Consider the following 230208-nt stretch of genomic DNA (forward strand, 5'->3'; position numbering starts at 1 on the left):
CATCCCGAACAGGACCGTGAAACGATTACGCGCCAATGATAGTGCTGCAACCAGTGTGAAAGTAGGTTATCGTCAGGCTTTTATTCCGCATCCCCCCGCTTATTCAGTTAAGCGGGGGTTTTGCTTTTGCGCAAACGGAAAAAACATGAAACCTCTTCGCCTCTCACCGCAGTAGGGCGCGCCGTGCGCACCGCCGTTTCATCGGCCAATCGTGATTTACTTGCCGTACGGCGCATCAGCCAACGACACTGGGCACAGCCTGCGCTGGAGCGACGGATTCGAGGGCAACTCTCGTGTCATCTGAACGACTTGCTGCCCGCATCGTCCGTACTGCTGGCGGAATTGTCGTGCAGTCTTTGCATCCGGATGCACCTGTTTTAAAGTGGAAACTTAAAATCGTCGCTCATGCGTAGCAGGAGGCTACCAGGCTGGCGCTTCAGCACGTTCGTGGATTAACGAAGATGTCCGTATGTATGAATAAGGAGCAGAGTTGATTGGCGAAGGGCCGTATGCGTATGTTGCGCTCAGCCTGAGACGCGACTATTAGCAGTTGCTTTAACGTACACATATGTTGCAATACTGCGCAAGCCAAAATGACATAAAAACGGATCCGCGCCCTCAAAAAAGTCCGCCAAACCTTTCCTGCAAACTCAAACCACTGTCTTGTCGATGTTCAGGATCCAGGGCCTGGCTTAACAAATTTTCTGCTGGCCGAAAACAAGCCCGGTACAGATCGCGGCAGAGTCGGTAAGCCTCATCACCCAGCCAACCCTCAGGCCGGAGAGTGCTTGGCAAATTGGGATCGTGCAATTGAGTGCGGCGAAAACTGTGTATCAGCAGGCTGCGGATGACAAATGCCGCATGCTCATGAAGATACTGTCCTTGCACCAGTTTTTTCAGTGGTGAAAATGCTTCAATAAAATTCTTGTAGGCGATATTTACTTCATCGAGTTGCCAGTGGCTGGCGATCAGTGATGGTAGCGGGCGGGCATTGGGCAAGTTCAGATCACTGGTGCGGCATACTGTACATAATCCAGCGAAGCCGTTACGTCCCAGCACATTTTGCAAGGCTGCAGTATCTGCCTGGGGATGGGCAAATACGCCGGCATTGATCATGCGAAACCCCTCCCACAGCAATTCCTTTTTAAGGCTTGCTTTATTGCCGGTGGATGTGTCGTCACCACTCATGATGACCAACGTCCAGTAGTGATCCCATTTGCCATTTTGTGGCACATATACACGCTTATAGGCATGCTGGAACCTCGCATAGCTTGCTGTCGCTAGTTGATAAGTGCTGCGTCGGCCATCCCGTTTGGCTTCCAACCAGCCTTCTTCGGCCAGTCTGAAGACGCTGGTACGTACTAATCTGTCATTAATCCCAAAATGACTCATTAATGAGATTAAACTACCTAGCCATATCGTACCGCCATGCGGGGCAATGGCATCGCCAAATACAGTCATCACCAGAGATTTTGCCCTGGGTGGATTATTGCTGAGTTGCTGGTCTATCCAGGTTTGGATGGCAGTGCTGGTCTGCATGCGGCTGTGTAAGTGGTTGTATGTGTTATTGGTTGTTGTCCAGATTTTACCTATGGTGTAGCTAATGAGGGGCAAATACCTCAAAAAATTAAAATGATACAAAAAAAATTCAACATCAATAAAAACTGTATCATATAATTGTTTAACACAGATCAATCTTCCATGTTCGCGTCCCCAGGATGCCAAGGAGTGTTTCATGTATGCACAATTAGTCGAGACTGGCTTGAGCAAGCTCAAAACTGCAGAAGAGTTGACTGACGCCGAGCGTGCTTTTCAGGAGCGCATCGATGCCGGTATCCGTATTGAAGCCAAAGACTGGATGCCAGATGCCTACAGAAAAACCTTGGTACGGCAAATCTCTCAACATGCGCATTCCGAAATCGTTGGTCAACTGCCCGAAGGTAACTGGGTGACCCGCGCGCCCAGCTTAAAACGCAAAGCCATCTTGCTGGCAAAAATCCAGGATGAAGCAGGTCATGGTCTGTATCTTTACAGTGCTGCCGAAACCCTGGGTGTATCACGCGACGAGTTGCTGGCCGATCTGCATTCCGGTAAAGCCAAGTATTCTAGCATCTTCAATTATCCGACCCTGAGTTGGGCTGATATGGGGGCCATAGGCTGGCTGGTCGATGGTTCAGCCATCATTAACCAGATACCTTTGTGTCGCTGCTCTTACGGTCCTTATTCACGCGCCATGATACGCGTTTGCAAGGAAGAATCCTTTCATGCTCGCCAGGGTTACGACATTATGATGACCTTGTGCCGTGGCACAGCAGAACAAAAAGCCATGGCGCAAGATGCACTGAATCGTTACTGGTGGCCTGCGCTAATGATGTTTGGCCCGTCTGATGCAGCATCAGTGAATAGTGCGCAATCAGCGCAATGGCGTATCAAGCTTTTTTCCAATGATGAGCTGCGTCAGCGTATGGTGGACCAGACCGTACCGCAGATAGAATACCTGGGCCTGCAATTACCTGATCCCGCCATTAAATGGAATGAAGAACGCGGCCATTATGATTTTGGTGAAATCAACTGGGATGAGTTTTACCAGGTCTTGAAAGGCAACGGCCCCTGTAACCGCGAACGCTTGCGTACCCGTGTCAAGGCATATGACGATGGTGCTTGGTTCCGTGATGCCTTGCAGGCATATGCAGACAAGCAGCAACTGAATAAAAAAAGTGCATAAAAAAAGTACCTAGGAAAACTGGAGACAGATCATGAGCAAAGAATGGCCCTTGTGGGAAGTATTTATCCGCAGCCAGCACGGCCTGGCGCACAAGCATGTAGGCAGCCTGCATGCACCCGATGCAGAAATGGCGATCAACCATGCGCGTGATGTCTACACGCGCCGCAATGAAGGCGTCAGCATATGGGTAGCACGCGCCAGCGATATTTTTGCCAGCAGCCCTGGTGACAAGGAAGCTCTGTTTGAACCATCGAACAGCAAAGTTTACCGTCACCCGACCTTCTTCCCCATGCCGGATGAAGTCAAGAATCTGTAATTGAACTCTGCCTATACATCATTTTAAATAATTCTGGAGATTTGAGATGTCAGAGAATGAGTTGAATCACAAATTCAATTACAAGTTCAATCATGTTTTGCGTCTGGCAGACCATGCCATGATACTCAGCCAACGCCTGTCGCAATGGTGCGGCAAAGGGCCAGCGCTGGAAGAAGACATGGCATTGACCAATGTTGCCCTTGACCTGATTGGCCAGGCGAGGCTCTGGTATGCCTATGCCGCAGAACTGGAAGGCAAGGGCCGTACAGAAGATGATCTGGCGTTTTTGCGTGATGCCCACGACTTCCATAATTTTTTATTGCTCGAACAGCCGAATGGCAGTTATGCCGATACCCTGATGCGGCAATTCCTGTTTGATACCTGGCATTACCACTATCTGCAAGCGCTGAAGCAATCCACCGATCAGCAGATAGCTGCTATCGCAGAAAAATCCTTGAAAGAAGTCACCTATCATTTGCGTCGCAGCAGTGACCTGGTGGTACGTCTTGGTGATGGCACGGAGTTGAGCCAGCAAATGATGCAGACCGCGCTTGATGAATTGTGGCGATTCACTGGTGAAATGTTCATGGATGACGAGATTGATGTCGCCATGCACGCGTCAGGCATTGCCTCTTTGCCTTCAGATTTGAAAGCTGCCTGGGATACTCATCTGGCCGATGTCATACATGCCGCCACCTTGCGCTTGCCAGATGCCAATAGCTGGATGCAAAAGGGTGGCAAGCAAGGCGTACACACTGAGCACATGGGTTTTTTGCTGGCAGAAATGCAGTTCCTGCAGCGTGCCTATCCGGGGGCGCAATGGTAGCTTCTGCCATGGACTATGTACTAAATCCACCTGCCAGCACAGGGCAGATATGGCAATGGCTGGGAGAGGTCAGTGATCCTGAAATTCCTGTCATTTCAGTGACAGACTTGGGTATTATCCGCACAGTGGAATGGCAGGAGGGGGAGTGCGTTATCACAATTACCCCCACTTACTCCGGTTGCCCGGCCATGGACGTGATTGCCGAAGAAATTGGAAAGACACTACAGGCGCATGGCATCAATACACCCAGCATTGTTTATCAATTGTCACCCGCCTGGAGTACAGACTGGATGACTGAAGTAGGCAAACAAAAGCTGAGCGGCTATGGCATCGCACCACCACAGCAACAGGTGGTGGATATCTCCTCCATCCAGCGTTATCGCGAAATACAGCCAGCCATCGCTTGCCCGCAATGCGGTTCTGTTGATACTCAACTTGTCAGCCAGTTTGGATCAACTGCATGTAAGGCTTTGTACAAATGCCGGGCTTGCCTGGAACCTTTTGATTACTTTAAGCCGCACTAAGCGAATAATAAGAATAAAAGGAGACCACTCTACATGAGTAAATTTTACCCGCTGACAGTCAGTCAGATACGTCTGGAAACCCGTGATGCCGTGGTGTTGAGCTTTGCCGTACCAGCCGATTTGCAGGCGCAGTTTGCCTATCGTGAAGGGCAACATCTGACCTTGCGTACAAAGATAGCAGGGGAAGATATACGGCGCTCGTACTCAATTTGTTCTGCCGTGCAGGATGGACAATTACGTGTAGCCATCAAGCGCGTGCAGGGTGGCGTATTTTCCAACTGGGTGCATGACAGCTTGCGTCCAGGCATGGCTATTGAAGTCATGCCTGCCATGGGCCATTTCAATTTGCCGCTGGCGGCTGAACATGAAAAGCACTATCTGGCATTTGCCGCGGGCAGTGGCATCACGCCTTTGCTATCCATCATCAAGACTACGCTGCAGACAGAACCGCATAGTAAATTCACGCTGGTGTATGGTAACCGGGCATCATCGACTGTCATGTTCAAGGAGGAACTGGCAGCATTGAAAGACAGTTATCTGCAGCGCCTGAACCTGATCTACATCATGAGCCGCGAGCAGCAGGATATAGACTTGTTCAATGGCCGTATCACCGCTGAAAAATGTCTGAACCTGTTCGATCGGTGGATACGCGTAGACGACATGGATGCCGCCTTCATCTGCGGGCCGGAAGAAATGATGCACGCAGTCAGCGCAGCCTTGCAACAGCGTGGCATGTCCAAAGAGCAGATCAAGGTCGAGTTGTTTGCCGCCAGCATACCTGCGCACCGACATGTCGCCAGCACCAAGCCTTTGCCTGGTAAATCATCTTGCGCTGTGATGATTATCATGGATGGTCATCACACTCATTTTGACATGGAGAAAGACAAAGAATCCGTACTGGATGCCGCCCTGAAGCTGGGGCATGATATGCGTTATTCCTGCAAGGGTGGCGTCTGTTCTACCTGCCGCGCCAAAGTGCTGGAAGGCAAGGTCGATATGGACAGGAATTATGCCCTTGAAGATTATGAAGTGGCGCGCGGGTTCGTGTTGATCTGCCAGAGTTTCCCGGTCAGCGATACCCTGACTTTGGATTTTGATAGCGAGAATTGAATGGACTATTCCCACATCCTGTTTCATATCAGCGACGGCATTGCGCACCTGACCCTGAACCGACCTGAAAAACTCAATAGCTTCAACGTTGCCATGCATTTGGAAATACAGGATGCACTGGCTACATTGCGGGCTGATGCCTCGGTACGTGTCATGGTATTGACCGGTGCCGGGCGCGGCTTTTGTGCAGGCCAGGATTTATCTGACAGAGCCGTGAAAGCAGACAATGCGGCCGACGCTGCGCCTCCTGACTTGGGTGCATCCGTAGAAAAATACTATGCACCGCTGGTGCTGGCCTTACGTGCTTTGCCCATCCCGGTTATTTGCGCCGTGAATGGTGTGGCAGCCGGTGCTGGTGCCAACCTGCCACTGGCCTGCGACATCGTATTGGCTGCACGTTCTGCCAGTTTTGTTGAAGTGTTTTGTCGGCTGGGTCTGATACCTGATACCGGCGGCACTTACTTCCTGCCACGCGCACTTGGTACCGCCAGAGCCATGGGTGCAGCCATGTTGGGTGGAAAAATTAGTGCTGAGCAGGCAGAGCAATGGGGCCTGATCTGGAAATGTGTGGATGATGATCAGTTGCAGGCAGAAGCCATGGCCTTGGCCACGCATTTTGCATCTGCCCCCACCAAGGGACTGGCCTTCACCAAGCAGGCAATCTACGCTAGCCCGCAGCACACCCTGGAACAGCAACTGATATTGGAAACTAATATGATGCGTGAACTGGGGCAAAGCGAAGATTATCGCGAAGGTGTGGCGGCTTTCGTCGAGAAGCGTGCGCCCAAGTTTGTTGGCAAGTAATTTTGATTGGCCTGAGGAAAAGCATAGATGAGCACAGAGACCACGCAATTTGCCAAAGACAGTCAGCACATGGCAGAACTCACTGCCGCCGCCATGTTCGCCAGCGATGCCGCAACACGCGGGCTGAATATACAGATAGCTCATGTGGCCGAAGGTACGGCGACACTCAGCATGTTGATCAGACCTGACATGCTGAACGGGCATAAAACCTGCCACGGCGGTTATTTGTTTACCCTGGCTGACAGCGCTTTTGCCTTTGCCTGCAATAGCCGCAATCATGTCACTGTCGCTGCCGGATGCAGCATAGAATTTCTGTCACCAGGGCGCGAAGGTGATGTCATCACCGCGACTGCGACAGAGCAATCACTGACTGGCCGCACCGGTATCTACGATGCGCGTCTGACTAATCAACATGGCCAATTGATCGCGCTGTTCCGTGGCAAATCACATAAGCTGAACGCGGAAGTTGTACCGGGTCTGGTATTGCAAGAAAACGCAATTCCAAATTGAGCTTGTGTTTGGCCATCAATCATAGAAACGAAATCAGGATAAGTGAGCGGGAGACAAAACATGGCAGACAACACAGACAGAAAAAAAGCTATAGGCCTGGACGCAATAGAAACCGCCAGCAAGGATGAACTCCAGGCCCTGCAATTGCAGCGACTAAAATGGACCTTGCAGCATGTGTACAACAATGTTCCACATTACCGCGCCAGTTTTGATGCAGCGGGCGTGCATCCCGATGATTTGAAAACCCTGGCCGACCTGGCGAAATTTCCATTCACCGGCAAGAAGGATTTGCGCGACAACTATCCCTTCGGCATGTTTGCCGTACCGCGTGAAAAAGTAGTGCGGGTGCATGCTTCCAGCGGCACCACGGGTAAACCGACCGTGGTCGGTTACACGCAAAAAGATATTGATACCTGGGCAAGCCTGGTAGCACGTTCGATACGCGCTGCTGGTGGCCGTGCAGGCGATATCGTGCAGATTTCATATGGCTATGGCCTGTTCACCGGTGGTCTGGGGGCGCATTATGGGGCAGAGCGACTGGGGTGCACTGTCATCCCCATGTCTGGCGGGCAGACAGAAAAACAGGTGCAACTGATACAGGATTTTCAGCCATCCATCATCATGGTCACGCCTTCTTATATGCTCAACATCATTGAAGAAATGACGCGTCAGGGCATAGATGCCGCCAATACCTCTTTGCGTATAGGTATCTTCGGTGCCGAGCCGTGGACCGATGCCATGCGCAGTGAAATCGAAACGCGTGCCGGTATTGATGCCGTTGATATCTATGGCTTGTCAGAAGTCATGGGACCGGGTGTTGCCAGTGAATGCATAGAAAGCAAAGATGGCCCGGTGATCTGGGAAGACCATTTTTATCCTGAGATCATCAATCCTGAAACTGGGGAAGTCTTGCCTGATGGCGAAGAAGGCGAGCTGGTTTTCACATCTCTGAGCAAGGAAGCTTTCCCCGTCATACGCTACCGTACCCGCGACCTGACGCGCTTACTGCCGCCGACTTCACGCTCCATGCGCCGCATGGGTAAAATCACCGGGCGTTCTGATGACATGCTCATCATCCGTGGTGTAAATTTATTTCCCACGCAAGTAGAAGAACTGATACTCAAACATCCGCAACTGGCGCCGCAATATCAACTGGTGGTAACGCGTGAAGGTCATATGGACAAGCTTGACATCGTAGCTGAACTGCGCCCCGAAATATCTGGTACCTTGTCAGAACAGGATGTTCAGCACCTGCGCCAGCAGCTGGAACACCATATCAAAACCTTTATCGGTGTCAGTTGCCATGTCAGCATACTGCCAGCCAACAGCATAGAACGCACCATGGTCGGCAAGGCCAGGCGTGTTGTGGACAATCGTAAAAAGGCTTGAGTAAGCCAGTCAAAAAATAAGAGACAAAGGAAAGAAAATGGAAGCATGGATATGTGATGCCGTAAGGACCCCATTCGCCCGTTATGGCGGTGCCATGGCCAGCATACGTACCGATGATCTGGCAGCTTTGCCGATCAAGGCATTGATGGAACGTAATGCTAGCGTAGACTGGAAAATGGTTGATGATGTGTACTACGGCTGCGCTAACCAGGCGGGCGAAGATAATCGCAACGTGGGTCGCATGGCTGCACTGCTGGCTGGCTTGCCGGTAGATGTGCCCGCAAACACCATCAACCGTTTATGTGGCTCCAGCCTGGATGCCATAGGCATAGGTGGACGTGCCATCAAATCAGGTGAAGCATCGCTGATCATTGCCGGTGGCGTAGAAAGCATGACGCGCGCACCCTTTGTCATGGCCAAGGCGGATAGCGCTTTTTCACGCGCAGCGAAGATAGAAGATACAACTATAGGCTGGCGTTTTGTGAATGCCTTGATGAAGGCAAAATACGGCATAGATGCCATGCCGGAAACCGCAGAAAACGTTGCGGAACAATTTGGTATCAATCGCGCTGATCAGGATGCGTTTGCCCTGCGCAGCCAGCAACGTTGGGCCGCTGCCAACGCTTCCGGCTTTTTTGCTGGGGAAATCGTCCCCGTCAACATCCCGCAAAAAAAGGGCGAAGCCATTTTGTTCACTACTGATGAACATCCACGTCCTGATACAGATATCGACATGTTGTCCCGCCTGAAAGGCGTGGTCAAACCAGGTGGCACAGTCACTGCCGGTAACGCGTCCGGCGTGAATGACGGTGCCTGCGCTTTATTGCTGGCTTCAGACGTTGCAGTAAAGCAGCATGGCTTGACACCCCGTGCACGTATCGTCGGTATGGCAACGGCGGGTCTGGCGCCACGCATCATGGGTTTTGGCCCATCACCGGCAACCCGTAAATTGCTGACGCAAACCAGATTGAGCTTGGCACAGATGGATGTCATCGAACTTAATGAAGCCTTTGCGGCGCAAGGGCTGGCAGTGACGCGTGACCTTGGTCTGGCCGATGATGCGTCACATGTCAATCCAAATGGCGGTGCGATAGCGATAGGCCATCCACTGGGAGCATCTGGTGCTCGCCTGGTAACGACAGCACTGAATCAACTGGAACGCATCAATGGCCGTTATGCTTTGTGCACCATGTGCATAGGCGTAGGGCAAGGGATTGCACTCATCATCGAACGTGCCTGAAGCTAAGGAAGTGGCATGAGCATATATGCAATTGATGGCCTGATACCGGTGGTGCATCCCACAGCCTACCTGCACCCCAGCGCCACATTGATAGGCGATGTGATCGTCGGGCCTGGCTGTTATATCGGTCCGTCTGCCAGTCTGCGCGGCGACTTTGGCCGTATCGTCCTGGAACAGGGGGCGAATGTGCAGGATACCTGCGTCATCCATGGTTTTCCCGATAGCGACACCGTGGTGGAGCAGGATGGGCATATCGGCCACGGCGCAGTCTTGCATGGCTGCCGCATAGGCAAAAACGCCATGGTGGGTATGAATGCTGTTGTCATGGATAAAACAATCATTGGTGAATCTTCCATCGTGGCTGCCATGTCCTTTGTTAAAGCCGGTATGGACGTGCCACCACACAGCCTTGTCATGGGCGCACCAGCCCGTATTGTGCGTGCTTTGCGCGACGAAGAAATCGCCTGGAAGACAGAAGGTACGGCGCAATATCATGCCCTGACCAGACGCTCACTCGCCAGCATGCAGGAAGTGGAAGCGCTGACCGCCGTCGAAGAAAATCGCCCACGCATTGCGCTGGCGGCAGGCTTGCCAACTTATGGCACCAAGTCCTGATCCTGAATATCTGATTATTTAAGAGAGTAATCCATGAAAATTTTGCAAAGCTGGATAGCTGGTGTATGGACAGGTGCGGAAGCTCAACAAGTCTTGCATAGCGCCATCGATGGCAGCGCGATCTACGCCAGCCATGCCGAAGCTCTGGACTTCAGCGCAGCGCTGACTTATGCAAGGCAGACTGGCCTGAAAAACTTGCTCGCGCTGGACTTCCAGCAGCGTGCCTCCATCTTGCGCGCCCTGGCCAAATACCTGAACGAACACAAGGAAGAGCTATACGCCATTTCCTCTCACACTGGTGCAACGCGTAGTGATAGCTGGATAGATATAGAAGGTGGTGCAGGCACCGTATTTGCCTACGCCAGTATAGGCACGAATGAATTCCCTTCCGGGAATGTAGTGCACGAAGGCCCAGCCATACCATTGGGCAAGCAGGGCCATTTCTCAGGCACGCATATCCTGGTGCCGCGCCAGGGTGTGGCAGTGCATATCAATGCCTTTAACTTTCCAGTTTGGGGTTTGCTGGAAAAGTTTGCTCCCAGCTTTTTGGCTGGCATGCCTTGCATCGTCAAACCAGCGACTGCTACCTCGTATCTGACCGAGGCACTGGTCAGGCAAATTCATGCCAGTGGCTTGCTGCCTGAGGGCAGTTTGCAACTGGTCATTGGCTCCACTGGCAACTTGCTTGATTTGCTGGAAGAAACCGATATCGTTACCTTCACCGGTTCTGCTGCAACGGCAGCGCAACTGAAGGTGCATCCGAATATAGTGCGTCGTTCTATTCCTTTCAATGCCGAAGCTGATTCACTGAATTGCGCGATACTGGGTCCGGATGTGTTGGCTGGTGATGAAGAGCTGGACTTGTACGTCAAAGAAGTTGTGCGTGAAATGACAGCCAAGGCCGGACAAAAATGCACGGCCATACGCAGGGCCATGGTGCCCGCTACGCAACTGGATGTGGTGGCAGAAAAAATCCGCGCCAGGCTGGAGAAAACCGTCATCGGTGACCCGCGTCTTGAAGGTGTACGGATGGGGCCGCTGGCCAGTCTTGCACAGCAACAGGATGTACTCGCCAGCATTCAGCAACTGGCAGCAGGTAATCAAATCATTTGTGGTGGCGCTGTACCCACGCAATTGCAGGGGGAAGGACTGGATCTGGGCGCTTTCGTTTCCCCGACCCTGATCGTCTGCCGTCAACCCATGCAAAACCAGGCAGTACATGAGATTGAAGCTTTCGGCCCGGTAACTACCCTCATGCCTTACCAGGACATGCAGGAAGCCCTTGCACTGGCGGCAAAAGGTTGCGGCAGCCTTGTGGCAACCCTTGTCACCAAAGACCCGCATATCGCTGCCATGGCGATACCGCATATGGCGGCACGACACGGTCGCCTGATGATCTTGAATGCCGAGTCAGCGCCAGAATCAACTGGTCATGGTTCACCCTTGCCACAATTGAAGCACGGCGGCCCTGGTCGTGCTGGTGGTGGTGAGGAATTGGGTGGCAGCCGTGCTGTCAAGCACTACTTGCAAAGAGCTGCTGTACAAGGATCGCCGACCATGCTGGCAGCCGTGACGGCGGAGCATGTGCGTGGTGCGGCTGTGCTGGAATCTGACATTCATCCTTTCCGCCGTTATTTTGACGATTTGCAGATCGGGATGTCCTTGCTGACCCACAGGCGCACTGTAAGTGAAGCCGATATCGTTGCCTTCGGTGGTTTGTCCGGTGATTTTTTCTATATGCATTTTGATGAGATCGCTGCCAAAGAAAGCCCTTTCGGCAAACGCATTGCGCATGGTTATTTTGTGCTGTCGGCGGCTGCCGGTTTATTTGTGTCCCCAGCACCTGGCCCTGTCCTTGCCAACTATGGACTCGACACCTTGCGTTTTATCAAACCGGTAGGCATAGGTGACACCATCCGTGCACGCTTGACCTGCAAGCGCAAAATTGACCGGCAAAAGAAAGATGTCAAAGGTGTGGGGCAGGGCGTGGTAGCCTGGGATGTGGAAGTAACTAACCAGGATAATGAACTGGTGGCGTCCTATGATATTTTGACCTTGGTGGCCAAAAAGTCAGACGCAGTGTCCACATAGACATAAAAAATTGTTTGAATTTTAATAAATTATCTTTAAGCTAATGAGCCGGCTGGTATTTCATTGAGAAATTCAATTGAAATACCAGCCTGTGTTACTTTTCAGTGTAAGGTTTTGTCAATATTCTTCAAATACGCTCTTCTGCCTCCCGGATTATCTTCAAATTCTTGCCTGATCTGATACTATTTCTTCAATACCCAAGCCATCAAAATCATCCAACCTCCTTAATTTCACCCCATGGACATATTCGTTACCAATGACGAAGTAGAACAGTGGGAACGCGAATTGCCAGGTTTGCGGGGGATGGAATTATTGGAGCTGCAGTTAAAGCTTGCCTGGCACTTGCGCCAACGTGACACTCTCAGGGCACTTAAGCTGGCCCAGGCCACGGAAAATCTCACTGGCGAATTGTTCCTTTCTGATGATAGCGATGCAGGCAGCACTGCAAGGCTCATACGCGCCCGCCTGCTGCTGATCCGCGCTGAAGCTGCATGGCTGTTTGGCGAATTTGATCAGGCGGCGCAGTTGTCTGTGCAATCTCTGAAACTGTCAAATGGTAATAGCTCCGACCTGGCTGCGTGCTGCACCGCAGATGCACATTTTTTGCTTGCTAGTGTTAATTTGCAAAAAGGCGAGGTGCCAGTCGTTGAATCAGAAATTGGCTTGGCTGTTCAGTTTGCCCTTGTGGCAAAAGATAAGATGCGCGAAACCGCCGCAGAATCTCTGCTGGCCAATCAACTGGTGTTGCGCAACTTGCCTCTGGCACTTGAACGCTGGGGAGAAAGCCGCAATCCAGAAAGCCAGAGTAGCGATCTTTTCTTGCGCAGTTATATCAACGAATTTTTAATGTATACCTACTCCCTGACCAGTGACTTTGGTGCATCCGCAGGGCGTGGCATACAGGTATTTGAATTCGCCAGAAATTATGGGCAAAAGCGCCGCATGATCACTGCTGCCAGCAATATAGGTGATGCCTTTAACAGCATGAGTGATCATCAGTCTGCCTTGCACTGGATACAGGATGGGCTTGATCTTGCCAGAGCAGCCGGATGGCCCAACAGCATAGCCAGTTGCCTGGTGCAGATGTCAGAGACCCTGCGCAGGTTAGGTCGTCTGGATGCTGCCAAGCAGATGCTTGAAAATGCCTTGCCCATATTAGCCAAAGTGGTAGGGGCACGCGCCCATTTACTGGCCTTGCGTTATCTCGGTGATTTGTCGCTGGACATGGGTGACTATGCAACTGCGCTGACCACCTTTTTTGAATTGATTTCCTGGGCTGATAAAAAGAATCATCTGGATTTTCGTATAGGCTCACGCCGTGGTTATGCTAATGCCTTATCCATGCAGGGACAGGCCAAGGCGGCATTGACTGTCGCGCTTGAAGCATTGACGCTGGCGCGACAAAGCACGGATGGCTACCGGCATATTGAAGTCTTGCGTGTGCTCGCCGCTTTATACACGCGCCATAGCTTGCCAGAACCTGCACAAATGCAAGCTGCCAGCGCTTCCCTGCATTATCTGCGCATGGCACTTGACCTCGCTGACAATATCAGTGGTTTTACCATACCTCCAGACCTGTATGAAGAAATTGCCCATGCCTATGCGGCTGCCGACAATTTTCGCCAGGCCTATGAGTTCGGACAACTGGCACTCATTGCCCGAGAAAAAAGTAACAAGCTTGCTTCTGCGAACCGACTCAATGCCATGCAACTAAGCCAGCAGACTGAACGCATGAAGGCTGAGAGTGAGCATCTGCGCCAGCTGGCAGCAGCAGAAGCGCAACGCGCCAAAGTCTTGCAACAAACCAGCATCGTGCTGGAAAAATTGGGAACCATAGGGCAGGAAATTACTGCCAGCCTGGATGCGGCGGCAGTCTTTGAAGCTTTGAATCGGCACGTCCACGACTTATTGCATGTGACCGCTTTTGTCATCTACATGATGGATGATGATCAGCAAAGCATGACCTCAGCCTTTGGTGTTGAAAATGGGATGCCGATAGAGCCAGATACCGTTTACATGTCCAGCCCGGTGTCGAACTCTGTGCGCTGCGTCAAAGAGCGCCGTGAAGTTGCCATCGAGCTGGCTGCCGAAGACGAACTGCCAGGCTTGATACCGGGTACGGAAATGGTACACAGCATGCTGTTCGCGCCATTGATCATAGGCGACAGGATACTCGGTGCGATGACGATACAGTCTTCGCGTCAGCATGTGTATGGCGACAGGGAAAAAATGATTTTCCGTTCGCTATGCGCATATGGTGCGATTGCTCTCGGTAATGCAGATGCCTATATGCGCTTGCAAAAAACCCAGGAGCATTTGCTTGCGCAGGAAAAACTGGCGGCCCTAGGTTCGCTGGTAGCGGGTGTTGCGCATGAACTCAATACGCCGATTGGGAATTGCCTGCTGGTTGCCAGTACCTTGCAGGATGGAAGTCGCTTCCTCAGCAGCAAACTGGCAGGGCAAACCTTGCGTCGATCAGATTTAAATAATTTTTGTGAAGAGGTCAAAACCTCGTCAGAAATATTGATGCGTGGCCTGAGCAGTGCTGCGACCCTGGTTAGCAGTTTCAAACAGGTGGCAGTAGATCGCACCTCTGAGCACAGGCGCAGCTTTGATCTGCGCCAGGTCTTGCACGACATTATTGCCACCCTCAACATTCGCATTACCCAAACTGGTCACAGCATACAAGTTAACGTGCCGTATAACATCCATATGGACAGCTACCCGGGCTCTTTGGGCCAGGTGATCAGCAATCTAGTCGAGAATTCCATTTTGCACGCCTTTGATAAAAGACAGGCGGGCCACATGGAAATCAATGTCAGCACGGTAGATGGCGAGCGCGTCCTGATCGTCTTTAGCGATGATGGCGAAGGCATACCCGAAGAAAACCAGAAACGGATTTTTGACCCGTTCTTTACCACCAAACTGGGACAGGGGGGTAGTGGTCTTGGGTTGAATATCTGCTACAACATCACCGCCTCGATTCTGCACGGACAACTCAGCGTTAAGAGCAGTCTTGGAAGTGGCACCAGTTTTTATCTGGATTTACCTCTCGTTGTTTGAGTTTCCTTTGAGTTTGTGAAATAACAATAATTGTAAAAAACAGTATGCACAAAATCAGGTTTTTAGAAAAAACGACGCTTGAATTTGATCCTTGTCAAGTATCCTTTTTTTGTTGCATTTACTTGAAAATATGAGCGAATTCACCTATTGTGCAATGCACCAATAATAACAAGGTACACAATTGGCTAATCAACACACAAAAAGCAGCCTGGCGGGCTTGACCCTGGCTGCTGTCGGCATCGTCTATGGCGATATCGGTACTAGTCCTCTTTATACGATGAAAGAGGTATTTTCAAAAGAGCACGGGCTTCCGCTGAATGAAGCAAATATCTTTGGCGTAGTGTCCCTGATTCTGTGGGGGCTGATCATCATTGTTGCAATCAAGTATGTCACCCTGATATTGCGGGCGGATAATCGCGGTGAGGGCGGCATCATGGCGCTGACGGCGCTGGCGCTGGAATCTGTGGGTAAATCTGCCAAGTCCCATTTTACTTTGCTGGTGCTGGGTTTATTCGGTGCGGCCCTGTTTTATGGCGATGGCGTGATTACACCAGCTATTTCTGTCCTGTCGGCGATCGAAGGGCTAGAAGTGGCGACACCCGCTTTCACGCCCTATGTCGTGCCGATCACACTGGTCGTCCTGTTGCTTTTGTATTCTGTGCAATACAAGGGTACCGCCGGTATAGGCAGATGGTTCGGTCCCATCATGGTGGTATGGTTTCTGGTGCTAGCCGGCATGGGGATCTATAACATCGCTAAAATGCCCGGCATTTTATGGGCGCTCAATCCCTTATATGCCTTTGTTTTCATGACTGAAAACAAAGGTCTGGCTTTCCTTGCATTGGGTGCTGTGGTGCTGGCATTTACCGGTGCAGAAGCGCTGTATGCCGACATGGGACATTTTGGCAGCAAACCTATTCGAGCAGCATGGTTCATGATCGTGTTCCCCTCACTGGGTTTTAACTATCTGGGACAAGGTGCCTTGTTGCTGGCAAATCCTGATGCCGTAGGCAATCCGTTTTATCAGCAACTAGGTACCTGGAGCATTTACCCGCTGGTGATCCTGTCGACGGTAGCGACAGTCATTGCCTCACAGGCCACCATTTCCGGTACCTTCTCTATGACCAAACAGGCTATTTCACTGGGCATCATGCCGAGGATGGAAATCGTCCACACGTCATCGAATGAAATCGGCCAGATCTATATTCCAGCGGTCAACTGGTTGCAGCTTGCTGCGGTTGTCGCGGCGGTGGTGGGTTTTGGTTCTTCTTCCAGCCTTGCATCCGCTTATGGTATTGCCGTGACGGGAACCATGCTGGTGACATCGCTGCTGACCTTTTTCGTCATTCGCTATGGCTGGAAATACAATCCGGTGCTATGTTTTATTGCTACCGGTTTCTTCCTGTTCATAGACGTGTCTCTCTTTTCAGCCAATGTGTTGAAATTATTCCATGGCATAGGCGGCTGGTTCCCTGTGATCCTCGGCGTCGTGATGTTCACCCTGATGATGACCTGGAAGCGGGGTCGCGAACTAGTGTTTGATAATTTGAAAAAACACGCGATCCCATTGGAAGACTTCCTTGAATCCCTGTTTGTTTCACCTCCTGTGCGTGTGGCCGGTACCGCCATTTTCCTGCGCGGGGAGGCCGATGGTGTGCCACATGCGCTGCTGCATAATCTCTCGCACAACAAGATCTTGCATGAACGTGTGATTTTCCTGACTTTGCACAACCGTGAGATACCCTGGGTTCCACCCTCTGAGCGTATCAAGGTAATTGATCTGGGTAATGCCTGTTATCAGATTGATGTCTATTATGGTTTCAAGAACGAGCCTGATATTCCCGCTGCCCTGGCATTGTGCGCTCCTTATGGTTTGACGTTCGAACCCATGGAGACGTCCTATTTTATTTCACGTCAGACCATTATCTCCAGCCCTGGCAGCGGCATGGCGATGTGGCGTGAGAGTGTATTCGTTGCCATGTCCCGGATTGCCCGTGATGCAGCCGATTTTTACCAGATACCAAGCAATCGTGTCATTGAGGTGGGTTCTCAGGTGGAAATCTAAAAACTTGGCACGGGCACTTATCAAACCAAAATGCCTGTGCTATAATCTTGGTCTTTCGCGGCTGTAGCTCAGCTGGATAGAGTACTTGGCTACGAACCAAGGGGTCGTGGGTTCGATTCCTGCCAGCCGCACCAGATTCAAGGGACTAGATGAAAATCTAGTCCCTTTTGTCTTTTTGTTCGCGATTTTTTGATATTTCCATAGAAATATGGCATAGATGTGGAAATATCTGGCTTGTACTACATAAAAATGCCTTTTGGCTAAGCAAAAAAATAATCTGGCTTTTGGGGCTTTCCATTTTGCACCAGTCCGGCTATAATCTTGTTTTTCGCGGCTGTAGCTCAGCTGGATAGAGTACTTGGCTACGAACCAAGGGGTCGTGGGTTCGATTCCTGCCAGCCGCACCAGATTCAAGGGACTAGATGAAAATCTAGTCCCTTTTGTCTTTTTTGCGATGGAAACAAACCGGCTTCATCTGCATGATTACGGCAGATCAGCGGCAGATGTTTAGCTTGCGAGTATCAGTTCCCGAATGTTCCAGTCCTCTGGGGCTTCCTGGTTCAAGGCGCTGCGCCTGACTTGCTGGTCTGGCGTTTCTTCTGTCATGGAGAGAATCAGGCGTTGCAATTGGGCTGCGTCCGGCAATACGGTGCCAAGAAAAATCACCTGGTTGCGATGCTGTATGAGGATGGTGGGGAAATTCTCTATATCCACTTCATCCACCAGATGGGCCTGATCTTCTATGTCTATCCAGGCAAAGCATTTTTCAGGATGCTTGCTCATCAGTTCGTCAAAAGACGCCCGGTAATAATTGCAGGTATCACACCAGGCGGCGCACAGGCAGGCAATCAACCAGTCTTTATTTGCCAGGTCAGCCTTTACTGCGGAAATATCTTCGGTATTCATGTTGGTATTCATCACGTAATTTTAAACCAAGTAATGAGCTGAAGCGCAACTAAGGCGTAAGCTTTGGCAAACAGCCAGTCTTGAAACAGGTGGAACACGGTAAAATACGCGTATGACCAGAATTTTAGCAATTGAAACCTCGACCGAGCTCGCCACCGCAGCCATATTGACTGATGGTGGTATATTCATCCGCGAACTCAGCGGTGTCCAGACACATTCCCAGGGCATTTTGCCCGCCATACAGGCTTTGCTTGCAGAAGCAGGTGTGCGCTTGCAGGATTGCGGTGCCATTGCCTTTGGTTGTGGACCTGGCGCATTTACCGGCATACGCACAGCTTGCGGCATCGTGCAGGGCTTGGCCTATGGCGCTGATCTGCCAGTGGTGCCGGTAGTGAGCTTACTGGCCATGGCAGAAGCTGCGCGTAAGCAGTTGGCTGTAAAAGAGTTTGTCTGCATTCTAGATGCGCGCATGAATGAAGTGTATTGGGCACAGTACCGCTTCGACGACGTGACTGGCTGGACAGAAATAAGTGCACCAGCCCTGGCAGGGTTGGATGCTGCGCTGGCCGGCATTGCGCTGGAGAATCCGCAACTGGTACTGGGAAATGGCGTGAGCTTGCCTGAGCCTGCGCAGACTCGATATCCAAGTTTGCTATGCATGCCGCATGCAAAACAAGTCGGTATATTGGGGCAGCTGGATTTTGCCTCTGGTCTTAGCCTGCCAGCAGACCAGGCTCAGCCCCTGTACCTGCGCAATAAAATCGCCCTGACTACTTTTGAACGTGAGCAAGTCAAACTCCAGGCAGCCAAGGCGCCAGTGTAATGGAATTGGCCATGGATTTGAACTTGATCACACCGCATTACGGCAAGTTGGGGTTTGCCGATGTCGATAACATACTCAGTATAGAAGAGCGGGCGTATGCCCACCCTTGGACGCGTGGGAATTTTACCGACTCCTTTTCCAGTGGCTATGAAGCTTTTGGTTTCCGGAATGCAGAACTGGATTTGTTTGCTTATTTTGTCGTCATGCCGATACTGGATGAGCTGCATTTGCTGAATTTTGCAGTAGATCTGTCCTATCAGGGACAAGGTTATGCAAAATTATTGATGGATAAATTATTTGCGTACGCCAAAGAGTATACGTTTGGCTCGATTTTGCTGGAAGTACGGCGCAGCAATGCGCGCGCCATTTCTGTATATGAAGGTGCAGGCTTTGCTGCTATCGGTGTGCGTAAAGGCTATTACCCCGCGCATGATAGTCAGCGCGAAGATGCGATAGTAATGCGGAGGGTCGTTGATGCAAACGTTTGATAGTCATAACAGGCAAAGAGCCCTGCATGAACTCGGTGTGGGCCCAATGTGGTTGTTGCGCGAAGCAGAGCAAGTTGCGCTTGTACCTATCTTGGAGGCTGGATCTGAAGTAGGGCCTGATCCTGAGCCTGTCGGTGCAAAAGTTTCTGAGCCAGCAATAGTAGCTGCTGCCCCGGCCAGAGATACTGCACGGACTGAAGCAGAGATTGTGCCGCATAAACACCTGCCGGAAGCACAGTCTTTAGTCCGAGCTTTTGAAAGCGTACCTGAAGTAGATGAATGGATGCCACAAGAAGTGCATCCTGTCCCGTCATTCGATAGTGAACCTGCCGTCGCTACTTTATCCTGGGATGAATTGCAGCCCATGGTAGAAAGCTGCCGTCAATGTGGCCTGTGTCAGGGCCGGAAAAAAGCCGTATTTGGCACCGGTGACAAACAAGCCAAATGGCTGTTTGTAGGTGAAGGACCGGGCTATAACGAGAATTTGCAGGGTTTGCCTTTTGTAGGTGCTGCCGGACAGTTGCTCGACAATATGCTCAAGTCTTTGGGTGTGCCGCGCGGTGAGCAAAGTTATATCGCCAATATCGTCAAATGCCGTCCGACAGATGCGCAAGGCAAGGACAGGCCGCCGACTGCAGATGAAATCGCCGCCTGCCTGCCTTATCTGCATAGGCAGATAGACTTGATCAAGCCGCAAATCATTGTCGCACTAGGCAAGACTGCTGCCGTGTCTTTGTTGGGGATGGATCTTGAAACCCCGGTGGGACAGTTGCGTGGCAAGGTGCATCAATTCAATGGCATGCCGGTGGTGGCAACTTATCACCCGGCCTATCTCTTGCGCAAACCTGCGGACAAGGCCAAAGCCTGGGCAGATTTGTGTCTCGCTATTAAAGCATTGCCAGCAAATTGAATCACATGGAGAGCGCACAAGCAGTATTTCACCGACAGTGGCAGCATCTCCACAATCCTCATGTTCGGGCGCTGGCATGGATGCTGACAGCGCCTGGTTTGCTGGAGGGGCGTGACGCTCGCTGGCATGGTGCGCTGACCACTGCAATCTATACTGATACACAAGCTTTGCCGCAGTGGCTGGCTGAGCTCGACCGTAATCCTGATCCCTTGCTTGATCTTTTGCAGCGTCATCCTTCGCGCCGACTGGGCCTGTATGCTGAACGGCTTTATGAATTATATTTGCATGTCCACGGTTTGCTGCTTGCACATGGTCTGCAAGTGCATGACAAGGGTGCTGGCACCATAGGTGAATTTGATTTCCTGCTGCAGACCGACAACGGATTGCAGCATCTGGAGCTGGCGACAAAATTCTATCTGTATTATCCCGGTGTTGCTACTGCACCGGATTTATATGATTATCTTGGTCCCAATCTGGCAGATAGCCTGGGTGCCAAGTTGCACAAAATCATAGACCAGCAATTGCAATTGTCCAGCCACCCTCTGGCACAGCAAGTCTTGCCAAAGCCTGTGCAAAGTGCGCAGGCTTTGGTGTTGGGCTGGCTGTTTTATCGTGATGAAGCAATAGTCGAAACCTTCATGCCTTTACATGCCCACATGGCAGGTCTGGCGGAAAATCATTGTCGCGGTGCGATATGGACGCAATCAGAAGTACAGACACTGAATTTTGAACATGCCTTGCTGCTGGACAGACTGGATTGGCTGGCACCTGCTCAGGTGAAAAAGGGAATGGCGCAAGATAAAGAAACCATCCTGATGAACATGCGCACATCTTTTGCTACTGCCAACACGCCGCTCATGCTGGCACTGATGCAGGAAGATCATGATGGACTGAATGTCATGCAAGAATACTGCCGTGGTATGGTGGTGCCGGATGACTGGTTTGCGCAAGCGGATGCTGTCAAACTGAAGCGCATCAAATAAAACATTTCAATGAACGCGCCCTTATCGGGCGCAACTTCAATCTTCAATGCTTGTGTTCGCCTATCAATGCCAGTGAGTCAAACTCACGTTGATTAGCCGCATGCTTGCGCATCACACCATAGATGGTGCTAGAAACAAACAAGCCAAACAACACGATGATGACCATAATGTCTATCTTCATGGAGTTGAGCAGTGTGTACAGCGCCAACATGGTCAGGACAGACAGATTTTCATTGAAGTTCTGAACGGAAATGGAGTGACCGGCACTCATCAAAACGTGACCGCGATGCTGTAATAAGGCATTCATGGGCACCACAAAGAAGCCAGCCAGTGCACCCACCAGTATCAGTAGTGGGTAAGCGATCCAGACGGTATGAACAAAAATCATGGTGATCACCACCATTCCCATGGCAACACCCATAGGCATGACGCTCAGGGATTTTTTCAATGGTACAAAGCGTGCTGCGGCAACTGCACCCAGGGCAACCCCAATAGCGACCACGCCTTGCAGAATGGCAGCTCTGTCGAGTGTCATATGCAGAGATTTTTCAGCCCATTTCAAAACGATAAATTGTAGTGTCGCTGCAGTTCCCCATAGCAGGGTAGTGACGCCCAGTGTGATTTGGCCCAGCCTGTCGCGCCACAGAGTCGTGACGCATTCAGCAAATTCAGTCACCAGCTTGGCAGGGTTGCGTTGTTGGTGTTTATACCGTGCACCAGTATCAGGGATGCGTGTGTTGAATAACGCTGCCATCGCATAGCAGGCAGTGACCACACAAAGCGCTGCTTCAGAAGGGGTCGTGATATTAAAGTCGATGATAGGGAAGTCAAAATTAAGCAGTACTGACGACACTCTTGAGTTCACCAATGCGCCACCCAAAACAGTGCCGAAGATAATGGATGAGACCGTCAAGCCTTCTATCCAGCCATTCGCGGCAACCAGTTTTTCTGGTGGCAGCAATTCGGTCAGGATGCCATATTTGGCAGGGGAGTAGGCCGCAGCACCAAAGCCGACAACGGCATAGGCAATTAAAGGATGCACATGAAAAAACATCAGGGCACAGCCACCGACTTTAATCATGTTGGTAATGAGCATGACCTTTCCCTTGGGAAGGGAGTCAGCAAAGGCACCCACAAAGGGGGCCAGCAAGACATAGGACAGCACAAAAAACAACTTCAACAGCGGTGACATCCACTCTGGAGATTGCATGGACGTCAACAGTGCCATCGCGGCTATCAGTAAGGCATTGTCGGCCAGTGAAGAAAAAAACTGCGCCGCCATGATGGTATAAAAACCGCTCTTCATGCTTTATTCATGCTCTATGTCTACCTGCTACAAAATGTCACTGGCAGCTTTATACCATGAAAATTGTAGGGAATTAGTGAAATAAGGCAAGCTAATCGCTAAATACTGGTTAAAATATCAGTGTTTTTAAGGCGAATATGCATGCAATTTGTACTGGCGCATGTTTTTAAAATTTCCTCAGGTCTGATGATGGCAAAAGCAAAAACCAATTTTACCTGCACTGAATGTGGTGGTATTGTTAACAAATGGGCGGGACAATGTCCGGCTTGCGGCCAGTGGAATACCCTGGTCGAAACCATCGTCGAATCAGTCGGCAACCGTTTTAGTGTCAAACCCCAGGGCCTGGCACAATCGGCACCCGTGCTCAACCTGGCTGAAATTGAGGCGCTTGATGTGCCGCGTTTTGGCACTGGCATTGACGAATTTGACCGTGTCCTGGGCGGCGGTCTGGTCGCCGGCGGGGTGGTTTTGATAGGGGGTGACCCTGGCATTGGTAAATCAACCTTGCTGTTGCAGGCACTGGCTAACCTGGCACTGATTAAAAAAGTCTTGTATGTCAGTGGGGAAGAGTCGGGTGCGCAAATCGCTTTGCGCGCCAAGCGCCTGTCATTGGATGCAAAGGACTTTCAATTACAGGCCGAGATACAACTGGAAAAAATCCTCAATACCCTGGCTGAACATAAGCCGCAGGTCGTGGTCATTGATTCTATCCAGACCATGTATTCAGATGCCTTGAGCTCTGCCCCTGGATCGGTCGCCCAGGTGCGCGAATGTGCAGCGCAGTTAACGCGTGTTGCCAAGACCATGGACATCACCATGATACTGGTTGGTCATGTCACCAAAGAAGGTGCACTGGCCGGGCCGCGGGTGCTGGAACATATCGTCGATACGGTGTTGTATTTTGAAGGTGATACCCATTCCAGCTTCCGTCTGGTGCGGGCGATCAAAAACCGTTTTGGTGCAGTCAATGAGCTGGGTGTGTTTGCCATGACAGAAAAAGGCTTGAAAGGAGTATCCAATCCTTCTGCCTTGTTCCTGTCCCAGCATGATACGCAAGTGGCTGGTTCTTGCGTCATGGTGACGCAGGAGGGGACGCGGCCCTTGCTGGTAGAGATACAGGCCTTGGTGGATAGCTCACATGCACCCAATGCGCGCCGTTTGTCGGTCGGCCTGGAACAAAACCGTCTGGCCATGCTGCTGGCGGTGTTGCACCGGCATGCAGGTGTGGCAGCATTTGATCAGGATGTGTTTATTAATGCTGTGGGTGGTGTCAAGATTGCTGAACCAGCGGCCGATCTGGCTGTGCTGCTGGCGATTAACTCTTCCATGCGCAATAAGCCCCTGCCGCGTGGCTTGGTCGTGTTTGGTGAAGTGGGGCTGGCGGGCGAGATACGCCCAGCACCACGCGGGCAGGAACGCTTGCGCGAGGCCGCCAAGCTGGGCTTTTCTATTGCGATGATCCCTAAATCAAATGCACCCAAACAAAAAATAGAAGGCCTGACCATCATAGGCGTGGACAGGATAGAGGAGGCCCTGTCTAAAATCCGCGATGTGGATAGCGAAATCCCCGATTAGTTTTTTGCTGCCGCCTTCAAATCTTTAATGATGGCCTGGCTGGCTGCAATGCCACTGCGTACAGCACCTTCCAGCGTGGCGGGGTAGTCGCCTTTGGTGTAGTCGCCGGCCAGATACAGGCCCGCGTAAACAGTATGATTATCTGGACGGTTCAAACCAGGTGCGCAACTGAAGGTGGCGCGTTTTTCTGAGATACATTGATGCCAGATGGGCTGCGTGAGTTCTGGCATGCCCAGGCTTTGTGCCAGTTGCGATGCGATATCCGTTGCCAGTTCATGCCGGTCAATTTCCGTAGCTGCTTGTGACACGCTGACCACCACCGCCAGCAAGCCAGCCTGATCTGGCTGTAGCTGACCACGGTCAAATACATACTGTCCCCATTTTTTTTGTCCTGCGTCATCAAGCAAGGCAAGCATGGGTCGCTGCAGGCGCACGCCTGGTGCATATTGCAAATAACAGGTAGTGATGGGTTCGTAACTAAAGTCACGAAGGGCAGGCAATGGCGCTGCCTGGTTTTTGGCTGGTAAAGTGGCGAGTAGTCTGTCAGCATTGGCAAAATCGCAGGCAAGTATTACTGCATCATAGAGCGGCAATTGCGCTTCTGTTTGCGCTTTTGCCAATGCGTCGGCCTGCTTCAGTTGTATTTGCCATTTGCCATTGTCGTTTTGCAGAAGGCCCGTTGCCGTATGCGCGGACAACACGTACCCGCCATGGGCGCGCACGTATTCAGCGGCTTTTTCCGGGAAGATGCTACTCAGGTCAAGGCGGGGTATCAGCATGTCGGAAGCGGCACGTTTTGCCCCGAGACTATCACGCAATACATTTAAGAATACCTGGGCCGATGCCTTCTCTGGAGGCGTATTCAGAGCGGCAATGCAGAGTGGTATCCACATCAAACGACATAGCCGGGGCGTCTGATCAAAACGCTCCAGTAATTCTATGACGCTGCAATCTTCATTCAGGCGCCAACCCATCCAGCGGGCGGTAGAAGAAAATCTGGACAGCGCCATTTTGTCTGCAAAGCTCAGGCCACTGGATTTAATCAGTGCCAGTAATAAGTGTAGCGGAGCGGGCAAACGAGGGGCAATAAATGACATGCCCTCTTCCAACTCTGGGTAAACCATTTGCAGTGGTATATTCAGCAGCGCATTCTCGGTGTCCAGGCCAACCAAGCGCATAAGGCGCAAACTTTGGGTGTAAGCACCCAGCAAAATATGCTGGCCATTGTCTAGTTGATGTCCATGCACAGTGATGCCACGCGCACGTCCACCCAGGTTGCGGCTGGACTCCAGCAAGGTAACAGTTGCCCCTTGCTGTGCCAGTTCACAGGCAGCCGCGCAACCAGCCCAGCCAGCGCCAATGACGGCGACTGACTTGTTTTTTAGCGTATTTTTTTTAGCCACGGACGTAGGTTTTCCAGGCCAGCCAGAGTTTGCGTATTGGTGTCAGCGAAATACGTTGATTCAATACATGGAAACCATCATGTTGGATTTCTACCAGCAGGGCGCGATAGATCGCTGCCATGATCAGGCCGGTTCTTTGTGATTTACGGTCTTCTGGTGGCAGCAGGGCAAAGGCTTCTTCATACAGTTTTTGCGCGCGTTCATACTGGAACTGCATCAGGGTTTCAAATTGCGTGCTGTGGCGCGCATTCAAAATGTCAGCTGCAGTGACATTAAATTGCTGCAATTCATTGATGGGCAGGTAAATCCTGCCTTTGCGCGCATCTTCACCGACATCGCGGATGATATTGGTCATTTGAAAAGCCAGGCCCAGTTTTTCGGCAAATTCACGGGTTTGCGGATTGGTGATGCCAAAAATACTGGCCGATAAAATACCGACGACACCGGCTACATGCCAGCAATATTTTTGCAGGGCATTGAAGTCGAGATAGCGGGTCTGGTTCAAATCCATTTCCATGCCATCGATAATCGCCAGCAGGTGCTCGCCATCGAGTTGGTATTCTGCCATGTGCGGTAGCAATGCCTTGGTTACCGGATGCGTGGGCTGGTTTGCCAGCATGGCCTGCACTTCTTTTCGCCACCAGCCCAGCTTGCTGCGGGCCACCATATCGTCCGTGCTTTCGTCCACGACATCATCAACTTCACGGCAAAATGCATACAGGGCGGTAATCGCCCGTCTTCTGGCCTGGGGCAAGAACAGGAAACTATAGTAAAAACTGGAGCCACTTTGTGCAGCTTTTTGCTGGCAATATTCGTCTGGAGACATGCTGAATGAGTAAGAAGTGGCGGCTAAAGCCAAAATTAAGGCCAAAAATAAAGCCAAAAAAATAGCTATGTTAACAAACTGTGGCAAAGCTCACAAATCTCTTGCGCTTGATTGTGTAGCTAAGAAGGATGATTTTTACTCAGTTTACAGTAGAAATATGAAATTATTATTAATAAAATGAGGCGTTAGATGGGTTGGTGCTGGTTTTATGCTGGAATCGGCAAAGCCATGGGTTTTGTATAAGAAGTGTATTTTGATGCCGGGAGCAGTCTGTTTTATCGTAACATATTGTAATGAAAACGAAGAACCGCCTTCTTATCCGGGACTAAACGTATAATAGGCGGCGCGTTATAGAGCGATAGAGTGCCATGGAAAATCGGCGCGGCATTGAAAATAATTACTCATTCGGACGAATATCTTGAATAAATCGAAATTTGCAGCATTGATAGTTGGCGCAGGCATCGTCCTCGCTGGATGTGGTGGCTTTGTATATACGACAGTTGGCGGTACTGTCACTGGTCTGGGTACCGGTGATGTTCTGGTTTTGCGCAATGAGTCCAATTACACCCAGACGCTGACTGCAGATGGTACTTTCTCATTCAATGTTGCCAGTAATGGCAATTACACCATCAGTGTGCTGACCCAGCCAAATTCTGTGAACTGCACGATTATTAACGGCACAGGAAGGATGTCCGGCGATTCGGCAGTAAAGAACATCGCTGTAACGTGTGTCCCGAATGTGCCAGTGGGCGGTACGGTTTCCGGCATGGCTGACAATAGCTCCATGGTATTGCTTAACAATGCTTTGACGACCGCTACGGTCACAGCCAACGGCAGCTTCCAGTTTGCCTCCTATGGTGTCAGCGGCCAGCCGTTTGCAGTGACTGTGGGTATCCCTCCTGCGTCTCAGTACTGTACAGTCGCTAATGGCACTGGCACGGTCAATAATGCCAATCCTGCTGCTTCTCTGACAGCCCTGGTGTCTTGCGTACCTGCTGTGCCGGTTCAATTTACCGTCAATGGCCTGGCCGCAGGCACTGTGTTGACCATGGTGAATACTGTTGACGGCTTCGCCGATAAGTTTGCTGTCAGTGCGCCAGGTAATTATCAGTTCGGCTGGAGCTGGTTGAGTGGAAAGCCATTCAATATCACGGTTGATACTCAAGCTACCGGTCAGACTTGCAAGGTCACTGGCGGTACTGGTGTGGTCGATGCATCCAACCCTGCTGCCTCAAGAAATGCAGTGGTGGATTGCACCAAGACCTAATAGCAAACCGCTGAGATAAAAAAGCTGGGCAGATTAACATCTGTCCAGCTTTTTTGTGTTTACCCGCGAGGACAGGCGCATGGATAGGGGAAGCGGGCTCCCTTTGCCTTTATATTTCCTCCAGCTTGCCCTGCTCGTTGAAATAGAAAATACCTTCATGCTTGAAGCCCCACTTGCCACCTTTTAGGCGTATGAAGGGTTCAAAGCTGAAAAAAGCAACTTCGCCCAACTCCTGGCTGTTGTCAGAGTGGATGTATTGGCGCTGGTCGCGGTCTGTGACTATGCTGTGCCCGACATTGTTGCGGTAATCCAGGTTCACGAAGCCATTTTGCCGTATTCGTAAATTGGCCCAGTCAAATAACTGGCCAAAGGTGGTTTTGGGTGTCACGGTTTCCAGCATTTGGGCATGCAGATGCTGCTGAAAGCAAAGCCCGTTGCGGAACTCTAGCAATTGCGGGGTGTGCGTCACCCTGCCATTTTCAACAGGGAAGGAGCGTGCGCAATCCCCCCAATATTCATCATGGACCGGGCTCAAATCCACGGTAATCAGGTTGGCTTTGCCGACGGCCTCCTTGCCAGGTTGATAGTCGCTGCCAGAGATGGAAACGCAGCTACGCGACCCTAGCAGCACCAGGGCCGGACATTGGTGGTACCAGGTTTTGGAGTATCCTGATTCGCACAGCATGGAATAGGCCTTGTCGGCGATGCTTTGTTCCGTATCATCAGCATTGATCATGCTGGCCAGACGTGCCAGTACCGTTTTGGCAGCGGCCTGTATTTCCCTGTGCTTGGCAATTTGCAATACTGTCGGCATGATATTGAGTTGGCTATCGTACAAAATGCGGGAGCTTATCTATTATTTATGGTGCTTGGTGGAGGAGCTGTTGTCAGTGTTGCTGCCATCGCTGTCCTGATTGTCGTCACTGCGGGCATCGCTATTATCTTCACTATCGCTGGTGACGGCCCTTACTCCAGCGCGCGTGACATCCACGGCGGTGCCAACGACGGCACTGCCGACTTTAATGGTAGTCGAGACGGCGGCATCAGCAATCGCAATCACGGTGCAGCCGTTGAGTGACAATAAAGATAGTAGGAAAACACATCGATATATACAAGTTCGCATTCAGACTCCAGAATCCTGTGCAGGCCCGCTTGCTCTTGAAAGAGTCGCCATGGGTTTGCTGTTGGTGTGATTGACAGATTGATTTTAAGTTCAATCCCACGTATCTCCTATTGCTATTGGTCAAAAACAATAATGATTTACATGTTGCTGCAATTTGCAGACAAAGCAGGCGCGGGCAAACGTTTGCCAGGTGAGGCGATTGCTCTGTATGGATTTGTATCAGTCAGTCTTCATGTGTTTCACATGCCTCACATGCGTGTTGCGCGCCATGCCAGCCTGATCCAATCTGCCTTGCCGAGCTTGGGCCTGTGCTGGAAGACGTTGTAATTCGCCGCTTCAATTTTTTCTAGTATGCGCAACCCGCCCTGTACCACCAGGCGCAACTCCCATCCCAGTCTGCCGGGCAGGCGCTTTGCCAGGCCGCTGCCAGATGCCATCATATTCCTGGCGCGTGCCACCTGAAAGCGCATCATATTGCGCCAATCCTCATTTTGCATGCCACTGGCGATTTGCTGCTCTCCTATGCCAAAGCGGCTCAGGTCATCCAGCGGGAGGTAAATTCTTTGTTTTTGCCAGTCTATGCCGACATCCTGCCAAAAATTGATTAATTGAAGCGAGCTGCATAGGGCATCTGAATCGCGCAAATTTTCAGCGTTAGCCTGTTCATACAAGTGCAACATCAGTGTGCCGACCGGATTGGCGGAGCGGGCACAATAATCCAGCAGCCCGGTAAAGTCTGCATATCTGGTAGTGACGACATCCTGTTTGAATGCCGACAGTAAATCGCGAAAGCTTTGCAGGGGCAGCTTATATTCATGTATCACCTCAGCCAGCGCCTTGAATAGTTGCGATTCACTGCTACTATTTTTTTCTATGTTATCGAGTTCGCGTTCATATCCTGCCAGTTGTGCAAGTCTTTGTTCCGGGCTGGCATCCCCCTCGTCGGCAATGTCGTCGGCACTGCGTGCAAATGCATAAATGATTTTTACTGCAGGCCTGAGCCTGGCGGGAAGCAACAGGGACGCAACAGGGAAGTTTTCGTAATGGTTAACCGACATTTGTTGAGCTAAATTCCATGAAAAGTCTTAATGACCGAAAAGTCATTGGCAAAAACAAGATGCTTAACTATAATTACTAACCGCAAAGTCAGTTACTTGATAGTAGCATGCAGTCAATATTAAATATTAATAAAATCACATTGTAATTTTTGCCCGTTTTGTTCCGGCCCGGAAAGCCAGCATAGTAAAGGAAAACTCCTGTGTTAACACCAGAAACTACCATCCATCCTCAAGCGAGGCAGTTTGCTGGAAGGCGCGCTGTTCCATTGGCCTTCATTCTTGCATCTGCGACACTATTGCTGGCTTGCTCCAAGCCTGCCGATAAAACTGAAGATATACGCCCCGTCAGAACGATTACCCTGGCTAGCAGCAATATAGATGTCAATGCCGAGCTGCCTGGTGAAGTGCGTCCCCGCATAGAGTCGCGCCTTGGTTTTCGTGTTCCTGGCAAGATTGTTGCCCGCAAAGTTGATGCCGGTACCCTGGTCAAGCGTGGACAGGTATTGATGCAGCTTGATCCGCAAGACCTGGCGCTGGCGCAAGTGCAGGCCAAAGCTGGCTTGACGGCGGCTGAGAGTAATCGTGACCTGGCCAAGGCTGAACTCAAGCGTTACCAGGAGTTACGCTCCAAGAATTTTGTTGCTGCCGCAGTCCTGGATGGCAAGGAAGTGGCCTACAAGTCAGCGCAATCGACTTACGAACAGGCTCTGGCTGCATATAAAAATCAGTCCAACCAGTCTTCTTACACCAGCTTGGTGGCTGATGTAGATGGCGTTGTGACTGGTATCGATGCCGAGGTGGGGCAGGTGGTCGCAGCCGGTACGCCGGTGGTGCGTGTGGCGCAATTGGGTGCCATGGATGTGATCGTCGGCATACCTGAAGACAAGGTCAATTCCATTCGCCAGATGACAGATGTGAATGTGCGCTTGTGGGCCAATCCCGGTCAGTCCATACCTGGCAAATTGCGCGAATTGTCCCCTATGGCTGATCCTGTTACCCGCACTTACACCGCCAAGGTCAGCCTCAGCGGCGACAACAAGGATGTGCAACTGGGCATGACAGCCTATGTCAGCTTTAATGCAAAGAATCCGAACAGCGCGATCAAAGTGCCTTTGACAGCGTTGTTCCAGGAAAAAAATGCGTCTTCGGTCTGGGTGGTTGAATCTGGTGTGGTCAGACTGGTACCCGTGCAAGTAGCCGGTTCCTCTGGTGAAGAGGCTCTGCTGGCTGGCGGTGTCAAGCCTGGTCAGGTCGTGGTGACAGCAGGTGCTAACCTGCTCAAGAACGGCCAGAAAGTAACTATACTTGGCGTGGAGGCAGCGCCTGCTCCTGCCAAAGCAGTCGCCGCAGGAGCGGCCAAATGAGTGATTCTTCACGCGGTTTCAATTTATCCAGATGGGCGCTTGAGCACATTCCACTGACGCGCTATCTGATGGTCGTGCTTTTGCTGGGCGGCATACTCAGCTATGGCAAACTGGGGCAGGACGAAGATCCGCCGTTTACTTTCCGTGCCATGGTGGTGCGGGCTATCTGGCCAGGTGCCACTGCCTTGCAAATGGCAGACCAGGTGACCGACAAGCTGGAAAAAAAGCTTCAAGAGACACCTTACATTGACAAGATACGTAGCTACTCCAAGCCAGGTGAAACCTTAATCATCCTGCAATTGCGTGAATCGACGCCGCCCAAAGATACCGCGCAATCCTGGTATCAGGTGCGCAAAAAAATAGGTGATATCCGTTCGACCTTGCCGCCTGGCGTGCTCGGCCCATTCTTCAATGATGAATTCGGTGATACCTATGGCTCCATCTTTGCTCTGTCTGGCGATGGTTTCAAGTATGAAGAGGTCAAGGAATATGCCGATTTTGTGCGTCAGCAGTTCTTGCGTATTCCTTCTGTATCCAAGGTTGAATTGTTTGGCGTGCAGGACGAGAAAATCAATATTGAATTCTCGCAAAAGAAATTCTCACAACTGGGCGTGCCATTTGACGCCATCGTAGGGCAAATCAATTCGCAAAATGGTGTTGAGGCTACTGGTGTTTTGACGACTTCCACAGACAACCTGCAAGTTCGTATTTCTGGCGCGCTGATGACGGTGAAAGAGCTGGAAAACCTGCAGTTGCGCGCCAATGGTACGACCTTCCGCCTCGGTGATTTTGCTACTGTCAAGCGTGAGTACAAAAACCCGCCGCAAGACAAGATGCGCTTTAATGGCAAAGAGGTTGTCGGCCTTGGTATTTCCATGGAAAAGGGTGGCAATATTATCGAGCTGGGCAAGCATCTGCAAATTGATGTTGCTGAAATCAAGGCCAAGTTGCCAGTCGGTATTACCCTGGAGCAGGTGACTAACCAGCCAGATGCCGTCAAGTCGTCTGTTGGTGAATTTATCCGTACATTGATAGAGGCGGTGATTATCGTGCTGGCAGTCAGTTTCCTGGCTTTGGGTTTGCATACCAAACCTTTCCGTCTCGATATCTGGCCAGGTCTGGTGGTTGGTTTGACGATACCGCTGGTACTGGCGATTACTTTCCTGTTCATGCGCATATTCGATATCGATTTGCACAAGATATCACTGGGTGCGCTGATTATTGCACTGGGTTTGCTGGTCGACGATGCGATTATCGCCGTTGAAATGATGGTCAGGAAAATGGAAGAAGGTTTCTCGCGCTTTGATGCGGCAACATTTGCCTATACTTCTACAGCCATGCCCATGCTGACAGGTACGCTGATTACAGCTGCAGGCTTCTTGCCTATCGGCCTGGCCAAATCTGCTGCCGGTGAATATACCTTCTCGATGTTCTCGGTGAATGCCTTGGCTTTGCTGATTTCATGGCTGGCTGCAGTTATTTTCACACCTTACCTCGGTTATCTGTTGCTGAAGGTCAAGCCGCATGCAGGTGGCGGCGGTAGTGAGCATGAGATTTTTGATACTCCGTTTTACTCGCGTTTCCGAGCGCTAGTGAATTGGTGCGTGACCTGGCGCAAGACCACTATCGTCATCACGCTTGGCGTGTTCATGTTGGGTGTGTATGGGTTCAAATTCATTGAACAGCAATTCTTCCCTGACTCCAGCCGCCCTGAATTGATGGTGGAGTTGTGGTTGCCTGAAGGTTCATCCTTCCAGGCAACAGAAGCGCAAGCCAAGAAGTTTGAAGCCTTTATGCAAAAACAAGAAGGGGTCGAAAGCGTTACCAGCTATGTAGGTACGGGTAGCCCGCGTTTCTATTTGCCACTGGATCAGATTTTCCCGCAGACCAACGTGTCACAGATCGTAGTCTTGCCCAAAGATTTGAAAGCGCGTTCCGCATTGCGCCTGAAGATTATTGAAGCCTTCAAGACAGATTTTCCTGAGGTGCGTGGTCGCGTGAAACTCTTGCCTAACGGCCCACCAGTTCCTTACCCTGTGCAGTTCCGTGTCACCGGCCTGGAAGTGACCAAGGTCAGGGAAATCGCTGACCGCGTCAAAGAAGTCATGCGCGCCAACCCCAATACCGTAGGCGTGAATGACAACTGGAACGAGTCAGTCAAGGTAGTGCGTATTGATCTGGATCAGGATAAGTTGCGTGCCCTCGGCATTACATCGCAATCTGTGATGCGTGCTGCCAACACCATATTGACGGGTTCTACCGTAGGCCAATTCCGTGATGGCAACAAACTGATCGATATCGTTGTGCGTCAGCCGGTTGATGAGCGCTCTACCATAGATGCATTGGGCAATGCCAATGTACCAACAGGCAGCGGCAAGTATGTGCCTTTGTCACAGGTCGCCCGTATCAATCTGGTGTGGGAGCCGGGTGTAGTCTGGCGTGAAGGCCGTGAGTGGGCGGTGACCGTGCAGTCCGATGTGGTTGATGGCATTCAAGGACCGACAGTATCGGGCCAGGTATCGCCCAAGCTTGATCAGATCCGGGCCAGCCTCTTGCCTGGCTATAAGATAGAGCTGGCAGGTGCGGCAGCGGATAGTGGTAAGGCGCAGGAGTCGATTGCAGCCAATGTCCCGTTTGTAATTTTCATCATCTTCACCTTGCTGATGTTGCAGTTGCACAGCTTCTCCAGATCGTTGCTGGTCTTCCTGACTGGCCCTCTGGGTGTGGCAGGGGCGGCGATGGCTTTGTTGATATTGCAACGTCCATTCGGTTTCGTCGCGCAACTCGGTGTGATTGCCTTGTTTGGTATGATTATCCGTAATTCGGTGATCTTGATTGACCAGATTGAGCACGATATAGGCGAGGGGGCTGCACCCTGGGATGCGATTGTGGAATCGGCAGTGCGCCGTTTTCGCCCCATCATCCTGACGGCAGCAGCGGCAGTCCTGGCGATGATACCTTTGTCCCGTTCCGTGTTCTGGGGGCCGATGGCGGTTGCCATCATGGGTGGCTTGATTATCGCAACAGCACTGACCTTGTTGTTCTTGCCTGCTTTATATGCGGCATGGTTTAGGGTCAAGAAGACCAGTATTTAAGACTATTTTTGGTTTCGCCCTATCAGGGGACATGTACTGATAGGGCGGAATTGATGGATAAACGGTGCAATAGTGCCCGCACGAAGCGTTTCTGGTGCTGTATTGGGCTGGTATTTAAAAAAATAAGGCACATGCCGATAAAATCCAGTAGAATATCGGGCTGGAGTTGTAATGCCACATACATCAGTTTTGGGCGACGCTTGAATTTCGGGTCGCCCTTTGCTTTTGTGACGGCCGTGCAGAACGTGTGGCGGCATTGCGCCGGTGAACATAAACATACATCCCGCGAGGATGGCGAAATTGGTAGACGCACCAGGTTTAGGTCCTGACGCCAGCAATGGTGTGGGGGTTCGAGTCCCCCTCCTCGCACCACAGAATTTTTACTATTTGGACGATTTTCATGGCAACTGCAGTCGAAACTTTAGATAAATTGGAACGCCGTTTGACGATTTCCTTCCCGGTCGCTGATGTGCAATCGGAAGTTGAGAAACGTTTGAAGCAGCGCGCACGTACAGCAAAAGCGCCTGGTTTCCGTCCTGGTAAAGTACCTATGAAAATGGTAGCCGCCCAATATGGCTATCAAGTAGAAACAGAAGTACTGAACGACAAAGTCGGCCAGGCTTTTGCTGCTGCTGCAAATGAAAACAAATTGCGTGTTGCCGGTTACCCAAGCATAGAGCCAAAGTCTGGATCAGACGTGGCTGAAGGCAGCTTGGCATTCGATGCAACTTTTGAAGTGTATCCAGAAGTCGCTGTCGGTGATTTGTCTGTCGCTGAAGTTGAGCAAGTCAAGTCTGACGTGACAGATGCTGAAATCGATAAAACCATCGATATCCTGCGCAAACAACGCGTACATTTTCACGTCAAAGGCGAGCAAGGCGCGCATGGTGACGGCGGTGCAGATCAGTCAGCACAAAACGGCGACCGCGCTACAGTAGATTTTGTTGGCAAGATCGACGGCGTCGAATTTGCTGGCGGTAAAGCTGATGGTTTTGCATTTGTGCTGGGTGAAGGCCGCATGTTGCCAGAGTTTGAAACTGCAACTATCGGTCTCAAAGTAGGCGAGTCCAAGACTTTCCCATTGGCATTCCCGGAAGATTATCATGGCAAGGATGTTGCCGGTAAAACTGCAGAATTCACAATCACTTTGACAAAACTGGAATGGGCGCATATGCCTGAAGTGGATTCCGAGTTTGCCAAAATGCTGGGCGTAGAAGATGGCGACCTGGTCAAGATGCGCGCAGACATCAAGGACAATCTGGAACGCGAAGTTCGCGGCCGTGTTAAATCCAAGACTAAAGAAAGCGTCATGGACGCACTGGTCAAGGTCGTTGAATTTGACGTACCTAAAACCTTGGTGGCACAAGACAGCGAACGTTTGGCAGAAATGACACGTCAAGACATGGCGCAACGCGGCATGAATGTAAAAGACGTGCCTTTCCCTACTGATTTGTTCAATGCACAAGCTGAGCGTCGTGTTCGTCTGGGTTTGATCCTGGCTGAATTGGTCAAGGCGAACAACCTGCAAGCAACAACTGAACAAATCAAAGCGCAAGTTGAAGATTTTGCTCAAAGCTATGAAGATCCGCAGCAAGTCGTTAAATATTATTTTAGCGACCGCAATCGTCTTGCTGAAGTTGAAGCCCTTGTATTAGAAGAAAACGTCGTTACCTATGTGCTGGGTAAAGCAAAGGTCACAGACAAAGTTCTGCCTTTCGACGAATTGATGGGTAACAACGCACAAGCGTAACAAATAAAGGAAAACACATGACAGGCATCATCCGTAATTCGGCACTGGACACAAACATGCTGGGCATGGTGCCTATGGTGATTGAGCAAAGCGGTAGAGGTGAACGTGCTTACGACATCTATTCCCGCTTGCTCAAGGAACGTGTGATTTTCCTGGTTGGTCCTGTCAATGACCACGCTGCCAATCTTATCGTCGCGCAATTGCTGTTTTTGGAGAGCGAAAATCCTGATAAGGACATTTCACTTTACATCAACTCTCCTGGTGGTTCGGTGTCTGCAGGCATGGCGATTTACGATACCATGCAGTTTATCAAGCCTGACGTTTCGACCTTGTGTACTGGCCTGGCTGCGTCCATGGGTGCGTTCCTGCTGGCTGCTGGTGCCAAGGGTAAGCGTTTTTCCCTGCCAAATTCCCGTATCATGATTCACCAACCTCTGGGCGGTGCCCAAGGCCAGGCATCTGATATTGAAATCCAGGCGCGTGAAATCCTGTATTTGCGTGAGCGCCTGAATGGCATACTGGCTGAGAAAACTGGCCGTAGCCTGGAACAAATTGCCAAAGATACAGACCGTGATAATTTCATGTCGGCAGATGCTGCTGCGGAATATGGTCTGATCGATAAGGTGTTGGCGCATCGCGCTTAAGTCCCTCAAGCACATTGCTTATCAAAATAAAAACGCCTGTTCCATGTTGGTCCGGGCGTTTTTTTATTCTGTTCTATAATGTCTTATTGCTCCTCATTGTTGCATATTGATGTCATGACGAAAGACGTTTTTGCAGGTAATATGCAAGTCCAAGAAGCTGAGGAAATTAGTGCTTGATGTGTGCTTGGTTTTTGTTTGGTTTAATCAGGCAGAGCCTGAGTAGCCTGCTGTCAAGCCGCAACTTAGTCACCAGTTTTATAGATTAATTTTGTTTATTTCATATACGTATCATGCCCGATAAAAAATCCTCCAGCGGAGAAAAGTTGCTCTATTGCTCGTTTTGCGGCAAGAGTCAGCATGAGGTTAAGAAATTAATTGCAGGGCCATCCGTATTCATCTGCGACGAGTGCATCGATTTATGCAATGACATCATTCGTGACGAAGTGTCCGAAATTGATAATATTGCCAGTGCGAAAACTGAATTGCCAACGCCGCAAGAAATCACTGATTTGCTTGACCAATATGTTATTGGCCAGCTCGGCGCCAAGCGTATTCTTGCGGTAGCGGTATACAACCATTACAAGCGACTCAAGCACCTGGGTAAAAAAGATGATGTTGAACTGGCAAAGAGTAATATCTTGCTGGTTGGCCCTACTGGCTCAGGTAAAACCCTGCTGGCGCAAACACTGGCACGCATGTTGAATGTGCCATTTGTCATCGCTGATGCGACTACGCTCACGGAAGCCGGTTATGTGGGTGAAGACGTAGAAAACATCATTCAAAAATTGCTACAAAATTGCAATTATGAAGTCGAGCGTGCGCAAAAAGGTATCGTTTATATTGATGAAATCGACAAGATTTCCCGCAAATCTGACAATCCTTCGATTACCCGTGACGTGTCTGGCGAAGGCGTACAGCAGGCTTTGCTGAAGCTGGTTGAAGGTACCATGGCATCCGTGCCGCCTCAGGGTGGCCGCAAGCATCCTAATCAGGATTTCATCCAGATCGATACCACCAACATCATGTTCATCTGCGGCGGCGCGTTTGATGGCCTGGCCAAGATCATTTCCGACCGTTCTGAGCGCAGTGGCATAGGTTTCTCTGCCAGTGTCAAGAGCCAGGCAGAAAAGAGCGCCAGTGAGGTCATGCAAGACGCTGAACCACAAGATTTGATCAAGTTTGGCCTCATTCCTGAGCTGGTTGGTCGTTTACCTGTGATTGCCACTTTGAATGAACTCGACGAAGCTGCGCTGATTCAAATTCTGGTAGAACCAAAAAATGCTCTGATCAAGCAATACGCAAAATTGCTGGAGATGGAGGGGACAGAACTGGAAATCCGTCCTGCTGCCTTGCAGGCAATCGCCAAGAAGGCGATTGTCCGTAAAACTGGTGCCCGTGGTTTGCGCTCTATTCTTGAACATGCTTTGCTGGATGTTATGTATGACTTGCCTAGCCACCAGAACGTTGAGAAGGTTGTCATTGATGAAAGTACGATTACCAATGGTGCAAAACCATTGCTGATTTACCATGAGCAGCCAAAAGTATCTGGTGCCTGATGGCATTATTTGTCAATGTGTAATAAAAAATGAGGAGCATGCTCCTCATTTTTTATTTATTTTGCCTTTTTTTAATTTGATTCGAAGTACAATGGATTAACAAAACGATTCTAGCTTCAATCGTAAAGCTACCCGGAGAAGCTCTCTGAGTGGCTTTTTTTATTGTTTTTTCCCAGAATGGGCTTGTGTTTCCGCCCAGTGCGCCAACATTGTTAACCAGTATTTATGAAAGGTGCGCCATGACGACTACTCTGATTACCGAACAAACCCAATTGCCGTTGTTGCCACTGCGTGATGTCGTTGTATTCCCGCACATGGTAATCCCCCTGTTTGTGGGCCGCCCCAAATCCATTAAAGCGCTTGAAGCCGCCATGGATCAAGGCAAGAGCATCATGCTTGCTGCCCAGAAAGCTGCTGCTAAAGACGAACCTTCGGCAGATGACATTTATGAAATCGGCTGTATTGCCAATATTCTGCAAATGCTGAAATTGCCCGATGGCACCGTCAAGGTGCTGGTCGAGGGCTCGCAGCGTGCACGCATCAGCAAGATCCACGATTCTGAATCGCATTTCTTTGCTGATCTGACACCTATTGCCGTCGATGAAGGCGACGAGTCAGAAGTGGAGGCGATGCGTCGTACTATCGTTCAGCAGTTTGACCAATACGTCAAACTGAACAAAAAAATTCCTCCAGAAATTTTGGCATCTCTGTCTGGCATTGATGATGCCGGTCGCCTGGCTGATACCATCGCCGCGCACCTGCCTTTGAAGCTGGAACAAAAACAAGTCATCCTGGAAATTTTTAGCGTGGCCAAACGTCTTGAGCATTTGCTGGGTCAGCTCGAAGGTGAGCTCGATATCCTGCAGGTCGAAAAACGTATCCGTGGTCGCGTCAAGCGCCAGATGGAAAAATCCCAACGCGAGTATTACCTGAACGAACAGGTCAAGGCGATACAAAAAGAGCTGGGCGAGGGTGAAGAGGGCGCTGACATTGACGAGCTGGAGAAAAAAATCCTGGCCGCCAAAATGCCTAAAGAAGCCCGCGACAAAGCACAGAATGAGTTGAAAAAACTTAAGATGATGTCACCGATGTCGGCAGAAGCCACCGTCGTGCGTAATTACATCGACACCATCGTCAATTTGCCATGGAAGAAAAAATCCAAGGTCAATAATGATTTGACGAATGCTGAAAAAGTATTGGAAGACGAACACTTTGGCCTGGATAAGGTCAAGGAACGTATTTTGGAATATCTTGCAGTACAGCAGCGCGTCGACAAGCTGAAGGCGCCAATTCTGTGTTTGGTTGGTCCTCCGGGCGTGGGTAAAACTTCGCTGGGGCAATCCATCGCCCGCGCAACGAACCGTAAGTTTGTGCGCATGGCCTTGGGTGGTGTGCGTGATGAAGCTGAAATTCGCGGACATCGCCGTACTTATATAGGTTCCATGCCAGGCAAGATATTGCAAAGCCTGTCCAAGGTCGGCGTACGTAATCCTTTGTTCTTGCTGGATGAAGTTGACAAGATGGGTGCTGATTTCCGTGGCGACCCATCGTCGGCCTTGCTGGAGGTGCTGGACCCTGAGCAAAATCACACTTTCTCGGATCACTATATCGAAGTTGATTTCGATTTGTCCGATGTAATGTTTGTGGCGACATCCAATTCCTATAATATCCCGCCAGCCTTGCTGGACAGGATGGAAGTCATTCGTCTGTCAGGTTATACCGAAGATGAAAAAACCAGTATTGCCCAGCGTTATTTGTTGCCTAAACAAATCAAGAACAATGGTTTGAAAGAAGGCGAAATCACGGTGGCAGAAAGTGCTTTGCGCGACATCATTCGCTATTACACCCGTGAAGCAGGTGTGCGTTCTCTGGAAAGGGAGATCTCCAAGATTTGCCGCAAGGTAGTGAAGATGCTGTTGTTGAAAAAGACCGAGAAAAAAGCGACTGTCAATTCAAAAAATCTGGATAAATATCTGGGTGTACGTCGCTATGATTTTGGTGTTGCTGTCAAGGATAACCAGATTGGCCAGGTAGTTGGTTTGGCCTGGACTGAAGTGGGCGGTGATTTGCTGACCATAGAAGCCGTTGCCATGCCAGGTAAAGGTGGTGTCATCCGCACCGGAACTTTGGGCGATGTCATGAAAGAATCGATAGAAGCAGCCCGTACTGTAGTACGTAGCCGCGCCAAGCGTCTGGGTATCAAGGCAGACGTTTTCGAGAAAAGTGATATCCACATCCACGTACCAGAAGGCGCAACACCAAAAGACGGTCCATCTGCCGGTATCGCCATGACGACGGCTCTGGTGTCTGTGTTCACTGGCATCCCGGTTCGTGCCGATGTCGCCATGACAGGTGAAATCACACTGCGGGGCGAAGTATTGCCTATCGGTGGCCTGAAAGAGAAATTGCTGGCTGCACATCGCGGTGGTATCAAAACCGTGTTGATACCAGAAGAAAATGCCAAGGATCTGGCCGAAATCCCTGACAATGTCAAAAACAAACTGGAAATCATTCCGGTTCGCTGGATAGACAAAGTCTTGGAAATCGCACTGGAAACCCAGCCCGTTCCTCTGGTCGACGAGCCTGTTCCAGTGGTGGCTGCGGCACCTGCCACAGCACCAACTGAGACACCGGCAGATACTACGGTGGTCAAGCACTAAGTTGTTGCGCTGAAATGAAAAACGTCCGGATATCCGGACGTTTTTTTATGCTTGTCACTTATGAAACTTGCTAATATGCAGTTGCTAATCAGTTTGAGATGCTGCCCGGGCGTGACGTAAACGAGAGGGTAAAACCACGCCCAGGCTGACCTCAAACCCAGTTGCGCATGAGGCCGACAGCCAGACCTTCGAGTGCGAAATCTTCTTCCGTGTCGCCAATCTTGATGACAGGATAATCCGGGTTCTCTGGCATCAGTTCTATCAGGTCGCCAGTTTTCTTATAGCGCTTCACTGTGACATCATTACCCAGACGTGCGACAACGATCTGGCCATTGCGGGCGCTGTCTGCTTTTTTGACTGCCAGTAAGTCACCATCAAATATGCCAGCATCGCGCATGGACATGCCGCGTACCTTCAGTAAAAAATCTGGCTTGGCAGAGAACAGCGCAGGATCTACGTGGTAAGTAGATTCTATATGTTCACTCGCTAGTATCGGAGAACCGGCAGCAACACGACCAACCAGCGGCAGGCTCAGTTGCAGCAGGGCAGGGTGAGGCAGGGCCAGTTGCTTACCTGTGATATGGCTGGACAACTCGGATTCCAGCAGACGTATGCCCCGTGAAGTGCCTGCCGCAATTTCAATGACGCCTTTGCGGGCAAGGGCTTGCAGATGTTCTTCTGCAGCATTGGTTGAGCGGAACCCCAGTTCTGTTGCAATCTCGGCGCGGGTAGGAGGAAACCCAGTGTTTTGAATGGCATCTTTAATCAGGTTCAGGATTTGTTCCTGGCGGGCGGTAAGTTTAAGCATGGTATTTTCTAGTGTTAAGGTGCTGTATATACAAGCAGTCTGTATTTTTATACAGTAAAGCTGAATATGCAAGTCAAAATGACCTCAATTACCTAAAAACGTGAAAAAAATACCTCACTCGCTTGAGATAATTGGCATATAACTTACCTAAGTCACTGATCTAATTGATCAATATGTAAAACTGGGTTATTATTGTCGGCTTTCCTCTTCCCGCACTCGTCTTGACGCCGAGGCGGGCTATTTTTATTGTCCACAAGGAGAATATATGCGTCATTATGAAATCGTATTTATCGTACATCCAGATCAGAGCGAGCAAGTTCCTGCAATGATCGAGCGCTACAAGGCAAGTGTTGTAGCCCGTGGTGGTCAAATCCATCGCGTTGAAGATTGGGGCCGTCGTCAATTGGCTTACATGATTCAAAAATTGGCAAAAGCACACTATGTTTGCTTGAACATCGAATGCGATGCTGAAACTCTGCTCGAGTTGGAAACAGCATTCAAATTCAATGATGCTGTCTTGCGTCACCTGACGGTCAAATTGAAAAAAGCAGAAACAACACCTTCTCCTATGATGAAAGCTGTTCAGAAAGAAGATGCTGCAAAAGCGCAACGTGTTGAAGCGCCTGCTGCTTAATAATTGACAAAGGTCGCGTAAAAAAATAGTGAATCAGCTGAAGCTCGTAGCCCGGATTGTGGAAAAAAGCGCATTGCGCTACACCCCGGCCGGTATCCCGATCGCTTCTGCTACCTTGATGCATAGTTCAGAAACTCGTGAGGCGAACACAGTTCGACAGGTCGAGTTTGAAATTTCTGCAATGGCTGCTGGTGAAATATCCCAGCGTTTTACAGAAGTTGCCCTGGACCAGCCCATGGAATTCACTGGGTTTTTAGCGCGCAAAAATCGCAATAGCAAAAGTCTCGTTTTTCACGTCACTGAATTCGAGACACATTTACTAGATTAGGAGCCAAAAATGGCATTCGGTAAAAAATTCGACAAAAGCAAATTGAAGCAAAAGCGTCAGCAACAAAATCCTTTGTTCAAACGCAAAAAATTCTGCCGCTTCACAGCAGCACATGTAGAAAAAGTTGACTACAAAGACATCGACACACTGAAAGATTTCGTGCAAGAAAACGGCAAAATCATGCCAGCACGTTTGACCGGTACAAAAGCGCTGTATCAACGTCAAGTTGACACTGCAATCAAACGTGCACGTTACCTCGCGTTGCTGCCATACACTGATTTGCACACGGCGTAATTGACGACAAGGTAAAGGAGAAAAATATGCAAGTTATTCTGTTGGATAAAGTCGTTAATCTCGGCAATCTGGGTGATGTAGTTCGCGTTAAAGACGGCTATGCACGTAACTTTTTGATTCCACAACGTATGGCTCGTCGTGCTACGACAGCTGCAGTTGCTGAATTCGAAGCAAAACGCGCTGAACTGGAAAAAGCAGCAGCAGCCAAATTGGCAGCAGCTCAAGCTCAAGGCGAAAAACTGTCCGGACTGACCGTACAAATTACACAAAAATCTGGTGTAGATGGCCGTTTGTTTGGTTCCGTCACTAATGCCGATATCGCTGAAGCCCTGACTAAACAAGGTTTCGCGGTAGAAAAAGCACAAGTGCGTTTGCCACAAGGTCCGTTGAAGATCGCTGGAGAACACAGTGTTTCCGTTGCTTTGCACACAGACGTTGTTGTTGACGTTAATGTTGCCGTAGTAGGCGAACACGCGTAATTTGTTTTTTTGCAAATTGCTGAAAAAAAGCCGGGGATTCCCGGCTTTTTTCATGTTTGACAGCAAATTTCACTATTTATCTGTTTGTCACAAACTTGTCACAAACTCGCTAACTTCTCGTACTTCGAACCCTCTGGTAATTTGATTTAACGGTTATAATGCGCGCCATGAAAGCTGGTTCTGACCCTCAAGTTGACGCCTTACGCGTCCCTCCCCATTCCATAGAAGCAGAGCAATCTGTTCTGGGTGGTCTATTGCTGGATAACGCGGCTTGGGACCGTATCGCCGACTTTATTGGCGAAGAAGATTTTTATCGCTATGACCACAGGATTATCTTCCAGTGCATAGTCAAACTCGTTAATAGTTCGCGTCCTGCAGACGTCATTACCGTTTTTGAGGCATTGACAAGCACCGGCAAGGCAGAAGATGCCGGTGGCCTGACATACCTGAATGCGCTTGCACAGAATACACCCTCAGCCGCCAATATCCGTCGCTATGCAGAAATTGTCCGCGACCGTGGGGTGCTGCGCAAGTTGATCACTGTTGCAGATGAAATTTCAGGCAACGCTTTCAACCCGCAGGGTAAAGAAGTCAAGCAAATGCTGGATGAGGCTGAGTCCAAGATTTTTGCGATTGCCGAAGAAGGAGCCCGTGGCGCCCAGGGTTTTCAGGCTATTCAGCCCTTGCTGACCCAGGTGGTCGAACGCATTGATGAGCTGTACAACCGTGATAATCAAAATGATATTACCGGTGTACCTACTGGCTTTACCGATCTGGACAAGATGACCTCAGGCTTGCAGCCAGGTGATCTTGTGATTGTTGCTGGTCGTCCGTCGATGGGTAAGACTGCCTTCTCATTGAACATCGGTGAGAACGTCGCTATAGACAGCGGCTTGCCGGTCGCTGTGTTCTCCATGGAGATGGGTGGTGCACAGCTGGCCATGCGTATGTTGGGCTCGGTAGGGCGTCTGGATCAAAGCCGTTTGCGTGTTGGCAAGTTGACTGATGAAGACTGGCCGCGCCTCACGCATGCCATTCAAAAGATGAATGAAGCACAACTGTATATCGATGAAACGCCAGCGCTGAGTTCTATAGAATTGCGCGCACGCTCACGTCGCCTGGCACGCCAATGCGGCAAGCTGGGCCTGGTGATTGTCGATTACTTGCAATTGATGTCGGCCAACTCTGCTGGCGAAAATCGTGCGACCGAAATTTCTGAGATTTCCCGAAATTTGAAGGGACTGGCAAAAGAACTGCATTGCCCGGTGATTGCCTTGTCTCAGTTAAATCGCTCCCTGGAGCAAAGACCGAATAAACGCCCCGTCATGTCTGACTTGCGCGAATCTGGCGCGATTGAGCAAGATGCTGACGTTATCATGTTTATTTACCGTGATCAGGTGTATAACCCGGATTCCCCAGACAAGGGAACGGCAGAAATCATTATTGGTAAGCAGCGTAATGGTCCTATTGGCAGTGTGCGCCTGACTTTCCTGGGTGAATATACTAAGTTCGACAACTATGTTGGCTCCCTGTCGATTTATGGTGATAGTGAATAATTTTAAAAAATAAAATGCTGGTGCTGGTGGGTAGACGCAAAGTAGTAAATCAAGACTTAAAAGTAGAACTGTGTTGCCAGGCGTGATTGTTCGCACGCACTTGCCTGAGCAATTCTAGAAATCTTATATTTTCAGTGAGAATAAAATGTTTGGACGCTTGATGCCCACCGAGGGCAAATTTTTTGAACTCTTCAATCAACATGCAGAGTTATGTGTCAAAGGCTCCAAGGAAATGGTTGCCTTGATGACGAACTTTGATGATCTGGAGATCCGTGTTCATGCGATAGAAAGCATAGAAAAGCAGGCAGATACGGTTACCTACAATACGATAGAGTTACTGCATAAAACTTTTATCACACCACTTGACCGTGATGACATCCATAAGCTGATTACGCGCATGGATGATATTCTGGATTTGCTGGAAGATGCCGGCCAGACCATCTCTTTGTACGATATCCGTGAAATCACGCCAGAAGCAAAGCGTCTGGCTGAACTCTGTCTTGGTTGCGCTGAAAAAGTAAAGGCAGCAGTGGCCTTGTTGCATAACATGGATAATTCCCGCGAAATCCTGGCGCTGTGCGAAGAAATCGACCGCCTGGAATCGGACGCTGATCACGTCATGCGTGCTGCCATGTCCAAACTGTTCCGCGACGAACCTGATGTCCGCAATCTGATCAAACTCAAAGCGATCTACGAAATACTGGAAACAGTGACGGATCGTTGTGAAGATGTTGCCAACATCATAGAAGGCATTATTGTTGAGAACGCTTAAGCGTCTGACTTTTTTATTTTGACGCTTAATTGACGCTTAACAGTTCTCTGTCAATGCAGAGAGCGAACAAGGGAATTCACTTTTATGCAATCCTTTCATATGAGCCTGCACGTCGTCATCTTATTGGTGGTGCTGGCATTGTTATTCGATTTCATGAACGGCTTCCATGATGCCGCTAATGCGATCGCAACCGTTGTGTCGACGGGTGTTTTGAAGCCTAGCCAGGCAGTAGCCATGGCTGCCTTATTCAATGTCTTTGCTTTTTTTGTTTTTAATCTGTCAGTGGCCAAAACCATAGGCAAAGGCACGATTGATCCTATCATTGTTGACCACTATGTCATCTTTGGTGCTTTGGTCGGAGCGATATTCTGGAATCTGGTGACCTGGTATTTTGGTATCCCATCATCGTCTTCCCATGCCCTGATCGGCGGCTTGATTGGTGCGGCAGTAGCGAAAGAAGGTACTGGGGCTTTGATTGCTGCTGGTCTGTACAAGATCATTTTGTTTATCGTCCTGTCACCATTGCTGGGCTTTGTGCTGGGTTCTGTGATGATGTTGATCGTCTCCTGGTTGTTTGTTAAATCGACACCGAGGAAAGTAGATAAATGGTTCCGTCGTCTGCAACTGGTGTCGGCTTCTGTTTTCAGTCTTGGTCACGGTGGTAATGATGCACAAAAAACCATGGGCATTATCTGGATGCTGTTGATTGCCGCTGGTTACTCCAGCGAAGCCGACAAGGGACCGCCAGGCTGGGTGGTCTATTCCTGCTATGCAGCTATCGGCCTGGGTACCTTGTTTGGTGGCTGGCGTATTGTTAAAACCATGGGTCAAAAAATTACCAAGCTTAAACCTGTTGGTGGTTTTTGCGCGGAAACCGGCGGTGCCATTACCCTGATCATGGCAACTGTATTGGGCATTCCTGTATCAACAACGCATACCATCACTGGTGCAATTGTTGGTGTCGGTTCAGCACAAAAAATGTCGGCGGTGCGTTGGGGCGTTGCCGGCAATATTGTCTGGGCCTGGATTTTGACCATACCGGCTTCTGCTTTTGTGGCAGCCATAGCCTGGTGGATAGGCAGGCATATCCTGTAGTTCAAGATATTCATGCATAAAAAAACGCCTCAGTTCACATTGAACTGAGGCGTTTTTTTTGGGGATGCTCACGCTTACATCTGTTTGAACAAATGCACAAAACTGCGGCTGACTTCAAGTTTCTCTGTCAGCCCTTTGATTTGCACGAGATGGCGGCCACGCAGGTCGCGCACCACGCCAGAAATAGCCTTGGCATTCACCAGGGTCGATCTATGGATTTGCCAGAACAGGGCGGGGTCGAGTTCGTCTGCCAGATCGCGCACAGGCTTGCGTATCAGCGCTTCATACGTGGGTGTCTGTACTCGCGTATATTTTTCATCAGACTGGAAGAACAGAATTTCTTCAACCGGTATCAGGCGTAGCTCCTGGCCTATGGAGGCCTGTATCCATTGCAGGTAATTTGGCTTGGGGCTGATACCCATTTGCTTGGCCAGTTGCGACAGCATGCTGCTCATGTCGTTGGGCTGGCTTTGGGCTGTTAATCTGGCCTTCAGTCTTTCTACCGTGCGCGTCAGTCTCTCTACATCGGCAGGTTTCAAAACATAATCAACGGCACCATGGTCAAAAGCCTGTATCGCATATTGATCGTAAGCTGTAATGAACACGATATGCGCCTTGCTGCCTATTTCCTTGGCTGCTTCCAGGCCGGTCTTGACCGGCATGCGTATATCCAGGAAAGCCAGATCTGGTTTATGTGTTTCTACCAGGGCGACGGCTTCTTCACCATTCTTGGCTTCATCCAGAATTTCCAGCTCGGGCCAGACCTGTTCCAGGCGCGACTTTAACTGGTCGCGCATCAGTCTTTCATCATCAGCAATTATGGCAGTAGGCATGTTCAGCGTTATTGAAATCTAGTTGGCTAATTCGTAAGGGATTTCTATAGTAACGCAAACTCCACTGGGTTGATTAGGGGTAATGATCATTTGACCCTTTTCTTTGTAAATCAATTTCAGGCGTTCACGTATATTTTGCAATCCCAGTCCTGTACCGTTGCTGGGCATGGCACCAAATCCCAGTCCATCATCGCGGACGGAAACGCGCAACTTGTTGTGCGCGACCTCTGCATGAAAGTGGATGGTGCCACCCTCAGCCTTGCATTCGAGGCCGTGCTTGATGGCATTTTCGACCAGGGATTGCAACATCATCGGCGGGAAGGATGCGCTGCGCAAACCTTCTGGCATGATGAAGTCGACATTCAATCTTTCTTCCATACGCATTTTCAGCAATTCCAGATAAGATTTGACCATGTCCGCTTCGCGGCCCAAATTGGTCACACTGGCATTTTCACGCATTTGTGGCAAGACAGCACGCAAGTAAGCAATCAGGCTGCGCTGCATGGCGGCTGCACGCGGAGGATCAGTTTCTATCAGATGTTCGACCGAGGCCAAGGTATTGAACAGGAAATGTGGCTCTACCTGGGCTTGCATCATTTGCATCTGTGCTTCGCTGACCTGGCGTAACAGGGATTCGCGCTCTGCCGTCATGCCAGCTTCTTTGGCTTTTTCTTCGGCGCGCACTTTGCCACTCATCAGGGCTTTCATGCCAAACAGACCAAATACCAGCAAGACCACGAAATTGACAAACCATTTGGAAGAGGTGCGCTTATAGCTGCGCACTTCTTCATCAGCGGCATCGGCAACTGCATTATTGATTTCTTCGCTGATTTCCTTGGCTATTTCAGCAGGCAGTTTGATGTGGATATCGTCATTTTCTGAGATTGAAGGCGGGCTCGGTGGCGACGGTGGTGATATTGCGCCAGGGGCAGCCGGTGCGGAAGGCGGGGCTGGTGGTGCTATGCCACTGTCCTTGTTAATGTGGACACCGTTCTCATCGATCTCTATCTGCTTGCCCTTGCCGTCGATATTGTTTTTACGGATATGCAGGCCAGTATTGTCTATTTCTATACTGGTGTCGCCGTCCGTGATTTTGCTTGTTTTCTTGGATTTGCCTGACGGGTTGCTTTTTGTGACAACCACCTTTTCTTCTGATGTAAACAGCATGTCTTGCAACATGCTGCCCGCAGTAATGGTGATAATGGCAAACAAGAAAAACTTCCACCAAGATAATTTGGTCACCCAGGCTGCCGTTGTGTCAAAGCTTTTGCTAAGCCATGCCACCAGGTCGGCAATGAGCTGCTTGATCGTATCTGCATTGGTATTATTCATGATGCTTCTCTTTTAACGGTTATCCCTGATATTTCAGCCTGGCGTCATACACTGGCTGTTGGTGACTTTTCAGTCCATGTTGATACTGTAGGGAAATCGTGCTGGCTTTGATAGTGACTTGCGACAGTCTGCAAAAAATGCAGGACAGAATGGAAAATGCCACATTTAATATGCATGGTCGCTGATGCAGGGAGTCGGAATGGTGGTATGTGTTGGAAGCAGCAGACTAGAAAATCCAGTCTGCTGCTTGAAGAGAGATTATCTGCTTGCCAGCCAGGTATGCAAATCATCGCGGGACAGGGGCTTGGAATACAGATAGCCCTGGGCGATATGGCAATCGTAAGAAAGCAGAGTGTTTGCCTGCATTTCACTTTCCACGCCTTCGGCAATGATGGATAGCCCCAGGTTTTTGCCAAGTTGAACAATCATTTTAGCTATACTGCCTTCATTTGGATTCTTCTGAATCTCATTAACAAAGGCCCGGTCAATTTTCAATTTATCGACATCAAGTTTTTGCAGATGGCTCAGTGAAGAGAAGCCCGTGCCAAAGTCATCAATCGAGATGCTCATGCCCAGTTGCTTGATCTGGTGCAGGGTCTTGATCAGCAATTCCGGATCTTTCATGGCCATGGACTCGGTGATTTCCAGTTCTACATATTGCGGCGGCACTTGAGTATCTGCCAATGCCTTGTTCAGCGATTGCATGAATAGCGGATGTGAAAACTGTACTTGCGAGACATTGATGGCCATCTGGAAATTGGTATAGCCCAGGCTGCGCAAGTGCACCAGTTCAAGACAGGCGGTACGCAATACCCATTCGCCTATATCAACAATCAGTCCGGAATATTCGGCGATGGGGATAAACTGATCAGGCGGGATGAATTTGCCTTCATCGGTTTTCCAGCGCAGCAAAGCTTCTGCCCCAAGTACGCGGCCATCGCGCATGTCAATTTGGGGCTGAAACACCAGAAATAATTTTTTTTGCTCAAATGCTGCGCGCAAGGCATGCATCAGCAAGACGCGTTCGCGTATCTCTACGCCCATATTGCGGGTGAAATACTCATAGCCACCACGACGGTTCATCTTAGCGCGCTTCAGGGCGATATTGGTGTCTTTGAGCGCTTCTGATCCATCGCTATCGTAATCGTCAAGCTTGATCAGGCCTATGGTTGCTGATAATTGCACTTCTTGTTGATCAACGTCGAAAGGCGAGTTGAATAAAGCCAGAATTTTATCTGGATGCACCAGGTTTTCGTCGCCCAGCAAGGCAAAGGTATCGCTGCCTACTCTTGCTAATTGGCAATGTTCGCCAAAGTTGGCGACTAATCGTTGGGCAACGGAATACAGGAGTTGGTCACCAAACTGATGGCCCAGTGCATCATTGGTCTCGGCAAAGTGGTCTATGTCGATGAGTGACAGTGAGCTGTGGTTTTTGAGTGAAGTCAGCAGGGTCTCATTCAAAGTCTGTAGCAGCTTGAGACGGTTTGCCAAACCTGTCAGCGGGTCATAAAAGGCGTAGTTATGCAGACGCGAAGTCAGCATGACATTGTCAAGGCCCACCGATACATTGCCACAGAACACACCCAGCAGGCGCTTGTCCATTTCATTCAGATGCAGGCCAGTGTTGAGGTAGAGCGTAAAATCCTTTTGTGCGACATTATTGAAGTAAAGTGCGGTCGACTCTGCTTCAAACACACTTTGACGGGCTTCCAGTGAGCGTTTGACGATATCGCCAGTCGCATGGATGCCCAATTGCTCCAGTGGCTTGTTCAGGCTGCCCAAGTACATATTGGTGGCAGCGATAATATACAAGTCGTCACTTTCTTCCTGTAACTCCACTGGTACCTGGCGGGCGCACACGAATCCTTCGGTGTTGAGTCCTAATAAGCCGGCAATCTGTACCAGCACCCCCGCTGCAAAATTCTGTAGCCCTTGTAGTGCCATCAATTCTGTACTGGCATGAATGATCATTTCCAGGCCACGACGGCTGGCACTGATTGCACAAATCTGTTCGTAAGAGCGTATGGCTGAGGTGACTGCGGTATATAGCTTGGTGCGCGTCAGTTCTGATTTGGTTTTGTAATCATTGATGTCGTAATCGCGGATCGCATCAATTTCAGGCGCATAGCCTGGTTGGCCGGTGCGCAGGATAATGCGCACATCGGTCAGCCCCAGTGTTTTACGAATGTGGCTGACCAGTTGCAGGCCGGCGTCTTCCTGCTCCATGACCACATCCAGCAGGATGATGGCAATGTCTGTTTCATTTTTCAGGATGTCGCGGGCTTCTGCGGCGGAATACGCATGCAGGAAACTCAGGGCGCGATGCTGGATCTCCAGGCTGCCCAACGCAAAGGTTGTAGCGGAGTGGACATCCGGATCATCATCAATAATCATGATCCGCCAAGTCTGAGCGGGCCGTGAAGCCGCCGCAGTTTCATCGCTGTCTGGTTCATCTAAGAAAACCAGATCATCTTCAGAAGAGTGGATCGTTGAATTCATCTGTAATGCGGCTCCATGCTTGGCATATCGTATGGTAAGGGCACTGCAAAATTGGTTCCTTGCGGAACTATGACACTAAATGTAGCGTCAGCCAAGCTTCAAATATTTTTCATTGGTAAGAATAAAACAAGATTCGTCTGAGCGGGAAGAAAATTGCCCTGTATTTGTCTGGAATGTGCGAAAAATAGTGAAATCTTTTGCCACTTCAGGCAGAGGCTAAATTCAGCACGGTGCGCTTCACTGGTAAAATGGAGTTTATTTTGTCTAACCTCTCCTTTTCGAAATATTATGTCCGGTAATACTTTTGGCACCTTGTTTACTGTTACAACCTTTGGCGAGTCGCACGGGCCAGCCATAGGTTGCGTGATTGATGGCTGCCCGCCGGGCATGGAATTGTCGGAGGCAGACATACAGCCAGAACTTGACCGCCGTCGCCCTGGCACCTCGCGCCATGTAACTCAGCGCCAGGAACCTGATTTGGTCGAAATCCTGTCTGGCGTCTATCAGGGTAAAACAACTGGCACGCCGATTGGTCTGCTGATCCGCAACCAGGATCAGCGCAGCAAGGATTATGGCAATATCACTGAAACCTTTCGTCCTGGACATGCCGATTTTACTTATTGGAATAAATACGGCATCCGCGACCCGCGCGGTGGCGGGCGTTCTTCTGCGCGTCTGACGGCGCCTGTTGTTGGCGCCGCAGCGATCGCAAAAAAATGGCTGAATCAACAATATGGGACAGTGTTCCACGGTGGCATGCGTCAGTTGGGTGAGATTGCCATCCCCTTTCAAGCCTGGGAACATGCCGCAGCCAATCCATTTTTTGCCCCTACGACTGATGTTGCATTGATACAGCAACTTGAAGATTACATGGATGCCTTGCGCAAGGATGGTGATTCCATTGGTGCCCGGATTGATGTCGTGGCATCCAATGTGCCAGTCGGTCTCGGTGAGCCCATCTACGATAAGCTTGATGCAGAAATTGCCTATGCCATGATGGGTATCAATGCAGTCAAAGGTGTGGAGATCGGTGCGGGCTTTCGTTCAGTCGCACAACGCGGCTCTGAACATGGTGATGAGTTGACGCCTGAAGGGTTTGTCGGCAATAACGCCGGCGGTGTACTTGGCGGCATTTCTACTGGCCAGGATATTACGGTTTCGATTGCCATCAAACCGACATCTTCAATCCGTACCCCAAAAAGATCGGTGGATAAAGATGGCAATCCTGTCATGGTAGAAACCTTTGGTCGTCATGATCCTTGCGTTGGCATACGCGCCACACCGATTGCAGAAGCCATGCTGGCGCTGGTCTTGATGGATCATGCCTTGCGACACAGGGCGCAATGTGGTGATGTCAAGCTGGGTGCCTGATACCAGGTCTCCATTCCTCTTTCTCTGGTGTGCAGCGGGATCATGCTACACTGATAGCGCAGCTTTGCTGTACAACCAGTGGGTAACCTGTGAGCGCCTTGCTGCCGCTGCCTGGGTAATTCTGCATCCTGTTTTTGTTGCTCTACTTCAAAATATTCACTGGTAATTTTCCAAAATATCATCGAAATCCAGATGAAAATTTGGCGATTTTCATCAAACCCCCACATTTATACTGAAACTTTCATGCACCAATTTGGCGTGGGGGTTGGTTTTGCGTTGCACAATTGTGGCATAATCAAATGCGAAAAAAGATGCAGTACAGGATGTAGCAAGAACCAATGACTTATTTCCAGGCTTCAGATTATGCTTAAAACGCTTTACGATAAATTATGGGAATCCCACGTAGTCCATTCAGAAGACGATGGCACCGCAATTCTCTACATAGACCGCCATTTGCTGCATGAAGTCACCAGTCCGCAAGCCTTTGATGGCTTGAAGCTGGCCGGACGCCAGCCATGGCGCCTATCCGCCAATCTGGTGGTGGCAGATCATAATGTGCCAACGACAAACCGCGTCAATGGTATTGATGATCCGATTTCACGTTTGCAGGTAGAAACACTGGACGCCAACGCCAAAGAATATGGTTTAACCTATTTCAGTATGGCGGACAAACGCCAGGGCATCGTTCACGTTATCGGGCCCGAGCAGGGGGCAACCTTGCCGGGCATGACGGTCGTCTGTGGCGATTCGCATACATCCACTCATGGTGCATTTGGCTGTCTGGCGCATGGTATTGGCACATCTGAAGTCGAGCATGTATTGGCGACACAAACCCTGATCGCCAAAAAATCCAAGTCCATGCTGGTGCAAGTCGATGGTGCCATGCCTGTCGGTGTGACCGCGAAAGATATCGTGCTGGCGGTGATTGGCAAGATTGGCACTGCAGGCGGTACTGGTTATGCGATTGAGTTTGCAGGCTCAACCATCCGCAGCCTGTCGATGGAAGGCCGCATGACGGTCTGCAATATGGCGATTGAAGCCGGTGCACGCGCCGGTATGGTCGCAGTGGATCAAACTACCATCGATTATGTCAAAGGCCGCCCCTTGTCACCTGTTGGTCCGCATTGGGATAGGGCAGTCGAATACTGGAGCACCTTGCATACTGATGTTGGTGCCAAATTCGACATGGTGGTGACCTTGAATGCTGCCGAAATCAAACCACAAGTCACCTGGGGTACCTCACCTGAAATGGTGGTGGCGATCGATAGCCGTGTACCTGATCCTGAGCAGGAAAAAGATGCGGTCAAGCGTGACGCCATAGAAAAAGCCTTGATCTACATGGCGCTGCAACCGAATACAGCCATTTCTGATATCCGCATTGATAAAGTCTTTATCGGTTCCTGCACCAATTCACGCATAGAAGATTTGCGTGCTGCCGCTGCCGTGGTGCGGGGTAAATATCGCGCATCAAATGTCAAACTGGCGATGGTGGTACCAGGTTCTGGCCTGATCAAAGAGCAGGCCGAGCGCGAAGGGCTGGATCAGATATTCAAGGCGGCTGGTTTTGAATGGCGCGAGCCAGGTTGTTCCATGTGTCTGGCCATGAATGCAGACAGGCTGGAGCCGGGTGAGCGTTGCGCTTCCACTTCCAACCGTAACTTTGAGGGCAGGCAAGGGCAGGGTGGTCGTACCCATCTCGTGTCTCCTGCAATGGCCGCAGCCGCTGGGGTGGCGGGGCATTTTGTAGATGTACGTGGATTATCTTAATTTGCACGGAGAGATGACATGAAAAAGATATTTTTACTGGCAATGTGCGCACTGGTGCTGACAGCTTGCAATACCGTTCAGGGCTTGGGGAAAGACGTTAAAAAGGCTGGCGAAGCAGTCGAGAATGCAGGCAAAAAATAAGCACCGACATGGAAAAATTTACTTTACTCGATGGTTTGGTTGCGCCCATGGACAGGGCTAATGTGGATACTGATGCCATCATCCCCAAGCAGTTTTTGAAATCCATCAAACGCAGTGGCTTTGGCCCGAACCTGTTTGATGAATGGCGGTACCTTGATCACGGCGAGCCTGGGATGGACAACAGCAAGCGTCCTGTCAATCCGGATTTCGTGTTGAATCAGGCTCGCTACCAAGGTGCATCCATCTTGCTGGCGCGTAAAAATTTTGGATGCGGTTCGTCGCGTGAACATGCCCCCTGGGCCTTGGAGCAATTTGGTTTTCGTGCCATCATCGCGCCGAGTTTTGCCGATATTTTCTTCAATAATTGCTATAAAAACGGTGTGCTGCCTATCGTATTGGGTGAGGCGCAAGTTGATACTTTGTTCAATGAAGTTAAAGCCTTCCCTGGCTATCGTCTGATCGTTGATCTGAAGCAGCAAGTTGTGCGCACCAGCAATGGCAGTGTCAGCTATGGTTTTGATATTGACGCATTCCGCAAATACTGCATGCTCAATGGTCTCGATGATATTGGCCTGACCCTGCGCCAGGCTGACAAGATACGCGCTTTTGAGGAGCGTCATATGGCAGCGCAACCCTGGCTCGCCAATACTATCTAAGTCACCTGAATAAGCTAAAAAATAAGCTACCTAAATTAATTTGTTGAGAATATGAAAATTGCTATTTTGCCGGGTGACGGCATAGGTCCGGAAATTGTTGAGCAGGCTGTCAAGGTCTTGAATGCCTTGGGTGAATCCTTTGAAATGGAAACTGCACCTGTCGGCGGTGCAGGCTATGAAGCGTCTGGCCATCCTTTGCCAGAAGCGACACTGAAACTGGCACTGGAAGCGGATGCCGTTTTGTTTGGCGCAGTTGGTGACTGGAAGTACGACACACTGGATCGTCCATTGCGTCCTGAACAAGCGATCCTGGGTTTGCGCAAAAACCTGAAGTTGTTTGCTAATCTACGTCCGGCCATCATGTATCCGGAGCTGGCAGGTGCATCGACCTTGAAGCCAGAAGTGGTGTCAGGTCTGGATATCCTGATCATCCGTGAGCTGACGGGCGATATTTATTTTGGCCAGCCGCGCGGGGTGCGCGTTTGCCCTGACGGCCCTTTCAAGGGTGAGCGCGAGGGTTTTGATACCATGCGTTATGCAGAGTCAGAAATCCGTCGCATTGCCCATGTGGCTTTCCAGGCAGCGCAAAAGCGCGGCAAACGCCTGACCAGTGTCGACAAGGCCAATGTGCTGGAAACTTTCCAGTTCTGGAAAGACATCGTCACTGAAGTACATAAAGAATATCCAGATGTAGCGCTCGATCATATGTATGTCGATAACGCTGCTATGCAACTGGTGCGTGCACCCAAAAAGTTTGATGTCATTGTTACTGGCAATATGTTTGGCGATATCCTGTCTGACCAGGCATCCATGCTGACCGGTTCCATCGGCATGCTGCCATCGGCTTCATTGGATGCAAATAACAAAGGGCTGTATGAACCCTCACATGGTTCGGCGCCGGACATCGCTGGCAAAGGTGTGGCCAATCCTTTGGCCACCATCTTGTCTGCTGCCATGATGTTGCGTTATTCCTTGAATAAGGCAGACCAGGCTGAGCGTATTGAAAATGCGGTCAAAAAAGTCCTGGCGCAAGGTTTGCGTACGCCCGACATTTATGAGGCCGGCACGACCAAGGTTGGTACCTCTGAAATGGGTCAGGCCGTGTTGAATGCACTCAGTTAGTATTTGTTGTTGAAGGGCAGGGACGTCCTGCAAAATTTTAGGGAAAAATGATGAAGCTGGTAGGTCTGGTAGGTTGGCGCGGTATGGTGGGTTCTGTCCTGATGCAACGCATGCAGGAAGAAGGTGATTTCGGTCATATTGAACCCGTGTTCTTTTCAACGTCCAATACAGGTGGCCCGGCCCCTGCAATGGCAAGGAATGAAAAGACCTTGCAAGACGCAAATAATATTGATGCGCTCAAGAAGTGCGAGATTATTATTACCTGCCAGGGCGGTGACTATACCAATGAGATTTACCCAAAATTGCGCGCTAGTGGCTGGAATGGTCACTGGATAGATGCGGCATCCAGCCTGCGCATGAATGAAAATGCAGTCATCGTGCTGGATCCCGTCAATCTGCCTGTAATCAAGCAAGCGCTGGTCAATGGACAAAAAGACTGGATAGGCGGCAATTGCACAGTCAGTTGCATGCTGATGGGTGTTGGCGCGCTCTACAAGGCTGGTCTCGTAGAATGGATGAGCACGCAAACTTACCAGGCCGCATCTGGCGGCGGTGCCCAGCATATGCGTGAATTGCTGACGCAATACGGCACATTGAACGCCGAAGTGAAGGCTTTGCTGGATGATCCCAAAAGCGCGATCCTTGAAATCGACCGTAAAGTGATTGCCAAGCAGCGTTCTTTGACTGCTGATGAAACGGCCAACTTTGGCGTACCTCTGGGCGGCTCCCTGATTCCCTGGATCGACAAGGATTTGGGCGATGGCATGTCCAAGGAAGAATGGAAAGGCATGGCCGAGACCAACAAAATATTAGGTCAAGGTGCCGGTTATGGTACGGCAGCTATTCCAGTAGATGGTTTCTGTGTGCGTATCGGTGCCATGCGTTGCCACAGCCAGGCTTTGACATTCAAACTGAAAAAAGATGTGCCTCTGGTAGATATCGAAGCCATGATCGCCGCTGACAATGAATGGGTAAAAGTTGTGCCAAATACCCGTGAAGCGAGTATACGTGACCTCACACCTGTGGCTGTCACCGGCACTATGACCATTCCGGTTGGTCGTATCCGTAAATTGGCGATGGGGCCGGAGTATGTGGGTGCCTTTACTGTTGGTGACCAATTATTGTGGGGTGCGGCCGAGCCACTGCGCCGTATGCTGCGTATTCTGATTGACTAAAAACTCAGCAAAACTTGATGTTTTAAAGTAATTGTTAAAACTTGTTGTAGAATATAGGGGGGCGTTCAACGCCCCCTTGTCGTTTTTGAAACTTCAAAAAGCCTCGTCAAATTTGGTGACGGGTATTTAGTTTTAATTTTAATAATAAATAATTAGGATTTTGGCGATTATTTTTTCACTTGTCATTTGGCAACAACATTTATGCGATATCCTTGCACTTCAGGGTTCTTAATGTATTTACCACTGTGATAAATCGCGTTAAGCTTGCGTGGCAATGTTTGTAATGTTAATGTGAAACATTAGGACGCGTCGCTAGGCAATGTGTAAAGCGTCACCCAGCGGACTTTGTTCGCCAAAAATTCCCAATATGTCTGACAAAATGCATAATCAAAAAAAATCGTCTGTGATTACCGTGGGACGCAAGGCGTTAAGTGTTGCTGTAGCGTCGTCCTTGTTCATGTTGTCCAGCGCGCATGCTACCGGCCTTGGTAAGCTGACCGTGCTTTCTGCTCTTGGGCAACCCTTGCGTGCAGAGGTGGAACTGACCTCTCCTGCCAAGGAAGAAATCGATTCCCTTGTGCCCAAGTTGGCATCCCAGGAGGCTTTCAAACAAGCGAACATAGACTTTAATGTCGCATTATTGTCACTGCGTTTTGCAGTAGAACAGCGCGGCGCTAATTACGTCATCCGTATCAGTTCGTCCCAGGCGATGAATGAGCCTTTCGTTGATATGTTGCTGGAGTTGAACTCTGCCAATGGTAAGCTACTCAGAGAATACACCTTCTTGCTGGACCCCGCTGAATTGCGAAATAGTCAATCTGCGCAAGTCAGTAACCCAGTCGTTGTTGCTAACCAGCCACAAAATACATCTGCATCGAATGCTGCCAAGAATGGCCGTCCAAATACGATTGCAAATAATCCTGGTTTGAGAAATGACAGGTCGCCCGCACCAAAAAACGCTGAAGCCGGCAAAGAAATCAAATCTGCCGGCGAATATCAAGTCAAGGCTGGTGATACTTTAAGCAAGATAGCGGGTAGTTACCGTGCTGAAGGTGTCTCCCTGGATCAGATGCTGGTCAGTATTTACCGTGCCAATCCACAAGCTTTTGCCGGTAATAACATGAACCGCCTGAAGTCCGGGCAAATCCTGACCGTGCCCGATGCTCAGTCTGCTAATACAAGCGCTGGCAACACAAATGAAGCCCACTCTGTTGTGGTGGCGCATGCAACTGATTTCAATGCGTATCGTAATAAGCTGGCAGGTCAGGTTGCAGATGCTCCCGCAGAAAGAGCACCTGCCACCAAGCAAAGTGGCGCAGGCAAGATTACTGCCAAGGTAAAAGAAGTACCAAATGCGACGACTGATTCGCCAGACAAACTGAAATTGTCCAAGGCAGGGTCCGCTTCTGCACGCGCCTCCGGTAAAGGCGGTGAAGAAGACAAGCTTGCCAAGGAAAGGGCAACGCAAGAAGCCAATTCACGCGTCAAGGAACTTGAGAAAAATGTCAGTGACCTCAAGGGTTTGCTCGAAGCACAGAAGATAGAAATCAAAAACAAGGAGTTGGCAGCCAAGCAGGCAGAACTGACCAAGGTCAAGCCTGAAGTCAAGGCAAGTGCCTCGGCATCAACACCTGCTCCTGCAGTTGCAAGTGTCGCGTCAGTACCGGCACCTGCACCGGCTTCTGCGCCAGCATCTGCTTCTGCTCAGGCAAGCCTGCCAGCACCAGCAAGCTCGCCATCTGCTGCGGCGTCTGCAGCTTCTGTTGCTACGCCAAAACCACCGGTCAAGCGCAAGATAACGGCTCCGCCTCCGCCACCACCGCCTGAGCCAAGTTTCTTCGACAGTATTTCTGAATACCTGTTGCCAGGCGGTATAGCTTTGCTTGCTATCCTCGGTGGTGTAGGTATCTGGACCAGCCAGCGCAAGAAAAAATTGCAACAGTTTGAAGATAGCATCCTGACTGGCTCCAGTATGAAGGCCAACTCCATGTTTGGCTCCACCGGTGGTCAGAGTGTCGATACAAATAACAGCGTTTTCAACTCCAATTTTGCACCATCTGCCAGTCAACTGGACGCCAATGAAGTTGATCCTGTTGCTGAAGCTGATGTCTATATCGCTTACGGCCGCGACTCTCAGGCAGAAGAAATCCTCAAAGAAGCTTTGCGTACCCAACCAGACCGTCATGCGGTCAGGGTCAAATTGCTGGAAATTTATTTTGGCCGTAAAGATGCCAAAACCTTTGAGCGTCTGGCCAGCGAGTTGTATGGCATGACCAGTGGCGAGGGTGAAGACTGGGCGCAAGCAGCATCTATGGGTATCGTGCTGGAGCCAGGCAATCCTTTGTATGCCGGCGGTAAAGCCAAGGCAGACATGGCGGCTGCATCTGGTTTGGGCTCTGGTACGCAACCATTGGAAGACCTTGATCCTGAGGCCTTGCTGGCTAACTCCCTGTCTCAGGATATGCTTGAAGCGATCAGCATTATCGACACAGCCCAGCGCGATGGTGGTGCAGCAAAAGCCAATGCCATTGCAGAAGAAGCAGCGATGGATGAGCATGCTCTCGATTTTGATCTCGATATTTCTGCCATTCCTGAGCCAGAAGTACCAAAAATCCCTGAGCCTGTTGCTCATGCTGCGCCTGCCGCAGAGCCTGTTCTAGCACCAGAGGTGGATTTTGGCACGATAGATTTTGATTTTGGCAGCAAGGATGAGTCTGTCGCTACTCCAGCACCCGTAGTTGCAGAAGCGGCACCTGTCATTGCAACTGAGCCAGAGGCTGAGAAGTTTGAGTTGGATCTGGGCCATATAGACTTCGCTTCAGACAAGCCTGCAGTAGATCATTTGTCTCTGGATATTTTGCCTCCAGATGAAAAATTGGATGAAAATCTGTTGGCCGCTTCACTGGCAGGCGCATCAGCGGATAGTCCATTGCCTGAGCTGCCAACACACAAAGCTGAGGCGGATGCCATGTCAGCCTTTGAATTCGATCTGTCTGGTATAGACCTTGATCTGGACCCTGGTGCAGCACCTGCGGCACCAGCAGCGGAAGAAGCCCCGGCGCACAATGCTGAAATGGCAACCAAGCTGGATCTGGCAGTCGCTTATCATGAAATTGGTGATAAAGAAGGTGCCCGTGAATTGCTGGATGAAGTACTCAAGGGCGGTACTTCGGACCAGGTGGAAAGAGCCAAGTCCATGATAGCTCAAATGGCTTAATGGTCTTGCAGTAGTCATGACGGGCGCAGCACATGCTGGCGCCCGTTTTGTTTTTTTGGAAATCGCATTGTGTTGAAACGATTAGTGTTAGGTGTGCAGTACAACGGCAATTCCTGGCAGGGCTGGCAAACGCAGCCTTCCGGTAATACCGTGCAAGACGCGTTGGAACGGGCGCTGCAACAATTTACCAAAAGTGATATCAAAACCACTTGTGCCGGGCGTACCGATGCGGGTGTACATGGCATTGAGCAGGTTGTGCATTTTGATACTGAACTGGTGCGAGAGTCTTATTCCTGGGTGAATGGCGTGAATGCCTTTTTGCCCGCTAGCGTCGCTGTCCAGTGGGCAAAAGAATTGCCTGTCGCCCCTGAGTCTGAAGAGAATTTCCACGCGCGCTTTAGTGCCCGCGCCCGTACTTATCATTATATATTGCATAATGCCGCGATTCGTTCACCGATGTGGAGCGGGCGGGCAGGGTGGAGTTTCCGACCCCTTGATGTAGAGCGCATGCGTGCCGCGGCAGTTCACTTGCTGGGCGAGCATGATTTTTCTGCATTCCGCGCTTCTGGCTGTCAGGCCAAGACGCCAGTCAAGCACATGTATGACATACAGATACAGCAGCAGGGCGAGATGATTATCTTCACCTTGCGCGCTAGTGCCTTTCTGCATCACATGGTCAGAAACATCGTCGGCTCATTGATCTTTGTTGGCACGGGTAAAAGAGAACCGGAATGGATGGGCGAGGTGCTGGTCAGCCTGAATCGCGAAATCGCCGCACCGACCTTCATGCCGGACGGTTTGTACCTGGCGCGAATCGACTATGAAGACAAATGGGGTCTGCCTCAAAGAGAATTGGTACAAACTCTCGCTTTCTTGTCTTTTTTGTAGTGATCAACTGACATCAAGCCGACGATTTCTCGGCTTTCCGGGGTGAAATCCGGTAAAATGGCGTTTTGCAAAACCCAAACTGAAGGCGCTCGCCTGGGGAAGCTTGCCCAGCTCAGAGCGCTTTTTTTATAGCTGGTATTCGCTTCACCTTTGTTTCTTTCGTAATTTCAATGAATAACATCCGCAATTTTTCGATTATTGCCCATATCGACCATGGCAAATCCACACTGGCAGATCGTATTATCCAGCTTTGCGGCGGTCTTTCCGACCGCGAGATGGAAGCGCAAGTACTTGATTCCATGGATATTGAGCGTGAACGTGGTATCACGATCAAGGCCCAGACAGCAGCCCTGCATTACAAGGCACGCGATGGTCAGATATATAACCTCAACCTGATCGATACGCCTGGTCATGTCGATTTCAGTTATGAAGTCAGCCGCTCCCTGTCTGCCTGCGAAGGTGCCTTGCTGGTTGTCGATGCATCACAAGGTGTGGAAGCGCAGACTGTAGCAAACTGTTATACCGCCATTGAGTTGGGTGTTGAGGTCGTACCGGTCTTGAACAAGATTGATTTGCCATCTGCCGACCCAGACAACGCTTGCCAGGAAATTGAAGAAGTCATAGGCATAGATGCCTCAGATGCGGTGCATTGCTCTGCAAAAACCGGCCTGGGAGTTGAGGATGTACTTGAATCTCTGATCGTTAAAGTACCACCACCACAAGGTGATCCAACTGCGCCTTTGCAAGCACTGATTGTCGATTCCTGGTTTGATAATTACGTCGGTGTTGTCATGCTGGTGCGCATAAAGAACGGTACTTTGCGCCCTAAAGACAAGATATTGTTCATGGCAACCGAAGCGCAGCATCTGGTTGAAAGTGTGGGTGTATTTACACCCAAATCACTGAGCCGTACAGAATTGTCTGCTGGTCAGGTGGGTTTTGTGATTGCCGGCATTAAAGAATTGAAGTCAGCCAAAGTTGGTGACACGATTACTGTTGCCAATAAACCAGCTGCCGAGCCTTTGCCTGGTTTTAAAGAGGTGCAACCACAGGTGTTTGCTGGTCTGTTCCCGGTTGAAGCCAATCAATACGATGCCCTGCGTGATTCTTTGGAGAAACTCAAGCTCAATGATGCTGCCCTGATGTATGAGCCTGAAGTGTCGCAAGCGCTGGGCTTTGGTTTCCGTTGCGGCTTCCTTGGTTTGCTGCACATGGAAATCGTCCAGGAGCGCCTGGAGCGCGAATTCGACATGGACCTGATCACTACTGCGCCAACGGTGGTATATGAAGTGTTGATGGCAGATGGCAGCATCCTGATGGTGGATAACCCTTCCAAGATGCCTGAGCCATCCAAGATAGAAGAAATCCGCGAACCTATTGTCACCGTCAATCTTTACATGCCACAAGAGTATGTCGGTTCGGTGATCACCCTGTGTACCCAGAAGCGTGGCGTGCAACTGGACATGAATTATCACGGTCGCCAGGTCAAGCTGACGTATGAAATGCCGATGGCCGAGATTGTACTGGATTTCTTTGATCGCTTGAAGTCGACTTCCCGCGGCTATGCTTCCATGGACTATGAATTCAAGGAGAATCGTGCTGCAGACGTGGTCAAAGTCGATATGCTGATCAATAGCGAAAAGGTGGATGCGCTGGCAATTATCGTGCACAGGGCAAACAGCCATTTCCGTGGCCGTGCTGTGGCCGCCAAAATGCGTGAACTGATTCCTCGCCAAATGTTCGACGTGGCGATCCAGGCTGCAATTGGCTCCAACATTATTTCGCGCGAAAACGTCAAGGCCTTGCGTAAAAACGTGTTGGCCAAATGTTATGGCGGCGATATCAGTCGTAAGCGCAAATTGCTGGAAAAACAAAAAGCAGGTAAGAAGCGTATGAAGCAAGTGGGCTCGGTAGAGATCCCACAAGAAGCGTTTTTGGCGATTTTACAAGTGGATGAAAAATGAGTTTCCAATCAATCTTGGGCAATTTTGCCTTGATCCTTTTTGTGCTGACCATCGTGACCGGTGTTATCTGGTTCCTTGATGTTTTTGTCTTTGCCAAGCAGCGCCGCCAAAATGCTGACAAGGCCTTGGCCGAATACGACGCTCGCCGCGCCAAGCTGTCTGCCGAAGGCATACGCCTCGAAGAAAATACCCGCCATGACATAGAGGCGAATCTGCTCAGGCAGCCAGTCTGGATAGAATATTCTGGCAGTTTTTTTCCGGTAATCGCTCTGGTATTTTTCTTGCGTTCTTTCTTGTTTGAACCTTTTAAAATCCCTTCCAGCTCAATGTTGCCAACATTGTATGTTGGTGATTTGATACTGGTGAATAAATTTACTTACGGCATACGTTTGCCTGTGATTAATAAAAAAATCATCTCTATCAATGATCCACAAAGAGGGGATGTCATGGTATTTAAGTACCCAGAAGACCCTACTGTGGACTATATTAAACGTGTAGTAGGTGTGCCTGGGGATAAAATTGTGTATAAAAACAAACGTTTGTCAGTGAATGGTAAAGAAGTTTCATATGCGAACATGCCTGACTTCCGTGATAATCTTAATTATCTGAAGCAATACAAAGAACAGTTAACAGGTGTTACCCATAACATTCTTGTCAACGAGCAAAAACCAGTTTACGACAGGGGACAGGTACTTGATTTTAAGGACAAAGAATCTTGTTCTTATGAAATCGACGGCTTTAGCTGTACAGTTCCACAGAGTCGCTATTTTATGATGGGTGACAACCGTGATAATAGTGCTGACAGTCGCTACTGGGGTTTTGTGCCGGATGAAAACATTGTTGGAAAAGCATTTTTCATCTGGATGAATTTTGGTGATATCGAGCGCATTGGTAGTTTTCATTAAATTTCAGTTTTAATCAGGAAGAATCTATGTCAAATATTCAATATTCCACATTCAAAAAACAAGAAGGCATTACCCTGATCGGTTTGATCATGGCAATTGCCGTCATAATTGTTGTTGCTATGGTTGCAATGAAGGTGGTGCCAACTGCGATTGAATATAATTCCATCAATAAAGCGATGAATAATGTCAAGAGTGGAACAAACCCCAGAGAAATACAGATAGCCTTTGATAAGCAAAGGGAAGTTGGTTATTTTGATGCAGTGACGGGCAAGGATCTCCTCATCATTAAAAATAATGAGGGTGGTTATGACCTGCATTTTTCTTATTCCAAAAAAATTCCGCTGGTTGGTCCTGCCAGCATATTGATGGAGTATTCAGGCACTACAGCAAAGAATGGTGTCGTCGTTACAAAACCTGCCAAGGCAGATTAAGCTACTCGTATGAATCAACAACTATTGCAGAAAAGGCTGGGGCACCAGTTCAGCAACCCCGCTTTGTTGCAGCAGGCTTTGACACATCGTAGTCATAGTGTTTTGCATAATGAACGTCTGGAATTTCTTGGCGACTCAGTCCTGAATTGTGTGGTCGCCTCTTTGCTGTTTGACAGTTTTGCCAATATTGATGAAGGCGATTTGTCGCGTGTGCGTGCCAATCTGGTCAAGCAACAGTCGCTGTATGAAATCGCCCAAAGAATAGAGTTATCGCAATTCTTGCGCCTGGGCGAGGGTGAATTGAAATCAGGGGGATTCCGTCGCCCATCTATTCTGGCCGATACGCTGGAAGCCCTTTTTGGCGCGATTTTCCTGGACGCAGGTTTTGACGCAGCGCGTGAAGTGATACGGTCACTGTATGCGCCTGTGCTGGCCAGTGTTGATCCAACTACTCTGGGCAAGGACGCCAAAACCTTGTTGCAAGAATTCCTGCAAAGTAAAAAAATCGCTTTGCCACAATATAATGTGGTGGCTACGCATGGTGCAGCACATAACCAGGAATTTGAAATTGAATGCCTGGTGCCCAAGCTGGAAATACAAGTGTTTGGTACTGGTGGTAGCCGTCGTGCCGGAGAGCAGGCAGCAGCCAAGCTGGCACTGGAAACAGCGCTCGCGATGCTGGTACGTTCACCTGCGGCTAAAAAGACCAAACCACGGGCCTCGCAGCTTAAGTTGGCCGGTATAGCGACCGTGCAAGGTGAGACTGTAGCCGAGAGCAAGCCGCAATCTGCCAAGCAAAAAAGCCTGCTGGATGCAGAAGCGCCCAAGGCCGAGAAAACCAAAGCCACAAATAGCCCCGTTACCAGCGCCGCTGCAGCAGATGAAATGCTGACCCAAGATGTTCACCCCGAGACTCACCCTAAGACTGCCTGACGACCGCATGACTGAATTAATAGACAATCCTGATTTCCGCTGTGGTTATATCGCCATCGTCGGGCGACCTAACGTCGGTAAATCGACCCTGATGAACGCCTTGATAGGTGCCAAGGTCAGTATTACCTCGCGCAAGGCACAAACTACCCGCCACCGTATTACCGGCATACAAACCAAAGACAATACCCAGTTTGTGTATATCGATACGCCGGGTTTCCAGACCCGTCATTCAAATGCACTAAACCGCACGCTAAACCGCACTGTGACGACAACGTTGACAGCAGCAGACGTTATTCTATACATCATAGAAGCAGGCACCTTTGGACCGGCCGATCAGCAGGTTATTAATCTGCTGCCTAAAGATGTACCTTGTATCCTCGTCATCAACAAATCAGACCGCGTTAAAGACAAAGCTGTGATGATGCCATTTGCTCAGAAAGTGGCAGTACTCCATCCTTTCGCTGCGATCGTGCCGGTATCGGCAACCTTGCGCTTCCAGCTTGAAAATCTGGAAGGAGAAATCCGCAAATATCTGCCACTGAACCCGCCTATGTTTGGCGAAGACGACATCACCGACCGTAGTGAAAAGTTTCTTGCTGCAGAAATCGTGCGCGAAAAATTGTTCCGCTTTGTTGGCGATGAATTGCCTTATACAAGTACCGTATTGATAGAAAAATTTGAGCAAGAAGGCAATCTGCGTCGCGTTTTCGTTGCCATCCTGGTAGATCGGGACGGCCATAAATCCATGGTCATCGGTAACAAGGGCGCGCGTCTGAAAGATATCTCTACCCAGTCACGCCAGGATATGGAGAAACTGTTTGGCGGCCCAGTGTATCTGGAAATCTGGATCAAGGTCAAATCTGGCTGGGCAGATAATGAAGCTGGTTTGCGTGCTTACGGTTACGAGTAAAACCATCCATGGATGAGCAGGCAGTCGCCGTGCAGGAGGACAGCACCGTTGCAGATACGGCTGCTGTTTCGCCAGCGCCATCTGCTGCAAAAAAAACTGCTGCAAGACCACGCGCAGCCAAAGCCGCGCCTCGCGCTGTCAGCAAATCCCCTGCCAAAGACTTGCGCATACTGGAACAGCCAGGCTTTGTACTGCATTCCTGGCCTTATAAAGAAACCAGTCTTATCATCGATGTGCTAACGCGTGATCATGGCCGTATAGCCCTGGTTGCCAAAGGCGCAAAGCGCCCGCATTCGCAATTGCGCAGTGTCTTGCAAACCTTCCAGCCCTTGCAACTGGGCTGGACGGGCAAAGGTGAAATCCGTACACTGACGACTGCAGACTGGGTAGGTGGCATGCTGCCGCTGGAAAAATCTGCCTTGCTGTGCGGCTTTTACCTCAATGAGTTGCTGGTCAAGTTTTTGATGCGCGATGAAGCGCATCCCAGCTTGTTTGACCTGTACGTATCCACGCTGAACCAGCTTGCCCATGATGAACCAGCCACCATCGTCCTGCGCCGTTTCGAGTTGGCACTACTGCGCGAATCCGGTTTGCTTGGCGACTTGACGCGTTGTACACAACAGCGTGAGCGCGTGCAGGCAGAGCAATTCTATGTGCTTGATCCTGAGCGCGGCCCCAGGCCTGCCATGCATGCAGACAGCGTGCCCAGGGTTAGTGGCAAGACTTTGCTGGCCATGCAGCGCGGCGACTATACTGAGCAAAGCACGCAATTGCAAAGCAAGCTATTGATGCGCTTTTTGCTTGCTCATCATTTGCATGGCGCTGCGCTCAATACCCGGCAGATACTGATCGATTTGCAGAATCTATGAATATCCATCAACAAAGCCAGTTGATCGAACTTGGCGTGAATATCGACCACGTTGCTACCTTGCGCAATGCGCGCGGCACCACCTATCCCGACCCCTTGCAGGCGGCTTTGCTGGCAGAAGAGGCGGGTGCAGATTGCATCACCCTGCATCTGCGTGAAGACCGCCGCCACATCCGCGATGCAGATGTAGAGCAATTGCGCCCCCGTATCTTGACGCGCATGAACCTGGAAACCGCGGTCAATAGTGAAATGCTGGATCTGGCCTGCCGCATCGTGCCGCAAGATGTTTGTCTGGTGCCAGAAAGCCGTGAAGAAGTCACGACTGAAGGTGGTCTTGATGTTGCCCGTGATTTTGCCAGGGTGCAGGCTGCAGTCCGGCAATTGCAGGAAGCAGGAATACGTGTGTCCTTATTCATCGATGCAGATGAGCATCAAATACAGGCCAGCTCAGAAGCCGGTGCCAGCGTCATAGAAATTCACACTGGTCGCTATGCTGATGCGCTTGACCCAGAGTTGCAGGTGAAAGAACTGGCGCGTATATCACAAGCCGCTATCGCAGGCATACGACTTGGTTTGAAAGTAAATGCTGGTCATGGCTTGCACATGACTAACACCGCAGCGATCGCTGCTATTCCAGAAATTTCAGAATTGAATATAGGCCATGCCATCGTCGCCCAGGCCGTGTTCGTAGGCTGGAAAAAAGCCATTAGCGACATGAAGGCCTTGATGGTCACAGCCCGCCTGGCAAGTTTGCATAGAGCAGCCTGACATGATCTACGGCATAGGCACCGACATCGTACAAATCTCGCGCATGCAAGAAGCACTGGCACGCAATGGTGATCGTTTTGCTGAAAAAATCCTCGGGCCAGAAGAATTGGCGATTTACCACGAACGCAAAGCCCTGGTCGAAGCACGCGGCCTGCGTTACCTTGCTACCCGGTTCGCCGCAAAAGAAGCGTTCTCTAAAGCCGTAGGCATGGGCATGCGCGACCCCATGAACTGGCATGCCATGCAAACCCTGAATAACGACCAGGGCCAGCCTCAGGCGCAGGCCAACGGCAATATGCTGGCTTGGATGCAGGCGCGTAGCCTGAAGGCGAGTATCTCCGTCAGTGATGAAACTGATTACGCCATCGCTTTTGTGATCATTGAAGTTGAACAATCCCTGCTAAAGTAGCGGCTTTCATAAGCGCTGCAGATTGATTGCATCATGACTGAACCAAATATCTTAGAAGCACGCCAGCAAGTGCTCGATCTGGTTGCCAAGTTACCCAACCTGCCGGGTGTGTACCGCTATTTTGATAGCAATGACCAAGTGCTGTACGTCGGCAAGGCGCGTGATTTAAAAAAACGTGTGTCCAGCTATTTTCTCAAAAACCTTTCCAGCCCGCGCATCGCGATGATGGTAGAGAAAATCGCCAAGCTAGAAACCACGGTGACACGGAGTGAAGCCGAAGCACTGATCCTTGAAAACCACCTCATCAAGGCATTAAAGCCGCGCTATAACATCCTGTTCCGTGATGATAAGTCTTACCCCTATCTGAAAATAACCACTGAAAAAACACCGCGCATGATGTATTACCGTGGTGCTATCGATAAAAAACATCAATACTTCGGGCCATTTCCATCGAGCTGGGCTGTCAAGGAGTCGATGCAGATTTTGCAGAAAGTCTTTTCGCTACGCAGTTGCGAAGACAGTGTGTTTGCCAACCGTACCCGTCCGTGCTTGCTGCACCAGATTGGCCGGTGTAGCGCGCCTTGCGTCAAGATTATTGCGCCAGAAGACTACCAGCAAGACGTCAACAATGCCGCCGACTTTTTACGTGGCCGCCAGCTTGAAGTCATGCAGGCCCTGGAGAAAAAGATGCTCGATTTTTCCATGGAACTCAAATTCGAACAGGCAGCTGCAGTACGCAATCAAATGCAGGCATTGTCCAAAGTCTTGCACCAGCAAAGCATGGAAACCACAGGCGATGTCGATATCGATATCCTTGCCGTGGTAGTGGAGGGCGGTCGTGCCTGCGTCAACCTCGCCATGGTCAGGGGCGGGCGGCATCTGGGGGACCGTGCTTATTTTCCCACGCATGTCGATGACGCTCTCAGCGTCGCAGAGAATGAAATAGAAGTCGAGGTCATCTCCGCCTTTTTGGCGCAACATTATGTCGATCAATTCATCCCGTCAACGCTGGTCATGAATGTTGAACTCGATGCACCCGATTTGATACTGGCCCTGGCAGAGCAATGCGGTCATCGCATTCACTTGTCCTTCCAGCCGCAAGAGCAACGCCGCGCCTGGCTCGATATGGCCATCAAAGGCGCCAGGCTTTCATTGGCGCGCATGTTGTCAGAGCAGGGCTCGCAACAGGCCCGCACCCGTGCCCTGGCAACTGTGCTGGAACTCGATGTAGAAAACCTCGAAGAATTACGTGTCGAATGTTTTGATATCAGCCACACTCAAGGCGAAGCCACCCAGGCATCCTGCGTGGTGTTTCATCATCACGCTATGCAAAATAGTGAATATCGCCGTTTCAATATCAAGGACATTACTGGCGGAGATGACTATGCCGCCATGCGCCAAGTGCTATTTCGCCGCTATGAAAAAGTCGCCAGTGGTGATGCCAGCGGTGAAGAGGCCAATGTACGCCGTATGCCAGACATCGTCCTGATTGACGGCGGCAAAGGCCAGGTCGAGATTGCCAGGCAAGTCTTTGTTGAGCTTGGTCTGGATATCAGCCTCATCGTCGGCGTCTCCAAAGGCGAAGGCCGCAAGGTCGGCCTCGAAACCCTGGTGTTCGTCGATGGACGCGTAGCAAAGGAACTGGGCAAAGAATCTGCAGCTCTCATGCTGATCGCCCACATCCGCGACGAAGCTCACCGCTTTGCCATCACAGGCATGCGTGCCAAGCGCGACAAGGCCAGGCAGACCTCACAACTGGAGGAGATAGAGGGCATAGGCCCAAAACGCCGCCAGCGCCTGCTGGTGCGTTTTGGTGGCTTGAAAGGTGTCAGCGATGCCAGCGTCGCCGATTTGGCCAGTGTCGAAGGTATTTCCCGCCAATTGGCAGAAGAAATTTACAAGCGGCTGCGATAGGGAAATATAATTGCGTCAGATGCTGGCATTGTAGCCAGTGTTCCTGAAGCATAAACCGAATAAAAACCAAAAAAGACATGCCTTTCAATTTTCCTATCCTGCTGACCTGGCTACGTGTCGCGCTGATACCGCTGGTTGTCGGTGTTTTTTATCTGCCAGAAGTCTGGTTGACGCGGTTTGAGCAAGGAGTTGTTGCTACCGTAATTTTCATCGTTGCAGCGGTAACCGACTGGTTTGACGGTTTCCTGGCGCGCAGGTGGAACCAGACATCCTCATTCGGTGCTTTTCTTGACCCCGTTGCCGATAAATTGATGGTTGCTGGGGCGTTGTTGGCCCTGGTTCAGTTAGACCGTGTGAATACAGTATTCGCTTTTATCATCATTGGCCGTGAAATTACTATTTCAGCCTTGCGTGAATGGATGGCGCTGATCGGTGCTTCCAAGTCAGTGGCAGTCAGCTCTCTCGGTAAAATCAAGACGGCTGCACAAATGACAGCGATACCCATGTTGTTATTCAATGATGTCTTGTTCGGGGTAGTCGATACCAGCTTCTTTGGTTCGTGGTTATTGATTGTGGCCGCCATCCTCACAGTCTGGTCCATGTTCTATTACCTGCGAAAAGCATGGCCTTTGATCAAGGAAACCACCGATAAAATGGGATAAGCGTGGAGTAATCGCCGAATGATCTTCGAATGGGTAGTTGACACAATGGCTGGATGATATATAATTCTGGTCTTCGCGATGCGGGAGTAGCTCAGTTGGTAGAGCGCAACCTTGCCAAGGTTGAGGTCGAGAGTTCGAGACTCTTCTCCCGCTCCAAAGTTTTTGGAATGGCAGCGAAATAGAAGTAAAGCAAGTGAGTAGTAAAATGCGGGAGTAGCTCAGTTGGTAGAGCGCAACCTTGCCAAGGTTGAGGTCGAGAGTTCGAGACTCTTCTCCCGCTCCAAAATGGCGTAGTACCTGAAGTATCAGCAGTACATCTGCGGGAGTAGCTCAGTTGGTAGAGCGCAACCTTGCCAAGGTTGAGGTCGAGAGTTCGAGACTCTTCTCCCGCTCCAGATTATGAAGGGAAGCAAGGCTTCCCTTTTTTGTTCAAGTTGCACCGCATTTCAGCGATCATCAAGCGTGATAACATCATGCAAGACAAGACGCAGAGATAGCACCCCTGGCGGGGTAGCAAAGTGGTTATGCAGCGGCCTGCAAAGCCGTAGACGCCGGTTCGATCCCGACCCCCGCCTCCAAATACAAAAAGCGCTTTTAGAGCGCTTTTTTTCCAGAACCCGACTTAGCGTTTCGCTAAGCAGGTTGTAGTAGTGGGCCCGAGTGGTGAAACTGGTAGACACATCGGACTTAAAATCCGCCGCTTCGTTAATAGCGGGCGTGCCGGTTCGATTCCGGCCTCGGGCACCACGTACTTACATCACATATCATCATAAAACCCCGCAAAGCCAATGAAATCAAGGCTCTGCGGGGTTTTTTGTTGGTTTCCCAAATGCGCAAATTGCCGCTTTAAACCACTATTTTCTGTTTCCAACTCCCCACAATTCCCCCACAAACTCCCCGCGACAGTTTACTATTCGCCAATTAATTTTAATTGCGGGTGTTATTTTGGCATCGTTTACGAAAATGGCGAATGGCTGGCGGGCGCAGATCAATATCAAGGGCCATCGTGAGTCATTGGTGCGCCCGACAAAGGCACAGGCCGTTGCCTGGGCTACTGAGCGTGAATCTGCAATACGCAATCACGTAGATACAGGCATCCTCAAAGGAAAAACTTTTGAAGATGCCTGTCGCCGTTACGAGCTGGAGGTATCAAAGCACAAGCGGGGGTATCGATGGGAGGCGCTGCGCCTTAATGCCCTGGTCGAATTTGTGATGGATGGTAAGCGGCTGGGCGACATCGAGCTGGCAGATATGTCGTCTGATCTGATTGGCCGTTGGCGTGACCTACGCATGAAAGGCACGGAAGAAACAAAAGGTGTTTCAGGCTCGACAATTAACAGAATTTTAAATTTGTGGTCCCACGTCCTTAGCACTGCTGCAACAGAATGGAAGTGGATATCGCACAGTCCGACCAAGGACGTGCGGAGGCCGAAAGAATCCCCGCATCGGGATCGTAGGCCAACACAGGACGAAATCGACAGGATCAAGCTATATTGCGGGTTTAATGATGAACCTATCCAAAGCAAGACGCAGGCGGTCGCGGTGGCGTATCTGTTTGCAATCGAGACGGCCATGCGCCAAGGGGAAATCTGCGGCCTACTTGAAGCACATATCACCGGCAACGTGGCCCACTTGCCAAAAACAAAAAATGGAATGAAGCGAGACGTCCCTTTGTCAAAGCAAGCGCTGAAGCTTTTAAGCTACCTACCAAAGCCGGAAAGGGCCGAAGGCAATTTATTTATGCTGTCGGCAGATAGTCTAAGCACTTTGTTCAGGAAGGCCACTAAAGCCTGTTTAATTGAGGATTTGACGTTTCATGATTCGCGCCATGAAGCGATTACGCGCCTGGCCAAGAAGCTTAATGTTCTTGACCTGGCGCGTATGGTGGGACATAGGGACTTGAGAATGCTGCAGGTCTATTACAACGAGTCTGCAGCAGAGATGGCATCGAGACTGGATTAAGCGCGGCGCTCTGTGTATTTTTCTGCCCACTGGATGACATCCTTGGCCTTGTATAGTGGGTGGCCACGTTTTCCTGTTTCGGTCGGCAGGCGTATTGCAGGCGGAAAATCTGGCTTACAAGCAATCCTTTCTCTTACCACCGATTCATTGCGCTTCAGAAACTGTGCGATTGTTGAAATATCCCACAGGTCAATCGATAGCGGTATTGCTGGCTTTATCTGCGCCACAACAGCAGCAGCGATTTTTTGGATGATGTCTGTGTCGCTCATTCTGCACCTTTTGATTTTGGGAATGGCCAGCTAGCATTGATGCTCGGCTTGTGGGGTTCTTGTTTCTGGTTAAGTGGTGCAGGCGTGACACCCGCTGCTATTTGTTCAGTAGGAGCCTGTTTTGCTTTGCGCCTTGCGACACTCATGTTTGTGGTTATTCGTTGCTTTGAGGGGGCTGTGGCGGCCTGCACTTCGTTGGCCTGACTGACTTCTTTGACTTCTGTCGTCTTTGCTGGCCTGCCGCGTTTTTTTGCCTTTGGTTCCGGTTGCGGCTCTGGCTCGGCAGGTTTATCTAGTTCGGCCCGTACCATATCGGGGTCGATACCTTCTGCCCTGGCCATAGCCTCAACAGTCATAAAACTGTCGTCGTTGTTGCCTATTGTCTCAATGCCCCATTGGTCAACGAGCAACGAGTCTGACAAGACCAGGTCCACCAGTACGAGCTGGACTACGTCAAGAGGGGCGTTGTCGATAAATTCGCATGCGCTTTCCCGTGTATAGTCGTCCATGAACGGGTAGATGCCAGGCAGTTCTTTAAAGACGTCTTCGTTCAATTCGTAATCGTTGGCGTCAATTAGCATTTGCTTAACAAATGCGCGTAGGGACTGCAAGCTAAAGCCACTGAAGCCACGCTGACGGACGCGTTTATACAATTCAACGCGGTAGCGGGTTTCATTTGAGGCACGTTCTATACGTTCGTCTTCTTTCCTGATTTTTTCCAGGTAAGCATCGTTACTTTTTTGAGTGAGCACTGTGCCACTACCAGACGTAACAGTACGTGTAGTTGCGATACTGGTTTCACTGCCTGATGGTTTTGTAGCGATATCCTCAAGGGTGTAGCAGTACCCAGCTTTCTCCAGTGCTTCCTGTGCGTCGTGTATGTGCCAAATTGGCACAAGTTTATTGTCAGCGGTTCTGACGTACTTCAGTACAGGTGTAGGCTGCTGCTTTCCTTTGAGTGCGTCACCAATCTGCATTAAGACTGAGGTGGTATTTTTGCGCCTGGCCATGCGAACCAGTTGAGTGCTTTCTGTGACCGTGTCGTTCAAAGTCATCTTTGCGTCAGATGCAAGTTTCACCCCTTCGTCGCCATCTATAACTGGGATGCCTGACTTCACAATTTCAAACACTTTCTGATTGAATGCTGCGGCTTCCTTTTCTTCAAAGCAGTTTGGATCGGTGCAATAATTTGGGTGCGCGTCTGCAAAAACTTCAGGCTGATTGCCGGTGCGCTTTGGGCATTTTGCGCATGAACCGACATCGGGCAACAGTTTGCTATCGCTTGTTTTGAATGGTGCATCATCGAGCTTTAGAGTGAACCGCTTATGAAGGTGCGCGGTGGCTTCTCGCACTGATAGCTGGTCTTCTTCGCTCTCGCCTAAGATTTCATCTGCGGCTTGTCTTTGTAAAGCTGGCACTGGGATGCGGGCGATTAGCAAAGCAACTGACGCTGGAAATTTGTTGTCTAAAAAGTCTTCGCGTAAATCAACGGCAAGTGAACACAGCTTCAGCCGCCCATAAACATAAGAACGGGTCTTTTTCAACTCGGTTACCAGTTGGTCTGCACTGTAGCCATGCGCCATCATCAGATTTTCATAACCGATGGCTTCCTCCAGCGGGTGTGGGTCTTCGCGCTGCAGGTTTTCCAGGAGTTGCATCTTGGCTGCTTGCGAATCACTCAGAACACGCATCATTGCTGGGATCGATACAGCGCCTGCCAGCTTTGACGCGCGATAACGGCGTTCGCCTGCGACGATTTCAAACGGTTCTGGCTCATCGTCGTTAGGGGTAACTGGTCGAATAAGTATAGGCTGTGCCACGCCGTGTACTTTGATGTCTGCCGCCAGCTCCTGGAGCGCAGCCTCATTAAAGCGCTTGCGATTTGTTTTAGAAATGCGTATGTCGCGCAGGCTGTAAATGCCAAACGTTCCCTGGTCAACCAGTTCAGCAGCGATTAATGGTTGTTCGGTAGTGGCGACTGCCGTGGATTCTGAAAGGCTCATGATTGTTCCTGGTTAGATGGGTGTCAAAGTGTCTGCTGGCACACGGCGAACGATGCCTGGCAGCGGGTGGTCTATTTCGATAACTGCATGCTCACGGCCATTGAGCAGGCAGTGAATGAATCCCTTGATCGTGCCGGTGGCTTGTGCGTGGTCGTCTTGAAACGAAACACGAATGCCGACATCCAGGGAAAGGCTGACGGGCTGATGTTTTTGCATATCAACCCCGCTTTTTCAAAAGTGCAGACGTCTGCACTTTTGCGGGTTTCTGTCTTTCAGTGATGTATGCGCGACCGTACAAGCCTGTGAAAACACCAGGCTTAGGATTGGTCGGCCCTTCTTTGGCTGTCAGCTCTGTGGGCTTGGTGCTATGTGTCAGGAAGTTAAAAGGCATCATCTGTCCCTTCAATTTTCGTCATATCCTCCAGACGTTTAGCATCGCCTTCTTTTTGCCAGCCTATGGTCAGGTTATTCCAGGCCGCGAACTGGCCCTTGGCAAAAGAAAAGTGATGAAGTACATCGTCGTCGTTGCCATTTTGCAGTGCTTTTTCTGCCAGTTTCATGCAGATAGCGATGCCGTTTTCAGCCGACTTTGTGATGTCAGTGTATGACCAGGTGCGCTTACGCATGTTGGCCCCCGACTAAGGGCAGTGCGCTGACTGAGGCGATGCCAAACTGATCCAGGGCATCGAGTATGGCGTCGGCTGACGTGGGCGCTATTGCCGGATAGGTGACAACCTGGGCAGGTGTCCGCACTGTGACTGTAAAAGTGCTCATGCTGCCACCTTGTCGCTAGCGCGGCGTTTTTGATTCACCGGTGCAGGGCTGTCGGGTGTGCGATAGCCTGGGGCTGTGTCAATGGAGATAAACACCTGGTCTTTTGCAAAGACAGCGTGGTCATACAATCCACCAGAAATGCTAAGGCGATAGACTTCCACGAAATCCAGCGACAACAGACAATCATGCAAGCGGCGGTCATGATGGCTGTAATAGGTCTCGCTGATAAACAGCGGGCGCGGCATATAGCTGTTGTCTTCCAATTGGCTGCAAACCTTGATTGGATTGCCCAGCATGGTTTCAATCTGTTTAATCGTCGGCTCGGCTGCGCTGATGCAATCCATCATGCGCATAATCTCGGCTGTGCGTGTTTCAAAGCGGCGTTTGTTCTCGTCGATCAGTCTTTGCAAAAAGGTCTTCATATTTAGCTCCGTCGAATTAGTGACGAAGCGAGTTTATAAATAAATAAACTCAAAGTAAAGTAAAAACTAAACTAAATCGGCAAAACGATGCTTTTTTGAGTATTTTTCAATTTTTTGAAGTTAAGTATTTTTGAGTTTTTGTTGTAAATGAATGATTTTTTTTAATTTTTTTATTTACAAATTGGGTATTGCCGACAAAAAGCATTGCGGCAATCTGATAATATTATTTTTTTGTAAATAATTTAAAGGTAGCTTAATGAATAGGCTTTTAAGTCTGGCTTTTGTGCTGGTTTTGGCTGGGTGCGCTTCGTCTGGAACGCAAGTTTCGCAAGAGGTTGCGCTGTCCTTCAAAGAGGGGGTAACTACTGAAAAAGAAATCGTTGCTTCACTTGGTACACCAACTGGGGTAATGATCAGTGGTGATCTGAAAATAATTAGCTATTCCGGGTTTCAATACAAAATGAAAGCCGCTTCGTTTATTCCCATTGTTGGCCTGGCGGCAGGGGGTGCTGATTATGCGCATACCTCGGTATCGTACATAATCGACAAGGCAGGCATAATGACTAAAATCAATTACATGAGTTCAGGAAGTGGAAGTCGGCAAGGGGTAACAGCAGCAGAAATGCCCTCGCAAGAGCCAAAAGCTATTCAGGCTAAATGACTCGAAACGCATATGAAAAAAAGGCCCTACGGGGCCTTTTGCGTTTGTATAAGTAAGCGGACAAATTCCAGTGTTTGGTCGTTTAGTGTTCCAGTCTCTCGGACGATAACGGAAAATTCGTTTAATGCCCAATCATCGGACAGCTTAACGATTTTGATCGGGTAAGTTTTGGCAAACCTCTGAGCCACGCTGCCGAGTACCAAGGCTATGCCGATATTGGTATTGCATATTATGTGGGCCTGGGCTTCAAAGCTGGTTACTTTGACAGGAAATTTGAGCGTCACTTTATTCTTCTTTGCTTTGCTCTTCATTAACAGTGATAACTGTTTCTCTTTGTCAGCAGCGATAAATGGGTGCTTTGCGGCTTCGACGAAAGTCACTTCGTTAAGTGCTGCAATCGGGTGTTGTGCCGGTGCAATCAAACATAATCGCTCGGTTTTGTATGGAAAAAGGCGTAACCCTGAAACTTTAGGTCTACCAGCGATTAACCCAGCATCTGCCACTTCGTTGAGAACTGCGTTGATAATGTCAGGGAACGTACCCTCAGTTAGTGTCACTTCCAGACCGGGGTTGGCTTGAGTCATTTTATCAATGACTGGCGTAACGTCATCAATAATAAGACTGGTGTTTGCGATGATTTTTAGTCTTGGCAGATGCATTTCTGCCAGGTCATTTTCAAGCTGAGATAGGCCATGCTCAACTGACGTTGCCAGTTTAAGTACCTGATGGCCAGCTTGCGTTAGTCTAGCCCCACCTTGACGATGTACCAGCTTAGCGCCGATTTTATCTTCCAATTTACTCAACCTAATACTGATTGCTGGACTTGTGACGCCTAATCGCTGCGCAGTTGCAGAAAGGCTTTTCTCCTTGGCAATAGTGAAAATTAATTTGAGGTCGTGTAAATCTAAATCTGGCACTGCAGGCGGATAGTAACTGGCAAGTGCAAATAGTCGCTGGTTTACGCATGGAAAGAAATGGACAAAGAGCAATTAATTAAATGGTGCTTAACTGAGGTTAAACAAAACTTACAAAATTGCTGTAAAAAATTGGTTATATTATTATCTATGAAATATTTTGTAACAACTTTTTGACAAGGAAATTTTATGCAGGAGGCGGTTTTACTCAATGAAAGGCAAGCGATGCTTGTGCAAAATTTTGACCGTATGAACGTACGCGGCCAGAATTTATTGCTTCAATATTCAAGCGGTTTAGCGGTGAAGTTTTTAGCGCCAACAGCGCAGCTTTACATGTTCCCAGCTAAGCAGGACATATCGACAAAGCTGCCTCGGCAGCAATCAAAATAGACTCTTTTCCCTCGGCTGAGCATTTTCTGTATGTCTCAACGAGTTGATCCTCAGTGCCATTTATTAATTTTGCGCGGATGCGTTCCTCGCCGTTCGGGTCTTGGTCCCCACAAGCAAGCCAGTACATGGAAACCCCGCAGGCTTTTGCCAAAGCCTGGCCATGTGCAATATCTAGTTTTTTATTTCTGCCGCTGAGTATGCGGTTTACCGTGGACTGGGGTACTCCACTTTCTCTGGCCAGGTGAGCCTGGTCCCGAAAGCCTGCCGCCTTCATCGCTAAATCAAGTCTGTGTGCAATATCCATTGCTGGATTATGCAAGTAGGGACTTTCTAAACAAATGAGCTATGCAGATTTACCGATATTGGTAAATGTGGGTTATTTTTGTTTTTGTACAGATGCAACTTTATTGAATGAGCCAAGGAAAGCTTCCAGGGCAAGCGGGAAGTCCGGGTCTTGAATTTCTGCTAGACCTCTAAGCAGCTCAGCTGGGACAGTGTCAGCGATCCGAAGACGTTCAACCCGCATTTTTCTCAATTCGTACTGATCGAGAATGTCAGTAACACCAAGTTTGATTCTGAGTCGACCTTCATCGTCTGTGGACTGCATCATTTTAATGACCGCCTGTGTGCTTTCGTCAAATGCAGAAGCACCTTCCACAGTGTCTAGATAGCCATCCGGCATCCCTAAAGTCTGCTCCAGATTGATTGCCGTTTTTTCCCCAAATGCCGCAACGCCATTGAGCAACTGCGAAATGTAGCTTTTGTTTGCAGCAGGGATCGACCTGGTTGCAAACCATTCGCGTAGTCGCTTGCGTCTATTTTCGGGGTTTCTCATAGGTGTTCTTCAGGCTGTTTTAACTATGCGTATTTTGTTCAGTAATTACTTAACAAGCAAATACTTGACTTAAAGTTTAGTAACAAATAAACTCCTTGGAATTATAGGGAGCTTGATATGCATTTAAAGCAATACATTCAACTAGAGCGAGGAAGGGCAACGATGCTGGCAAAAGGCATTGATGTGTCCCCCTCGTACCTTTCTCAGTTGGCTTCTGGTGCGGCTCCGATACAACCCAAATTAGCGGTTCGCATCGAGTGCCTCACAAACGGCCAAGTTCACAGAAAAGATTTGTTCCCGAATGACTGGTCAGAAATATGGCCAGAACTAGTGCGTCCTGATTTTGCTGCGCTGGTGATGGCCGAACGACGTGTCATTGCCTCAACTGTGCGCGAATTGATCGGGCTAGTAGGGAGCGATCCCCATCAACACTTGGACTTATCCACGACTTAGTTTCGATCTCAGCCAGTGCCTCGCAAACAGGCAGGAACAGGCTTGGGTCGTGTTTAAGCATCGCCTTCAACAGTATTGCTATCGACTGGGAAGTCGCCTGGCGGTGGCTATCAATGATGCTGTTTAGGAAGTCAGATTTTTTTAAAAATTCATTTAATTGCTGCTGCGCTTCGTGGCGTTCTTCAGCGGCTGTTTTTGATGTCATTACCTTGGCTCCTGATTGAATTTGAGCGAAGTGTAGTTGCAGTTAAGTGAAAGTTAAACCACAAGAAATGGGGGAAGTAGTGAACATACGTCAAGCATATATAGCGATGATTAAAGCCTACGAAGGTGGCTGGGATGCAATGGCTGGTGCATTGGGCATGAGACATGATGCGCTGGAAAATCGCATCTATGAGCGTAAAGGACAGGACCTGCACGTTCATACCGCCTTGCAAATGCAAAAATTTTCTCGCACGACCTTCTTTGCTGAAGCAGTGGCTTCGGCCAGTGGTGGAACGTTTGTTTTGCTGCCTTCCCTGGACCATATTGACAACGAATCAATCGCTGACAAATTCCACGAACTCTATGCCGAACTGGGTGAATTGTCGGTCGAGTTTCAGACTGCAACGAAAGACGGTGAAGTCGACAAAAAAGAGCGTCAGCGCATTAACTGCGTCGTTGACCGGATGCACAAAACAATGGACGAGCTGCGGGCGCTAACTTTTAAATTCTACTGCCGCGAAACAGCTGCGAAAGCAGGAGATCGTAAACATGGCTAAACTCTCCGGCCCTCGACCTGGCTCAGCCGCCCATAAGGCAATTTGCCGCATCGTCGATCTGGGCGGCAGCGCCAAGATGTCCGCATTACTCGGTGTCCTGCCTGTCGAATACCACAGCGTCGGCATGTTCCGGCGCTACGTCATCAACGTGCTGGCAGACCACGCCTTGATATTCACTGAGATGTGTGACGTCGACGTGCTGCGGGCCACGCCAAACGGTAAGGAATTTGCCGGGAAGTATGTTAGGACGCAGTTACCAACAGCAGGCAAATATGTCGGTGAGATAGTCCCTGGCCGTGTCGCAAGTGTACCTCGGCCTTTGAACGTGGCCAAACATCGCGCCGGGGCTCCATCAAGGGCAGGCTCGGAAGACTGGCGCGATATACCGTCGCTCATGGGCGGTCAGCGTATTGCCCATAAGGGATCAAGCAATTGAATCTCAAAGACTTCGAGCGCGTAGCGCTCGCACTTAATAATTCTATCGAAGCAACGCTTGGCGATTGGTTCCCCCAGGGGGTAATCGAAGGGGCAGAGTTTTGTATAGGTTCTGTCTCCGGCGAAGCCGGGCAATCATTACGCATTCGCTTGAGAGGCGACAAAATCGGCATCTGGTCTGACTTCTCGGAAGGGGAAGTCGGCAAAGACCTTATTTCACTTTACGCTTACCGCGAGGGCTTATCCCAGGGTAAAGCCTGCGCCGCGCTAGCTGGACATTTGGGTATCGAACTAACCCCCAGTGACCCGAATTTCAAGCCTAACAAGGCTAATTCTCAGATTGAAAAAAGGCCGCAGAAACCAGCGCCTGCGCCAGCTGCACAGGGGGTAGAAGACCGTAAGCAACGCACCGAATGGACGCCTGTTTTACCCGTTCCTGGGGATGCAGGCCCTTATCCATTGGCGCATAGCCATCGTGGGCGACCAGATACATTGTGGGAATACAGGGACCAGCAATCCAAACTGCTTGGTGTTGTTTATCGCTTTACTAATTCCGAAGGTGGCAAGGAAGTCTTGCCGTGCGTATACGCCCGGCATCCAGTTACAGGGGCATGTGACTGGCGCTGGATTCAGTTTAGGGAGCCGCGCCCCTTATATATCCGATGCGCCTTTAGGCCGGTATTGCCAGTGCTGGTGGTTGAAGGTGAAAAGTGCGTCGATGCGGCATTTGACCTGGTTGGCGATGTATTTGATGTGGTGTCTTGGCCGGGTGGCGGTAAGGCCGTATCGAAGGCGGACTGGGCGCAATTAAGTGGTCGTTGCGTCGTGCTGTGGCCGGATTGCGATTCAAAGGTCTATAACGATAAGCATGCCAAAGCAGGGCAGATAAAACCAGAAGAAGAGCAGCCTGGTGTTTCTGCAATGGTGAAACTCGCGGAAATATTGCGAGGGCATTGTTGCGATGTCGAAATGGTCGATGTGCCACCACCTGGTGTTCTACCAGATGGCTGGGACGTGGCCGATTTAATCGCCGATGGCGGTCAGCGGGATGACATTCTCGACTGGGCCAGTAAGCATCGTGTAGCTGCTACAGCGACTGCAATTACTTCAGAAGCAGGTGATACAGACGTACCTGAATGGCTCGACCAGATGCCTGCGATAGAGGATGTGGCAGGCCAAAACGGGGAATCTACCTCACGTTCGGCTGGCGCTGGCAAATTGTCGAGGGCAAATATTCGGGCGTCGATGATTGCAACCGCGCAGGGTGGCGTGAAGGGCTGCCGTGAGAACGTTTATATCGCTCTCAAGGGTGATCCGTTGTTGCTCGACCTAGTTGCGTTAGATCAGTTTTCATTGCTTCAGGTGAAGCGTAAAACACCGCCCTGGCACTCTGAGCCGGGTGAGTGGAATGAAGGCGACGACTTCCACCTGGGGATGTTCCTGGCGAACTATTACGGCCTGGTATTGGCATCGGTAGGCGATATCGAAAAGGCAGTCGCACAGATAGCGCGTGAAAATGCCTTTAATCCAGTGACAGACTTCTTTGATCATTGCGCAGAGGTCTGGGATGGCAAGGCCCGTATCGAGAAAGCCTTTGTTGATTATTGGGGGGCTGAAGAATCGGAATACATGCGCCTGGTGTCGCTGATGTTCTTTGTGGGTCTCGCTAAGCGTGCGTACTTCCCTGGCGTGAAGCATGACTATGCGCCGGTGTTTGAGGGTAAGCAGGGTGAGGGTAAATCGACGGCACTGGCGATACTTGGTGGCGAGTGGTTCGCTGATACGCCTTTTGAAATGGGTAACAAGGATGGTTTTCTGGCAATTCAGGGCATCTTGATTTATGAGATAGCCGAGCTGGAGCAGTTCAACAGGTCTGAGGTGACAGCCATCAAGGCATTTATGTCGTCACAAAAAGATCGTTACCGCGAGCCGTATGGTCGCAGGATGAAAAATCAAGCTAGGCGCACTGTCTTTGCCGCGACAACGAACCAAGACGAGTATTTCAAGGACACAACGGGTAATCGCCGGTTCTGGCCTGTTGATGCCTTGCGCCTTGATCTGATTGGCTTGCGTCGTGACCGTGAACAGCTAATCGGTGAGGCCGTGCACCTGATGCGCAAGGGAGTTAAGTGGTACCCAACTCCAGAGCAGCAATTCAGCCTGATTAATCCACGCCAAGAAAGCAGGGAAATATCTGATGTTTGGGTCGGGCGTATTTGGGAATACCTGGAAGGCCGCAATGCCGATGGTGAAGAGACTGCGCTTCCAAAATTGAACCAGGTGACGGTACGTCAGATTCTGGTCAAGGCACTGCATTTTGACTTAAACAAGCTTGGCAATGCCCGGTCTGAATCAACGCGGGTAGGTGCAATCATGACCAAGTTTGCCTGGATCAAGAAGAAGGGTACGACAGGGGCGAGAGAGCAATACTACGTTCGTCCTGGCAGCGACAAGGCAGCAGCAGATCAGCAACAGGGGAACGATGATGATCTGCCTTTATAAACGGGCCATAGAGGCGTATTTGCACCAGGGATCGCGCATGGCTCAACCATGTGCGGAAAAGGTCAGACAGCGCTTGCTGGCCGGGATGACAGCAACTTTATTGCAGAGATCGTGCGCCATTGCGTTGCGTGCGGAAAAGCGTAAATCGTTGACATCCACGTCTAACCTTGCAACCTCGTCCAACCTTGTTGTTTATAGGTTGGACGGCGGAAAGCCCCGTGTTTATTGGGCTTGTCCAACCTTACCACCTTCTCGCACACCCACACATGCGCACGCACGTATACGTACGCACGCGTGGAGCTTCCCCAAAGAAAAATATTTCCTACAACTCAAAAACAGGTTAGACGAGGTTAGGAGGTTAGACAAAGCCAATGAAATCAATGGTTTTAGCCGTACAACCTACTTGTCCAACCTTTTTATTTTTTTAAAGGTTGGACGATGAGCAAAAAACTAAGAAGTGAAATGCCACAGACAGCCGGATGGGTGGATCAATTACGAACAGGGCAAGGGACTGAATTTGTGAACACGCAATTACGTAAGGCAATCGCCGGGGGAGTCGGGCATTTTTGGGCTTCAGAGAACGGTCATGAGGTTGGTACGCGAGATACGAGGGCTACATCGGCCTACTTTTTAAATGAGCGAGGCAGGACTGAACGATGCGACCCGGATTGGATGGTAGATGCACTGGAACTGGCGAGGGTAAGGGGCATCGTGATAGAGAGAAAAGATTTTACTGATCCCGATGAATCGCGGGAAATAGCAAAACAATTACGGGTAATCATGGCAGAGGCTAAACATGCATAACAAAGATAGGGCAGGGCAATTAATAAGCGAGATTGAGGACGATGGTTTTACTGAGTTGGTAAGCGAGCGTGAACCAGTACCAGCAAAGAAACATCAAGATACAGACTTTGAAAAACGATTGTGGAACTGGGGCCAGGTGGTGGGTGACCGTTCCCGATCTGGTGGCAACTGCTCCAGTGCATGGGCAGCTCAGTATGTGGCAAACCGCGATAGCCGCTTAAAACTGCTTGCGATCAAGATGGGTGTATTTGTTCCTAAAACCACTTTTGAGCAGATGGAATGCAATCTGGCATCAGACGATGCCCGGCTCGACGGATGGCTAATTGAAGCCGCCTGGACCATGCTAGCGACATACGACGATAAGCAAGCCTTGCGTTGCAAATACGTTTTAGGGTGGCGCGACGAGCAGATCAGGAAGAAACTCGGCCTGCGTGGGCTTGCAAATGTGCGCTTTGTGCTGTCCAGGGGAAAGGTCGGCTTAAAACAAGTTATTGCAAATCGCAAAACTCCCGTTATAATCCAGCCTACAACTTGCATGCCGGTAAACCGAGCCTATATCACGAACCCTCACGGGGGGTGATGCACGTCCAGAATAAATGAAGCCCTGATGATTAAAGTCATCGGGGCTTTTTCATTTGAGGTTTGACTATGTCTATATCGGTAAGCGTGCGCGGTAGCATGGATAAGATCATCGCGGATATAGAGCGCACCAAGCGTGATGTGGTAGAGAAGGCCACAGTGCGGGCCTTAAATAAGATCATTGCCCAGGTAAAGACAGGTGCGTCACGCAATATCAGGGATGCAGGCTACAACCTCAAAGCATCAGACATCAAGAAGGGTTTAAGCATCACCAGGGCCACGGCCAGCAACCTAAGCGCGAAGGTCATTGCATCAGGCAGGCCGATACCATTGATCAAGTATGGTGCGCGGCCCACGTCCAAGGGCGTATCAGTTGAAGTGCTGCATGGTCGTAAGGTCTTGGCTAATGCATTCATAGTCACCATGCCCAGCGGTCACAAGGGTGTATATGTGCGCGTGGGGGATAGGCACAAGAAGGTGCGCAAGAATGACCGGGTGATATGGAGCGGCCTGCCTATCAAAGAACTGTTCGGCCCTAGCATACCTAATGGCCTGGCTAACAAGACAGTGCAAGAGGCATTGCAGAAGCTGGTGCAAGAGAAGTTCCCCGACATCATGCGGCAGCAGATCAAGTATCTCTCCAGTAAATAACCTCTCTGTATACAAGCATGCCCGGCCCTAAACTTTTTCCGGGTCCTTTTTTTCATCGATTCACTGCGGGTGCGAAGACCCCGGATTTTCTCTAGTTAGCTGGATTGCTAGGGGGCTATAAATGACCAACCTCACACAACAACAGATCGCCGAACACCTGGACTTATCCCAGGCAGAGGTCAGCAAGTTTTTAAAGCAGGCCGAAATCGATTGGCGCGAATGCAATCTGGATTACATCCGTGTGCAGTACATCAGGAAGCTGCGCGGTAATGCTGCAGGCCATCGCACCGAGGATGGTGACGACCTGGTGCGTGAGCGCGTCTTGACCGAGCGCATTGACCGGGAGCTGAAGCAATTCACCCTGGCAGAAAAGAAAGGGCAACTCGTCAACGTGGCCCAACTCGAACCCGAACTCATGCAGATGATCGGGGCCTTCAAATCTGAACTACTCAGCCGCGACGATAAGCTCAAGGCTGCACTGGATGCATTGCATGGAATCGATGTGGACATCCAGTTTCTGAACGACTATACCTATGCGGCCTTCAATCACCTTGCTCGATACGACCCTGGCAGTGCGCCAGATGTTGTCGCGCCTGGCGAAGGCGATGACACCACCGGAACAGATCACCACTAACTCCTGGTCCCGTAAGCATCGCAGGCTGTCGGCCAAAGCGTCTGCGTTACCAGGGCTTTATAACCCAGACCTCACGCCCTGGATTGCTGGTATGCATGAGGCAATCGACGATCCGACTGTCCGCAAAATGGTAGCGATGAAGTCGGCGCAGGTGGCCTGGACGGATGGGGTGCTGCTGAACTATATCGGCAGGAAGATCGATGTCGATCCATCCCCGATGATCATCATGTTTGCCAAGCAGCAAGCAGCCAAAGAGTTCAACGACGAGAAGTTAATCCCGATGGCCGAGGTCACGCCTCGCGTTGCTGCCAAGATGCAGATACACAAACGCAAGGACCGCGACAATCGCTGGGACTTTAAATCATTTCCTGGTGGCTTTCTCAAGCTGGTGGGATCGAACAGCCCCAGCTCGGTCAAGTCCACGCCATCGCCGGTGGTAGCAGTTGAGGAACCTGACGACTGTAACGACAACGTCAGGGACCAGGGCGATACGATTACCCTGCTGGAAGAGCGCGTGAAAACCTTCTCCAGGAGCAAGGTAATCTTTGGCGGTACGCCCACGGTCAAGGGCATATCCCGTATCGATGCCGCATACCAGGCAAGCGATAAGCGGGTGTTTATGGTTCCTTGCCATGAGTGTGGTGAGTCGCATGTGCTCATGTGGGAAAACGTCCGCTACTCAGAGGACCCAGACTTTAGCCATGAAGTATTTGGTCACGTCCGGCCAGAGTCTGCAAAGTATGTCTGCCCGCATTGCGGTGTCCTGTGGCACGATGCCGAAAAAAACCGCAACGTCAAGAAGGCCGTCTGGATTGCCACGGCTCCCTTCTATGGCGTGGCAGGCTTTTATATCAATGAGCTGTATTCACCTTTCCCAGGCAGTACGCTGCAAAAGCTGTTAGAGAAATTCCTGACAGCACAGCACCTGCTGAACCAGGGCGACGATACAAAGATGCGAGCGTTTCGCAACAGCTCCGAGGGCCTGCCCTATGAGTATAAAAGCGACCTGCCAACATCAGAACACCTCTCCCAAAGGGCAGAAGACTATGAAGAGAAGACCATCCCCTGGGGCGGTTTCGTTCTCACTGCAGGCGTTGACGTACAGCATAATCGGCTGGCTATCATCATCAGGGCATGGGGTAGGGGGATGGAAAACTGGCTGGTGTATTGGGGTGAGATTCACGGCCAGACCCTTATCGAGAATGCTGGGGCATGGCTTGATCTGGACGAGCTGCTTGACTCAGAATTTCGCCATGCAAACGGCAACCTGATGAGCATTCGTGCCGTGTCGGTGGACTCGTCAGACGGTAAGACTACAGACGCAGTCTATGCCTATGTACGTAAACGGCAAGGCCGCCATGGTCGCACCTATATGGCGATCAAGGGCGCTTCAGAGCAGGGCAAGGATTCAAAGGAAATTTTTTCCAAGCCCAAGGAATCGGTCGATAGCAACAAGAGGCACAAGCCCCATCCCTCTGGTGTCCGTCCGTACATCGTCGGCACGCAACGGGCCAAGGACTTGATGATCGACGGGCGCTTGAAACTTACCGGCATTGGCCCAGGGCGCATGCATTGGTACAAGACAGTGCGGCCTGACTACTGGGAGCAGCTGACCAGTGAGATCAAAGCACCACACAAGAGCGTCAAGAATCACAAGGTATGGCAGCTAAAATCCGGCGTTCGCAATGAGGCGCTGGACGGTGAGGTCTATGCCCTGCATGCGGCCATGTCGCTCAAGCTTCACTTGCTCAAACCATCGCACTGGGACGCCCTGGACAAGCAGCTAAGGCAGAAAGAAATCTTTGCTGTTGACCAGCCAGAAAAAGTGCAGACGTCTGCACTACAGGAAACGGCAGAAGATGAAGAGGCCAAAACTCCGGCAGCGACACCGAAGCAGATAGAGCTGCCAGCACCACCACCCGAAACCGAGAAGAAACCCATGCCTAAAGCGCGACCGCGCAGGCGCATGAGTGGCTACTCAGCAACCAATTTCTAACCATGAACATACCGAAAAAAATTACAGCCGGTGACCAGGTCACATGGTTTGATCACCCCTGGCTTGATGCCAAGCACAGCATCCGGTGCGGTAGTGCCGACTGGTTGTTGAGCTACGAGCTGCGCGGCCAGACGCAATTAACAGCGGTGACAGTTGCAGATGGCGATGGGTGGAAGACCACCATAGACCACACGGCATCTGTCACCCTGCTGGCCGGGACCTATGTCTGGGGTGCGTATCTGAACAAAGCAGACGGTGGTGGTCGCTTGAACATTGCCTGCGGAACCGTCACTGTCTTGCCCAACCTGGTGACACTGGCAACCCCTATCGATGGACGCAGCCTGGCACGCAAAGCCCTCGACGATTGCGAAGCAGCCCTGGCCACCTTCACCAAGTCTGGTGGCAAGATCAAAAGCTATACCATCGCCACCCGGACAACTGAGTTTCATAGTTTGCAAGAGCTGATGGACCTGCATGCTTTCTGGCAACGTAAGGTCAGCAACGAACAAGCGAGGGAGTCGATCCGCAACGGTCGCGGCAATCCCCGCACCCTTCTTGTGAGGTTCAGATGAACAAACAATGGTACAACGTCGAGCGAGTGAAGCAGGAAGGTTCTGTCGTCTTGCGGGCCTGGAATGCTGAAAGGCAGGCGCAAAAGAACCTGTTAAACAAAGCTAACGTCGCTAAGCGCATGTATGCAGGTGCTGCAATGAACCGGCTGTCAGGTGAGTACAGCGCCTTAAACACCTCCGCAGACAGTGAGATTATCACCAGCCTGCGGGTACTTCGCGCCCGGTCCCGTGAGCTGATGCGTGACAATGAATATGCCAAGGCAGCGATCCGCATTATAAAAAATAATGTCATCGGCAGCGGCATCGGTATGCAGGCCCAGGTGAAGACAGCCAGCGGCACGCTGATGACAAAGGTCAATGACCAGATCGAAGAGGTCTTTGCAGAGTGGTGCGATAAAGACACCTGCGACCCTGCTGGCAAGCTTTGCTTTTCAGATATGGAGCGCTTGCTCATTGGGTCCATTGCCGAGAACGGTGAGGCTCTTGTCCGCAAGGTGCGGCTACCATTTGGCAATGGGCGTATCCCTTACGCACTGGAACTGATCGAGGCTGACAGGCTGGTCGATCAATGGAGCGTGGCCAGGGCGAACAACGGCAACATCATACGCATGGGGGTGGAGCAGAATGCCTGGGGGCGACCTGTAGCTTTTTGGATGTATCCAACTCACCCAGGAGACTATCAATTTACTTCATTTGTCGAGAGCGCTTTAATACGCGTTCCTGCGGAAGACATCATTCACTTGTTCATCCCGGAACGCATAGGGCAGACAAGAGGCGTGCCGTGGTTCCATGCAACCCTGAAGCGCTTGCGCAACATGCAAGGGTATGAAGAGGCCGAGATTATTGCAGCCCGCGCCTCGGCGTCTATAGTCGGCATTATCGAAACGCCAGACCCGTTGATCCCAGATAACGATGAGCTGCTGGAAGGGGAAGGGGCAGTCGAGCCAGAGTTGAACATGACACCAGGCACGTTCCAGCAGTTGCGGCCTGGTGAGAAGTTCAACGGCTTTAACCCTAGCCGACCAAACGGCGCAATGGACCCGTTCATGCGTTACATGCTCCGGGCGTTTGCCACAGGCGTCGGCGTGTCGTATGAAAGCGTAAGCCGGGATTATTCGCGGGGCAACTACAGCAACTCACGTCTGGCGCTGCTCGATGACCGCGACCTATGGCGAGTCCTGCAGGGCTGGTTTATCCGCAACTTCCGGCAAGAAGTACATCGTGACCTTGTCGATGCTGCAGTGTTAGCTGGTGAACTGAATTTCCCGGACTACTACAGCAAGCCGAAGAAGTACCGGCCCGTTCGCTTCAAGCCTCGTGGCTGGTCCTGGATTGATCCAGCCAAAGAAGTGACGGCGTACAAAACGGCTGTACGTGCGGGCTTTATGACTGTCAGCGATGTGATTGCCCTGACCTCGGAGCATTCAGACGCAGAAGACGTTTTCAAAGAACGTCGCCGAGAGCTGGACATGATGAAAGAAAATGACCTGGTGTTTGATACTGACCCGGCGCAAGTGGATATGAAGGGTACATCGCAGCCAGAGCCAGCCCAGGAAGAAACAGACGCGGGCGGAGAGGAGGGCGACCAGGGCGCGGCTGCAGACCCGCCTGACAATCCCGACTAGCCAATGTCAACACATGCAACCCACACGATAAACCGTGTGGGTTTTTTTATTGGGAAATCACTATGAGCAATAAAAGAAAGCTCGATACAGGCACGGTGCAGCTAAAGCCACTCCAGCGCTTTGCCCGCATGACTGCCTCGGTCGAGGGTGCGGAAGTCCGCACCGGGGTAGTAGATGAACAGACCCGGACCATCACGTTTAGCTTTTCCAGCGAAGCAGAGATAGAAACCTGGTACGGCACTGAAGTGCTAAGCCACCAGGCTGGCGCAGCAAGGCTGAAGCGTATCAACTCTGGCGGACCACTTCTGTTTAACCACGACATGAACGACCTGCTAGGCGTAGTGGAAAAAGCCTGGATAGGTGCAGATAAGCGTGGTTATTGCACTGTGCGATTCGGCTCAGACGAGCGCGGCGACTGGGCAATGAAGCAAGTGCAGGATCGCATCCTGCAAAACGTCTCATTCATGTACCGCATTCATGTGTACGAGGTGAATGACGACACCGACGTCTATACCGCCACGGATTGGGACGTCTATGAAATAACGTTGTGCACCATCCCTGCCGACACCTCTATCGGTGTCAGCAGGTCGGTGGCCAGCGACGAACAGGACGTGCAAGTACGCCGTCCGCAAGCCAGCAACACAACCCCGGCAGTCGCCGATAACGAAGAAGGAAACGATCCTATGTTCAGAAACAAACACATCCTGCGTAATGCCGCGACCGATACAGCAACCGGTGGTGGTTCCGCAGCACCAGCAGCAGTTGTGCCTACAGTCGATCCGGCGCAAGTCGAGCAGGCCCGTGTGGCCGAAATTGAAGCCATGTGCAAGACGCACAAAATCGCTGATGAAACCCGCAATCTGCTGGTGACCCTCAAGCAGCCGATTGAGTCCGCACGCGGCATCGTGTTGAATGAAGTGCTGGCGCGTGGCAAGGGTGTCGCCTCCCTGGGCAACACAAACAATCCAGATTTGAGCGAACCTGAGAAAGCTCGCTACAGCATGTTGCGCGCCATTAATGCATCGATAGGGCAACGCGAGGGGAAGGCCGATGCATGGAAGTCTGCTGGCCTGGAGCGTGAAGTGTCACTCGACATTGCCAAGCGCACTGGAAAAGAAACGGCAGGCATCTTTGTGCCGACCAATTTGACGTTTGCTTCACGCGCTGCCGACTATAGCTTCGGTACTGGCGCTGGCCTGTCTGCCACATCGGGTGGTGCAAACCTGGTGGCAACAAACCTGCTGACTGGCAGCTTCATCGAGCTGCTGCGCAACAAGGCCCGCTTGCTGGGGCTGGGTGCACAGATACTGTCCGGCCTGACAGGTAACATTGATATCCCACGTCAAAAGGCAGCAGGCCAGGTGTACTGGATCGGTGAAGGTGGAACCCTCGGCCAGGCTGGTGCGCAGTTCGACAAGATCAGTCTGTCGCCAAAACACATCGGCGCAATTTCTGTCATTACCCGTAACATGCTGCAGCAATCAACACCAGACGTCGAAATGCTGGCGCGTGCAGACCTGCTGGCCACCATTGCCTTGGGTATCGACAGTGCTGGTCTGTGTGGAACAGGTACTGCAGGCCAGCCCTTGGGCATTGCAAACCAGGCCGGTATCGGCGCGGTGCTGGGTGGTGTGAACGGTGGCGCTATCACTATCGACAATTTGATCGATATGGAAACCATCGTCGCATCTAACAATGCGGACGTGGACAGCATGGCATATCTGACCAATGCCAAAATCGTCGGCACGCTGAAGAAACTCAAATCCACCACTGGCCAGTATCTGTGGACAAATTCACCAATGGGCCAGCGAAGCCTGACACCAGGTGAAATCAACGGTTACAGCGTAGCCCGCAGCAACCAGGCCCGCAGCAACCTGACCAAAGGAACCGGCACAAACCTTTCCGAAGTTTATTTTGGTGACTGGTCTCAGGTGATCATGGGTGAATGGGGCGTGATAGAAATCTTGCCGAATCCATTTGCACCAGGCATCTACGAGCAAGGCGGTGTGGAATTGCGCGTATTGCAAACCGTCGATATCGGCGTGCGCCACGCACAATCCTTTGCGATCATGTCCGACGCCATCACGCAATAACAAAGGCAGGACGCAAACCACAAGACCCTGTAGCCAGGGTCTTTTTCATTTTTACTATAGGGGTTTCCCATGAAAAAATTTGTAATACGTGACGGCTTCTCTTTTGTTCTGCCAAACAATGAAGTTCTGACTGGTGGCGACACAATTGATCTGCCCGACGATATCGCTGCACTGCATGCCCACAAGCTGGAAGAAGTCGTTAAAAAAGCCAAAGCACCCAAGAAAGCACCAGATGGTGGTGGCAGTGACGGTGCAACTGGTAACACTGGTGGCGCTCAAGAAGGTGGCGATGATACAGGCGCATCTGGTGATACTGGCGCGGCAAACAACGATGCATCGCCTGGTACTGACGCAGAACAGCCAGCGACCTGACGATGATAGTTGAAGACCTCGATATCTACCTGGAAGACCACGGACTGCCTTGCACCTGCAAGGCAATCAACTTTCTGGGGATCAAAGATTCGGGTGACGACAATATTGCCAGCAGCGGTATAAACGCACAGGTCAATATGGTGTCGCTGCTGGTCAAGACCAGCGACGTCATCAAGGCAGGCATCAAGCACGGTGTTGTCATCCTGGTGGATGGCGTGGCCTATTCGGCCCGCAATCCTGCCAGGCTTGACGATGGCGCATTTTCATCCATCCCTATCACCTTGGTGCCAATATGAGTAGCATTGCAGAGCAAATCCTGACTGCAGCGGTCGCAGCCTTGACCATCAGGACACCAGCCAGCGACCGGGTTTATCGTTCCCGGTCGCTGGCCCTGGCGCGTGACGAGGCCCCGGCCATTGTCGTGCGGCCTGCCAATGAAGACAGCAATGTCTTTAGCGCCGGTGTCGATGACAACGTCCTAACCATGTTGGTCGAAGTGTATGTGCGTGGCGATCCCTTCGACCAGGTAGCCGACCCGATAGTAACGTCTGCTCATGCCGTCCTGCTGCGCGACCCTGGCCTGCGTTCCCTGGTGACCCAGATACGCAAGAAGGAAAAGACCTGGGACGGGCAGGAGGCCGACGACACAGCAGGCTTTGTCTCAACCAAGTATGAGCTGCGCTACCTCTCTGCTGCCAACGATCTGACCGTTGCTGTTTGAGCTGTCACCCCGTTTTATTACTCTTATTTAAAGGACATAACCATGCGCCATTTTGGTAGTGGTACTCTCTTATCGACACCCATACAGGATGCGGCTGGCAATGCTTATGCTGTGCCTTCGCCCTTCCAGTTCGGTATCGCCCAGGACATAGGCGTCGATGCCTCATTCGATGACAAACTGCTCTATGGCCGAAACAGCTTCCCTGTTGACCAGGGTCGCGGCAAGGGCAAGATCGGCATCAAAGTCAAGTTTGCCAATATCAACATCCTGCCTTTTTCGACTTCGTTCTTTGGACAGTCGGCAATCGCTGGTCTGATTGATACTGTCATCGACGAAGTGGGCGTGGTATGCGCTGCGACTGTTTCAGTTGCTCCTGCAGGTGGCGCCACCTTCTTTGCAAATATGGGCGTTCGCCTGGACGCAAACGGCACACCGATGATACGTGTAGCTGCTGCACCTGTTGCGGGCGAATATACGACAGACGGCGCTGGTAGTTACACGTTTGCGGCTGCAGACGTGGGCAAGACGATCTTCATTGATTATCAGACCACGTCAGCCACGGGCGGCAAGATACTCACTTTGCGCAATATGGCAATGGGGCAATCGCCGACTTTCCGCATTGACTTGGCGATGCGTCGTAATGGCAAGGTACTGACACTGACCTTCCCGAAAGTGACATCGAGCAAGCTGGCGCTGTCCACCAAGCAGGAAGACTTCCTGATCCCTGAACTCGATATGTCCGCCATCGCAGACGATGCCGGTAATGTCTGGAAATGGAGTGCATCAGAATGAGCGCCGTTAAAGTACCAGGTAAGGAAATCGAGCTGGGCGGCAAGTTGTTGGTTCTCGCGCCACTCAATGCGGCGACAGCCAAGCAATACCGCGAGCAGATCAAAGCGGTGTTTGTCGGTGCTATGCCAGACATTGAGCTGGTGTCTGCGCTTGCTCATGCAAGCCTGCAGCGTAATTATCCCGACATCACTGCCGAGCAGGTCGATGAATTTATCGACTTCGGCAATCTGTTTGAAGTATGGGAAAACCTGCTCAATGTTTCCGGCCTTGTAGTCCAGGCGGGAAACATGGTGCGGAGGGTGCAGGAACAGGCAGCGCAACTGGGCTAGATGACGCCATAGCGCACATTGTTGCAAGCACCGGCTGCACTCCGCAGCAAGCCTGGAGCGATTGGGACATCCCGTCGATCCAGGCTCAAAACAAGTACTGGCGGCTGCACCCGCCTTTACATCTGCTGGTTTGCGCTTATCTCGGCTATGAGCCACCCCCTGACGAGATAGCAGAGTCTAAGCAAGACAGCAAAGACGATTTACTTTCTATGTTCCCTGTGCCTGTCGGCTTGGTCTGACAGGCTTTTTTTTGGAGTTTCCATGTCTGGCGATAAGTCAACCGAATATGAAGTAAGCGCAAATCCGGGGCCGTTTGTAGCGGGCATGGAAAAAGTGCAGACGTCTGCACAAAAAACAGCAAAGGATATCGAGTCGAGTTTTAAAGCGATTGAAGGCTCGATGCAGCAAGTGGGTAATGCATTCAAGAGCGTCACCAGCTTGTTTGGCACACTCACTGCTGTCATTGCAGGCGGCAAGGCATTTAAGGAAATCATTGGCGCATCCAATGAATGGACTGGCGAAGCCAAGAAGCTATCGATGCAACTGGGCATCACGACCGAGCGGGCCAGCGTGGCAATGGTCGCCATGCGCCACATGGGCCTTGACTCTGAAATGGTGTCAATGGCTGCGGGCAAGATGGCCAAGCAGATCGCCACCAACGGCCACGCCTTTGAGACTTTGGGTGTCAAGGTCAAGGATGCAAATGGCGAATACCGCCCCACGCTGGACATCATGGGCGAGGTCAATGCCAAGCTGAAAGACATCAAAAACCCGATTGAACAGAACATCGCCGGTACTCAGGCTTACGGTAAGTCCTGGAACGACGTTAAAGCCACGCTCAAGCTGACGACTGAAGAGATCGCAAAGGCAGAGCAAAAAACCAAAGACATGGGCCTGCTGGTCGGTGAGGAAGCGGTCGCCCAGACCAAGAAGTATAAAGAGTCGATTAACGACATGAAGCTGATCATGACCTCGCTGGAAGTGCAGATGGGTAACGCTCTGCTGCCAGCATTCGTCAAGATAGGCGGCTGGCTCAGCAACGTGGGGCCAGCAGTCGGCAAGGCGATGGGGCTGGTGATGGAATCCCTGGGCAACATTATGGAGACGGTCGGCGATGTCGTCATGGACTTGTGGGGCATGTGCAAGAGCGGCTTTGCTGAGATAGGTAACATCGTCAGCGAGGTGATGGGCGGGAGCGCACCAGGTGCAATGGAAATTTTCGGCAATGCCCTGAAGGTGATCGAGATAGCTTTCGTCGCTTTCAAGACTGCAATTAACCTGGTGATAGAAATCATCAAGGGCTACATCGAAATACTGGTAGTGCATGCCATGCGTATGGCCGACACCGTGGACAAGGCATTACATGGCGATTTTTCCGGGGCAAAGGCTGCATGGCAACGTGGCACACAAGACATTGAAGACATCGCAGCCAGGCACGCGAAGAAAATGGTCGAGATTGCCAGTGCAGGCAAAGACAAGATTGACGACATCGTTATGCGCGGCCCAAAGGCACAGCCTGAAATCAAAGACAAGAAAATCACAGGTGGCCCGACCTATGACTTCAGCGGCCCGGACAAGGACGCCAAAGCAAAAAGCCGGATGCATGAATGGGAAGCCAAGCTGGGCGCGGACAAGGACGGCTACGCCAAAGAACAAGAGCTTGCGGGTACTGCCCATGAGTTCAGCCATGCAATGGAGCTGGCTTATTGGAAGCGCGTTCTCGACACGGTCAAGATGTCGAAAGAGGAGCGTGCCCAGGTCGAGAAAAAATACTATGCAGAGAAGGCCCTGATCCGCAAGGAAGCTTTTGAAGCAGAGATGGCAGGGGAAAAATCCAACCTTGAAAACTTCAAACACAACCACGTCGAACGGCTGGCGATTGCCGAACGTATGTATAAGGCTAACGTGGCGCGGTATGGTGCGGAAAGCAAAGAAGCCCGCGCAGCCTATGCCGACATCAACAAAGAACACAGGGCGATGGCCGAGCAGCAGCTTTCTACCAATAAGGTAATCGGAGAATCCAGTCGTAATGCTGCGCTGGCTGGCATTGATGCTGAAGAGCAGGCGGCAGAATTTGAATTGGCTACGCACAGATTAACTGCTGAAGAGTTGCTGCAATTGCAGGAAGGGTATGAAAACAGGCGTTATCAGATCAAGCTGCAGGCTCTGCAAGAGCAGGAGAAATTAATGCACGGGCCGGATGAAGACCCGGTGGCACTAGCACAAATGCACTTGCAAATGGAGTCGCTTGAACAGCAACATCAACAGCGGCTGTCCATGATCAAAGATAAAGCTGCAAAGGAGGAAAGAAAGAATATTGACGGTATGTACACCAGCATTAAATCTGGTATAGCCAGCGTCATTTCGCAAACCTTGCACGGAACCTTGACATTAAAAGGGATGCTAACTGGCATGTTCCAGGCAGTCACGAATGCCATTATTGATATGCTAGCGAAACAAGCAGCTGAAATAGCTATGGACTTTGCTATGAAGCGGATACTTGGCAAGGCGGGAGCAGTTAGTGCAGTTACCGCCAATGCTGCAGTGACAGGCTCTGCAGCGTTCGCATCGATAGCTGCTATCCCAATCATAGGCCCTGCGATGGCTCCTGCAGCGGCGGCGGCAGCGATGGCTGGTGCAATGTCCTTTGTACCTATCGCTGCATCGGCAGCAGGCGGTTATGACATCCCCGGTGGTTTAAATCCAGTAGTCCAGACCCATGCCCGCGAGATGATTTTGCCTGCCAAGTACGCCGACCTGATCCGCTCGATGTCCGACCAGGGCGCAGGCGGTAACACCAACACAGGCCACACAATCAACTATCACGATAATTCTGGTCGCTTGAGTCAGGATGAAATCAGGCGCAATGCAAAAACGATTGCGGACGTTTTGAAGGACCACACAAAGAGATCATGAGCGACTTAAAATTTCCCGATTTACCAGGCATTACCTGGCAGGTAGGCTGGCAACCCTCGTTCAATACCAAGATACAAACGGCTGTCAGCGGCAAAGAATACCGGGCCAGCCTGATGGCTAACCCGATTTACAAGCTGACATTGAACTATGAATTTTTGCGTCATGGTGCGAGAAACGAATTAAGGCAGATCGTCGGCTTGTTCCTGCAAATGCGCGGGGCGTTTGATAACTTCCTGTACAAGTTCCCAGACGACAGCAGTGTCACTGACCAGCTAATCGGGGTAGGTGACAGCAAGACCAAGTCCTTCCAACTGGCGCGAAGCTTCGGCTCTGCATTTAGTGAGCCAGTGCAAAACATCGATGTCGTGACTAACATCAAGGTGGCCGGGGTCCTGAAGGCGGGCGGCTACACAGTGTCAGAGAGTGGCCTGGTGACGTTCGCAGCAGCCCCGACCGGGGATGTTACCTGGTCTGGCTCCTACTTCTACCGGGTCCGCTTTGAGCAGGACAACCAGGAGTATGAGCAGTTCATGAAGGACTTATGGTCGGCCAAGAAGGTCCAGCTCCTCGGCAGTCTTGGGAGGCGTATATGAGAGCAGCCAGCGAACAGCTTATCGCGTTGCTCAACAGCCAGCGTTTTGTTACCTGCAACCTGTTCACCTTCACGCTGATCACCGGCGTGGAATATCGCTGGACAGATGCCGATGTCGATATCCCGGTGGGTGAGCATGTCTTCAGCAGCTCAGGCCCGGCCATCAGCGGGGCCAAGTACCGTCTGGTGCGCGGCATGCAGGTAAGTGACCTGCAGCTTACTGTCCTGGTCAAGCTGACCGACCTTATCGTCGGCGTGCCATGGTTCCTGGCCACCCGGTCTGGTGCGCTCAAAAACTGCCATGTCCGCATCGATAAGGCGTTTATGTCTGCCTGGGGCAAGCCAGCAGAAAGCCTGGTGATTTTTGAAGGGGATGTGACAGAGAGCTATGACACCGACCAGGAAGTGATGCTGACCGTCGCCTCAGATGCAAAGCGGCTAAACACCAGCATCCCCCGGCAGATATTCCAACCTGGCTGCATGCGCACTCTGTACGACTCTGGCTGCAAGGTCGATAAGGCGGCATACAGTTTTGAAGGCACAGCCACCACAGTGCCTAACCGGCACAGCTTCACCACCAGCCTGGGCCAGCCCGACAACTACTTTGCTTTCGGTGAAATCATCTTCACCAGCGGCGATAACAGCGGTGTTCGGCGCTCGGTCAAGGGCTTTGTAGCAAACAAGATCGAGCTGTCCTACCCGTTGACGTTTGACCTGCAGGAGGGCGACACCTTCACGATCCGCGCCGGTTGCGACCGCACCAGGGGCGAGAACGGCTGCGCCAAGTTCGCCAACGTTGACAATTTTCAGGGCACACCATACGTGCCACCACCGGAGTCTGCAATATGAGTCTGACCAATGAGCAACGGGCGGCGATAGTGGCCGAGGCATTGACCTGGTCAAACACCCCGTATCACCACCAGGCCAGCGTCAAGGGCGCGGGCGTGGACTGCATCATGCTGATCGTGGAAGTGTACAAGGCATGCGACCTGCTGCCTCCTGAGCTGGACCCACGGCCATACACTATGGACTGGCATTTGCACAGGAACGATGAAGTGTACCTGGGAGGCGTCGAGCAGTTCTCAGAGCCGACAGATACGCCTTTACCCGGTGATGTGGTGCTGTTCCAGTTTGGGCGCTGTGTCAGCCACGGCGCTCTGGTCATTGAATGGCCCCTGGTCATCCATGCGTATCAAGAAAATCGCTTTGTCGTGCAGACGGACGTTAGCAAGAGCGATGCTCTAATGTCCCGGCTGCGCGGCTTTTATACTTTGAAAGGATAGTTATGTCTGGTCTGTTCGGCGGTGGCCAGGTGCAAAGCTCGACCCCTGTTATCTCTTCAATGCAGATACAGACATCCTGCTATGGTCGTCCAGTTCCCTGGGTGTTTGGTCAGCAACGGATTGCGCCTAACCTGATTCATTACGACGACTTTACCGCCATACCTCACACCCACAGTCAAAGTGGTGGCAAGGGTGGCGGCGGTAACGATACGACCGACTATTCCTATTCGGTGGCGCTGCTGCTGGCGCTGGGGTCTGGTGAAATCACTAGTATTGGGCGCACCTGGAAAGACAAGAAGCAATCCACACTGGCCGACCTGAAGCTTGATTTTTACAACGGGTCAGCCACCCAGGCGGCATACCCGTATTTCGTGACTAAGCACCCAGAAAAGGCACTGCCTTATCGCGGCCTGGCTTATGTTGCCTCTGGTGCTTATGACCTCGGTACATCGGCCACCCTGGGCAATCATACGTTTGAAGTGCAAGCCCCCGGCAGTATCAGTTCAAAGTTTCAAGGCAGCGAGGTACATGATGCTGACATTGTGGATGTCATCACGGCCATATTGACAGATACGAATCAGGGCATAGGCTTGCCGACAGAATCGGTGGGAGATCTGGAGCAGTTCAGGACCTACTGCTTGGCGAATAGCCTGTGGGTCAGCCCGGCATACAATGAGCAGCGGGGAGCGTTTGACTATATCCGCAACCTGCTGACGATAGGCTTTGCTGATGCCGTTTATTCTGGTGGCGTGTTCAAGATTGTCCCGTACTCAGATGTCCCGGCCACCAGCACGCTTGCCACCTATGACCCGGTGCTTACGCCCCTAGAGCTGACAGAGGATGATTTTCTGACTGGTGGCGGCGAGATTATCAAGATCAGCCAAAAGCCCAGCGATGAGGCGTACAACAAGGTGCAGGTCAAGTTCGCCGACCGCGCCAACGATTACAACGACAACATCGCAACGGCCAGCGACGATGCCGACATCGAGCTGCACGGCCTGCGGGCCAAGGACGTGGTCGAGCTGCATGAGATTGCCGATGCTGCCGTGGCTCAAAAGGTGGCCGACTTCATCCTGGCCCGGTCGCTGTACGTCTTGAATACCTATGAATTTCGGCTGTCTTGGAAGCATGCCCGCATCGAGCCGATGGACGTGCTGCTGCTGACCTACGCGCCTAAGTACCTGGATCAAACCCCGGTGCTGGTCGTCGAGGTCAACGAAAGCGAAGATGGCGTGTTAAGCATCCTCGCAGAAGATTACCCGATGGGGGCGAACCGCAGCAGCACCAAGCCTGTACCAGGAACAGGCAGCACGAACATTAACTATGCTGTGCAGCCAGGTGATGCCAATGCGCCGGTGATGTTTGAACCACCGGCCCGCCTAACCAACAACACCCCGCAGATATGGCTTGCCACTTCAGGCGGGCAGAACTGGGGCGGCTGCGTTGTCTGGGCTTCGACCGACGACACCACTTATCAGAAAATAGGCAGCGTCAAAGGCAGCGCCGTGCATGGCGTTTTATCTGCTGCACTGCCTGTAGGAGCTGCACACGATGCAGTAAACGCACTGAGCGTCGATTTGAGCGTATCCAAGGGGGTTTTGAAGCATGGGACCAGTCAGGCAGCGCAAGACTTGCTGACAGCCTGTTACGTGGACGGTGAATACATCGCCTATAGCAATGAAACATTAACCGGCGCGAATGCCTACCGATTGACAGGGCTGGAGCGCGGAGCGTATGGCGTGGACATTGCTGCCCATGCCTCCGGTGGCAAGTTTGTATTTCTGGATGCAAGCGTCTTTAAGTACAACTACCCCAGGGAATGGTCAGGTAAAACCATCTGGATCAAGCTGGCCAGCTACAATCAATTCGGTAACAGCGTGCAGGACCTGTCGAAAGTCACGGCTTACCAGCACACCATCAACGGTGCGCCGGTGACGCTTGCCACGACCCTGCGCACTTCGCCTCTGGTGTTTGGTATCCGTGTCGATTGGACGCTGCCACCAGGTAGTGCAGATTACTTGCAGGCCACCGAGTTGTGGTACAGCGCAAGCCAGAGCCGGGCTAATGCTACCTTGCTGGTGAGCCTGGCAAGTCCCCAGGCTAGCCATACGCTGACTGGCCTCAAGGCTGGCCAGATACTGTATTTCTGGATTCGCTTCAAAGACAAGCTGGGCAATATCGGCAATTTCTACCCGACCGGTAACGGTGTTATGGGTCAGTCGAGCATTGATGCAGATCAGATACTTGACTACCTGACCGGGCAGATTGGCAAGACCCAGTTAGCGATTGAGCTGCTGACACCGATAGAAAAGATCAAGCAGATTGATCTGCTGCAAAAGCAGGTTTTCGACATACAGAGCACGGTGTTTGAAATCCCCGCAGGCGCGGACTTAAAGGAGATGATCGCCCAGCAAGCTGACCTGGCCAGCAAGAGTGATGCCCTGGCGGCGACCCAGCTTATCGCGCTGGCCAGCGCCGACAAGTCGCTTTCAGCAGCCCGGACGCAGCTTATATCGCGCCTGGCTGATGCCAAGGCCAGCATCGTGGACCTGCAAGTTTCCCTGGTCGATAAAACGCAGTCGCTATCGCGTGACATCACTACGGTGCAGAGCCAGTTCGCCGGTAACCTTGCCCTGGTCCAGTCAGCACAAAACACGCTGACGACCAAGACTAATGCGATGGCCACCAAGATCGATACGGTGGAAGCCACGGTGGGGCAGAACAGTGCGGCCATCCAGACCGAGGCCACGGCGAGGGCGTCTGCAGATGCTGCTCAGGCGCAGACTGTCACCACACTGCAGGCGTCGGTCAATAACAGCCTGGCGATTATCCAGACGACGCAAACCACCCAGGCAACGGCCACCACGGCACTGGCAACGCGCATCGATACTCTGCAAGCATCGGTCGGGGCAAACAGCGCATTGATACAGAACGAACAGACTGCAAGGGTCAACAGTGAGGCAAGCATCGCTCAAAGCATCACGACGCTGCAGACGTCGTTCGGTGCTGCAAATGCTGCAATACAGTCGGAAGCGTCGGCGAGGTCTGATGCGGTCGGGGCAGTATCACGGCGCATCGATACGATAGAGGCCACGGCTAATGGCGCGTCGTCTTCTGTGCAGACTGTCAGCACGGCGGTGTCAACGATGAGCGGCAGCTTGTCGGCGATGCACACGATCAAGACGCAGGTAACTGCAGGCGGTCGTACTTACCTGGCTGGTATTGGTGTAGGGGTGAGCAACGAGACCGGCATAGTTGAATCGCAGATACTGCTTTCAGCAAACCGGGTGGCAATCATAGATGACTCAAGCGGCTCTCTGTCTGTTCCATTTGTAGTGCAGGGCGGGCAGACTTTTATCCGTGACACCTTCATTGCCAATGCCACGATCACCAGCGCCAAGATTGCAAACCTGTCTGTGAAGTCGGCGCACATTGACGACTTGACGGTCGGCGAGAACAAGATCACCGGCAACTCGGTGACGGAGGCCGACGACTTTCAGTCTGGTGCATCAGATGGGACCAGCTTTGTAGTGACTGCCACTTCTAAAGTCGTGATTGTTGCGTCGTATATGGCTAACTATATTGGGGAGGGAGCAAGGGGGCATTTCAGTTTTGGTGTGCGCGGGCAGTTCGTCACAGACGTGGCTGTGTCTTTTTACACGTCAGGCGGTGCATCTACTGTCAGTATTTCCGGCACGCTGCCTGCAGGGACTTATCAGCTCCAGGTGTCGGCAGGGCAGTTGACTGACGCGCAAATTTTGAGGTGTTTTATTTTGAAGGTGAAAAAATGACAGAGAACGGCGAGGTGTCTTTCTATGACCAGACCGGGCGCATCACGATGACTGGTGCGCTTTCGCCTGCGACACTGGCGCACTATGATTCGATAGGGGCGACGTATGTGGCAGGTATTTACGATACAAACCTGTGTTTTGTCCAGGGCGGGGCGTTGGTGGCTCGGCCAGAATCGCCGGTGATTCTTGTGGGCTTCGAGCTGGTGGACGTGCATGTCGGCTCAGTGGTCTGCATCAACAAGAGCAAGTATGTGGCCGAGTCCGATACGGTGCATTTAAGCCTGACGTATCCGGGCGACTACGATGTGACGGTGCTGGATTTTCCGTATCAAGATGCTGTGTTCAAGGTGACGAAGACATGATTATTCAGCACACAGAAGACTACCAGGCCCTGCGTAAAGCAGCGTATCCACCTGTCGAGCAGTTGGGTGACGCGCTGTACTGGCAAAGCCGTGGCGACAATACAAAAATGGAGGCGTATCTCGCAGCCTGCGAAGCAGTAAAGCAGAAGTACCCAAAGCCAGACTAAAGCACCACACCACCCGCAAAGCCGCTCATAGCGGCTTTTTTTACGTCCATTGAAAAGGAAACATCATGATTTATGCAGGCATCCAACACGACGCTACAGACCAGACAACCGGCGCACCAGCAGCATTTCATGTGGTCGGCACCTATACCGTCGATCTGCGCAGCAAGCTGACCGTCGCGGTCATCCTGGCCTTCTTTAACCAGGCCACCTACAGCGCTAGTAAAAACCCCCTGTTCCAGACGACTGCAACGATCAAGGCCGTGCCACCCCGCGACATGGACCCGGTCACCTGGATTTATGAGCACCTGGTGCAGACCGTCGAGGGTGAAACCAACAGCAGCAACATCTTTGCCGATGCAGTCCTGATCGATGCCGAGGTATAAGCATGAGCTGGTATAAAACGGGCTTAGTCGCTCTCACAAACGGCAGCAACATTGTCGCCGGCACGGGAACCGACTTTATCAGTAATGTGCGGGCGGGCAGCATATTCGCAGGGCCTGACGGTAAGTTTTACGAAGTTGCGGCGGTGGCCAGTTCGGTATCGTTGGCGCTGGCGCTGCCCTATGCAGGCGTGTCTGCAGTGCTGGCGACTTACGCCATCGTGCCGACTCAGGGCTATATAGCCGACCTGGCCAAGTCGGCCACTGACCTGCTGAATACCTTCGGTGCATTTCGCGATGCTTACGTGTCCGGGGCGCTGAACGGCAAAGGTCTGGAGTTAAAAGGAATTTTGGCCGGGCCTGGGAACCTGCCAGCAAATCCGGCAAGTGGCGATGCTTACCTGGTCGGTTACAGCATCTATGTCTGGAGTGGCACGGCGTGGACCTCCTCGTCGATCCGGGGCGCAACCGGCGACAAGGGAGACAAGGGCGATACGGGCAGCATCACGCCTGAGCTGCAGGCGCTGCGCGACTCTGCCCTGGCTGCATCACAAACGGCTGCGCAAACAGCAAGCACCTTAAACGCGGCTCTTACGGCGTTTTCTAAGGTCTTCCTGGGCAATCACCCCAATGACCCGACCACAGACGCCCAGGGTGCGGCATTGCTGGAAGGTGCGGAATACTACAACACCACCACCCGCAAGCTGCGGCTCTATAGCAATGGCGGTTGGGCCGACTTTGACGGCGCTGTGCAACTGGCGACAGGTAACGCGGCGCTAAGTGCCACGAATGCAGCGGCCAGCGCCACCAACGCGGCCAGGTCTGAGTCAGCAGCACACGACTCTGAGCAGATCGCTACGGCCAAGGCGGCATCGATCAGCACCACCCTGACGGCAGTCACCGGGCAAAAGGATATCGCAGTCGCTAAAGCCACCGAGGCGCAAGGCTATGCCGGTGCGGCTGCGGCAAGCGCCTTGCTGGCCCAGCAGGCAGCGCAAGCAGTTGTCACCGGCAATGTCATTACCTCGGTGAATGGCAAAGTCGGCGCTGTCGTTCTTAAAACCACAGACCTGGCCGATTACGTCGACCCGGTAGGTCTCGCTATCGTCTTCGGGAGTTAAGTATGAGTTTTGCAGAAAAAGTTCTGATCGTCGGGACGGTGGACACAGATGTTTATATCTGCCCGGCCACGTTCTCAGGGTCAGTGCATGGCCTGGTGTTTTCAAACATCACCGGCGCTGATGCCACGGTCACGCTGAAACACTACTCGCAGGCCAGCGGGCAGACAACGGTGTTCGCCAGTGCATTAAAGATTGCGGCCAATACGCCCCTGGCCTGGCCTAAGCCGATTAACGTGGTCGCCGGCGACAAGCTGATCTGCGCGGCCAGCACAGCAAATGCTATCACGGTGCTGACGTCTGTTTATCTGGGTAGCTCGGCCCCGGCTGCAGCGGGCCTGACAGCTCGCGGTACGTATACCGACCAGGCCAGCTATGTACTCAATGATGTGGTGACGCTGGTCGGGACGTCTTACATCAACGTTTCGCCCTGCAGCGGTGTTTCACCACCAAGCGGTAACTGGATGGTGCTGGCCTTAAAGGGCGATACAGGCGCACAGGGCCTGCAAGGTATCCAAGGTATTAAGGGCGATAAAGGCGACCAGGGAGCGCAAGGCAATCAGGGGCCGGTCGGGCCATCTGTTGCCGTGCTTGATGAGGGCGGCAGCCTGACGGTCGGCGCTACATCGCTGAATTTTGTAGGCACTGGGGTGGTTGCTTCTGCCAACGGCAATGCAATCACAATCACCATTCAGGCTGCAACGGCTGCAGGCTTGGGGTTGGGTAGCGTTGAGAATAAATCTGTGGCTCAAATTCTGGCTAATGCCCAGCTCACTGGTGTGACCAATGCTGTCAACATCGTCGAGGCCAAGGTCGCTATGGCTGCTGGCAATAACATCGATATGGCGACCGGCACACTGTTTGCAAAAACAATCACCGGCGCTGCAACCTTGACCGTCTCGAATATTCCTGCAGCCGGGCTGGGTAGCTTCCTGCTCGATGTCACCAACGGCGGCTCGGCCACAATCACCTGGTGGGCGAATATCAAATGGGCTGGTGGCACAGCTCCAGCGCTGACTGCTGCAGGGCGCGACATGCTGGGGTTTCTGACTTATGACGCTGGAGCGACATGGACCGGCCTGGTGTTGGGGAAGAACATCAAATGATTAAAAATATTCTTTTCGCGGCTGGCGGTAACTCTGCAGCGCCACCAGGCCAGGTGGTCTTTACTAATCCAGGTACGACCAATTACACAACGTCGTGGGTCTGCCCGGATGGTGTTTACTCTGTCTGCGCTGTTGCGGTCGGTGCCGGTGGTACTGCATCTGGCAGTAATGCTGGTGGCGGTGGCGGTGGGTTGGGCTGGAAAAACGATATCGCTGTCACGCCTGGTGTTTCGTACACAGTCGTGGTCGGTGGTGTATCTGGCGACTCTTCTTTCAACGCCGTTTGCATTGGCCGTGGAGGTGTAAGCAGCGGCGCTGGTGGTGCAGGTGGCGGCTTTGTTGGAACCGGTGGCGGCAATGGTGGTAACGGTGCGGCGTCAGGCTTTCAAAATCGCGGCGGCGGTGCTGGTGGTGCTGGTGGATATACCGGCGATGGTGGTTCATCTGCCGGATGGGCCACGGCTGTTAATCCTGGTGCTGGCGGTGGTGGTGGTGCTGGAAACTGGAATGGTAATGCCAATGGTTTTGGCGGTGGCGGTGGTGGCGTCGGCTTGCTCGGTAAGGGCAGCGATGGTGTTGCCGGTTCTGCTTTCGGGTTCGGCGGTGGTGGTGGCGGTGGCAGTGGTGGCGCATCCGGCAGCGGCACTGTGGGCGGCGCTTACGGCGGTGGGGCTACGGTTTCAGGCCAGCCGGGTCTGGGTGCTGTCAGGTTGATATGGGGCGAGGGTCGATCCTATCCCTACGCTGCAGCCGAAGTTTAACAGGGGGTGAAAATGCAATTTATAGAAAAGACGACAAAAGAATATCCATTGACGTATAGCGAGCTGGTGCGCCGGTTCCCTGGGCTGAGCTGGCCGAATGATCCGGCCTGCGCTGACCTGGGAGCGGCAAACGTCGAGCCGGTCAATTACTCCAGTCAACCTATTTATGATCCAGGCACACAAAAGCTGGTCGAGCTTCAGCCAGTCAAAACGGACGGCCATTACCAGCAGCAATGGAGCGTCGTCCAGCTCGCCGGTGATGAGCTGGCAGCGGCCCAGGCGGTGGTCAGGGCGGCGCGGAAAGTACAGCGCAAGGTGCTGCTCGATGCCATCACTGTGACGGTGGGCGACAAGGTCTTCGATGGTGATGAGCTGAGTCAGGATCGCATGACACGCGCCATCGTCGGCATGCAGATATCAGGCATTCACTCGATTGTCTGGACGCTGACCAATAACGAACTGGTACAGGTAACCCTGCAAGAACTGTCTTCAGCATTAATTCTCTCGGGTCAACGGCAAACGGAAATTTGGGCGGTCGCCTGACTTTCCTTTTTACATTGATCTGAGACTAACGCAACCCGCCTAAATGGCGGGTTTTTTATTAGGGGTAGTGATGTCAGACAAAGATTTACAACGCCTGGCTGAAAAAGAAGCAATGAAAGAAGCGCTTCAAGAGTGGCTCGACAAGCAATTTGCCGAGTTTGGACGATGGACCCTTAAAGGTTTGGCTGCTGCTGGTCTGGTGGCCTTGATTGCCCTGATTCTCATGAGTCAAGGTTGGCATAAATAAGAAAGGATGAACGATGGAAAAGATCAAAGCGTTTTTTATGAGTAAGCGCACATACGGTATCTGGCTGTTTTCTGCCCTGGTACTGGCCTGGCTGTTTTGGACTGACCCGGATAAAGGCGACTCTACCAAGGACATGCTGCTAAACCTCATTAGTGTCGGCCTGGCCTTCACGGCTGCGCACCTGGTGCGTAAGTTTTACCTCGACTATATCAAGCTGCAGGAGCACGTCGAGGAAGCCAAGAAGGGCAATATCGGCTCCGGCCTGGTGGTGCTGGGGACCATCATCTTTACCTGTGTGGCGGCGCTGATCTTCAGCACCAGGGCGCACGCTGCGGACGTGCGTACATACGTCCCGGTCGGGGCAAAGCAGTATTGCCCCATGCTCATGCAGGAAAAAGACAAGCTGTGGCCAGATCACCCGGACCCGGCAGCGCTGTGCAGTCTGGTCGAGCAAGAGAGCTGCATCAGTCTCACGCATCCGACTTGCTGGAACCCGAAGTCGCGCCTGAAAACAAGTCGAGAGGAGGGCGCTGGCTTCGGCCAGATCACCAGGGCGTACACGGCAGACGGCAGAATCCGCTTTGATGCCCTGCAGGCTGCAAAACAGCTTGAGCCAAGCCTGAATGAGTGGACCTGGTCAAACGTCTATGATCGCCCTGACTTGCAACTGCGTGCGGTTACGGCCATGAACCGCGACTGCTTCAAGCGTCTGTCCAGGATCGTGACAGATCCCGCAGAAGTCCTGCGCATGTGTGACGCAGCTTATAACGGCGGCTACGAAGGCATGCAGCAAGAGCGCCGGGCATGCGGCCAGCGTGCCGGGTGCAACCCGCAAAAGTGGGTGGCGAACGTGGCAAACGTCTGCCTGAAGTCCAAGACCAAATGGAAGGGTTACGGCGCGTCTGCCTGTGACATCAATCGCGGCCACGTCGATTTTGTGTTTAACGTGCGCCATGACAAGTACCTGCCTTTTGTGAGGTCGACATGATCTATGCCCGCCTGATTGTCCTAGCTGCGCTGCTGGCCGGACTATGGGCTGGTGTTGGTTATATTCACCACCAGGGGCTGGTCGAGGGCAAGAAAGAAGTGCAGCAAGAGTGGGATGCTGACAAGCTGGCCAAGTCTCAAGCAGAGACAGCGGCCACGCTTTCACGCGTCAAAAACAATGAGCGCATTGCAGAACAGCAGGCGCTCGATAACGCGAAAATTAAGAAAGGTCATGATGATGAAATGGCTGCTGTCAGGGCTGCTAACGCTAGTCCTTACCGCTTGCGCGTCTCCGACAGTATCTGTCGTGGATTTGCCAGCGCCACCAACACCCAAAGCCCCGGAGTCGGCAATGCGCCCGCTACCGGAACCCTTGCACTTCCAGAAGCGCTTGAAAGAAATCTTCAAGACTTGATCCAGGAGGCCGACACCATGCTGGCTTCCTGCAGGGCGGCGCAGTCGTTCATCCGTAGCAACGGCATGGATAAATAGCTGACTAATTTAAATGCAGACGTCTGCACATTTGTGCAGATGTCTGTGTCAGTCAGGTAACTGCAGTACCTTTGTAATTGTTTTTGCCTTATTTTCCATCGCTTTGCACTTTAATTGTGCCCCTGCCATGTCATCCCTGGCTTCGCTAAAAGCCTTTGCCGTCCCAATTTGATGAGCAGTCACATCCTTGTGAGCGGCATCAATAAATGCAGTCAAACAATCCTCTTTGCTTTTCTCCAGCGACACTATCGTGCTGAATGCTGTTACCTGATACAGCAGAACACAACCACCCAAAAAGCCAGCCATTCCAATTTTCAACATATCAACCCCCTTATTTAATTATTGCTGCGCGTAAATATTTAATCATAGTTTGCAATGCTATTAGTGGCTTAAACGCAACGTTAAGCAAATACTAAAAAATATTCTAAAATCCATTGTGAAAATTAACCTATTAGGTTAATATAGCACTCATGGAAAAGAACACACCTCACTGCAAATTACACATCGTTAAAGCGCTGATCGCTGACGGCAAAATACGTGCTACCGTTAGTGCAGTGGCTGGCGCTGATGCTCTTGGCCTTAGCTTGGATGGAATGATTGCTGTAGTCAATGCACTGACATCGAAAGATTTCTACAAAAGCATGACAACACACAGCGATCATAAAGTTTGGCAAGATGTGTATCGTCCGAAAACATCAGCAGGTAATGTGTACCTGAAGCTGACAGTAATAGATGATGTTCTGGTGGTGAGTTTTAAGGAGCTATGAAAATGAAATGTCCAATTTGCGGGGGTGACAATCTGCAGCACGATACGCGTGATATCCCCCATATCTACAAGAACGAACAAACAGTAATAAAGGGAATCACCGGCGATTTTTGCTCTGATTGTGGCGAGGTGATATTAGAGGGCAGTGACTTGGTGCGCTTTGGCGACGAGGTCGCAGCATTTTCAAAGCGAGTTAACGCGAGCATTGTTGATCCTGGCTTTATCGTGGCAGTGCGTAAAAAGTTGGCCCTGAATCAGCACCAGGCGGGTGAGATTTTCGGCGGTGGCGTAAATGCCTTTTCACGTTACGAGAGCGGGAAAGCATTGCCGCCAGTTGCCCTGGTCAAGCTTTTAAAGCTGCTTGATCATCACCCCGATCTGCTGGAAGAAATTAAGGCTTAGTGGTCGTCTTGGGTTAGAATGCCAGGGCCGGAATCGAAAGGCAAATTGCGGGTATTTGAAATTCAAAAACTGACTACGCAAAATTAACGCACTTTCATTTTAAGTCATTGATTTTAAAAGAGTCATGATTCCGGCCTCGGGCACCATCCACTACATACGCAATTCAGCATAAAACCCCTCAAAGCCAATGAAATCAAGGCTCTGTGGGGTTTTTTTGTCTTTGAAAATCCGCAAAACTGCTCTTTAAAACACTATTTTCTGTTTTTACTTCCGCACAATTCCCCTGTGAACTTTCTTCCGCAGTTTTCGATAGTGGACCACATTCGCAAACGGTTGATACTTGTTGCATGCTTGAAATAATTAATGGGAGTCAACAGGGTTTCGGGTGGATTTGCCAAGCTTTTTGTTATCCAGCTACATGTATATGCCTACAAAAGCACCAACCAATAAAGCCGGGGCGGTCACTTGTCCTATCAGCTCATCTTCTGCACAAGCGGACGCACTGGCAGGAAAAATGTTTGTAACGATCAGAATGGCGTTGGTCGCTACTATGACCACAAGGGAAATTCCTGCAAGGCTCTGATTAGCGATCAATCTCCTGAGAAATATTAAATTCAGGATTTATGTGTACCTTGCTCTATTGCTCACCTATCAGCATGATCATAGAATTATTCACCAGATAAACAGCACACGACCATAACGCCAGTTGAGCGACACTTGGCTTACTATTCAGGTAGCTTTCGGGGGGGAGGTGGCGAGGGTGAGAATGGCAAAGCTGATGGCGGCTAGTGAAAAGCGCCCTGAGTTGACGATCAGCAGTGTGTTGTGATCGCTGCTGATGCAGCATAGGACGCCACCACGGGTGCGCGTGCCATAGATGCGTGGGTCTCAGGCCAGCCAAAGCGGGCTCTTGAGTCCGAGCGGGATGAGGCTGAGTATCGGCACACTATCAGGTAAAACTATCCTTCTATGTACAGTGGCCAGAAGTGGGTAAAGTGCGTTCTTGTTCTAGCCGATGTTATGGATGTAGGACATGAGTTAGCACAGCGGTGAAGTGTCGCCTGGGCTAACATGATTAGCACTATTCGGCAATACATTCGGCTCATCCACAGTTCTTCATGGTGAGGTGATCAGCCAGGAGAAATCGTCAGGACTTCCAACGCAATCGAGCGATCGCAGTCTCAGAAATGCCGCGTCCTCTTTTGAAATGCAGTCACAGAAAATTATAAGTCTCATCGCATTTGAAATGGACAATTTAGTACTATTAATGATATAAAGTTTAAAACTTGGTATTGCTGGTACATGCTCGTGCCGTTGTTTGGCAAATCTTGTAAAGTCATCAGAAAAATTCTTCACCATGAAGATCCGGCTCGTATCTGCAAACTCACGCCAAATTCAGATGTTCTTGACATCATTATCGAAGTAAATGACCGTACAGTGAATATATATGCTTTGCACCATACAAATCTTCTCCGAAGTCCCAAATGTCATGCCCCATGAAGGTCGCGACAATTCTGTGCTGGCCTATTTAAAAGCATTTTAGATTTCGTTGGCAACTGTGTTTGCAAACCACGTTCCAGTTCAACATGATACGACTGAAATGCAATGACACTACTCTATAGAATCGTAGCAGCAAAACAGAACACTCAAGCAAGACGGAAAGTGCTGCAATTTGCGGCTACTTTTCTGGCAATTATTCTACAAACACCCATAGGAAATATCGCAATGGCGGCAGATGATGATGTCTTGAAATTCAGTTCCCATGACCTCGGTCTTAAAATTTTTAGCGCCAGTGATTTTCGACTGGTCTATGCAAACTCACCACATGAACTTGCACTAGGTGAGGTGGCAAGAGAGAAAAACGCAACGGATGAGATGCGAGAGCCGGGATTCACTTCAGGCGAGTACCCAAGCTTTGCCGGTCCGGTAGAAATGGAGTGGCGCTCCAAAGAGGGTATCCATTTCAAGCATACGCTGGACCTTGATAGTATTTTTAAAGACAGAAAAGTACTTCACCATGAAGACCCTGCGCGCATCTATAAACCCATGCCTGTCTCAGGTGGCGCACCTACTATCATTATTGAAGTGAATGACCGCACCGTAAACGTGTATATGTTCACAACGATACAAATTATCCCTCAAGACCCGAATGCCATCCGCCGTGAAGCTCATGACAATATGGTGCTGGCTTATTCAAAAACTTTTTAAATCTTTTTGACGGGACAGATGATGGCTGTAACCGCAGGCAATAATGGCGTGGACGTCAAAGTGGCAACGCCCGAAGATCTCGCCACTTACACCAGGGCGCAAGCTCAGGTCGATGCATTTAAAGTACCTGCGATCTATGATTCAAGCGATCCGCATGCCAGGGTATTTATTGCAAATTTTGACGGCACAGGGAATGATGCCATCAATGACCCTGACCACTTGACGAATATCGGTATTTTAAAGAAGCAACTCGAAGATATTAGTAGGAAAAATCCCCATATATATGGTTACTACTTAGAAGGTCCTGGAACGCAGGGTGGTGTTATGGGCACGGTAGATGGCGCGCTGGGCGTAACACATAGTCTTCGGGTTGAAACAATGTATGAGAAGTTTGAGAAGAAGGTCAACTCGTGGCTCAGGGAAGACCCAGATGCCAAGATCAGCGTGATTAACACTGGTTTCAGTCGGGGGGCTGAATCTGCGGCCGTGTTTTCTCGTCTCGTCGCCGAACGCGGGGTTCAAGACCTGCAGTCGAAGGTCATACAAATGCCTCCAGATGGATCAGGTCCGGCGATCGTGTCTTACACAGCGCCGCCGCTGCGCGCAGGGGACAGCATACCGCAAACATCTGTTTTTTTTGACCCCGTCGGTACGGGTGTACAGTGGCTTGATGATAGAAGGCCTGCTGTTACGGTTCTTTCGGCGATCCAGATCAAGGCGAAGGATGAGCAACGGTTGCAATTTCCAGGAACCAATTTGCTACCTGATGGCACTTCTGCCGATGGTCGTTTCCTGAGTGTGACCGTGGCAGGGGCGCATAGTGATATAGGCGGTAGCTATGAAAAAAATGGCTTGTCAAATCGCACTTTCAATATGATGTCGCAATTTGTCAATGCCTCGCTGGGGGGGAACCTGGTCAAGAAACTGGACATACCCACTGATCCGGACATGAGTGTGATTCACGATTCATCTCAGCACAAAGTGTATTGGATCAAAGTACCTGGAGATCGCCTTACAATTGACAGGCAAGATTTATTAGGCAGAAGCATAGAACCCTTGAATCCGTCGATGGAGGTCTATCGACAAAATGCCAAAGCTCTTGGCGCGTCACTGGATGAGGCCAAGCCCGCTGTCGCTGGCACCTCTGTGGCTGGTTTGTCCATTCCGGCTACATCAGGTGCAGAAGTAAAAACTCTTGCCAAGGATGATCAGAAACCCTTGCAAGCAATAGAGCAAGCCGCAACTGCGCGTGACGCAAAACCTGCGGCAAATATCGATTTGCTGGCGGTTCCTGACAGCCCGTCAAGCCGTTTAATTTCTCAATTCAGAGAGTCGCCACGGGCAACTACACAAGCTAAACCGTAAGTGTGCCGGCATAGATGGCACGAAAGCTGTACCAGCGATTATTGAGTGATTTGTCCGGGGATCAGTCCTGTCTTGTTGGCATTACTCAAGCTCAAAAACTAAATATTGTGGGTGGTGGTTTTGTGTATTATGTGAGTTAAAAAAATGTTTTTGAATAGTCGTGCTAGTTGCTCCCGTGCCTTAAAGCAGCGTCACACGCACCATTGTTCATTTGTTCATTTGGTGGAGGGCTTTTGATCGTCGGAAAAAAATTCCTTCATCAAGAATGAGTGCAGTGCCTCACGTTCTTGTTGTGCTGTACTTAATCTGACAATTCTTTTCAGGCGAGAGGATTCCCAATTGAATTGATCCTCGTACCTGGCTGCTATAATTGAGATGATTTTATTTATCACTTCGCCCTGCATGTCAGTTGCGCTGCCAAGCTCGACCGAGTAAGTCATCAGATCCAAATGGCCATTTCGCATGGTTTTGACGTCAATCTCTGCATAGTCTTTGCTGAATCTTCTGATCGCAATAGTGCCGGCTCGCTGGGATTTGTACTGCTCCTGCTTTTTTAGTTCTTGCTCCATTCGTATCGCACAATTTCTCTCCACGAGTTCTTCAAACGACTCCTGTCTGGAGCCGTTTGTCGAACAGCCAAGCATGAATAATGATGACAAAATAAGGGCAATGCTGCTTGAAGTTCGCATAGAAAAATAAAGGTTACAACAGCAATCAACTGGCTTACGTCATGCAAAAATTTGGACAACTCTTCAAGCTTGGTAAAGTGCGTAGTCTCACACTTAGAATTGCATGATATTAAGCGCAACCAGACTAAGCCTCAGTACAAGCCCAAGTATAAAACCAAGGAAAAACGATCTTTTAAAAAAAGTCGCCACTATTCCTGCCACAAATGCAAATCCTAGTAACTTACCCAATCGTTTCCAGAAATTGGCTTTTTGATCGCTTTGATTGCCAGTGCCGGGTTCATTCTTTGCCTCTGTTTTAGATTCACTGGACGTGATCTGCACCTCATTGTTTGGTAAAGGTTTGCTTGCATTGTCACTGCCGCCTACCTCGACATAGCCAGTGATGGCTGTCTCACCTGGTCCACAGGGCTCAATCTGATCGCGGGTAGTGCCGTTCGCACTTTTGCAGGTATTCAGTGGTTTGAGTGGCGGGACATTGTTTAGCTTGAGGTCATGAACCTGGAATGCCTGGGCTGATGTTGCACTACATATTAAGGTGAAGATTATGCTGATTTTTTTCATGGAAGAGATTCTGTTTGCAAGTAAAAAGCACTCGATATTACTTTTTGGGCTAAATAAATGCAAATCAGGAGAGCGTTTCTTCGGTAAATCAGGCGTGTCAACGTGCGACGATTTGTGCTTTAGTCTGTGCAACCGCAATTACTTCAATCTCCAGCAGCCCGGCTTCATCGTAATGTTCGCAATGATAATTGTCCATCGCTGGTGGCACCGCATTCTTGCCAAGAACCTCGACTCGAACTTCGTAGTCATCCTGGATAGAGCGCTGATCGACAGGAAGATCTCATTTTTGCGATGTGATTGAGTGCCGTGTCTGCTGTGACAACCCGTTCTTCGACATTTGCCCAGACCAGGCGGCATTGATCTTTGAAATCTTTTGATACAGAGTCATCGCTCGCTTCTGGTAATTGGCAACTGATGAAAAAGATGCTTGAAGAGGTGGATGCCCCGTGGCCGTGAGCCCATCCAGTTTTTTGAAGGATTGATGGCGTGTCTATCCATGCCGGATGTTCCGCAGGATGAAGGAGATTGTATGGCAGCGACAAACGCTACGCCACTGATACAGAGGCCGCGTCCTTCCACAACAGCACTCCTGCCACCTGATTTACTGCCGGGCTTGGTCTTAATACTGATGCAAGCTGTAATTTACAGCGCAAATTATCGGCCTCGACATCAGGTTTAGTTTATCTTTGTGCTTTTCCTTGGGTATTGCAATACTAGATCACTTATCGCATAGCTAATCGATTATGTATGCGGTAGTCCGCATAACTTCAATGAACAATAAACCATCGATTCTTTGATGTTTTTCTATTTTTGGGAGGATAAAAGTTGAGTGCATATTATTTAATAATTAATATCGGCGTTTTAGTACAATTAGCCAGCATCGGTCAATGCCAAACCTTTATAATCACGGTTTAATAGTTGTTATTTATTCACTATCGCAGGAGGTGGTATGAATTTTCGTCTCATTTCGCTTGTGATGTTGTTTTTGCCTCTTTCGCTGTTTGCACAAGTGCGTCCGCCTATCATTGACGTACATATGCATGCGATGGGCGCGGGTGATCAGGGGCCGCCGCCCTTGGGTATGTGTACTCCCATCGCCAATTTTCCTGCATGGGATCCTGCCAAGTCTTCTTATGCTGACGTGTTCATGGAGATGTTCAAAAAACCGCCATGCAAAGATCCGGTCTGGTCACCTTTGAATGATAAGGCGCTGATGGACGAGACTATTGCAGCGATGGAAAAACTCAACATCGTTGGTGTTTTGAGCGGCTCTGCAAAGCGTGTGGCGACATGGCGCAAGGCTGCGCCCGGCAGATTTATTCCCGGGCTTGAGTTTCAGCTTGGAGTATCTAAAGTTTCACCGGAAGACATGCGCGTGCTTAACAAGGAGGGGCGGCTATCTGTGCTAGGCGAGATCACCAATCAATATGCCGGTATAGCGCCTGACGATCCTCGCATGGAACCGTATTGGGCGCTGGCGGAAGAGTTGGATATTCCTGTTGGTATTCATATCGGCACTGGTCCACCGGGTGTTATCTATCTCGGTAGCGTTAACTATCGTGCGCGACTGCATAGTGCCCTGACAATAGAAGAAGTTCTGGTACGACATCCAAAACTGCGCGTCTACATCATGCACGCTGGCTACCCGAAACTCGATGACATGCTGGCGGTTCTTTACGCGCATCCACAAGTCTATGTGGATGTCGGTGTTATCGTTTATACCCAGCCGCCCGCAGCCTTCTATGCTTACTTGCAAGCGATCGTCAATGCAGGTTTTGGCAAACGCGTCATGTTCGGGTCTGACCAAATGGTATGGCCTGGCGTGATAGAGCGTTCGGTCAAGGTGATTGAAAATACACCTTTCCTGAATGCTGAGCAAAAAAGGGATATCTTGTACAACAATGCGGCACGGTTTTTAAGATTGAGCCCGGAAGAGATGGCTCGTCATCAAAAAATGGGCGAGCCGTAATCTGGTTTTAATACTCAGATCAAACTAAGCGGGGCGTTGAATTAGTTGTTCAGTCTGTGTTTGCCCGAATGTGCCTGGAAACCAACGCGCCCTTAGTTGCATGAACGGTGTCTCCACCATTCGATACAACAACCACCCACCAAATATCCCCGCAGCGGTGACCAGAACAATGGTCAGTGGTGCTTCTGCGTCTATGTGTCGGTTACGCAATTCCACAGCTATCAGCATGAACACAGGTTTGTGCACCAGATATACTGCATACGACCACAACGCAAGTTGCGCGGCGCCGGGCAGGCGTAGGCGGCGCAGATAGCTGTTGGGGCTGAGAGCAGCGAGGGTGAGGATAGCGAAGCTGACTGCTACCAGTGAAAAGCCCAGTGAGTTGACGATCATCAGCTTGTTGTAGTCGTCGCTGTTAATGCAGTACAGGGTGCCGCCAGCGGCCAGCAGACCGGTGATGAGCAGTGCTTGACCGTGGCGCATGATCCTGTCGTATAAACCTGCATGAAAATTCTTGAGCATGGCGATGGCGACGCCGGGGAGCAGTTCATCAAAGCGGCCAAAGCTGGAGTAGTAAACTTGCGCATCAAATGCAGGATGCCCATCCATAAATGCCACGCCGCGAAACAGCATGCCGCCGCCTATTGCTGCAATGAGCAGCCCCCACGCTAGCCACAGTGGGCTCTTGAGTCTGATCAGGACAAGGCTGAGTATCGGCAGTATCAGGTAAAACTGTTCTTCTATGCACAGCGACCAGGAGTGGGTAAAGGTTTGTCCGTATTCCAGTCCTATGTTTTGGCTGAAGGTCAGGAACTGCCATAGCGATGAAGTACTGCGTCCAGCCAGTGCCGGAAAAATAAAATAAGCTGCCAGCACGACATAGTAATTGGGCAGGGTGCGTAGCAGGCGTCTGGCGAAAAAATTCTTTAGCGACAGAGCCTGGCCATTGGCTGCAGCAGACATGATCTGGTTACCGATCAGGTAGCCGCTCAATACAAAAAATAAATCCACACCCGCCCAGCCTATGTCGCCAGCGAAGCCAAAGGTTTGGTGTCTGCTGACAAAGCCGCAGTAGTGCGACATCAATACCATTAGTATGGCGAGAGCGCGCAAGGTGTCTAGACCGGTGATTCTTTTGTGAGGCATTATGTGCTCTTGGTGCAGGGAAAAGGATGGTGTAGGGTTTTGATGATGCATTATTATTTGCCAGGCTGGCAGATTCGACAATTGATATAGATGGTTTTAATCATGGAGTTGTATACAGGCCTGAATCTAGTCTTGAATCCAGTCTTGAATCCGGCTAGGCGTGAAGCGTTGTGTTTGGCCGCGAGTAGTGTCACTGAAAGTGCCACCATCTGCAAGAGGTTTTAGCGTCAGCATTCAGGGTTTTGGGACCCGTAATTTGTAGCATGCAGATTCCACGTCATAAGGCAACTAGCCCAGTTCGAGTCGGGCAGAAATGTTGCCGCATTGTCCAATATGGGGTCAAGTTTGGTACCACATGGGCGCATTGCCGATGACTACAGCGAAATGTGATTGTCAACGGCAGTGTAAAGAACTCGAGGCTAACGTTATGCCTGTAAATCTACAGATTTCAAGGAACTTAAATGCTGTTGCCAGCAAATATGGTTTTTGTGCAATAAACAAGTGTAAACTCCTGTCGATGAGAAATTGTCTGTTGAATGCACATCTGACTTTACCTGTATGAGCCTTGAGGCATGCTGAAAATCCTTTTCCCTTTCATTCAAAGCGCAACCATACGCTGGTATGCCGCGCTGACGCTATTGCTGGTGGTGGCAATGGCAGGGGAATTGTTTGGCCTGCATTTGCTGGCGACAACAGAGTCGCGCCTGGGGGATGTTTATTTGCGCCATCACGCACCAAACTATCAGCCTGACCCGGATATTGTGGTCGTGGATATTGATGACCCGAGTATGCTAGCCATGCAAAAAATTGCAGGCCTATGGGTGTGGAAGCGTGAAATACATGGGTTTTTGCTGGAGGCGCTCGCAGGATTTGCCCCCAGGGCGGTTGTGTTTGATATCAGCTTTCAGGAGCGTGACTTGGGATCGCCCAAAAGTGATGCCTTTTTATCTGATCAGATCCGGGATTTCCCGCATGCCTACCAGCAAACCTTGCTCCTGGAAAATGGAAAGAACAACGATGCTTTCGCCTTGGATAAGCTGAAAGAGGCCTTTGCCATCAAAAATCAGGGTAAGCCAAATACCAGAGTCAATATGCAACTGCCGCTGGCGACAGAGCGTAGTGCCTGGCGTCTGGGTCTGGTGAATAGCATGGTTGATGCAGATGGCGTGGTGCGGCGCTATCGCCTGTATGCCGATGTGGCTGGCTGGCATCTGCCATCACTTCCTGCACGGGTTGTGCTGGACCTGGGCTTTACTTTGCCTCAAGGCGCTGATTTTCAGATGTTCTGGCCTGCCCAAGGGCACAAGCGGTATGCCTATGCTGATTTGTTTAAAACACTGACAGAAGAAAGGGCGCATTTGCCGCAGGGGGCAGAACCCGCTCTCGATCAGCTCTTTCGCAACAAGATTATTATCATAGGTTCGTCGGCTCCTGGGCTGTTTGATCATCACTTAACACCGCTAGCGCCTGGTTATCCCGGTGTCGATATTCTGGCTGTTGCAATGGATAATTTAAAAAATGGTCGCAGTATACGCCAGGTTGCACCTCAATGGCCTTTTGTTGTCGGGTTGGCCTTGATTGCCTTGCTGGTGCTTGCTTTTCGGCAGCGCCTGCACCCCGGCCTTACTGGTGGTGCTTTACTGATATTGTCACTGGCGGCAGTGTATCTGGCAGACCAGATGGTCGCCCATCACTGGATGCTGCCGGTAGTAACCCCTCTCATCTTTGCCTGGGCCTGGTTTTTGTCGGCGGCACTTGCCGGTTATCTGCGAGAGCGCCGCACCCGTGACCGCACGGTGTCACTGTTTGGTCGCTTCCTTAATCCCGAGGTGGTACGCAAGATCGTAGATCATGGCGAGACAGTAGAAAGTCTCTCGGGCCAGATGCGCCTTATCACCGTGCTGTTTTCTGACATACGTGGCTTCACGACACTGGCAGAAAGCAAAGCGCCGCAAGATGTTGTGAACATCCTCAACCGTTATTTTGAACGCCAGGTAGAAGTCGTCTGGAAGCATGGCGGCACGCTGGATAAATACATCGGGGACTGCATCATGGCTTTTTGGGGCGCGCCTATGGACGACCCCCGGCACGCCAGCCATGCTGTAGCCGCGGCCCTGGAAATGCAGGATAACTTGCTTGCCTTCAAGCAAGAGCTGCTTGCAGAAGATTCAGACCTGGTGGACTTTGACGTCGGCATCGGTGTACACACAGGAACTGCTGTGGTAGGCTTTATTGGTGCCAAACGCAAGCTCGATTACACCGCTATTGGCGACAACGTCAATCTCGCCAGCCGGGTAGAGGGGCTGACTAAAGGCGTTGCCAGAGCCCTGGTAACCAAGGAAACCATGCTGGCCTGCGGCGACAATGCCGATATCACTTTTAGTTCGCGTGGCTCGTTTGCTGTTAAGGGCAGGGCTGCAGAAGTTGAATTGTACGAACCTCTGAGGAAAATCCCATGAAAATACCAATTTTAATTGCAGCGGCCATGCTGACTGGCAATGCGCTAGCCGAGTCCGCGACTACCTCCAAATCTACCGAGTTAATGGACAAGGCCAGCGCCGATGCTGCCGTGATAGGCACACTGGCGAACCAGACCAGGGTGGATGTCATGCAACGTACTGGTGGATGGACACAAGTAAAAACTTCTGCAGGACAAGCGGGCTGGGTCAGGATGACAGCTTTGCGTCTGGATGCAAGTACCAACAGCAATGCTGCGCCAGCTTCTGGCGGTAATGTACTGGGCGCTTTGATGACCAGTGGCCGCACGTCGAATACTGGCACGGTAGGTAATGGTGTCAAAGGTCTGGATAAAGAGGATATACGCAGATCTTCACCGAATTATGCCGAACTGCAGAAAATGCAGAAATTTGCAGCCGATAAAAACAGCGCCCAGGTGTTTGCTCAGCGTTCACCACTCGTGGCAAGCAATGTCGAATATTCAAGCCAGGATAAAACTGGAAAGCGGGGGGGCAATTAAATGCGTACATTACAAAAACTTGCGATTGCTGGATTGACTTTGGTGTTATGCGGTTCCGCAATTGCGCAGGGTGGTATTTTCGGTCAGATTCTCGACGCCACAAGAGGTAAAACGGGTGTTGCAGGTGACATACTTGATAAAGCTAAACCCATCATTGAAAATTCAGGGATAGATGAGCCAAGAGAAATAGAAATAGGTAACGAATTTGCAGCTGTCTTGTTGGGTGCCAAACCTTTACTGAATGATCCTGCATTGCAGCGCTACGTGAACACTCTAGGGCGCTGGTTGGCATCGCAAACCGAGAGACCTGATTTGCCATGGACTTTTGGCGTGCTTGATGATGTGGGTTTCAATGCTTTTGCTACGCCCGGCGGGAAGATTTTTGTCACCAAAGGACTGCTGGCGCGCATGCGTAATGAAGCTGAATTGGTTGGTGTGCTGTCACACGAAATTGCTCACGTCGTATTGAAACATCATGTTAATGCCATGCAGTCAAAAGCATGGGTAGATGTTGCGGGTGATGTCGCTGGCAGTAAATTCAAAGGTAATTTTGCAGAAGTTAGGGGTATGGTAGTCAATCTGAGTAAAGACATGCTAACTAAAGGTCTTGATAAGGGAGATGAGTATGCTGCCGATCGTGTGGGTGTTGTCATTGCTGCTCGCGCAGGTTTTGACCCTTATGGATTGCCAGCTGTATTGCAAACTTTACAGTCACAAAATGCACAGGATGGTAATTTCAGTTTGTTGTTTGAAACGCACCCATCTCCAACCGATCGCCTTGATAATCTGGACAAAGTCATGCGCAATCGTTTTGAATCAACCAATGGTTCTCAGGGCCGTTCGTTTAACGACAGGCTCAAAGAATTCAGCCGCTGATAAAATAATTGCCGAATAAAAAACGCCGCATTAAGTAAAACTTGTGCGGCGTTTTTCATTTGTGATGTACTTTATTCAGTGCGCCTATTTAATAAAACTTCACCAGCAATTTCGACAATTTCTTATCTGCCGTTCCCTTCCGTATCACCGCATTCAGTTTTTTCATTTCTGCTTCATATTTGCCATTTGCTGCGGCGAAATGGGTGGTGTCGTAAAACACTGGTTTGGCTGAGACGTAGAAGGTTTTACCAGTCAGATCTGGATCATTGAAGCTGGGGATGAGTTCATCGCGCAGGTAGGCTTCTACCTGCTTGGCATGTTGTAACTGGCGTACTGGCCAGAGCATGATGTCGCTGCGGTGATTCATGAGATTTTTAAAACGGGCAGGGGGGGATGCGAAGTCTTCCTGCACCTGGAAGATGACATTTTTTGCTTTTTCAAAATCCATGCCGTGGCTGAAGCCGCGGCCTACGCTGACGGTTTTGTCGCGCAAGTCTTCCACCGATTGAAAGTTAGGCTGAGGGTCGCCATAGGTAATTGCCCAGATTTTTTCGCTGACGACAGGGATGGAAAAATGATACAGCTTCAGGCGTTCAGGTGATTTGGAAATGCCAAAAATCAAACCTTCACCATTTTGCGCCATGAGTTGCGCGCGGTTCCATGGCAGCAGCTGTTTGTCAAAGCGTATTCCGGATTCACGTTCAAAATAAATAAGGATGGCTTCCAGATCCCGGTCCAATGGCAATTGCCTGCCATGGATGTCCAGGTTTTCTTGCAGGAGGAGTTTGACCGAGGCTTTGTTTGCGTCAGTTTTTTCCATCGCAAATGCAGGCAATTGCGCGAGCACTGACAATAGCAGGAGGCAGGCAAACTGGGTAAAGCGGTGCAGCATAGGTAATCTCGACGACAGTTCAACTGTCAAATGGCGTTTCTGTAAATGGCGTAATGAGGTGGCATTGCATTTTGATAAGCAGATTATGTCTTGTATTGGCATCATGGAATCATTTTGTACCATGAAGTTGGATATCTGAATCCTGTCTCAAAATCGCTGTTTTCATACGGCAAGATTGTATTCTGCAATTGCCCGAATTTTTATCTGTTATTTGCCCCGGAATACTTTGTTTGCATTCTTGCGCTTTGCATAAGTGAAACCAAGTAGAATTTGGTTTGATAACCAAAATTACGGGCAAGCTTTTATTATGTCGAGAAAATCCAATACCGAGCAGCGTCGCAAGGAGATTGTCTTTGCGCTGCTGTCTGTCATGGCAGAGCACGGTTATGAAAAGGCCACTATTCTCGCCATTGCCAAACAGGCTGGCCTGGCTCCGGGTTTGATTCATTATCATTTCAAGAGTAAGGGCGAGATTTTGCTATATCTGGTCAGGCTGCTGGCTGCCATGTCACTTGCACGGTATGAGGTACTGGCTGCCAGTGCAAGTACGGCGCAAGAGAAGTTGTTGGCTTATATCAATGCACGACTTGCCAAAGGTGAGGGGGCAATGCCAGAAGCGGTTTCCGCCTGGGTTGTGATTGGTGCAGAAGCTGTCAGGCAGCCTGAAGTGCGCGCTGTTTTTCAAGAAGCTATTGCTGCTGAACTGGTATTGATACAGGCTTTGCTGACGGAATGCCTGCAATACCAGAAGAAAACCACTGGAGCTGTGGCTGAATTAGCGGCTGGTTTGCTTGCTTTTATAGAGGGCGCGTTTCAACTTGCCAGTGCGGCAGGCGACATCATGCCGCAGGGTTATGCCGCGACTACCGCCAGGGCATTTATAGAGAATAGCCTTGCAGCACAAGCGCCAGCCTGAATGACCTTAAAATTGTTGATGGCAATGGTATTCATGATAACTACTCTTTCCAGCCGTTCTTCATCATGTTGAACAAGGTGTGCAAAGAAGCTTTTGGATTTTCAGCATCTTTTGATCGATGGAAGGCATCGAGAATAAAGTGGGCAATGGCCTCTGCTTCTGCTTTTTCCAACTTATTTTCTGTTTCTTGCTGCAGCACGACGGCCAATGATTTTTCATAGCGCATCCAGATCTGTTTGGCGTAAACATATAAATCTGGCGTGGAATAGATCAGCTTTCTGAAGGCATTTACTTCTTTTTTCTTATCCTCATCAAAAGCCATATAGCTAGAAAAATGCTCAAGCAAGGCGTCAAGTATGGACACCCCTTTTTTTCTGTCAGTAACGGCAGCGATTAATCTTTCTTCCCGTTCTGCTTCTTCATCAAAGACCAGCGTTTCTTTGGTCGGGAAGTATTTGAATAGCGTAGGGACAGACACTTCTGCCAGTCTGGCGATTTCTGCAGTGGTGACCTGGTCGTAGCCTTTTTCTATAAAAAGTCCGGTGGCCAAGTCAGAAATCATTTTCTTGGTTTTTGCCTTCTTTAATTCCCTGAGTCCCATTACTTGCCTCGTGTCTTGTCTTTGCATAATTGTCTTGTCGTCATTTTAGCAGGTTTTATTGTTTGAATTAAATAATTAAGTGACTTTACTTTTTAATTTGATTAAATTATAGTGTGAGCCAAGGCATTATTCAGGTCCCTGATTTCAATCAAAGATTTTTGAAGTAAATTTGATATGAATAGAAAATCTCCGGTTCGCTGCAATATTTGTCATTTCAAAACGTCTATCCCTTGAGTGTGCAAACGAAGTGCGCAATTACATTGCTGTAAAAGCTTTGCAGTAACGCACGCAATAAGATGGATAAAAACCGGAGCAACCATCATGACAAAAATCCACGAACAAAGCCCGATACAAGACAAACAGCTTGCCATCATAGGTGCAGGGCCGGGCGGGCTGACTTTGGCGCGTTTGTTGCAAATGCAGGGTGCAAAAGTGAAGGTGTTTGAAAGGGATATCAATCAGTTCGCCAGAGTGCAGGGAGCAACCCTGAATCTGAACAAGGGTTCCGGTTTGTCAGCCTTGCGGGCAGCGGGTTTGATGGATGCCTTTGAGCAGGCTTATCGCCCGGGTGCCGAGAAAATGCTGTTTGTGGATGCGCAGGCTGCGGTCATCATTGATGAGCTTGGTGCAGAGAGCAATGACAGGCCAGAAATAGACCGAGGCCCTTTGCGCAATTTATTGCTGGCTTCGCTGGCTGAAGACACAGTGGTGTGGGATGCGCGTTTTTCTTCTTTGCAAAGGACAGACGAATCAGTCGAGATCACATTTGAAAATGGCGATAAATTTACAGCGGATTTGCTCATCGCCGCGGACGGTGCCAACTCGAAAATACGCCCTTATATTACGTCGATTTCACCTGAGTATTCTGGTGTAACCGTGCTGGAAGGCACAGTCGCTGACGTGGCAAGTACTATTCCAGAGTTATATGAATTGCTGGACGGTGGCAAGGTGTGTGTGCTCGATGATGAAAAGACTTTATTCATCGTGCTTAAAGGTGACGGCAGCGTCGCTTTTTACACTGGACACAAAGCGGATCAGCATTGGCACACCAGCTGTGGAATCGATTTTTCTGACCGCGATCAGGTATTCGCCTGGTTCAAACAGGAGTTCAAGGGCTGGAGTCATATCTGGGCAGAATTATTCAAGCATGCGACTCTGCCCTTCATCCCGCGGCCACAATTTTGTGCCCCCGTTGATCAAAGCTGGCCGTCTTTGTCTAATTTAACTATGCTGGGTGACGCGGCCCATGTCATGCCACCTTATGCAGGCGAGGGTGTGAATATGGCGATGCAGGATGCCATGGTGCTGGCGAGTCAATTGCTGAACCCTGATATGCCAGATATGTATACAGCCATCGTTGCGTATGAAGCCGAGATGCGTGCCCGTAATGCTGAGACTGCGGCAGAGACATTGAAATTTACCAAAGTCTTTCATTCGTATGAAGCCGTACCGTTTTTCAGGGAATTCTTTACTGGAAACCAGGACGTGCTTGTACAAAAAGAGGGCTTCAAGGAAGCTGCCTAGACTACATAAAAAGCCACATAAAAGACTACATAAAAAATTTTAACTCAGGCCATGACAAGAGTCTGGGTTTTCATCGAAAAGAAAGAAAATATGAATCAAGCTATATCTACCGAACCGCCAGCGCAGTTCACTGGGTACCAAAAGTTTGTACTCGCCATATTGGCGTTCTTGCAGTTCACGATTATTCTGGATTTCATGATCATGTCACCTCTGGGTGCGATCCTGATGCCGGCGTTGAATATCACCCCTTCACAATTTGGTGTGGTGGTGTCTGCCTATGCCTTTAGTGCCGGTATTGCCGGGTTTGCGGCAGCGGGTTTTGCTGACCGTTTTGACCGTAAAAAACTGCTGCTGTTCTTTTATGTTGGTTTTATCCTTGGCACCTTTCTTTGTGGTATTGCGCCTAATTTCTATTTCCTGTTATTTGCGCGCATTGTGACTGGGTTGTTTGGTGGCGTCATTGGTTCTATCGTGATGGCGATTACGACCGACCTGTTCCCTTTCAGCATGCGTGGCCGAGTCATGGGCGTACTGCAATCTGCGTTTGCAGGCAGCCAGATTCTGGGTTTGCCAATTGGCCTTTATTTGTCTGCTCACTGGGGCTGGCATGCGCCTTTCCTGATGATCGTGGGTATAGCCGCATTAGTTGGTGTAATCATTATTGCGAACCTGAAACCGATAGACGGACATTTGAAATTGCAATCTGACCGTAACCCCTTCCATCATTTGCGGGACACAATAGCAACGCCAAGATATTTACTGGCATTTGCTGCAACAGGCTTCCTGAGTATTGGCGGCTACATGCTGATGCCATTCAGTAGCGCTTTTTCAGTGAATAATCTGGGCATTTCGATGAAGGAATTGCCGATCGTTTATCTGGTCACAGGATTCGGTGCGATTATCACTGGTCCTATGGTGGGTAAGCTGAGCGATAAATTTGGCAAATACCGCATATTTTTATTCGGTGCGGTAATGACCATCATCATGGCGTTGATCTATACCCGTCTAGGTATCACGCCCTTGCCTATGGTTATCCTGGTCAATGTCTTGCTTTTCGTCGGTATTTTTTCCCGCATGATCCCTGCTCAGGCAATGATGTCGGCTGTGCCAGCCGCTGACAGCCGAGGCGCATTCATGGCGATCAATTCATCGTTGCAGCAAATTGCCGGTGGTGTTGGTTCTGTGGTTGCGGGGATGATCGTCAGCCAGCCTGATGGTGGTGCGATATTGCATTTTGATTTGCTGGGTGACATTCTGGTTTGTACTGTGTTGCTGACTGCTGTCATGATGTATTTCATACATCGTATGGTGGCGGCACCAGCAATTGCTGTACCTGCCTGATCAAAGCATTTCAATTAGCTAATTTCAAAACTAAATCTGAATGCTTTGCGACAAGGCAGGTGTTCAGATTTCAGTTATTTATGGTCCTTTAAACATAAAGGGCCAGTCTTTCCCCAGAGCTAAGGGGTATTTCTTCCTTTATTCCCCGCATCTTGTGCTTCTGTCATAGCCAATAATTACACCTGTACATTTGCGTAATCAAAGCAGTACTTGCTTTGAGGAAATAACAGGAGTCGGCAATGGCCGAAGATAGCGATCTCGAAAGAACCGAACCGGCCTCGCCCAAGCGCCTTGAACAGGCGCGGGAAGAGGGTGACGTTCCACGTTCGCGCGAACTATCTACCTGTACCATCCTGCTGGCAGCAGGTGGCGCGCTCTGGGGTATGGGTGACAGCCTGGTGCGGCAGTTGAGCCAGGCACTGGTCTCAGGCCTGTCGCTGGACCGGGCGATCATCTATGACCATGAACTTTTTTTCTCGCAGGTTGCGGCAAGTCTGATGCAAGTGCTGATGGCTTTTGCACCTGTTGCGGGGCTCTTGGTGGTGGTGGCGCTGGGTTCGCCATTGTTGATAGGTGGCTGGCTGTTTAGTACCAAGGCGCTGACACCGAATTTTTCGCGCATGAACCCGATCTCTGGCTTGGGTAATATGATCTCTACCCGTGCAGGTGTGGAATTGATCAAGGCCATTGTCAAAACTATTTTGGTCGGCGTTGTCGCCTGGATAGTCATCATGGGGCAAAAGAATGCCATCTTCGCCTTGCCGCTGGAATCGCTGAAGTCTGGCCCGGCCCACGTAGGCCACATGATGGGGGTGTGTTTTCTGGCTATTGTCGGCTCACTGGCAGTGATTGCGGCGATTGATGCGCCTTACCAGATGTGGCAGTACGCAGAAAAGCTGAAGATGACCCATCAGGAAGTGATACAGGAATCCAAGGAAGCTAACGGTAATCCACAAATCAAGGCGAAGATTCGTGCACAACAGCGTGAGATGGCACGACGCCGCATGATGTCCGAGATTCCAACGGCTGATGTTGTTGTGACCAACCCGACTCACTTTGCTGTCGCTCTCAAATATACCGAAGGTGGCAATGGCGCACCTAAAGTCATTGCCAAGGGGGCAGATGCAGTCGCTGCCAAAATCCGTGAGCTGGCCAAGGAACACAATGTGCCCCTGCTGGAAGCGCCACCACTGGCCCGTGCCTTGTACAAACATACTGATCTCGGCGACGAAATACCAGAAGCCCTGTATGCCGCCGTGGCAGAAGTTCTGGCTTATGTTTACCAGTTGCGCAGTTACAGCAAGGGGGACGGCAATAAACCTGTAAAACCAAATGATTTACATGTGCCACCTGAGCTTGATCCCAATAATCAACCACAAAATCAACCACAAATTCAGGTGCAAAATCAACCATCTAATCAAGCAGGAGCCCAAGCATGAATAGCTTCACCTTGCCTGCCTGGATGAATGGCATGAACACCAGGGCGCTGGCTGCGCCTTTCCTCATCATCCTGATGCTTGCGATGATGATTTTGCCTTTGCCAGCCTTTATTCTGGACGTGTTTTTCAGCTTTAATATTGCGATTGCGATCATCGTCCTGCTGACCAGCTTATATACAATTAAACCGCTGGATTTCATGGTGTTCCCGACTGTGCTGCTGGTGAGTACGATGTTGCGCCTGTCCCTGAACGTCGCCTCCACCCGCGTGGTGCTGACAGAAGGCCACACTGGCCCAGATGCCGCCGGTAAAGTGATCGAAGCCTTTGGTCACTTTCTGATCGGTGGCAACTACACTGTCGGTATCGTGGTATTTATTATCCTGACCATCATCAACTTTACCGTCGTCACCAAGGGTGCAGGCCGTATCGCTGAGGTGGGTGCGCGTTTCGCCCTGGATGCGATGCCAGGTAAGCAAATGGCGATTGATGCTGATTTGAATGCAGGACTGATTGCTGAACAGGAAGCCCGCCGCCGCCGTACCGAAGTGGCGCAAGAAGCAGAATTTTATGGCGCCATGGACGGTGCCAGTAAATATGTACGTGGTGACGCGGTTGCGGGCATCATGGTCACCGTCATCAATATCGTCGGTGGCCTGGTGGTGGGTATGGTCCAGCATGACCTGGATTTTGCTACTGCGCTGAAAAACTATACCTTGCTGGCCATTGGTGATGGCCTGGTCGCGCAAATTCCTTCGCTGATTATCTCAACTGCTGCTGGTGTCGTAGTCTCACGCGTGGCCAGTGACCAGGATATCAGTGGACAGTTGATAGGGCAGTTGTTTGCCAAGCCCCAGGTCATGATCATCACTGGCGGCATAATTGGTGGCATGGGTATCATACCTGGCATGCCGCATATTGCCTTTATCCTGCTGGCAGCCATACTGGTTGGTGGTGGGTATATGCTTAACAAGCGCGGTCAGGTTGCTCCTGTCGTCGAAGAAAAAGTAGATGCCCCCGCCAGCACTGGCCAGGAAATGGAAGAAGCGACATGGCAAGACATCTTGCCTGTTGATACCCTAGGCCTGGAAGTCGGTTATCGCCTGATCCCTCTGGTGGATAAAAATCAAGGTGGGGAACTTTTGCGCCGCATTAAAGGCATACGCAAAAAATTCGCCCAGGAAGTGGGATTTTTATCGCCGCCTGTACATATTCGCGACAACCTGGAATTGAAGCCCTCGGCATACAGGATCACACTCAAAGGCGTGGAAGTCGGTGCTGGCGAGGCCCTGAGTGGTCAGTATCTGGCGATTAATCCAGGCATGGTGACCGGCAATTTGCCCGGTGCTGTCACGAACGACCCTGCCTTTGGTCTGCCTGCGGTCTGGATAGAAGCTGCCCTGCGCGAACAGGCGCAAGCCATGGGTTATACCGTGGTCGATTCCGGTACCGTAATCGCTACTCATTTGAATCACCTGATCACCAGCCATGCGGCTGAATTGCTCGGTCGTCAAGAAGTACAGTTGTTGATGGATCACCTGGCAAAAGACATGCCAAAAATGGTGGAAGAACTGGTGCCAAAAGCCTTGCCTTTATCCATCCTGCAAAAAGTATTGCAAAACCTGCTTGTCGAAGGTGTGCATATCCGCGATATGCGTACCATTATTGAGACTTTGTCTGAGCAAGCCATGCATACTCAGGATGCCAATGAATTGACGGCACAAGTCAGGATTGCTTTGGGCCGTGCCATTGTCCAGCAAATCTTCCCGACCGGGAATGAGATGACAGTCATGACCCTGGATAACCGTCTTGAACGCCTGTTGATGCAAGCCCTGCAAACCAGTGGTGCTGATGGCTCAGGCATGGAGCCTGGCCTGGCCGACACCCTGGCAAGCCAGACCGAGGCTGCGGCCCAGCATCAGGAGCAAATGGGTCTGACGCCGGTCTTGCTGGTGCCCGCGCCATTACGTGCCTTGCTGTCGCGCTTCCTGCGCCGCAATTTGCCACAACTTAAAGTCTTGTCACACGCAGAAGTACCTGAAACAAAAACCATTAGAGTCACCAGTCTGGTCGGAGGTCAATCATGAACGTCAGAAAATTTACCGCGAATACTTCTCGCGAAGCTTTGCGCATGTTGCGCGATGCTTTGGGGGCGGATGCCGTGATCCTGTCTAACCGTAATGTCGGCGGCAAGGTGGAGATACTGGCGATGGCCGATGAAGCTATCAGCACTATTGAACCCACTGCCAGCGATGAGATACTCATACCTGAAGTGCCACGCTTTGCACCACGCTTTCAGACTGAAGAGCCAGTCACCAGACAGCGTGTTTTTGAGCGTCCTGTCGAAGAACCTGCAATTGTCAGACCAACATTCAGACCGATAAACAATACAAACAGTACACATAGTACGCCTAACTTTGCCAATGAGGTTGAAGCGCCGGTCAGTGCCAATGAACTCAATGATGTGATGTCAGAGATACGCTCCATGCGCAGTATGCTGCAATCGCAACTGGCAGAGATTTCCTGGTCGCAGACACAAAAACGTCAGCCTCAAAAAGCAGAAATCCTGCGTGAATTACTGGCCACCGGCTTTAGTGCGAGCCTGGCTCGCTATCTGGTAGAAAAACTGCCGGAAACTGGCAAGGTCGAGAATGGGCTGGACTGGATCAAAAGCACCCTGGTGCGTAATCTGTCCACCATCGATAATGAAAATGAAATGCTGGAAAAAGGCGGCGTGTATGCCCTGGTAGGTCCGACAGGTGTGGGCAAGACGACGACGACCGCTAAACTGGCTGCCCGTTGCGTGATGCGCCATGGCCCCTCCAAGCTGGCATTGATCACGACTGACGGTTATCGTATCGGCGGTTTTGAGCAATTGCGTATTTATGGCAAAATCCTGGGTGTGATGGTGCATGCGGTCAAGGATGAGGCAGATCTACGCATCGCTTTGTCCGAGCTCAAGAACAAGCATACCGTCCTGATTGATACTGTGGGAGTCAGCCAGCGCGACAAAATGGTGACTGAACAGGTGGCAATGTTGTCTGGAACAGACACTCCGGTGAAGCGTTTGCTGTGCCTGAATGCGACATCGACAGGCGAAACCTTGAGCGAAGTAGTGCGCGCCTATCAAGGTAATGGCCTGGCAGGTTGCATACTGACCAAGCTGGATGAGGCCGCGACTATAGGTGGTGCATTGGATATTGCGATACGCCAGAAACTCATGGTGTATTACATTGCCAGCGGCCAGCGTGTGCCTGAGGATCTGCATATCGCCAATAAATTGTATTTGATCGACCGCGCTTTCAAGCTCAAGCGTGAGACAGCGGCTTTCCGTTACCTGGATGAAGAACTGCCTTTGTTGATGGCGGGTGCAGTTTCTGCACAAACATCAGGCCGTGCTGGCCAGGAGGTATCCCTTGGCTAGTTTTGATCAGGCAGAAGGCCTGCGCCGCATGCTGGCTGGACCAAAACCACGGGTATTCACTTTCTTGTCTGCATTGAGAGAAGATGAAAAAAGCGGCATGCTGGTCAATTTGGGAGTGTCGCTGGCGCGTCAGGGTAACCAGGTCTTGATGGTGGATGCGCGCGCTTCAGAAAACAGTGTGGGCGCATGGTTGAATGCCAGCGTTGATCAGACCTTATTGGATGTAGCGAAACAACAGCGTACAATGAAGGAAGCAGTCAAATTGGTGGCATCCGGCTTGTCGGTTACGATGCTGTCCCGTCATGCCTGGCTGCCGCCAGAAAATACACGGCAATTGTCCAAAGTGTTTGACGTGGCGGCCAACAGGGCTGATCTGGTCATCGTGGATAGCGAGATCAACCTGGACGACAGTTTCGCCTTGTCTACGCTGGATGACAGTGAGCTGGTGATACAGGTCTCTGCTGATCCTGCCATGATCAAGGCTGCGTATGGATTGATCAAACGCATAAGCAACCGGCTCGGCAGGCGTGGTTATGGTATTTTAGTGTCCGGCGCATCGGAAAAAGAGGCGAGATTGATTTATACGAATATGGCGCAGGCGGCCAGCCGTTACCTGGCGGTGCCACTGCACTACGTTGGCCATGTGCCGGAAGATGAACACGTAAGAAAGGCTGCGCATTTGGGACGTTCTGTGATTGATGCTTTTCCTAAAGCCCTCGCTTCGCTGGCATTTTCCCGGCTGGCTGAACAATTGGCGAAGACCGCGCGTTCCACCTTGTGTGTAGAGGGAGTCCCTGAGCTGGGTGTCGGTCTCGGAATGTAATCAAAAAAATGTACACCGCGAGCGGAAAATCAGATAAAAACTTCCTTTTAAGGGAGCATGCGCCACTGGTCAAGCGACTGGCTTACCAGTTGAAGGCGCGCCTGCCTCCCAGTGTGGAGGTGGATGATCTTGTGCAGGCCGGTATGATAGGCCTGCTGGACGCCGTCAACCGTTACGAAGATACCCATGGTGCACAGTTCGAAACGTATGCGGTACAGCGCATACGGGGCGCCATGCTGGATGAGCTGCGCAGCAGTGACTGGTTGCCGCGTGGCGTGCGCCAGAACATGCGCAAGATAGAAAACGCCATGAATGTGCTACAGCAAAAGCTGGGCAGGCCACCGCTGGAAACCGAGGTGGCGAAGTCGCTCAAGCTCAGCCTGGAAGAATACCAGAACCTGCTGACAGACAGTGGTGGACACCAATTGGTGTACTACGAAGACTTTCATGATGCGGATACCAAGGAACATTTCCTTGACCATTATTGTTCAGATGCGTCAGGTGACCCCTTACAGGATTTACTCAATGACGACTTCCGTGATGCCGTCATTGGGGCAATCGACAGCCTGCCAGAGCGCGAGAAGCTGCTCATGGGTCTTTACTACGAGCAGGAATTGAACTTGAAAGAAATTGGTGCGGTAATGGGGGTATCAGAGTCGCGGATATCACAATTGCATAGTCAGGCTGTTGCCAGGCTCAGGGCATACTTAAGGGAGAAAGCGTGGACTGGGCTAGCGTAATCGGATTGATACTGGTGATATTTGGCATAGTCACCGGACAGTTGATGGAAGGGGGCAACCTGTCTTCGCTGGTGCAACCCGCTGCCTTTGTCATCGTGGTAGTGGGAACGCTGGGGGCAGTGCTGCTGCAAAGCCGGCTCAACACTTTCAAGCGCGGCGTGCGTATGCTGCGCTGGGTGGTATCTGAGCCACCTGATACCAGTAAGAAGAATGTTGCTGATGCCTTGATCTGGAGTGTCGTTGCCCGACGTGAAGGATTTTTGAGCCTTGAGCGTTATATGAATGCCTCATCTGATCCTTTCATCAGCAAGGGATTACGCCTGGTGATCGATGGTATAGACCCGATACGCCTGAAAGACATCCTCGACGTTGATATTTCATTATATGAAATGGAACAGCGCCAGGCTGCCAAAATCTGGGATGCGGCGGGTGGTTATTCACCTACCATAGGCATTTTGGGTGCGGTGCTGGGACTGATTCATGTCATGGAAAATCTCAGCGACCCTTCCAAGCTCGGCGGCGGTATCGCAGTTGCCTTTGTTGCCACTATTTACGGTGTGGGCATGGCCAACTTGTTATTTTTGCCAATCAGCAATAAATTGAAAGAAATCATAGGCCGTGAAGTGACGCGCCGTGAAATGCTTTCTGACATTTTTTACAGTATTGCCCTTGGTGATAGCCCGCGCGTGGTGGAAGAACGGCTGACCCATCATCGGAACTGACGGTAAGACTGAAAGTTACGCTACATTGAGAAAAAGTACTTATGGCAAGGAAAAAATACCACGAAGAACCAGACAACCATGAGAGATGGCTGGTTTCTTATGCGGATTTTATTACCCTGCTGTTTGCTTTTTTTGTTGTCATGTATGCCATTTCCTCGCTGAACGAGGGCAAATACCGCGTCTTGTCAAATTCTCTGACCGGTGCATTTGGCAAAGTCATGACTGTTAATCCTAAGCCTGTTGATGCGCAGACTGAACAAAAGATCAAGCTTGATCCTCTGCCTCTGGTCAAAAACCGTATCAATGAAGGTTTGCGCAAAGAAAAAGCGCAAATGACCACCATGGCCAAAGATATCTTGACCGTGCTGGAACCCCTGGTGCGCGAAGGCAAGGTGAGGGTCACCCAGACCAGCCGGGGCATCACCATAGAAATTAATGCCAGCCTCTTGTTCGCTCCTGGTGATGCACGTCTGAATGTGGATTCCATACAGGCACTTAAAGCAATCGCTGGCGTCCTGAAGATTGATACCCATGCCATACAGGTAGAGGGGCATACCGATAATCTGCCGATCAAAAACTCCATTTTCCCATCCAATTGGGAGTTGTCTGCCGTGCGCGCCAGTACTGTTGCGCGTTTGCTTACAGAAAATGGGGTAGATGAAAACCGGGTGACCGCAGTGGGGCAGGGAGCGAAACTGCCTGTCAGTGAAAATGATACTCCGGAAGGACGCTCCAGGAACCGTCGTGTTTCTATCACCATTCTGGCGGTTTTGCCAGAACCGGTGGTGGAGGTGCCCATCACACCAGCAGCTCCAGCAACACCAGGCGCAACACCTCCGGCACCGCTGTTGCGTCCTACCGCCGCTTCTCTGGGGTTGTAAATTCCGAAGTTTGCTTGCCGGCTGAGTTAAGGGCAATAAGAGAAAGTCATCACGAAAACATCGCGATGAAATAGCTGTAACTGTAGTTTGTTGCGGATAGAAAGTTTTACAGCAAAACAGGGCAGCAAGTGACCTTGCTCAGGTGGCGATATAGCCCTTGCCTGGCGTGCTCTTGACCGTGGACTGACCATTTGGGCCATACATGGATCCAGCTTGGTTGGTATTTTGTTGCAGCAAGTTCAAGGTGGCTTGGTTCAGTGACAACCTGCGGTTAATCAGCGACCCATTCGTACGGTTGTCTTCTTTTGCCTGCACAGTCAGTTCCAGCAATGCGTCCCAATGCCTGGCACTATCTTGTGTATCGATCGCTGCATCGCCCACTTGTGCCGCTTGCGCCAGGTAAGCCTGCATACCTTCAAGGTCAGTATTAAAGCCAAGGTCGCTCAAGAAGCTGTTACGCTTTTTTTCAAGCTCCGTCATTTTGATCACAAGCTGTCCCTTGCTCTGGGTAAAGTCATTGAGCTGGACTACGTCGCTTTCTATCAATGCTGATTGCTCTTGCTTAAGCAAATCGGCGAGCGAAGTCATGATGCTCACTTCTTCCTGCAGGCATTGTTGAATGGCAGCGTGTCCGGAACTTCTTGCGTTCATTTTTAACGTTTTCTGGAATTGAGCAAATCTTTTACTGTTTCCAGCAAGCCATCAGCGACTTTTTCCGAGTTCACTTGAAAGCGTCCTTCAGAAATGGCCAACTTGATCGCTTCCACCTTCTTCGTCTCAAACACAGCACCGCTTGCCTGCGTACTTTGCAAGGCTTGCAACTGTGAGGACAGGGGCGAGATCTGTACTTTCGACGAATTCGCAACGGGAACCGCATTATCTGCTGGTTTTTCCGTGCGAGCCTGTTGCGGGCTTACTGGTAGCCCCGCGGTTTTATTTAGTGCGTCATCAATTTTCACAGCGATACCCTCAGTATGGGACTTACAAACATCTACATCCAGTTTATCGGCTGCTTAATTTTAAACTTTAACCTTACTGCAAAAAAATATTGCATGTATTTAATTCTGTCCGGGCAAACTCTTGCTATCAGTAAATTATTTCTATAATGCCACCATTTTTGGCAACGCCACTAACGGTTTGTCCGGAACTGGTTTTCGCTTTGGCAATTTGACCATTTGCTGCGTTATTGAGAGCAATAGCATCCGTTGCCACTTGGAAACCAGGTCCATTGCTGATTACCCGCACAGATTGCCCTTGTTGCACGACTGCGGGGCTTTTTAACGCATCCAGCCGCATGACACTGCCTGACGCCATGGAAACCTGCATGCTTTTGCCTATAGCCTGTTCAGGCGCCGTAATGACGCCAGCTGGTAATTTTGAAATGTCACCCCTTTGCTTGTTCAAATCGCTGAGAGAGATTACTTGCCCATGGGTAAGTGCATTGGCTGCGACATAATAATCTGCCGTGACTTGCACATTCGCCTGCAGATAGACCAGCCAGGGTGCAGGGGCCGTGCAACGTATCGCCAGCGTCACTTTCCCCCAAGGCTTGCTGCCAGGTAATAAATAGGGATTGGGATTGTCGCAAGCCTGCAAGTTGAGCCGTTTATCCACTTCGCCCACGGTCACCAGTATCTCGTTGCTCTGGCCCGACGCCTGCAATGTCAGAAAATCAAGTGCGATCTGGCGCAATTGTGCTGCGTCTTGCTGCTGGCTAACGGGAGCAGCCTCGCCCAGACATGGTAGCGCCAGCACTGCTGTCAACGCCAACACTTGCTTGTTATATAGCTTTCTGAATAACTTTGCGGCTTTCATGTTGCTTCCTGCCTGGATTGTTCTGAACTCTATTTTAGGATGACCAGTTTTTTTTGAAAGCACGAATAAACAGGTTTTTCCCATTCTACTTGCCTGATCAAACTTGTACTGTGGCGACTAAGATGCAAGGCATAGAAAACCCTTATGCGCCTCATGTACCTTGGGCGCTATGGTCAAGGAGATAAAGATGGTAAGCAAACTAGATGATTTTTTCAAGTTTCACGAGACTGCATTATCAGTCCGCGGGCAGCGCCAGCAATTGCTGGCATCAAATATTGCCAATGCGGATACTCCTAACTACAAGGCCAAGGACATTGATTTTTCAAGTGCCCTGAGCCGTGCACTGGGACAAAACCTGAACCAGTCACCGACCGTTTTGAATAAAACAGTGGAGCAGCATATTGATACGCCGGGTAGCGTGGCAGGTGGCGCACCACAGTTTCGGCCGACAGTGCAGGGTAGTGTCGATGGCAATACCGTGGATATGGATGTAGAACGCAATCAATTTACTGACAATGCCCTGCGTTATGAAGCCAGCCTGACCCTGATCAATATGCAGATCAAGGGTATGTTGGCAGCGATACAAGGATAACCATCATGTCACTCTTTAATGTCTTCAATGTTGCCGGATCAGCCATGAGCGCGCAGTCTCAGCGCCTGAATGTGGTGACCAGCAATCTTGCCAATGCCGACAGTGTCACCAGTTCAGACGGTACGCCATACAAAGCCAAGCAAGTAGTGTTCAGCGCGGTACCTGTTGCCGGCACTGCTTCTACGGCAGTCAAGGTAAATGAGGTTGTAGAAGATACTAATCCGCCTAAACTGATGTATGACCCAAAACACCCGATGGCAGATGAAAAAGGCTATGTCGCCATGCCGAACGTGAATGTAGTGGAAGAAATGGTGAATATGATTTCGGCATCACGTTCATATCAAAACAATGTAGAAGTCATGAATGCAGCAAAAACCATGCTGCTGAAAACCTTGACTTTAGGGCAATAAGATTTTCTGTAAGGAATAGATCATGGCTACCACTGGCGTACAAAGCAGCACCGTCGATCCAACATTGCTGGCGACGATGAACGGTGCAAAGGCATCAACCAATTCGACTGAAGATGCAAAAAACACTTTCATGACCTTATTGGTCACCCAACTCAAGAACCAGGATCCGCTGAACCCCATGGACAATGCCCAGGTAACCAGCCAGCTTGCCCAATTATCGACTGTCTCTGGCATCGATAAATTGAACGCCTCTGTGACGGCCCTGGGTGCCAGTTTCCAGAGCGGACAAAACTTGCAGGCTGCCAATATGATAGGCCATGGTGTGATAGCACCCGGCAATACCATGGTAGTCACTGATGGCAAAGGGATTTACGGTGTTGAGTTGCCTCAGGCGGCCAGCAATGTTGACGTGGTCATACGTGACAGTTCAGATGTAGTGGTCAGGAAGATGGCCCTGGGTGCCTTGCCACAAGGCGTGAATACTCTGACCTGGGATGGTAAAACCGATGCGGGAACGACCGCTGCCAACGGCGCCTACAAGTTTGAATTTGTCGCCAATGCGGCTGATAAAAAACTCGAGGCAACCAGCCTCGCATTTGGCGTGGTGTCGAGCATTACTTCTGGCTCTCAGGGATTGAAGCTCAGCCTGCCCAATATCGGTGATGTCAGCATGAGTGATGTAAGACAAATTTATTGATCCTTGGAGTAATCCTGTATCAAATCCTGCAGTAAAAAAGTGAACGAACTAGCCTAAGTAAGGGAGAAATATCATGGGTTTTCAACAAGGACTGAGTGGACTTAATGCCGCTTCCAAATCCCTGGATGTGATTGGTAATAATATTGCCAATGCCAGCACCGTGGGTTTCAAGCAGGGACAAACGCAATTTGCCGATGTCTATGCCAACTCACTCAATGGTTCTTCTGGCGGTACTGTAGGTATCGGTACTAAAGTATCTGGTGTCGTGCAGCAATTCACACAGGGTAATATCTCGACGACGAATAACCCGCTGGATATTGCAATCAATGGCGGCGGCTTCTTCCGCATGTCCACCAATGGTGCGATTACTTATACGCGTAACGGTCAGTTCCAGCTCGATAAGCTGGGTAATATCGTCAATGCGCAGGGTGCGCAATTGACAGGTTATGTGGCCAATGCCGCAGGTGTATTATCGACTGGCGCTGCTGCCCCCATCAATATCAACACTTCGGATATTCCACCGGCGCAGACAGCGATCATCAATGCAGTCATGAATCTCGACTCTCGCAAGCTGGTGCCTGGCACGCAATTGCCTGCCACTATTCCCCCCGTGATTACACCTGTCGCGTTTAGCCCAACAGATCCAACGACGTACAATAGCTCGACTTCAATCGCTGTGTTTGACAGCTTGGGTAACTCGCATGTTGTTCAGTCATTTTTTGTAAAGCGCGACAATATTTTAACCCCGCCAAGTTTGCCAGTTACGATAGAGTGGGATGTCTTTGCGACTGTCGATGGCGTCCTTATCAACGGCGCTGGTGCTACTACTAATTCCATTACCCGGCTTGGTTTTGATAACCTTGGTAGGTTAAGTTCGGTAACGCCACCTTTTTCTGCAACAGATCCGCGTGCGACTACACTGACGGTGCCTGTGAGTACTGGGGCGGTAACGCCGATTAATACGACCCTGGATATCAAATACGATTTCACTGGCACCACGCAATTCGGTTCGGATTTCAGCGTCAGTAAAAACACCCAGGATGGTTATGCTTCCGGCAAACTGGCCAAGTTCAATACCGCTAAAGATGGCACCATTGTCGGTAGCTATACCAATGGTAAAACTGCTGTATTGGCACAAGTAGTGCTGGCGAATTTCACCAATCCTAATGGTTTGCAATCGACTGGTGACAATCAGTGGATAGAAACGGCTGCATCCGGCAATGCGCTGGTCGGCCCGCCAAATTCGGGTGCTCTTGGTACCTTGACTTCATCAGCGACAGAAGATTCGAATACCGATCTGACGGGTGAGCTGGTGAACATGATTACTGCGCAGCGCGTGTATCAGGCAAATGCACAAACCATCAAGACGCAGGATCAGGTTTTGCAAACACTGGTCAACCTGCGTTAATGGTAAAGCTTTTTACATGAATTGACATGCGTGTTTTAAATCTCAGAAAAACAGGAGCGGCTCATGGATAGACTGGTATATACGGCGATGACCGGTGCCAAGCATATCCTTGAGCAGCAGGCTACCGTCTCACATAATCTGGCGAATGTCTCGACCACCGGCTTTCGGGCGCAGCTGGATTCATTCCGGGCTGTGCCGGTAAAAAGTGATGGTCTCGCCACCCGCGCTTTTGTGGTGGATGCCACGGTTGGTACTGATTTTTCTACAGGCGCCATGCAAAACACGGGGCGTGAACTGGATGTGGCAGTCGAAGGCAAGGGTTGGCTGGTGGTGGAAAAGGCAGATGGCTCTGAGGCGTTTACCAGGCATGGCAGTTTGAAAGTCAATGAAAACGGTATTTTGCAAACCCAGAGTGGTTTGAATGTTGTGGGTGATGGCGGGCCTATCACCATACCGCCAGAAGTATCGATTGCGATTGCCAAGGATGGTACGGTATCGACGATACCCACCGGCACCAAGCCAAATGCAGTGCAAGTCATAGGCCGCTTGAAGTTGGTTAACCCGCCGGAAGAAAACCTGGTTCGCGGCGATGATGGTTTGTTCAAAACCAAGGATGGTGTAGCCGTTGATGCTGATCCTCTGGTCGGTGTAGCTGGTGGCATGCTGGAAAACAGCAATGTGAATGTCGTCGAATCCATGGTCAACATGATTAATCTGGCGCGCAGCTTTGAAATGCAAATGAAGCTTTTGCAGAATGCCGAGAATAACGCCACTAAAGCCAGTCAGATCCTGACTTTGAGTTGAGTGCTGATGTAGCACAATAGCCTTGTAGAAGTCTTTGCCGCAAGAATAAAGCGACGCAAAGTAAATCAAGGCAAAAGGGGAAAGCAATGATACGTTCACTATGGATAGCCAAGACTGGCCTGGATGCGCAGCAAACGCAGATGGATGTCGTGTCCAATAATCTGGCCAACGTGAGCACCAATGGCTTTAAACGTTCACGCGCCGTGTTCGAGGATTTGCTGTACCAAAATATTCGCCAGCCTGGCGCGCAAAGTTCGCAGCAGACGCAATTGCCATCAGGCTTGCAACTCGGTACTGGTGTGCGCCCGGTTGCTACAGAAAAGATTTTCACGCAAGGCAATTTGCAACAGACAGGTAATAGCAAGGATGTGGCAATTCAGGGCCAGGGTTTCTTCCAGGTGTTGCTGCCTGATGGTTCTACTGCCTATACCCGCGACGGTTCCTTCCAGACTGATAACCAGGGGCAATTGGTCACATCCAGCGGTTTTGTGATTCAGCCCGCGATTACTATTCCTGCCAATGCACAATCAATTACGGTCGGGCGTGATGGTACAGTCTCGGTGACCCAGCCAGGTTCAATCGCGCCTGTGCAAGTCGGCTCACTGCAACTGGCTACTTTTATCAACCCCGCTGGTTTGATGGCAATGGGTGAAAACCTGTATGTAGAAACAGCCGCATCCGGAAACCCCGGTACAAATACACCTGGCACCAATGGTGCGGGTTTGTTGATGCAAAGCTTTGTTGAAACGTCCAACGTCAATGTGGCAGAAGAGCTGGTCAATATGATACAGACCCAGCGCGCTTATGAAATCAACAGCAAGGCGATCACTACATCTGATCAGATGTTGCAACGCTTATCTCAGCTTTAATTTCAGCTTTAATTTCTGCCCTAATCAAGTAATCAGCATCATATTGATGAATCCAGTTTGGTGAGCATTTCATGAAATATACAAAATTATCTCTATTGTTGCCGCTGCTGGCACTCGCATCATGTGCGATGACGCCGCCACCTATCGTACATCAGCCCACCTCCATTCCTGCGCAATCGGCCAGGCCGCAAAAGCAGGCGAATGGTGCAATTTTCCAGCAAGCCACTTATCGCCCTTTGTATGAAGATGCGCGGGCCCGTTTGATAGGCGATACCCTGACCATATCCATCGTCGAAAAAACTTCTGCAGGCAAGGCAGCTGCCGCATCCAATAGCAAGTCTGGCGCGGCATCTTTCGCTGCCCCTACGGTATTCGGTGTTCCGGCAACAACCACGGCGCAGGCCGGTCTGGCGACTTCTTCATCCACCAAATATGATGAGAAGGGCGCACAGACTGCCAGTAATAATTTTACCGGCACGATCGCTGTCACTGTCATTGATGTACTGCCGAACGGGAATTTGCTCGTCAGCGGTGAGAAACAGCTGGCGTTTGATAAAGGGGCAGAGTTCGTACGTTTTTCCGGTGTGATCAACCCCACCACGATAGCAGCAGGCAATGTTGTCGCTTCTACGCAGGTGGCAGATGCGCGATTTGAATACCGCTCTACATCGAAGGTTGATTTGACAGAAATGAGCTCCATGTTTTCACGATTTTTTCTCAGCTTCCTTCCTTTATAGCGAATTTTTTTGCAAACTCTCAGGGTAGTTTTATGAACGCACTTTCCACATCCAGAATGATCAAAGCCGCCATGTTTGCCATGGCTGTGATGGCTGCCATGATCACAACGGAAAGTCGTGCAGAACGCATCAAGGACCTGGCAGGCATACAGGGTGTGCGGCAAAATCAGTTGCTTGGTTATGGTCTGGTGGTTGGCCTGGACGGCAGTGGTGACCAGACCACGCAAACGCCGTTTACCGTACAAAGCATCATCAGCATGATGCAGCAACTTGGAGTCGCCATACCGGTGGGAACCAGCCTGCAATTAAAAAATGTGGCCGCAGTCATGGTGACTACCTCCTTGCCACCTTTTGCACAACCCGGGCAGACCCTGGACATCACGGTGTCGTCAATGGGAAATGCCAAGAGCCTGCGTGGCGGCACGCTACTGATGACACCTTTGAAAGGTGCAGATAACCAGATTTATGCCATGGCACAGGGTAACGTGCTGGTCGGTGGCGTGGGTGCTTCGGCAAATGGCAGCAAGGCGCAGGTTAATCATTTAAGCGTTGGTAAAATTTCTGCTGGTGCGACGGTCGAAAGGGCGGTACCCAATTCAGTTTCCCAGGGCACTACCGTACAGTTGGAACTTAACAGTTCTGATTTTTCTACCGCCAGCCGTGTGGTTGATGCGATCAACCGCCGCTTTGGTCCGGACACGGCAGCTGCCATGGATGGCCGTGTCATACAGGTGAAGGCACCAATTTCTGCCGATCAGCGCGTAAGCTTCCTCGGAAATCTGGAAAATATTGATGTCACGCCCGCGCAAATGGCGGCCAAGGTGATCTTGAATGCCAGGACGGGTTCCATCGTCATGAACCAGGCAGTGACGCTGGAAACCTGCGCGGTTGCTCATGGGAATCTGTCTGTCGTTATCAATACCGATAACACAGTAAGCCAGCCAAATGCACTGGCTGCCGGACAAACAGCGCCTACAGCCAATTCAACGGTCACGATTTCTAAAGATGCAGGGCAACTATTGATGCTCAAGGCCGGAGTTTCACTGGCTGATGTGGTCAAGGCCCTCAATGCCATAGGTGCGACACCGCAAGATCTGCTGGCCATATTACAGGCCATCAAGGCGTCCGGTGCCTTGCGTGCAGACCTGGAAATTATCTAAGGAAACGTGATGATAGGGCGCACCGATTTCTCAGATAAAACAGCCTTTGACACCAAAGGTCTGGATGAGCTCAAGCAATCGGCCAGGAATAATTCACCCGAAGCAATCAAGGGCGCAGCCCAGCAGTTTGAAGCGCTGTTCTTGAACGTGATGCTGAAGTCCATGCGCCAGGCAGGTGGTCAGGATGGCTTGTTTGACAGTGAGCAAAGTCGTATGTACACCTCCATGCTGGACCAGCAGTTGTCGCAGACCATGGCAAAAAAGGGAGTGGGCCTGGGAGATGTGCTGGTCAGGCAGTTATCCAATAATGCCATGGACCAGGCGCTGGAGGCAGACCCTGCCACCGGCTCGGGTAATCTGGGCTCAGGTAATCTGACCAGCCCTGCCAGTGCGCGCGGTATCAACACTTACCTGGACAACCTCAAGTTTGAGCAAATGCCTGCGAATGCACCAAAAACTGCTTTTACCGGGCCAAATCATGTGCGCGAGTTCCAGGAAAAACTATCTGCCCATGCTGAGCAGGCCAGTCAAGAAACTGGTATCCCTGCAAAATTCATGTTGGGCCAGGCTGCTTTGGAAAGTGGTTGGGGGCGCCGTGAAATCAAGACCGTGGATGGTTCTACCAGCCACAATATCTTTGGCATGAAGGCGACCAAGGGCTGGAAGGGCAAGACAGTTGATGCAGTTACAACAGAGTATGTGAATGGCGTGGCCCAGCGCAAGGTCGAAAAATTCAAGGCTTATGATACTTATGCCGATGCATTCAAAGACTATGCTAAATTGATTACCAAGAATCCACGTTATGAGAACGTGATGGCTAATGCCAAAGATGCAACAAGCTTTGCCCAGGGACTGCAAAAAGCTGGTTATGCGACTGATCCTGAGTATGCCAACAAGCTGACAAAGATTATCAAAAACTCTCTTTCAACGTAATTTCATCATAGGTTTCTCCAGTGAAAGTGCAATCAGATTAAAGTTTTACCGAAACGCACCGAAAACATGATTGAAAGCACTGGGTGTATAACTTAGCAAAAAAGCAGGTTCAATTATGGGTTCAAATATATTTGGCATTGGGCAATCTGCACTGAATGCGGCGCAGCTGGGTATCGCCACGACTGGCCACAATATTGCCAATGCATCAACTCCCGGCTATAATCGCCAAACTATACTGCAGGCTGCAAATGAGCCGCAAAATCTCGGTGGATCCTTTATCGGACAGGGCGTGTCGGTTACCCAAATTCAACGCCAATATAATTCTTTCCTGGCTGGCCAGGTCAATGCTTCCCAATCAACAAAAAACCAGGCTGACGTGTATTACAGCCAGATCAGCCAGATCAATAATCTGGTGGCAGACCCCACCGCAGGTGTGACACCTGCTTTGCAAGATTTTTTCAAGGCTTTCCAGAATCTGGCTGCAAGCCCTAACGGCACTGCCGGTGCCGCAGCGCGCCAGGCTGCATTATCGTCAGCACAATCGCTAGCTGGCCGTATCAATGGTTTGGAAACTCGTCTCGACCAGATCAATGATGATGTTAATGGACAAATTGGTACGACTGTAGGCGCCATTAATAGCTATGCTTCGCAAATAGCCAGTTTAAATGACACCATAGAAAGAGCCAAGGGTCTTTCAAGCAGTAATAGTGGCCCCAATGATTTGTTGGATCAAAGGGATCAACTGATCACCGAACTGAGCAAGCTGACCAAGGTCAGCGTAGTGCCACAAGGTGAAAAATATAATGTATTTATTGGCAATGGCCAGCCTCTGGTGCTTGGCAGCAATGTGACGCAGCTGCAAGTCGGTCAGTCACTGACTGATCCCACCCGTACTGAAGTTTCTTATCTCGTCAACGGTTCTTCAGTCTTGTTGCCTGAAAATAGTTTTGGTGGCGGTAAACTTGGTGGTTTGTTTGATTTCCGTTCCAGCACACTGGATGTCGCCAAAAACAGCATAGGCAGGATAGCGATAGGCTTGGCCACGCAATTCAATGACCAGCAAAAACTGGGGCTGGATTTGAACGGGCAGGTTGGGGGTGACTTCTTTACAGTTCCGACTCCTGTATCAACACCGAGTGCACTCAATACTTCTACGGCTGCGATCAATGCGTCTATCACTGATACAAATGCCCTAACGACCAGCGACTATCGCCTGCAATTTGTGGGTGGTAATTATAAAATTACCCGTCTGTCTGATGGTGCAACGCAGTCTTCTGCAACTTTGCCTTTGAAATTTGATGGTATTAATTTTCAACTGGCCCCACCACCGGCAGCGGCAGTTCCGGCGGCAGGCGATGAATTCCTGATCAGGCCGACAGCCGCAGGTGGTTCCAGTTTTGCAGTGGCGATTCAAGACCCTGCCAAACTGGCTGCAGCGGCACCTTTGACGACATCTTTTCCGACGACCAATACTGGCACGGGCAAGATCAGCGTTGGTGTTGCCGATTCGCAGGTTGCATCTGCCAGCAACTCTGCAACTGCGACGATTAGCCCGGCGACCACCGATGATTCTTATGTAGGTTCGACCCTGACTTCACCAGTCAACCTGACATTTGCTTCACCAGGGAATACTATTTCCGGCTTCCCTGCGGGCGCAACGGTATCAGTTAAAGTCGGTGCGGTCACGACAACTTATCCACCTCCAGCGACTGTACCTTATACCAGTGGTGCAACGATCAGTTTCAGTGGTATCAGTTTTTCTATCAAAGACGGTGCTTCACCACCTGCCAACGGCGATGTGTTTACTGTATCCAAGGCTTTGCCGATCGCACCAAGCACGCTGACATTTAATTCGGCTGGCAATACACTGACTGGCTTCCCGGCGACGGCCAATGTCACGGTCACGAATGCGGGTGTCTCGACAACTTACCCGGCTGGTACGGCTGTCCCGTATACATCTGGGTCCACGATCAGTTATAACGGCATCAGCTTCTCTGTGTCAGGTAATCCTGCCAATGGTGATGTGTTTAATATTGCCCCGAATACCAATGGCTCTGGCGATAACCGTAATGCGGTTTTATTAAGTAATCTGCAAACGAAAAATACCGTAGGTGGTGGTACTACCACCTTTCAGGGGGGCTATGCCCAATTCGTCAGCCTGGTGGGTAACAAGGCGCATGAATTGCAAATTACCAGTGCTTCAGAAACAAAATTGCTGGCGCAAAATGTCACTGCACAGCAGGCTGAATCAGGTGTGAACCTGGATGAAGAGGCTGCCAACTTATTGCGCTATCAACAGGCATATCAGGCAGCAGGCAAGTTGATGCAAATTGCAAGTACATTGTTTGACTCCTTATTGGCGTTGGGCAGATAGAGGTTATTATGCGTATCAGTACCAGTACTATTTATCAAACTGGCGGTTCCAATATTAGCGATCTTCAGTATGGTTTGAACAAGACCCAACAGCAAATCGCTGCTGGTCGTCGTGTATTGACACCGGAAGATGATCCTATTGCATCTGCGCGGGCACTGGTGATTTCCCAGTCAGATTCTCTGAATACCCAGTTTGCGACGAACAGGCAAGCTGCCAAGAATAATCTCAGTATTGCTGAAAGTACGCTGAGCAATGTTACCGATACGCTGCACAATATCAAGGCGTTGATTGTGCAGGCAGGCAATGGTTCTTACAACGATACCGATCGTGGATTTATTGCCCAGCAATTGCAAGGCAATCTTGATCAATTGTTTGGCCAGGCTAATGCGACTGATGGCACCGGCAATTACTTGTTTTCAGGTTTCAATACCACTACCGCACCTTATACCAAGACAGCGGGTAGCGCTGTTTATAACGGTGACCAGGGGCAGCGCTTTATCCAGGCAGATACGTCAAGACAAATACCTCTCAGTAGCCCGGGCATAGATATTTTCCAAAATATCCGCACCTCGGCTGGCCAGTTCAATGTGCAGCCAAATCCGTCGAATGTAGGCACCGCGGTCGCTGCAGCTACAATTAATACCGCTACCTCAGCGAATCTGACGGGTAATAATTACGAAGTGGCGTTTGATAATCTGGGTACTTCATTTACCGTTACCAATAAAACGACGGGTACGGTTGTTGTTCCTCTGACCCCTTATGTTAGTGGTGCGACGGTTACCTTTGATGGTATAGATTTGAATGTCACCAACGCGGGTGGCCCACCAGTTGCAGCGCCTGGCCCAAACGACAAGTTTTCAGTGCAGCCAGGTAATCAAAATATTTTTGAAACTGTCACCGATATCATCAATGCCTTGAATACGCCTGCAGGTACGGCGGCAGCAAAAAAAGATTTGACTGCAGCGCTGACACAAGGCAATAACAATATCGACAAGTCTTTGAATAACGTGCTGACCGTGCGTGCGCAGCTGGGCACTAGCTTGAAAGAGATTGATGACCTTGATAGTGAGGGTGATGCCAAAGGCGTCGCTTTCAAACAGGATTTGTCTTCTTTGCTGGACCTGGATTACGCCAAGGCAATTACTGAACTCAATCAGCAGCAAACTACTTTGCAGGCGGCGCAGCAGTCATTCGTCAAAACCTCCGGCTTGTCTCTGTTTGACTATATCCGCTGATGGTTTATTGGCATAGCCAGTGTAAAAAGCAAAAAGCAGCCTGGGCTGCTTTTTTGTTTATGGGCAGTCCTGATGTTAAATTTTTTCCATATCTTCTGCATCCAGCGCAATCACATGAGTTTGCATGATGCCATGCTCATCATGCCATTCGCGCACGACGCAGGGCGCACCTTCTTCATCCATGTCTATCACCTTGAAGAACTGGCCTATCATTGATTCTATGAGGATACGTTCATCTTCAGGGAAGCTCTTGATAAATCTTTTGTCGAGATTGACTACCCGGACAATATCGCCCACGACAACGGGTTGGTTCTTGCAATCGACAGCGGCTTGAGGTGCAGACATGGCTATTTCCAGTAAATTATTTCGGATATTGTACTTGGTCTCTGCCACTCTGCCGCAGGCAAAATAAAAAGGCTTGATTGTTTGGAGCGATCAAACCTTTTATCCCACACTTTTGGTTACAAGCTTGATATCCTGAATTTTACATTCAGGCAGTTTTCTTTTCCCGTGCTACCCAATACAGTGCAATGATGATCAACGCGTAGGGGATCATGGACAAGGCATTGGCATTGACACCTTCAAAGAAGGGATTGTTTGCGGTAGCCCAGTCACCGATTTTCTTGTCAAAATCGGTCAGGATACCTGCCGTGAATGCAATCACAATACCAGCCAGCGCGCCACCGGCAATATAGCCGGATGACAGCAAGACACCCGCACTGCGGTCGCCTGCTGCCTGTTTTTCTTCTTCACTGAGATGCTTGTTGTGTTCCAGCTTGTTGTTACGGCGATCTACCGCCCAACGTATCATGCCGCCGACAAACAGAGGGGCAGACGATGACAGCGGCAAATACACGCCGACCGCAAAGGCCAGTGATGGGATGCCTGCCATTTCCAGTACCAGCGCAATCATCACGCCAAACAACACCAGGGTCCAGGGCAGTTGCCGGTCCAGGATGCCCTTGATGATGTAAGACATCAGCACGGCTTTCGGTGCATCGTATTTCTTGACTTCAGTACCATCAGGTCGCTTGTTGTAAGCACCATTGATGCCTGGGTCAACCAGATAAACTGCCTTGCCTGCATTGTCAACAAAGTATTTGCCAGCAGGGCCGCCGACATTGTCATTCTTGTGCCAGACCTTGTACGTGCCTTTGTCTGTATCAGCTTGCGGGCCTTGCAGTTGTGCAGTGTCTGTCAGTTTCGATGCATCTGTTTGCAGAGCTGGGGCAACCTGCGCTGCTGGTACATACACAGTGCCGGAGTCATTCAACTTCAACAGGATAGGGCCAAGGATCAGAGCCGATGACAGGGCACCAGCCAGAATTGCATACTGTTGCAAGCGCGGTGTGGAACCGACAATGTAACCGGTTTTCAAATCCTGCGACGTGGTACCTGCATTGCTGGAAGCAATACAGACTATCGCACCAACAGACAGGGCAGTGACATAGTACTGGCCACCAGTCCAGCCCATAATCAGGAAGATCAGGCAAGTGAAGAGCAGGGTTGCTACCGTCATGCCAGAAATAGGATTGGAAGAAGATCCTATCTCACCCGTCAAGCGGGAAGAGACCGTCGCAAACAGGAAACCGAATACCAGGATCAACAAGGCGCCCAGGAAATTCATGTGCAATGGTGTCGCAAATGTAATGACTGCGATAATGGCCAGCGCACCAATGACGACCCATTTCATGGGGATGTCCTGGTCAGTGCGCAACGGCGCAGTAGCTGCCGCAGCGCCTTTGCCCAGGCCGGACAAACCAGCAGACAGGCTGCGCCAGATAGTGGGCATGGCACGCATCAGGCTGATCAGACCACCTGCAGCAACCGCGCCTGCGCCGATGTACAGGATGTAAGCGCCACGCACATCATGTGAACTCATTTCGCTGATGAGCTTGGTTCCTGGAGCTAGCGGCACACTCAATGCGTCACCAAAGAACTTGATCATCGGGATCAGCAAGAGGTAAGACATGACACCACCGGCTGCCATGACGGAGGCAATGCGAGGGCCGATGATATAGCCTACACCCAGCAACTCAGGTGATACTTCTGCACCCAGCGACCCACCTTTGAGTGGGGCACCAAATACGACTTCAGGTGTATCCTTCCAACCCTTCAAGGCGACGTTGGCGATCTTGTAAAGCAAGCCTATGCCAAAGCCGCCAAAGATAATCGCAGCGCGTTTGCTGGCATCATCTGCTGCATTGGGATTATTTGTTTCACCAGCTGCTTCGCGGGAAGAGTCCGTCGCTGCTGCTTTCAAGACCTCGGCACAGGCCGTGCCTTCTGGGTATTTCAGCTCATCATGCTTTTCCACGATCATCGTTCTGCGCATGGGGATCATGAGCAAAATACCCAGCAAGCCGCCCAGGCAGCCAACCAGCATGACGCGCGATATTTCCAGGTCAAAACCCAGGATCAGGATAGCGGGCATGGTCACACCTAGGCCAAAGGCCAGGGATTCGCCAGCGGAACCTGCGGTCTGGGTAATACTGTTTTCCAGGATGGTTGCATCTTTAGCGCCCAGCTTATTACCCAGGCGGAACAGGGTGATAGCGATGACGGCTACCGGTATCGAAGCACTGACGGTCAAACCGACCTTGAGTACCAGATACAATGAAGATGCACCGAAAACCATACCTAGCAAGACACCCATGATCAGGGCTCTTGCGGTCATTTCGGGGAGTTGGGCTGAGGCCGGGATGTAGGGCTTGAAGCCCGGCTTGGCATCAGGCGTTGACATTTCTGTTGGCATTGGTCTACCTATTGTTGTCAAAAAGGCTGAATAAGAGGGTGATCTGTTTCAGCGCGGCGAATAAATAATCCCCCTCTGGTCTCCTGAGGGGGATAGCTAAAAAACATAAATATCCGCGCATTATCACGCTTTTTTCAGCCTGTTTGCAATGCCATCCTTAAACTTGTTGCATCTCTTCCTGTTTGCTCAGGCGCGGCAAGACAGTTATGCCGCGAATAATAGGGTTTTTTGCAGCAAGTATTGCCAGCAACAGGGCTGCTACACCGGCAAAGCCCAAGGCATAGCGCAAACCCATGTGCTCTCCCAGCCAGCCTCCTATTAATGCCCCAGGCCCTGCTGGTATCAGTATCAGCCAGCGCATGGTACTGGTCATGCGACCCAGCATGGCCTCTGGCGTGACAGCCTGACGCAAAGCCAGGAAGTTAATGAAGATCAACACGCCACCGATGGAGAAGCACATCAACATGAAACCAAACGCAGCAATACCCCAGTTATTGGTCGGTGCCAAAGCCAGCAAACTCCAACCCAGACCGCAAACAGCCACGCCAAGCACCATGCAGGGGCCAGGTCCGATATGGCGACTTATGCGGCTGCCATATACGCTGGCGATAATCGTACCCACACCCATGCCCATATAGCTGAGACCAACAGCTTGCTCAGACAAACCCAGTTCGCGCGTAGCAAACAGGATTTGTACGACCAGTGCGGCGTTGTAACAAAGCTGCCAGCCGCCTACCGTCAATGCCAGCGCGATCAGTAAAGGTTTGTTGGCAACAAAGGACAGGCCGGCCTTCAAATCACGCCAAAAATGCGCATCTGCCCGCGGTTCACGGACTTCATTGACATGAATGCCGCGCAAGATCACGGCGGATGTCAGCAGCAGAACGGCATCAGCCAGCAAGGCGATTGGAGCTCCCAGCAGCTTGATCAACGCACCAGCAGTAGCCGGCCCTGCAACTTCAGCCCCTGACGTTGCCAGCGCATTTTTTGCGTGTGCTTCTACCAGGCGATCACGCGGCACGATTTGCGTCAAGACAATTTGCGAAGCAGTGCCTGCCGTGGTATTCACCACGCCTATCATGAAGCCGACGATATATAGCCAGCTCATGTTCAGATAACCCAGCCACCAGGCCATGGGCACGCTGGCAACCGAGATGGAAATCATGATTTCGCCGACGACATACACCGGCAACTTGCGTACCCGATCCAGCCATACACCAGAAGGCAGTGACAGCAAGACAAAGGGCAGAATTTCCATGAAGGTCAGCATGCCCATCTGGGTAGCGCTGGCGTGCAGCAACAGGGCGGCAGTCAGCGGCAGGGCCAGCATGGTGACCTGGGCACCAAACGAGCTGATCAGTATCGAAGTCCAGAGACGCCGATAGACAAGATCGCGTAATAAATCCCTTTCCGGGAGCGAAAACAGACCTAAAATTTTATTTTTCATAATGAGCAATACAATAATTTGCCCGTGTCTTTATTCTTGACGAGATGAATAGCAGTACACAGGTCTGGGCGTCTATGCGCAACCAGGATGTAGCAAAAAAAGCAAAGATGGATGATATGTAATGCCTGGTTTGGCCTGTATGGCTGAACAAACCGGGGCAGCGATTACTACCGTATCATCGGAGCATCTGGCGGCTAGCGCAGATTAGTCGAATTCGTAGAGCTATTCGAACTTAATGGGGCTTGGGGTATGCGCAAAGCTACGTCGCCAGTGCTGAAAAGCCTGGTTGCACCACAGTGTTGCTAGTGACGCTGTAGTTTGCAAGTGCATTTACCCGAGTCCTGAGGGTTGAAAGTGAATGAAAATTGAATCAGAAAATTATCAAACGTCACAGATTTTTATTGACGCGCAGTACAGATAGATTGTATTGCTCTTCATAAGTTCCCGCTAGTGAAAAAAATATGATGTTTGAAAAACCAGTAGTCATGATTGACTTTGAAACCTCCGGCATGTCACCAGACCAGGGAGGGCGTGTTACCGAAGTGGCAGCCTTGCGCATCGTCGGTGGTGAAATAGTTGACCGTTATGTCAGCCTCATCAACAGCAATGTGCGTATCCCTTATTTTATTACTGAATTGACAGGCATTACCCAGGCTATGGTGGATAAAGCGCCGCCAGTATCTGAAGTATTGCCTGAGCTTGTGGAGTTTATCGGTACTGATACATTGGCTGCCCACAACGCCAGTTTTGATGAAAAGTTCTTGTTTGCCGAGAGTGACAGGCTGGGCCTGTGGCCCGCCCATGATGGCGTGATTTGCTCTGTGAAGCTGGCGCGCAGGGTTTTCCCAGGCTTGAGTACCTATTCATTAGGGCCACTGGCGGCTTCCATGGGCATACGTTTCAAAGGTTCTGCTCACAGGGCAGAGGCAGATGCAGAAGTTGCCTCTGCGTTGATGCTGCGTATTGCCGGTGAATTGGGTCAACGCTATGGCTATGCTGCGATAGACCCGCGTTTGCTGCAGGACATTAACAAGCTGGCCGCAGTAAAGGTCCCAGCATTTTTAAAAAAACACAGAGCCGCTGAGATTGCGGCTGATACTACGCCGGTGCCCTTGATAAAGACCAAGGGTGTGCAACGCTTTCGCCATTACAAAGGCGGGATTTATGAACTGGTGTGTGAAGCGACACAAGAATCTGACCTAAGTCCAGTCATTGTCTATCGCTCGCATGATGGTTCCATCTGGACCAGACCCAGGTCGGTCTTTTTTGAAATACTGCAGATTAATGGCGCAGAAGTCATGCGTTTTACTCCCATCAAGGAATAAAAAGGCGGGCGCATTTCATTATGTCCGCCTTGTATGTTGCTTTTCTTGTTATGCCGGTTTAGTCTGCTCAGTCTGCGTCAACGGGTTTGCTGCTGCCGACGCTTCCTTGGCAGGCCCATCGGTAATCAGTTTGCGCAAGACAGGAATCAGGACAATGAGGACGATGCCCACGCCAACACTACTCCAGCCCAGCAATGAGAAAATGTAGTTATAGGTCGGATTGGTGGATGAGGCCAGACCTTCAGTCGCCTCAGGGATCAGGCCTGAGAATTTGCTGGCCAGGATAGATGCTGTGCCTGTTACCAGCATCCATGTGCCCATCATGACGCCCTGATATTGGCGTGGTGCCAGTTTGCCTATCATGGCGTAACCGATAGGTGAAATAAGCAGCTCAGCAATACTTTGCAGTATATAGCTGATGAATATCCATTTGAAAGCCACCAGGCCATTGCTGGCAGCAGTCGCTATACCTATGGGAAGAACCAGGAAACCCAGGCCGATGAGTATCAGTGCAGCGGAGAACTGGCGTGGTATATCAATATTCCAGCCCTTGGCACGCAGCTTGTCAAACAACATCGCCATCAGTGGGCCACCAAACATGATCACAAAGCTATTGATGTTTTGTATCCATTGTGGCGCAACTTCATAACCCCAGACCATGCGATCCACATTACTGACTGCGAACAGTTGCAAGCCCATCGGGGCCATTTGGTACAGTGTCCAGAACACCAGTGAACCTATCGTCAGTAATACATAGGCCGTCATATTATTGCGTTCACGGGCTTCTTTATGGATGGCAGTCAGGGCAATGAAAATGCCAGCGATCGCCACACTGATGATCATGACCAGGTTGCCAGTCATTTCAGCGCGGTGCAGCATGAATTCAACCAGTGGCACCAGGCCAGCCATGACAGCCAGGCCGACCAGAAAGCGCCAGCGAAACTGGGTTGCTGTGGCATCGAGCAGCGTTGTGTTCAAGTCACACAATCTGCGCCAGTTGACCGCTGCCAGTACGATCGCCATGAAGTTGCCTATGGTGGCGAAGATAAACAAACTGGCATAGTCTTCTTGCAACTGGTAATAACCGGCAGCAGTGAAGCCGATGAAAAAACCGAGATTCATACCCGCATAGTTCCACAAGAACGCGCTTTCACGACGATTGTCTTCAGGCTTGAAGCGTTGCGTCAGCATCAGGTTCAGGCAGGTGACATTCAAACCACTACCCGTCAGGAAAAATGCCAGGCCCCAGTACATAGTTGCTGAAGTGCCTACGGAAATAGTCGCACAACCTATGACTTGCAGGATCATGCCGCCAACAAACAAGTTGCGGTTGCTGATAAAACGACCAGCAAGATACCCACCAAACAAATGCAGGCCATAATTGAATGCACCGAACACACCCATGATGGCCGTGGCGTCCTTGGCAGTAAAGCCCAGTTTCTTGGTCGCATACAACACCAAAGTGGAATACAGTACGGCAAAGCCCAGGGTGGCAAAAATCTGTATGAAAAACAATGCGCCTGCGCCTTCAGGTACGGCAGCCAGTCTTTGTTTGATTGTGGACAAGGTGGTCTCCAGAGTGGTGGTCTGGCAGGCATTGTAAAGCAAAGAAATACGAGAAATAAGACAATTTGTATAGATAATTTCTATGGGAAAGGTCAAAGTCAAAAACATGCGAAAATGAATGATAGTCAAGTCAGCTCAAATCTGAATCAACAAGATCATAGGAAGCAATGGACAGCATAGATCTCGAAGTACTCAAAACCTGCGACGCCTGGATCAAGGCAGGGCAAGCCTGCGAACTGGTCACTGTCATCAAGACCTGGGGTTCCAGTCCAAGGCCTGAAGGTGCGACACTGGCTATTGCCGGCAATGGCCAGGTGGTAGGTTCTGTCTCTGGCGGTTGCATAGAAGACGACTTGATAGAAAGAGTGCAGCGCGAAGGCATGCAGCGTCATTTGCCAGAGATAGTCACTTACGGCATTACCGCCGATGAAGCACACCGTTTTGGCCTGCCCTGTGGCGGCACGATAGAACTGGCAATAGAACCGCTGTCAGCGCGCAGCCAGCTTGATGCCTTGCTCCAGGGTTTGCAAAGACATGAATTGCTGGCGCGACGTCTGGATTTGGGTACGGGTGAAGTAACTCTTGCCAGGGCTGACCCGGGCCAGCAATTGCAGATTACCGATGAAGCCTTGACGACTGTACACGGCCCGCGCTGGCGCTTGCTCATCATAGGAGCAGGCCAGTTGTCACGATTCCTGGCAAGTATCGCGGTCGGCATGGATTACCAGGTTACTGTCTGTGACCCGCGTGAAGAATACCGCAGTGGCTGGCAAGTCGAGGGCGTGCAACTGATTCATGCGATGCCCGACGACCTGGTGCTGGAAATGCGACTGGATAGCCGCAGTGCCGTGGTCGCCCTGACACATGATCCCAAGCTTGACGACCTGGCGTTGATGGAGGCCTTGAAGTCAGATGCCTTTTATGTCGGTGCCATAGGTTCCCGCATCAACAATGCCAAGCGCAGGGAAAGGCTGAAAGAATTTGACCTCAATGACGAGCAGTTAGCAAAACTCCATGGCCCCATAGGCTTGTATATAGGCAGCAAGACACCGGCCGAGATTGCTATTTCCATACTGGCTGAGTTGACGGCGGTAAAAAATCGCATCTTGCTGCCTGCCGAAGTCAATGTCGCCCATGCCAAATCCACGCTTGCCTGATTCTTCTGAAAAAAGAATAGTAAAAAAACGATGACTAACTATGCTTTTCGTCTCTTGAATGTGTTTGCCGAAGAAACTCTCGGTGGCAACCCGCTATGTGTGTTTGAAAATGCCACAGGCATGTCGGATGAGCAAATGCAGGCGCTGGCCCTGCAATTCAATTTATCTGAGACCGTGTTTGTATTGCCCTCAGATGTCGCTACCACCAGAATGCGTATTTTCACGCCAGATACGGAAATGCCTTTCGCGGGGCACCCCAGTCTCGGCACTGCACAGGTGGTGGGGAGTCTCAGCAATTCCAGCCAGATCACGCTCGAGTGCAAGGCAGGCTTGGTCGAAGTACAACTAGAAAACGGCATATGGACTCTGACCACGCCGCATAAGGGTGAGCCTGTGGTCAAAGCCAGTGGCTTGTCTGTCGCGCAAGCAGCTTCTTTGCTGGGGCTAGATGAAAGCGACATTCATTCTGTGCCTTTATGGATTAACACTGGTAGCGAACAAATGCTGCTACCGCTGAATTCGCGCGAAGCTGTCTTGCGTGCCACGCCAGATGTTAGCAAGTTGCCAGTCTGGCCCGCCAATAGTCTGGGGCGTAAATCTGTCTATGTATTTTCCTTTGATGGGCTTTCGTCAAGTGAAGATCGCCTGGGGGTGACAGCACGTTATTTCTTTGCCAAGCAGGGCGGTGGATTTGCAGAAGACCCAGGCACAGGTTCTGCCTGCGCCAACCTGGGTGGCTGGTGGCAGCATCAGAGGCGTGAATTACCCGCCAGCATGCGCATTGCCCAAGGCGCGCAAGTCAGGCGGCCATGCCAGCTTTATCTGGATGTGGCGGCAGACAAAAGCATACAAGTAGGTGGCAAGGTGATAGAAATTGCACAAGGCCAGCTGCAAATCTAGAAAAATCCTTCTGAATCAGTGCAAAATCGAGCCGGGGAACGCATAAATCCACACAAAGCACGGGAAGAGCGGGCGTAAATCCTTTAAAATAGCGACTTCATTCATTCGCACCCAAAAACCAGTGGCCGGACGATCTTGCGTCTGTGGCCCGGTTCAGGATATTCCCCTATGAGCATGTCTACTACCCAGGAAATCGTTGCCGAATTGCGCGCTGGCCGCATGGTGATACTGGTTGATGAAGAAGATAGAGAAAACGAAGGCGACCTGATCATGGCCGCCGAGTTCGTTACCCCGGAAGCCATCAATTTCATGGCCAAGTTTGGCCGTGGCCTGATTTGTCTGACGTTGACAGAAGAACGTTGTAATCAGTTGAACCTGGCCATGATGACCAGCCGCAACGGTACGTCGTTTGGTACCAACTTCACCGTATCGATAGAAGCGGCAGAGGGCGTAACCACTGGCATCTCAGCCGCTGACCGTGCCCGTACGGTACAGGTCGCGGTTGACAAGAAATCCACCGCTGCTGACATCGTCCAGCCTGGCCATATTTTCCCGCTGAAGGCGCAAAAAGGCGGCGTCCTCATGCGTGCTGGCCATACTGAAGCCGGTTGCGACCTGGCCGAGCTGGCTGGCCTAACACCCGCATCCGTGATTTGTGAAATCATGAAAGACGACGGCACAATGGCCCGCTTGCCTGATTTGTTCGAGTTCGCCAAAGAACACGATATGAAGATAGGCACGATTGCCGACCTGATTCATTACCGCAGCCAGACAGAGAGCATCGTTGACCGCGTGGCCGAACGTGAAATGCATACTGTGCATGGCAGTTTCAAGGCCCTGGTATATCGCGACAAACCCAGCGGTTCTGCCCACCTGGCGCTGGTACATGGCGATATCACCCGTGAAAAAGAAGCGCTGGTGCGTGTGCATCAGCCAGTATCCATCATCGATTTGCTGGAAAGCCAGGCTACCACGCATTCATGGAATGTCGCTGCGGCCATGGCCGCCATCAAGAAAGCAGATTCCGGCGTCATCGTCTTGCTCAATTGCGAAGAAACTGCCGAACAGATGTTTGACCAGTTCAAAGCACTCGATACGCCAGAAACCAAGCCAGCAGGCCGTGCCGCACGCATGGATTTGCGCAATTACGGCATAGGTGCACAGATTTTGAAGGATGTCGGCGTGGGCAAGATGAAATTGCTGGCCAATCCACGTAAGATGCCGTCCATGACAGGATTTAATCTCGAAGTTGTTGGGTATCTCGACAAGCCGTGCGCAGACAAATAAGGATGAGAGTGCCAGACCTGGGCAGTTGACAGCGGTCTTTTAGTGCACTTTCATGACTCAAATCACATCACGCGCGAAAAGCGCAAGAAAGAATATTATGACAGTTGGACATTACGAAGCAAATCTGGATGGCGCAGGCGTACGTGTCGGTATCGTACAGGCGCGTTTCAATGACAATATCGGTAAAGGCTTGCTGGATGCCTGTCTGGCTGAATTGTCACTGTTGGGCGTACTCAATGAAGACATCCTGCACGTCACAGTGCCGGGTGCACTGGAAGTGCCGCTGGCTTTGCAAAAGCTGGCAGAAACCAACCAATTCGATGCCATGATCGCCCTGGGTGCAGTCATCCGCGGTGAAACCTACCACTTTGAGCTGGTATCGAATGAATCCGGCGCAGGTATCACCCGCGTTGGCCTGGATGCCGGTATCCCTATCGCCAATGCCATCCTGACCACAGAAAATGATGAGCAAGCCGAAGTGCGCATGCAGGAAAAAGGCCGTGATGCCGCCCGCGTTGCGGTTGAAATGGCCAACCTCACCCTGGCCCTGGAAGAATTGGCAGAAGCCACAGAAGATGTGCACTATGATGCCTGATCATCTGACTCAGGCTTGAATTTACATTTAAATTCGAGCCATGAACCATGGTCACCCAGTGTTAGATTAAGTAAGATAAGTAAGATACGGTAAGAGAAAATATGAATAATAAAACACTACACGCCAATCCCAGCAAGAGCCGTTCGCCACGCCACCGTGCACGAGAATTTGCCTTGCAGGGTATGTACCAGTGGCTGCTGAATAATGAAGATTCTGGCGCAATTGAAGCCCATATCCGTGAAGCTCACGGTTTTGAGAAGGCCGACAGGGAGCACTTTGATTCCCTGCTACACGGTGCAATTAAGCAATCCATAGAATTGCGTGAACAAATTGCCCCCTTGATTGACCGTACCATTGCTGAATTGTCACCTATCGAGCACGCAGCCTTGCTGATTGGCGCCTATGAGTTGAAAAACCACATAGAAATCCCTTACCGCGTTGTCATCAACGAAGCGGTAGAGCTGACCAAGTCCTTTGGCGGTCTCGATGGTCATAAGTATGTTAATGGTGTACTCGACAAACTGGCGGCAAAATTACGCGCGACTGAGGTTGCAGCAGGTAAGTAATTTACTGACGATATTTATAAAAGTATCTACCGCCTTATTTTGAAAGATAAATAAGGCGGTTTTTTTCAGCCTGTGTTTTTAGGAAATGCCATGCATCAAAATCTCGCAGCAAGACTGGACAATATCGCCCCTTTCCATGTAATGGAACTCATGAAAATGGCGGCAGAACTGGAAAAACAGGGTCGCCATCTGATACATATGGGCATAGGCGAGCCAGACTTTACCGCACCGCAAGCAGTGATCGATGCCGCTGCCAAAGCCATGGCGGCCGGGCGTTTACAATATACCTCGGCGCTGGGTTTGCCAGCGTTGCGTGCAGCGATATCGCAGCATTACAGTGATGTGTTTGGCCTTGATGTGTCAGCTTCCCGCATTATCGTGACTGCTGGCGCTTCGGCTGCCTTGTTGCTGGCATGTGCGGCACTGGTTGAGCCGGGCAGGGAAGTGCTGATGCCTGATCCTTGTTATCCCTGCAACCGCCATTTCGTCGCTGCATTTGAAGGCAGGGCAAAACTCATCGCCAGTGGACCAGATCACCGCTTTCAACTGACTGAAAAAATCGTCAGGCAGCAATGGGATGAACGCAGTAGCGGCGTTTTGCTGGCCTCGCCATCGAACCCTACGGGTACTTCGATAGAGCATGAAGAACTGGGCAAGATCGTTGCTACAGTAAAAGAACTGGGTGGCTTTAGCATCGTTGATGAGATTTATCAGGGTCTGACCTATGATGGCGCACCATTTTCTGCCTTGTCGTTGGATGACGATGTGGTCGTCATCAATAGCTTCAGCAAATATTTCAATATGACAGGCTGGCGGCTTGGCTGGCTGGTGGTGCCAGAGCGCATAGTGCCTGCGCTGGAAAAGTTGGCGCAAAACCTGTTCATCTGCCCATCTTCAATTGCCCAGTATGCGGCCTTGGCTTGCTTTGAACCTGCGACTATCGCCATTTATGAAGAGCGCAAGGCAGAATTCAAGCGTCGCCGCGACTATATTGTGCCTGCATTGCGTGAACTGGGTTTTGGTATTCCGGTCATGCCAGATGGTGCGTTTTATGTGTATGCCGATTGTTCCAGATTTACTGACGATGCAGATGCCTTTGCCAAACAGGTATTGAATGAAGCTGGTGTAGTGATCGTGCCTGGCCTGGATTTTGGGCCGGCAACGGCAACATCGTACGTGCGTTTATCATATGCCAATTCAATAGAGAATTTGCAGGAAGCAGTCGCCAGGTTGAAAAAGTTTCTGGCCGAAAGATAATGAATGCTTGGAATTAAAAAGCCGCCTGATCATTGATCAGGCGGCTTTTTCAAAAGAGCAGGAGCGAGCAGTATTACAGCGCTGCGACCTGGTCTTTTTTCGTTTCTACCGTCAGCTTCGCTTCTGTAGCTTCAGGCTTGTGCGTTGGAGCTGCTTCAATAGGGCGGGCTTGCACGGGTGCTGGCGCAGGAGCACTAAAGAAGGTAGGTACATTTTTACCTGCCGAGACATCTTTCAGACGCTTGTATTCATTCAATACGCGTGCGCCATAACCAGAGTCATTGTCGGAATCGGCTGCCCCCACATACATCTTCAGGCCAGCTTCAACAGAACCACCACGGGTGACGTAGTCTTTCAGTATCAATGCGCCAACACGGATATTGGCAACCGGGTTAAGGGCAGCTTTAACGCCACCAAGGTCCTGGAATTTGTCGTGATGTACTTTCGACATGACTTGCATCAAGCCTTGCGCACCTACCGGGCTTTCAGCAAACGGATTCAAGCCGGATTCTATCGCCATGACAGACAGTATCAGCAGAGGATCGATCTTGATTTCTTTAGCGGTCAGGTAAGCGGCAGAGACCAGCATATTGGTCGCATCAGTTGCTACGCGGTAGCGTTTGGCCAGCCAGTTGGTTACCCATTGTTGCTGACGTGTGTTGCCCAGCATTTTCGCTTCTTCTTCAGCCATGCTTGCTTTTTGCAAATTGGTATCAGAATTAGCTTGACCTGGTGCTTGCATCAAATGAGCAAGATTAGGCGCCGGTACGGCTGCTACGGCTTCTGCGGGCTCTTCGCCAGCTTCAGCATAGGGGGACAAACCTTTAAATTTGTCGGTGAGTTCAGGTTTGACATACATCATGACCAGAAGGGTCATAGCGATGATGCCAGCGAGTGTCAGCAGGTTGCGCAGGGTGGTGAATAAACCACTGGTTGTATCACGCGCCACCATGGAGAGCGCTTTGCGCTTGTCCATTGAAGAAAAACTACTTTGTTGTACTGCTAAAATAAAACGTTGAAACATTCTTACCTCCTGAATCTTCGCGATGCGTCATTCAACTTACTTAAAAGCCAAACACAGTGCTTACTTCCGCGAATCAGAAACATCGTCCCCGTCACAAGTGTGATCGCGAGACGCCGGAGCCGTTTGTCAAATCAGGTCCGTCGAACCTGTTCATGGTGTGTCCAGTGACAAACAACTTTTTTCGGGATAAGGCAGACGCCTTTTGAAAACAATCCTTACAATGTTATGTTGGGGCCCGATCCCCGTGAATGATGTTACCGTGTGGCGAAACTCTCTTTGTGTCGAAAGTGGCGGAAGTCATTAACCTCTTCATCAAGTTGGGCGAATTGTAGGGGCGGTTTTATATCAAGTCAACACTATCAAATGAGAAGTTGATTACTTTTATGTCTAATGAATTGTGCTGCAATGCAGCAAAGTTCAATAAAATCAAGCACTTGGCAGAAGTTGCTAGTGCGACTAGTGCAGAGATACGAAAAAGCGAAAAATGATGAAATATTCTGATTTGAGAGACTTTATTTCCCAATTGCAAGAAAAAGGCGAACTTAAACAGGTGGACTTGCCCGTTTCACCACATTTGGAAATGACTGAGATTTGTGACCGCACTTTGCGTGCCGAAGGTCCGGCTCTTTTATTCACCAAACCTGTTGGTCATACCATACCAGTGCTGGGTAATTTATTTGGCACGACACGCCGCGTAGCACTCGGCATGGGGGCAGAAAACCTGAGCGAGCTACGCCAGATAGGCCATGTTTTATCGGCGTTAAAAGAGCCAGAACCACCCAAGGGTTTTAAAGAAATCATGGGCATGGGTTCTTTGATAAAAGCGGTCTGGGACATGTCGCCTAAAGAACTGCGTGGTGCCAAATGTCAGGAAATAGTCTGGGAAGGCAATGACGTTGATCTCGCCCGTCTGCCGATACAGCATTGCTGGCCTGGCGACGTTGCGCCATTGATCACCTGGGGTTTGGTGATTACCAAAGGCCCGAATAAAAAACGCCAGAATCTGGGTATATATAGGCAGCAGGTTTTGGGCCGCAATAAAGTCATCATGCGCTGGCTGGCCCATCGTGGCGGTGCGTTGGATTTTCGTGAACATGGCATCGTCAATAAAGGCAAACCTTATCCCATTGCCGTTGCCCTTGGTGCGGATCCGGCCACCATATTAGGTGCAGTAACACCTGTGCCAGACAGTTTGTCAGAATACCAGTTTGCCGGGCTTTTGCGTGGTAGCCGTACTGAACTTGTGAAGGCGATAGGCAGTGAGTTGCGCGTGCCTGCATCAGCAGAAATCGTTCTGGAAGGGCATATCTATCCTGATGAAAATCACCCTAGTGGCTATGAGCATGCGCTGGAAGGGCCGTATGGCGACCACACTGGTTATTACAATGAGAAAGACTGGTTCCCTGTCTTTACCATTGACCGCATCACCATGCGCCGTGATCCTATTTATCACTCTACATATACAGGTAAGCCGCCAGATGAGCCTGCGATACTGGGTGTGGCGTTAAATGAAGTCTTCATTCCATTACTGCAAAAGCAGTTCAGTGAAATCACAGACTTTTATCTGCCACCGGAAGGTTGTAGTTACCGCATGGCCGTAGTGCAAATGAAAAAAGCTTATGCCGGTCATGCCAAGCGCGTCATGTTCGGGGTCTGGAGCTTTTTGCGCCAGTTCATGTATACCAAGTTCATCATCGTGGTTGATGAAGATGTCAATATCCGCGACTGGAAAGAAGTCATCTGGGCGATCACTACCCGTGTTGATCCCCTACGTGATACCACCTTGGTAGATAACACACCGATTGATTACCTGGATTTTGCTTCACCCGTGAGTGGCCTGGGCAGCAAGATGGGCATAGATGCGACCAATAAATGGCCGGGTGAAACCAGCCGTGAGTGGGGCACTACCATAGAGATGACGCCGGAAGTAAAGGCAAAAGTGGACCAGATCTGGCAAGAGCTAGGCTTATAGTCTCGGTGTTTTTAGCGATTAAATTTTTGCGTGTATATATATGAGTGTATTGAGTGCGTCAGGGTCTTTAGGTGGTTCCACGGTTTGGGATTATCCGCAACCGTTCACGCGGGCAGTGAAGCCGCAAGAAAGTGATATCGATGGGTTGAACCACACCAACAATGCAGTCTATGTACGCTGGTGTGAAGAAGTCGCATGGGGGCATTCTGAAGCACTGGGCTTGAATCTGGCAGACTACCATCGCCTGGACCGCGCCATGGCGATCAGGCGGGGTGAATATGATTATGTCTTGTCAACCTGGCTCGGTGAATCGCTAACGCTGGCAACATGGCTGTTTGCCAGCGACGGCAAACTCACCATGGACAGGCGTTTTCAATTGATACGCGATAGCGATGGTGCCACCGTGCTCAGGGGGCGCTGGGATCTGGTCTGCATAGAGCTTAGTAGTGGTCGCGCACGCCGTATGCCGGCAGAGTTTTGCGATATCTATTTGCCAGCGGTGGTTCCATCCGTATCAGCCGCAAACTACTAGATGCGCAAGATATTGAGCAGGCATTTGTTGGACTCAGACTACGCTTTACGGGGCAGCATCTACATGCTGCCAAGTTAGCCGCATTATTCAAGTACAATCAATTACCTATATTTCTAGCTTTCCCCACATGAAACGCCCACGTTTTTTACCCGATAACATGACTTTGCTGCTATTAGGCGTGGTCACTCTGGCCAGTCTGTTTCCTGCACGCGGCGTGGTTGCATCAGGCTTTGATCATTTGTCTGTCGGCATGATTGCCTTGCTGTTTTTTATGCATGGGGCCAAATTGTCGCGCCAGGCTGTGCTCGCAGGTCTTACACATTGGCGTTTGCATTTGCTGGTCATGGCATTTACTTTTGCGATTTTTCCCCTGATGGGCGTGGTATTGAAGCCTTTACTGTTGTCGCTGATTACACCTGAGTTATATATAGGCATACTTTTCTTATGTGTATTGCCCTCGACAGTACAATCGTCGATTGCATTTACATCCGTTGCGCGTGGCAATGTGCCTGCGGCCATTTGTAGTGCGTCGTTGAGTAATATGCTGGGAATCTTTCTGACTCCTTTATTGGTTGGCCTGGTTGTGGTCGCACATGGTGAGAGTCATTCTTCAGTTGATGCGATGTTAAAGATCGTTTGCCAGCTATTACTGCCCTTTATCGCAGGGCAATTGACGCGGCCATGGTTGCAGGCCTGGATGGAAAAATATGCCAGCACGCTGACCATGGTGGATCAAAGCTCGATTTTGCTGGTTGTGTATGTGGCCTTCAGCGAAGCGGTTGTACAAGGATTGTGGCAGCAATTACCGCCCCTGATGTTGGCAAGTTTGCTGGGTATCAGCGCTCTGATGCTGGCGATCATCATGGGCCTGACAACCATCGTCAGCCGCCGCCTGGGGTTCAACAAAGAAGATGAAATCACTATTGTCTTTTGCGGCTCCAAGAAAAGTCTGGCCAGTGGCGTACCTATGGCCAAAGTTTTATTTGCCAGTCATGCCCTTGGTATGGTCTTATTGCCATTGATGCTGTTTCATCAGCTACAGTTGATGGTATGTGCCTTTATGGCGCAACATTACGCTAAAAGATAAGGAGTCAGACATGCCACGTTTTGCTGCCAACCTCAGCATGATGTATACAGAGTTACCTTTTACTGAACGCTTTGCCGCTGCTGCTAAAGATGGCTTCAAGGCAGTTGAGTATTTGTTTCCTTATGATTATGCTGCTACTGAACTCAAGGATCTGCTTGCTGCTAACGGGCTGGAGCAAGTCTTGTTCAATACGTCGCCAGGCAACTGGGCGCTGGGTGAGCGTGGTATGGCATCCCTGCCTGGCCGGGAAGAAGAGTTCAAGCAAGCCTTTGATACTGCACTTGATTATGCCCGCCTCCTGGGTAATCGTCATTTGCACGTCATGGCAGGGTTGATACAGCCTGAGCAAGACAGAGAAAGACATCGCGCCGTTTATTTGCGTAATCTTGCTTATGCCGCCTTGCTGGCCTCGCGGGAAGGTATCACTATCCTTATTGAGCCGATCAATACGCGCGACATACCCGGTTTTTTCCTGAACCGGCAAGATGAGGCACAAGAGATTTGCCAGGAGATAGGCGTAGAGAACATCCGTGTGCAATTTGACATCTACCATTGCCAGATCGTCGAAGGCGACGTCGCCGCCAAGCTGCGCCGCGATATGGCGCGCAAGCATGCGGGCATAGGTCATATACAGATAGCCGGGGTCCCAGACCGGCATGAACCGGATATTGGTGAAGTGAATTACCCTTATCTGTTTGATCTGATTGATGGACTGGGCTATCAAGGCTGGATAGGTTGTGAGTACCGGCCACGTACAGGGACTTCAGAAGGCTTATCCTGGGTCAGGCCCTGGTTGAAATAATCGATGGCACCATGTAAAAAAGCAGTCGCGATGACTGCTTTTTTTGTTTGCCGAACAAGAGGGATTTTTATTCTTCACCGACCTGCAAAATCAGTTTGCCAAAGTTTTTGCCTTCAAACAGCATCATCAGCGTATCAGGGAAAGTCTCCAGGCCTTTAACGATATCTTCGCGGGTCTGGAATTTGCCTTCCGCCATCCACTTGCTCATTTCAGCGACTGCCTCGCCATAGCGGGCTGCGTAATCAAATACGACTATACCTTCCATGCGGGCGCGGTTCACCAGCAGCGACAGGTAGTTAGCCGGGCCTTTGACGGGCGTAGTATTGTTGTACTGGGATATGGCGCCGCAGATGATGATACGTGCCTTCAGATTGATCCGTGTCAGAACAGCATCAAGAATATCGCCACCAACATTGTCAAAATAAATATCAACGCCATTCGGACAGTGTTCTTTCAAACCATCTTTGACTGAGCCGGACTTGTAATCGATGCAGGCGTCAAAGCCCAGTTCATTGACGACGAAATCACATTTGTCCTTGCCACCCGCAATACCAACAACGCGGCAACCTTTTTGTTTGGCGACCTGGCCGACAGTCTGACCAACTGCACCGGCAGCACCGGATACCACGACAGTTTCGCCTGCTTTTGGCTGGCCAACATCAAGCAAGCCAAAATAAGCTGTCATGCCAGGCATGCCCAGCGCATTCATGAATTTTGGCAGAGGGGCGAGTTTTGGGCTGACCTTGTAAAAGCCGGCCGTTTTATCATCAGCTGCACCTACCCAATATTGCTGCACGCCTGTGCCGCCAGAAACATAATCACCCACCGCAAATTTGGGGGACTTGGACGCAATCACCTTGCCGATACCGCCTGCACGCATGACTTCATTAATGGCAACCGGGCGGATGTAGGATTTACCTTCATTCATCCAGCCCCGCATGGCTGGGTCCAGCGAGATATAGATAGTTTGTACGACGATTTCACCGTCTGTGATATCGCGAACTTCTTCGGTCGTGAAGTTCCAGTCGCTATGCTTGGGGTTGCCGACAGGGCGGGCGGCGAGGCGGTATTGCTGATTGCTGAGTGTGCTCATGTTGTCTCCAGAATGTTGTGCTTTGGTGGATGCCTTAGTTGATACTTTGAATGGTGCTCTTAGTGTCTGAGAGTGGTGAATCAAAATGGGGATATCAGAAGAATGACTATACACTAATTAGAACGATCGTGCTTTTTGTTGTGATTATTTAATTGAAGCTGGATTCTATGAATTATGCGACTGATCATGCGACAATACGCGGCTTATTTTTAAGCTTTGCAATCAATTCAACAAATTTAATTTGTTTCTGGCCATGGAAAGCAGCAAATCCTGGCCTATACACCGACATCATGAGCATACGACCAGAATATATCCTGACTTTATCCTGTCCCGATCAGCGCGGCATTGTGCATAGCGTATCGGGCTTCCTGGCCAACCATGGCTGTAATATTATCGATTCTGCCCAGTTTGGCGATGCGCAGTCAGCGACTTTTTTCATGCGCGTGCATTTTGCAGTCGAAGATTCCAGCGTCAGCGACAGCGCCTTGCGCGAAGAATTTGCAGCCTTGGGGGCCAGCATGCAAATGAACTGGCAACTGCATGATGCCCATCATAAGCCACGCGTGATGCTGATGGTATCCAAGATAGGCCATTGCCTGAATGACTTGCTGTTCCGCTACAAGAGCGGTTTGCTGCCTGTAGAAATCAAGGCTATTGTCTCGAATCACACCGACTTCTATCAATTGGCAGCCAGCTACAATATTCCTTTTCATCACCTGCCACTGGCAGCTGGTGCGCCGACAGAAGCCAAGCAGGTGCAGGAACAAAAGGTACTTGATATCGTTGCCGGCAATGATATTGAACTGGTGGTACTGGCGCGCTACATGCAGATATTGTCGCCGCAGCTATGTGATGCCCTGAAAGGCAAGGCCATCAATATCCACCATTCTTTCCTGCCCAGCTTCAAGGGAGCAAAACCTTACTACCAGGCGCATGAGCGTGGCGTTAAACTGATAGGCGCTACCGCCCACTTTGTGACAGGTGACCTGGACGAAGGCCCGATTATTGAACAGGATGTGGAGCGCGTTGACCACTCCATGGAGCCAGAAACCCTGACGGCCATAGGCCGCGATGTGGAATGTGTGGTGCTGGCGCGTGCCGTCAAATGCTTTGTCGAACATCGCATTTTGTTGAATGGTCATAAAACAGTGGTGTTCAAATAATGGCACTCAAATCCATCATCTATAAAGCTGACCTGAATATCTCGGACATGGATCGCGGCTATTATGCCGACCATAGCCTGACGATCGCCCGTCACCCATCCGAAACCGATGAACGCATGATGATACGCGTGTTGGCTTTTGCCATCCATGCGGCTGAACGCCTGGAATTTGGCAAGGGCATCTCGGATACGGAAGAACCTGATATCTGGCTCAAGGATTACACCGACGCCATACAGTTATGGATAGAAGTAGGCCAGCCAGATGACCGACGTTTGTTAAAGGCTTGTGGTCGTTCTGAGCAAGTCATCGTCTATAGTTTTGCCAGCGCCAGTGATATCTGGTGGAAGGCAATGAATAGCCGGCTTGACCGCGCCAAGAATCTCCGCGTTATGAATGTGCCTTCAGCGCAAAGCCAGGCACTGGAAAAACTCGCGCAACGCAATATGCAATTGCAATGCACGATACAAGATGGACAAATCTGGATGTCAGCTGGAGATGCCTCCGTACAAATTGATCTGGAAGTTCTTAAAGAGTTTGCCTGAATGCGTTTGTCGGAATGCATAGTCAGCCGCGACAATAATCTGAACTTGTTGCGCATAGTCGCCGCACTGGCCGTGCTGGCAGGGCATAGCTTTGCCTTGCTGGCACAGCCTGAGCCTTGGGGCGCGCTGACGGGCATGACGCCAGGCTCTATCGCGGTGGATGTATTTTTCATCGTCAGTGGCATGCTGGTGACAGGCAGTCTGATGAATAAGCAAAGTGTGATTGACTATCTCTGCGCAAGGGTATTGCGCATCTTTCCAGCACTGATATGCATGTTGCTGTTAACTGTATTTGTATTAGGCCCATATTTCAGCAGCCTGCCGTTGACTGTGTATCTATCTGCTGCCGGGACATGGCAATACCTTCTCAAGTGCGCAAGCCTCTTGTCTGGTGTGAGCTATGTCTTGCCCGGTGTCTTTGCACAGAATCCCTATCCAAATGCAGTCAATGGTTCACTCTGGACCATGCCTTATGAAATCAAGATGTATCTGCTGTTGCTGGTCTTCTGGTGTGGGCTGGTGCTGCTGAAGAAAAAGCGCCTGCAGATATTGAAGTATCTGATCATTGCCATTACTTTACTGGCAGCCTTACTGGTTTTTACGCGTCATTTTTATTTGCAAGATGATAGCCAGTTCACCCGTTTGTTGTTCATGTTTTTCTCTGGTGCCAGCCTGTTCATGCTGAAGGAAAAACTACTGCTGAGCAGGCGCTTCTTTTATCCCTTGCTGTTACTGTTGCTGGCCGCAGCCTTCAACAGCAATCCGGTATTCTTTAGCTTGTATCATCTGTCCATTGCCTATCTGGTCGTCTGTATTGCTTACTTGCCTGCAGGATGGCTGCGACGTTATAACAGCGTGGGGGATTATTCATACGGCGTGTATATTTACGCCTTTCCCGTGCAGCAGGCAGTTGCCGCCTTGTTTCCCGGTATTGCGGTGTGGGGTATGGTGATGGCATCAGGTTTTGTGACTATCTTGCTGGCGGTATTTTCATGGCACAAGATAGAAAAACCAGCCATGGCCTTGAAGCCGCTAGTAATTTCAAGGCTGCGTAATTTTTTACCGTTTAAGACGGGAAAATCAGTATCGCTAATTCAATCAGTTGAATGAGATACATGTGCGGACTGAAAAGCGGCTTCTGCCCACTGTAGTGGTGGTGGAAGTTTGCTCGCACTGAACTCCAGATGCAATACCCGACGTTGAGTAGCGAATCTTGCCTTGTCGGATGCATGGAGTAACAAGGGCTTCATCAATAAGATATCACCCGCGCGCATAGCGCAGGTCTTGTGCATGGCAGTCTGGCTAATGTCCAGGATCTGGCTCTCACGGAGTTTGCCAGATTGATGGCTGCCAGCGATGACTTTCAGGGCAGCGTTCTTAGCGCTAACATCATCGAGGGCGATGCGGCATGTCAGCATTGCTTCCAGTACTGCCGCTGGTGGCTCTACATGATGCACGTCTTTCTTGTAAGTCCATTTGCTGTAACCGGCCAGCTCAGTTTTTTGGTTAACACAAATCGTCATATCCTGATGCCAGGATACCAGCCAATTATGATCAGCATTCTTATTGAAAAAAATGCTGCGCACTGCTTGGGCTTCTACCATATCAACGGCATGTAATAGTGCATGCAGTTTGTCCCAGTTTAATGCACGATATATGGACGGATAATTTTGTAATACCTGACGCACACCATATTGATCAGAAATGGGCTGGCAAGCTTGCCGCAATCGCTGTAATTCAGACGCATCCAGAAAGTCCGGCAAAATGACAAAACCCTGGCTCGCCAGGGTTTTTGCGATGCTTTGATCGATGTAACTCATTAAGCCTGCAAGACTTTTTTCAACCATAGGCTGATGTCATCTACTTCTTCGGGACAAACAGAATGCGGCATCATGTATTCATGCCATTCCACCTGATATCCCAGCTCTTTTAGCAGATCGCGTGATTGCTCGGCACGTTGTATCTGGATGACGTTATCGCTACGGCCATGCGCCTGGAAGATAGGGATATTTTGGTTTGCCGCGTGACGTTCTTCTGTAATCACATCACGCAAGGGTATATAGCCAGACAGACATAACAAGCCAGCCAGTTTTTCGTGATAGCGCAGGCCAGTTTGCAAAGTCATGGCGCAACCTTGTGAGAAGCCTGCCAGTATGATGCGCTCAGACGGTATGCCGCGCGCATTCTCGCGAGCGATCAATTGCTCTATGCGTTTTTGTGATAAACGCAAACCAGCCTCATCTTCACGTTTGGCGATGTCTGTGCCGAGGATATCGTACCAGGAACGCATGACATAGCCACCATTGATGGTTACTGGCATGGTTGGGGCATTCGGGAAAACGAAGCGTATGCCAGGGTTGCTGCGCAAATCCAGTTCTCTGACGATGGGGACAAAATCATTCGCATCTGCACCCAGGCCATGCATCCAGATGATGGCAACTGTGGGATTGGGTGCGCTTTCCAGTTCTACGGTTTCTAAAATATCTTGTGTCATGATGATTTTCGGGAAGATGAAAAATAAGCTGCCAGTTTGACCGACAGCAACAGCAGGCCACAGGGTAGCCAGACGGTCAGAAGTTCAGATTGTATTACACGCCAGCCACGCGCTGTCAGAAAGCGATTTACGCCGATTGGTGAGACCTGGATGAATTGAACGGGAAAGAAATAGCGCTTTTCTGTCAGCGGCCAGAAAAATTCCACGCCTTGTCCACCTGTAGTCAATGCATCTAGCAGGCCATGTGAGACGGTAGCGAAAGCAATGAACAGCCAGCAAACCAGTACAGAACTACGCAAGCGCGTATGAAAAATACTGGCCAGGCTTGCAATCAACATGGCAAACACGATGGAGTGGCTAAAGCCGCGGTGACCAAAGGCAGATTCGTAAGCAATGCCAAGTTTAAAGGCAATTACGTCCAGATCGGGCAAAATCGCCGCCAGCATGCCGGTGACGACGAGAGGCCAGGGAAGGCGTTTTTGCCCCAATATCAGACCCAAAGTCAGCGGCAGAACAGGATGCGTCAGTATGGTTGCCATCGTTGTCGATGTTTGCCGTTCAGGCAGATGGAGTCTTGGCGCGTATTGCGTTTTTAGGGCGGAAAGCCTTGCAGATGCTGTCATCCGTTTCTATGTACGGACCACCTATCAAGTCTATGCAATATGGCACGGCCGCAAAAATACCGGCAACAACTTGTTTACCTTCAGCATCCTTCAGACCTTCCAGGGTTTCCTTGATGGATTTGGGCTGGCCTGGCAGGTTCAGGATCAAGGCAGCATGCTCAGCTGTCTCCCGTATCACCGCCACCTGGCGTGACAGGATGGCTGTCGGTACAAATTGCAGGCTGATCTGGCGCATTTGTTCGCCAAAGCCTGGCATTTCCTTGCTTGAAACAGCCAGTGTGGCTTCTGGTGTAACATCGCGCCTGGATGGGCCTGTGCCGCCAGTGGTGATGACGAGGTGACATTGCTCTTCATCTACCAGGGCAATCAAGGCCTGTTCTATTGCTGCGCGTTCATCGGGGATCAGGCGTGTGACCATCTCCCATGGGCTGCTCAGTGCCTTGCCAAACCATTCTTGCAAGGCGGGCAAGCCCTGGTCCTGATAAATGCCAGCAGAGGCACGGTCCGAGATAGAAACCAGACCTATCTTGAGATTTTCACCATCGATGCTGGCCATTTGCCGAGACTCACTTGTCATCAAACTCATCGTCTTCTTCATCCAGATCTGCATCATCCGCTTCTTCGGCGCTGGCAGCAGCTTTGGATTTTTGCAAATCTTTCAAAATCTGGAAGATTTCACGATAAGCTTTAGGTGGCTTGTTTTCAGCCTGTTCTTTGCGGGCATTGCGTATCATGGTGCGCAATTGCTGTACATCCAAATGAGGGTGTTCTGCCATCAACTCTGTCAAGGCACCATCGTCTGCCAGCAATTTCTCGCGGCGGCGTTCCAGTGCATGCATTGCGGCAGTCTCAGACTTCGATGCGCCTTTCCAGCTATCAATGGTTTTCTGGATCAGGGCAATTTCTGCTTCATCCAGGGTGCGCATTTTCTTGCCTACATATTGCATCTGGCGACGGCGGCCTTCATGGTCCTTGATTTGCTGGCAAATCAAGATGGCTTCACGCACATCTTCTGGCATCGGTACACGTTTGACGCGTTCACGCGCCTGCTCGACCAATTCTTGCCCCATTTTTTGCAGGGCGGTCATTTCGCGCTTCAACTGGGATTTTGATGGACGGTCGTATTCTGGTTCGAACTCACTGGACTGATAGCCACATGAGCCGCGATTTGGATTTGGCATAATTCTGCGCCTTTACTATTAACTTAATGAAACGGCTGCTATGATACCCTTTTTAGCTTGGAATTACCTAAAATCAAGCTTGGATTGGCATCGTGCGGTGTCAATCAAGGTAAATAATTAGGATATTTCCCTTTGGCCATTTGGTCATTTAGCATTGACAAACATAGAATCCCATCCATGAGCAAACCAGTTTTTACCCATACCCAGGACCAGTTAAAGCAAATCGCGCAGGATATGTTGCGTTTCGCCCGTGAAAAAGGGGCATCGGATGCGGCAGTTGAGATCAGTGAAGGTGGCGGCTTGTCCATTAGCGTACGCAAGGGCAAAGTCGAGACCATAGAGCAAAACCGTGACAAGGGTATCGGTATTACGGTGTATATCGGTCAACGTCGTGGCAATGCCAGTACCTCGGATTTCTCGGAGCAAGCCCTGCGTGATTCAGTCGATGCGGCCTACAATATTGCCCGTTTTACAGCAGAAGATGACTGCGCTGGCTTGCCAGAGGCTGATTTGCTGGAAATGGCACCGCGTGACCTCAAATTGTGCTACCCATGGCTCGTCACTGCCGAAGAAGCCATCGAGCTGGCAAAACGCACTGAGGCGGCTGCTTTTGCAGTGGACAAGCGCATTACCAACAGCGAAGGTGCCAGTGTGCACGCCCAGCAATCCCATTTCGTGGCTGCCAATTCGCGTGGCTTCATGGGTGGCTATCCAATTTCCCGCCACACCATCTCCGTTGCACCGATTGCGGGCCGTGGATCGAGAATGCAAAGGGACGACTGGTATTCGTCACAGCGTAGTGCCAAAAAACTGGCTGAGCCAGAAGCGATAGGTCGTTATGCGGCCGAGCGTGCCTTGGCCAAATTGAATGCGCGCCAGCTTGATACCCGTAAATGCGCTGTCTTGTTTGAAGCGCCGCTGGCTGCCGGTTTACTGGGCGCGCTGGTACAAGCTACCTCTGGCGGTGCCTTGTACCGCAAATCGACTTTCCTGCTTGATTCGCTGGGCACGCAGATTTTCCCATCCCACATACAAGTGGTGGAAGATCCGCATGTTATCGGCGCCGTTGGTTCCTCACCATTCGATGACGAAGGTGTAAAAACCCAAAAGCGCAATGTCGTCACCGATGGTGTATTGCAAGGCTATTTCCTCTCCACTTATTCTGCCCGCAAACTGGGTATGCAAACTACCGGCAATGCAGGCGGTTCGCATAACCTGTCACTGACGTCAAGTTTGACCAAGCGAGCAGACAATTTTGTTGGCATGCTCAAAAAAATGGGCACTGGTTTGCTTGTGACTGAGTTGATGGGGCAGGGCGTCAATTATGTGACGGGTGATTACTCACGCGGTGCATCTGGCTACTGGGTAGAGAATGGCGTGATTCAATATGCTGTGGAAGAAATCACCATTGCTGGCAACATGCGTGAAATGTTCCAGCAAATTGTCGCTATCGGTAATGACATCCTGGTGCGTGGTACAAAAGAAACCGGTTCCATTCTGATAGAAAGTATGACGATTGCCGGTAGCTAGTCTTTACTGAGATTGTTGCATTAGCAATGAGTATTGCAAAAAAAGACCATCTATATGATGGTCTTTTTTTTATGCGCCCAGATAAGCTTCAATCACCTTGGGATTACTGAGCAGGTTGGCCCCCGTGTCGCTGAGAACGATATTGCCATTTTCCAGCACATAGCCATGTCTGGCAATTTTCAGCGCCTGCCTGACGTTTTGTTCAACCAGCAGGATGCTGAGACCAGTCTGGTTAATTTCTTTCAGGATGCGAAAAATCTCTTGTACTACCAGCGGAGCCAGTCCCATGGAAGGTTCGTCGAGTAAAAGCACTTTGGGTTTCGCCATCAAAGCACGGCCTATGGCCAACATTTGTTGCTCACCACCCGACAAATTGCCCGCCAGGCCAGTCGCACGGTTTTTCAACACAGGGAAGAGGGTATATACCCATTCCATGTCCTGACCTATCTGTGTCTTGTCCTTGCGGGTGTAGGCACCTAGCTCCAGATTTTCCTTGACGGTGAGCGTGGTCAGTATGGCGCGGCCCTCGGCGACCTGCACCACGCCTTTTTGCACGATATGGTGAGGTGATTTTTGGCTGATTTCTTCATCTTCCAGGAAAATTTTACCGGAAGCTGATTTCAGCAAGCCAGAAATCGCCAGCAGGGTTGTGCTTTTTCCGGCGCCATTGGCACCAACAAGAGCTGTGATTTCCCCAGTATTGATGGTCAGGCTGATGCCTTTGACGGCAGCGATATGGCCATACTTGACATGCAAGTCCTGGGCGCGCAAGATCTGGCTCATTCTGCATCCTCCTTGCCAAGGTAAGCTTCAATTACATCGGGGTTATTGCGTACTTCTTCGGGAGTGCCTTCCGCAATGATCTTGCCAAAATTAAGTACGGCTATGCGGTCGCATAATTCCATCACAAAGCGCATGTCGTGTTCTATCATGAAAATCGAAAAACCGCGGTTACGTATATTGACGATTTCTGCCATCAGTTCAGTTTTTTCTGTCGGGTTCATGCCTGCCACTGGTTCATCCAGCAACAGCAGTTTGGGCTGGGTGGCCAGGGCGCGGGCAAATTCCAGTTTGCGCTGTTCGCCGTACGACAGGTTGTCTGCCAGCATATGCGCTTTATGGTCCAGCCTGACCCATGACAGTAATTCATGCGCACGTTCCTTGGCTTTTCTTTCTGCATCTTTATAAGCACCCAGATTGAACAGCATGCTGGCTACGCTATAGTTCAGATGTTCATGCATGCCAACCACGACGTTTTCCAGCAGGCTCATTTCCTTGAAGATACGGATGTTCTGAAATGTGCGGGCCACACCCAGTTGGGTGATTTTGTGGCTGGCGACTGTGGTCAGATCATGTTCGTTGAAACGCAACTCTCCACTGCTGGGGCGCAACAGGCCGGTAATCAGGTTGACGATGGTGGTTTTGCCAGCGCCGTTGGGACCGATCAGGCCATAGATGCTGCCTTGCGGCATGGTGAAGCTGACGTCCTGCAATACCCGCAGGCCGCCAAAATTTTTACTGACAGAACGTAATTCCAGCATTTAGCTAACCTTTCCGGAACGTGACGATGTTAACTTTTTGCGAAAGTTCCTGATTCTTGCCGGGTCCCAGATACCTTTGGGTAAATACAGGATAACCAGTATCAATATCAGGCCGTTGGCTGCCAGGCGGAAATCCTTCAAAGAGTGCATGAATTCCGGTAAAAGGCTCAGGCTGCTACTGCCTATCAGTGGGCCTATCAGGTTACTGGTACCGCCAAACACGGCCATCGTCAATATATCCACTGCATTTTCAAATGCATAGTTACCTGGCCCTATCGTGAAGGTATAGTGCGCATTCAAGCCACCGGCAATGCCCGCGATGGATGCACCCATGACAAAGGCCAGCAATTTGTAGCCGCCAACATTGACACCCATGAGGCGGGCGGCAATCTCATCTTCCTTGATCGCTTCAAAAGCACGGCCTGTCTTGGAGCGTCGCATTCTGGCAAGGATGAACAAAATGGCAGCCAGCAAGAGCACGATGTGCCACCATTCGGTTTTTTGCGGGATGCCGTTCAGGCCCATGGGGCCACCAGTGATTTCCATATTCAAGACGATGACGCGCACTACCTCACCAAAGCCTAACGTCGCCATGGCCAGGTACACACCCGAAAGGCGCAGCGTTGGTATGCCTATGATCAGCGCGACAATTGCCGGCATGATGGCACCCGCCAGCAAGGCCAGCGGGAAGGGTAATGCCGTCTGCATACTGATCATGGAAGCGGTATAGGCACCGATGCCCATGAATGCCGCATTGGCCAGCGACAGCAAGCCGCAAGACAAGGTCAGGTAAATCGAAAGAGCCAGCATGGCATTGATGCCTATGCCAAAAATGACTGTGCTATAAATAGCCCAAAAACTATCCCACCATTCAAGCATATTCTTACGCCTTTCTTTCCAGTACTCTGCCGAACATGCCAGAAGGGCGTACCAGCAAGATGATAAACAACATGCCAAAAGCCACCGCATCGCGGAAGTCGCTCGATATATAAGCGACACTCATCACTTCAGCAAAACCCAGGAATAAGCCACCTATCATGGCACCGCGTATATCGCCCATGCCACCCAGGATAATCACGGCTATGCCTTTGTGCAGCATCGGTTGTCCCATGAAAGGGGAGATGGCGTTGAATGACAGGCCCACCAGCACACCGGCAGCACCACCCAGCGCGGCAGCGGCGAACGAGGTCAGGAAAAACAGGCCTTCAACATTGATACCCAGCAGGTAAGCAGCCTTGGGAGATTCTGCAATCGCCCGCAAGGCACGGCCAATTTGTGTGCGACGCATGACTTGCAGCAGCACCAGCATGAGGACAAAGGCAATCACGACAATCGCGAGTTGCACTGCCGTCAGGTGCAAGCTGCCAAGGCTAAAACTTTCTTCAGGGATGGTGCCAAACGGAAAGCGCTTGTTTTCTGCCCCAAAAATCCCCTGGGATATATTGGTGATCATAATGGCTACGCCAATGGTGGCTATCATCGGTGCCAGATGCGGGGCATTGCGCTTACGCAAAGGGCGCAAGACCAGGAAGTCAACGACGACACCCAACAGCCCACAGACCAGCATGGCCAGCAGCATGGCCATCCACAATGACATCTGGAAAGAACTGACCAGCAGCAGGGCAATATAGCTGCCCAGCATGAAAATGGCGCCGTGCGATAAATTGATAACGCCAAGGACGCCGAATACCAGCGTGAATCCTAAGGCAAAAAGCGCATACACGCTGCCCAGTGTCAGAGCGTTAATGAGTTGTTGTGCCAGCATGGGTATCCAGATGAAGGAGGATTGCTTCGTTTTCATGCGCAGATGCAGGCAGGCCATTCGCGCATGGCGCTGGGATGAACATCATTCCAGCAAGAGAAGTCGCAAAACGTCTACCCCCGGCCCAATAATGGCGCGGGGGCGAATATACATTTATTTCAACAATACAAATTTGCCACCTTTGGCAATATTGACGATAGCATCTTGCTGAGCGTCATAGCCAGCTTCCTTGCCATCTTTTGGGGTGGCGCGGCGGAACGCAAACTTGCCGGTTGCGCCTTCAATCTTCACGGCTGGCAAGGCATCGCGCAATGCCAGGCGGTCTTTTTCCAGGCTACCGCTCAAGCTGACTTTTTTCAAAGCTTCTGCAACAATGTGCATGGCATCAAATGCCTGTGCAGCAAACTGGTCAGGGTCGGAACCAAATTTTGCCTTGTAGTCAGCGATGAAGCTCTTATTGGCAGCGGATTGGTTTTCAGCAGACCATGGGCTGCCCATCAAGGTATTGTCGGCAGCGTCTTTGGCGATTTCAAACAATTTTGGTGAATTGAATCCGTTGCCACCGACAAATGGCTGTTTCATACCCAAGGAACGGGTTTGCAGGATGATATTGGCTGCTTCTTCTGCCAGGCAAGAACAGACGATGGCGTCCGGATTGGATGCCTTGATCTTGGTCAGCTGTGCCTTGAAATCCACATCGCCTTTAGCATAAGTTTCTGTATCGGTCACAGGAATTTTTTGTTCAGCCAGTGCACTTTTGAAGACGTCGTAACCACTCTTGGTAAATGCATCATCATTGCCGTACAGGATGGCGACTTTTTTGATATTGAATTGCTTGACCGCCGCGCGCGTGGTGACGGGCAATACGTCCGCTTCCATCACAGAGTTGCGGAAGGTGAATGGCCCCATATTGGTGATGCCATCAGCGGTATTGCTGGTACCAAATACGACAGTTTTGGTAGCATTGGCGATCGGATCCGCGGCAAAGGCTGAGTTCGACAGGGTAGGGCCAAAAATCATTAATACTTTTTCCTGGAACAACAATTTTTTGAAGACATTGATGGCTTCTTCTTTTTTGCCTTGTTCATCTTCAGCGACCAGCTGTATTTTGTTGCCGCTCACACCACCCTTGGCATTGATCTGGTCGGCAGCCAGTGTGAAGCCGTTTTTGATGGCTACGCCGTATTTGGCGGCAGGGCCGGTCAGTGCCCCGGCAACACCGATTTTAATATCGGCAGCCTGGTTCAGCGTGGAATAGGTCAAGAGGGTGGCAGCGGCTAACAATTTAAGGCGGTATGACATTGTGTTCTCCTGAAAAATACATGATGGCTTTTGTGGTCCGCAACATGAATCAGATATAGCTGTTTCATGTTCATTGCAGTAAAAATCGGCCTACAAAATTTATTAGATATTGATTGTCACGGAGGATTGTATGGGCTCACAACCGCAGCAGCAATAAAACGCCATGTTGCGATGCAATATTGATTACTTAAGTAGTACTACTGAAATCGATGATTTTCCAGGTCTGAGAAAGTCGGGATGACCAATGGAAAACTGCCAGGCCCTGCATTTGCAGATGACTGGCATGTTGTCGTGACTCAGGCGACGACTGTTGTTTGTCGCGCTTGCCACTGCTGCGGCAGGCTTATTGCAGTTGCTTGCGCAAACGGGCAATCGCCGCTTTGACCTGGTTTGGTGCTGTGCCGCCTATATGGTTGCGGGCGGCAACTGAGCCTTCCAGTGTCAGGACATGGAACACGTCTTCATTGATAAGGCCGGAAAAAGCACGCAATTCTTCCAGCGACATATCACTGAGGTCGCAAGCCTTGTCCACACAGGTGCGCACCGCCAGTGCCACGGCTTCGTGGGCATCGCGGAAAGGCAGACCTTTCTTGACCAGGTAATCAGCCAGATCGGTTGCTGTGGCATAGCCTTGCAAGGCGGCGGCGCGCATGGCCTCTGGCTTGACGGTGATGCCGCCTGCCATGTCGGCAAAAATACGCAGGGTGTCGATGACGGTATCTACCGTATCAAACAAGGGTTCTTTGTCTTCCTGATTGTCCTTGTTGTAGGCCAGTGGCTGGCCTTTCATCAATGTCAGCAGGGCAATCAGGTGACCATTGACGCGGCCAGTCTTGCCACGCGCCAGTTCTGGTACGTCAGGGTTTTTCTTTTGCGGCATGATGGAAGAGCCTGTGCAAAAGCGGTCAGCGATATCAATGAAGCCTATGCGCGGGCTCATCCAGATCACCAGTTCTTCTGACATGCGCGAGATATGCGTCATCACCAGTGCCGCAGCAGCGCAAAATTCGATGGCGAAATCGCGGTCAGAGACAGCATCCAGCGAGTTGTAGCAAACCTCGTCAAAACCCAGTGTCTTGGCAACGCGTTCACGGTCGATGGGAAATGTTGTACCAGCCAGGGCTGCTGCGCCCAGTGGCAAGCGGTTCACACGCTTTCTGCAATCAAGCATGCGTTCGCTGTCGCGGCCAAACATTTCTACATAGGCAAGAATGTGGTGGCCAAAAGTGATAGGCTGGGCCACTTGCATATGGGTAAAGCCGGGCAAGATGGTGCCAGCATTTTTTTCTGCCAGATCCAGCAGGGCCAGGCGGAAATCTTTCAGCAAATCGACGATATTGTCGATGGCACTGCGCATGTATAGACGGATATCGGTGGCAACCTGGTCATTACGTGAACGGCCAGTGTGCAGGCGTTTGCCGGCGTCACCGACCAATTCGGTCAAGCGTTTTTCTATGTTAAGGTGGACATCTTCCAGGTCCAGCAGCCATTCAAACTTGCCACTGTCGATTTCAGACTTGATCTGTGCCATACCGCGCTGGATATCCGCATAATCCTGGGCAGTGATAATGTTTTGAGCCTGCAGCATTTCGGCATGTGCCAAGGAGCCCTCAATATCAAAGGCAGCCATGCGGTTGTCAAAGAAGACCGAGGCAGTGTAGCGTTTGACCAGATCGGAAACAGGTTCAGAGAAACGGGCAGACCATGCCTCGCTTTTTTTATTGAATTGTGATGTCATAGTGAATTGTTGCCATATTGGCTGCATTTGCGAGAGAATTTCTCTTGATTATCCCAGATTTTTCGCTTGATTACCCTTGGAAATACCAAAGGACTAGCCGGACTGGGCTAATTAAGCACTTAATTTGCTGCCAGAAATGCCGATGACTGCATGTAAACCAGGAATGAAATTGCCCCTAAGAGTTTAAAGATAATTAAAAATGACCAATGATAAGAAAAGCAGCGCAAGTGAGCAGCTCATTCCGGATTGTTGTAATTTGGGTGTGTTTTCGCGCATCCTGATCAGCGTGAATCTAATAGCTTTATTGGCTTTATGGTCAAGGGGTGATGAGTGGCGTGTAGTCTTGCAAAATTTCCTGGAAAGCGCGGCATTGATTGAGACGATATGCCTGCTTTCCCTGCTGATCCTGTGTAATTTACGCAGATTTTCTGCGCGTTATTACATGTCTGGCTGGTTTCAGCGCTTATTGTGTTGCATGTTGCCAACGGCAATCGCTGCCTTGCTGATGATTTATTTGCGTATGCAAGACTGGATAATGGCCAGTTTTCCCAAGTTAAATCCCCTGTTTGTTGTGGCCGCAACTGGGTTGCTGGCACTGGCATATGAACAGTATTTTGAATTGCGTACCCGGGCTTTTTCACCTGCGCTGGGTGAGGCCAAACTGCAGGCCTTGCAAGCCAGGATACGTCCACATTTCTTGTTCAATAGCTTGAATACTGCCTTGTCGCTGATACGCACCGAGCCGCGTCGCGCAGAAATGGTGTTGGAAGATCTCTCAGATCTGTTCAGGGTATTGATGCGCGATACCCGCGATGTCACCAGTTTGCAGGATGAGATACGCTTGTGTGAGCAATATCTGGCGATAGAAAAAATACGCCTTGGTGAGCGTATGCAGGTGACATGGGATAAAGAAAAAATTTCACCCCTGGAGTTAGCCGAGATAGAAATTCCTTCATTGTTATTGCAGCCTCTGCTTGAAAATGCGGTTCATTACGGCATTGAACCATCCGTGCAGCAAGCAACTGTCACGGTAGAGATAAGACGTCTGCTGGACAAGGTGGAAATTCGCATCCGCAATCCCTATCACGCAGAGGCAAATATGGTTTCCGGTAATCAGATGGCGCTGGAAAACATACGGCAGCGACTAAGTTTGCTTTATGATATCGAGGCGCAAATTCAATACGGAGTAGTAGATGCGTACTTTGAAGTTAAGTTGCAATTCCCAGCCAAGAGATGATGACACCAAGAATACTGATTGTTGACGATGAAGCGCCCGCAAGACAAAGGCTGCTGACGCTATTGTCAGATATAGAAGCAGAATGCCCGGTGATGGTGGTCGGCGAGGCTGAAAATGCCATGCTGGCACTGGAAAAAATCAGCAATCTGCAGCCTGATATTGTGTTGCTGGATGTCCAGATGCCGGGCATGAATGGCATAGAACTGGCGCAGCATCTGGCTCAACATCAGGCCAATCTGCGATCGCCAGCGATTATTTTTGTCACTGCCTATGATGAGTTTGCCGTCAAGGCTTTTGAGGTACATGCACTTGATTATCTGATGAAGCCGGTGCGCGCCAGCCGCCTGGTGGATGCCCTGGTGCGTGCCGGTGAAAAAATGAAAGTGGCGCGCCGCCTGCCTGAAACCATGGCAACGGACACCAGCGGCCCCAGGCGCAAGCATTTTTCAGTACTGGAAAGAGGGCGGATATTATTGGTGCCGGTAGCCGAGGTGCTGTTCTTGAAGGCAGAACAAAAATACGTGACCCTGCATACAGCGCAACGTGAATATCTGCTGGAAGAGTCGCTGACTTCAATAGAGGTGGAGTTAGGGGATTTGCTGGTCAGGGTGCACAGGAATGCGCTGGTCGCACGTAGCGCCATTAATGGCGTAGAGCGGGCGGTGCAAATAGTCGATGCTGACAACAATCAGGAAAAAGTATCTGAATCCTGGCAAATCATTGTCAGTGGATGCCCTGAACGTTTGCCAATTTCACGCAGACAGTGGCCGGTTATTAAAGCCTTGGTGCGGGTTTGATTTGTTTTTGTGTGCTTGGTTGCGCTCAGCGCCAGACCGGCAGGCCAGTCAGATCAGTGTTGTCATCATGTACCCAGGCTGGCAGACCGGTGCGGTCAGTTGGGCCCAGCACTTCTAAAAGTTCAAGCTGTTCTTGTTTTTTGCCGCGTTGACGTGGAGCAGGTACTGGTTTTCTGGTTTCTGGCAATAAAAATGCTGGTTCGCCAAAGCCGGGTAATTCCAGGGTAGCGTGATCTTTATTGTCTTTCATCAGTTGAGCTTGATCAATGTTGATGTGAAGCGATGCCTGGTAGCACTTGAGAGAGAAAAAGCAAAATAAACCGACTCTGGCAATTGCCTGCCAGAAGAAACATAGCGCCCGGTAAATTTGTGCGAATGCACCAGAACAAAGAAACTTGGTTGCGGGGGCAGGATTTGAACCTACGACCTTCGGGTTATGAGCCCGACGAGCTGCCAGACTGCTCCACCCCGCGTCTGAAGGAGGCGAATTGTACATGGTGAAGGCGCTATATACAATCATTTATAGAAATATTTTTATATCGGTCTTAAATTGGCGCCCTGGTGATGGCGCAATTTGCCATTCTTCACAATGCAGATGTGGAAAATAATGCTGCTGATACAACCCGCAGAATAAATTGCATGCATAATGGATGTATAGAAAAGCGCGGTGATGGTGCAGTGCAGTCACTAAGCGAGAGATCATTTTCAGGAGTGAAAAAGCAGTTATGGAATTCGACGTTATCGACACGCAAATTTCGCCAGGCGGCCGTATGGAAGTTTTGTCCAAGGCCGAGGTTGTGCAATTACTCGACAATAGTCATGGAGGTTTGTACCAAGTGTTCCGCAGTTGCGCACTGGCGGTTTTGAATTGTGGCAGTGGCCTCGACGATGGCAAGGAATTGCTGGAGCGTTACAAGAGCTTTGACATCAGCATCATCCAGCGAGAACGCGGCATCAAGCTTGATGTCAAGGGCGCACCAGCCAGTGCTTTTGTGGATGGCGTGATGATCAAAGGCATACAGGAGCACTTGTTTGCCGTATTGCGCGACATCCTGTTCATCAAGGCCGCCATCGAAGATGACCGCAAGTTTGATTTGACGACCACGGAAGGTATCAGTGATGCGGTTTTCCATGTCATGCGCAATGCCAATTTGCTCAAGCCTCAGGTCAATCCCAATATGGTGGTGTGCTGGGGTGGACATTCGATTTCCAGCGAAGAATATGACTACACCAAGCATGTAGGGTATCAACTGGGTTTGCGTGGCATGGATATCTGCACGGGTTGTGGCCCGGGCGCCATGAAGGGCCCGATGAAGGGTGCCACCATCGGTCATGCCAAACAAAGGATTACCACAGGCCGCTACCTTGGGATCACTGAGCCCGGCATTATCGCTGCCGAAGCGCCGAATCCCATCGTCAACGACCTGGTGATTTTGCCGGATATAGAAAAACGCCTTGAGGCTTTTGTGCGCATGGGCCATGCGGTCATCGTGTTCCCTGGCGGGGCAGGCACTGCAGAAGAAATTTTGTACTTACTGGGTATTTTGCTGCATCCTGACAATGCTGAGCTGCCTTTCCCCTTGATTTTTACCGGGCCGGAAAGTGCGGCAGATTACTTCCGTCAGATAGATCAGTTCATTGCTGCAACGCTGGGTCCTGAGGCTCAGCAGAACTACAAGATCATCGTTAATGACCCTGTGCGCGTGGCGCAGGAAGTGCAGGCTGGTATCAAGGAAGTGCGTGAGTTCCGCAAGGCCAAGGGTGATGCGTATTATTTCAACTGGTTGCTGAAGATAGATGCAGAGTTCCAGAAGCCGTTTGAACCCACGCATGAAAACATGCGCAACCTGGCTTTGCACAAGAAGCAGGATACGCATCTGCTGGCGGCAAATTTGCGTCGCGCTTTTTCAGGTGTGGTCGCCGGCAATGTCAAAAATCAGGGAATACGTGCGATAGAAAAACATGGACATTTTGAAATTCGCGGCGATAGTGAAATAATGGCATCAATGGATACCTTGCTAGCATCTTTTGTTGCGCAAAGTCGCATGAAATTACCTGGTAAGGCTTATACCCCTTGCTACCGTGTTATAAAGTAATTGCGTTGCAGTAAAACCGTAGGATAATGGTGCAATCCTGTTCCATCACGATGAGGAAAACAGACATGAGTTCCGTACAGCAAGAAGTCGATGAACGTACCAACCTGACTGCGTCTAACAAGTTTGAGTTGTTGCTGTTCCGTCTTGGCACAGATGGCAACAGCGAAAGATCAGAATTGTTCGGCATTAATGTTTTCAAGGTGCGAGAGATAGTCGCCATGCCCACAATTACCGGTATGGCGGGCGCAATGCCCCATATGCTGGGCGTGGTCAATTTGCGTGGACAGATTATTCCTGTCATCGACTTGCCTTCAGTGGTCGGGCTCAAGCCTAAAACTGGCCTCAACATCATGCTGGTCACTGAATATGCGCGCACCACCCAGGGTTTTGCGGTTGAATCGGTGGAAGAGATCGTGCGCCTGGACTGGAACCAGGTCTTGTCGGCTGAAAGCAGTGCAGCGGGTGGCATGGTCACCAGTATCGCTCGTTTGGATGGTGATACTGAAGACACACGTTTGGCCCAGGTGCTGGACGTGGAGCAGATTTTGCGTCAGATCACACCGTCGGATACCAAGGATGTCGATCCAGACACTATCGGTGCCAAGCTGCAGATGATTCCTGGCTCCGCAATCCTGGCAGCAGATGATTCGGCAGTTGCCCGCGGTTTGATTGAGCAGGCGCTAACGGCCATGGGTGCACAGTTCATCATGACCAAGACTGGCAAGGAAGCCTGGGAGAAATTGCAATCCCTCGCAGCAGCAGCCCAGGCAGAAGGCAAGGGCGTGCGCGACAAGGTATCCATGGTGCTGACTGACCTGGAAATGCCGGAAATGGATGGCTTCACCCTGACACGTAAAATCAAGAACGATGACCGCTTCAAGTTCTTGCCGGTGGTGATCCATTCTTCATTGTCTGGAGCTACCAATGAGGACCATATCAAGACCGTAGGTGCCGACGCCTATGTTGCCAAATTTGTTGCTGAAGAACTAGCTGCAACAATACGCTCTGTATTGGCAAAATAAAAAAACACTGTAGAAACTGATAGTTGTAAAAAAGGGTGCAATTATTTCATTAATTGCACCCTTTTTGTATCTGGCCTGGCTAGGCTTATCTCGCTTGTGCCGGGACGCGCTCCCAACCACCAGGGCAAGACTTGATCGCCGGGTAGAAACCGTCTGGCTGATGGCAATACAGCCAATCCTTGCCTGCCATAGATTGAGGAACAAGATTGGGCTGGCTGATGATATTGCTGTCATCAACATAGCCTTGAGTATAGGTATGGTATGTAGGGTAATTGTCCGTATAAACCACATTGCCCGTGCTGACGACAGGTGTGACATAGGTAACAGCCGGGGCAACGACCACGCTGGAGTAATAAGGCCAGGAGTAATCGTAAGGATAATAGGCAGACACATAACTATGCCGGTTGCCATAATTGAAATACAGCGGTGGAATAGCTACGCCTATACTCACCCTTGGGTGGAAGTTGTGACCGCCAGGACGTGCCCATGCCGAGTCTGACAGTGCCAGTAAAGCCAGGGTGACAGCAAATATTCTGAGTGTTTTCATGGTATTTCCGCAATAAAATATTTGTTTGATGCCTATTTATCAGTTTAGGTCGAAATCTGGAAACTTATTGAGAAAAATTTACTCTTTATGATTCGCGGCGATTCATACGCCAGACCTGGTTTGCAAGTATGTTGATCAGAATAAATAAAACAATAGCGCGTTATCTTAAGGGGAATTATGAAATTCGTGATTAAAAAATGTGCAGCCTTGTGCGCTCTTGCCTTGGTGACCAATCTGCCAGTGTATGCTGCAGAAGCCGTCATGGCTGATGCTCCCGAAGCTGCCAAACCGGGCATACGCGAACAATATACCAAATATGAATACCAGATTTCCATGCGTGATGGTACACGTCTTTTTACTGTGGTGTATGTTCCCAAGGATGGCAGCAAGTCTTACCCCTTCCTGATGACACGTTCACCCTATGGCAGCGGTGTCTATGAAGGTGGGCAGTCGCATTATGGCGTGGACTTTTACCCGCAATCACTGGGGCCCTCCAAAGAATTTGATCAAAGTGGCTATATCTTCGTTAAACAAGACGTGCGTGGCCGTTATATGTCTGAAGGCGTCTGGCAAGAAATGACGCCGCACGTCAAGGCAAGCAGGCAGGCTGGCGAAGGTGTCGAGAGCCAGGACATGCATGACACCGTTGAATGGCTGTTGAAAAACGTCAAGGGCAATAACGGCAAGGTTGGTATCTGGGGTATTTCCTACCCTGGCTTTTATGCCTCTGCCAGTATCATAGACTCACATCCGGCGATCAAGGCCGCTTCACCACAGGCACCCGTTACGGATCTGTTCATGGGGGACGATTCCTATCATGGCGGTGCCTTCATGCTGGCGGCTAACTTTGGGTTCTTTTCCAATTTTACGGTAGAAAAAAATCCCACTACTTTGCCCAAACGCTGGGAGGAGTTTGATTTTGGTACCCCGGATGGCTATCAATATTTTCTCAAGTATAAAACCCTGAAAAACATTACTGCCCAACTGTCGGACAAGCAGCGTGAATTGCTGATGCCTACCATTGAGCATAGTACCTATGACGATTTCTGGAAGAGCCGCAATATCGCGGCTCATCTGAAAAACATCAAGGCAGCCGTATTGACTGTTGGTGGCTGGTACGACGCAGAAGACCCGCAAGGCCCCTTCACGACTTATCACAGTATCAAAAACAATAACAAGGGCTATTACAATGGTCTTGTCATGGGGCCATGGTCGCACGGTGGCTGGGCAGGTGCCGAGGGGAAGTCCTTGGGTAATGTGACTTTCGATGTCAAAACGGGCGATTATTACCGCAAGAATATCGTTTTCCCTTTCTTTGAACAGCATTTGAAAGGCGCTGCTGGCAAGGCTTTGCCGGAAGTGACTGTGTTTGAAACCGGCACCAATGTCTGGCGCGAATACCCGAGTTGGCCACCACAACAGGCGCAAAAACGTATCCTGTATTTTGGCCAGGATGGTAGCCTGAGCTGGAAAGAACCGCAGACAGAATTCAATACCTTTGACGAATACGTCAGCGACCCCAACAAGCCTGTGCCTTTCATCTCTTATGTCGCAACGGGTGCGCCGCGTGAGTATGTCGTCTCTGACCAGCGCTTTGCTTCCACACGGCCAGATGTGCTGGTATACCAGACTGAAGCTCTGGAAGAAGACGTGACCATCGTCGGACCAGTGAATCCAAAATTATTTGTCTCCACTTCTGGTACTGATGCTGACTGGGTAGTCAAACTCATTGATGTCTATCCATCGACTTATCCTGATAAACAGGTACTGCGCGAACGTGCCAATGATGTGCCACCACCGTCCATGGCCATGGCTGGCTATCAGCAACTGGTGAGGGGTGAACCGCTACGTGGCAAGTTCCGCAACAGCTTTGAAAAACCTGAGCCATTTGTGCCGGGCAAAGTGGCGGCCATCAGCTATAACATGCCGGATATCCAGCACACCTTCCGCCGTGGTCATCGCATCATGGTGCAGGTGCAAAGTAGCTGGTTCCCGCTGGTCGATTTGAATCCGCAAAAATTCATGGATATTCCCAAGGCCAATCCTGAAGATTTCCAGAAGGCCACGCAAAGAGTATATCGTTCACCAGGACAGTATTCAGGTATAGCCGTGCAAGTAATGCCGTAAAAATTAAGAGACAGGGACAAAAAAATGAAAACAAAAAATATCTTCAAACGCAGTGTGCTGGCCAGCCTGGTTGGCCTGGCATGCATGGGTAATGCAGTGTTGGCGCAAACAGCGACTTCAAACCAGCTTGTGCTGGAATCCATGACCATGGATAAAAAGGCTGATCCCTGCACAGATTTCTTCCAGTATTCAAATGGCGAATGGCTGAAGGCTAATCCCATTCCTTCCGACCGTGCGCGTTACAGCGCCTATGATGAAGTGACTGAACGAAATCTGGCAGCATTGAAACTGATCGCCGAGACAGCTGCAAAAGGTGATGGCAAGAGCAAGGCAGCACAACTGGTCGGCGCTTTTTATGCCAGTGGCATGAATGAGATACAGATAGAAAAAGAAGGCATCAAACCGCTGGAGCCACAGTTTGCACAAATTAATAACATCAAGGATAGCCAGCAATTATTGGCTGTGATTGCCGGATTGCATAAACAAGGTGTTTCTCCCTTGTTTGGTTTTGCAGTCGATCAGGACGCTAAAAATACTACGCGTTATATCCCGCAAATCATGCAGGGTGGCTTGGGCTTGCCTGACCGCGATTATTACCTGAAGACAGATGCCAAGACCAAAGATATCCGTGAAAAGTATGTCGCCTATGTCACCCAGATTTTTAGCTTGCTCGGTGATATTCCAGACCAGGCCAAGAAAAATGCTGCTGTTGTGATGACACTGGAAACCCGACTGGCCAAGGCATCCTTGACCAAGGTTGAATTACGTGACCCGCAAGCCAGTTACCATTTGTCTGACTTGAATGCCTTGCAAAAGACAGACAAGAAAACTGCCTGGTCCACCTATTTCAATGAACTGGGACTGGCGCAGCCAGGACAATTCAATCTTGCCCATCCCAAATTCATTGGAGAAGCAGGGCGCATGGTCAATACCGTCAGTCTTGATCAATGGAAAACTTATTTGCGCTGGCAATTGGCAAACGCGCGTGCGAAGGATTTGAGTTCAGCCTTTGTCAATGCCAGTTTTGACTTCTATGGCAAAACCCTGGCAGGCACCAAGGAATTGCAACCTCGCTGGAAGCGAGTGCTGGGCTCTATCGATAACATGGCAGGTGAAGCCATGGGGGAGCTGTATGTCGCTAAATTCTTTGGTCCTGAAGCCAAGGCGGGCGTACTGGAAATGGTCGATAACATCAAGGCGGCCATGCGTGAAAGTATAGGCGGGCTGGAATGGATGTCAGACACGACCAAACAGCAAGCCTATAAAAAGCTCGACACTATTCTCGTAAAAATAGGTTATCCCGATGTATGGCGTGATTACAGCAGTTTGCAAATCGATACTGGCCCCTATGCAGCGAACATGGCACGCGCCGCTGAATTTGAATTCAAACGCAATCTGGCCAAACTCGGCAAGCCCATAGACAGGAATGAATGGGGCATGACGCCACAAACCGTGAATGCCTATTACAACCCCACCATGAATGAAATGGTGTTCCCGGCGGGCATATTGCAACCACCGCTGTACCATGTGAATGCTGATCCTGCGGCTAATTATGGCAATACTGGCGCAACTATTGGTCATGAACTGACGCATGCCTTTGATGATGAAGGACGCCAATATGATGCGCAGGGTAACCTGAAAAGCTGGTGGACCAAGGACGATGAGAAAAAATTCCTGGTTCGTGTCAAAGCCATAGAAAAGCAGTTTGATGAGTTTAATCCCATCGAAAAATTGCACATCAATGGCAAGCTGACTGCGGGTGAAAATATTGCTGATCTTGGTGGTATGAAGATTGCCTTGCAGGCTTTGCACAAATCGCTGGAGCGCAAGCCTCAGGCCAAGGAAATTGATGGCTTGACGGTGGATCAGCGCTTCTTTGTCGCCAATGCGCAAAGCTTCCGCAGCCTTATCCGTGATGAAATGTTGCGTATGAAACTGGCAACCGATCCTCACTCACCAGACAAATATCGTGTCATTGCGCCATTGGCAAATATGTCGGAATTTTCTGATGCTTTCCAGTGCAAGGGAGATCGCTCACCCCTGCGCCCGACATCGACGCGGGTAAATATCTGGTAACAGCGTATACTATGGCTTGAAATGCAGTAGTGGATGCAGGCTAAAGGGGCGCCAGATGCAAATCTGGCAATCCCAAGCCTGCCAATATTTCTTGTCATCAGAGTGCATGCCAGCATGTACTCTGTGCACTCCAGATATGTAGGGCTATATGGAAACCAAAGTTGTCGAATTTGAACGTCCACAGATGGATGTGGGCAGTAGCTGTACCGCTAATGCCTGGGCGCGCATCCCTGATGCGCCTTCAGCGATAGAAAAACTGGAACTCAAAGCCAGAATACGCCAGCTCTTGAAAGAAAAGCAGGCTGTACTGGTCGCGCATTATTATGTCGATGCAGAACTGCAAGACCTGGCAGAAGAAACCGGTGGCTGCGTTTCTGACTCGCTGGAAATGGCAAGATTTGGCCGTGACCACCCCGCCAAAACCCTGGTTGTTGCAGGGGTCAAGTTCATGGGCGAAACCGCAAAAATACTCAGCCCCGAAAAAACTATTTTAATGCCCGACCTGGATGCGACTTGTTCGCTGGATTTGGGTTGCCCGGCAGACGAGTTTGCGGCATTTTGCGATGCCCATCCTGATCGCACCGTCGTCGTGTATGCCAATACCAGCGCAGCCGTCAAGGCACGCGCTGACTGGATGGTGACGTCCAGCATAGGCCTGGACATCGTTGCGCACTTGCATGCGCAAGGCAAAAAAATACTTTGGGCGCCAGATAAACATCTGGGTGGTTATATCCAGAAGCAGACAGGCGCAGACATGTTGCTGTGGCAGGGCTCTTGCCTGGTGCATGATGAGTTCAAGGGTATAGAGCTGGATGTACTCAAGGCTGAGCATCCCAATGCCAAAGTTCTGGTGCACCCTGAATCCCCGGCTGCCGTGGTTGCACTGGCTGACGTGGTTGGTTCGACTTCACAAATGATCCATGCTGCAAAGACCCTGGATGCAGATGAATTCATCGTCGCTACCGACAATGGCATACTGCACAAAATGCAAATGGCAGCGCCGACCAAACGCTTCATCGTTGCTCCAACTGCGGGTAATAGCGCAACTTGCAAGAGCTGCGCACACTGCCCATGGATGGCCATGAACGGTTTGCGCAATCTGGTACAGGTACTGGAAAACGGCAATAATGAAATCCAGGTCGATCCAGCCGTAGGGCAAAAAGCCAAGGTCTGCATAGACCGCATGCTGGATTTTGCTGCTGCCAAAAAAGCCAATGTGCGTCCATCCAGTGATCTGGCTAAAGAAGCCAAACTGTTCTCCGGCATAGGCCCGGCCTGAATGCTGTACAAGCCCCATCTAATTACACTGAGGTTATCTGGACATGTCTGGTAATTTAAAGAATACGCATTTCCCTTTTGATGCAGATTTACAAAAAGCATTTGAACGCAATATCAGCGATGCGCTGGCTGAAGATGTCGGCGCTGCCGACTTGACAGGCTTGCTGGTGCCTGCAGATGAAGTAGTGCAGGCACAAGTCATCGTGCGTGAAGATGCTGTTCTGTGTGGCGCGCCATGGTTCGATGCCGTCATGACTGCACTGGATGCAACTATAGACGTGGATTGGCAATACGCCGAAGGCGAGCAGATGAAGGCAAACACTGTCGTCTGTAAAATCAAGGCACCTGCCAGGGCCTTGCTGACAGCCGAACGTGCTGCGCTGAACTTCCTGCAATTGTTATCTGCTGTCGCAACCGCCACCAGCCAATATGTCGCCATCATCGCTGGCACAAAAGCCTCAATACTTGATACCCGCAAAACCTTGCCTGGCCTGCGTCTGGCGCAAAAATATGCAGTGCGTGTAGGCGGTGGCAAGAACCAGCGCCTGGCCCTGTATGACGGAATCCTTATCAAGGAAAATCATATCGCAGCCGCAGGCGGTGTGGCCCCCGCCATGCAGCAAGCCCTGAGCCTGAATGCCGGTGTCACCATACAGATAGAAGTGGAAACTCTGGAGCAATTGCAAACTTCATTGAATGCCGGTGCGACATCCATTCTGCTGGATAATTTCAACACCGGCATGATGCGTGAAGCAGTGGCCCTCACTGCTGGCCGTGCCTTGCTGGAAGCATCCGGCGGCATTGATCATGCAAGCGTGAGAGCGATAGCCGAGACAGGAGTAGACAGGATATCCATAGGCAGTCTGACCAAGGATATCAAGGCGACGGATTATTCTTTGCGGATAGTCTGATGAATTGATGAGCTCCTTTACTCCTTTAATCTCAACGTAGTTAGGAGCTCATTTATTTCGTCAGAAAAATCATACAATTTTGATCGAAACTATTTAAGCAGTATTGCACATCAAGATATAAACCTTGACCGGTTTGACTTAACTGAAATTACTCACTTGATTGAGGTCTATCGAAATAATTTTTAGATTTTTGAATCTCAAGAACTACTTTTTTAAGGTTTTGGGCTGTCATGCTTTGGTTCCAAATCAGCTTCTGTAATGCGTTTTGAAATTTTTCGAATTTGATCAAGCACCGCAGTTTTATCGATTTCATAAACAGCCCCAGACGCAGTTCGGACTTTTGCAACATAAATGATAGATACGTATGCTTCTGATGCTTCATTTTCTGACCATATTCTCCAAGTGCCATCAAATGATTTTTTTATGTCAAAATCCCTAAGCTTTGTCATCGACAATGTTTTTAGCAACTGACCAAATACATCCAATATGTGTATTCGCACTTCGACGGCTGTTACTGGTTCATTGGGGGTAAGGTCGAATGTTGCAAAATACTGATACTCATTTAAAGATGAGCGTTCGCCTCCTTTAAATATTACATTTATTCCAGCAGGCTCATTAATTGAAGCAGGCGACTTTGCATCTTTTAAAACAAACCATTCACGTTTTAGATTTGAATCTTTATTAAGAGTAATGTTGTAACCAAGATTGGTTTTAACGCTCCCACCTTCATATCTTTCCATTGAAAGTGAATTAATTTTGCTTTGCGGCTGTTGAGCTTGCTGCGGTTTTGGCTGTTGAGCTAATGCAAGGCTTGAGCTTAACAAAACCGATACTGCAAAAAAGTATTTACGCATAATGTGCTCCAATGTCATTAATAATCAATGTGTAGTAATTATGCTGTGCCTGATGGTTTCAACCATCCGCCCGCAAAGCCGCAATTGGGTCCAGTGCTGCTGCCTGGCGTGCAGGGAAGACATCAAAGCCCAGGCCAACTGCTATGCAAGAGCTTACCGCAATCAACAGGCTGACCGGTGACCAGGCAACAGACCAGCCCGCCAGTGCGGCAATACTGTACGCTGCTATCGCGCCCAGCAATACACCGAGTAGGGCACTGCTGAAGGCAATCACCAGGGCTTCTGCCAGGAATTGTTCTATGACGTCACGCCTGCGCGCACCTAGTGCGCGCTTCAGGCCAATTTCACGGCGGCGTTCCAGTACATTGGCCAGCATGATATTCATGATGCCTATTCCACCGACCAATAAGGAGATGGCAGCGATAGAGCTCATGACGATGGTGAAGATGCGCTGGGTTTGCTGGTTCTGGCGATACAGGCCCATGGGAACGATGAGGTTGGTGTCATCAGCACCGACATGCCTTTGCTCTATCAGGTTTTGCAGAACACGGGCCGCAATATCAGGTGCTGTCTGGCTGTCCAGGCGCAAACGCATACTATCGACTTCATTTTCCAGCGCAGTGAAACGGAAACGGTCGCGCCCGGTGAGCCAGGGGATGAACAGGCGTTCGTCATCCAGGCCCAGTTTGACGCCTTCGAATTCTGATTTGGAGAGCGCGCGGTCAGCCAGTACGCCTATGACTTCCAGCCAGGCGTGATTGACCTTGATGCGCTCGCCAACTGGATTTTTGTCACCAAAGAGTTGATGGGCAAGGCGCGGGCCTATCACGCAGACAGGGGCGAGGGTGGCATCATCCTGCTGGCTTAACCAGCGCCCCTGGCCGATTTGCAGGCCACCGAGTTCGGCATATGAATCAGATACGGCAAAGGCGCGGGCAGGGACGACATTGCTGCCGCTGACCAGTTGATCTACCTTGATCTCTTTTTTGAGTGCCACTGCCTTGGCGCCAAGTACAACGGACAATGCAGCATCTGCATCTGCAGCAGACAAGCCCAGCGAGCGTGTACGTATTTCCTTGAGCCGTTTGTCGTCAATATTCTTGCTTTCTATGATGACATTGTCCAGACCCAGTTCGGCGACCAAACGTAAGGCTTCACGGCGGCTGCCTTCGCCCACGGCCAGCATGGCTGCGATGGCGGCAACGCCAAAGATCATGCCCAATAGTGTCAGGCCAGTACGCAGCTTGCGCCTTTGCAGCTCATTGACCGCTTCCAGTATCAGGGCGCGGTTCATGAATGTGTATCCTTGCTTTTTTCTTTGTTTTTTACTTCCGGCAGCAGGACCACCTGATTGCCCTGGTTGATACCAGATTTGATTTCACTGCGTACCGGGCCACGCTGCCCTAGCACTACCGTCTGGCGCTTGAGCTGGTCGCCGTCCTTGATGTAGGTAGCAAAATTACTTCCATCTTGTATCAGGGCGATATTCGGTACCGTCATGGCTTTGGCCTGATTGATAAGGTTGACTGTGCCTATCAGTGCCTGGCCAGGTTTGAGCGCTAGGCTTTGTGCCTGTGCTTTATTGAAAGCTGCTTCGAATGTAATGAATTTGACTGGCGACTCCCGTGAAGTGACGCTGGCGCTGTTGCCGACCTTGGTAATACTCAATTCAATTTCCTGGCCGCTACCTGCCAGGCGTACCTTGATTGGCAGGCCCACTTTCAAACCAAAGGTGCGGCCTTCTTCTATATTGAAATTGGCGACCAGTTGATCAAGATCTGGTAGTGAACCAAATTCTTCCCTGGGCCGGAAGCTCGAACCAACCTGAGGTTTTGCACCGGCCCAGTTTGCCTGTAGCAAGAACACACCGTCATGTGGTGCCAGTAACTCCAATGCATCCAGATTTTTCTTGTGCTGGCTGGCATTCAGGCTGACACTTTCTTTCTGCGAACTTAATACCGCTTGTTCTGCAGCACTGCGTGCCTGTACCTGCCCGGTTTTCCAGCTCAGGTAGCCGCGTTTGTTTTTCAGGAATCCGCTGTCCTGCAATTCATCCAGTATTTTATTGCGTGAGAAAATAGCCAGATCGGCGTTGGCATAGCGTTCGCTGAATCGTAAATCTGTTTATACTTTGGCACTATCTGCAGGCAGGGTAGAGCGGCTGCTGGTGTCGCTGGCCTCTATGGTTTCTGCAGCCAGTTCCTTGCGCAATAATTCCAGCTCTGCCTGCGATAATTCCATGCGTGATTTTGGGGCGTCAAAAAGAGCGATGACCTGATCTTTCTTCACCAGGCTGCCTTCAGGTAGCGTCGTGATAAGGATGCGGGAATCCCAGCCCTGGCCCGGCACAGTCAGCGGAGTTTTATTGGCTGCGATGATTTCGCCATCGACGACAATATTTTCTTGCCAGTTTCTGGGTAAGAAGGTTTCAGTTGCATGCTGGGTTTGTTCAGTCTTGTTGCTGCAAGCGATGCTACTGAGCGCCAGTGCCACGCAGATAGTGATGAGTGCTGGTTTCATTTTTTTACTGCCCTTGTCGCCAGCGTTTCTGCTCCTGATGTTCCCAAAACGGCCTGTACAGCCGCGCTTGGTTTGAGCCCTTCGGGCATCTGCTCAAATTCCAGCTCTATATCGCGCACGATGATGGGTTGTGAGCTTGATTTACTATGGAATACATTGCCCAGGCCGGTAACACGGGCAGGTACCGTCACATTTGCGCCTGGTATGGTGATACGGGCACTTTGGCCAACTTTGATCGTGGTCGATTGAGCTTCGGGCACCTTGGCAGTGACAAATAATTTGTCTGGGTCAGCCACGCTGGCAATGGGTAAACCCATCCAGACCTGGCTGCCAGCGGCAAATTTTTCACCTTCAAAATTGCTTTTGTAGATCATCATACCTGGCTTGCTTGCTTGCTGTCACTGTCAGTGCTTTTTGCCCTTTCATCAGGACGTCAATTTTCCCTTGCAGCATGGCTATCTCTGTTTCCAATCCCGTTTTTTCTGCCTTGCGGGCGCGAGCCTGAGTGGTGCAAAAGCGCAAGGACATCGCAGCCAGATCGCTATTCAGTGATTTTTCTATAACCAGTTTGTCATAATCTACACGCCGGATTAATTCTTTAGGCATGGTGGCTTTACGTGCAGCTTTCTCTGCATTGCTGTGCGCTTCTGCAACAGCCAGATCCGCAGCTTTTTCTGCTTCTGTCTGTTCCAGCTTCAGTTTTTCCAGTGCCCTCAGCTTCTCATTAAGCTGGCTTTTTTGGCTGGCGAGCTGGTTGGGTACTTCAGCCGCCTGAAACATGGCTAGCATGTCGCTCGCTTTGACGGCGCTGCCTTCAGGTGCAATCTGCGCTAGCGTGTATTGCCAGATGTAGGGGATGGATGGCGGCCCTATTGGCGTGATATTACGTGATTGTATTTCACCCTCTATAGTCAGTTCTTTACTCTGCGCAGGGATATTGGTGCTGTTTTTTTTGAACGATTGAGCAGGCTCTATCATGACACTCATGCTCACGCTGTTATCTCCGCGACCTTGCCGTCGGCCAGGTGTATGGTTCGTTGCGCCCTGGCTGCCACTGCGGGGTCATGCGTGACCAGCACGAGGGTTTGTCCACCTGCGTGCAACTCACCTAGCAAGCCGAGGACATCGGCAGCACTTTTGGAATCGAGGTTGCCGGTAGGTTCATCGGCGAGCAACAAGGCGGGCTGATTCAACAGGGCGCGGGCGATGGCAGCGCGTTGCAGCTGGCCGCCAGATAATTCACCTGGCTTGTGATCGATGCGCTGTGCCAGGCCTATGCGTTCGAGCAACTGGCGGGCGCGTGTTTCGGCCTGCGCATCAGGCGAATTGCTATAGCGCTGAGGGAGCAGCACATTTTCCAACACGCTAAGGCGAGGTAACAAATGAAAAGACTGAAAAACAAAGCTTATGCTGCGATTGCGTATATCTGAGGCAGAATCGTCATTCATGGCGCTGATTTCTTCTTGGTTCAGGAGATAGCGGCCATGGTCGGGGCGGTCAAGCGCACCGAGTACATTCAATAGTGTGGATTTGCCAGAACCTGGGGGCCCATGATGGCGACGAACTCACCGCTGGCAATGTGCAAATCGATGCCATCCAGTGCACGGATTTCATTGCCGCCTTGCTTGTAGGTTTTGCGTATCTGACTGAGTTTTATCATGCCAATTTTTCTGGTTTTAGTGAGGCTGCGATGGAAAGAATTGGTAGTGATATTGCCCGGCAAGCAAGTTGGGCAGTATCACTGTGATAATTTAATTTGGCAAATGACTACGCAATAAATAGATGGAAAATTCGATTGTCTTCGTTGATGATGGTGCTGTTTATTTTCCTGATTAATTTGCATAAACTAATCAAGACGCCAGCATCGTGAACGATGCTGGCAGCGGTGTTTATTTTTTGCGTTTGGGTGACAAGACCGTAGGCAAGGCTTTTGGCAAAGTGTCTGGATAATCGCGGCTGAAGTGCAGGCCCCGGCTTTCGCGGCGCGACAATGCGCTGTTGACGATCAGTGAGGCGACTTCCACCAGATTGCGCAATTCCAGCAAATTGTTCGAAATGCGGAAGTTGGCATAGTATTCGTCTATCTCTTCCTTCAGCAGGCGTATGCGATGTTTGGCGCGCTCCAGGCGTTTGGTCGTGCGGACTATGCCAACATAATTCCACATGAAGCGACGCAGCTCATCCCAGTTATTGGCGATGACGACTTCTTCATCTGCATCTGAAACACGGCTTTCATCCCAGTCTGGCAAGGCAATGACGCTGACACGTTCCTGGGCTTCTATATGTTTGGCTGTGGCGCGGCCTACGACCAGACATTCCAGCAGCGAATTACTGGCGAGACGATTGGCACCATGCAAGCCGGTGTAGGCGGTTTCGCCAACGGCATACAGGCCAGGCAAATCAGTGCGACCATCCGTATCTGTGACGATGCCGCCACAAGTGAAATGTACGGCGGGCACGACTGGTATGGCTTGCTTGGTGATGTCTATGCCGAGCTCAAGGCAGCGCGCATAAATAGTAGGGAAATGTTCTTTCAAGAATTCCGGCGGTTGATGGCTGATATCAAGCTCAACAAAATCCAGGCCACGTTTTTTCATTTCAAAGTCAATCGCACGAGCGACTACATCGCGTGGTGCTAGTTCCATGCGTTCATCATGGCTAGTCATGAAGCGTTTGCCGGCAGATGCGCCGGCCTCGGCTGGTAACTTCAGGATGCCGCCTTCGCCACGTACTGCTTCAGTGATCAAAAATGATTTGGCAAATGGGTGGTATAGACAAGTAGGGTGGAACTGTATGAATTCCATATTGCCGATGCGGCAGCCAGCACGCCAGGCCATGGCGATACCGTCACCAGTAGCAGTGTCGGGATTGGTGGTATACAGGTAGACTTTACCAGCACCGCCAGTTGCCATCACCGTGTGTTGCGCGGCAAAGGTATCTACTTTGCCAGTTTTTACGTCCTGTACATACAGACCCAGGCAACGTGGAGTCGGTGATGTATCACCGATCTTGGCCGAGGTAATGACATCGATTGCATAGTGATGCTCAAACAGCGTGATGTTGGGATGATTGCGTACTTTCTGTTCCAGCGTCACCTGCACTGCATGGCCGGTGGCATCTGCCGCATGGATAATGCGGCGCTGGCTGTGGCCACCTTCGCGCGTCAGGTGAAAGCCCAGTTCTGCATCTTCATCGCGGGTGAAGGGAACGCCTTGTTCTATCAGCCAGTCTATGGCTTCGCGGCCATGTTCTATGATATAGCGGGTGGCACCTTCATCACACAGACCACCACCAGCAATCAAGGTATCTGAAATATGTTGTTCATGACTGTCATGGGAATCCAGTACGGCAGCTATGCCGCCTTGCGCCCAATTGCTGGCACCGTCAAGTAATTCACGCTTGGAAATGATGGCGACTTTGCGTGTTTGCGCCAGATGCAGGGCGACAGATAAGCCAGCCAGTCCACTACCTACGATTGCTACGTCAAAATTCTTCATTGTCTTCCGTGTGTGTCTTTATTTGTTTTCGGTTGATCCCGCTTACAGTAGCCCGTCATCTTTTTGCTTGATCCCGTACGGCTTCCTATAACTTAAAGCCATACCAAATGGTGAATCAGGAATGGTCTTGCCGTATGCGTCGGGCTGTCGCAGGCATGTCGTGATGCCTTGCTTTTTGATGTGGGCTTGTCACATTCTAATTCAGGATGCAAAAGAGGGTGGCTTTTCCACATAGCGAAAATGTGCAACTACCTGATTTTTTGCACAGTAGCTGCCAGCCGGACATGTGGAAAAAACGAATAAGCAAATCACAAATCAGCAAACTTGGCCCTAAAGCTTGCAAACCGCTTGACATAAGGCTTTGCGGCTTGCTCTAATACCGGATGCAGATTTCCTGCTTGCCGTGATAGATGCGCGACCAATAAAATAATCGAATACATCATCGCGAAATTCAAATTTTTGTGAGGGGGCTATAAGTGAATAAGACTGAGTTGATCGATCATATTGCGAAAACAGCGGATATTTCCAAAGCGGCTTCGTCGCGTGCGCTGGACGCTGTGATCGGTGCCGTAAAAACCACATTGAAGAAAAATGGCACGGTAACACTGGTTGGTTTTGGTACCTTCTCTGTTGCCAAACGTGCTGCCAGGGCAGGTCGTAATCCTAAGACTGGTGAGCCAATCAAGATCAAATCTGCCAAGGTCCCTAAATTTAAACCTGGCAAAGCGTTGAAAGATGCGGTAAACTAATGCACTTTCGTGGCTCGTGACTTGGGTCGCGATGTTTGTTTGTATGCGTGGGGCGCTTAGCTCAGTTGGTAGAGCGGAGCCCTTACAAGGCTTAGGTCGGGAGTTCGAGCCTCTCAGCGCCCACCAGTAGCAGGCAAACTGTAGTGCAAGGAAGTACAAAAGAAACAAAAGGAGTGGTAGTTCAGTTGGTTAGAATACCGGCCTGTCACGCCGGGGGTCGCGGGTTCGAGCCCCGTCCGCTCCGCCAGAAAATCGAGAAGGCGAACGAAAGTTCGCCTTTTTTTGTATTCGTCAAATTGTTATTGTGATACTTAGCCACGTGATTGGTTGAACATGTTTGAATTTATTCGTACCCATCAGCGCTTAATGCAAATTTTGCTAGCTGTTCTTATCTTGCCGTCATTTGTTCTGTTCGGTAATACTGATGCTTTGCGTTCCATAGGCAAAGAGGCAGGTATCGCAACTGTTGCGGGAGCATCGATTACCCAGGGCGAGTTTGATCAGGCCCTGCGTGAGCAGTTGGATCGTATGCGCCAAATGTATGGCCCGCAATTTGATGCAAAAATGCTTAATACTCCTGAAGCCAGGCAAAGTATTCTGGATGAGTTGATAGCGCGCAAGGCCATGGCTGGCGAGATTGCCGTAAAAAAATTGACTATCTCAGATGCGACATTGCAAGACAATATTGCCAAGATGCCAGGCCTCGTGAAAGATGGCCGTTTTGATTATGATGAGTACACTCGTCTGTTGGCACAGCAAGGCATGACACCAGCCATGTTTGACCAGCGCTTGCGGCAGGATATGGTATTGCAACAATTGCTCAGTCCGGTACAGGCAAGTGCATTTGTTCCTAAAACTGTAGCAGAGCGTCTTTCAGCCATCAATGAGCAAGAGCGTGAAGTACAGATGCTGATGCTCAAGCCAGAAGAGTTCGCAACACGCGTCAAAGTGACGGATGAGATGCTTAAGGCCTATTATGAAAAAAATGCGGCCCAGTTTGAAATTCCTGAGCAAATCAGTGCTGAGTATGTTGTCTTGAGCAATGATGTACTGGCAGAGCAAATTACCGTGTCAGACGCTGAAGTTCAGGCCTACTATGAAAGCAATAAGAAGTCCTATACGACGGAAGAACAACGTCGTGTAAGCCATATCTTGATTGGGGTGGGCAAAGAGGCAAGTGCCGCAGATAAAGCCAAGGCAAAAGCCAAGGCTGCTGATATTCTGGCGCAAGTAAAGAAAAAACCGGATGATCTGGCGAAACTGGCAAAAGAGTATTCTGATGATCCTGGCTCCAAGGAGCAAGGTGGGGATTTGGAATTTCTCTCTCGTGGTAATGGCCTGGCTCCTCAGTTTGAAGAAGCTGCTTTCAAACTCAAGAAAGATGAGATCAGTGAATTGGTAGAGACTGAGTTTGGTTTTCATATTATTAAAGTCACAGCGATCACACCTGCCGGAGCAAAATCTCTGGATGATGTCAAACCTCAGATAATGGCAGAGATCAAAAAGCAAAAAGCTGCCAAGGCTTATGCTGAAGCATCTGATACCTTTGGCAATATGCTGTACGAACAGGCCGACAGCCTGAAACCTGTTGCTGAAAAGCTCAAGCTGAAAATTCAAACAGTAACTGGTTTGACACGTAACAGCAAAGCTGGTGTACCTGCAACTGTTGAGACCAACAATTCTAAATTTCTGAAAGCCATCTTCTCTGACGATGTCGTGAAGAAAAAGCACAATACAGAAGCTGTTGAGATTGCACCGAACACGCGTATTGCCGGTCGTATCATTGAATACAAGGCTGCATCCAAGCGCCCATTTGAAGAAGTGAAGGCAGCGATCCAGGCGCAGGTCACTGCTACGGAAGCAGCAGCTCTGGCAGAAAAAGAAGGTATCGCCAAATTGGCAGCGTTGAAAACAGCTGATTCCACAGCCGGATTTACAGAAGCAAAAGTGGTATCGCGTTTGAAAAATCAGGATATTCCTAGTTTGGCCCTGGTTGACCTGATGCGTGCGGATACACAGAAATTGCCTGCCTTCGTTGGTACACATCTGGGTAATGCAGGCTATGTTATTTTCCGCATAGGCAAGGTAACTGCTGGTACGCCGGATGCAGCGCGTCGTGCTTCAGAGGCGCAGCAACTGACAAGCATGCAGTCTGCTCAAAATCTGTATTCCTATATAGAATTATTGAAGCAAAAAGCCAAAGTGACTGTGAATAAAGCAGCGGTGACAGCACCGGTAACAGCAGCACCATAATCCAGCTGATTGCGTAGTAAGTTGCGTGACTAAGTTGTGAAGTTAGCCGCTTAGTTAAAAAAGACATCCTCAGGGATGTCTTTTTTTTTGTGTTTTTGAAAAATTAGTTTTGCTGATTCCTGGCTATGTTTTCTTTCTCCGGCAATTGAATTTGAAACTGGCTGCATTTGATGTGCATCAATGTAGCTGGGCAAGCTGATTGTTATTCTGGCGGTGTATTTTTATAACAGAGTGAGATCATGACAATAACTAAAGAAAACACATACAACTACCGGGTTGTACGGCAATTTTCTGTCATGGCAGTGGTGTGGGGTATCGTCGGCATGCTCGTGGGCGTGGTGATTGCATCTCAGCTTGCCTGGCCAGAATTTCTCGGGGGGATACCGTGGCTGAGCTATGGCCGCTTGCGCCCCTTGCATACCAATGCCGTGATCTTTGCCTTTGGTGGTTGCGCCTTGTTTGCGACTTCCTACTATGTCGTCCAGCGCACATCGAATGTGAGACTATTTGCTGAAGGTCTTGCTGAATTTACTTTCTGGGGCTGGCAACTGGTCATCGTAGCTGCAGCGATCAGCCTGCCTTTGGGTTATACACAAGGCAAGGAATATGCAGAACTAGAATGGCCTATCGACCTGTTGATCGCAGTGGTTTGGGTATCCTATGCCATCGTGTTTTTTGGTACGCTGATGAAGCGCAAGGTGGAGCACATTTATGTTGCCAACTGGTTTTATGGTGCCTTCATCATCGCAGTAGCAGTTTTGCATATCGTGAATAGTGCGGCTATTCCCGTGTCTTTCACGAAGTCTTATTCTGCGTATGCTGGTGTGCAGGATGCGATGGTGCAATGGTGGTATGGGCATAATGCCGTAGGCTTCTTTTTGACGGCGGGCTTCCTGGGCATGATGTATTACTTCATTCCAAAACAAATCGAGCGCCCAGTTTATTCTTATCGTCTGTCCATCGTCCACTTCTGGGCATTGATCTTCACCTACATGTGGGCAGGTCCGCATCATTTGCATTACACCGCCTTGCCTGACTGGGCACAATCCATAGGCATGGTGTTCTCGCTGATTTTGCTGGCTCCTTCCTGGGGTGGTATGGTCAACGGCATCATGACCTTGTCCGGTGCATGGAGCAAGCTGCGTTCTGATCCTATCCTGCGTTTCCTCATTGTCTCGCTCTCTTTCTATGGCATGTCGACCTTTGAAGGTCCGATGATGGCGATCAAGACCGTGAATGCCTTGTCGCACTACACAGACTGGACTGTCGGTCATGTTCACTCCGGTGCCCTTGGATGGGTTGGGTTCATCACTATCGGCAGTTTGTATTACCTGATCCCGCGCCTGTTTGGCCAGACACAAATGCATAGCAAGAGCCTCATCGAAGTGCATTTCTGGGTAGCGACAATTGGCGTCGTGTTGTACATCGCTTCGATGTGGGTAGCCGGTGTCATGCAAGGTCTGATGTGGCGTGCAGTGAATGAGGATGGCACGCTGACTTACTCATTTGTCGAGAGCGTCAAGGCGACCTATCCCTACTACGTGATACGCATGGTGGGTGGCCTTCTGTATCTCAGTGGCATGCTGGTTATGGCCTACAACGTCACAAAAACCATCATGGCTGCCAAACCCGTGAATAACACAATCCCGGCTTTGCCTGCTGCTGCAGCACATGCTTGAATCATAGGAGAAATTTGATGCGTAATTTTACTCATGATCTGATTGAACGCAATGTCGGCCTGTTGCTAGTGCTAGTGATCCTGACCATTAGCGTCGGTGGTTTGGTTGAGATTGTTCCTCTGTTCTTTCAAAAATCGACCACGCAACCAGTGCAAGGCATGCTGCCGTATTCGGCGCTGCAACTGGCTGGCCGTGATATTTATCTGAGAGAGGGGTGCTACGGCTGCCACTCGCAAATGATACGCCCCTTCCGAGCCGAGACTGAACGTTATGGCCATTATTCTGTTGCGGGTGAGTCTGTGTATGACCACCCCTTCCAATGGGGTAGCAAACGTACCGGGCCTGATCTGGCGCGTGTAGGTGGACGTTACAGCGATAGCTGGCATAAAGACCACTTGAATGATCCACGTTCGGTTGTTGTCGAATCGAATATGCCTGCCTATCCATGGCTGGCCAAGACCCAGCTCGTTCCCGATGAAATCACGCCCAAACTCAAGGCCATGAAAACCCTGGGTGTGCCTTATAGCGATGAGCAAATCAAGACAGGTCCTGCTGAGTTGGCTAATAAGACTGAACTCGATGCGGTAATCGCCTACTTGCAAGTCTTGGGTACTGCGATCAAGAACAAGAATTAATAGAGGAAAAGCCGGGTCTTGCATGACCAAGTCTTTCGGGGAGAAAAAAATGAATTTCACAATAATCAGCAGCGTAGTGACTGTCATCAGCCTCATCGTATTTCTTGGCATTATTTACTGGGCATTCAGTGCCGGTAATAAAGAGAAGTTCGAAAAAATGGCGCGCCTGCCAATTGATAATGAGAATGGAAAATAACCATGGCAGATTTTTTTAATGAATGGTGGAGTATCGGCATCGCCATCGCCACGGCCTTGTCCATGCTGGCTTGCGTTTTACTGTTGTGGTCCCAATCCAAGGTCAAGGTCAAAGTCGGGGGTGACGGTAAGCCTTTGCCCGCAGAAACCACCGGCCATGTCTGGGATGGCGATTTGATGGAGCAAAACAATCCGTTGCCAAAATGGTGGATTTGGCTGTTTTACTTGACAGTGATATATAGCGCCGGTTATCTGGTGGTATACCCTGGCTTTGGTAAATGGCAAGGTACATTTGGCTGGAGTCAAAAGGGTGCGTATGAAAAAGAAATGAGAGATGGTGAAGCGCAGTATGGCCCCATCTTCAATAGGTACCTGGCCATGGACATCAAGGCGGTTGCCAAAGATGCGCAGGCACATGAAATTGGTCAGCGCCTGTTCCTCAACACTTGCGCGCAATGCCATGGTTCGGACGCGCAGGGTGGCAAGGGCTATCCCAACCTGACTGATACTGACTGGCTGTATGGTGGTGATCCACAAACCATCCTCACCACCATACGCGAAGGCCGTCATGGTCAGATGCCTCCAATGGGCGCGGCACTTGGCACCGATGACGATGTCAGGAATGTGGCCAACTATGTGTTGAGCCTGTCGAATTCAGCGCACGATCCTATCAAGGCCGCATTGGGTAAACCTAAATTTGCTGCATGCGCTGCCTGTCATGGTGGTGACGGCAAGGGCAATCAGGCACTAGGTGCACCAAATCTGACAGACAAGGTCTGGCTGTATGGTGGCGGTATTGAGAACGTTATGGAAACCATCAACAAGGGGCGCAATAACCAGATGCCAGCCCACAAGGCTATTTTGACTGAGGGCAAGATACATTTGCTGGCAGCCTACGTCTGGAGCTTGTCCAATAATCCTGCTGCTGCCCAGATCAGTGATACGGATGTCAAAGCGGTTGGGCAGATTGTTGGTCGTACGAGCGAAGCAGCATCAGATAAATAAGCAACACATAAGTCAACTTATTAACCTTTGAAAACCATGCATGCGCCAATCACAGACAGGGAGGAGAAATGATCACGCAACACGCTCCGCCTGTACGGGTTGGCACTGTCATTTTGTCTTACTAAGAAAAACAGAATCAAGATGAAGCACATACCCATAATCCCAGTGCCTATAGTAGAAGCTGAGTTGGCGCTTTTTGAAGAACGCAGGAAAATTTATCCGCGTTCACAAACTGGCTGGTTCTCTTCATGGCGCTGGGTGCTGGTGTTTTTTACCCAGGCTTTGTTTTATGGTACAGCCTGGCTGAACTGGAATGACAGGCAAGCAGTTTTATTTGATCTGGTTGCCCGTAAATTTTATATTTTTGGCTTGGTTTTATGGCCCCAGGATTTTATTTACCTGGCAGTCTTGCTGGTCATTTCAGCCTTGAGCCTGTTCTTGTTTACTGCCATTGCTGGCAGGGTGTTTTGCGGTTATGCCTGCCCGCAAACCGTGTATACCGAAATTTTCCTATGGATAGAACACAAGATAGAAGGCGAGCGGAATGCAAGAATGAAGCTCGACGCTTCATCTATGTCGGCGCGCAAATTCTTGCTCAAATGCATCAAGCATTTTATCTGGATAGCGTTGGCATTGTGGACCGGTTTTACCTTTGTCGGTTATTTCACGCCTATACATGAGCTGGCGATAGGCGTGGGTAGCTTTACGCTGGGTCCTTGGGAGACTTTCTGGTTTCTGTTCTACGGTTTTGCCACTTATGGCAATGCAGGCTGGATGCGTGAGCAAGTCTGTAAATACATGTGTCCTTATGCTCGCTTCCAGAGTGCCATGTTTGATAAGGACACGCTGATCGTTACTTATGATGCAGCGCGTGGTGACCCGCGTGGTTCAAGAAACAAGAAGGTCGATTATAAATCACAGGGTTTGGGCGATTGCGTTGATTGTGGTATCTGCGTACAGGTTTGCCCAACCGGCATTGATATCCGCCAAGGCCTGCAATATGAGTGCATTGCCTGCGGTGCCTGTATTGATGGTTGTGATCAGGTGATGGACAAGATGGGCTATGAGCGGGGCTTGATACGCTATACCACTGAGCATGCGCTGACCAGAAAGCTGGATGACAAAGCCATGTGGAAGCGTGTATTCCGCATACGTACGCTGATTTATGGTGGCCTGCTGGGCTGTATCATTTTAGTGGCTGCCGTTTCTCTGGCATTGCATACGCCGTTAAAGGTTGATGTCATCAAAGACCGCAGCATGCCCAAAGTGACTGAGGCAGGTGCAATAGAAAATGTCTATCGTCTGCAAGTCATGAACACCCAGGAGTCGGCGCGGCGTTACAGTGTGGCAGTAGAAGGCGCCGCAGGCGCGGTTATTGTCAATCCTGCGAATCTGGAAGTCGGCTCTGCGAGCACAAAAGCTTTTCCTGTCAGGGTCAGGGTGCCAGCCGACGCATTGGCAAGCGGGTCTAATCGCATACGTTTTGTCGTCAAGGATATTGATACTCCAGAAGTAACGGTGACTGAAAAAGCCGTGTTTACTATTCCACGTTAGGAGAAGAAAATGGAAGCCAGTCTGATGCCCCCAAAATCCAGACGCGATATCTGGTACAAAGAACCCTGGCTATTGCTGGTAGCTGGCGGCCCGGCCTTTGTGGTTTGTGCCAGTCTATATACAGGCTACATCGCCTTGCACGGTGCTGACAAGGTCGTGGCCGAAGACTATTACAAGCAGGGCTTGATGATCAACAAGGATATACAGCGCGATGCCAGGGCCAGGGAATTGCAACTGAATGCCTATATCAATGCCGACTTTGCCAAAGGCAAGATCGTATTGCAAATCAATGGCAAGGGCAATTTGCCCGAAACCATACAACTGAGCCTGGCAAATGCAGCAGTTGGTGGTAATTCAGTCAGTGAGGTGATTCGTCGCTTGCCGATGAAGCGTACGGCAACCGGACAATACGAAGCTGAGCTCAAGCTGATGCCAAATGCCGGAGAACAAGCAGTAAAACTGTTTCATATCAAACTGGAGACTACAGACTGGCGCCTGACTGGTGACTGGTTTGATCCAGGACAAAAACCAGTGCAACTGAATGCGGCAAAATGAATTCACTTCCCTGAAATTTGCTGACCTAAGGCTGGACTATCACTAGAAGGGGACAGGATTTGGAAAATAGCACTATCACATCACGTAAACCACAATTGCGTTCTATGTTGATGATCGTTTTGTGGCCAGCTTTTTTGATGGCCTGTGCGGCAACCGGTTTGTTTTTTAGCCTGGTTGATCCCATGGAATTGATTGTGCTGGACAGGCGCCTGCAGATGCATGAAACAGGTGTTTATACCATAGGTTTTTTTGCCTTTTGGTTGCTCGGGATTCTGTCTAGTGGTCTGACGGCCTTGCTTGTGCAAAAAGCACATTGAGACCTATCATGAAAATGAACGAAGCGGCTGCATTTCCAGCAATAGAAATTCCAGAAGCACTAATACGCCGTTTCGATAGCCTGGGGCCCCGTTACACGTCATACCCCACGGCGGACAAGTTTGCAGAAACTTTCACGGTGGGGTCGTACATACTCTATCTGGAAGAACGCAGCCGTTTGCTGAACAAGCCACCATTATCGCTATACATACACATTCCGTTTTGTGCATCGCTGTGTTATTACTGTGCCTGCAATAAAGTTATCACCAAAGACCGCGGACGTTCAGCCAAGTATCTGGAATACCTGGCCAAGGAATTGAAGCTGGTGACAGCGCATTTGCATGCGCGTGAAACCCTGAGCCAGTTGCATCTTGGTGGCGGTACGCCGACCTTTCTTAGTCATGCGGAGTTGCGTCAGCTGATGCAGATGCTGCGTGAACATTTTGACTTTACCGACGATGCCGAAATCTCCATAGAGATAGATCCACGTACTGTCACTACCGAAACCTTGCAATTACTGGCAGAACTGGGTTTCAACCGCACCAGTCTCGGTGTGCAGGATTTCAATGAAGATGTGCAAAAAGCAGTGCACCGCGTACAGCCTTATGAAATGGTGGCCGCTACGATGGCCGATAGCCGGGCCTGTGGTTTCGAGTCTATCAATTTTGATTTGATCTATGGCTTGCCGAAACAGGATCTGGAGAGTTTTTCACAGACACTGGATCAGGTTATTGCACTGTCTCCCGCTCGCATTGCGCTCTACAACTATGCGCACCTGCCCACACGTTTCAAACCTCAGCGCCGAATTGCTGACGCAGATTTACCTTCCGCTGAACAGCGACTGCAGATTTTCCTGATGTCGATACGACGTTTGCTGGCAGAAGGCTATGTGTATATAGGTCTGGACCATTTTGCCAAACCGGACGACAGCCTCGCAATGGCAACGCTGGATGGCAGTTTGCACCGGAATTTCCAGGGATATACCACGCGGTCAGACTGCGATCTCATCGCTCTGGGTTTGTCGGCCATAGGCAAAGTGGGAGCATCTTATGGCCAGAATCTGCGCACCCTGGATGAATACTATGCCAGCCTGGACCAGAGCATATTACCTGTAGAAAAAGGTTATCATCTGAATGTGGATGATATCTTGCGTCGCCAGGTCATCATGAGTCTGATGTGTAGCAATACTCTGATTTTCAACTGCCTTGAAATACAATATGGAATTTCTTTCCCCGACTATTTTTCTGATGAGCTACAGAGGCTGCAAGGCTATGCAAAAGAAGGCATAGTTTTGGTGGATGACAGCAGCATCAGTATCCCGCCCAAAGGCCGTTTGTTTGTACGCGCGCTGGCGATGGTTTTTGACCGCTATCTGTCGCAGCAATCAGGTGCCAGATATTCAAAACTGATCTGACATGCTTACCCTTCCTTTGGTCTTTGCCGCAATGACAGCCGGTGCCATAGGCGGGGTGCACTGCGCTGGCATGTGTGGTGGTATTTCCGCGTTGCTGACGCGGTCCGGGCAGGGGGCTTACGGAACTGCGGGCAAAATCATTCCCATTGCCCTGGCAGAGCGGGGAGCGCTCAGGCAGGCTTCATTTGGTTTGTCTGCCAGCCTGCAGCATCAGATCATGCTGCAGGGCGGGCGCATTTTTACTTACATGATTGCCGGTACTGTACTCGGCGGCTTGGGCGCAGCAGGTTTGTTGTTCAAGCCTTACCTGCCCGTGCAGCAAATCATGTTTGTCATTGGCAATCTGATGTTGATACTGTTAGGTTTACGTGTGCTCGGATTGCTGCCCCGCCTTGCTATTTTGCAAAACCTGCTGGCGGAGTTGCATGCAAGATTGACTGGCAGACTGCCTTCGTTGCGCCAGATCGCGCGGCATCCATTTTTGTTGGGCATGGGCTGGGGTTGTTTGCCTTGCGGACTTTTGTACGGTGTTGCACCATTCGCCTTATTGTCTGGCGATGCCTGGTCTGGTGCTGTGCTGATGCTGGTGTTTGGGCTGTTTGCATTACCACATTTATTGCTGACCCAGGCAGTCATGCAACAGGCGCAAAATAAAATCATCATGCGTGGCTTGCGCTATCTGGGGGCGGCAGTCATGCTGGGAATAGGTGGATTTGGGCTTTGGTATTTTGATATGAAGGATATGCCATCCTTCCTGTGTCTAGTGCCAGCGGCTTAGCAGGAAGGTGCTCTTCAGGCCTTGATGTTGATCAGCGTGCCGAGTAACTCATCTTGCGTTTTGATAATTTTGGCAGACAGGTCAAAACCTGCTTTGAATTGTATCGATTGCACAATTTCACTGTTCAAGTCAGTGCCGCTCTGTTCTTGCGAGGCCAGGCTACTGCCTTCTTTACTGATATTGGCAATCACACCACCAGCAGGCTGTTCTTGAAAACTGACCTGCTGTGGAATAAAGCCTCCCGTACTGGCATTTGCCACATTATGCCCGGAGCTGTCGAGCGCACGAGCGTAAGCCTGGAGTCCTGAAAGGCCGCTATTGAGTGCTGAAACTGACATATGGGTGCTCCTGCTAGGCTACGATTTTATGTAAGCTTATACCGGATTCACCAAGTCTGCACGCTTCTTCAGTTTGCTTGATTTATTTGCATAACTTTTTTGCTTGGTTATTTGCATAGTTTATTGTATTAGCTTAGTGGTAAATTAATCTTCAGTTGGGTTCCTTCTCCCGGCTGGCTATCGACCAGGAATTCGCCGTGCATGGCCTTGACACGCTCACGCATGCCGACCAGGCCAAAAGAACGTGATTTGCGCATCTCATCTGCGTCTATACCTTTGCCATTGTCGGTAATGCTAAAGCTTAGCTTGTCAGGGGTGCGCCCGAAAGTAATTTGCACTTCTGTCGCATCTGCATGCCTGACTACATTGGTCAATGATTCCTGGACGATACGGAAAATCGCTGTACTGCGTACATCATCAAGTGCCAGTTGTTCTTCGTTTGCCTGCAAGTCACAAGCTATGCCATGACGCTGGGAAAAATCTTTTTGTAAGGTTTGCAGGGCGAAATAAAGCCCACCTTCATCCAGCGCGCGCGGTCTGAGATCGGTGGCGATGCGTCTTAATGTGGTAATTGAAGTCAGTAATAACTGATCCATGCTATTGATGGTTTGCTGGGTCTTGCCTGTCAAGACGCTGTCTCTTTGCAGGAGTGATAAATCCATGCGCAGCGCAGCCAGTAACTGACCGAGATCATCATGCAGCTCACGGGCAATGTGCTTGCGTTCTTCTTCGCGTATGCTTTGCAGGGCTGCTGATAATTGTGTCAATTCATCGTGATAAAGCGCCATTTTTTCTTTGGCTACTTTACGCTCAGTGATGTCGCGGAAGATGACGGTATAAAAACGTTTACCGTTTTCTATCTGGCTTGAAATTGAAGCTTCTATCGGAAACTCATCACCATTGGCTTTCACGCCGGTGACATAAAAATCTTCAAAATTACCACCCATCTTCCTGCGGGTTTCGCCAGTTTCGCCGAATTGCTGCACATGTTTGCCGTGCACTTTGCGATGACGCTCTGGTAATACAAGATCAAGTGAAGCCCCCATCAGATCACCGACTTCATAACCGAAAGTGGCAGCAGCAGCGGGATTGACGAGGATGATGGATTGCGACTCGTTGATGGTGATGATGCCGTCTATGGCAGTATCTATCATGCGGCTCAGGCGTTCACGCTCCGTGCTGAGCTCGGCTGCAGAGTGCGCCAGGTTCTGGCTGGTTTCTGCCAGGCTGGCGTACGGGGTGTGGATATTTACCGCGACCATGCCGCGGTAAATGGCGATGGCTGCCATTAACTGGAACACATGGCCGATGGCGACGAAGACATCATTGCCATCGGCATAAATGGCAAAATACACTTCCGAGATGGCCAGCAGGGTGGCAGCAAGAAACAGCGGAGCGCGTTCTATCTGCAGGCGTTCACCTTGCTTGTTAGGCCCCGCAGACCCAGAAATGGCCTTGCCCCGTTTGTCCAATTGATAGGCCGTGAAGAGATTGGTGGCAATCAGACCTGCTTCACACGCTATTTTGAAAGAGGTTTGCCCTTCACCGTCGACATAGGTCAGCGGCAGCAGATGCGGAAGTGCGAACACCGTCATCATCCATCCGGCTGTGGCGATCAATCCTGCAATCAAGACGAAATAAGCTTGGGCCGGGCTGATGTCTGAATCATCAGGTGCCAATGCCAGCCCCAGCAAGGTAGTGGCAATGAATGAACGCGACAGCAGCCAGAACAACAGAGATTTATGCATGTCTGCAGCATCAGGAAAGCCGGGCATGCCCTGAAAGCTTATGGCATGCATCAGGCCCAGGATGGCAGTACACAAAAATGCCACCGCGAGGATGACGCTGCTTTTTTTCCTCGCGCCGCCAAAGGCATTCCAGCAAACAATGAATACCGATGTGAAAATCACGATGGTAATGGTTTCGAGCACGGTATGTACCGGCAGAGGTGCTGGCATCTGTATGGCAGACAAGGATGTGTGGTTCAACCATAAAACAGTCGATAGCAAGGCGAGCACGCCTGCTACCCATCGTGCTTTGACCATACCGGGATAATCATGTGCCATGTGGTTTTGTTTTATTCAAATGAGACCAGTATTCTAATTCGTAAACGTCTGCATGAAAGTCTTCATAAAAGTTTGCATGGAACTAAAGCAGGTGCTGATTAAAATGAAAATGACACTCCTTTTGCGAGGAGTGCCATTTGTCATGCCTGAAATCGTGACGTGCAGCCTAATGCGACATCAATACTGGCAGCGTCATGCTTTGCAAGATGGTTCTGGTGACACCACCCATGATCATTTCGCGGAAGCGTGAATGACCATAAGCGCCCATGACCAGCAAATCATTGTCCTGATCATGTGACAGCGACAGTAGTGCATTGCCTATGTCAGTCGAAGTTTTATGCACGCCAACTTCTACCTTGATGCCATGTCTTGCCAGGTACAGGGCGATATCGGCACCTGGCTGTTCACCATGGCTGTCAGGTACGGCTTTGGGATTGAAAATCGCCACATGCACAAGCTCTGCACGGCGTAGCAAGGGAATTGCATCGGTGATGGCACGGGTGGATTCACGGCTGGCATCCCAGGCAATCAAAGGGCGTCTTGCAACTGAGGTGATGTCGCCAACATAAGGAACGATCAGGACAGGGCGGCCTGAATTCATGATCAGGTATTCAGGAAAGTCGGGCAATACCGAAGGCGAGGGTTCATCACGGTTGGTCTGGCCGATGACCACCAGGTCGCTATACCTGGCTTGCAGGCCAACGCCACCACCGGCTTCATCATTGGCGATTACGCTTTCATACGAATTCACGCCTAAAGCCTGGGCCTGCTGATTGAAACTGGCAACAGCTTTTTCTGCGCGTTCGCGCAAATAGCTGAGGTGTATGCTCAGATTGGGATCGTTGGCACTGATATTGCCATCCTGATAGATAAAGCGGGAGACGCCGGTGACGGCGGTTCCTGTCAGATGGGCTTCGTCAGCCTTGGCAATTTCTGCTGCAACACGGACACGGAAGTTGGAGCGTTCAGATTCATCGACATGAACCAAGATGGTTTTGTATGGCATGTTTTACTCCTTTGATGTGAAATCTGGGAAAGAAAACAAATACAAGTTCAGCCATCTTTTTACCATGGTAAACATGGCAAAAAGAGCTTGCTACTTGTTAAAGCTTACACTAGTTTAAGGCAACGGCAATTTCTTTGCCCCATTGCGGCAATAAATTCTTGCCAACTAAAGCCGAGACTTTCTCGCTGACCTTGATGCGCGCCTTGGCAGGTGGCAGGCGGCGCAGAGTTTTCAGCGCAGTTACATCATTCAGGGCGATCTGGCGCTGATCGACGCTGATCAGGCCCATTTCATTGAAGGCCGACAGGGTGCGGCTGACGGTTTCCAGTGTCAGGCCCAGATAACTGCCTATTTCATGACGGGTCATGCGCAAATTGAAGGTCTTGCCAGAATAACCAAGCTGGCTGAAACGTTCACCCAGGGTCGTCAGGAAGCGGGCAACCTTGGCTTCTGCACTCAGGGCGCTGAGCATGCCTATCATGATCTGTTCTCGTACCAGTTCGCGGCTCATGACGCTAAACATGGCTTGCTCGAGTTCTGCATAAATGCGACCCAATGCAGAGAAGGTTTTATAAGGCAGCAGGATGATGTCGCAATCCGAGAGTGCAACAGCTTCAGACGCATGATGCTGGTTATGTATGCCATCTATGCCCAGCAAATCGCCTTTCATGGGGAAGCTCAGGACTTGTTCATTGCCGTATTCATCAAGCAGTACGGTTTTCAGAAACCCTGAATTGACGATGTACAAGGTGTCAAAATCCTGGCCTATGGTATGAATTCTCTGACCAGCTTTGAAGCGTACGTGCTGAAACAGTACTTCTTCATCTGCTGACGCGGCTGGGGTAGGGATGCGCAAGAGTTCACAGACTTCGCGCAGATTCGACCAGAGATTGCCATGACAGCGCCAGCCAGCCTCGTTGGAGATGGCTGGAAAGGCAGTTTTGCTGGCAGCGGAAGGCAGGCTGTTTGCGCTTGTGTTGAAGGCTGCTGTGGTCATGATATTTCCCTTGTAAGGTAAGGACACTGATTAATTGATTTGATGATTTGAATCCGGTTGCTGCCAGCGCAGCAGATAATCTTGTAGCAGGCCAAAGTCAGTCGATTTATCGAGGAAACCATCTGCACCAGCCTGCAGGGCATGCTGGCGGTTGTTTTCGGTTGCGTGATTTGTCAGTACTACCACTTTGATCCCTGGCTTGCTTTGTTTGATGTTCTTTAAAAACTGCAAACCATTACCATCAGCGAGTTGTATATCGAGTATCAAGGCGTGGGCATCATTGCCCAGCAGGGCCTGATAGGCGCTGCTCATATCGCTTGCTACGCCGAGTACATGCATGCCGGGCACTTCTTCCACGAACCGTATCAAACGGTTCTGGATCAGGACTGAATCTTCGAGGATGTACAGGTTCATGTTTTTGGCTTGCTGTGTGCGTTTGCTCAGACTCTATTATCGTGAGCATGGACTTTGATTTAAATCAGGAGATGCTGATTTGAACTGTCAGATTTGGCGCTGCCGGGGTAGGAATATTCCTAGAAAGCAATTTGCATGACGTGATACAGCGCAGCCATTCCGCTTGGGGTAGCTGCGCTGTATCAGAGCTAGTTCAGATGTATTGTGGGAGAGTGCGGAAGTAGAAGGGGCTGCTTACGCCTGTGGCTGCAAGAGATGGTGGGCAACGGCGTACTGCACCAGGTCAGACAAATTACTCATATTCATCTTTTGCATGATACGGGTCTTGTGCGTGCTGACAGTCTTCACGCTCAGATGCAGGAGTTCACCAATTTCAGTGATGGACTTGCCTTTGACCAGGTGGGTGAACACTTCAAATTCACGGTCAGACAGGCTGGTGTGCGGCTGGCTGTCGTCCGCAGGCATGGCGCTCATGGCCAGTTGCTCTGCCACTTCTATGCTGATATACGGGCGGCCAGAAGCAACTTTGCGCAAGGCAGTGACCAGTTGTGTACCTGCACTTTCCTTGGTCAGATAGCCGCGTGCGCCAGCGCGTATGGCGCGCACGGCATACTGTTCTTCTTCATGCATGGTCAGTATCAGGATAGGTAGTTTGGGGAATTCATCCTTGATCTGCCGTATCAGATCAACGCCGCTACGGCCAGGCATGGACAAGTCCATCAGCAAGACATCAAATTCGATAGTGCGTACTTTTTCCAGGGTATCGAAACCATCTACTGCCTCGGCAACTACCTGTATGTCTTCTATGCCATCAAGTATGCGTTTCAGTCCTTCACGCATGATGGTGTGGTCGTCAGCAATCAGGATACGGGTCATAGGGACAATAGCAACAGTACATGTTCGGTGGTGCAGCCGGCACTTTCTTGTACCAGTGCAAAGATAGCCACTATTGTACTGTACGCTGACGCCGTATGTGTTGCGGTACTGGCTTATTGACGATTTAGTGATGCTTGATCCTGTGTACCAATACAGGGATCTGGCACAATGACAAGACTTTGGTGGTGACACTGCCGAGTATGAATTGGCCCAGGCCGCTACGGCCATGTGAGCCCATGAAGATGAGGTCGCAGGCATATTCTTGCGCAGTGTGGACGATTTCCTTGGCGGTGGAATCGTTGAATTGTATGGCCTCCTGATATGCCAGTCCAGCGGTAGCAGCGGCTTCTCGGATGGGGCGCAAATAATTTTCTGCCATGGTCTGCATTGCTGCCTGGTATTCTCCTTCAGTCGGCCCATTAGGCGGGACTATATCTACATAAAGCGGATATTGATAATTACCCGCAACAAAAACAGCAACCACTTCTGCCTGTAATTGTTGGGCAAATTCCAGTCCTGCTGCAACACAGGCATGCGACAGTTCAGAGCCGTCAGTGGGTAACAAGATTCTGGAATACATATTCTGTGCCTTTCATCGTTGAGCTTGCAATCAGTATGCTCAACGATTGTTGCACCAGCTTTGATTCCAAACAAGCTATTTGATGAATTATTCAGCAATCATGGGGCGCTTATCCTGCATTTATTGCACACTCATTGCGCGCTCAAATGCTGTTTGAGAAACAGTAGCATTTCTTTGTAGGCAAGTTCTTTGGCTGCCGGGTTGCTGCCTGTCGTCACACCTTGACCGGGATGTACGCCATTCGGCACATCCATGCGTTTGCGCACTGGAAGGTCTGGGGCATCAAAATCATGATAACTATCAGCAAAGACGCTGACCTTAACAGGTGATGGTGCGAGCATTTTTTCAAAGCTCACGCAAGGAGCCGCAGGTGTCCAGTCATCTTCTGCGCCTATCAGTATCAACAGGGGGGAGGCCAGGCGATAAGCGGGGTGTGCTTTCAAGTAGCCCTGGCAACCAGGATAAAAGGCCACTGCTGCTTTGGGGTAAAGATCATCCTTGCCAGCCGCTTTATGGGCAGTATTCAAGGCATTCAGCGTAGTAGAGCCACCATTCGACCAGCCGAGAAGGGCTATGTTTTTTACATCAACAGTAGCTTGCTTGCCCAGCCACTGCAAGGCTGCCTGCACATCCAGGCGCCGGTTGTTGGTGCTGATATCGCGGTTTTTGTAGGCGCTGCTGCAGATGCTATTTGTGCCGCGCGGGCGAAAACTGTCAGGCATCAGCACGTTGTAACCATTTTCCTGCAACAGCCTGGCCATATTATGATGCCTGGCATTCAGTTCCTGTTCATGTCCCTTGCGGGTGCTGTACAAGCCACCACAACCATGCAGGGCGATGACGGTAGGTGCGTTATCGGCATTACCACTGGCATGGAGCCAGAAGGCTTCGAGCTGGACCTGCTGGCCATTTTGCAGGTCCAGACTGGGGAAGCTGACTTTCTCAGGGGCGTCCGAAGCCATTGCTATTGGGCAGGCCAGCAGCAGGCTGATTAATAATGCGTATCTTGGAGACATTAAATCAGTGCCTTTAATAAAGGTGCCAGCTCTGCTGAACTACACCACGTCAATTGCAGATCATAGCATTCGTGCCATGCGGCGAATTCGCGCAAGGTTTTTGCCAGGTCAGTCGCAAAGGCTTGAGAAACACGTACACCTGATTCCAGATGCAGGGCTTTGATTTCCAGTATGCCATCCTTGCGATGGGCCTTGGCATCCATGCGCCCAATCAGTGCACCCTTGCGTAAGATCGGCAGGGTGAAATAGCCGTAACGCCGTTTTGGTGCTGGCGTATAGCATTCAAGTTTATAGTCGAAATCAAACAGGTCTATCGCGCGTTTCCTGTCCCACACCACCGGGTCAAAAGGTGAAAGGATACGGGTTGCGGTAGCTTTCAGCTTGTTCTGGCCGGCCTGTTCCAGCAAGTCCTGGCGATCGGGATGCACATAAAACAGGGCATCGTGTTGATCAACCGTGACCGGTATCAATAAACCTTCTTTGACCAGTTGTGCCGTCTGGTTACTGGCATCTGGTTTGCCCATGCGAAAATAATCACTGATCCAGTTTGCCTTGCAAATGCCAAGCGCACGGACGGATTGCAATATCTGTGTGCGCTCGCAATGCAGCACGGGTTTCAAATGTTTTCTGTCATTCCACTTGGGATGCACACGTTCACGCAAATCATAAATGCGCTGAAAATTATGGCGTTTGGCAACCATCACTTCACCGGTCGTGAACAAGACTTCCAGTGATCGTTTTTCCGGCTTCCATTCCCACCAGCCACCGCTTTTGCCATCTGTGCGTTCAAAGTCTGCCGAGCGGCTGGCACCATTTGCGTGGATATGCTGGCGCACGGTTTCTACCTGCGCAGCGTTTTCTTTGAGCCACTTGTGATTGTATTTCCAGCCCAGCCCCTGTGGCGACACCATCTGATGCCGGTACAGGCCGTAGTCTTCTATTGGCAAGAAGCAGGCTTCATGCGACCAGTATTCAAACAGATGGCCTTCTTCCAGCAATTCATGCAGCCATGCATGCGGATAATTGCCAAGGCGACTCCATAGCACCAGATAAGGGCTGCGCGCAACCACGCTGATGGTGTCAATCTGCAGTGCAGACATATTGCGTATGCAGGCCAGCACATCCTGTTTGCCCGCTTTGCGTGGCGAAGGATTTAACAAACCCTGCGCTGCCAGATGCAGGGCGCGAGCGGAACTGAGTGTCAGGTGGAAATCAGTTGCGCTCATAAAAATTTTTGCCCAGGATAACAGAGAGATCCAAGAGTTCGAATCTCCCGCAAATCAGAAGTGTTTCAAGCCAATTGCTGCCCTGACTTCATCGGTAGTTTGTGCAGCAATCTCACGCGCCTTACGTGTACCTTCCTTGAGTATTTGCAAGACCTGAGCACGGTCTTTGGCAAATTCTTCGCGGCGCTCACGAATCGGTTTTAGCATATCCTGCAAGATACCTTCCAGACGGGCTTTGACGATACTGTCACCCAGGCCACCACGGACATAATGGTCTTTCATTTCTTGCAGGCCTGCTTTATCTTCATCAAAGGCATCGAGGTAAATAAAGGCGACATTGCCTTCCAGATGGCCAGGGTCAGCCACGCGCAGATGCAGTGGGTCAGTGTAGACATTACGCACCGCTGCCTTGATTTCGGCAGGTGTGAAACCAAGATTGATGACGTTGCCGAGTGATTTGCTCATCTTGGCCTTGCCATCGACACCAGGCAGGCGGCCAATTTCAGGGACCAGCGCCTGACATTCCACCAAAATCTCTTTATTTGCCAGGCGGTTGAAGCGACGGACTATTTCATTGGTCTGTTCTATCATCGGTATCTGGTCTTCACCGACCGGTACCAGACTGGCCTTGAAGGCGCTGATATCTGCTGCCTGGCTGACCGGGTAAGTCAGGAAGCCGGCGGGGATGTCACGTTCAAAATTGCGCAGGGTGATTTCTTGTTTGATTGTCGGGTTGCGTTCCAAGCGCGCTACCGTGACCAGATTGAGGTAATAGAAAGTTAATTCTGTCAGCTCAGGGATTTGTGACTGGATCAGGATAGTTGATTTGGACGGATCGATACCAACAGCCAGGTAGTCAAGCGCCACTTCCATGACATTGTCATGGACCTTGGCTGGGTTTTCCATATTGTCAGTCAAAGCCTGGGCATCTGCCAGCATGATGTATTGCTCATATTGATTCTGGAATTTGACGCGGTTGCGCAGGCTGCCTACAAAGTGGCCAAGGTGCAGGGGGCCGGTAGGGCGGTCGCCCGTCAATATCAGGTGTTTTTTATCTTCGGTACCAGGGAGCATGCTAAATCCAGTTGGGTGATGCGATGAAATTGCTAATAGCGTAGAGTATGCGTAAAAAAGCCGCTTGTTCATGAGCGGCCTGACATATATCAAAGCGTGTTCTATGGCTATGATGCCGTTTTCAGGCTGACTATGTCAAGTTTGACCAGATTTGATGTGCTTCTATCCCCATTCTGCCGCTGCATTTAATTTAATTCACGCAAAACTATCATCTTGCCATGTGAATTACTTATAAAGTCATTTCCTGCAATGATAAAATCGTGCCTGGTTTTTGTATCCAGCTATTAAAGTTGAAAGTAGCCTTATTTTGACATCTTCAAGTTCTAAAAAATTGATTATTGCCTCACGCGAAAGCCGTTTGGCGATGTGGCAGGCCGAACATGTGCGCGACCGCCTGGCTGCACTTTACCCTGATTGGCAGATAGAAATTTTGGGCATGACGACCCGAGGTGACCAGATACTGGACCGTGCGCTGTCCAAAGTGGGCGGCAAAGGCCTGTTCGTCAAAGAGCTGGAAGTCGCTATGGCAGAAGGCCGCGCTGACCTGGCCGTGCATTCTCTCAAGGACGTACCCATGGATTTGCCCGAGGGCTTTACCTTGGCGGCAATTCTGGAACGTGAAGATCCGCGAGATGCCTTTGTTTCCAACGATTATGCCAGCCTGGATAGTTTGCCTGCTGGTGCCATCGTCGGCACCAGCAGCTTGCGCCGCCAGGCCCTCATTTCCGCCCGTTACCCGCATCTGGTGATACGCCCATTGCGCGGTAATCTGGATACCCGTTTGCGCAAGCTTGATAATGGCGAATATGCAGCCATCATCCTGGCCGCTGCTGGCCTCAAACGCCTGGGGGTGCCTGAACGCATACGCGCCTGTCTGGACCCCGAAGAAAGTTTGCCAGCAGCAGGGCAGGGCGCGATGGCAATAGAAATACCGGATAACAGGCCAGAGCTGCAAGCCATGTTGGTTGCTTTGAATCATACCGAGACTGCGCAGGCAGTGACGGCTGAGCGTACAGTATCCAAAGCCTTTGGCGGTAGTTGCCAAATCCCGCTGGCGGCTTTTGCGACAGTCAGCCAGGGGCAGATGCAGATTCGGGCCATGGTGGCCACGCCGGATGGCACCCGCATCGCCAGGGCAGAAGCTGCTGGTGCGGCTGATCAGCCGCATGCACTGGGCCTGAAGCTGGCACAAGCGCTATCTGCGCAAGATGCAGAGGCCATACTGGCGGTGTGCAAAGCCGAGATTACTGAGTGATATAGGCAAGGCATGCAGAATCACAAGGTCATACTGACGCGCCCGATTGCACAGGCTCAGGATTTTGCCCGGCAGGTAAAGGCCATGGGGCGTGAGGTAGCGCATTTCCCCTTGCTGGAGATAGCAGCGTTGGAAGACAATACTGCTCTGGTCACGCAATTAGGGCAGTTACAAGATTATGCCCTGATAGCCTTTGTCAGCCCGAATGCGATAGAGGCTTTTTTCCGGCATCTGACTAGCTTGCCAGCAAATCTGATTTTTGCGGTCATGGGAGAGGGCAGTCGGGCAAAACTTGCTGAATATGGCGTCAATGACCAGACTGCGACCATTTTACGTCCGCGCAATGTGCTGAAGACGGATTCTGAAACCCTGCTTGCCGAACTGGATCTGGATGTCTTGCGTGGTCAGAAAGTATTGATCATTCGCGGCGAATCTGGCAGGGAATTATTGGCCGAAGCCTTGCGTGCGCATGACGTAGAAGTGATGCAGGTCGCTGCTTATCGCAGGGTCAAACCAATACTGAATGATGGAAATAAAAAGCATTTAACACAATTGCTTGAAGCCGAGAATGACTGGGTCATCACCAGTTCGGAGGCTTTGCGCAATTTGTGTGACTATGTAGAGGCGCTGAATTTAAATAGTGGCGTGGCAAAAATGCAACGACAACATTTGCTGGTGCCACACAGCCGTATCGAGGAAACCGCACAATCTCTGGGGTTTCTGCACATAACCTTAACAGCTTCTGGCGACGAACAACTGCTTGTCGCGTTACAATCTCGTCTATGAGTGAACAGCAATCAAATCCCGATGCCGTCGTGACGGCAAATCCTGTCGATGCCCCGGCACGACAGCCAGCCCCAACTTTACCTGCAGAATCTGCAAAGGAGCCAGGCTGGGCGAATCCGGCCTATCTGGTTTCCGGTGTACTGGCGGTTTTACTTGCAGCTAACTGGTGGTCTTCACAAAACCAGATCAGTGGTTTGCGTGAAGAGGTCGCCAAGAGGCTGCAGACTGCGGATACCAATAGCAGCGAAACCAAGGTGTTGGCGCGCAATGTGCAAGAGACTGCCAAGGAAATCCAATCCAAGGTCATTCTGCTGGAAGGCAAACAGTCTGAAGCACAAAGCCAGCAACTGGCTCTGGAACAGTTGTATCAGGACTTGTCCAAGAATCGTGATGACTGGGCACTGGCCGAGATTGAACAGGTGCTGGCAACCGCCAGTCAGCAATTGCAACTGGCTGGTAACGTGCAAGGTGCTCTGATTGCCCTGCAAAATGCTGATGGACGCCTGGCAAAATCAGACAAGCCGCAATTTATTTCCATACGCCGGGCCATTGCCAAGGACATCGAGCGCTTGAAGTCTCTGCCAGCTCTGGATTTGCCAGGTGTAGCACTGCGTCTGGATAGCGTGATTGCCCAGATTGACCATATCCCATTATGGTCCGATGAAAAATCTGTGGTATCCGCCACGCCACCAAAGGCACCGTTGCGTGTCTTGCCAAAATCTTCAGTCACTGTAAAAACAGAAAAGAAGACTGTAGACGATGTCGAAGAGATTACCTGGAGCATGCGCCTGCAAGACGGCTGGCAGAGTTTTTCCAGTGAAATGTGGAATGAGGTTAAACAGTTGATACGCGTGCGAAATGTAGAAACGCCGGATGTGCTGTTGTTGACACCTTCGCAATCCTATTTCGCCCGCGAAAACTTGAAGCTGCGCTTATTGAATGCGAGGCTGGCGTTGTTGTCCAGGAATGAAAGTATTTTCAGAAGCGATATGATTGCTGCGCAAGATGCGATTGGCAAATATTTTGATACCCGCGCCAAGCAGACGCAGACTGTGCAAGCCTTGTTGCGTCAGGTGCAGGGTAGCAATTTGTCGATAGAAATGCCGACGCTGGGTGAGAGCCTGAATGCGGTACGTAACTATAAAGTGAAGCCATAAGAGTATGCGTATCTTTATCCGGCTTCTGATTCTTTTTGCGCTCGCTGTTGGCTTGGCCGTGGGCGCACGTTATAACCCTGGGAACGTGGTCTTGTTCTTTCCACCTTACCGGATAGATTTGTCGCTGAACTTCTTCCTGTTCCTGTTGTTACTTGCTTTTGTCGTTATTTATCTGGTCTTGCGTGCCATTGTCACCACCAGGAAAATGCCACGCAAAGTTGCTCTGTACCGCCAGAACAAGCGCGAAAAAGATAGTAACAAGGCACTACGTGAGGCCTTGAAAGCCTTGTTTGAAGGGCGCTTCGGTCATGCTGAAAAAGCCGCCATGCGTGCCACTGACTTACCGGACAATGCTGGTGTTGCTTCACTCATCGGCGCGCGTGCGGCTCATCACATGAGTCAGTATGAGCGGCGCGATTCATGGTTTGCCGGTCTTGAGCAGGATGGCGCTTATAAGGTCGCGCGACTGGTGAGCATGACCGAGTTGCTGGTCGATCAGCATCAGGCTGGCAAGGCACTGGAAGCAGTGCGTGAACTGAATGCCAATGGCACGCGCCACATTCAGGTCTTGCGGTGGGCCTTGAAAGCCAATCAGCAGGCACAAAAGTGGCAGGAAGTATTGAAACTGGTACGCACACTGGACAAACACCGTGCACTGCATCCTGCACTGTCGCAACGTTTGCGTGAACTGGCGTATGAAGATTTGCTGACCAATCAGGGACATGATGCTGAATCCATACGCCGGGTCTGGTATGAAATCCCCCAGGCTGAACGCAAATCTGCCTTTATCGCCTTTACTGCGGCAACGGCTTTCAATTCGCACGGCTTATTTGATGACGCCCGTGGCATAGTCGAAAAAGCGCTCTCTGAAGAGTGGGATGAGCGGCTTATGCGTGCATATCGCGACGCGGCTGCTTCAGAAGGCTCGGCTGCCTTGTTGTCACAAATTGAACATTGTGAAAGATGGTCAGAGCAGCACCCGACTGACCCAGAACTGGCACTGACGCTTGGTACACTATGTCTGCGCCAGAAATTGTGGGGCAAGGCACAAAGGCATATGGAGCAGGCCCTGTCCGATGCAGTTGACCCGCGCACTGTGCGTGAAGGCAACCTGAAACTGGCGCAGTTGCATGAGGCCTTGGGTCAGGCAGAAGAAGCTGCCAGCCATTATCGCCAATGTGCGATGGCTACCATGTTGTGAGATGTGGGCTGTATAAACTGGCTGAAAGTTAAATTGTCATGCCGCCCTGTTGCGGCGCACAATTTTGGCTTGAAAAACTATATAATCCCGTTCAAACCATTTCTTCTATTGATACTTATACAGAAAGTGCAAGATGAGCTTGAATAAAGTACCAGCAGGTCGTGATCTGCCAAATGACTTCAACGTTATTATCGAAATCCCTATGAATGGTGATCCGATCAAGTATGAAGTCGATAAGGACACTGGCGCCCTTTTTGTTGACCGTTTCATGGGTACTGCCATGCATTATCCTTGCAACTATGGCTATGTGCCACAAACTCTGGCTGGTGATGGTGACCCAGTTGACGTTTTGGTTATCACGCCTTTCCCGCTGATCCCTGGCGTGGTAGTACGCTGCCGTCCTATTGGCATCCTTAAGATGACAGATGAAGCAGGTAACGATGCCAAAGTATTGGCTGTACCAGTAGACAAGATTTTGCCTATCTACACTCACTGGCAAAAACCTGAAGATTTAAATGAATTGCGCCTGCGCCAGATTCAGCATTTCTTTGAACACTACAAAGATCTGGAAAAAGGCAAATGGGTTAAGGTTGAAGGTTGGGGCGGCCCAGAAGATGCCAAAGCAGAAATTTTGGCTGGCGTGGAAAGCTTCAATAAACTGGAAGCTTAATTTGTCCGGTAAGAGTTAATTGCTGGTAATAATTAGGAATAAGCGAAACAAATAGGCCAACCGGTTTAAAACAAAAAGGTGCGATATTGAATCGCACCTTTTTTGTTTTTAAAGGCCGCATTGCGACCTTATAATTATTTATATTCTGTGCATCAGATAGGCTGCCACTCCGGCAAAAGCAGCAATCAGCGCTGCCCAGCTCAGCCATGATACTTTGTGTGTATCTTCTTCTGCATAGTCACTTGTATCATTGCCTTGCTTTCGGCGCTTGCGTTTGAGTTTCCTATCACGTTCCAAGAATTTTTCCAGTGCAAGCGACATTTCTGCGGCGCTTTCATATCTCGCTGCAGGGTCTTTCTGCATCGCCTTCATGACAATTTTGGATAGCGAATCTGGTATGCCCGGACGAATTTCTGAAGGATATTTTGCTACTTTATTTACAATCTGTTGCAATAATTTGTCAACATCTTGCGACTGAAATGGCTTTTGGCCAGTCAGCATTTCATACATGACCGTGCCTAACGAATACACATCCGTCAAGGCATTGACAGGTTTGCCATTGGCTTGCTCTGGTGACATGTAGTTTGGGGTGCCCAAAATATTATTGTTGAACAGGGTGTGGGCCTGTTCCCTGGTTTCATCCAGCACACGATTTGGTGCGCGGGCGATACCAAAATCAACCACCTTGGGTTGCTGGCTAGGTAAAACAAAAATATTGGCAGGCTTGATGTCACGATGTATTACGCCATTGGTATGAGCATACGCGAGGGCATCGGCAATCTTTTGTATGATGTTCGCTGTCTCTATGATGTCGAATTGCTTGCCATCTGCCAATATATGTCGCAAATCCTTGCCCTGCAGAAATTCCATCGCGATAAATGTCGTACCACCCTCACTGGAAGCATCAAATATGGTCACAATATTCGGATGGGATAACCTGCCAGCGGCCCGTGCTTCATTGATAAATTGCTGCTCACGTTGTTTCTTGTCGGCAGCATTGCTGCCTGCACTAAATATTTTGATGGCGACGTCACGGTCTATGACAGGGTCATGACCCAGATACACGGCACCATTTGATCCCATGCCCAGACGCTCGCTCAGATAAAAGCGACCTACGCGTTTGCTTGGCAATGCAGCAGGTGGTGCATTCGGTGTCGAGAGAAAGTTATTTTGCATGGCGACAGGATGCCTTGAACGAAGCAAAATTTCAAGTAGCGCTTACTCCATTGTGTTTCAGCGCTTTGTATGGTGTGTGTTGGTGTAGCTCATTTAAATATAGTTCAATATCTTGTGTTTCACGCACAAGGAAATTTGATACTGCGTCAAAAAATTCCGGATGACTCAAGTAATGTGCCGACCAGGTCGTGGTTGGCAGAAAACCACGCGCCATTTTGTGCTCGCCTTGTGCTCCACCTTCGAAAATCGCAATTTTTTCCTGTATGCAGAAATCGATGGATTGATAATAAGCTGTTTCAAAATGCAGGCAGGGATGCGTTTCCAGGCAACCCCAGTAGCGGCCATACACGCGCTGCTCATCATGAATGAGCAAGGATGCAGCGATCTTTTTCCCATCTCGCAATGCGATAATAAGATGGATGTTTTCTGGCATGGCGTGACCTATGCGCAAGAAAAAATCCAGATTCAAGTATGGCGTTGAATGATGTTCTTCATAAGTCTGGTCGTAGCAGCTTTTAAAAAAACGCCAATCGTCTTCTTGTATGCTTTTGCCACGCACATGCTGGAACTGTATGCCAGCATCCTGCACTTTCCTGCGCTCGGCACGAATATTTTTGCGTTTTTTCTTGTCCAGGGTGTCCAGGAAATCATCAAAACATTGGTAATCCTGGTTTACCCAGTGAAACTGCACACCTTTGCGTAAAAGGTAGCCTTCTTCACTCAACAGCTGCGCCTGATCCTCTGGCAAGAACAGTAAATGACTGGAAGAATACTCACCCACTTTCTGAAGTTCTTGCAAGGCAGCGATCAATGCGCGTTGTGCCGATATATTGCGTGCCAGAAGGCGGCTGCCTGTAATGGGAGTAAAAGGGACGGCGGACAATAGCTTGGGATAATAATCATGACCATGGCGCTCAAACGCCCTGGCCCATGCCCAGTCAAACACATATTCACCGTAAGAATGTGTTTTCTCATACAGTGGCATGGCAGCTTCAAGCTGCTCCCCATCCCAGATGCTAATAAAACAGCTTTGCCAGCCAGTTTTTTCAATGGCAGAACCTGACTCTTCCATGGCGCTCAAAAATGCATAAGACAAAAATGGATTTGCAAGTGCCTGGTCTGCAATCAGGCTATCCCATGATGATTGCGCTATCTCACTCAGTGAAGTGACGATGCGCATGCGATAATGTGGGGTTGGAGATTCAGATTTCATTTTTCGATTTAATACAGATTTGCAAATATGACCGTAAAAGTTGCCATTGCCCAGATGAATAGTGTTGTCGGTGATCTTGCCGGGAATGCTGCACAGATCACAGAATATGCCCGTCGCGCCGCAGAGCAGGGCGCAGACATACTCGTCACGCCGGAATTATCCCTGGTGGGTTACCCACCAGAAGATTTATTGCTGCGCCAGGCGTTTTATCACGACACCGCTACTGCACTCGATACCTTAAAGAAACAGCTTACGCTATTTCCTGGCCTTGCGGTTTTGGTTGGTCATCCCAGTGAAGTGGAAGGTAAACGGTATAATGCTGTTTCTGTGCTGCAAGATGGTGACATATTAGTCAGTTATTTTAAGCGTGATTTGCCAAATGATATGGTGTTTGATGAAAAACGCTATTTTTCATCGGGTAATCAGGCTTGTGTATTTACTATTAAGGGCGTGAATTTCGGCATCAATATTTGTGAAGATACCTGGCTG

Annotated in this window: 225 protein-coding genes and 11 tRNA genes (1 of these 236 only partly in view); 165 read left to right on the plus strand and 71 right to left on the minus strand. The window is 50.5% G+C overall.

Annotation, left to right across the window (positions count from 1 at the left end):
* Nucleotides 1-618: 618 nt before the first annotated feature.
* Nucleotides 619-1539, minus strand: coding sequence for a phenylacetic acid degradation operon negative regulatory protein PaaX (paaX, locus tag ACO0LG_RS22150; RefSeq protein WP_423029730.1), 921 nt, complete (start codon nt 1537-1539; stop codon nt 619-621).
* Between the two features lie 196 nt (nt 1540-1735).
* On the opposite strand from paaX, the gene paaA reads away from it, so the two are divergent.
* The 15 genes from paaA to ACO0LG_RS22225 all read left to right on the plus strand — a co-directional run bounded on the left by paaA (nt 1736) and on the right by ACO0LG_RS22225 (nt 17685).
* Nucleotides 1736-2725 (plus strand): 1,2-phenylacetyl-CoA epoxidase subunit PaaA, encoded by a 990-nt coding sequence (paaA, locus tag ACO0LG_RS22155; protein ID WP_423029731.1) that lies wholly within the window; start codon nt 1736-1738, stop codon nt 2723-2725.
* A 31-nt stretch (nt 2726-2756) separates the two neighbouring features.
* Nucleotides 2757-3041 carry a 1,2-phenylacetyl-CoA epoxidase subunit PaaB gene (gene paaB, locus ACO0LG_RS22160; RefSeq protein WP_423029732.1) on the plus strand — a complete coding sequence of 95 codons (285 nt, stop codon included), beginning with the start codon at nt 2757-2759 and terminating at the stop codon, nt 3039-3041.
* 46 nt (nt 3042-3087) lie between these two features.
* Nucleotides 3088-3867: a 1,2-phenylacetyl-CoA epoxidase subunit PaaC gene (paaC, locus tag ACO0LG_RS22165; RefSeq protein WP_423029733.1), complete on the plus strand. Its 780-nt coding sequence runs from the start codon at nt 3088-3090 to the stop codon at nt 3865-3867.
* Nucleotides 3861-4391: a 1,2-phenylacetyl-CoA epoxidase subunit PaaD gene (gene paaD / locus ACO0LG_RS22170; protein ID WP_423029734.1), complete on the plus strand. Its 531-nt coding sequence runs from the start codon at nt 3861-3863 to the stop codon at nt 4389-4391. Before paaC ends, paaD begins: the two co-directional genes overlap by 7 nt.
* Nucleotides 4392-4424: 33 nt before the next feature.
* Nucleotides 4425-5501: a 1,2-phenylacetyl-CoA epoxidase subunit PaaE gene (paaE, locus tag ACO0LG_RS22175; RefSeq protein ID WP_423029735.1), complete on the plus strand. Its 1077-nt coding sequence runs from the start codon at nt 4425-4427 to the stop codon at nt 5499-5501.
* The gene (gene paaG / locus ACO0LG_RS22180) at nt 5502-6305 is read left to right on the plus strand and encodes a 2-(1,2-epoxy-1,2-dihydrophenyl)acetyl-CoA isomerase PaaG (protein WP_423029736.1); all 804 of its coding nucleotides are present in this window, start codon (nt 5502-5504) and stop codon (nt 6303-6305) included. It abuts the gene before it with no gap.
* Nucleotides 6306-6332: 27 nt separating this feature from the next.
* Nucleotides 6333-6815 carry a hydroxyphenylacetyl-CoA thioesterase PaaI gene (paaI, locus tag ACO0LG_RS22185; protein ID WP_423029737.1) on the plus strand — a complete coding sequence of 161 codons (483 nt, stop codon included), beginning with the start codon at nt 6333-6335 and terminating at the stop codon, nt 6813-6815.
* Nucleotides 6816-6875: 60 nt separating this feature from the next.
* Complete coding sequence (gene paaK / locus ACO0LG_RS22190; RefSeq protein ID WP_423029738.1) at nt 6876-8204, plus strand: phenylacetate--CoA ligase PaaK; 1329 nt, start codon at nt 6876-6878, stop codon at nt 8202-8204.
* A gap of 37 nt (nt 8205-8241) precedes the next feature.
* Nucleotides 8242-9444, plus strand: coding sequence for a 3-oxoadipyl-CoA thiolase (gene pcaF, locus ACO0LG_RS22195; protein WP_423029739.1), 1203 nt, complete (start codon nt 8242-8244; stop codon nt 9442-9444).
* Between the two features lie 15 nt (nt 9445-9459).
* Complete coding sequence (locus tag ACO0LG_RS22200) at nt 9460-10059, plus strand: phenylacetic acid degradation protein PaaY (protein WP_423029740.1); 600 nt, start codon at nt 9460-9462, stop codon at nt 10057-10059.
* Nucleotides 10060-10092: 33 nt separating this feature from the next.
* Nucleotides 10093-12150: a phenylacetic acid degradation bifunctional protein PaaZ gene (gene paaZ / locus ACO0LG_RS22205; RefSeq protein ID WP_423029741.1), complete on the plus strand. Its 2058-nt coding sequence runs from the start codon at nt 10093-10095 to the stop codon at nt 12148-12150.
* A 237-nt stretch (nt 12151-12387) separates the two neighbouring features.
* Nucleotides 12388-15213: an ATP-binding protein gene (locus ACO0LG_RS22210; protein WP_423029742.1), complete on the plus strand. Its 2826-nt coding sequence runs from the start codon at nt 12388-12390 to the stop codon at nt 15211-15213.
* 181 nt (nt 15214-15394) lie between these two features.
* Nucleotides 15395-17278 (plus strand): potassium transporter Kup, encoded by a 1884-nt coding sequence (locus ACO0LG_RS22215; RefSeq protein ID WP_423029743.1) that lies wholly within the window; start codon nt 15395-15397, stop codon nt 17276-17278.
* A gap of 57 nt (nt 17279-17335) precedes the next feature.
* Nucleotides 17336-17412, plus strand: a tRNA-Arg gene (locus tag ACO0LG_RS22220).
* A 196-nt stretch (nt 17413-17608) separates the two neighbouring features.
* Nucleotides 17609-17685, plus strand: a tRNA-Arg gene (locus tag ACO0LG_RS22225).
* 100 nt (nt 17686-17785) lie between these two features.
* On the opposite strand, the gene ACO0LG_RS22230 is transcribed toward ACO0LG_RS22225, so the two are convergent.
* Nucleotides 17786-18184 (minus strand): thioredoxin family protein, encoded by a 399-nt coding sequence (locus tag ACO0LG_RS22230; RefSeq protein ID WP_423029744.1) that lies wholly within the window; start codon nt 18182-18184, stop codon nt 17786-17788.
* A 112-nt stretch (nt 18185-18296) separates the two neighbouring features.
* Between ACO0LG_RS22230 and tsaB the strand changes: the two genes are divergently transcribed.
* The 4 genes from tsaB to ACO0LG_RS22250 are packed head-to-tail and all read left to right on the plus strand — an operon-like array spanning nt 18297 to nt 21388.
* Nucleotides 18297-19007, plus strand: a complete 711-nt coding sequence (gene tsaB, locus ACO0LG_RS22235; RefSeq protein WP_423029745.1) for a tRNA (adenosine(37)-N6)-threonylcarbamoyltransferase complex dimerization subunit type 1 TsaB — start codon at nt 18297-18299, stop codon at nt 19005-19007.
* Nucleotides 19008-19018: 11 nt separating this feature from the next.
* On the plus strand, nt 19019-19495 hold the full coding sequence (rimI, locus tag ACO0LG_RS22240; RefSeq protein WP_423029746.1) for a ribosomal protein S18-alanine N-acetyltransferase: 477 nt from the start codon (nt 19019-19021) through the stop codon (nt 19493-19495).
* The gene (locus ACO0LG_RS22245; protein ID WP_423029747.1) at nt 19482-20405 is read left to right on the plus strand and encodes a uracil-DNA glycosylase; all 924 of its coding nucleotides are present in this window, start codon (nt 19482-19484) and stop codon (nt 20403-20405) included. The genes rimI and ACO0LG_RS22245 overlap by 14 nt, the downstream gene beginning before the upstream one ends.
* A 5-nt stretch (nt 20406-20410) precedes the next feature.
* Nucleotides 20411-21388 carry a DUF1853 family protein gene (locus ACO0LG_RS22250; RefSeq protein WP_423029748.1) on the plus strand — a complete coding sequence of 326 codons (978 nt, stop codon included), beginning with the start codon at nt 20411-20413 and terminating at the stop codon, nt 21386-21388.
* A 43-nt stretch (nt 21389-21431) separates the two neighbouring features.
* On the opposite strand, the gene lplT is transcribed toward ACO0LG_RS22250, so the two are convergent.
* Nucleotides 21432-22694: a lysophospholipid transporter LplT gene (gene lplT / locus ACO0LG_RS22255; protein ID WP_423029749.1), complete on the minus strand. Its 1263-nt coding sequence runs from the start codon at nt 22692-22694 to the stop codon at nt 21432-21434.
* 189 nt (nt 22695-22883) lie between these two features.
* Here lplT and radA point away from each other — a divergent pair, with 189 nt between their 5' ends.
* Complete coding sequence (gene radA, locus ACO0LG_RS22260; RefSeq protein WP_423029750.1) at nt 22884-24269, plus strand: DNA repair protein RadA; 1386 nt, start codon at nt 22884-22886, stop codon at nt 24267-24269.
* Here the strand turns inward: radA and hpnE are convergent.
* Together hpnE and hpnD are read right to left on the minus strand one after the other, a co-directional pair.
* Complete coding sequence (hpnE, locus tag ACO0LG_RS22265) at nt 24266-25672, minus strand: hydroxysqualene dehydroxylase HpnE (protein ID WP_423029751.1); 1407 nt, start codon at nt 25670-25672, stop codon at nt 24266-24268. The genes radA and hpnE overlap by 4 nt on opposite strands.
* Complete coding sequence (gene hpnD, locus ACO0LG_RS22270) at nt 25665-26498, minus strand: presqualene diphosphate synthase HpnD (RefSeq protein ID WP_423029752.1); 834 nt, start codon at nt 26496-26498, stop codon at nt 25665-25667. The genes hpnE and hpnD overlap by 8 nt, the downstream gene beginning before the upstream one ends.
* A gap of 16 nt (nt 26499-26514) precedes the next feature.
* Here hpnD and ACO0LG_RS22275 point away from each other — a divergent pair, with 16 nt between their 5' ends.
* Nucleotides 26515-26679: a hypothetical protein gene (locus ACO0LG_RS22275; RefSeq protein ID WP_423029753.1), complete on the plus strand. Its 165-nt coding sequence runs from the start codon at nt 26515-26517 to the stop codon at nt 26677-26679.
* Between the two features lie 237 nt (nt 26680-26916).
* Nucleotides 26917-27765: a hypothetical protein gene (locus ACO0LG_RS22280; protein ID WP_423029754.1), complete on the plus strand. Its 849-nt coding sequence runs from the start codon at nt 26917-26919 to the stop codon at nt 27763-27765.
* A gap of 109 nt (nt 27766-27874) precedes the next feature.
* Here ACO0LG_RS22280 and ACO0LG_RS22285 read toward each other — a convergent pair whose 3' ends face one another.
* Nucleotides 27875-28579 carry a M24 family metallopeptidase gene (locus tag ACO0LG_RS22285; RefSeq protein ID WP_423029755.1) on the minus strand — a complete coding sequence of 235 codons (705 nt, stop codon included), beginning with the start codon at nt 28577-28579 and terminating at the stop codon, nt 27875-27877.
* 9 nt (nt 28580-28588) lie between these two features.
* Between ACO0LG_RS22285 and ACO0LG_RS22290 the strand changes: the two genes are divergently transcribed.
* Complete coding sequence (locus tag ACO0LG_RS22290) at nt 28589-28843, plus strand: hypothetical protein (protein ID WP_423029756.1); 255 nt, start codon at nt 28589-28591, stop codon at nt 28841-28843.
* Between the two features lie 293 nt (nt 28844-29136).
* Here ACO0LG_RS22290 and hpnC read toward each other — a convergent pair whose 3' ends face one another.
* Nucleotides 29137-29946 (minus strand): squalene synthase HpnC, encoded by an 810-nt coding sequence (gene hpnC / locus ACO0LG_RS22295; protein ID WP_423029757.1) that lies wholly within the window; start codon nt 29944-29946, stop codon nt 29137-29139.
* Nucleotides 29947-30146: 200 nt separating this feature from the next.
* On the opposite strand from hpnC, the gene ACO0LG_RS22300 reads away from it, so the two are divergent.
* The 7 genes from ACO0LG_RS22300 (at nt 30147) to lon (ending at nt 41015) form a co-directional block, all read left to right on the plus strand.
* Nucleotides 30147-31310 carry an efflux RND transporter periplasmic adaptor subunit gene (locus tag ACO0LG_RS22300; RefSeq protein WP_423029758.1) on the plus strand — a complete coding sequence of 388 codons (1164 nt, stop codon included), beginning with the start codon at nt 30147-30149 and terminating at the stop codon, nt 31308-31310.
* The gene (locus tag ACO0LG_RS22305) at nt 31307-34405 is read left to right on the plus strand and encodes an efflux RND transporter permease subunit (RefSeq protein ID WP_423029759.1); all 3099 of its coding nucleotides are present in this window, start codon (nt 31307-31309) and stop codon (nt 34403-34405) included. The genes ACO0LG_RS22300 and ACO0LG_RS22305 overlap by 4 nt, the downstream gene beginning before the upstream one ends.
* A gap of 285 nt (nt 34406-34690) precedes the next feature.
* Nucleotides 34691-34777: transfer RNA gene (locus ACO0LG_RS22310), tRNA-Leu, on the plus strand.
* 28 nt (nt 34778-34805) lie between these two features.
* On the plus strand, nt 34806-36155 hold the full coding sequence (gene tig, locus ACO0LG_RS22315; protein ID WP_423029760.1) for a trigger factor: 1350 nt from the start codon (nt 34806-34808) through the stop codon (nt 36153-36155).
* A 17-nt stretch (nt 36156-36172) separates the two neighbouring features.
* On the plus strand, nt 36173-36799 hold the full coding sequence (clpP, locus tag ACO0LG_RS22320) for an ATP-dependent Clp endopeptidase proteolytic subunit ClpP (RefSeq protein ID WP_423029761.1): 627 nt from the start codon (nt 36173-36175) through the stop codon (nt 36797-36799).
* 290 nt (nt 36800-37089) lie between these two features.
* Nucleotides 37090-38355 (plus strand): ATP-dependent Clp protease ATP-binding subunit ClpX, encoded by a 1266-nt coding sequence (gene clpX, locus ACO0LG_RS22325; protein WP_423029762.1) that lies wholly within the window; start codon nt 37090-37092, stop codon nt 38353-38355.
* Nucleotides 38356-38594: 239 nt separating this feature from the next.
* Complete coding sequence (gene lon, locus ACO0LG_RS22330; protein ID WP_423029763.1) at nt 38595-41015, plus strand: endopeptidase La; 2421 nt, start codon at nt 38595-38597, stop codon at nt 41013-41015.
* Nucleotides 41016-41166: 151 nt separating this feature from the next.
* Here lon and lexA read toward each other — a convergent pair whose 3' ends face one another.
* Nucleotides 41167-41823, minus strand: a complete 657-nt coding sequence (gene lexA / locus ACO0LG_RS22335; protein ID WP_423029764.1) for a transcriptional repressor LexA — start codon at nt 41821-41823, stop codon at nt 41167-41169.
* 265 nt (nt 41824-42088) lie between these two features.
* On the opposite strand from lexA, the gene rpsF reads away from it, so the two are divergent.
* The 7 genes from rpsF (at nt 42089) to ACO0LG_RS22370 (ending at nt 46981) form a co-directional block, all read left to right on the plus strand.
* A complete protein-coding gene (gene rpsF / locus ACO0LG_RS22340; protein ID WP_110252958.1) occupies nt 42089-42457 on the plus strand; it encodes a 30S ribosomal protein S6 in 369 nt (122 codons plus the stop codon).
* Nucleotides 42458-42485: 28 nt separating this feature from the next.
* Nucleotides 42486-42785 (plus strand): primosomal replication protein N, encoded by a 300-nt coding sequence (gene priB / locus ACO0LG_RS22345; RefSeq protein WP_423029765.1) that lies wholly within the window; start codon nt 42486-42488, stop codon nt 42783-42785.
* Between the two features lie 9 nt (nt 42786-42794).
* Complete coding sequence (rpsR, locus tag ACO0LG_RS22350; RefSeq protein ID WP_110252960.1) at nt 42795-43079, plus strand: 30S ribosomal protein S18; 285 nt, start codon at nt 42795-42797, stop codon at nt 43077-43079.
* Nucleotides 43080-43105: 26 nt separating this feature from the next.
* Nucleotides 43106-43558 carry a 50S ribosomal protein L9 gene (gene rplI, locus ACO0LG_RS22355; protein ID WP_110252961.1) on the plus strand — a complete coding sequence of 151 codons (453 nt, stop codon included), beginning with the start codon at nt 43106-43108 and terminating at the stop codon, nt 43556-43558.
* 167 nt (nt 43559-43725) lie between these two features.
* Nucleotides 43726-45114, plus strand: coding sequence for a replicative DNA helicase (locus ACO0LG_RS22360; RefSeq protein ID WP_423029766.1), 1389 nt, complete (start codon nt 43726-43728; stop codon nt 45112-45114).
* A 145-nt stretch (nt 45115-45259) separates the two neighbouring features.
* Nucleotides 45260-45886: a DUF47 domain-containing protein gene (locus ACO0LG_RS22365; protein WP_110252962.1), complete on the plus strand. Its 627-nt coding sequence runs from the start codon at nt 45260-45262 to the stop codon at nt 45884-45886.
* Nucleotides 45887-45970: 84 nt separating this feature from the next.
* Nucleotides 45971-46981, plus strand: coding sequence for an inorganic phosphate transporter (locus ACO0LG_RS22370; RefSeq protein WP_423029767.1), 1011 nt, complete (start codon nt 45971-45973; stop codon nt 46979-46981).
* Nucleotides 46982-47055: 74 nt separating this feature from the next.
* On the opposite strand, the gene ACO0LG_RS22375 is transcribed toward ACO0LG_RS22370, so the two are convergent.
* From ACO0LG_RS22375 to ACO0LG_RS22385, 3 genes are all read right to left on the minus strand, one after another.
* The gene (locus tag ACO0LG_RS22375) at nt 47056-47814 is read right to left on the minus strand and encodes a LytR/AlgR family response regulator transcription factor (protein ID WP_423029768.1); all 759 of its coding nucleotides are present in this window, start codon (nt 47812-47814) and stop codon (nt 47056-47058) included.
* Between the two features lie 18 nt (nt 47815-47832).
* Nucleotides 47833-49146: a sensor histidine kinase gene (locus ACO0LG_RS22380; protein ID WP_423029769.1), complete on the minus strand. Its 1314-nt coding sequence runs from the start codon at nt 49144-49146 to the stop codon at nt 47833-47835.
* 258 nt (nt 49147-49404) lie between these two features.
* Complete coding sequence (locus tag ACO0LG_RS22385) at nt 49405-51645, minus strand: GGDEF/EAL domain-containing response regulator (RefSeq protein ID WP_423029770.1); 2241 nt, start codon at nt 51643-51645, stop codon at nt 49405-49407.
* Between the two features lie 288 nt (nt 51646-51933).
* On the opposite strand from ACO0LG_RS22385, the gene aroC reads away from it, so the two are divergent.
* The 24 genes from aroC (at nt 51934) to ACO0LG_RS22505 (ending at nt 73708) form a co-directional block, all read left to right on the plus strand.
* Entirely contained in the window at nt 51934-53016 is a 1083-nt protein-coding gene (aroC, locus tag ACO0LG_RS22390; RefSeq protein ID WP_423029771.1) for a chorismate synthase, read from the plus strand.
* A 363-nt stretch (nt 53017-53379) separates the two neighbouring features.
* Nucleotides 53380-54783 (plus strand): 3-isopropylmalate dehydratase large subunit, encoded by a 1404-nt coding sequence (gene leuC / locus ACO0LG_RS22395; protein WP_423029772.1) that lies wholly within the window; start codon nt 53380-53382, stop codon nt 54781-54783.
* Between the two features lie 18 nt (nt 54784-54801).
* Complete coding sequence (locus ACO0LG_RS22400; protein ID WP_110252970.1) at nt 54802-54924, plus strand: entericidin A/B family lipoprotein; 123 nt, start codon at nt 54802-54804, stop codon at nt 54922-54924.
* Nucleotides 54925-54932: 8 nt separating this feature from the next.
* Entirely contained in the window at nt 54933-55580 is a 648-nt protein-coding gene (gene leuD, locus ACO0LG_RS22405) for a 3-isopropylmalate dehydratase small subunit (protein WP_423029773.1), read from the plus strand.
* Nucleotides 55581-55631: 51 nt separating this feature from the next.
* A complete protein-coding gene (gene leuB / locus ACO0LG_RS22410; protein WP_423029774.1) occupies nt 55632-56702 on the plus strand; it encodes a 3-isopropylmalate dehydrogenase in 1071 nt (356 codons plus the stop codon).
* 47 nt (nt 56703-56749) lie between these two features.
* On the plus strand, nt 56750-57877 hold the full coding sequence (gene asd / locus ACO0LG_RS22415; RefSeq protein WP_423029775.1) for an aspartate-semialdehyde dehydrogenase: 1128 nt from the start codon (nt 56750-56752) through the stop codon (nt 57875-57877).
* Nucleotides 57878-58256: 379 nt separating this feature from the next.
* A complete protein-coding gene (locus tag ACO0LG_RS22420) occupies nt 58257-61094 on the plus strand; it encodes a FimV/HubP family polar landmark protein (RefSeq protein ID WP_423029776.1) in 2838 nt (945 codons plus the stop codon).
* A gap of 72 nt (nt 61095-61166) precedes the next feature.
* Nucleotides 61167-61982, plus strand: a complete 816-nt coding sequence (truA, locus tag ACO0LG_RS22425) for a tRNA pseudouridine(38-40) synthase TruA (RefSeq protein ID WP_423029958.1) — start codon at nt 61167-61169, stop codon at nt 61980-61982.
* A gap of 170 nt (nt 61983-62152) precedes the next feature.
* Nucleotides 62153-63946: a translation elongation factor 4 gene (lepA, locus tag ACO0LG_RS22430; RefSeq protein WP_186955486.1), complete on the plus strand. Its 1794-nt coding sequence runs from the start codon at nt 62153-62155 to the stop codon at nt 63944-63946.
* Nucleotides 63943-64851, plus strand: a complete 909-nt coding sequence (gene lepB, locus ACO0LG_RS22435; protein WP_423029777.1) for a signal peptidase I — start codon at nt 63943-63945, stop codon at nt 64849-64851. Before lepA ends, lepB begins: the two co-directional genes overlap by 4 nt.
* Before the next feature lie 26 nt (nt 64852-64877).
* Nucleotides 64878-65282: a DUF4845 domain-containing protein gene (locus ACO0LG_RS22440; RefSeq protein WP_423029778.1), complete on the plus strand. Its 405-nt coding sequence runs from the start codon at nt 64878-64880 to the stop codon at nt 65280-65282.
* 9 nt (nt 65283-65291) lie between these two features.
* On the plus strand, nt 65292-66215 hold the full coding sequence (rnc, locus tag ACO0LG_RS22445) for a ribonuclease III (RefSeq protein WP_423029779.1): 924 nt from the start codon (nt 65292-65294) through the stop codon (nt 66213-66215).
* 7 nt (nt 66216-66222) lie between these two features.
* Nucleotides 66223-67125 carry a GTPase Era gene (gene era, locus ACO0LG_RS22450; protein WP_305258493.1) on the plus strand — a complete coding sequence of 301 codons (903 nt, stop codon included), beginning with the start codon at nt 66223-66225 and terminating at the stop codon, nt 67123-67125.
* 8 nt (nt 67126-67133) lie between these two features.
* Nucleotides 67134-67994 (plus strand): DNA repair protein RecO, encoded by an 861-nt coding sequence (gene recO, locus ACO0LG_RS22455; protein ID WP_423029780.1) that lies wholly within the window; start codon nt 67134-67136, stop codon nt 67992-67994.
* The gene (gene pdxJ / locus ACO0LG_RS22460; protein WP_423029781.1) at nt 67991-68761 is read left to right on the plus strand and encodes a pyridoxine 5'-phosphate synthase; all 771 of its coding nucleotides are present in this window, start codon (nt 67991-67993) and stop codon (nt 68759-68761) included. The genes recO and pdxJ overlap by 4 nt, the downstream gene beginning before the upstream one ends.
* 1 nt (nt 68762) lies before the next feature.
* Complete coding sequence (acpS, locus tag ACO0LG_RS22465; protein ID WP_423029782.1) at nt 68763-69170, plus strand: holo-ACP synthase; 408 nt, start codon at nt 68763-68765, stop codon at nt 69168-69170.
* 33 nt (nt 69171-69203) lie between these two features.
* A complete protein-coding gene (gene uvrC, locus ACO0LG_RS22470) occupies nt 69204-71084 on the plus strand; it encodes an excinuclease ABC subunit UvrC (RefSeq protein ID WP_423029783.1) in 1881 nt (626 codons plus the stop codon).
* Between the two features lie 77 nt (nt 71085-71161).
* Nucleotides 71162-71746, plus strand: coding sequence for a CDP-diacylglycerol--glycerol-3-phosphate 3-phosphatidyltransferase (pgsA, locus tag ACO0LG_RS22475; protein WP_423029784.1), 585 nt, complete (start codon nt 71162-71164; stop codon nt 71744-71746).
* Between the two features lie 80 nt (nt 71747-71826).
* Nucleotides 71827-71902: transfer RNA gene (locus ACO0LG_RS22480), tRNA-Gly, on the plus strand.
* Nucleotides 71903-71953: 51 nt separating this feature from the next.
* Nucleotides 71954-72029 (plus strand) — tRNA-Gly (locus ACO0LG_RS22485).
* 36 nt (nt 72030-72065) lie between these two features.
* Nucleotides 72066-72141, plus strand: a tRNA-Gly gene (locus tag ACO0LG_RS22490).
* Nucleotides 72142-72250: 109 nt separating this feature from the next.
* A tRNA-Cys gene (locus ACO0LG_RS22495) sits at nt 72251-72324 on the plus strand.
* Between the two features lie 76 nt (nt 72325-72400).
* Nucleotides 72401-72493, plus strand: a tRNA-Leu gene (locus ACO0LG_RS22500).
* Nucleotides 72494-72691: 198 nt separating this feature from the next.
* Nucleotides 72692-73708, plus strand: a complete 1017-nt coding sequence (locus ACO0LG_RS22505; RefSeq protein ID WP_423029785.1) for a tyrosine-type recombinase/integrase — start codon at nt 72692-72694, stop codon at nt 73706-73708.
* Here ACO0LG_RS22505 and ACO0LG_RS22510 read toward each other — a convergent pair.
* The 6 genes from ACO0LG_RS22510 to ACO0LG_RS22535 form a co-directional block, all read right to left on the minus strand.
* Entirely contained in the window at nt 73705-73977 is a 273-nt protein-coding gene (locus tag ACO0LG_RS22510; protein WP_162058535.1) for a hypothetical protein, read from the minus strand. The genes ACO0LG_RS22505 and ACO0LG_RS22510 overlap by 4 nt on opposite strands.
* Nucleotides 73974-75980, minus strand: a complete 2007-nt coding sequence (locus ACO0LG_RS22515) for a ParB/RepB/Spo0J family partition protein (protein ID WP_423029786.1) — start codon at nt 75978-75980, stop codon at nt 73974-73976. The genes ACO0LG_RS22510 and ACO0LG_RS22515 overlap by 4 nt, the downstream gene beginning before the upstream one ends.
* Nucleotides 75981-75992: 12 nt before the next feature.
* Nucleotides 75993-76196, minus strand: a complete 204-nt coding sequence (locus tag ACO0LG_RS22520; RefSeq protein WP_423029787.1) for a hypothetical protein — start codon at nt 76194-76196, stop codon at nt 75993-75995.
* A 164-nt stretch (nt 76197-76360) separates the two neighbouring features.
* Nucleotides 76361-76606, minus strand: a complete 246-nt coding sequence (locus ACO0LG_RS22525) for a hypothetical protein (protein ID WP_423029788.1) — start codon at nt 76604-76606, stop codon at nt 76361-76363.
* Nucleotides 76599-76754, minus strand: a complete 156-nt coding sequence (locus ACO0LG_RS22530; protein ID WP_423029789.1) for a hypothetical protein — start codon at nt 76752-76754, stop codon at nt 76599-76601. The genes ACO0LG_RS22525 and ACO0LG_RS22530 overlap by 8 nt, the downstream gene beginning before the upstream one ends.
* Nucleotides 76751-77176 (minus strand): hypothetical protein, encoded by a 426-nt coding sequence (locus ACO0LG_RS22535; protein ID WP_423029790.1) that lies wholly within the window; start codon nt 77174-77176, stop codon nt 76751-76753. Before ACO0LG_RS22535 ends, ACO0LG_RS22530 begins: the two co-directional genes overlap by 4 nt.
* Before the next feature lie 256 nt (nt 77177-77432).
* On the opposite strand from ACO0LG_RS22535, the gene ACO0LG_RS22540 reads away from it, so the two are divergent.
* On the plus strand, nt 77433-77837 hold the full coding sequence (locus ACO0LG_RS22540) for a hypothetical protein (protein WP_423029791.1): 405 nt from the start codon (nt 77433-77435) through the stop codon (nt 77835-77837).
* Between the two features lie 26 nt (nt 77838-77863).
* Here the strand turns inward: ACO0LG_RS22540 and ACO0LG_RS22545 are convergent, their stop codons facing one another.
* The 3 genes from ACO0LG_RS22545 to ACO0LG_RS22555 all read right to left on the minus strand — a co-directional run bounded on the left by ACO0LG_RS22545 (nt 77864) and on the right by ACO0LG_RS22555 (nt 79976).
* Nucleotides 77864-78754: a LysR family transcriptional regulator gene (locus ACO0LG_RS22545; protein ID WP_423029792.1), complete on the minus strand. Its 891-nt coding sequence runs from the start codon at nt 78752-78754 to the stop codon at nt 77864-77866.
* A 340-nt stretch (nt 78755-79094) separates the two neighbouring features.
* Complete coding sequence (locus ACO0LG_RS22550; RefSeq protein WP_423029793.1) at nt 79095-79445, minus strand: helix-turn-helix domain-containing protein; 351 nt, start codon at nt 79443-79445, stop codon at nt 79095-79097.
* Nucleotides 79446-79517: 72 nt separating this feature from the next.
* Nucleotides 79518-79976: a hypothetical protein gene (locus ACO0LG_RS22555; protein WP_423029794.1), complete on the minus strand. Its 459-nt coding sequence runs from the start codon at nt 79974-79976 to the stop codon at nt 79518-79520.
* A 117-nt stretch (nt 79977-80093) separates the two neighbouring features.
* On the opposite strand from ACO0LG_RS22555, the gene ACO0LG_RS22560 reads away from it, so the two are divergent.
* Nucleotides 80094-80429, plus strand: coding sequence for a transcriptional regulator (locus tag ACO0LG_RS22560; RefSeq protein WP_423029795.1), 336 nt, complete (start codon nt 80094-80096; stop codon nt 80427-80429).
* Here the strand turns inward: ACO0LG_RS22560 and ACO0LG_RS22565 are convergent.
* Complete coding sequence (locus ACO0LG_RS22565) at nt 80350-80634, minus strand: hypothetical protein (protein ID WP_423029972.1); 285 nt, start codon at nt 80632-80634, stop codon at nt 80350-80352. The two genes, ACO0LG_RS22560 and ACO0LG_RS22565, sit on opposite strands and share 80 nt — an antisense overlap.
* A gap of 46 nt (nt 80635-80680) precedes the next feature.
* On the opposite strand from ACO0LG_RS22565, the gene ACO0LG_RS22570 reads away from it, so the two are divergent.
* The 31 genes from ACO0LG_RS22570 (at nt 80681) to ACO0LG_RS22720 (ending at nt 110040) form a co-directional block, all read left to right on the plus strand.
* Entirely contained in the window at nt 80681-81190 is a 510-nt protein-coding gene (locus ACO0LG_RS22570) for a YmfL family putative regulatory protein (RefSeq protein WP_423029796.1), read from the plus strand.
* Entirely contained in the window at nt 81183-81626 is a 444-nt protein-coding gene (locus tag ACO0LG_RS22575; RefSeq protein WP_423029797.1) for a hypothetical protein, read from the plus strand. The genes ACO0LG_RS22570 and ACO0LG_RS22575 overlap by 8 nt, the downstream gene beginning before the upstream one ends.
* On the plus strand, nt 81623-84127 hold the full coding sequence (locus ACO0LG_RS22580) for a VapE domain-containing protein (RefSeq protein WP_423029798.1): 2505 nt from the start codon (nt 81623-81625) through the stop codon (nt 84125-84127). The genes ACO0LG_RS22575 and ACO0LG_RS22580 overlap by 4 nt, the downstream gene beginning before the upstream one ends.
* A 438-nt stretch (nt 84128-84565) precedes the next feature.
* Nucleotides 84566-84931 (plus strand): hypothetical protein, encoded by a 366-nt coding sequence (locus tag ACO0LG_RS22585; RefSeq protein ID WP_423029799.1) that lies wholly within the window; start codon nt 84566-84568, stop codon nt 84929-84931.
* Nucleotides 84924-85511 carry a hypothetical protein gene (locus ACO0LG_RS22590; protein ID WP_423029800.1) on the plus strand — a complete coding sequence of 196 codons (588 nt, stop codon included), beginning with the start codon at nt 84924-84926 and terminating at the stop codon, nt 85509-85511. The genes ACO0LG_RS22585 and ACO0LG_RS22590 overlap by 8 nt, the downstream gene beginning before the upstream one ends.
* Nucleotides 85512-85579: 68 nt before the next feature.
* Nucleotides 85580-86161 carry a phage tail protein gene (locus tag ACO0LG_RS22595; protein ID WP_423029801.1) on the plus strand — a complete coding sequence of 194 codons (582 nt, stop codon included), beginning with the start codon at nt 85580-85582 and terminating at the stop codon, nt 86159-86161.
* Nucleotides 86162-86282: 121 nt separating this feature from the next.
* On the plus strand, nt 86283-86795 hold the full coding sequence (locus ACO0LG_RS22600; RefSeq protein ID WP_423029802.1) for a MarR family transcriptional regulator: 513 nt from the start codon (nt 86283-86285) through the stop codon (nt 86793-86795).
* The gene (locus ACO0LG_RS22605) at nt 86713-88791 is read left to right on the plus strand and encodes a phage terminase large subunit family protein (RefSeq protein ID WP_423029803.1); all 2079 of its coding nucleotides are present in this window, start codon (nt 86713-86715) and stop codon (nt 88789-88791) included. Before ACO0LG_RS22600 ends, ACO0LG_RS22605 begins: the two co-directional genes overlap by 83 nt.
* Nucleotides 88792-88793: 2 nt before the next feature.
* A complete protein-coding gene (locus ACO0LG_RS22610; protein WP_423029804.1) occupies nt 88794-89363 on the plus strand; it encodes a hypothetical protein in 570 nt (189 codons plus the stop codon).
* Nucleotides 89360-90988, plus strand: a complete 1629-nt coding sequence (locus ACO0LG_RS22615) for a phage portal protein (RefSeq protein WP_423029805.1) — start codon at nt 89360-89362, stop codon at nt 90986-90988. Before ACO0LG_RS22610 ends, ACO0LG_RS22615 begins: the two co-directional genes overlap by 4 nt.
* A gap of 62 nt (nt 90989-91050) precedes the next feature.
* Complete coding sequence (locus tag ACO0LG_RS22620; protein ID WP_423029806.1) at nt 91051-93081, plus strand: phage major capsid protein; 2031 nt, start codon at nt 91051-91053, stop codon at nt 93079-93081.
* 69 nt (nt 93082-93150) lie between these two features.
* Nucleotides 93151-93453, plus strand: coding sequence for a hypothetical protein (locus ACO0LG_RS22625; protein WP_423029807.1), 303 nt, complete (start codon nt 93151-93153; stop codon nt 93451-93453).
* 2 nt (nt 93454-93455) lie between these two features.
* Entirely contained in the window at nt 93456-93749 is a 294-nt protein-coding gene (locus tag ACO0LG_RS22630; RefSeq protein ID WP_423029808.1) for a hypothetical protein, read from the plus strand.
* Nucleotides 93746-94174 carry a hypothetical protein gene (locus tag ACO0LG_RS22635; RefSeq protein WP_423029809.1) on the plus strand — a complete coding sequence of 143 codons (429 nt, stop codon included), beginning with the start codon at nt 93746-93748 and terminating at the stop codon, nt 94172-94174. Before ACO0LG_RS22630 ends, ACO0LG_RS22635 begins: the two co-directional genes overlap by 4 nt.
* 42 nt (nt 94175-94216) lie before the next feature.
* On the plus strand, nt 94217-94966 hold the full coding sequence (locus ACO0LG_RS22640; protein ID WP_423029810.1) for a hypothetical protein: 750 nt from the start codon (nt 94217-94219) through the stop codon (nt 94964-94966).
* Nucleotides 94963-95295, plus strand: coding sequence for a hypothetical protein (locus ACO0LG_RS22645; protein ID WP_423029811.1), 333 nt, complete (start codon nt 94963-94965; stop codon nt 95293-95295). The genes ACO0LG_RS22640 and ACO0LG_RS22645 overlap by 4 nt, the downstream gene beginning before the upstream one ends.
* Before the next feature lie 261 nt (nt 95296-95556).
* Nucleotides 95557-98211, plus strand: coding sequence for a hypothetical protein (locus tag ACO0LG_RS22650; RefSeq protein ID WP_423029812.1), 2655 nt, complete (start codon nt 95557-95559; stop codon nt 98209-98211).
* Complete coding sequence (locus ACO0LG_RS22655) at nt 98208-98804, plus strand: DUF2460 domain-containing protein (protein ID WP_423029813.1); 597 nt, start codon at nt 98208-98210, stop codon at nt 98802-98804. The genes ACO0LG_RS22650 and ACO0LG_RS22655 overlap by 4 nt, the downstream gene beginning before the upstream one ends.
* On the plus strand, nt 98801-99652 hold the full coding sequence (locus tag ACO0LG_RS22660; RefSeq protein ID WP_423029814.1) for a DUF2163 domain-containing protein: 852 nt from the start codon (nt 98801-98803) through the stop codon (nt 99650-99652). The genes ACO0LG_RS22655 and ACO0LG_RS22660 overlap by 4 nt, the downstream gene beginning before the upstream one ends.
* Nucleotides 99649-100086, plus strand: coding sequence for an NlpC/P60 family protein (locus tag ACO0LG_RS22665; RefSeq protein ID WP_423029815.1), 438 nt, complete (start codon nt 99649-99651; stop codon nt 100084-100086). The genes ACO0LG_RS22660 and ACO0LG_RS22665 overlap by 4 nt, the downstream gene beginning before the upstream one ends.
* 2 nt (nt 100087-100088) lie before the next feature.
* Nucleotides 100089-103877, plus strand: a complete 3789-nt coding sequence (locus tag ACO0LG_RS22670) for a phage tail tip fiber protein (RefSeq protein ID WP_423029816.1) — start codon at nt 100089-100091, stop codon at nt 103875-103877.
* Nucleotides 103874-104239: a hypothetical protein gene (locus tag ACO0LG_RS22675; protein WP_423029817.1), complete on the plus strand. Its 366-nt coding sequence runs from the start codon at nt 103874-103876 to the stop codon at nt 104237-104239. The genes ACO0LG_RS22670 and ACO0LG_RS22675 overlap by 4 nt, the downstream gene beginning before the upstream one ends.
* Complete coding sequence (locus ACO0LG_RS22680; RefSeq protein ID WP_423029818.1) at nt 104236-104406, plus strand: hypothetical protein; 171 nt, start codon at nt 104236-104238, stop codon at nt 104404-104406. Before ACO0LG_RS22675 ends, ACO0LG_RS22680 begins: the two co-directional genes overlap by 4 nt.
* Before the next feature lie 65 nt (nt 104407-104471).
* The gene (locus ACO0LG_RS22685) at nt 104472-104789 is read left to right on the plus strand and encodes a hypothetical protein (RefSeq protein WP_423029819.1); all 318 of its coding nucleotides are present in this window, start codon (nt 104472-104474) and stop codon (nt 104787-104789) included.
* Nucleotides 104790-104791: 2 nt separating this feature from the next.
* Entirely contained in the window at nt 104792-105907 is a 1116-nt protein-coding gene (locus tag ACO0LG_RS22690) for a hypothetical protein (protein ID WP_423029820.1), read from the plus strand.
* A gap of 2 nt (nt 105908-105909) precedes the next feature.
* Complete coding sequence (locus ACO0LG_RS22695) at nt 105910-107010, plus strand: hypothetical protein (RefSeq protein WP_423029821.1); 1101 nt, start codon at nt 105910-105912, stop codon at nt 107008-107010.
* Nucleotides 107007-107771 (plus strand): hypothetical protein, encoded by a 765-nt coding sequence (locus ACO0LG_RS22700; protein ID WP_423029822.1) that lies wholly within the window; start codon nt 107007-107009, stop codon nt 107769-107771. The genes ACO0LG_RS22695 and ACO0LG_RS22700 overlap by 4 nt, the downstream gene beginning before the upstream one ends.
* A 12-nt stretch (nt 107772-107783) precedes the next feature.
* Nucleotides 107784-108314 (plus strand): DUF4376 domain-containing protein, encoded by a 531-nt coding sequence (locus ACO0LG_RS22705; RefSeq protein WP_423029823.1) that lies wholly within the window; start codon nt 107784-107786, stop codon nt 108312-108314.
* Nucleotides 108315-108384: 70 nt separating this feature from the next.
* Entirely contained in the window at nt 108385-108561 is a 177-nt protein-coding gene (locus tag ACO0LG_RS22710; protein ID WP_423029824.1) for a hypothetical protein, read from the plus strand.
* A gap of 37 nt (nt 108562-108598) precedes the next feature.
* Nucleotides 108599-109549, plus strand: a complete 951-nt coding sequence (locus tag ACO0LG_RS22715) for a hypothetical protein (protein WP_423029825.1) — start codon at nt 108599-108601, stop codon at nt 109547-109549.
* The gene (locus ACO0LG_RS22720; protein ID WP_423029826.1) at nt 109546-110040 is read left to right on the plus strand and encodes a hypothetical protein; all 495 of its coding nucleotides are present in this window, start codon (nt 109546-109548) and stop codon (nt 110038-110040) included. Before ACO0LG_RS22715 ends, ACO0LG_RS22720 begins: the two co-directional genes overlap by 4 nt.
* Nucleotides 110041-110088: 48 nt before the next feature.
* Here ACO0LG_RS22720 and ACO0LG_RS22725 read toward each other — a convergent pair whose 3' ends face one another.
* The gene (locus ACO0LG_RS22725) at nt 110089-110361 is read right to left on the minus strand and encodes a hypothetical protein (protein WP_423029827.1); all 273 of its coding nucleotides are present in this window, start codon (nt 110359-110361) and stop codon (nt 110089-110091) included.
* A gap of 149 nt (nt 110362-110510) precedes the next feature.
* Here ACO0LG_RS22725 and ACO0LG_RS22730 point away from each other — a divergent pair, with 149 nt between their 5' ends.
* From ACO0LG_RS22730 to ACO0LG_RS22745, 4 genes are all read left to right on the plus strand, one after another.
* Complete coding sequence (locus tag ACO0LG_RS22730) at nt 110511-110807, plus strand: type II toxin-antitoxin system MqsR family toxin (RefSeq protein WP_423029828.1); 297 nt, start codon at nt 110511-110513, stop codon at nt 110805-110807.
* A 2-nt stretch (nt 110808-110809) separates the two neighbouring features.
* Complete coding sequence (locus ACO0LG_RS22735; protein WP_422972976.1) at nt 110810-111208, plus strand: type II TA system antitoxin MqsA family protein; 399 nt, start codon at nt 110810-110812, stop codon at nt 111206-111208.
* A 1605-nt stretch (nt 111209-112813) separates the two neighbouring features.
* Nucleotides 112814-113416: a hypothetical protein gene (locus ACO0LG_RS22740; RefSeq protein WP_423029829.1), complete on the plus strand. Its 603-nt coding sequence runs from the start codon at nt 112814-112816 to the stop codon at nt 113414-113416.
* 21 nt (nt 113417-113437) lie between these two features.
* On the plus strand, nt 113438-114781 hold the full coding sequence (locus tag ACO0LG_RS22745; protein ID WP_423029830.1) for a phospholipase effector Tle1 domain-containing protein: 1344 nt from the start codon (nt 113438-113440) through the stop codon (nt 114779-114781).
* 215 nt (nt 114782-114996) lie between these two features.
* On the opposite strand, the gene ACO0LG_RS22750 is transcribed toward ACO0LG_RS22745, so the two are convergent.
* Nucleotides 114997-115470, minus strand: coding sequence for a hypothetical protein (locus tag ACO0LG_RS22750; protein WP_423029831.1), 474 nt, complete (start codon nt 115468-115470; stop codon nt 114997-114999).
* Nucleotides 115471-115563: 93 nt separating this feature from the next.
* On the minus strand, nt 115564-116031 hold the full coding sequence (locus ACO0LG_RS22755) for a hypothetical protein (RefSeq protein ID WP_423029832.1): 468 nt from the start codon (nt 116029-116031) through the stop codon (nt 115564-115566).
* Between the two features lie 949 nt (nt 116032-116980).
* Here ACO0LG_RS22755 and ACO0LG_RS22760 point away from each other — a divergent pair.
* On the plus strand, nt 116981-118000 hold the full coding sequence (locus ACO0LG_RS22760; protein WP_423029833.1) for an amidohydrolase family protein: 1020 nt from the start codon (nt 116981-116983) through the stop codon (nt 117998-118000).
* A 24-nt stretch (nt 118001-118024) separates the two neighbouring features.
* On the opposite strand, the gene ACO0LG_RS22765 is transcribed toward ACO0LG_RS22760, so the two are convergent.
* Nucleotides 118025-119146 (minus strand): acyltransferase family protein, encoded by a 1122-nt coding sequence (locus ACO0LG_RS22765; RefSeq protein ID WP_423029834.1) that lies wholly within the window; start codon nt 119144-119146, stop codon nt 118025-118027.
* A 572-nt stretch (nt 119147-119718) separates the two neighbouring features.
* On the opposite strand from ACO0LG_RS22765, the gene ACO0LG_RS22770 reads away from it, so the two are divergent.
* The 3 genes from ACO0LG_RS22770 to ACO0LG_RS22780 are packed head-to-tail and all read left to right on the plus strand — an operon-like array spanning nt 119719 to nt 122999.
* Nucleotides 119719-121605 (plus strand): CHASE2 domain-containing protein, encoded by a 1887-nt coding sequence (locus ACO0LG_RS22770; RefSeq protein ID WP_423029835.1) that lies wholly within the window; start codon nt 119719-119721, stop codon nt 121603-121605.
* On the plus strand, nt 121602-122123 hold the full coding sequence (locus tag ACO0LG_RS22775; RefSeq protein ID WP_423029836.1) for an SH3 domain-containing protein: 522 nt from the start codon (nt 121602-121604) through the stop codon (nt 122121-122123). Before ACO0LG_RS22770 ends, ACO0LG_RS22775 begins: the two co-directional genes overlap by 4 nt.
* A complete protein-coding gene (locus ACO0LG_RS22780) occupies nt 122124-122999 on the plus strand; it encodes a M48 family metallopeptidase (RefSeq protein ID WP_423029837.1) in 876 nt (291 codons plus the stop codon).
* 88 nt (nt 123000-123087) lie between these two features.
* Here the strand turns inward: ACO0LG_RS22780 and ACO0LG_RS22785 are convergent, their stop codons facing one another.
* A complete protein-coding gene (locus ACO0LG_RS22785; RefSeq protein ID WP_423029838.1) occupies nt 123088-123921 on the minus strand; it encodes a substrate-binding periplasmic protein in 834 nt (277 codons plus the stop codon).
* A gap of 277 nt (nt 123922-124198) precedes the next feature.
* On the opposite strand from ACO0LG_RS22785, the gene ACO0LG_RS22790 reads away from it, so the two are divergent.
* Nucleotides 124199-124807, plus strand: coding sequence for a TetR/AcrR family transcriptional regulator (locus ACO0LG_RS22790; RefSeq protein ID WP_423029839.1), 609 nt, complete (start codon nt 124199-124201; stop codon nt 124805-124807).
* A gap of 40 nt (nt 124808-124847) precedes the next feature.
* On the opposite strand, the gene ACO0LG_RS22795 is transcribed toward ACO0LG_RS22790, so the two are convergent.
* A complete protein-coding gene (locus ACO0LG_RS22795; RefSeq protein ID WP_423029840.1) occupies nt 124848-125435 on the minus strand; it encodes a TetR/AcrR family transcriptional regulator in 588 nt (195 codons plus the stop codon).
* A gap of 294 nt (nt 125436-125729) precedes the next feature.
* Here ACO0LG_RS22795 and ACO0LG_RS22800 point away from each other — a divergent pair, with 294 nt between their 5' ends.
* The 9 genes from ACO0LG_RS22800 (at nt 125730) to motD (ending at nt 136299) form a co-directional block, all read left to right on the plus strand.
* Nucleotides 125730-126932 (plus strand): FAD-dependent oxidoreductase, encoded by a 1203-nt coding sequence (locus ACO0LG_RS22800; RefSeq protein ID WP_423029841.1) that lies wholly within the window; start codon nt 125730-125732, stop codon nt 126930-126932.
* Between the two features lie 90 nt (nt 126933-127022).
* Complete coding sequence (locus ACO0LG_RS22805) at nt 127023-128273, plus strand: MFS transporter (RefSeq protein WP_423029842.1); 1251 nt, start codon at nt 127023-127025, stop codon at nt 128271-128273.
* A gap of 239 nt (nt 128274-128512) precedes the next feature.
* Nucleotides 128513-129712: a flagellar biosynthesis protein FlhB gene (gene flhB / locus ACO0LG_RS22810; protein WP_423029843.1), complete on the plus strand. Its 1200-nt coding sequence runs from the start codon at nt 128513-128515 to the stop codon at nt 129710-129712.
* The gene (flhA, locus tag ACO0LG_RS22815) at nt 129709-131796 is read left to right on the plus strand and encodes a flagellar biosynthesis protein FlhA (RefSeq protein WP_423029844.1); all 2088 of its coding nucleotides are present in this window, start codon (nt 129709-129711) and stop codon (nt 131794-131796) included. The genes flhB and flhA overlap by 4 nt, the downstream gene beginning before the upstream one ends.
* The gene (gene flhF, locus ACO0LG_RS22820; RefSeq protein ID WP_423029845.1) at nt 131793-133133 is read left to right on the plus strand and encodes a flagellar biosynthesis protein FlhF; all 1341 of its coding nucleotides are present in this window, start codon (nt 131793-131795) and stop codon (nt 133131-133133) included. The genes flhA and flhF overlap by 4 nt, the downstream gene beginning before the upstream one ends.
* Nucleotides 133126-133956 (plus strand): MinD/ParA family ATP-binding protein, encoded by an 831-nt coding sequence (locus ACO0LG_RS22825; RefSeq protein ID WP_423029846.1) that lies wholly within the window; start codon nt 133126-133128, stop codon nt 133954-133956. The genes flhF and ACO0LG_RS22825 overlap by 8 nt, the downstream gene beginning before the upstream one ends.
* Nucleotides 133957-133964: 8 nt before the next feature.
* Nucleotides 133965-134696 (plus strand): RNA polymerase sigma factor FliA, encoded by a 732-nt coding sequence (locus tag ACO0LG_RS22830; RefSeq protein ID WP_423029847.1) that lies wholly within the window; start codon nt 133965-133967, stop codon nt 134694-134696.
* Nucleotides 134678-135418: a flagellar motor protein gene (locus tag ACO0LG_RS22835; RefSeq protein ID WP_423029848.1), complete on the plus strand. Its 741-nt coding sequence runs from the start codon at nt 134678-134680 to the stop codon at nt 135416-135418. Before ACO0LG_RS22830 ends, ACO0LG_RS22835 begins: the two co-directional genes overlap by 19 nt.
* 41 nt (nt 135419-135459) lie before the next feature.
* Nucleotides 135460-136299: a flagellar motor protein MotD gene (gene motD / locus ACO0LG_RS22840; protein ID WP_423029849.1), complete on the plus strand. Its 840-nt coding sequence runs from the start codon at nt 135460-135462 to the stop codon at nt 136297-136299.
* A 138-nt stretch (nt 136300-136437) separates the two neighbouring features.
* On the opposite strand, the gene ACO0LG_RS22845 is transcribed toward motD, so the two are convergent.
* The 3 genes from ACO0LG_RS22845 to flgA form a co-directional block, all read right to left on the minus strand.
* Entirely contained in the window at nt 136438-136950 is a 513-nt protein-coding gene (locus ACO0LG_RS22845) for a flagella synthesis protein FlgN (RefSeq protein WP_423029850.1), read from the minus strand.
* Nucleotides 136951-136952: 2 nt separating this feature from the next.
* Complete coding sequence (flgM, locus tag ACO0LG_RS22850; RefSeq protein ID WP_423029851.1) at nt 136953-137258, minus strand: flagellar biosynthesis anti-sigma factor FlgM; 306 nt, start codon at nt 137256-137258, stop codon at nt 136953-136955.
* Between the two features lie 127 nt (nt 137259-137385).
* Nucleotides 137386-138114 (minus strand): flagellar basal body P-ring formation chaperone FlgA, encoded by a 729-nt coding sequence (gene flgA / locus ACO0LG_RS22855; protein ID WP_423029852.1) that lies wholly within the window; start codon nt 138112-138114, stop codon nt 137386-137388.
* 187 nt (nt 138115-138301) lie between these two features.
* On the opposite strand from flgA, the gene flgB reads away from it, so the two are divergent.
* The 11 genes from flgB to flgL all read left to right on the plus strand — a co-directional run bounded on the left by flgB (nt 138302) and on the right by flgL (nt 149333).
* On the plus strand, nt 138302-138706 hold the full coding sequence (gene flgB, locus ACO0LG_RS22860; protein ID WP_423029853.1) for a flagellar basal body rod protein FlgB: 405 nt from the start codon (nt 138302-138304) through the stop codon (nt 138704-138706).
* A gap of 5 nt (nt 138707-138711) precedes the next feature.
* Nucleotides 138712-139116 carry a flagellar basal body rod protein FlgC gene (gene flgC / locus ACO0LG_RS22865; protein WP_162040922.1) on the plus strand — a complete coding sequence of 135 codons (405 nt, stop codon included), beginning with the start codon at nt 138712-138714 and terminating at the stop codon, nt 139114-139116.
* A 22-nt stretch (nt 139117-139138) separates the two neighbouring features.
* On the plus strand, nt 139139-139813 hold the full coding sequence (locus ACO0LG_RS22870) for a flagellar hook assembly protein FlgD (protein WP_423029854.1): 675 nt from the start codon (nt 139139-139141) through the stop codon (nt 139811-139813).
* Nucleotides 139814-139886: 73 nt separating this feature from the next.
* Nucleotides 139887-141221 carry a flagellar hook protein FlgE gene (gene flgE / locus ACO0LG_RS22875; RefSeq protein ID WP_423029855.1) on the plus strand — a complete coding sequence of 445 codons (1335 nt, stop codon included), beginning with the start codon at nt 139887-139889 and terminating at the stop codon, nt 141219-141221.
* Between the two features lie 63 nt (nt 141222-141284).
* Nucleotides 141285-142025 (plus strand): flagellar basal-body rod protein FlgF, encoded by a 741-nt coding sequence (gene flgF / locus ACO0LG_RS22880; RefSeq protein ID WP_423029856.1) that lies wholly within the window; start codon nt 141285-141287, stop codon nt 142023-142025.
* 86 nt (nt 142026-142111) lie between these two features.
* On the plus strand, nt 142112-142894 hold the full coding sequence (flgG, locus tag ACO0LG_RS22885) for a flagellar basal-body rod protein FlgG (RefSeq protein WP_422952096.1): 783 nt from the start codon (nt 142112-142114) through the stop codon (nt 142892-142894).
* A gap of 71 nt (nt 142895-142965) precedes the next feature.
* Entirely contained in the window at nt 142966-143631 is a 666-nt protein-coding gene (locus ACO0LG_RS22890) for a flagellar basal body L-ring protein FlgH (protein ID WP_423029857.1), read from the plus strand.
* A gap of 56 nt (nt 143632-143687) precedes the next feature.
* On the plus strand, nt 143688-144791 hold the full coding sequence (locus ACO0LG_RS22895; RefSeq protein ID WP_423029960.1) for a flagellar basal body P-ring protein FlgI: 1104 nt from the start codon (nt 143688-143690) through the stop codon (nt 144789-144791).
* 9 nt (nt 144792-144800) lie between these two features.
* A complete protein-coding gene (gene flgJ, locus ACO0LG_RS22900; protein WP_423029858.1) occupies nt 144801-145724 on the plus strand; it encodes a flagellar assembly peptidoglycan hydrolase FlgJ in 924 nt (307 codons plus the stop codon).
* A 115-nt stretch (nt 145725-145839) separates the two neighbouring features.
* Nucleotides 145840-148098, plus strand: coding sequence for a flagellar hook-associated protein FlgK (gene flgK / locus ACO0LG_RS22905; protein WP_423029859.1), 2259 nt, complete (start codon nt 145840-145842; stop codon nt 148096-148098).
* An 8-nt stretch (nt 148099-148106) separates the two neighbouring features.
* Complete coding sequence (flgL, locus tag ACO0LG_RS22910; RefSeq protein WP_423029860.1) at nt 148107-149333, plus strand: flagellar hook-associated protein FlgL; 1227 nt, start codon at nt 148107-148109, stop codon at nt 149331-149333.
* Between the two features lie 75 nt (nt 149334-149408).
* On the opposite strand, the gene ACO0LG_RS22915 is transcribed toward flgL, so the two are convergent.
* The 3 genes from ACO0LG_RS22915 to ACO0LG_RS22925 all read right to left on the minus strand — a co-directional run bounded on the left by ACO0LG_RS22915 (nt 149409) and on the right by ACO0LG_RS22925 (nt 153535).
* Nucleotides 149409-149678: a hypothetical protein gene (locus ACO0LG_RS22915; protein ID WP_423029861.1), complete on the minus strand. Its 270-nt coding sequence runs from the start codon at nt 149676-149678 to the stop codon at nt 149409-149411.
* Between the two features lie 145 nt (nt 149679-149823).
* Complete coding sequence (locus tag ACO0LG_RS22920) at nt 149824-152088, minus strand: OPT family oligopeptide transporter (protein ID WP_423029862.1); 2265 nt, start codon at nt 152086-152088, stop codon at nt 149824-149826.
* Between the two features lie 157 nt (nt 152089-152245).
* Nucleotides 152246-153535, minus strand: coding sequence for an MFS transporter (locus tag ACO0LG_RS22925; RefSeq protein ID WP_423029863.1), 1290 nt, complete (start codon nt 153533-153535; stop codon nt 152246-152248).
* A 461-nt stretch (nt 153536-153996) separates the two neighbouring features.
* Here ACO0LG_RS22925 and ACO0LG_RS22930 point away from each other — a divergent pair, with 461 nt between their 5' ends.
* Complete coding sequence (locus ACO0LG_RS22930; protein WP_423029864.1) at nt 153997-154860, plus strand: DUF1653 domain-containing protein; 864 nt, start codon at nt 153997-153999, stop codon at nt 154858-154860.
* Between the two features lie 48 nt (nt 154861-154908).
* On the opposite strand, the gene ACO0LG_RS22935 is transcribed toward ACO0LG_RS22930, so the two are convergent.
* Complete coding sequence (locus ACO0LG_RS22935) at nt 154909-156426, minus strand: peptide MFS transporter (protein ID WP_423029865.1); 1518 nt, start codon at nt 156424-156426, stop codon at nt 154909-154911.
* Between the two features lie 167 nt (nt 156427-156593).
* On the opposite strand from ACO0LG_RS22935, the gene ACO0LG_RS22940 reads away from it, so the two are divergent.
* The 6 genes from ACO0LG_RS22940 to ACO0LG_RS22965 all read left to right on the plus strand — a co-directional run bounded on the left by ACO0LG_RS22940 (nt 156594) and on the right by ACO0LG_RS22965 (nt 162188).
* Complete coding sequence (locus tag ACO0LG_RS22940) at nt 156594-157583, plus strand: XdhC family protein (RefSeq protein WP_423029866.1); 990 nt, start codon at nt 156594-156596, stop codon at nt 157581-157583.
* 30 nt (nt 157584-157613) lie between these two features.
* Complete coding sequence (locus ACO0LG_RS22945) at nt 157614-158483, plus strand: PhzF family phenazine biosynthesis protein (RefSeq protein WP_423029867.1); 870 nt, start codon at nt 157614-157616, stop codon at nt 158481-158483.
* A gap of 168 nt (nt 158484-158651) precedes the next feature.
* Nucleotides 158652-159770: a bifunctional 3,4-dihydroxy-2-butanone-4-phosphate synthase/GTP cyclohydrolase II gene (ribBA, locus tag ACO0LG_RS22950; RefSeq protein ID WP_423029868.1), complete on the plus strand. Its 1119-nt coding sequence runs from the start codon at nt 158652-158654 to the stop codon at nt 159768-159770.
* Nucleotides 159771-159867: 97 nt separating this feature from the next.
* Nucleotides 159868-160365 (plus strand): 6,7-dimethyl-8-ribityllumazine synthase, encoded by a 498-nt coding sequence (gene ribH, locus ACO0LG_RS22955; RefSeq protein ID WP_423029869.1) that lies wholly within the window; start codon nt 159868-159870, stop codon nt 160363-160365.
* 101 nt (nt 160366-160466) lie between these two features.
* Nucleotides 160467-160931: a transcription antitermination factor NusB gene (gene nusB / locus ACO0LG_RS22960; protein WP_423029870.1), complete on the plus strand. Its 465-nt coding sequence runs from the start codon at nt 160467-160469 to the stop codon at nt 160929-160931.
* A 90-nt stretch (nt 160932-161021) separates the two neighbouring features.
* A complete protein-coding gene (locus tag ACO0LG_RS22965; RefSeq protein ID WP_423029871.1) occupies nt 161022-162188 on the plus strand; it encodes a pyridoxal phosphate-dependent aminotransferase in 1167 nt (388 codons plus the stop codon).
* Nucleotides 162189-162261: 73 nt separating this feature from the next.
* On the opposite strand, the gene ACO0LG_RS22970 is transcribed toward ACO0LG_RS22965, so the two are convergent.
* Nucleotides 162262-163212, minus strand: coding sequence for a transglycosylase SLT domain-containing protein (locus tag ACO0LG_RS22970; protein ID WP_423029872.1), 951 nt, complete (start codon nt 163210-163212; stop codon nt 162262-162264).
* Nucleotides 163213-163699: 487 nt separating this feature from the next.
* On the opposite strand from ACO0LG_RS22970, the gene ubiD reads away from it, so the two are divergent.
* The 4 genes from ubiD (at nt 163700) to otnI (ending at nt 167605) form a co-directional block, all read left to right on the plus strand.
* Nucleotides 163700-165184 (plus strand): 4-hydroxy-3-polyprenylbenzoate decarboxylase, encoded by a 1485-nt coding sequence (ubiD, locus tag ACO0LG_RS22975; protein WP_423029962.1) that lies wholly within the window; start codon nt 163700-163702, stop codon nt 165182-165184.
* Nucleotides 165185-165224: 40 nt separating this feature from the next.
* Nucleotides 165225-165716 (plus strand): acyl-CoA thioesterase, encoded by a 492-nt coding sequence (locus ACO0LG_RS22980; protein ID WP_423029873.1) that lies wholly within the window; start codon nt 165225-165227, stop codon nt 165714-165716.
* Nucleotides 165717-165843: 127 nt separating this feature from the next.
* Nucleotides 165844-166803 (plus strand): bile acid:sodium symporter family protein, encoded by a 960-nt coding sequence (locus ACO0LG_RS22985; protein WP_423029874.1) that lies wholly within the window; start codon nt 165844-165846, stop codon nt 166801-166803.
* Between the two features lie 10 nt (nt 166804-166813).
* Complete coding sequence (otnI, locus tag ACO0LG_RS22990; protein WP_423029875.1) at nt 166814-167605, plus strand: 2-oxo-tetronate isomerase; 792 nt, start codon at nt 166814-166816, stop codon at nt 167603-167605.
* 67 nt (nt 167606-167672) lie between these two features.
* Here the strand turns inward: otnI and ACO0LG_RS22995 are convergent, their stop codons facing one another.
* Nucleotides 167673-168698 (minus strand): NADP-dependent oxidoreductase, encoded by a 1026-nt coding sequence (locus tag ACO0LG_RS22995; RefSeq protein WP_423029876.1) that lies wholly within the window; start codon nt 168696-168698, stop codon nt 167673-167675.
* Between the two features lie 290 nt (nt 168699-168988).
* On the opposite strand from ACO0LG_RS22995, the gene purU reads away from it, so the two are divergent.
* From purU to ACO0LG_RS23010, 3 genes are read left to right on the plus strand one after another with little or no spacing between them, the layout of a single operon-like run.
* Nucleotides 168989-169861: a formyltetrahydrofolate deformylase gene (purU, locus tag ACO0LG_RS23000; protein WP_423029877.1), complete on the plus strand. Its 873-nt coding sequence runs from the start codon at nt 168989-168991 to the stop codon at nt 169859-169861.
* Nucleotides 169861-170403, plus strand: a complete 543-nt coding sequence (locus tag ACO0LG_RS23005; RefSeq protein ID WP_162040944.1) for a YaeQ family protein — start codon at nt 169861-169863, stop codon at nt 170401-170403. The genes purU and ACO0LG_RS23005 overlap by 1 nt, the downstream gene beginning before the upstream one ends.
* A complete protein-coding gene (locus ACO0LG_RS23010) occupies nt 170404-171513 on the plus strand; it encodes an acyltransferase family protein (protein ID WP_423029878.1) in 1110 nt (369 codons plus the stop codon).
* Here ACO0LG_RS23010 and ACO0LG_RS23015 read toward each other — a convergent pair.
* The 5 genes from ACO0LG_RS23015 to yjgA are packed head-to-tail and all read right to left on the minus strand — an operon-like array spanning nt 171498 to nt 174701.
* Entirely contained in the window at nt 171498-172223 is a 726-nt protein-coding gene (locus ACO0LG_RS23015) for a phytanoyl-CoA dioxygenase family protein (protein WP_423029879.1), read from the minus strand. The two genes, ACO0LG_RS23010 and ACO0LG_RS23015, sit on opposite strands and share 16 nt — an antisense overlap.
* A complete protein-coding gene (locus ACO0LG_RS23020) occupies nt 172223-172897 on the minus strand; it encodes an alpha/beta hydrolase (RefSeq protein WP_423029880.1) in 675 nt (224 codons plus the stop codon). The genes ACO0LG_RS23015 and ACO0LG_RS23020 overlap by 1 nt, the downstream gene beginning before the upstream one ends.
* Nucleotides 172894-173436 (minus strand): metal-dependent hydrolase, encoded by a 543-nt coding sequence (locus ACO0LG_RS23025; protein ID WP_423029881.1) that lies wholly within the window; start codon nt 173434-173436, stop codon nt 172894-172896. Before ACO0LG_RS23025 ends, ACO0LG_RS23020 begins: the two co-directional genes overlap by 4 nt.
* A gap of 19 nt (nt 173437-173455) precedes the next feature.
* A complete protein-coding gene (gene mog / locus ACO0LG_RS23030) occupies nt 173456-174106 on the minus strand; it encodes a molybdopterin adenylyltransferase (protein WP_423029882.1) in 651 nt (216 codons plus the stop codon).
* A complete protein-coding gene (yjgA, locus tag ACO0LG_RS23035) occupies nt 174087-174701 on the minus strand; it encodes a ribosome biogenesis factor YjgA (RefSeq protein WP_423029883.1) in 615 nt (204 codons plus the stop codon). Before yjgA ends, mog begins: the two co-directional genes overlap by 20 nt.
* A 177-nt stretch (nt 174702-174878) precedes the next feature.
* Here yjgA and pmbA point away from each other — a divergent pair, with 177 nt between their 5' ends.
* Nucleotides 174879-176231: a metalloprotease PmbA gene (pmbA, locus tag ACO0LG_RS23040; RefSeq protein ID WP_423029884.1), complete on the plus strand. Its 1353-nt coding sequence runs from the start codon at nt 174879-174881 to the stop codon at nt 176229-176231.
* Nucleotides 176232-176300: 69 nt separating this feature from the next.
* Here pmbA and ACO0LG_RS23045 read toward each other — a convergent pair whose 3' ends face one another.
* The 6 genes from ACO0LG_RS23045 to argH all read right to left on the minus strand — a co-directional run bounded on the left by ACO0LG_RS23045 (nt 176301) and on the right by argH (nt 182574).
* Nucleotides 176301-177014, minus strand: coding sequence for an ABC transporter ATP-binding protein (locus ACO0LG_RS23045; protein ID WP_423029885.1), 714 nt, complete (start codon nt 177012-177014; stop codon nt 176301-176303).
* The gene (locus ACO0LG_RS23050) at nt 177011-177772 is read right to left on the minus strand and encodes an ABC transporter ATP-binding protein (protein ID WP_423029886.1); all 762 of its coding nucleotides are present in this window, start codon (nt 177770-177772) and stop codon (nt 177011-177013) included. Before ACO0LG_RS23050 ends, ACO0LG_RS23045 begins: the two co-directional genes overlap by 4 nt.
* The gene (locus tag ACO0LG_RS23055; protein ID WP_423029887.1) at nt 177773-178651 is read right to left on the minus strand and encodes a branched-chain amino acid ABC transporter permease; all 879 of its coding nucleotides are present in this window, start codon (nt 178649-178651) and stop codon (nt 177773-177775) included.
* 4 nt (nt 178652-178655) lie between these two features.
* Nucleotides 178656-179537, minus strand: coding sequence for a branched-chain amino acid ABC transporter permease (locus ACO0LG_RS23060; protein WP_423029964.1), 882 nt, complete (start codon nt 179535-179537; stop codon nt 178656-178658).
* Nucleotides 179538-179687: 150 nt separating this feature from the next.
* A complete protein-coding gene (locus ACO0LG_RS23065) occupies nt 179688-180836 on the minus strand; it encodes an ABC transporter substrate-binding protein (RefSeq protein WP_423029888.1) in 1149 nt (382 codons plus the stop codon).
* Between the two features lie 343 nt (nt 180837-181179).
* Nucleotides 181180-182574, minus strand: coding sequence for an argininosuccinate lyase (gene argH, locus ACO0LG_RS23070; protein WP_423029889.1), 1395 nt, complete (start codon nt 182572-182574; stop codon nt 181180-181182).
* A 199-nt stretch (nt 182575-182773) separates the two neighbouring features.
* On the opposite strand from argH, the gene ACO0LG_RS23075 reads away from it, so the two are divergent.
* Nucleotides 182774-183811, plus strand: coding sequence for a sensor histidine kinase (locus ACO0LG_RS23075; RefSeq protein WP_423029890.1), 1038 nt, complete (start codon nt 182774-182776; stop codon nt 183809-183811).
* Nucleotides 183811-184608: a LytR/AlgR family response regulator transcription factor gene (locus tag ACO0LG_RS23080; RefSeq protein ID WP_423029891.1), complete on the plus strand. Its 798-nt coding sequence runs from the start codon at nt 183811-183813 to the stop codon at nt 184606-184608. Before ACO0LG_RS23075 ends, ACO0LG_RS23080 begins: the two co-directional genes overlap by 1 nt.
* A gap of 25 nt (nt 184609-184633) precedes the next feature.
* On the opposite strand, the gene ACO0LG_RS23085 is transcribed toward ACO0LG_RS23080, so the two are convergent.
* Complete coding sequence (locus tag ACO0LG_RS23085) at nt 184634-184858, minus strand: hypothetical protein (RefSeq protein WP_422952060.1); 225 nt, start codon at nt 184856-184858, stop codon at nt 184634-184636.
* A gap of 146 nt (nt 184859-185004) precedes the next feature.
* Nucleotides 185005-185081, minus strand: a tRNA-Met gene (locus ACO0LG_RS23090).
* Between the two features lie 252 nt (nt 185082-185333).
* Here ACO0LG_RS23090 and ppnN point away from each other — a divergent pair.
* Both ppnN and ACO0LG_RS23100 read left to right on the plus strand, forming a co-directional pair.
* Complete coding sequence (gene ppnN / locus ACO0LG_RS23095; RefSeq protein ID WP_423029892.1) at nt 185334-186704, plus strand: nucleotide 5'-monophosphate nucleosidase PpnN; 1371 nt, start codon at nt 185334-185336, stop codon at nt 186702-186704.
* 65 nt (nt 186705-186769) lie between these two features.
* On the plus strand, nt 186770-187726 hold the full coding sequence (locus ACO0LG_RS23100) for a chemotaxis protein (protein WP_423029893.1): 957 nt from the start codon (nt 186770-186772) through the stop codon (nt 187724-187726).
* An 85-nt stretch (nt 187727-187811) separates the two neighbouring features.
* On the opposite strand, the gene ACO0LG_RS23105 is transcribed toward ACO0LG_RS23100, so the two are convergent.
* Nucleotides 187812-188273 (minus strand): hypothetical protein, encoded by a 462-nt coding sequence (locus ACO0LG_RS23105; protein ID WP_423029894.1) that lies wholly within the window; start codon nt 188271-188273, stop codon nt 187812-187814.
* Between the two features lie 177 nt (nt 188274-188450).
* Here ACO0LG_RS23105 and ACO0LG_RS23110 point away from each other — a divergent pair, with 177 nt between their 5' ends.
* From ACO0LG_RS23110 to nadC, 4 genes are all read left to right on the plus strand, one after another.
* Nucleotides 188451-190400 (plus strand): CocE/NonD family hydrolase, encoded by a 1950-nt coding sequence (locus tag ACO0LG_RS23110; RefSeq protein ID WP_423029895.1) that lies wholly within the window; start codon nt 188451-188453, stop codon nt 190398-190400.
* 24 nt (nt 190401-190424) lie between these two features.
* Nucleotides 190425-192476, plus strand: a complete 2052-nt coding sequence (locus ACO0LG_RS23115) for a M13 family metallopeptidase (RefSeq protein ID WP_423029896.1) — start codon at nt 190425-190427, stop codon at nt 192474-192476.
* A gap of 148 nt (nt 192477-192624) precedes the next feature.
* Nucleotides 192625-193755, plus strand: coding sequence for a quinolinate synthase NadA (gene nadA, locus ACO0LG_RS23120; RefSeq protein ID WP_423029897.1), 1131 nt, complete (start codon nt 192625-192627; stop codon nt 193753-193755).
* Between the two features lie 43 nt (nt 193756-193798).
* A complete protein-coding gene (gene nadC, locus ACO0LG_RS23125; RefSeq protein WP_423029898.1) occupies nt 193799-194665 on the plus strand; it encodes a carboxylating nicotinate-nucleotide diphosphorylase in 867 nt (288 codons plus the stop codon).
* Nucleotides 194666-194877: 212 nt separating this feature from the next.
* Here nadC and ACO0LG_RS23130 read toward each other — a convergent pair whose 3' ends face one another.
* The 9 genes from ACO0LG_RS23130 to nadB form a co-directional block, all read right to left on the minus strand.
* Nucleotides 194878-195519, minus strand: a complete 642-nt coding sequence (locus ACO0LG_RS23130; protein WP_423029899.1) for a hypothetical protein — start codon at nt 195517-195519, stop codon at nt 194878-194880.
* Nucleotides 195520-195577: 58 nt separating this feature from the next.
* Entirely contained in the window at nt 195578-196813 is a 1236-nt protein-coding gene (locus ACO0LG_RS23135) for an ABC transporter permease (RefSeq protein WP_423029900.1), read from the minus strand.
* The gene (locus ACO0LG_RS23140; RefSeq protein WP_423029901.1) at nt 196810-197568 is read right to left on the minus strand and encodes an efflux RND transporter periplasmic adaptor subunit; all 759 of its coding nucleotides are present in this window, start codon (nt 197566-197568) and stop codon (nt 196810-196812) included. The genes ACO0LG_RS23135 and ACO0LG_RS23140 overlap by 4 nt, the downstream gene beginning before the upstream one ends.
* Before the next feature lie 75 nt (nt 197569-197643).
* Nucleotides 197644-198039 (minus strand): hypothetical protein, encoded by a 396-nt coding sequence (locus ACO0LG_RS23145; RefSeq protein WP_423029902.1) that lies wholly within the window; start codon nt 198037-198039, stop codon nt 197644-197646.
* Complete coding sequence (locus ACO0LG_RS23150) at nt 198036-198416, minus strand: HlyD family efflux transporter periplasmic adaptor subunit (RefSeq protein WP_423029903.1); 381 nt, start codon at nt 198414-198416, stop codon at nt 198036-198038. Before ACO0LG_RS23150 ends, ACO0LG_RS23145 begins: the two co-directional genes overlap by 4 nt.
* Nucleotides 198391-199032, minus strand: a complete 642-nt coding sequence (locus tag ACO0LG_RS23155; protein WP_423029904.1) for a hypothetical protein — start codon at nt 199030-199032, stop codon at nt 198391-198393. Before ACO0LG_RS23155 ends, ACO0LG_RS23150 begins: the two co-directional genes overlap by 26 nt.
* Nucleotides 199029-199559: an ABC transporter ATP-binding protein gene (locus ACO0LG_RS23160; RefSeq protein ID WP_423029905.1), complete on the minus strand. Its 531-nt coding sequence runs from the start codon at nt 199557-199559 to the stop codon at nt 199029-199031. The genes ACO0LG_RS23155 and ACO0LG_RS23160 overlap by 4 nt, the downstream gene beginning before the upstream one ends.
* Complete coding sequence (locus ACO0LG_RS23165) at nt 199556-199699, minus strand: hypothetical protein (RefSeq protein WP_423029906.1); 144 nt, start codon at nt 199697-199699, stop codon at nt 199556-199558. Before ACO0LG_RS23165 ends, ACO0LG_RS23160 begins: the two co-directional genes overlap by 4 nt.
* Nucleotides 199700-199928: 229 nt before the next feature.
* On the minus strand, nt 199929-201536 hold the full coding sequence (nadB, locus tag ACO0LG_RS23170; RefSeq protein WP_423029907.1) for an L-aspartate oxidase: 1608 nt from the start codon (nt 201534-201536) through the stop codon (nt 199929-199931).
* A 476-nt stretch (nt 201537-202012) separates the two neighbouring features.
* Here nadB and ACO0LG_RS23175 point away from each other — a divergent pair, with 476 nt between their 5' ends.
* From ACO0LG_RS23175 to ACO0LG_RS23235, 13 genes are all read left to right on the plus strand, one after another.
* Nucleotides 202013-202285, plus strand: coding sequence for an HU family DNA-binding protein (locus tag ACO0LG_RS23175; protein ID WP_162040973.1), 273 nt, complete (start codon nt 202013-202015; stop codon nt 202283-202285).
* A gap of 50 nt (nt 202286-202335) precedes the next feature.
* Nucleotides 202336-202411, plus strand: a tRNA-Val gene (locus tag ACO0LG_RS23180).
* A 44-nt stretch (nt 202412-202455) separates the two neighbouring features.
* Nucleotides 202456-202532 (plus strand) — tRNA-Asp (locus ACO0LG_RS23185).
* 86 nt (nt 202533-202618) lie between these two features.
* Complete coding sequence (locus ACO0LG_RS23190; RefSeq protein ID WP_423029908.1) at nt 202619-204538, plus strand: SurA N-terminal domain-containing protein; 1920 nt, start codon at nt 202619-202621, stop codon at nt 204536-204538.
* A 239-nt stretch (nt 204539-204777) separates the two neighbouring features.
* Nucleotides 204778-206217: a cytochrome-c oxidase, cbb3-type subunit I gene (gene ccoN / locus ACO0LG_RS23195; RefSeq protein ID WP_423029909.1), complete on the plus strand. Its 1440-nt coding sequence runs from the start codon at nt 204778-204780 to the stop codon at nt 206215-206217.
* A gap of 17 nt (nt 206218-206234) precedes the next feature.
* Nucleotides 206235-206852: a cytochrome-c oxidase, cbb3-type subunit II gene (gene ccoO, locus ACO0LG_RS23200; RefSeq protein ID WP_423029910.1), complete on the plus strand. Its 618-nt coding sequence runs from the start codon at nt 206235-206237 to the stop codon at nt 206850-206852.
* A gap of 49 nt (nt 206853-206901) precedes the next feature.
* Nucleotides 206902-207048: a cbb3-type cytochrome oxidase subunit 3 gene (locus ACO0LG_RS23205; protein ID WP_423029911.1), complete on the plus strand. Its 147-nt coding sequence runs from the start codon at nt 206902-206904 to the stop codon at nt 207046-207048.
* Nucleotides 207049-207050: 2 nt separating this feature from the next.
* A complete protein-coding gene (gene ccoP / locus ACO0LG_RS23210) occupies nt 207051-208052 on the plus strand; it encodes a cytochrome-c oxidase, cbb3-type subunit III (protein WP_423029912.1) in 1002 nt (333 codons plus the stop codon).
* A gap of 141 nt (nt 208053-208193) precedes the next feature.
* Nucleotides 208194-209606, plus strand: a complete 1413-nt coding sequence (gene ccoG, locus ACO0LG_RS23215; RefSeq protein ID WP_423029913.1) for a cytochrome c oxidase accessory protein CcoG — start codon at nt 208194-208196, stop codon at nt 209604-209606.
* Nucleotides 209607-209615: 9 nt separating this feature from the next.
* Nucleotides 209616-210161 (plus strand): FixH family protein, encoded by a 546-nt coding sequence (locus ACO0LG_RS23220; protein WP_423029914.1) that lies wholly within the window; start codon nt 209616-209618, stop codon nt 210159-210161.
* 59 nt (nt 210162-210220) lie between these two features.
* Nucleotides 210221-210478, plus strand: a complete 258-nt coding sequence (locus ACO0LG_RS23225) for a hypothetical protein (RefSeq protein WP_422953096.1) — start codon at nt 210221-210223, stop codon at nt 210476-210478.
* Between the two features lie 8 nt (nt 210479-210486).
* Nucleotides 210487-211890 carry an oxygen-independent coproporphyrinogen III oxidase gene (hemN, locus tag ACO0LG_RS23230; protein ID WP_423029915.1) on the plus strand — a complete coding sequence of 468 codons (1404 nt, stop codon included), beginning with the start codon at nt 210487-210489 and terminating at the stop codon, nt 211888-211890.
* Nucleotide 211891: 1 nt separating this feature from the next.
* Complete coding sequence (locus tag ACO0LG_RS23235) at nt 211892-212668, plus strand: sulfite exporter TauE/SafE family protein (protein ID WP_423029916.1); 777 nt, start codon at nt 211892-211894, stop codon at nt 212666-212668.
* 14 nt (nt 212669-212682) lie between these two features.
* Here the strand turns inward: ACO0LG_RS23235 and ACO0LG_RS23240 are convergent, their stop codons facing one another.
* From ACO0LG_RS23240 to trpS, 10 genes are all read right to left on the minus strand, one after another.
* Entirely contained in the window at nt 212683-213006 is a 324-nt protein-coding gene (locus ACO0LG_RS23240; RefSeq protein ID WP_423029917.1) for a flagellar basal body rod C-terminal domain-containing protein, read from the minus strand.
* A 128-nt stretch (nt 213007-213134) separates the two neighbouring features.
* Complete coding sequence (locus ACO0LG_RS23245) at nt 213135-215072, minus strand: MASE3 domain-containing protein (protein ID WP_423029918.1); 1938 nt, start codon at nt 215070-215072, stop codon at nt 213135-213137.
* A 166-nt stretch (nt 215073-215238) separates the two neighbouring features.
* Nucleotides 215239-216078 carry a universal stress protein gene (locus ACO0LG_RS23250; RefSeq protein WP_423029919.1) on the minus strand — a complete coding sequence of 280 codons (840 nt, stop codon included), beginning with the start codon at nt 216076-216078 and terminating at the stop codon, nt 215239-215241.
* Between the two features lie 109 nt (nt 216079-216187).
* Nucleotides 216188-217075, minus strand: a complete 888-nt coding sequence (locus tag ACO0LG_RS23255) for a helix-turn-helix domain-containing protein (RefSeq protein ID WP_423029920.1) — start codon at nt 217073-217075, stop codon at nt 216188-216190.
* Nucleotides 217076-217105: 30 nt separating this feature from the next.
* Nucleotides 217106-217489, minus strand: coding sequence for a response regulator (locus ACO0LG_RS23260; RefSeq protein ID WP_423029921.1), 384 nt, complete (start codon nt 217487-217489; stop codon nt 217106-217108).
* A gap of 234 nt (nt 217490-217723) precedes the next feature.
* On the minus strand, nt 217724-218365 hold the full coding sequence (locus ACO0LG_RS23265) for a response regulator (protein WP_423029922.1): 642 nt from the start codon (nt 218363-218365) through the stop codon (nt 217724-217726).
* Between the two features lie 124 nt (nt 218366-218489).
* Nucleotides 218490-218945, minus strand: coding sequence for a universal stress protein (locus ACO0LG_RS23270; protein ID WP_423029923.1), 456 nt, complete (start codon nt 218943-218945; stop codon nt 218490-218492).
* Between the two features lie 131 nt (nt 218946-219076).
* Entirely contained in the window at nt 219077-219961 is an 885-nt protein-coding gene (locus ACO0LG_RS23275; RefSeq protein ID WP_423029924.1) for a dienelactone hydrolase family protein, read from the minus strand.
* Nucleotides 219961-221187 carry a winged helix-turn-helix domain-containing protein gene (locus ACO0LG_RS23280; protein ID WP_423029925.1) on the minus strand — a complete coding sequence of 409 codons (1227 nt, stop codon included), beginning with the start codon at nt 221185-221187 and terminating at the stop codon, nt 219961-219963. The genes ACO0LG_RS23275 and ACO0LG_RS23280 overlap by 1 nt, the downstream gene beginning before the upstream one ends.
* A gap of 54 nt (nt 221188-221241) precedes the next feature.
* Nucleotides 221242-222261 carry a tryptophan--tRNA ligase gene (gene trpS / locus ACO0LG_RS23285; RefSeq protein WP_423029926.1) on the minus strand — a complete coding sequence of 340 codons (1020 nt, stop codon included), beginning with the start codon at nt 222259-222261 and terminating at the stop codon, nt 221242-221244.
* A 307-nt stretch (nt 222262-222568) separates the two neighbouring features.
* Between trpS and hemC the strand changes: the two genes are divergently transcribed.
* The 5 genes from hemC to ppa all read left to right on the plus strand — a co-directional run bounded on the left by hemC (nt 222569) and on the right by ppa (nt 227330).
* Nucleotides 222569-223516: a hydroxymethylbilane synthase gene (gene hemC / locus ACO0LG_RS23290; RefSeq protein WP_423029927.1), complete on the plus strand. Its 948-nt coding sequence runs from the start codon at nt 222569-222571 to the stop codon at nt 223514-223516.
* 12 nt (nt 223517-223528) lie between these two features.
* Nucleotides 223529-224302: a uroporphyrinogen-III synthase gene (locus tag ACO0LG_RS23295; protein WP_423029928.1), complete on the plus strand. Its 774-nt coding sequence runs from the start codon at nt 223529-223531 to the stop codon at nt 224300-224302.
* A complete protein-coding gene (locus tag ACO0LG_RS23300; protein WP_423029929.1) occupies nt 224299-225459 on the plus strand; it encodes a uroporphyrinogen-III C-methyltransferase in 1161 nt (386 codons plus the stop codon). The genes ACO0LG_RS23295 and ACO0LG_RS23300 overlap by 4 nt, the downstream gene beginning before the upstream one ends.
* 4 nt (nt 225460-225463) lie before the next feature.
* Nucleotides 225464-226660, plus strand: a complete 1197-nt coding sequence (locus tag ACO0LG_RS23305) for a heme biosynthesis HemY N-terminal domain-containing protein (protein WP_423029930.1) — start codon at nt 225464-225466, stop codon at nt 226658-226660.
* Nucleotides 226661-226793: 133 nt separating this feature from the next.
* Nucleotides 226794-227330: an inorganic diphosphatase gene (gene ppa / locus ACO0LG_RS23310; protein WP_423029931.1), complete on the plus strand. Its 537-nt coding sequence runs from the start codon at nt 226794-226796 to the stop codon at nt 227328-227330.
* 138 nt (nt 227331-227468) lie between these two features.
* On the opposite strand, the gene ACO0LG_RS23315 is transcribed toward ppa, so the two are convergent.
* Nucleotides 227469-228506, minus strand: a complete 1038-nt coding sequence (locus ACO0LG_RS23315; protein ID WP_423029932.1) for a serine/threonine protein kinase — start codon at nt 228504-228506, stop codon at nt 227469-227471.
* A 31-nt stretch (nt 228507-228537) separates the two neighbouring features.
* Nucleotides 228538-229719 carry a GNAT family N-acetyltransferase gene (locus ACO0LG_RS23320; RefSeq protein WP_423029933.1) on the minus strand — a complete coding sequence of 394 codons (1182 nt, stop codon included), beginning with the start codon at nt 229717-229719 and terminating at the stop codon, nt 228538-228540.
* Nucleotides 229720-229746: 27 nt separating this feature from the next.
* Here ACO0LG_RS23320 and ACO0LG_RS23325 point away from each other — a divergent pair, with 27 nt between their 5' ends.
* On the plus strand, nt 229747-230208 hold the beginning of the coding sequence (locus ACO0LG_RS23325) for an NAD+ synthase (RefSeq protein WP_423029934.1). 1152 nt of this gene lie beyond the right edge of the window; 462 of the gene's 1614 nt are visible here — the first part of the coding sequence; it begins with the start codon at nt 229747-229749; the stop codon falls past the right edge of the window.

Origin of the sequence: Undibacterium sp. Ji42W (genome assembly GCF_049340405.1) — a bacterium.
Lineage (GTDB): Bacteria > Pseudomonadota > Gammaproteobacteria > Burkholderiales > Burkholderiaceae_D > Undibacterium.

Coding starts and splice junctions, on each gene's coding strand:
- ppnN (WP_423029892.1), top strand. CDS start 185,334: ATGGAATTCGACGTTATCGACACGCAAATTTCGCCAGGCGGCCGTATG.
- ACO0LG_RS22970 (WP_423029872.1), bottom strand. CDS start 163,212: ATGTTTCAACGTTTTATTTTAGCAGTACAACAAAGTAGTTTTTCTTCA.
- ACO0LG_RS22510 (WP_162058535.1), bottom strand. CDS start 73,977: ATGAGCGACACAGACATCATCCAAAAAATCGCTGCTGCTGTTGTGGCG.
- flgG (WP_422952096.1), top strand. CDS start 142,112: ATGATACGTTCACTATGGATAGCCAAGACTGGCCTGGATGCGCAGCAA.
- pgsA (WP_423029784.1), top strand. CDS start 71,162: ATGCCTTTCAATTTTCCTATCCTGCTGACCTGGCTACGTGTCGCGCTG.
- nusB (WP_423029870.1), top strand. CDS start 160,467: ATGAATAATAAAACACTACACGCCAATCCCAGCAAGAGCCGTTCGCCA.
- ACO0LG_RS22525 (WP_423029788.1), bottom strand. CDS start 76,606: ATGCGTAAGCGCACCTGGTCATACACTGACATCACAAAGTCGGCTGAA.
- ACO0LG_RS22800 (WP_423029841.1), top strand. CDS start 125,730: ATGACAAAAATCCACGAACAAAGCCCGATACAAGACAAACAGCTTGCC.
- ACO0LG_RS23235 (WP_423029916.1), top strand. CDS start 211,892: ATGCTTACCCTTCCTTTGGTCTTTGCCGCAATGACAGCCGGTGCCATA.
- ACO0LG_RS23305 (WP_423029930.1), top strand. CDS start 225,464: ATGCGTATCTTTATCCGGCTTCTGATTCTTTTTGCGCTCGCTGTTGGC.
- ACO0LG_RS23050 (WP_423029886.1), bottom strand. CDS start 177,772: ATGCTGGAATTACGTTCTGTCAGTAAAAATTTTGGCGGCCTGCGGGTA.
- ACO0LG_RS23065 (WP_423029888.1), bottom strand. CDS start 180,836: ATGTCATACCGCCTTAAATTGTTAGCCGCTGCCACCCTCTTGACCTAT.
- ACO0LG_RS23260 (WP_423029921.1), bottom strand. CDS start 217,489: ATGAACCTGTACATCCTCGAAGATTCAGTCCTGATCCAGAACCGTTTG.
- ACO0LG_RS23110 (WP_423029895.1), top strand. CDS start 188,451: ATGAAATTCGTGATTAAAAAATGTGCAGCCTTGTGCGCTCTTGCCTTG.
- ACO0LG_RS22590 (WP_423029800.1), top strand. CDS start 84,924: ATGCATAACAAAGATAGGGCAGGGCAATTAATAAGCGAGATTGAGGAC.
- ACO0LG_RS23240 (WP_423029917.1), bottom strand. CDS start 213,006: ATGTCAGTTTCAGCACTCAATAGCGGCCTTTCAGGACTCCAGGCTTAC.
- hemN (WP_423029915.1), top strand. CDS start 210,487: ATGAAAATGAACGAAGCGGCTGCATTTCCAGCAATAGAAATTCCAGAA.
- ACO0LG_RS22250 (WP_423029748.1), top strand. CDS start 20,411: ATGGAGAGCGCACAAGCAGTATTTCACCGACAGTGGCAGCATCTCCAC.
- ACO0LG_RS22760 (WP_423029833.1), top strand. CDS start 116,981: ATGAATTTTCGTCTCATTTCGCTTGTGATGTTGTTTTTGCCTCTTTCG.
- ACO0LG_RS23025 (WP_423029881.1), bottom strand. CDS start 173,436: ATGGCAACCATACTGACGCATCCTGTTCTGCCGCTGACTTTGGGTCTG.
- ACO0LG_RS22200 (WP_423029740.1), top strand. CDS start 9,460: ATGAGCATATATGCAATTGATGGCCTGATACCGGTGGTGCATCCCACA.
- ACO0LG_RS22575 (WP_423029797.1), top strand. CDS start 81,183: ATGGCTAAACTCTCCGGCCCTCGACCTGGCTCAGCCGCCCATAAGGCA.
- ACO0LG_RS22650 (WP_423029812.1), top strand. CDS start 95,557: ATGTCTGGCGATAAGTCAACCGAATATGAAGTAAGCGCAAATCCGGGG.
- argH (WP_423029889.1), bottom strand. CDS start 182,574: ATGACATCACAATTCAATAAAAAAAGCGAGGCATGGTCTGCCCGTTTC.
- ACO0LG_RS22360 (WP_423029766.1), top strand. CDS start 43,726: ATGAAAGCTGGTTCTGACCCTCAAGTTGACGCCTTACGCGTCCCTCCC.
- ACO0LG_RS22830 (WP_423029847.1), top strand. CDS start 133,965: ATGTACACCGCGAGCGGAAAATCAGATAAAAACTTCCTTTTAAGGGAG.
- ACO0LG_RS22630 (WP_423029808.1), top strand. CDS start 93,456: ATGATAGTTGAAGACCTCGATATCTACCTGGAAGACCACGGACTGCCT.
- ACO0LG_RS23275 (WP_423029924.1), bottom strand. CDS start 219,961: ATGTCTCCAAGATACGCATTATTAATCAGCCTGCTGCTGGCCTGCCCA.
- ACO0LG_RS23295 (WP_423029928.1), top strand. CDS start 223,529: ATGCAGAATCACAAGGTCATACTGACGCGCCCGATTGCACAGGCTCAG.
- pdxJ (WP_423029781.1), top strand. CDS start 67,991: ATGAATATCCATCAACAAAGCCAGTTGATCGAACTTGGCGTGAATATC.
- ACO0LG_RS22930 (WP_423029864.1), top strand. CDS start 153,997: ATGATGTTTGAAAAACCAGTAGTCATGATTGACTTTGAAACCTCCGGC.
- rpsF (WP_110252958.1), top strand. CDS start 42,089: ATGCGTCATTATGAAATCGTATTTATCGTACATCCAGATCAGAGCGAG.
- ACO0LG_RS22750 (WP_423029831.1), bottom strand. CDS start 115,470: ATGCGAACTTCAAGCAGCATTGCCCTTATTTTGTCATCATTATTCATG.
- ACO0LG_RS23315 (WP_423029932.1), bottom strand. CDS start 228,506: ATGCAAAATAACTTTCTCTCGACACCGAATGCACCACCTGCTGCATTG.
- ACO0LG_RS22685 (WP_423029819.1), top strand. CDS start 104,472: ATGATTTATGCAGGCATCCAACACGACGCTACAGACCAGACAACCGGC.
- ccoP (WP_423029912.1), top strand. CDS start 207,051: ATGGCAGATTTTTTTAATGAATGGTGGAGTATCGGCATCGCCATCGCC.
- ACO0LG_RS22940 (WP_423029866.1), top strand. CDS start 156,594: ATGGACAGCATAGATCTCGAAGTACTCAAAACCTGCGACGCCTGGATC.
- ACO0LG_RS22420 (WP_423029776.1), top strand. CDS start 58,257: ATGCATAATCAAAAAAAATCGTCTGTGATTACCGTGGGACGCAAGGCG.
- ACO0LG_RS23060 (WP_423029964.1), bottom strand. CDS start 179,537: ATGCTGGCACAACAACTCATTAACGCTCTGACACTGGGCAGCGTGTAT.
- ACO0LG_RS23020 (WP_423029880.1), bottom strand. CDS start 172,897: ATGACACAAGATATTTTAGAAACCGTAGAACTGGAAAGCGCACCCAAT.
- ACO0LG_RS22620 (WP_423029806.1), top strand. CDS start 91,051: ATGAGCAATAAAAGAAAGCTCGATACAGGCACGGTGCAGCTAAAGCCA.
- ACO0LG_RS23320 (WP_423029933.1), bottom strand. CDS start 229,719: ATGAAATCTGAATCTCCAACCCCACATTATCGCATGCGCATCGTCACT.
- ACO0LG_RS22385 (WP_423029770.1), bottom strand. CDS start 51,645: ATGAATTCAACGATCCACTCTTCTGAAGATGATCTGGTTTTCTTAGAT.
- radA (WP_423029750.1), top strand. CDS start 22,884: ATGGCAAAAGCAAAAACCAATTTTACCTGCACTGAATGTGGTGGTATT.
- ACO0LG_RS23080 (WP_423029891.1), top strand. CDS start 183,811: ATGACACCAAGAATACTGATTGTTGACGATGAAGCGCCCGCAAGACAA.
- ACO0LG_RS22675 (WP_423029817.1), top strand. CDS start 103,874: ATGACAGAGAACGGCGAGGTGTCTTTCTATGACCAGACCGGGCGCATC.
- paaD (WP_423029734.1), top strand. CDS start 3,861: ATGGTAGCTTCTGCCATGGACTATGTACTAAATCCACCTGCCAGCACA.
- uvrC (WP_423029783.1), top strand. CDS start 69,204: ATGACTGAACCAAATATCTTAGAAGCACGCCAGCAAGTGCTCGATCTG.
- nadA (WP_423029897.1), top strand. CDS start 192,625: ATGGAAACCAAAGTTGTCGAATTTGAACGTCCACAGATGGATGTGGGC.
- ACO0LG_RS22740 (WP_423029829.1), top strand. CDS start 112,814: ATGACACTACTCTATAGAATCGTAGCAGCAAAACAGAACACTCAAGCA.
- ACO0LG_RS23085 (WP_422952060.1), bottom strand. CDS start 184,858: ATGAAAGACAATAAAGATCACGCTACCCTGGAATTACCCGGCTTTGGC.
- lexA (WP_423029764.1), bottom strand. CDS start 41,823: ATGCTTAAACTTACCGCCCGCCAGGAACAAATCCTGAACCTGATTAAA.
- ACO0LG_RS22370 (WP_423029767.1), top strand. CDS start 45,971: ATGCAATCCTTTCATATGAGCCTGCACGTCGTCATCTTATTGGTGGTG.
- flgC (WP_162040922.1), top strand. CDS start 138,712: ATGTCACTCTTTAATGTCTTCAATGTTGCCGGATCAGCCATGAGCGCG.
- ACO0LG_RS22775 (WP_423029836.1), top strand. CDS start 121,602: ATGAAAATACCAATTTTAATTGCAGCGGCCATGCTGACTGGCAATGCG.
- ACO0LG_RS22890 (WP_423029857.1), top strand. CDS start 142,966: ATGAAATATACAAAATTATCTCTATTGTTGCCGCTGCTGGCACTCGCA.
- rnc (WP_423029779.1), top strand. CDS start 65,292: ATGAATCAACAACTATTGCAGAAAAGGCTGGGGCACCAGTTCAGCAAC.
- ACO0LG_RS22670 (WP_423029816.1), top strand. CDS start 100,089: ATGTCTGGTCTGTTCGGCGGTGGCCAGGTGCAAAGCTCGACCCCTGTT.
- ACO0LG_RS23075 (WP_423029890.1), top strand. CDS start 182,774: ATGACCAATGATAAGAAAAGCAGCGCAAGTGAGCAGCTCATTCCGGAT.
- ACO0LG_RS22965 (WP_423029871.1), top strand. CDS start 161,022: ATGCATCAAAATCTCGCAGCAAGACTGGACAATATCGCCCCTTTCCAT.
- ACO0LG_RS22380 (WP_423029769.1), bottom strand. CDS start 49,146: ATGAATAATACCAATGCAGATACGATCAAGCAGCTCATTGCCGACCTG.
- ACO0LG_RS22245 (WP_423029747.1), top strand. CDS start 19,482: ATGCAAACGTTTGATAGTCATAACAGGCAAAGAGCCCTGCATGAACTC.
- ACO0LG_RS23105 (WP_423029894.1), bottom strand. CDS start 188,273: ATGAAAACACTCAGAATATTTGCTGTCACCCTGGCTTTACTGGCACTG.
- ACO0LG_RS22305 (WP_423029759.1), top strand. CDS start 31,307: ATGAGTGATTCTTCACGCGGTTTCAATTTATCCAGATGGGCGCTTGAG.
- rpsR (WP_110252960.1), top strand. CDS start 42,795: ATGGCATTCGGTAAAAAATTCGACAAAAGCAAATTGAAGCAAAAGCGT.
- asd (WP_423029775.1), top strand. CDS start 56,750: ATGATGAAGCTGGTAGGTCTGGTAGGTTGGCGCGGTATGGTGGGTTCT.
- era (WP_305258493.1), top strand. CDS start 66,223: ATGACTGAATTAATAGACAATCCTGATTTCCGCTGTGGTTATATCGCC.
- ACO0LG_RS22925 (WP_423029863.1), bottom strand. CDS start 153,535: ATGAAAAATAAAATTTTAGGTCTGTTTTCGCTCCCGGAAAGGGATTTA.
- ACO0LG_RS23145 (WP_423029902.1), bottom strand. CDS start 198,039: ATGAAACCAGCACTCATCACTATCTGCGTGGCACTGGCGCTCAGTAGC.
- flgK (WP_423029859.1), top strand. CDS start 145,840: ATGGGTTCAAATATATTTGGCATTGGGCAATCTGCACTGAATGCGGCG.
- flgE (WP_423029855.1), top strand. CDS start 139,887: ATGGGTTTTCAACAAGGACTGAGTGGACTTAATGCCGCTTCCAAATCC.
- ribBA (WP_423029868.1), top strand. CDS start 158,652: ATGAGCATGTCTACTACCCAGGAAATCGTTGCCGAATTGCGCGCTGGC.
- ACO0LG_RS22980 (WP_423029873.1), top strand. CDS start 165,225: ATGAGTGTATTGAGTGCGTCAGGGTCTTTAGGTGGTTCCACGGTTTGG.
- ACO0LG_RS22635 (WP_423029809.1), top strand. CDS start 93,746: ATGAGTAGCATTGCAGAGCAAATCCTGACTGCAGCGGTCGCAGCCTTG.
- flhA (WP_423029844.1), top strand. CDS start 129,709: ATGAATAGCTTCACCTTGCCTGCCTGGATGAATGGCATGAACACCAGG.
- rimI (WP_423029746.1), top strand. CDS start 19,019: ATGGATTTGAACTTGATCACACCGCATTACGGCAAGTTGGGGTTTGCC.
- flhB (WP_423029843.1), top strand. CDS start 128,513: ATGGCCGAAGATAGCGATCTCGAAAGAACCGAACCGGCCTCGCCCAAG.
- ACO0LG_RS23190 (WP_423029908.1), top strand. CDS start 202,619: ATGTTTGAATTTATTCGTACCCATCAGCGCTTAATGCAAATTTTGCTA.
- flgJ (WP_423029858.1), top strand. CDS start 144,801: ATGATAGGGCGCACCGATTTCTCAGATAAAACAGCCTTTGACACCAAA.
- lepA (WP_186955486.1), top strand. CDS start 62,153: ATGAATAACATCCGCAATTTTTCGATTATTGCCCATATCGACCATGGC.
- paaX (WP_423029730.1), bottom strand. CDS start 1,539: ATGCAGACCAGCACTGCCATCCAAACCTGGATAGACCAGCAACTCAGC.
- ACO0LG_RS23205 (WP_423029911.1), top strand. CDS start 206,902: ATGAATTTCACAATAATCAGCAGCGTAGTGACTGTCATCAGCCTCATC.
- ACO0LG_RS22515 (WP_423029786.1), bottom strand. CDS start 75,980: ATGAGCCTTTCAGAATCCACGGCAGTCGCCACTACCGAACAACCATTA.
- acpS (WP_423029782.1), top strand. CDS start 68,763: ATGATCTACGGCATAGGCACCGACATCGTACAAATCTCGCGCATGCAA.
- tig (WP_423029760.1), top strand. CDS start 34,806: ATGGCAACTGCAGTCGAAACTTTAGATAAATTGGAACGCCGTTTGACG.
- ACO0LG_RS22695 (WP_423029821.1), top strand. CDS start 105,910: ATGAGTTTTGCAGAAAAAGTTCTGATCGTCGGGACGGTGGACACAGAT.
- ACO0LG_RS22540 (WP_423029791.1), top strand. CDS start 77,433: ATGAATAGGCTTTTAAGTCTGGCTTTTGTGCTGGTTTTGGCTGGGTGC.
- pcaF (WP_423029739.1), top strand. CDS start 8,242: ATGGAAGCATGGATATGTGATGCCGTAAGGACCCCATTCGCCCGTTAT.
- ACO0LG_RS23015 (WP_423029879.1), bottom strand. CDS start 172,223: ATGAGTTACATCGATCAAAGCATCGCAAAAACCCTGGCGAGCCAGGGT.
- lon (WP_423029763.1), top strand. CDS start 38,595: ATGACGACTACTCTGATTACCGAACAAACCCAATTGCCGTTGTTGCCA.
- ACO0LG_RS23270 (WP_423029923.1), bottom strand. CDS start 218,945: ATGTATTCCAGAATCTTGTTACCCACTGACGGCTCTGAACTGTCGCAT.
- ACO0LG_RS22615 (WP_423029805.1), top strand. CDS start 89,360: ATGAACAAACAATGGTACAACGTCGAGCGAGTGAAGCAGGAAGGTTCT.
- ACO0LG_RS23010 (WP_423029878.1), top strand. CDS start 170,404: ATGCGTTTGTCGGAATGCATAGTCAGCCGCGACAATAATCTGAACTTG.
- ACO0LG_RS23130 (WP_423029899.1), bottom strand. CDS start 195,519: ATGCGTAAATACTTTTTTGCAGTATCGGTTTTGTTAAGCTCAAGCCTT.
- ACO0LG_RS22610 (WP_423029804.1), top strand. CDS start 88,794: ATGAACATACCGAAAAAAATTACAGCCGGTGACCAGGTCACATGGTTT.
- purU (WP_423029877.1), top strand. CDS start 168,989: ATGAGCATACGACCAGAATATATCCTGACTTTATCCTGTCCCGATCAG.
- pmbA (WP_423029884.1), top strand. CDS start 174,879: ATGAGCAAACCAGTTTTTACCCATACCCAGGACCAGTTAAAGCAAATC.
- hpnD (WP_423029752.1), bottom strand. CDS start 26,498: ATGTCTCCAGACGAATATTGCCAGCAAAAAGCTGCACAAAGTGGCTCC.
- ACO0LG_RS22210 (WP_423029742.1), top strand. CDS start 12,388: ATGGACATATTCGTTACCAATGACGAAGTAGAACAGTGGGAACGCGAA.
- otnI (WP_423029875.1), top strand. CDS start 166,814: ATGCCACGTTTTGCTGCCAACCTCAGCATGATGTATACAGAGTTACCT.
- ACO0LG_RS23300 (WP_423029929.1), top strand. CDS start 224,299: ATGAGTGAACAGCAATCAAATCCCGATGCCGTCGTGACGGCAAATCCT.
- ribH (WP_423029869.1), top strand. CDS start 159,868: ATGACAGTTGGACATTACGAAGCAAATCTGGATGGCGCAGGCGTACGT.
- ACO0LG_RS22985 (WP_423029874.1), top strand. CDS start 165,844: ATGAAACGCCCACGTTTTTTACCCGATAACATGACTTTGCTGCTATTA.
- ACO0LG_RS22705 (WP_423029823.1), top strand. CDS start 107,784: ATGCAATTTATAGAAAAGACGACAAAAGAATATCCATTGACGTATAGC.
- ACO0LG_RS23250 (WP_423029919.1), bottom strand. CDS start 216,078: ATGCCATACAAAACCATCTTGGTTCATGTCGATGAATCTGAACGCTCC.
- ACO0LG_RS22565 (WP_423029972.1), bottom strand. CDS start 80,634: ATGACATCAAAAACAGCCGCTGAAGAACGCCACGAAGCGCAGCAGCAA.
- ACO0LG_RS22845 (WP_423029850.1), bottom strand. CDS start 136,950: ATGAACGCAAGAAGTTCCGGACACGCTGCCATTCAACAATGCCTGCAG.
- ACO0LG_RS22550 (WP_423029793.1), bottom strand. CDS start 79,445: ATGGATATTGCACACAGACTTGATTTAGCGATGAAGGCGGCAGGCTTT.
- flhF (WP_423029845.1), top strand. CDS start 131,793: ATGAACGTCAGAAAATTTACCGCGAATACTTCTCGCGAAGCTTTGCGC.
- ACO0LG_RS22440 (WP_423029778.1), top strand. CDS start 64,878: ATGTCAAATATTCAATATTCCACATTCAAAAAACAAGAAGGCATTACC.
- ACO0LG_RS22375 (WP_423029768.1), bottom strand. CDS start 47,814: ATGCCTACTGCCATAATTGCTGATGATGAAAGACTGATGCGCGACCAG.
- paaE (WP_423029735.1), top strand. CDS start 4,425: ATGAGTAAATTTTACCCGCTGACAGTCAGTCAGATACGTCTGGAAACC.
- lepB (WP_423029777.1), top strand. CDS start 63,943: ATGAGTTTCCAATCAATCTTGGGCAATTTTGCCTTGATCCTTTTTGTG.
- ccoO (WP_423029910.1), top strand. CDS start 206,235: ATGCGTAATTTTACTCATGATCTGATTGAACGCAATGTCGGCCTGTTG.
- ACO0LG_RS22520 (WP_423029787.1), bottom strand. CDS start 76,196: ATGCAAAAACATCAGCCCGTCAGCCTTTCCCTGGATGTCGGCATTCGT.
- ACO0LG_RS23220 (WP_423029914.1), top strand. CDS start 209,616: ATGGAAGCCAGTCTGATGCCCCCAAAATCCAGACGCGATATCTGGTAC.
- flgL (WP_423029860.1), top strand. CDS start 148,107: ATGCGTATCAGTACCAGTACTATTTATCAAACTGGCGGTTCCAATATT.
- paaZ (WP_423029741.1), top strand. CDS start 10,093: ATGAAAATTTTGCAAAGCTGGATAGCTGGTGTATGGACAGGTGCGGAA.
- ACO0LG_RS22690 (WP_423029820.1), top strand. CDS start 104,792: ATGAGCTGGTATAAAACGGGCTTAGTCGCTCTCACAAACGGCAGCAAC.
- ACO0LG_RS22805 (WP_423029842.1), top strand. CDS start 127,023: ATGAATCAAGCTATATCTACCGAACCGCCAGCGCAGTTCACTGGGTAC.
- trpS (WP_423029926.1), bottom strand. CDS start 222,261: ATGCTCCCTGGTACCGAAGATAAAAAACACCTGATATTGACGGGCGAC.
- ACO0LG_RS23150 (WP_423029903.1), bottom strand. CDS start 198,416: ATGATGATCTACAAAAGCAATTTTGAAGGTGAAAAATTTGCCGCTGGC.
- flgB (WP_423029853.1), top strand. CDS start 138,302: ATGGTAAGCAAACTAGATGATTTTTTCAAGTTTCACGAGACTGCATTA.
- ACO0LG_RS23280 (WP_423029925.1), bottom strand. CDS start 221,187: ATGAGCGCAACTGATTTCCACCTGACACTCAGTTCCGCTCGCGCCCTG.
- ACO0LG_RS22400 (WP_110252970.1), top strand. CDS start 54,802: ATGAAAAAGATATTTTTACTGGCAATGTGCGCACTGGTGCTGACAGCT.
- paaI (WP_423029737.1), top strand. CDS start 6,333: ATGAGCACAGAGACCACGCAATTTGCCAAAGACAGTCAGCACATGGCA.
- ACO0LG_RS22745 (WP_423029830.1), top strand. CDS start 113,438: ATGGCTGTAACCGCAGGCAATAATGGCGTGGACGTCAAAGTGGCAACG.
- ACO0LG_RS22710 (WP_423029824.1), top strand. CDS start 108,385: ATGTCAGACAAAGATTTACAACGCCTGGCTGAAAAAGAAGCAATGAAA.
- nadC (WP_423029898.1), top strand. CDS start 193,799: ATGTCTGGTAATTTAAAGAATACGCATTTCCCTTTTGATGCAGATTTA.
- ACO0LG_RS22665 (WP_423029815.1), top strand. CDS start 99,649: ATGAGTCTGACCAATGAGCAACGGGCGGCGATAGTGGCCGAGGCATTG.
- ccoG (WP_423029913.1), top strand. CDS start 208,194: ATGAAGCACATACCCATAATCCCAGTGCCTATAGTAGAAGCTGAGTTG.
- ACO0LG_RS22920 (WP_423029862.1), bottom strand. CDS start 152,088: ATGCCAACAGAAATGTCAACGCCTGATGCCAAGCCGGGCTTCAAGCCC.
- clpP (WP_423029761.1), top strand. CDS start 36,173: ATGACAGGCATCATCCGTAATTCGGCACTGGACACAAACATGCTGGGC.
- ACO0LG_RS22595 (WP_423029801.1), top strand. CDS start 85,580: ATGTCTATATCGGTAAGCGTGCGCGGTAGCATGGATAAGATCATCGCG.
- aroC (WP_423029771.1), top strand. CDS start 51,934: ATGTCCGGTAATACTTTTGGCACCTTGTTTACTGTTACAACCTTTGGC.
- ACO0LG_RS22640 (WP_423029810.1), top strand. CDS start 94,217: ATGCGCCATTTTGGTAGTGGTACTCTCTTATCGACACCCATACAGGAT.
- tsaB (WP_423029745.1), top strand. CDS start 18,297: ATGACCAGAATTTTAGCAATTGAAACCTCGACCGAGCTCGCCACCGCA.
- ACO0LG_RS22720 (WP_423029826.1), top strand. CDS start 109,546: ATGATCTATGCCCGCCTGATTGTCCTAGCTGCGCTGCTGGCCGGACTA.
- ACO0LG_RS22655 (WP_423029813.1), top strand. CDS start 98,208: ATGAGCGACTTAAAATTTCCCGATTTACCAGGCATTACCTGGCAGGTA.
- ACO0LG_RS22285 (WP_423029755.1), bottom strand. CDS start 28,579: ATGCCGACAGTATTGCAAATTGCCAAGCACAGGGAAATACAGGCCGCT.
- ACO0LG_RS23135 (WP_423029900.1), bottom strand. CDS start 196,813: ATGAACCGCGCCCTGATACTGGAAGCGGTCAATGAGCTGCAAAGGCGC.
- paaK (WP_423029738.1), top strand. CDS start 6,876: ATGGCAGACAACACAGACAGAAAAAAAGCTATAGGCCTGGACGCAATA.
- ACO0LG_RS22230 (WP_423029744.1), bottom strand. CDS start 18,184: ATGAATACCGAAGATATTTCCGCAGTAAAGGCTGACCTGGCAAATAAA.
- recO (WP_423029780.1), top strand. CDS start 67,134: ATGGATGAGCAGGCAGTCGCCGTGCAGGAGGACAGCACCGTTGCAGAT.
- ACO0LG_RS22725 (WP_423029827.1), bottom strand. CDS start 110,361: ATGTTGAAAATTGGAATGGCTGGCTTTTTGGGTGGTTGTGTTCTGCTG.
- ACO0LG_RS22755 (WP_423029832.1), bottom strand. CDS start 116,031: ATGAAAAAAATCAGCATAATCTTCACCTTAATATGTAGTGCAACATCA.
- ACO0LG_RS22915 (WP_423029861.1), bottom strand. CDS start 149,678: ATGTCTGCACCTCAAGCCGCTGTCGATTGCAAGAACCAACCCGTTGTC.
- paaC (WP_423029733.1), top strand. CDS start 3,088: ATGTCAGAGAATGAGTTGAATCACAAATTCAATTACAAGTTCAATCAT.
- ACO0LG_RS23100 (WP_423029893.1), top strand. CDS start 186,770: ATGAGTTCCGTACAGCAAGAAGTCGATGAACGTACCAACCTGACTGCG.
- ACO0LG_RS22625 (WP_423029807.1), top strand. CDS start 93,151: ATGAAAAAATTTGTAATACGTGACGGCTTCTCTTTTGTTCTGCCAAAC.
- ACO0LG_RS22945 (WP_423029867.1), top strand. CDS start 157,614: ATGACTAACTATGCTTTTCGTCTCTTGAATGTGTTTGCCGAAGAAACT.
- ACO0LG_RS22730 (WP_423029828.1), top strand. CDS start 110,511: ATGGAAAAGAACACACCTCACTGCAAATTACACATCGTTAAAGCGCTG.
- yjgA (WP_423029883.1), bottom strand. CDS start 174,701: ATGCCAAATCCAAATCGCGGCTCATGTGGCTATCAGTCCAGTGAGTTC.
- hpnC (WP_423029757.1), bottom strand. CDS start 29,946: ATGTCGGTTAACCATTACGAAAACTTCCCTGTTGCGTCCCTGTTGCTT.
- leuB (WP_423029774.1), top strand. CDS start 55,632: ATGAAAATTGCTATTTTGCCGGGTGACGGCATAGGTCCGGAAATTGTT.
- ACO0LG_RS22600 (WP_423029802.1), top strand. CDS start 86,283: ATGACCAACCTCACACAACAACAGATCGCCGAACACCTGGACTTATCC.
- ACO0LG_RS23045 (WP_423029885.1), bottom strand. CDS start 177,014: ATGAGCCAGATCTTGCGCGCCCAGGACTTGCATGTCAAGTATGGCCAT.
- clpX (WP_423029762.1), top strand. CDS start 37,090: ATGCCCGATAAAAAATCCTCCAGCGGAGAAAAGTTGCTCTATTGCTCG.
- ACO0LG_RS22560 (WP_423029795.1), top strand. CDS start 80,094: ATGCATTTAAAGCAATACATTCAACTAGAGCGAGGAAGGGCAACGATG.
- ACO0LG_RS22790 (WP_423029839.1), top strand. CDS start 124,199: ATGTCGAGAAAATCCAATACCGAGCAGCGTCGCAAGGAGATTGTCTTT.
- ACO0LG_RS23255 (WP_423029920.1), bottom strand. CDS start 217,075: ATGACCACAGCAGCCTTCAACACAAGCGCAAACAGCCTGCCTTCCGCT.
- mog (WP_423029882.1), bottom strand. CDS start 174,106: ATGAGTTTGATGACAAGTGAGTCTCGGCAAATGGCCAGCATCGATGGT.
- paaB (WP_423029732.1), top strand. CDS start 2,757: ATGAGCAAAGAATGGCCCTTGTGGGAAGTATTTATCCGCAGCCAGCAC.
- ACO0LG_RS22735 (WP_422972976.1), top strand. CDS start 110,810: ATGAAATGTCCAATTTGCGGGGGTGACAATCTGCAGCACGATACGCGT.
- ACO0LG_RS22530 (WP_423029789.1), bottom strand. CDS start 76,754: ATGAGCACTTTTACAGTCACAGTGCGGACACCTGCCCAGGTTGTCACC.
- ACO0LG_RS23165 (WP_423029906.1), bottom strand. CDS start 199,699: ATGATAAAACTCAGTCAGATACGCAAAACCTACAAGCAAGGCGGCAAT.
- leuC (WP_423029772.1), top strand. CDS start 53,380: ATGCTTAAAACGCTTTACGATAAATTATGGGAATCCCACGTAGTCCAT.
- rplI (WP_110252961.1), top strand. CDS start 43,106: ATGCAAGTTATTCTGTTGGATAAAGTCGTTAATCTCGGCAATCTGGGT.
- paaG (WP_423029736.1), top strand. CDS start 5,502: ATGGACTATTCCCACATCCTGTTTCATATCAGCGACGGCATTGCGCAC.
- paaA (WP_423029731.1), top strand. CDS start 1,736: ATGTATGCACAATTAGTCGAGACTGGCTTGAGCAAGCTCAAAACTGCA.
- ACO0LG_RS23115 (WP_423029896.1), top strand. CDS start 190,425: ATGAAAACAAAAAATATCTTCAAACGCAGTGTGCTGGCCAGCCTGGTT.
- leuD (WP_423029773.1), top strand. CDS start 54,933: ATGGAAAAATTTACTTTACTCGATGGTTTGGTTGCGCCCATGGACAGG.
- ACO0LG_RS22995 (WP_423029876.1), bottom strand. CDS start 168,698: ATGAGCACACTCAGCAATCAGCAATACCGCCTCGCCGCCCGCCCTGTC.
- ccoN (WP_423029909.1), top strand. CDS start 204,778: ATGACAATAACTAAAGAAAACACATACAACTACCGGGTTGTACGGCAA.
- ppa (WP_423029931.1), top strand. CDS start 226,794: ATGAGCTTGAATAAAGTACCAGCAGGTCGTGATCTGCCAAATGACTTC.
- ACO0LG_RS22765 (WP_423029834.1), bottom strand. CDS start 119,146: ATGCCTCACAAAAGAATCACCGGTCTAGACACCTTGCGCGCTCTCGCC.
- nadB (WP_423029907.1), bottom strand. CDS start 201,536: ATGAAGAATTTTGACGTAGCAATCGTAGGTAGTGGACTGGCTGGCTTA.
- ACO0LG_RS22780 (WP_423029837.1), top strand. CDS start 122,124: ATGCGTACATTACAAAAACTTGCGATTGCTGGATTGACTTTGGTGTTA.
- ACO0LG_RS23245 (WP_423029918.1), bottom strand. CDS start 215,072: ATGGCACATGATTATCCCGGTATGGTCAAAGCACGATGGGTAGCAGGC.
- ACO0LG_RS22895 (WP_423029960.1), top strand. CDS start 143,688: ATGATCAAAGCCGCCATGTTTGCCATGGCTGTGATGGCTGCCATGATC.
- ubiD (WP_423029962.1), top strand. CDS start 163,700: ATGAAATATTCTGATTTGAGAGACTTTATTTCCCAATTGCAAGAAAAA.
- ACO0LG_RS22715 (WP_423029825.1), top strand. CDS start 108,599: ATGAGTAAGCGCACATACGGTATCTGGCTGTTTTCTGCCCTGGTACTG.
- ACO0LG_RS22680 (WP_423029818.1), top strand. CDS start 104,236: ATGATTATTCAGCACACAGAAGACTACCAGGCCCTGCGTAAAGCAGCG.
- ACO0LG_RS22795 (WP_423029840.1), bottom strand. CDS start 125,435: ATGCAAAGACAAGACACGAGGCAAGTAATGGGACTCAGGGAATTAAAG.
- ACO0LG_RS22535 (WP_423029790.1), bottom strand. CDS start 77,176: ATGAAGACCTTTTTGCAAAGACTGATCGACGAGAACAAACGCCGCTTT.
- ACO0LG_RS23005 (WP_162040944.1), top strand. CDS start 169,861: ATGGCACTCAAATCCATCATCTATAAAGCTGACCTGAATATCTCGGAC.
- ACO0LG_RS23055 (WP_423029887.1), bottom strand. CDS start 178,651: ATGCTTGAATGGTGGGATAGTTTTTGGGCTATTTATAGCACAGTCATT.
- ACO0LG_RS22700 (WP_423029822.1), top strand. CDS start 107,007: ATGATTAAAAATATTCTTTTCGCGGCTGGCGGTAACTCTGCAGCGCCA.
- ACO0LG_RS22870 (WP_423029854.1), top strand. CDS start 139,139: ATGGCTACCACTGGCGTACAAAGCAGCACCGTCGATCCAACATTGCTG.
- ACO0LG_RS22660 (WP_423029814.1), top strand. CDS start 98,801: ATGAGAGCAGCCAGCGAACAGCTTATCGCGTTGCTCAACAGCCAGCGT.
- motD (WP_423029849.1), top strand. CDS start 135,460: ATGGCAAGGAAAAAATACCACGAAGAACCAGACAACCATGAGAGATGG.
- ACO0LG_RS22585 (WP_423029799.1), top strand. CDS start 84,566: ATGAGCAAAAAACTAAGAAGTGAAATGCCACAGACAGCCGGATGGGTG.
- ACO0LG_RS22645 (WP_423029811.1), top strand. CDS start 94,963: ATGAGCGCCGTTAAAGTACCAGGTAAGGAAATCGAGCTGGGCGGCAAG.
- flgF (WP_423029856.1), top strand. CDS start 141,285: ATGGATAGACTGGTATATACGGCGATGACCGGTGCCAAGCATATCCTT.
- ACO0LG_RS22770 (WP_423029835.1), top strand. CDS start 119,719: ATGCTGAAAATCCTTTTCCCTTTCATTCAAAGCGCAACCATACGCTGG.
- lplT (WP_423029749.1), bottom strand. CDS start 22,694: ATGAAGAGCGGTTTTTATACCATCATGGCGGCGCAGTTTTTTTCTTCA.
- ACO0LG_RS23265 (WP_423029922.1), bottom strand. CDS start 218,365: ATGACCCGTATCCTGATTGCTGACGACCACACCATCATGCGTGAAGGA.
- flgA (WP_423029852.1), bottom strand. CDS start 138,114: ATGAAAGCCGCAAAGTTATTCAGAAAGCTATATAACAAGCAAGTGTTG.
- ACO0LG_RS22555 (WP_423029794.1), bottom strand. CDS start 79,976: ATGAGAAACCCCGAAAATAGACGCAAGCGACTACGCGAATGGTTTGCA.
- ACO0LG_RS22365 (WP_110252962.1), top strand. CDS start 45,260: ATGTTTGGACGCTTGATGCCCACCGAGGGCAAATTTTTTGAACTCTTC.